Below are 193,654 nucleotides of genomic sequence, written 5' to 3'. Positions count from 1 at the left end.
GCTTCGTGCCCTTGTAGCCGAGCTTGGCGGCCTTGGCCTTCGCCGCCACCGCCGGGGTGATCTTGCCCAGCTCCGCCATCCGGTCCAGCACCACGTTGCGCCGCTTGAGCAACCGCTCCCGCTGCTTACGCCCCAGGTTCGGGTCGGTGGCGTTGGGATCTTGCACCGCACCGGCCAGCGTCGCGGCCTGCGGCAACGACAGATCGGCCGCCCGCACCCCGAAGAACCGCGTGGCCGCCGCCTCCACCCCGTACGCACTCGCCCCGAAATAGGCGATGTTCAGATACTTCTCCAAGATCTCGTCCTTGGAGTACTTCTCCTCCACCGCCATCGCGTGCCGCAACTCGTTCAGCTTGCGCGCGTAACTGGCCTCCAGCGCCTTGTCCTTCTCCTCATCGGTGACGGCCGAGTTGAGCAGCACCTGCTTGACGTACTGCTGGGTGATGCTGGAGCCCCCCTGGCTCACCCCACCGGCGTGCAGGTTCTTGGCGAACGCCCGGATCGTCCCCTCCAGATCGATCGCCCCGTGCTGGTAGAACCGGTAATCCTCGATCGAGATGATCGCCGTCTTCATCACCTCGGCGACCTGATCCAGCGTGACGACCGTCCGGTACTCCTCATAGAACCGCGCGATCTCGTTGCCCCTGGCGTCCTGCACGATCGACACCTCCGCCGGCGGCGGCTCGGTGAGATCCTCGGGCTTGAGATTCAGCTCATTGGTCGCCGACATGATCCCCAGACCGGCGCCCCCCACCGCCGGCAACGCGATCCCCGCGACCAGCAGGCCCGCCGCCGCTCCGATGGCGGCCAGGCGCCCGACCTTGGACGCGATCCCCGACTGTCCCTCACCCCGTTCAGACATAAGCCATAGATTATGGGGTTTTCCAGGTGCTCCTCGCACGTACGCCCGACGCCCGGCCATCTTCTGGAACGGCTCGGACACGGCGGCGGGGAGAATCGGCACGGGTTTCACCGACCGATTCACAACAAACCGCGAGAGCCTTGTACCGCAAAGCGGACAAGCTGTACATGGACGGCGGTAAATGTCATGATCACGCCTCATGGACACGGTGCCTTGCGGAAGGCGACCGGGGCAGGCGAACCGGAAGCCCGGTACAGGGAGCGAGGTGGCCGTTGATGGAGTTCCAGGTGCTGGGGCCGCTTGAGGTGACGCGAGACGGCGAGGAGGTTTTCGTCGGCGCCGCGTACAAGCCCCGGCTGGTGCTCGCCGTTCTGCTGGCCCGCGGGGCCGGGCAGACGGTGTCGGTCGACCGGCTCGTCACCACCGTCTGGAACGACACTCCTCCGGCCTCCGCGCGGCGCAACATCCAGTTGTACGTGCACCGGCTGCGGAGCGTGCTCGGTAACGACCGCATCATCCGGCAGCCCGGGGGATACACGATCGTCACCGGCGACAGGCTGGACTCCACCCGCTTCCGGAGGCTCGCCGCCGAGGGGAGCCGGACGCTCGACGACGATCCCGCGCGGGCCGGCCGTACCCTGCGCGACGCCATCGACCTGTGGCGAGGCCCCGCGTTCGCCGAGTTCGGCGACTGCGAGCCGATCGCCGAGGAGGCGGCGCAACTGGAGCAACTCCGGCTCGTCACCTACGAACGGTGGGCGGAGGCGGAGCTGGCCCTGGGCAGGCACAGGGAACTGGTCGGCGTGCTCGCCCAGCTGGCGCGGGCACACCCGTACCACGAGGGGCTGCGGGCTCACCTCATGGTCGCGCTGAACCGCAGTGGCCGCCAGGCCGAGGCCCTGGAGCTCTTCCAGCAGACGCGCGCCCTGCTCGACGAGCAGCTCGGTGTGGAGCCGGGCCCCGCGCTCCAGCGGCTACACCAGGACATCCTTCGCGGTGACGACGAGCCCCCGGCTCCCGAGCGCGCCGCGCCCAGAACGACGGCCACGGTGTCGGACGTCGTCCGTACGACGCTGCCGGTGCCCCGGGAACTGCCCACGAACATCCCTGGCTTCATCGGGCGTGAGGACGCGTTCGAGGCGCTGGACAGGATGATCCCCGGGGGACCCGGCGACGCCGCCGACCCGATCACGATCTCGGCCCTCACCGGGATGGGAGGCGTCGGCAAGACCGCGCTCGCGGTGCGGTGGGCGCACCGGGTGGCCGACAGGTTCCCCGACGGGCAGCTCTACCTCAACCTGAGGGGTTACTCGCCCGGAACCCCGGTGCACCCGGCGGACGCGCTCGCGGGTTTCCTGCGAGCGCTGGGCGTACCGCCGGGACAGGTGCCCGTCGAGGCGACGGAGGCCGCCGCGCGCTACCGCTCGCTCATGGCGGGACGGCGGATCCTCATCCTGCTGGACAACGCGAGCTCGGCCGAGCAGGTCCGGCCCCTGGTGCCCGGCAACGCCGGCTGCGTGGTGCTGGTCACCAGCCGCGACCGGCTCACCGGGCTGGTCGTCCGTGAGGGCGCTCAGCGCATCACGCTCAACGCGCTCGACCAGGCCGAGGCCAGGGCCCTGTTCGGCCATCTTCTCGGCGCGGACCGGGTACGGGCCGAACCCGAGGCCGTCACCAAGCTGGCCGAGGTGTGCGCCCACCTGCCCCTCGCGCTGCGTATAGCGGCCGCGCGCCTGCTGGACCGCCCGCACCTGCCGATCGAGGACTACGTCACGGAGCTGAGCACCGGCAGCCCGGTGAGCGCGCTCACGATCGAGGGCGACGAGGAGACCGCCGTCCGAGCCGCCTTCGACCTGTCGTACCGGCTGCTGCCCGAGCACGTGCAGCGGATCTTCCGGCGGCTCGGGCTGGTCGCGTGCCCCGACTTCACCCCGGCCGCGGCGGCGGCCCTGGCGGGCGTGTCCGAGGACGAGGCGGCGCTGGCACTGGACCGGCTCGCCGGGGTCCACCTGGTCGACCAGCAGGGACCCGACCGCTTCACCGTGCACGACCTGCTCCGCCGGTACGCCGGTGACCTCTCGGGTGCCGAGGACAGCGAGGAGGAACGGGAGGCGGCGGCGAACAGGCTGTTCGAGTGGTACCTGTCCGTGGCCGGTGACGCCGCGAAGGTGCTCTACCCGGACATGCTCCAGTTGCCCGCGCCCCCCGGGATCGCGACGGGGACGGTGGACATCGGCACCCCGTCCGCCGCCATGGCGTGGCTGAGCGCCGAACACCACAACGTGGTCGCGGCGATCGGTCACGCGGTCCGGCACGGTCCCCGGCCGATGGCCTGGCTCCTGGCCGACAGGCTCCGCGGCTACCACAACTTCTCCAGGCGCATGGTCGACTGGCTCGCCACCGCACGCGCCGCACTGGCCGCGTCCTACGCGGAACGGAACCGGCAGGCGATGGCGGCCACGTTCCTGAACCTGGCCCACGCGTACCACTGCCTCGCCCGCTACAACCGTTCGATCACCTACCTGAACCGGGCGGTCGCCCTCAGCCACGAGGCGGGGTGGACGCAGGGCGAGGCGAGTGCCCTGAGCAACCTGAGCACCACGTTCATGTTCGTCGGACTCCCCGACGAGGCCACCCGTCCCCTGTCCAGGGCACTCGAACTCCACGACCGTCTCGGCTCCGAACAGGGACGCGCCAAGATCCTGAACAACCTCGCGAACGCCTGCAGGCAGTCCGGCCGGCTCCGCGAGGGGCTCGACCACGCCGTCCAGGCGTTGACGCTGATCCGCCAGACCTCGGCGCCGAGAGCCGAGGCGGTCGCGATGACCACCATCGGTGAGCTGCACCACCAACTCGGCCACCTCGGCGCCTCCGCCGATCACCTGACCGCCGCGCTGGCCCGGCACCGCGAGCTCGGCGACCGATATCTCGAGGCCGACACGCTGGCCTGGCTCGCCCTGGTACGCCGCGACTCCGGCCACCTGGAGCAGGCCCACGACACCGCCGAGGCCGCGCTGGGGATAGCGGTGGACATCGGCGACCGATTCACCGAGGTCCAGGCGTTGAACACGCTCGCCTCCATCCGTGACCGCTCCGGGGACCTCGACGAGGCCGTCCGGCTCCACCGGACCGCGCTGGACATCGCCAGGGAGATCAACGCCCGCCACCTCGTGAGTGAGGCGCTCCTCTCGCTGGGCACAACCCACCACCGCGCCGGTGACCACACCACCGCCGCCGACCTCGCCGGGCAGGCGCTGGAACTCGTCGACGAACCCCACTTCCGCGTCGTCGAAGGGCGGGCGCTCACCCTGCTCGCCTACGCCTGCCACCGGCGAGGGCTGCCGGCCAACGCCGAGGCGTACGGCCGGCGAGCCCTGGACAACCACCGGGCCACCGGGCACCGGATGGGCGAGGCGCAGACCTGGGTCGTCCTCTCCGGGATCTCGCGCGACAACGGCGACACGGCCACCGCGGAAACCCAGGAACGCCTGGCGAGGGAACTGTACGCGGAGATCGGCGCCCCTTTCTCGGAGGAGCTGACCGGCTGACTCCGACGCCAGGGACCGCGCCTCCCCGGCGTCGAAAAGCACAGCGGAACCGCGCCGCCGACGTTTTCCCATCCCGAAAACGGCAGGTTCTCCTCTCAGGGGCAAAAAGCGTACGGGTTACAGCCGGGAGGAATGGGAGGGGGAGTGGGCGATTGCCCTCCTGAGATGGGAGGGGGAGGCTGGTTGCAGAACCAGTCATAGGGAGTGGTACACGGATCCCTGAGGTAGGACTGGCTGGAGGCGGCCGAAGCATGAGTGGCGGCGGCCAGCGACGTGGCCAGCACGGCCGCCATGGTGAGAAATCTCCAACGCTTACGCAACATCGATGAGAGGTACCTTTCTCGACGCGCCGCCAGGCCCTTTGGCGAAACGCTGGCCCGAAGGTATCCGTCACATGTATAGCGACTGTATATCACCTGCTCAAGCATGGTTTGCCGAGCTCCGCCCCCTACCCGGCCTCCCCTCCCCTGAGCACTGCGGCCGTATTTCCCCGGCCCTCCGAGCGGGGAAAGGGGACCGTCCGGCGAAAAAGGCTCCGATCTGCCGGTCGACGATGAGAATTCGCGATGGACGACCGCTATACCGCAGATATACCGGACCATCACAGGATCATCCGCAGCACCGGCGTTCCGGACGGGTTCCATACGGAGCCCGTCCGGCTCGGAACGCGGCCGATTTTCAACGGGGCCGTCAAGCGTCCGTGTTCCACCGCGTGCTTACTCGTCCGGGGAAGAAAACGAAAGAAAGGTCTTCGTAAGAATACGGCTCTGAAGCGGAGTGATCCGGTGGGCCATCGTCACGATGGCGGCGATCTTCGCGGTGGCCCGCTCAGCCAACCCGCGCCAGAAGCCGTTCGGGGCGAGATCACCCGGTCTCCGCCGCCGCGGGGAAAGTCACACACGAATCACCCGTTCATCTTCGACCGTTGAACGACTTTTCCACGAGGACCCCAGTGGCTCGGCCGACATCGCTGTGGGGGGCGATGCGAGCCACTGGCCCCGGAAACCCGACGGACAACGGCCCGCCTCGGGTCCCCCTCGAACTCGCCCGGCGTCTCCATGAGTGCGCGGACACATGAAGACGCCGGGTGCCTGAAAACGCGGGTGCCTGAACACGACCCCTCTCACCGTTCCCCGATTCTCACCATTCCTCGATTCGTGACCCGCGCCCGAGACGAGACGCGAAAGCGCTCCGGGCAGCTCACGCGCAGGTTGAGCGGTAGCGCGTCACGACGCCACCGCGGGCGTGTCGCGGCGGACTCGTCCACGCACCCGGTTTCCGAACGACCCGAGCCTCCGAACGACCCGGGCCTCCGAACGCCCCGGTCCGAGGGATCGCGATGAGCCTCCCTCGCCACTCCCTTCGAACCCGGCCGACCGGCCGTCGGCACCCTCATCGCCGACGGCGCCGTCCGGTGACCCCCCAACCCTCTTCTGGAGAAACTTCGATGAACCGCAGACTCCTCTCACACGCCGCCCTGGCGGCGATGACCGTCATGGTCTCGGCGGGACTGGTCGCCGGTCCCGCGCATGCCGCGGAACCGAGCCCCACCCCGGTCCCGCACGCGAGCGACGTGAACGTGGCCAGAGCCCTCGCCGCGTGCGACCCCCGGGGCACCACCCCGTCCGACGCGTCGGTGGCCACCCAGCTCAACGGCACGCTGCGGGCCAAGATGCGCGGTTACATGTCGGCCTACCGCGTCTCCTGCGCCCGCATGGTGATCAAGGCGGTCCAGGACCGGGGCCTGAACCCGCGGGCCGCGGTCATCGCGATCACGACGACGATCGTCGAGACGAGCATCGACAACATCAGCGAGGAACTCGACCACGACAGCCTGGGCCTGTTCCAGCAGCGCGCCTCGTGGGGGTCCAGGGACCAGCGGCTCAATCCCACCTGGGCGACCAACGCGTTCCTGAACAAGATGATCTCGAAGTATCCGAACAACGGCTGGATGACGGCGCCGATCGGCCAGGTGTGCCAGGCGGTGCAGGTGTCGGCGTACCCCGACCGCTACCAGCCGCAGGCCGCCGACGCGCAGCTCATCGTGAACGCGATCTGGCCCGTGCTCTCCGCGCCGGTGGAGGGGCGTCTGTATCGGGAGCCCAACGGGACCGTCGCGGTCGTCGCGGGCGGCGCACCCGTCCGCTTCACCAGCATGGACGAGCTCAACGCCTCCGGCTACGAAGGCGCCCCCCTCACCAACGTCCCAGCAGGCTGGCTCAACACCCTGCCCCAAACCCCCCGAGACGGCACCTACCTGCGCAACGCCTCCGGCGGCGGCATCTCCATCATCACCGGAGGCGCCAAATACGACCTCAGCCTCGCCGAATGGACCGCCCTGGGACAACCCGCCTCCGTCAACGTCCCCGTTCGGCTCATCAACACCTACGGCACCACCCCCCGCAACGGCACCTACCTACGCAACCACGCCGACGGCAGCATCTTCGTCATCGCCGGAGCCGCCAAATACGGCCTCACCCCCGCCCAATACGACACCCTCGGCACCCCCGCCTTCACCAACGTCCCCATCGGCTTCATCAACAAAATCGGCGCCGAACCCACCAACGGCACCTACCTGCGCAACCCCGTCAACGGCTCGGTCTACCTCACCGCCGGAGGCGCCAAATACGGCCTCAGCCTCCCCGAATGGACCGCCCTGGACGAACCCGACTCCACCAACGTCCCCATCGAATGGATCAACACCTTCACCGCCATCCCCCGCAACGGCACCTACCTGCGCAACCACGCCGACGGAACCGTCTACGCCATCACCAACAACCGCAAAAAGCCCCTCAGCTACGACGAATGGGTCGCCCTCGGCAAACCCGACTCCACCAACGTCCCCATCGGCTACCTCAACACCATCCCCAACGTCTGACCCGAAGCATGCCGGGCCTCTTGATGACGACCCGGACAAGATCACCGGACACCCCCGAAAGGAACCACCGATGAACCGGACCTCCGGCAGGAGTTCCCGCGCCCGCCGTACGTTCACCGTGACGGCGCTCGCCCTGGCGAGCCTCACCGTGGCCGCCCCCGCGCCCGCGAACGCGGCGTCCGCGGCGCCGGCGTTCCAGCTTCCCTTCCCCTGCGGGGAGAAGTGGCAGCTCAACACCTGGGGGCACGCCCCCGCGCTGGACATGGTGAAGGAGCCCAACCAGGTCGGCACCGACGGGGCGAAGCTCATCGCGCCCGCCGCCGGCACCGTCGTCCAGTCCACCTTCCACTCCAACGCCGGCAACATGATCCAGATCAACCACGGCGGCGGCTGGTTCACCACCTACATCCACCTGAAGACCCGGTCGGTCAGCGTCAACCAGCGCGTCACCCAGGGGCAGCAGATCGGACAGGTGGGAGCCACCGGACCGACCTCCAACGGCCGCCCCCACCTGCACTACGAGCAGGCCTTCGACGCCAACGGCGACGGGCGCGCCACCTGGGGCGTGGCGGACAGCGAGCGGGTCCGCCCGACCTTCAACGGCGTGGAGTACGGCCAGAGCAACAGCAGGGAGTGGAACGACGTCGCCAGCGCCAACGGCTGTTCGGTCACGCCGGTGGAGGGGCGTTTGTATCGGGAGCCCAACGGGACCGTCGCGGTCGTCGCGGGCGGCGCACCCGTCCGCTTCACCAGCATGGACGAGCTCAACGCCTCCGGCTACGAAGGCGCCCCCCTCACCAACGTCCCAGCAGGCTGGCTCAACACCCTGCCCCAAACCCCCCGAGACGGCACCTACCTGCGCAACGCCTCCGGCGGCGGCATCTCCATCATCACCGGAGGCGCCAAATACGACCTCAGCCTCGCCGAATGGACCGCCCTGGGACAACCCGCCTCCGTCAACGTCCCCGTTCGGCTCATCAACACCTACGGCACCACCCCCCGCAACGGCACCTACCTACGCAACCACGCCGACGGCAGCATCTTCGTCATCGCCGGAGCCGCCAAATACGGCCTCACCCCCGCCCAATACGACACCCTCGGCACCCCCGCCTTCACCAACGTCCCCATCGGCTTCATCAACAAAATCGGCGCCGAACCCACCAACGGCACCTACCTGCGCAACCCCGTCAACGGCTCGGTCTACCTCACCGCCGGAGGCGCCAAATACGGCCTCAGCCTCCCCGAATGGACCGCTCTCGGCGAACCCGACTCCACCAACGTCCCCATCGAATGGATCAACACCTTCACCGCCATCCCCCGCAACGGCACCTACCTACGCAACCACGCCGACGGAACCGTCTACGCCATCACCAACAACCACAAAAAGCCCCTCAGCTACGACGAATGGGTCACCCTCGGCAAACCCGACTCCACCAACGTCCCCATCGGCTACCTCAACACCATCCCCAACGCGTGATCTGAGGAAGGCACGTGAGGACCGGATGTCCGGGTCCGCCGAATCGAGAACGGCGGCCTCGGAATCGATCCGGGACCACGCGGCCACACCGAGCGGACACGCCGACGTGACGATCAGCGTCGGCCTGTAGCCCATCAAGCCCCCGAACACGCGAAGGCCCTCCGAGATCGTCTCGGAGGGCCTTCGCCCGTGAGAACCAACCCCGACCCCCTTCATGCGGAGTGAACGCCCACCGATTTCACTTGACCTCAACCTAAATCGAGGTCGCATGATTCGGAGCAGGCCCTCGGCCCTCACCTCACATCGCCGTACAGGAGAGAACGCATCATGAGCATGGAGACCGGTTTCTACTCGATCATCGACTACACCGTTGACGGCGCCGGGACCCAGCGTGAGCTCGTGGACGCCTTCGCCGAGATCCAGGAGCGATGGGTGCGTTTCTACCCCGGCTACCGGTCGGCCCGCTTCCACGTAAGCACCGACGGCACCCGGGTTTACAACATCGTGCACTGGGCGAGCGAGGCGGACTACCGCAACTTCGTGGAGACGTCAGACACCGAGGGCCGGGTGGTCGCCATCCAAAAGGCTCTGGAGGGACTTTCCGGCAAGGCCGAGGCTCGTATGAGCGGAGTGCCCACCTACACCGTCATTCGCGAGGTCGGCCCGGGACCGCGGACAACCGGTTCCTGATCCGCCCGACCCAATGGGCGCGAACGCCTCGCTGTCGTCGGCATGACCGGTTACACGACGTGAAATCAACTCGGGCACAGCGCCCCCTCCAGGCGGTGATCGAGCCAGCATGGAGCCAAACCGACATTCGACGGAGCAAAAAACCGACAACCTGAAGGGCGCCTACCGACATTCGACGGAACAAAAACTCGACACATCGCGAACTCGCACGTGATGCCCGCTGGCAACTCCCCGGCCGCGCCCACCACGGCGAGAGCCCGGCCGCCGCGACTCGCGAACCCCGCGAGGAAACCGGCCTGAGCCTGCCCGCCGAACACCTCATCACCGTCGCGCGGATACCGGCCGGCAGCCCCGACCGCCATGATCGGATCGCGTTCGTCTTCGCCACCCGCACCCTGCGGCCACGGGACCTCACGGCGATCACCCTGCGGACCAGCGAGGTAGACGACCGGCAGCTCACCCCCGCGTGGTACGCGACCCGCCGCCTTCACCCACTGATCGTCGAACGACTCACCGAGGCCGGGTGCCACTACATCGAACAAGGCCCCACCTCGATACGCGAACGAGCGGCGATGCCGTGATGTCGCCGACTTCCCGCCCCGCCAACCCGTCGATGGGACGTGCGACCGGACCCACCGATACCTCGGCCATATCGGATCCTCCCGCCGCCGCTTCGACGCCTGACGGGCGAAAATTCGTTGAGCCGGCATGGGCGCGAAAATACAGATCGAGCGGGTGCGGGTGAAGCTCCGTGAACCTTTTCGGTCACAGTCCAGCGAGCTCATCAGGGCGTACACCGCCGTACAGGCCAAAAGGGTCCCGGAGTCGAGGGCTTCTGGAGCTCGGCGGCGACCTGGGCTGTGGTGCGCGGCAGATCGGCCGAGTCGCTCCAGCCCGCTTGGATCGGTCCGTTATGTGGAATTTAATCCGTTTCAGTGTTGTCATGATCTTCGAGGTGATAGAGATTGACGGGTCCTCTGACACCGTCGAACGAAACAGGACGAATCCGTATATGCCGTATCTTTCGCGGATGATCACTCGTAGAGGCCTGTTCACGACCGCCACCGGCGCCGCCGTGGCGACGGCCCTGGGCGGCTTCGCCGGCGTCCGGGGCGCCGCCGCCGAAACCGCGGCGGACCGGTTCGACCTGGCCGCACCCTCGACGCAGTTGATCTGGAAGAAGGCCCTCTACGACGAGACGGTGCTGCAGTCGTTCGGCTTCGACAACACCAACGGGCACATATACGTGGTCCAGGTGAAGAACGGCTCGGGGTCGGCGGCGGCGGGCAACCTCTGCCTGACCAAACTCAGCCTGACCGGAACGGTGCTCGGGCACATGTACCTGATGGGCTTCGGGCACGGCGTCCAGATCGGAGTGGAGCCGTCGGGGACCTCGGCGTACCTGTGGACCGAGACCAACGCCGTGAGCGACGGCGCCAACGCCTGGGGCAACAGGCTGGCCCGGTTCAAGTTCGTCAACGGCCAGACCCTGACCGCGTCCTCCTCCGCTCTCACCAAGTACGCGCCGATCGCGGGCGCGACCAGCACCACGTGTGCGATCGACCCCTCCACCAATCGGTTGATCATGCGTTACTGGATCGGCGGAAAGGCACGCTACGCGGCGTACTCCCTGTCCGCGCTCAAAAATGGAACGGCCACCCCGCTGTTCGACATCGCACAACCGCCGGGGCTGGGCGTCTTCCAGGGCTACGCCGCCTACGGGAACTACCTGTACCTCCTGGACGGCACCGCCTACAGCACCTCCAACCCGGCTCCGGGCAACGCCCACGTCACCTGCGTCGATCTGCGCACGGGCAGTACGGTCCAGCGGTCGCTCACCCAGGCGGGCAAGTCCCTGGACTTCCGGGAGCCGGAGGGCATGGCGATCCAGATCGCGAGCGGCGCGCCCCGCCTGTGCCTGGGACTCGCCTCGGGCGTCGAGGGAGCGAGGAAGGCCAGCATCTTCTACAAGACCGCCCTCGTCTGACAGCCGAGGGTGTCCCGGTTTCCGGTCGCCCCCGACCAAGGTTGGAACTCGTTCTCCAGCTCGACCATGCTCGGAATGCGACGGCCAGCCGGGATCTCATCCGAAGCGATCCGCTCACGCAGGGCGTTGGCCACCTGCTGGTACGGGGTGTGAGTCGTCGCCCGGTCCCATACTGGCCCGCATGGAGGAAGAGACGCCCCGCCGACCAGCTGACCGGCGGGGCGTCGTCGTATTGACCGCTCACGCCGTCTTCGGCAGCGCCTCACCCAATTCCATCACGGCCTGTACGTCGGGCCAGGTAGCGACCAGGCGGCTATGGAGTCGACTCAGGTCTACCGCGAGCCGGGCCGAAGAGGTCGCGTGCGCGATGGTGACAGCCCGCATTGCGACCGCGGACGCTTCCTCGGGCTCACCTTCTGCGGCATGCGTGAACGCGAGCTGGTAGATGTAGTTGGCCGCCCATTCAGACTCCTGCAGGTCAACCGCGAGCGCGCCGAGGCCTTGCTTGAGCAGATCAACGGCCTGCCCGTTCCGCCCGAGGTAGCGGTAGGCGAGACCACGCTGCAGCGTCAGGTAGGTGGACGAGTAGAAGTAGATCCATGGCGGCTCGCGGTCGGGTCGCTCTGCGGACTTCAGCGCCAGCTCTACAGCCTGATCTAACAGCCGATCGGTTTCATCCGCCTCGCCCGCCAGAGCGTGCCCTCGAGCTTCCTGCTGAGCCGCCAGGGCGCGCAGACCGGCACTCGTGGCGGAGTCTCGCTGAGCAGCCTGTGACAGGCCGATCAGCGGACCAACCTTGCGGCCGAGCCACGCGAGATGCCCCTTCATCGACAGGGCCGTGGCGACCATGTCAGGGGCTCCCACTTCAGTCCCGTATTCGAGTACCCGGTCGTAGAAGACGTCCGCCTCCCTCTCGCGGCCCGTGTTGGCGTGCAGCCACCCGGAAAACTGCGCGTACTGCGCAGCCATGTCCAGCATGGGGGTGCGTAGCTTCCCACGAGCTTCAGCGAGCAGACCCTCAACGGTCGCCAGTTCCGCCCGGACGGGGACAATGAGGCATTCAGAGCCGAGCGCATCCTCTACTCGGCGCTGCTCAGCGAGGATGACGCCCAACGAACCGATGACAGCGGCATCGAGGCGGCGGGGCTGACGGGCGGCGTGAATCAGCCTGTCCTCGTCCTCTGGATCAAACTGCTCGCTGTAGTCCACTCCCTCATAACGGGGAACTGCAGGAGAGTCACTGAACAGGCTTGCCTCGTCGAGGTCGTAGACCAGGGCGAGCAACTGCGGGTAGGGGGAGCGAGGCCGGGCCCTTCCCGTCTCCCAGTCCCTGAGCATCCGGGTCAGGGATGCCCTGCCCGGCAGGCAGATACCGGCATGCTCACGAGCCGCCTCGGTGAGGCGCCGGGCCACCTCCTTCTGCGTCCAGCATTCGCCATGGCGTGCGGCCTTCAAGCGCGCGGCCCAGGTCGGCAAACCCATGATCACCTCGCGGACGTGGGAGGACTCCGCTTTCCTCCTCCATCCTCATCTACCGGATAGCGAATGCGCCCCGTTCTGATGGATCCGTCGTGTCAATGACATGACAACCACAAAAAGCGAGGCCCGCAGGCGCGGTAACGCCGTACGGGCCCCTTGATCAGGAAGTGAGTCCTGACCCGATGAACAAACCTAGTGTCCCGGTTCTCGACCGGACCACAGCGAGCGGCTGCGCCTGCTTCGCCGACGCGCGCTCCCACCGCCGCGCCCGCACCACGGCCCGCGCGCACGCGCATGGCGCCCCACCCCCGAACATCGGCCAGCCGACCACCCTGCTGCCGGATTCTCCCGGCCCCCAGAACCAGACTCTCCGGCCGGGGCCCGCCGTCGCCCCCGGCCGGGGCCACTCTCCGGACGCCTACCTCAGGTCCTCCCGGTGGGAGGCCACGGCATGAACGCGACCCCACAGCAGGGCGACCCCCTGAGCAGGCGCGGTGATGAGCTCCCTTCCCCGTCGACTACCGCCGCGCCCAACAGAGCCGCAGGCGCCGCAGGCTCTGCCCGAGCGCTTGAAGGGCTACCGGCTGGCCGACTCTCGGACCGGCACCTGGCCGCACGACAGGTCACTCACATTCGACGTGCTCGGCGACGGGAAACCGCTCGGCATCGGTGAAATCTGCACCGGTGACGTGGCCTCGCGGCTGTTGTTCGACGCCGAAGTGAACGGCCGCCTCAGCACGCGCGGCGGATGCGGCGTGGGGACGAGCGGGCCGTCCCTGACGACGCTGGCCGAATTGAAGGTGCCGAAGGGCAAGAAGGCGACCATCGCGGTGAAGTTCAGCATGCGGCCCGAGGCGCCGAACCGCCCGGTCCGGTGGTCGGCCGGCCTCTGGCGTCGCCCGTAGGGGATCAGCTCACATAAGCCCAAAACCTATATCGGAATGATCTTGGGGTGGGAAGCGGCGACCGTTCACGCTGCAAGGGCGGCCGAAGTACGCCAGAGGAGCACCACAGGGCAAGACGATGTACCGGGTAAGGGGATTCGTTATCGCATACATCACCGACGTCATGACGCCATTGACCAGCAGTGGCGTGAAGACGGCAGCCACGCGACTCAGGCACGTTATCTGGTACATGATCGGACCAGCCTGGCCGGACATGGTGGCGATGGCTTGCGGGGATGGGGTGGCACGGTGTGTTTCTGGCGTACTACGAGGACGGCCTTGCCATCGCCCCATCGGACTACACGGTCGCGCACGCCGTGAACGACTGGCTGAGGTGGAGACCGGAAAGATCCTTTGCCGGAACCACGTCATACCCGCGCCGGGAGCACGAAAGGATCTTCGTGAGGGCCTCTGACCTGGAGCCGCCTTGGGGAATCGAACCCCAGACCCCTTCATCACGAGTCAGCGGCACGTCCCAGGTCGGCGGCCTCATGCCCTGGTCAGGCGGTAGATACGGGTCGGTGGCGTGTGGTCGTGTAAGACGGTGTTGCTGTATGGGACTGCTGTACAGCACTCCTCGCAGGCTGCGGCATGGCCGCTCGATCACCGCTCGCTGAGCAGGATCTCCATGGCCTGAAGCAGGTCGGTGACGACATGATCCGCGCTGTGGTCGTGGCCGCCCCAGGTGCCTCGGTCGATCCAGATCGTACGCAGCCCGGCTGCCTGTCCCCCGCCGATGTCGGCAACAAGGTGGTCACCGACCATCCATCCCCCACCTTCGAGGGTCACACCGCAACGCCGGGCCGCGACCTTAAACAGCCCGGTGTCGGGCTTTCGGATTCCTTCGAGCCCTGAAAACACGCAGGCGTCGGCGGCCTCGGCCGGTCTCGTCCGCTGGATCTTGCCGAGTTGGTTGTCCGCGGTTCCGTTGGTGACGATGGCCACCTTCCACCCAAACGCGCGGAGTCGAGCCAGGCCGTCCATCACGTCGGGCCGACAGTGCACCAGGTACGGCATGCGCTTGCGGTAGCGGCCCCACAACTCCTCGACCGACTCGGTGAGGGCGAAGCGCTCAACGACTTTGGCGAAGAAGACCTCACGGTGCGGGTAACCCGCCTGGTCAAGAGCGATGAGCCAGTCGACCGCCGCGCGCTCGAGGCCGTACCCGTCGGCGAACTCCGCAGCCCACGCTTGGAACACCTCGTCCAGGTTCACGAGCGTGTTGTCCAGATCGAAGAGCGCGAGCCGTTGCACGATCATCGCCCCTACGGGCGAACCGTCTTCTCAACCGGCGGCCGATGGGTACCGGGCCGCCATGAGGTCGTCGGCGAGGTCCCTCACGGTGAGGTCGGCGTTCAGCGCGGTGACCACCGCCTGTGTCAGCGGGCGGAGGGCGTAGACGTGCCGTACCGCATCGAGGTCCACGGGGACCTCGTAGTAGTCCTCGGCGAACCTCTGGAACGCCTCCGCGGACGGGTCGACGAGCCGTGCGAACAGGTGCGTCGCACCGTCGGGGTCGTCGGCGCCGTCCGGGTAGTCGATCTCGCCCACCCGCCAGCGGGCGTCGCCGCTCTCGCGCCACAGGCAGGCGGTCACGACCGGCATACCGTCCTCGTCGCAGAACGCGGGCTCGGCCACGCAGTGGCGGAAGACCTCGGGAACGAAGTCGAGCACCCCTGGCCACGGCCCGTCGTTGCCGTACGGGCTCATCACCGCCTCGTGGTCGAAACCGCGGATGTACGCACCCGCCGCCGAAAAGACGATGGAGTATTCGTCTCCCGACCCGTTTCGCATCGAGGCCATCTCCTCACCGGGGTTCCAGCCCATGTCGAAGGAGTGGTAGCGGCTGGACCATTCCGGGCTCAGAATGGCCTCCAGCACCGCCATGGACCGGCACACGTCGCGAAGCACCGGGGCATCGGGCAACAGCCGGGCCACGTCATGAGCAGTCATGAGCCCCATCCAATCGGACGCGGCGTCCTACGCGCCGAGACATGACGGCCCGTCTCATCACGCCGAAGCAGCGACAAGAACATGACCAGCACCGCACCGCCCAAATAGTGCATGACCGGTCCGACCTCGATGATGTTCCACCCTCCGAAATGAAGCGTGTTCCGGCAGTCATCGGTGACGAGCTCGATGGCGAAGGGGATCGTGAACACCACGGCGATCACCACGAACAGCGCCGTCGTCACCCAGCCGGCAATCGTGCTCCACCTTCCCCGAAGGGCGAGAACCGCGCTCAAGCCAAGCGCCATCACGACGGTAGGCCAGCCGTTCAACTCCGCGGAAATGGTCCGCCAGTTGATCTCTATCAGCCAGCCGACATCCTGAAAAACATAGGGCTCCGCGCTGAGAGGGCAGGTGAAGCCTTTCACCTCGGAAGTCGGCCCTTCTTGGAAGTACCACCAGACGGTGCGCGACGCGGGGGCCGCCAGAGCCGCCAGGGTCAACAGAGGCATCCCCCAACGAGGGGGAATCTCCGGTAATGGAAGCAAGATTCCGCCGCTTCATCGTGGATGGAGGCGCCCATCCTAGATCATCTTTGGCAACGGAGACAGCTGCCACCCACCTCACACCGCGATAGGAACAGTTGCTCGCACTCGAAGAAGCACGCGATGGCCGTCCTCATTTAACGGCGCCACGTCCACTATCTGGGAAAACTCGTACATCATCTCCGTGGACGCAACCCAGGCTCTCGGGGACTTTACGGTGAGGTGTGCACATACGAACTGACCGCTCGATATCGCCTCGTCTCCACACCTTCCTTCACGAAAACGCACGATGGCATGAACCGACGCCTGTGGACTGGATCGAACGGACTGCCCGCGCCGTTGATCATGATGGGGTCGAGGTCGCGGCTCCCGCTGAAGCCGTTGAAGCGATGATCGCTTTCGAGCAGAGATACGGCGGACTGTGGTGCCCGGCTTTGGGACCCAATGGAATGGAGTACGGGCTGGATGGTGATGCGAGGGTCTACTGGACGGCCCAGGGATGGGTGTTCTACGGAATCGTGGACGGCGACTGGACATGTGGGGTGGAGGTTCTACTGGACGGCCGTGCCGGGATGACCCTCGCTGACAGACCGCTCAGGATCCTCAACCGGAGCATCGACCAGCGGCTTGAGGCACACGCGCTGCTCCTGGCTGTTCACCGCTGGCCACACCTGGCGCTGGAGTTGGCTCTCCCACAGGGAAGGACACCGGCTCTGGTAGGTACGGACCTTCTGCCCTGGGTCGATGAGGCCTCGGGGCCGACGGACCTGTGGTGGTTCGATGGCGCATCCGCCGTGCACCTTCACCTCAGCAACTGGTGGACAAAGGATCATGACATCTGGGTGGCCCGTTGCTTCAGCCGAGACGCCACAGCCCTGAACCAGATCAAGGAACCGTTACTGAACGAAGTAACCGGACTGCTGGAGCCGGACGAGATGTGGTGCTCACTGTGCGGGCGGTGCACCGCCTCGGGCAGACCATGTTCGTGAACGCTGCGGTCTCCAGGTGTTGAAGACCGATCGACTCCCAAACACCGACCCTGCCGCGGAAGAAACCACCGGGTCCACAGCACTGTTAGCAAGGGTGTTGGCAAAAGGCCCCCACCGGAACCCGGTGGGGGCCTCTGAACTGGAGCCGCCTTGGGGAATCGAACCCCAGACCCCTTCATTACGAGTGAAGTGCTCTGGCCGACTGAGCTAAGGCGGCGTGCCGTGTTTCACCACGGCCTACGGCAGTCTACAGGCTCCCGGGGGCTTCCCGCGCCCTGGAATCAGCTGATCTTGGGACAGCGGGTCCCGTCCTTGGGAACGGCCAGGTCGATCAGGTAGTCGTCCACCAGACGATCCACGCACGTCGAGCCGGTCAGGTAGGCGGTGTGCCCGTCGCCGTCAAAGCCGACGAGGACGCCGGAGGAGAGCTGGGAGGCGAGGGCCTCGGACCACTGGTAGGGCGTGGCCGGGTCGCGTTCGGTGCCGACGACCATGATGGGCGGGGCTCCGGGGGCATCGATCTTCGGCCGTGGGCCTCCCTTGACCGGCCAGTACGCGCAGGGCAGCGAGCTCCACATGACGTACGCGCCGAAGAGAGGGGCGTCCTTGGCCGACTCGCGGGCCGCCGTGGCGTAGGCGGCGGAGTCTCGGGGGTAAGGGGCGTCGACGCAGTTGACAGCGAGGTTGGACTCGGTCTGGTTGGTGTACTCGCCGTCCGCCTCGCGGTCGATCAGCAGGTCGGCCAGGCGGAGCAGGGTGGTGCCGTCCCCCTTCAGCGCCCGGCCGAGCGCCTGGCGGAGGATCGGCCAGGCGTGCCGGTCGTAGAGCGGGGTGATCAGGCCGAGGGTGGTCCAGGCCTCGGTCACCGTACGGCCGTCGCCCGTCCCGTTGGTCAGGGGAGCCGCGTCCGCGCGGCGGAGCAGGGCGGCGATCTCCGCGCGGGCGGAGCCGACGGAGCCGCGGAACGGGCAGTCGGTGGCCGCGAGACAGTCTCCGAGGAACGCGTCGAGGGCGACCTCGAAACCGCGTGCCTGCGCGGTGTTCACCTCCAGCGGGCTGAGCGAGGGGTCCACGGCGCCGTCCAGGACGAGGGCGCGGACGCGGCCGGGGAAGAGGTCCGCGTAGGTGGCACCCAGCTGGGTGCCGTACGACTTGCCGAGGTAGGTGAGGCGGGAGTCGCCGACGGCGGCGCGCAGCAGGTCCATGTCCCGGGCGGCGTCGGCCGTGCCGACGTACGGCAGGAGCCTGCCGGAACGGGCCTGACACCCGGCGGCGAACCGCCGCGAGCCCTCCTCCAGCATGGTGACCTCCCCCGGCGAGTCGGGTGAGCTGTCGAGGCCGACGTAGGTGTCCAGCTCGCTCGACGACAGGCACCGGACCGGCGAGGACCCGCCAACCCCTCGCGGGTCGAAGCCCACGACGTCGAAGCGGTCTCGGATGGCCTTGCTCACCGCCGTGCGGGCACCTCGCGCGTACTGAACGCCGGAGGCACCGGGTCCGCCGGGGTTGAGGAGGATCGAGCCGATCCGGTCACCCGAGGCGGGAAGCCGGATCACGCTGAGCTCGATCTTCTCGCCGTCGGGCTTGGCGTGATCGAGGGGAACGGGGAGCTTCGCGCACTCGAAACCGTCCCCGCACTCGTCCCAGCCGAGCGACGCTCCCCCTACCTCACCGCCGCCCGTACCGCTGCCGGAACCGGCCTTGGCGCCGGTTCCGGCGCACGCGCTGGTGAGCAGGGCCACCGCCGCCAGTACGGCGACCACCTGGGATCTCACGCCTGGCCTGACTCGTAGGAGGGCGGATCGTATGCCGATCCGGCATACGAGGTCCGGTCGCAGAGCTCCCGACGCGACGAATCCTCATACTTCTGAGGTGCACGCATCCGCTTCACCTTCTTAAGGCCGGAATGTCAAGATTGTGGGAGACGATCGTCACGCGCTCGGCGGGAGAGCCCCGCGTCCTTCGAATGGCCACCGGCCGAGTGGACACCGGTGGCATCTTAGCCAACCGGCCTGGTCCCGATGGGCGTCCTCCACGTTCTACCGCGTTCTCCTGCGCGAATATGACGATCGGCGAACGAACGAAGCGCGCACCCTCACCGTCGAGGAGGCCTCATGTCCAGTAGGACGCCCCGTCAGAACCCCCGCTCTCCCTGGCCCGCGGGGACCCTGATCTCAGCCCTTGACGACAGGGGGCGCAACGAGCTTTTCGGCCTCGGCGAGTCGCAACGCCACGAGCCCGGAGCGATTCTGATCCGGCAGGGCGACCTGCGATGTGATCATGTTCTTCTGCTCCGTTCCGTCCGGCCCTCGTCACCCGCCTGCGCGAAGATCACGGCGACCCTCGACAACGGCGCCGAGGCGTTGCTCGGCATAAGACTGAGCGGTGACCTGGTGGGCGAGATGGCCGCGCTCCGGGAGACGGAGCGCTCGGCGACGGTCACGGCCTGCACCCCGCTGGTGGCCTTCCGGATCCCCACGACCACATTTTTCGCCCATCTCGACGAGCGTCCGCGCCTGTGGTCCGCGCTGGCCTCCATGATCGCGGAACGGCTGGAATGGGCCAACCAGCGCCGGCTTGAGTTCACCGCCTTCGAAGTCCCGGTACGACTGGCCCGGGTGCTCGGCGAGCTGGCGGCGCGTCACGGATTCGCCGTCGCGGGCGGTACGGACCTCGGCATCAGGCTGTCGCAGCCCGAGCTGGGACGGCTCATCGGAGCGAAGGAGGCCGCGGTGAACAACGCGGTCCGGCTCCTCAAGAGGAACGGGCTGCTACTGACCGACTACAGGCAGGTGGTCATCACGGATCTGGAGGCGCTCCACGCCTTCGGCACCGCGAGTTGAGCGTGCGGAGTGGGGTCGCCACAGCCCAGATCACACTCCGCGAAGCGTCTTCCCTCCGTAGCACCCCTTCCCCGTGACACCCCGCGGGCCGCGCCCGCGGCGGCGTCGTACGGCGGGGTCATCTCCATGTCGCGATGAGCACCGTCAGCGATATCGCCGAGACGAGCGTCAGCCCGGTCCAGGGCAGCGCGCTGGACACGTGACGATACTTGCGCTCGGCGATCTGGGCGAGGAGGCGCGTCATCGCCCACGCCTCGTCGATCCTGGTCGCGACGTCCTCGTCCGCCGCCGGGGGCAGGTGGCCGGCGACTCCGGTTATGCCGTACCTGCTCCGCGTGCTCGGCGGCCGTAGAACCGGTCGGATGGTCTGGAGCATGTGGTAGCCGGATACGAGAAAACCCAGCAGGAAGAGCCCCAGCAGCGCGTTCCCCGCGACGAGGCCCGCGTGGGCGAGCCTGGCGGCACTTCCGGCCTGGGCCGCGACCGTCGCCGCGGCCCCCGCGTGCGCCACGGCGAGGACGCTCACCTTCCCGTCGGCATGCTGAACGTAATTCTGGAACGAGATCATCACCGCCAGCGCGCCATCCAGATCCTGATTCGTCAACTTTTGCGGCTTTTGTCGCATCCAGTGCACCGTTTTCCCCTCACTTCTTGGCATCAAACTTCAGGAAATGGCGCGAACTGGGTTATGAGTAGGTATTAATCCACCTTGGGGTTTATTCTCCGTATTTGCTAGGGCCACATCCCCTACCAGTAGGGGATGTGGCCCTAGACATTCCCCCATACTGATGGCTTCGAGCTGGAGTTACCACCAGACCGTAAGGAACCGGAAGAATCCATGAAAAGCGGCGATTTCGGACGCGCCCTCATCATGTCCAGCGATCTACGAGGATACGGACAAGGAGCTGACAAGCGCCACGAGACCATGCAGCGCGGCTTCGTCGACCTTCACGAGAGCGCGGCCGCCCAGACGGGGCTCAGCCGACACCGATGGGTGATCCAGCAGGGAGGCGACGGCGAGCTCGCGATACTCCCCGCCGACGAACCCGACCCTCTCGTCGTCGACCAGTACGTACGCGCCATCCACCAGTGGCTGGTCACCCACAACGACGGCCTGGCGGTGGAGGAGCGACTCCGCCTCAGGGTGGCCTTCGCCTTCGGCACCGCCTACCCGTCGGTCAACGGATACGCCGGTCAGGCGGTCGTCGAGGCGAGCCGGCTGGTCGACTGGAAACCGCTCAAAAAGATCTTCAAGAAGAGAGAGGACATGAACATTTTCCTCATTCTCTCCCAGCGGGTTTTCGAGGACGTGGTGCGGCAGGGACACACCTCCTACGGGATCGGCGACTTCCACGAGGTGACGATTCGGGAGAAGGAGTACTCCGGCTCCGCATGGATATGGAGCCCGGAATTCAGACCTGAGGATTTGCGTCTCCTGTCCGATCCAACGGACACGAAAGCGGACGAGCAGGCGGAGAACCACAGAACCGGCACCTCCCAGCAGGCGGAAGTGATCAACAATCTGAGTGGCCCCGTCGACGCACGCCGCGCGGTCTTCGGGATCGGCCGTAAATGACGACGGCGGAACCCCCTCCGGCCAACGATCCACCGGCCGAGCCCCTCGCCGAACCGGAGCAGGAGGAGCGGCAGCGGGCCACCCCGGACGAGCGGCAGCGGGCCAATCCGGACGAACCGCCCGCCGAGCGCGCGGACGAGGACTTCGACGAAGGCGCTCTCGGCCAGACGGCCACAGTGATCAACAACTTCTTCGCCGAGGTGCAGGCGCAGAAGGCGACCTTCGGCATGGCGGGCACCGGAACGGCGCGATCGACGTCGCGACGGCTCGACGAGAAGGAGATCCATCACGCCCTGAGGCACTTCGTCAGGCCGCCGGGCTTCGACAGGGCCGTGACGATCCTGCGCGAACGTCGCCTGGTGGTCCTGGTGGGAGGCGAGGGCATCGGCAAGTGGACGAGCGGAACCGCCCTCCTCGCCCAGGTCAAGCTGCCCGCGGACAAAGTGGTCGTCCTCTCCCCTCGCCGTGACCTGGAAGACCTGCTGGCGACCCCGTTCAGGAAGGACCGCGTCTACTTCATCCCCGACTGGATCGACGACAGGGTCGAGAAGGGCCTGCGGCGCTTCACCTTCGACACGCTGAGCGCCAGGCTGGCCCAGGCGGAGGCGCATCTGGTGATCACCCTCAACCGCGCGGAGGTGCGCTTCGAGCCCGAGGCGTTCGAGATCGGATGGGAGCCCCCCGACTCCCTGAAGCTGCTCGACGCCCATGTCGGCACGGATCACCCCGCGCTCTCCGAGGCCGAGGTCCGCGAGCACGTCGCCGCGCTGCGCTCACCGCAGCGGGTCGTCGAGCTGGCCGAGCAGCTGGCGGGTGGCACCCGGCACGCGCGGGACATCCTGGCCGACCTGGACGGCAGCACCGTCATCCAGTGGTTCGACGGCGAACCGAAACGCTCCGAGGTGCTGGCCGTCGCGGCCCTGGCCTTCGCGTACGGCATACCGGAGCGGGTCTTCGAGCGGCTCCTGGTGCGACTGACGAGCATCGCGGACGAGATCGAGCGCCAGGGGGCCGAACGTGAGACGCGCCCGATCGGGGAGGACCTGCCGCAGAGCCGGAAGCTGTGGAACAGCCGGCACTCGCTGATCGGCACGTCCACCGAGGCGGGCGAGCCCAGGGTGGTCTTCTGCGGCCCTCGCCACCGCGAGCACGTGATCACCCAGCTCTGCCTGTACTACGGATACGAGGTGTGGGAGCCGTTGCGCGAGTGGGTCCGCGAGCTGGCCGGGGAGCTCCCCGAGGTCCAGGTACAGGTCGCGGCGGGGCTCGCGCTGCTCGCGAGGACACGTCCCGAGGAGGTCGGGGAATCCTTCCTACGGCCCTGGGCCGGGGGCCTGGTCCAGGAACGGCTCACCGCGGCCAACACGCTCTCCATGATGTGTGTGGACGACGCCACCGCGGCCATCGCCCTCGGCACCGCCCTGAGCTGGGTGGAGAACGCCGGGCAACCGCAGGCCATGACCGCCGCCCTCGCCTTCGCGGGCGGCCTGTCCATCCGATACCCGGGTGAGGCCGTCGACTGGCTCTGGTACCTGTCACTGCGCGGGATCCGGGTGAGCAACGTGGCCCAGAGGGCGCTGACGCTCCTGTTCCAGACCGCGGCGGAACGAGACGACGAGGCGCTGACCGGGCTGCGGCTGCTCGCCAAGCACCTGGAGCGTGACCTCGGTGAGGGCATGTCACCGCAGCTGGCCAGGAGGGCCCTCGAAGCCGTGCTCGGCGTGCTGCGATCCGACCGGTTGGAGAGCGAGAGGCCACTCATGGCATGGCTGCTCCTGTCCCAGCCGCCAAGCGCCGAACCGATCGGCGTCCTGTGGGCGTGGACCCTCCACAACGCCCACCATCGCGCGGAGGCGGTTCGGGCGCTCTGCCGTACCCTCCAGGCCCTGGAGGAGCAGGACGGCGCCCTGGCCGCCGCGGAAGCGCTGGGCCGGGTGATCTGGACGACCCTGCCCGGCGGCGTGGCGGTGCTGGTCAGGCGCGCGATCGATCGCGCCTGCGGTGAGACGTACGCGCGGTGGGATCCCCCGCTCGCCAAGGAGATCGTCCTCGCCCTGCTCAACGCGGGCGCACGGCGAAGCCAGCAATGACATCAAGGAGAACAGCGATGCCCGCGTACAGCGAATACCCGATCGTGGAAGAACGCGCCCTCCGGCCTCCCCGCCGGCGGCTGGGACTCTTCCCCCGCCGCGATCCCGGCGAGCTTCCCGAGACCCCGGTGGGAACCGTCCTCGTCTTCGCGCTGAACGGAGGCTACAAGGCGTACACCGAGGGCCAGCACCTGCGCGGGTCGGAGGACGCCGTCGTGGAGGCGAGGTCCGTGAGCGTCGTCTACATGCGCAACCGGCAGGTCACGCTGGGAATCGAGATCCCGTCACAGGACATGGGCTACCAGTTCCTGCTGAAGGCCGTCTTCAGGTGCAGGGTGACCGACGCCGAGGCGGTCGTCTCCGCCGGGATCGAGAACGCCGCGGACGTGCTGACCAACCATCTCCGTGACGACGCGCAGCTGATGCGGCTCGGCACGACGCGGCCGATCGAGGAGGTGCACCTCCTGTCCGTGGAGGTCACCAACAGGGTCCGGGCCTACCTGGAGTTCTACCCGCCCCGGATCGACGGGCTGGAGGTGGCCCTGGTCAACGTCGACCTTCTCGCGCCCAACGACATGCTCGCCCACGGCCGGCGGGTCAAGGGGCTCCAGTGGGACGGGGAGCGCAGGGATCTGGAGTCGGCGATCGAGAACCGTGACGTCGCCAGGATCGAGGAGATCTTCAAGCGCGGCCCCGAGGCGACCGTGGCGTTCGGCGTCAGCCGGGAGCAACTGCTGATGACCGACGCCGTCGGCCTCACCCGCGAGGCGCAGGAGAACCGGATGAAGGCCCTGTCCGACCTGATGAACAACATGCCCGACGGGGCACTGGACTTCCTGCCCATCGACACCCAGCGGCTCATCGAGAGGATGGTGACGTCGGTCACCGGGGACAACCTGTTCGCCGAGGCGCCGAAGGCCGTGGAACCTCCCGCGCTGGGCGGTGGCCGGTCGTTCCAGAACGGGCACGACGGCCCGCGCAGGATCGGCCTGGAGGACCTCGATGACTGACGAGGTGCCGCCCGGCAGGCACTCGAAGGCCCCGCCCGCCGGGCCGGGCGGCCGGTTCGACCTGGGGCGTCGGCTCCGGGTCCTCTCCGGGGTCGACGAGGAGATCCTGGACCAGGTGCCGCTGGAGCGGACCCGGTACGTGGGTCTCGGCGGCGTGGTGCTGGGCACGGCGGTCGTCGCCGGGATCTCGATGTGGTTCGCCCTGAGCCAGGTTCTGGGCGGCCCCCACATCGGGCTGGTCATCCCCACGGTGATCTGGATGCTCATCGTGCTCAACCTCGACAGATGGCTCGTCTCGACCGTGACCGGCATCTGGCAGCGCAGGCTCCTGATGCTGGTCCCCCGCCTGCTCGTCGCCGTGGTCCTGGGCTTCGTCATCGCCGAACCGCTGGTCCTGAAGGTGTTCGAGACCGCCGTCGTCCAGCACGTCCTGGACGAACGCCAGGACGCCCGTAGCACGGAACGGGCCCTGCTCCTGAGGTGCAACCCCCAGGAGCCCACCGGCGCGCGGGAACAGCGGGGCTGCGAGGACGCCAGGCTCCTGGCACCGGCCGCCGAGTCGGACGCGACCAGGCTGCGCGACCTGGAGAGGGACGCCGAGAAGCTCCGCACCCGGGTCAACGCCGACAGCGCGCGGTACGACAGGCTGTTCACCCAGGCCACGAACGAATGCGGAGGGGTCAAGACAGAGGGAACGAGCGGCAGAAGAGGCATGGGACCGCTCTGCGAACGCCTGGACGCCGCGGTGAAGTCCTTCGCCGTCCGCAGCAAGCTGGCCGAGAACCAGAAGAGGCTCCGCTCCCTGGACGACCAGGTGTCCGCGCTGCGCGAACCTCTCGCCGACAAGCGGGCCGACTTCGGGCAGCGGGTCGAGGCGGACGTGCGGAAGCGGGTGGACGCGATGCCCGGGGCGGACGATCCCGTGGGGCTCCTGGAGCGCATGCGGGCGTTGCACGAGCTGACGGTCGAGAACCCCTACCTGTTCGGGGCGAGCTGGCTGCTTCGGCTGTTCCTGATCCTGCTCGACTGCCTGCCCGTCCTGGTCAAGCTCATGGGGGGCACGACCACCTACGACCGGATGGTGGATCGCGCGAACCGCACCCAGGAGAGAATCCACGAGAAGCGTCTGCAGTTCAGCGTGGACGGGCGCGTCGGCGAGCTGGAGCTTCAGGCGCACCGCGACGCGGAGGACCGCCGACGGCGGCGCCAGCTGATGGACATCGAGAGCAAGGCCGCCGACGCCGAGGCACGCGCCACGGTGGAGGCCATGATCAGGCGCCGGACCGAGGAGATGAGCCTCCAGGGCGTCACGCACGTCATCAAGGAGGAGCGGCGTAACGGCTCCCACCCGCACATCGACCTGACGAGCTCCCAGAACTGACGGCGCTCCGGGCCGCCGATCGACTCCGGGGCGGGCGCCCTCCCCGCGCCCTCCCCGCGCCCTCCCCGCGTGCTCATCGCGTGAGTCCGCGGACAGCCCCGATCCTCCGAGCGGGTTCCGAGGCAGGAATCCCGTGACCGTCGGAACCACCTTGATACGCCCTCACCGTGGCCGGCTGACCCAGCGGGTCGGCTGGGCCACCTGATACGGCCCCGCGTGGCCACCCGCCGACCCTTCTCCGAGGGCCCGGCGGGCCTCGTCGCCGCCCGCCGGTCTGGCCGGACCGGCGGGCGGTCATTCTTCCCCGCGACACGAACCCGGGTGCCCGCAGGAACACAGGTTCGGCCAGTCACCGACCAGCGTGCCGCAGGACGGGACACGGACGCCCGCGGGCCTCCGGCGCCCCCTGCTCAGGCCCCGCCGTCGCCGACCTTCGCCGTGTCCCCGTACGCCGCGTCGTGCTGTTTGCGTGGGGAGCACACCGACGCCGACGGGCACGCGCAGCGGCGTCCGCCGTCCTCCAGGCGGACCACGACGGAGTCGGAGGGCACGTTGCGGCCCACGACGGTTCCCGCCCCCTCGGGGGTGTCGACCTTCAGCCCGACGCGGGGCATCCTGCTGTGCGCGTCGAGGTAGAGAGGGTGCTCGTACTTCAGGCAGCACATCAGCCGCCCGCACGCCCCCGCGATGCGCAGCGGGTTGACCGGCAGGTCCTGGTCCTTGGCCATGCGGACGGAGACCGGCTCGAAGTCCTTGAGGAAGGTGGCGCAGCACAGGTCGCGGCCGCAGGGTCCGATGCCGCCCTGGAGGCGGGCCTCGTCACGGGGGCCGATCTGGCGCAGTTCCACCCGGGCGCGCAGGTTGCGGGCCAGGTCGCGGACGAGGGCGCGGAAGTCGACTCGCTGGGGGGCCGAGAAGTAGACCGTGTAGACGTTCTCGGCGTCCGTGTAGTCGACGCCGACGACCTTCATGGGCAGCGTGTGCCGCTTGATCAGGCGCTTGGAGACGCTGCGGGCCTCGGCGCGCCGCCGTTTGTTGCCCTCGTCGCGGGTCAGGTGCTCCTCACTCGCGATTCCGGCGCACACCGGCAGCCCGCCGACCTCCTCGCTCGTCCACTGGGGTGCCCAGACGCACTCGGCCACCTCGGGCCCGGCGTCGGTGGGGACGAGCACCTTGTCTCCGACCTTGGGACTGTGCTCACCGGGATCGAGGTAGTACAGCCTGCCGTAGCGGGTGAAACTCACCGCCATGATCATGCCCATATGGCTCCAAACCTGGGGGTACGGCTCGTGCTCACCTTACGTGGCATACCCGGGGACGCGGAGAACCGCCCGAAGATCCCCATCCGCGACCATGGGCCGCGTACGTCCCTCCGGCCGGCCTCCGCGTTCCCTCATCCGTCCCCTGGAACGAGCACCGCTCCGGCTCGTCCGACCACATCACAGAGACGCCCTACCGGGCCGTCCGCTGCTCCGGTCAGCGGCCGAGTTCGGCGAAGGACTTCTCCCAGCGGTTCACGATCATGGAGATGTCGTAGTTCCTGGCCGTCTGGAGGGCGTTCTCGGCCATCCGGCGGCGGCCCTCCTCGTCGTCGATCATCTGGATCAGCCCGTCCGCCAGGGCGTCCACGTCGTCGGCGGGGACCAGCAGCCCGTTCACCCCGGAGGTGATGATCTCGCGGGGGCCCCGGGGGCAGTCGAAGCTCACCACCGGCACCCCGGAGGCGAACGCCTCGATGATGGTCATGCCGAAGCCCTCGAAGCGGGAGCTGACCGCGTGGATCGAGGCCTTGGCGAGCTCGCCCTCGATGTCTCCGGTGGGTCCCATGAACGTGACGTTGTTGTGCAGGCGCAACTTGACGGACTGTCTCATCAGTTTGTCGCCGACCCGGCCCTCGCCGTAGATCCGCAGCTTCCAGTCCGGGCGTTCCTTCGCCACCCGGACGAACGCCTTCAGCAGCCGGTCGTACCCCTTGACCGGCACCAGCCTGCCCGCGGCGAGCACGATCCGGTTCTCCTGCCGGGAGCGCGGACGCGGCCCGCCGGGCAGCCCGTTGCCGATGGTGAACACCTGGGTGGGCGACCCGTCGAGCATCTTGCGGTAGTCGTGCTCGTCGGCCTCGGTGAGGGTCACGACGGCGTCGAGCTTCGGGTACCACGTCCGGATCTCCTCGAAGATCCCGGGCTGGTGGGCCTCGAAGTGCAGGTGCTCCTGGGCGATCGTGACGACCCGTTTGCGGGCGTACCTCGCGGCCATGATGTTGAGCCCCGCGCGGGTGGTGATCAGCACGTCGCTGCGGAGCCTGCGCAGCTCGCGGACGAGAACCTCGTCACTCCAGGCGCTGAAGGAGGCGTACGCGCGCTCCTCGGGGTGGATCAGCGCGCTCTCCCGCGCGCTCAGCCGCTCGGCCCTCTTCGTGTACGGCCAGCGGACCCTGGCCCCCTCCCTCAGGTCCACCAGCGAGCGCAGGCGAACCCGGGAACCCAGCGGCAGGAAGGGCGTGTCGGTGTGCTGGAAGACGCTGACGACCTCGACCTCGTGCCGCTCGGACATCGCGGTGGCCAGGTCGAAGGTGGCGCGAATGGTACCGCCCATACCGTAGGCGTTGAGGAGCAGGAAGGAGATCTTCACGGGCTCCCCTCCTCGACGCTGAGCGCGACGGCGAGGCTGTCGGTCTCGGTGTAGTACGGCCGGACCCTCACCTGCCCGACACGCTGAGCGGGAAAACGAATTTTGGTCTTCTTGTCCGTTATGTCATCAAGACGAGTGGCCAGCGGCAGCCGGGTTCCGGAGATCTCCGCGTAGAGATCCCAGAAGACACGACGCCGTACCTGCGTCTCGGCCATCGGCGCGATCTCGACCCCTCCCTCGAACCACCGCCCCTGGAAGCTCGCGGGCCCGCTCACGGGCTCCGGTCCCCGGCGGGCCACCGCCACGAGCCTGGCCGCCCCCCGGATCGGCTCGCCGTACGCGATGGCGCCCTCGACCTCGATCACACCGTCCTCCGCGGTCACGCGGATCACCTCGACGTACGGCTCGACCTCGCGGACCCGCAGGCCCAGCGTGCCGAGGGCGGTGCGGAACGCCCTGATCTCCCGGTTGCGAGGGGTCTCGGCATAGGACCACAGCCCGTCGAGCGAGAACCCCGGGTCGTCGGTGGCGACGGGCTCACCGCCTCGCGACGCCATCCAGACACCCGCGGACAATGTCCTCAGGTCCGTGGCCTGGCACTCCTCACCGGTCTCCACGTGTCGCAGGACGATCCCCGGATCGTTCCCGTCGATCGGCTCCGGCCACTCGATCCTCAGCGCGTCGTCGTCGCCCACACGGCTCGTGACGGCCCGCCCGCTCACGGACGGAATCACCCCGTGGCGTGCCCCCATGCTCACCAAGAGTCCCCCGGTCTTCTCTGCTCATCCCCGTAGAGCAGGACACTGTCCACTGATTTATAACGAAATAGCTTATTTTTGTCTGTTAATCCTAACGACCCACACTCGTACTTTGAGGTGACTTAGCGATGAATGGTTCCATCTAATCGGAAACAGATGGGTAGTGACCACTTGGCGCGGTCACTACCCGCCTTCTCACCAGCCGATATCCATCTCGGGGGTTCTGGAGAAACTCCTAAGTGTCCGATACCGGCCGGAGCTGACCGTCCCGTACTCCGCCCCCCGGCGGACCACGAGATGCCCACCCGAACCGTCCGCGTCGACCAGCCGGAAACCTCCCCGGCCGTCGCGGTAGAACACGGCCGACTGAACGCCGTCCTCCGCGTCGAAACGCACGATCTCGGCGGTCCCGGGTACGACGGAAAGGCCACTCCCGTCGGCCTTCTGGACGATCCGGCCGAGCGCCGCGACGAACGAGCGGCCGTCGGCGTCGATCCGCACCCCGTGCACGGCGGCGGGCGCGCCGGAGGAGGTCCTGAGCTGGACCTTCCTCGCCCTGCCCATGTCCTCTCCGTCCTCGCGCAGGTCGAGCACCCACACCTCCGAGGGGTCGGGGTTGACCTCGAGGATCGCCGTGCCCCCGCTCTGCTCAAGCACTTTGGTGGCGTCGGGTACCGGGGTGCCCGTCCCCCCCGGGTCCGGCACCGGAGTGGCCTCCTGACTCGGCGCCCCGGACGACGGGACGTCCTGTGTATCAGGCACCACGGTGGGCGTCCCCGGCCCGGGATCCGTCCAGACAGGGGGGGACACCGGGGTGGAGGTCGGGCTCCAGGCGGCGGCCGGGGGAGGCGGGTTCCCGGAGGACGGGGTCGCGGAAGGCAAGGTCTCGGAAGACGAGGTCGGGAAAGGCGAGCTCAGGGGAGGCGAGGTTTCGACAAGCGAGGTCGAGGGGGACGAGGTCGGGAAAGGCGAGGCCGTGATGCCCGCGCCCGGATCGCGTCGTACGGGCAAACGCTGGAAGGCGACGAAGCGGCCGTCCGCGGTGACCGTCACGTTTTTGACCTCTTCGTCACTCGACGAGCCGAACACCCGGCTCTCACCGGTGGCCAGGTCGGTCACACCGATCCGCGCGGCGCCGGAGGAGCCGGTCTCACACGGCTCCAGACCGTAGACGAGCGTGCCGCCGTCCGCGCTGACCGCGAGCGACGTGGGTACGGTGCCCTGCGGCGGGCCGCCCAGCGGCTCCTCCGTTCGCGGAGATTCCCCCGCTTGGCCGGGCGTCACGCGGAGGAACCCGAAGCCGCAGGGGCCCATCCTCACCACGGTGTAGAAGGCGCCTCGCGCGGAGTCCACCAGGAGGAGGTATTCCTCCGTGGCCCCCAGGGGTCGCCGGTCGACCCGCTGACCGGTGGCGGCCCGGTAGAAGGTGATGCCGTCACCTCCGGCCGCCGCGAAGTACTCCGGTCCCGAAGCCAGGGTCGGGATCGGGGTCGGGGTCGGCGGCGCGACGACGCCGTCCCCCCGCCCACCGCCCTGGGCGACCACCACCCCCGCGGCGGCCACCGCGGTAGCGGTGACCGCCGCCGCGGCCACCAGCGGCACGACCCACGATCTTCTCGTACGAAGCGGCTGCGGCCTGAAGGCGGGGACGTCCTGAACGGTCTCCCCAACGGCTCCGGCCGCGTCCCGCAACCGGTTGACGATCTCGTTCACTGGTCATCCCCCAGGAGACGGCCGAGCGCGTTCAGCGCCCGATGCGTGGTGGACTTGACGGTGCCCCGGCTGATCCCCATGGCCCTGGCGGTCTCGTCCTCCGACAGGTCCGCGTAGAAGCGCAGCAGCAGCACCTCACGCTGCCGTCGCGGCAACCGGTGGAGGGCCTCGACGACCGCCCGGCGCTCGTCACCGAGCATCGCCTCGGACTCCGCCGACCAGACGGGCGGCGTGTAGGTCCCGGCGAACCACGAGGGCAGCCGCCTGCGACGCAGCACGGTGCGCGCGTTGTTCAGCACGGCACTGCGCAGATAGGCGAGCGCCTTCTCCGGGTCTCTCAACCGGCCGAACCGGCGATGGAGACCGAGGAACGCCTCCTGCACCACGTCCTCGGCGGACTCGCGATCCCCGATCATGAGAAGGGCCAGCCGGGTCAGCCCGAGCGCGTGCCCGGCGTAGAGCCCGCTGATCGTCTCAGCGGGCTCGGGTCTGCCCACGCCCAACGTTTCGGGTTGCATGACCAAGAGACGCGGAAACCGCCCCCGGGTTGCCTCCCGTCACGAGCCGGATCAAAGTCAAGGCCGGAACAGTCCGGCACCAACCCGGCCCGACGTGGAACCAAGGCCCGCCCGGCCCGGAGTCAGGCCCGGTGTCGGTCGGGGACGAAGCCGGTCCGTACCTCGGAGACAAGACCGACTCAGAGTCGGGACCGGCTCAGAGCCGAGGCCGGTGCAGGGAGATGGTCATCGACTCGACCGCCATCTGCGGGCTGACGTTGGACGCCAGCCGCCTCCGGCAGCGCATGATCGCATCGATCCTGCGCAATGTGTCCTCCGGCGTGGAGGCGCGGGCCAGGTCGTCCAGGTCGGCGCGGCGGTCCTCGCTGGCCAGTTCCACGTGCGCGCCGAACTGCACCGCCAGCACGTCGCGGTAGAACGCCACCAGGTCGAGCAGGGACGCGTCGATGACGTCGCGCTTGGTGCGGGTCGCCCGGGACTTCTGCCGATCCTCAAGATCCTTGAGCGCCCCGGCACCGCCCCGGATCAGGCCCCTGTTGAGCCCCTTGCCCGTGGAGCCCTCGCCGTAGACCTGGCGCAGCTCGGTGATCTCCGACTCGTTCAGCACCGCGGTGACCGCGGCGGCCTCGTCCTCGGCGGTCTTCACCAGCCGCTCGGCGGCCATCACGCACTCCCCGACGCCGGTGAGCGACCGGGGGATGGACAGCACCGCCTCACGGCGCGCACGCGCCTCCTCGTCCAGGGCGAGCCTGCGGGCGCGGTCGATGTGCCCCTGGGCGGCCCTGGCGGCGAACTCCGCCATCGCCGGTGGCACGTTCTCGCGCGTGGCCAGCACGTGGGCGACCGCCGCGGTGGGCGGGGTGACGAGCGTGACGAGCCGGCAGCGGGACCTGATGGTGATCATCATGTCGTCCGGGGAGGGCGCGCAGAGCAGCCACACCGTCCTCGGCGGCGGCTCCTCGATCGCCTTGAGCAGCGCGTTGGACGCCCCCTCGGTCGCCCGGTCGGCGTCCTCGAACAGCACGACCCGCCAGTGGCCCAGTGTCGGCGCCCCGGCCGCGCGCAGGATGAGCCGCCGGGTGTCCTTGATGCCGTACGAGAGCCCCTGCGGGCGGACGATCTCCAGGTCGGGGTGGGAGCCGACCGCCACCTGATGGCACATGTCGCAGTGGCCGCACCCCTGGTCGGGGCAGAACAACGCGGCGGTGAACGCCCGCGCGGCCTCTTCGCGCCCGGACCCGGGGGGCCCGGTGAACAGCCACGCGTGGGTCATCCCGGCACCGCGCCCCCCGGCCAGCAGGTCGGCCCCGGCCGCCGCCGCCCGGCGGAGCGTCGCGGCGGCCCGCTCCTGCCCCACAAGATCATCAAAGACTCCCACGCCCCCAACCTACCGTCGGGCACGCGGGCTCAGTCGCGGATCGCGCGCCCGGCGCGGTGCGGACGCACAGGACCGACCCACCGCCGGGAACGTGAGCTCAGTCGCGGATCGCGGGCATGGTCCCGGTGACGTCCTCCGACTCCTGTGGCACCGGATCGGGCAGGATCTCGCGGACCCGGTCGTGGATGATCGAGGAGATCTGGTTCTGGGGCAGGGTCCCGTCGACGACCAGGTAGCGGTCGGGCTCGGCGGCGGCCAGCGCCCGGAACTCGCGGCGGACGCGCTCGTGGAACTCCAGAGGCTCCGACTCGATGCGGTCGGCGGCCCCGCCCAGCCGGGCCAGTCCCACCGACGGCGGGGTGTCGATGAGCACGGTGAGGTCGGGGACGAGCCCGCCGGTGGCCCAGCTGTTGATCCTCGTGACGTCCTCGGTGTCCAGGGCCCGGCCCGCGCCCTGGTAGGCGAGCGACGAGTCGACGTAGCGGTCGGAGACCACCATCGAACCCCGGTACAGAGCCGGGCGGATGACCTTCTCCACGTGCTCGGCCCGGTCGGCCGCGTACAGCAGCGCCTCGGACCGCGCGGACAGCCCCTGGTGCACCGCGTCGAGCAGGATCGCCCGCAGCCGCATCCCCACCTTGGTCGAGCCGGGCTCACGGGTCTGCACGACGTCGAAGCCCTGGTCACGCAGCCAGATCGCCAGCAACCTGGACTGGGTGGTCTTCCCCGACCCCTCGCCGCCCTCGAACGCGATGAACGTCCCGCGCCCCTGCTCGGCGCTCTCGGGGGCGAACCGCTCGCCGCGCACCGCGGCGAGCAGGTCGGCGACGATCGAGACGCCCCTGCGGTCGTCCATCTGCCGCAGCGCCACGATTCCGACGATCACCGCGAGCAGCCCGCCGACCAGCAACACCAGGTTCGAGCCGTCGAACCGGTAGACCGGATCCGGGCCGACCCTGATCTGGTGCTCGCCGAACAGGCCCGCCAGGGTCGGCGCGACCGCGACCACCAGCAGCAGGGTCACCCGGGCGAGCGACTGCAGGAAGGAGAACGTACGGCCCCGCAGGTTGTCGTCCACCTCCAGCCCGATCATGGTGTAGCCGATGATCCAGGCGATTCCCGCGCACGCCCCGAGCAGCACGGTGAGCAGGACGACGATCACCAGGTTGTGGACGAGCGCGACCGCGACGAGGACCAGCCCGGCCACCACGATCGCCAGGCCGAACAGCCTGCGCCGCGACAGCTCCCTCAGCAGCCTGGGCCCGAAGAACATGCCGGACGCCATACCGACGAAGACCGCGCCGAAGACCACGCCGTACGCCGCGTCGCCACCGCCCAGCGCTTCCACGTAGATCTTGGCCACCCCGACCACCGCGCCACCGGCGGCGAACGCGCCCAGCATGCCGATGATCAGGCCGCGGATCAGCCGGTTGCCTCCGACGAACCGCCAGCCCTCGAAGATCTGCCGCAGCACCGACGGCGTGGCGGTGGCCCGCGCGCCGCTCCTCGGGATGTCCTTGAGCGAGAAGATGATCACGGCCGAGACCAGGTACGCGAGCGCGTTGATGAACAGCGCCAGGTAGGTCTCGCGCTGGGCGAGGAACGGCACCAGCCTGCCCAGGACGTCGTCGGCGACCGACAGCAGCGCGAACAGCAGCGCGGCGATGGGCGCGGTGCCGTACGTGACCAGGAAGTTGAGCTGGTTTGCCTCCTCCAGCCGCTCCTTGGGCACCAGATTGGGCACCGTGGCGTCCTTGGCCGGGACCCAGAAGAGGTTGACGCACTCGACCAGGAACGTGGCGACGATCACCCACTGATAACTGCCGATCAGCGGGATCGACAGCACCAGCGCGAAGCGCAGGAGGTCGCAGAAGAACATCGTCAGCCGCCGGTCGAACCGGTCGGCGAACGCGCCCGCGAGCGGGCCCAGCAGGATGGCCGGGAGCATCTTCGCCACGAAGACACCGCCGATGGCCAGGCTCTGGACCTTGTAGCCGGACGCCGCGGTGAGATTGCCCGCCAGGGCGGTCAGCGCCAGGAGGTTGAGCCAGTCTCCCAGGCTGCACACCGACATCGCCGTCCACAGCTTGCGGAACGGGGCGTTGGCCAGCACGTGGGGGGTCTTGCGTCGCGCGGTGCTCCGGCCAGGGGTGGTCATAGTGTCAGCGTATCCAGATGCTCGCTGGGCTGGGGAAAACATGAGCCAGGCGGAAATGCCCGGCTGCCCGTCGCACGAGGGTAATACGTCCACCCCGCCCCCCGCAGGTCACACCCGCGAAAAGAAGCGCCCGGTACGACTGTTTCCAGAGTTGCTCATAGCGGGCCTGGGGCTACTCGTGACAGGCTCCCAGAGCCGCTCGTAGCGGGGTTCCAGAGCTGAGATCCTCAGAACCGCTCGTTCCGTGCGCTCCCGGGGCTGCTCGTGACAGGGTCCCCAGAGTCACTCGTATCGGAGCCGCCCAAAGGCTACTCGTGACGAGATCCCCAGGGTTGCTCGCTCCGGCGTTCCCTGAGCTGCTCGTGACAGGATCCACAGAGTTGCAGAGTCGCTCGTAGCGGGGTCCCAGGGCTACTCGTTCCGGCGCTCCCAGGGTCGTTCGGCGCGGAGTTTCTAGGGCTGCCCGTGGCGGACTTCCAGAAGGGTGATCTCGGGGGGAGCGCCCACCCGGACCGGCGGTCCCCAGAAGCCCGCGCCCCGCGTCACGTACACCTGGGTGCCGTCCACCTCGCCGAGGCCGGAGACGACCGGCTGCTGCATCGGGATGACCAGGTTGAAGGGGACCATCTGACCACCGTGCGTGTGGCCGGACAGCTGGAGGTCCACGCCGTACGCGGCCGCCTGGACGGCCTGGACCGGCTGGTGGGCGAGCAGGACGGTGGACCGGGATCGATCGCGGTCGCCGCCCAGCGCCCGCTCGAAGTCGGGGCCGTCGCCCGAGACGATGCCGCCGAGGTCGTTGACCCCGGCGAGGTCGAGCACGGCTCCCCCGTGGGCGATCTCGACGCGCTCGTTGCCGAGGGGGCGGATGCCGAGCCCGCGCAGCTCCTCGATCCACTCCTGCGGGCCGTTGGCGGTGTAGTACTCGTGGTTGCCGGTGACGAAGTAGGCGCCGTAGCGGGATTCGAGGCCCTTCAGTGGCCCGGCCAGCGGGCCGAGCTCGGCCACCGTGCCGTCGACCAGGTCACCGACGATGGCGACCACGTCCGCCTCCAACGAGTTGATCATGCGGACGATGCGCCGGGCGTGCTCCGTACCGGTGAGCGGGCCCAGGTGGATGTCGCTGACCACCGCGAACCGCAGGCCGCTCAGGCGCGGATCCAGCCTGGGCAGCACGACCCCGACCGATTCGATCACCGGGTCGCCGAGAGCCGTCCTGACCCCGAACCCGACCGTGCCCAGCGCCCCCGCCCCCGCGGCGACCGCGGCCGTACGGGCGATGAACAGCCTCCTGCTCATCCCCCTCGTCCCCGCCGGATCGTCCGGCCCGCCCGAGGCCCCTCCGCCGCGCCGCGCGTCCCCCGCCCCCGGCACGACGATCACCCCGCCGATCTCGGACTCCGTCTCGGACGCGGACCGGTCGGCGACATCGGGCTGAACGACGGACACCGGCTGAGCGGCCATGAGCGCGGCCCGCCTCTCCGTACGGGCGACCCCGTTCGACTCAGGAAAGGCCGCCCCACCCGGCGGAACCGCCCGCCCCGCCCACCGCTCCGTCCCGCGCAGGACCATCAGGGCCACGCCCCGGGGAATCTCCAGGACCACCAGGAACACGAAGAGGTAGAACATCACCGCGATCCAGAAGAACCCCGGCCACGCCAGGAAGTGCCCCCACTCGCTGCGGGAGGCGACCAGCGTCACCGGGGTGAGCACGGCCAGGCCGACGAGGACCCACGTCAGCACCCGGCGGGTCCTTCCGGGCCGCGTGGTCGAGCGGACCAGGCGATGCCACAGGTAGAAGTGGACCAGCGTGACCGCGCAGATGACCAGCGACACGAAACCCACTATCGCCACTCGCCTCTCCCGCACCCCCACCGGCCGTTCCCGGTGCGCTCCGAAGAACGCCCGGGACGGCGAATGCGTTCCCAGGGCCCTGGAATTCCCAGAACCCTGGAAACCGGGGCGTCAGGCCTTCGCCTTGGCCCGGGTGGTGCGGGGACGCTTGGGCGCCGGGCCGCGGGCGCGGCGGTCGGCGAGGAGCTCGGCGGCACGCTCGGTGGTGATCTGCTCCACCTCGTCGCCCTTGCGCAGGGAGGCGTTCGTCTCACCGTCGGTGACGTACGGCCCGAACCGCCCCTCCTTCACCACGATCGGCTTCTTGGAGACGGGGTCCTCACCCAGCTCGCGCAGCGGCGGCGCCGCGGCGGCCTGCCTGCCCCTCGCCTTGGGCTGGGCGAACAGCTCCTTGGCCCGTTCGAGGGTGACCGTGAACATCTCCTCCTCGGACGCCAGCGAGCGCGAGTCGGTGCCCTTCTTGACGTACGGCCCGAACCTGCCGTTCTGGGCGGTGACCTCCAGATCGTCGATCATCCCGAGCACCCGGGGCAGCGACAGCAGCTTCAGGGCGTCCTCAAGGGTGATGGTGTCCAGGGACATCGACTTGAGCAGTGATCCGGTGCGCGGCTTGGCGGCGTCGGCCTTCTTGGTCCTCTTCTTGGCGCCCTCGGCCGGAGGCGCCTCCTCGGGAAGGATCTCGGTGACGTACGGGCCGTAACGCCCGTCCTTGGCCACGATCACGTGCCCGGTCACCGGGTCCTTGCCCAGCTCCCGGTCACCCGTCGGGCGGGAGAACAGCTCCTCGGCCCTCTCGGCGGTGAGCTCGTCGGGGGCGAGGTCCTCCGGCACGTTCACCCGGGCGCCGTCGCGGTCCAGGTACGGGCCGTAGCGACCCACCCGGATCATGATGTCGGTACCCCTGATCGGGAACGAGCTGATCTCCTTGGCGTCGATCTCGCCGAGGTCGGTGACCATCTCCTTCAGGCCCTCGTCACCGTCGGCGCCGAAGTAGAACCGGCGCAGCTCCGGCAGCCGCTCCGCCCTGTCGTTGGCGATGTCGTCGAGGACCTTCTCCATCTCGGCGGTGAAGTCGTAGTCGACGAGGTTCCCGAAGTGCTGCTCCAGCAGGTTGACCACCGCGAACGCCAGGAAGGACGGCACCAGGGCCGTCCCCTTCTTGAAGACGTAGCCGCGGTCCAGGATCGTCCCGATGATCGACGCGTACGTCGACGGACGGCCGATCTCCCGGTCCTCCAGCTCCTTGATCAGCGACGCCTCGGTGTACCGCGCGGGCGGCTTGGTCGCGTGCGCCAGCACGTTGAGGGCGGACGCGGTGAGCGGGTCGTTCTCGGCCAGGTTCGGCAGGCGCTTCTCGGAGTCGTCCCGGTCGGTGGACGGGTCGTCCGCGCCCTCTACGTAGGCTTTCAGGAAGCCGTGGAAGGTGATGGTCCGGCCGGAGGCGGTGAATTCGACCCGCTCACCCGAACTGGACGTGCCGTCCACCTTGACGGTGACCGACTCGCCGACCGCGTCCTTCATCTGGGAGGCCACGGTCCGCTGCCAGATCAGCTCGTACAGGCGGAACATGTCACCGCTCAGCCCGGTCTCGCCGGGCGTGCGGAACTCCTCGCCCGAGGGACGGATCGCCTCGTGCGCCTCCTGCGCGTTCTTGACCTTGCTGGCGTACACGCGCGGCTTGTCGGGCACGTACGCCGCGCCGTACAGCTTGATGGCCTGGCTGCGGGCCGCCGCGACGGCGGTCTCCGACAGCGTGATGCTGTCGGTTCGCATGTAGGTGATGAAGCCGTTCTCGTACAGGCGCTGGGCGACCTGCATGGTCGACTTCGCGGAGAAGCCCAGCTTGCGGCTCGCCTCCTGCTGCAGCGTGGTCGTCCTGAACGGCGCGTACGGCTTGCGGGTGTACGGCTTGCGCTCGACGGACTTGACCTTGTACGAGACACCGGCCAGCCGCCCGGCGAGGGCACGGGCGGCCTGCTCGTCCAGGTGGAGCACGTCGGCGCTCTTGAGGGTGCCGTTGCTCGCGAAGTCACGCCCCTGGGCGACGCGCTTGCCGTCCACGCCGGTCAGCGTGGCGGTGAACTCGTGCGGGACCTCGTCGCGGCCGGTGTCGAGGAGCGCCTGCAGGTCCCAGTAACTCGCGCTGGTGAACGCCAGGCGCTCACGCTCGCGCTCCACGACCAGCCGGGTCGCCACGGACTGCACGCGCCCGGCGGACAGGCGGGGCTTGACCTTCTTCCACAGGACCGGGCTGACCTCGTAGCCGTAGAGGCGGTCGAGGATGCGCCTGGTCTCCTGGGCGTCGACCAGCCTCAGGTTCAGGGTGCGGGGATTGGCCACCGCCTCCTGGATCGCCCTCGGGGTGATCTCGTGGAACACCATGCGGTGGACCGGCACCTTGGGATTGAGCACCTCACGAAGGTGCCAGGCGATCGCCTCGCCCTCGCGGTCCTCGTCAGTGGCGAGATAGAGCTCGTCGGCGTCCTTGAGCAGCTGCCTGAGCTTGCTCACCTGCGCCTTCTTGTCGTGGTTGACGACATAGAGCGGCTCGAACTCGTGATCCACGTTGACGCCGAGGCGCGCCCAGGACTCCCCCTTGTACTTCTCGGGGATGTCGTCGGCCTTCTCGGGGAGATCGCGAATATGTCCGATACTGGACTCCACGACGTAGCCGCGGCCGAGGTACCCGGCGATGGTCTTCGCCTTGGAAGGCGACTCGACGATCACCAGGCGGGTTCCGCCGGCGTTGCCGTTCTTGGCTGGCACGCTGCTTCCTACCTCGCTGTTCGCATTCGTTCCCCGTTTTCTTCCCCTCGGGTTACCCGATCTCGGCCGGGAACACTCCCAAGGGAAGCCGCAAGGACGCAGAATAAAGCCCTATGAGTGTCGACGTCCCCCAGCTCACCCTCGGAGACTAATCGTTGTGCTCGACTACTCCTACTTGGTTCTCCACCTTCCGCGTGGCACATCCCGGGACGCAGCCCGGCGGATCCTGACCGAACATGCAGAATACGGCGACTGGGAACTCGACCGCCTGCGACTGTATCCCGACGGCCGCCGGGACGTCCGACTACGCCGGAAGATCATACGTGTGACCAGGACGATGTGACATCGGACATGGCTTTGCCCGCTCCGGGCCGCGCCCCCGGAACGGGCAAAGCTTCGGTACCTCTTCGGTCGAGCGGACGCCGCGCCACAGGGGCGCGGCCATCCTGTCCCGGGCCGTCGAGGCGCTAAATGCCTTCCTCAGCGGTTCTGGGAAAGCGTGTCCATTGGGTGACTAATGTCTTACTTCTCGCGGCTTACTTCTTGCCGAAACGGATCCGGCGGGTGGCGCCGAAGACCGTCGCGGCGGCCGCGGCCATCGCGCCGATCAGCAGGGTGACCAGGGAACCGACGTTCATCCCGGTCACGCCGACGGGTTGGGCCGCGCTCATCAGGCCCAGGTCACCGACCGGCAGGGCGCCGGCCGGGGTCGAGGAGGTCAGACCGGCGACGGGAGCGGGCAGCGAGCCGTTCCCGGCCTCGGCGGCCCGGTCGCTCGCCGGGCTCGCGGGCACGGCGGGCATGGCGGGCAGCTCGGGCAGCCGCGCGGCGGCCGGGAACCGCGACTGGTCCGCCGCCACGCCCTGGGCCGCGGGCGTCGACGCCAGGCCGGGGGCGGACGCCTGCCCGGCCGCGCCGCCGAGAGCCGGGACGGCCGGGAAGGCGGGCAGCAGACCGCTGGTCTTGTGACGGCCGGGCTTGGAGTCCCAGTGACCGTGACCATTGTCATAGCCGCCGTGACCACCGGGGCCGCCGTGACCACCCCACTGGCCGCCGTTACCACCGGGGCCGCCCCACTGGCCGCCGCCCGGACGCCCGGACGGGCCGCCGACGCGGGAGCCCCCGAGGCAGCCCGCGGCGGCGTCGCCCAGGACGGCCACGGCGTTGCCGCAGATGTTGATCGGCGCGGTGATCGGCGCCACCACCTGGTTGCCGCCCAGCACGGAGTGCTGACCCGAGGTGCGGTTGCCACCGGCGCCCGTACCCGCGCCCGCGCCGCCCGAGACCGAGGCTCCGCCCCTGCACGCGGCAGCGGCCTGGCCGAGCACGCCCACCGCGTTGCCGCAGACGTTGACCGGCGCGGTGATCGGCGCCACCACCTGGTTACCACCCAGCACGGAGCTCCGGCCGGACGTGGTGTTGCCACCAGCGCCGCCGCCACCGCCGGTGCCACCGCCCCCGACGGACGCGCCGCCCTGGCAACCGGCGAACGCACCGCCCAGGACCGCCACCGCGTTGCCGCAGATGTTGATCGGCGCGGTGATCGGCGCCACCACCTGGTTACCGCCCAGCACGGAGTGCTGACCCGAGGTGCGGTTGCCACCGGCCCCCGAACCGCCGCCCCGGCCCGCGGGAACCGACACCCCTCCGGGGCAACCCGCCCGGCCGTTGCCGACGGCGCTGCCGCAGACCTCGGCGGGCGCGGTGATCGGCGCGACCACCTGGTTGCCGCTACCGGCGCCGAAACGCCCGTCGGTGTCGTTCCCCGGCCGACCGTATCCCCGGTCGGGCCCGCCGGGACGGGGGCCGCGCTCCCAGCCGTCGCCGGAGCCGCCCGAGCCCGGACCACCCGGACGCGTGCCGTGCTCCCAGCCGCCACCGGGACGCGGCCCCCGCTTCCCATGGTCGCCGTGGTCACCGTAGCCGGGCTTGCCGGGCCCGCCGTGCTCTCCGGGCTTGCCGGGCCCCCCCGGGTGCCCAGGCCCGCCAGGGTGACCGGGGCCCCCCGGGTGACCCGGACCGCCGGGTGTGCCGCCGACGACCTCGGCGCCACCCTCGCAACCGGAGAAGGCCTCGCCGACGACGGCGACCGAGTTGCCGCAGATGTTGATCGGCGCGGTGATCGGCGCGACCACCTGGTTGCCACCGAGCACGGAGCTCCGGCCGGACGTGGTGTTGCCACCGGCCCCGCTGCGGGCTCCACCCTGGCCGCTCACCGAGGCCCCGCCACGGCAACCGGCGGTGGCCCCGCCGAAGATCGCGAAGGAGTTGCCGCAGGCGTTGATCGGCGCGGTGATCGGCGCCACCACCTGGTTGCCTCCGCCGACGCTGTGGTCACCGTTCGTACGGTTGCCACCGGCTCCGCCGCCGTTGCCGCCCTGGTTCCGCACCGAGGAACCGCCCCGGCAGCCCGCCTCGGAGCGGCCGAACGCCGACACCGCGTTGCCACAGGCGTTGACGGGCGCGGTGATGGGGGCGACGACCTGGTTGCCACCGAGCACGGAACCCCGGCCGGACGTGGTGTTTCCACCGGCGCCCGTACCGCCACCGCCGTTCTCGACGGAGGCGCCGCCCTCCGAGGAGGCGGACGACTGCCCGGCCACACCGGCCGCGTTGCCGCTGATGTCGATCGGCAGGGTGATGGGGAGGTTGACCTGGTTGCCTCCGCCGATCGAGTGGTCACCGTCGGTGTCGGCGAAGGCCGTACCGCCGCCCATGGCCATGACGCCCAGTGCGAGCAGTGCCGCGGGGGCCGTACCCGTAACCCACGTACGCATGATTGAAGCTCCTAGCAGTTTCGGGGGGGACCTGACCCTCGTGAGGGCGTGCGAAGCCGTGCGAGGGCCGGACAGGCCCGCACAGCGGAGGCCCCGAGGACCGTCACGAGGAATGGGGAATTGCCTTTCTCCGGCCTGCTGATCGCTCACCGACGGAGCGGCTCTCCTGGGGATGGAGGATGCTCTCCTGGGGATGAAGGCAGGCTCCGCGACCGGCGGATCACCCGAGAGGTGATGGGCCGGTCCGCGAGAGGAGATCAGTCAGGAGAGAAAGAGGGATCGTCCGCCGCTGTGCGGACGACAGGGGGGAGCACGAACGCCGGCGGGACGCGCTGCGTCATCTGCCGCGGGTCGTAGGCGAACCACGCGACATCTCCCGGACCCGGTCCTGGGAGACCGGATCCACCACCGCTCTGGGGCACGAATCCATTGGCGCCAGAGCCGTGCTCGACGGTGGCGGGTGCCGGGAACCCCGGCTTGGACTGGCTGGTGAGCCCGTCCACACCTCGCCCCGCCATGGCTTCGGCGTTGTGCGTCGCCGACAGCCCGCCGCTGACCGTGGGGAAGACATCGGCCCCGAGGGCCGATCCGGAAGCGGCTGTGTGAGGGGTCTGGGAGCGGGCCTCCCCTGTCGCCGCGGTGGTGTCCGCGACCGCGGGAGCGGCTCCGAGGAGCCCGAAGACGACCGCGAGCAGCCATGCGGCGGCCAGGAGACCGCCGACAGCGAGGGCTCGCCTGACGCCCCGCCGAGTGCCGGCCGCGAACCGCGCCATCCGGTCAGCCCGGCCGGGGATCGTGTCGTCGACGGGAAGGGTCGCGGGCGCGCGTCGGACAGCGGGCGAGGACGCCCTCCACTGCCCGTACGGCACGCGTGCCACGTGACCTCCCCAAAGCTCCTGGACGGGCCCGCTTGGACACGAGCCATCCCTCAACGGAGAGTTACGTTAGCAGCACATTGAGTCAACGCAACGGTTTTCCCGGGAACGGCTCAGCAGCCGTCCAGGAAACGGTCAAGGACCCGGACTCCGAACTGGAGCGAATCCACCGGCACCCTCTCGTCGATGCCATGGAACATCCCGGAGAAGTCCAGGTCCGCGGGCAGCCTCAGCGGCGCGAACCCGAATCCCCGGACGCCCAGCCTGCTGAACGCCTTGAGGTCCGTGCCCCCCGACAGCGTGTACGGCACGGCCAGCGCGCCCGGGTCCTCGGCGAGGAGGGCGTCGGCCATCGCGCGCACCAGCGGCCCGTCGAAGCCGGTCTCGATGGCGATGTCGTGGTAGACGAACTCCCTGGTCACGTTGGGGCCGAGCAGCTCGTCGAGCGTCTCGAAGAACTCGTCCTCGTACCCCGGCAGGAAGCGGCCGTCCACGTGGGCGGTCGCGGTCTGGGGGATCACGTTGGCCTTGTAACCGGCCTCCAGCATCGTGGGGTTGGCGGTGTTGCGCAGCGTGGCGCCGATCATCCGGGCGAGCGGCCCCAGCTTGGCGACGGTCTTCTCCGCGTCGTCCAGGTCGAGTTCCAGCTCCAGGGCCTTGGAGGTCTCCTCCAGGAACGTCCTGACCGTCCGCGTCATCCGGACCGGCCACTCGTACCGCCCGACGCGGCCCACCGCCTCGGCCAGCTCGGTGACCGCGTTCTCGGCGTTGAGCATCGAACCGTGCCCGGCCCTGCCGGTGGCGGTCAGGCGCATCCAGGCGATGCCCTTCTCCGCGGCCTCGATCAGATAGAGCCTGCGCGCCTCGTCGATGGAGACGCTGAACCCGCCCACCTCGCCGATCGCCTCGGAGCATCCGTCGAACAGGTCCTTGTGCTCGTCGGCCAGCCACTGCGCGCCGTACTTGCCCCCCGCCTCCTCGTCGGCGGTGAACGCCAGCACCACGTCCCTCGGCGGCCGGCGGCCCTCGCTGAGCCGCTGCCGCACGACCGCGAGGATCATCGCGTCCATGTTCTTCATGTCGACCGCGCCGCGCCCCCAGACGCAGCCGTCGGCGACCTCGCCGCTGAGCGGGTGCTGGGTCCAGTCGGCGGCGTTGAAGGGGACGACGTCCAGGTGCCCGTGGAGCAGGAGGGCGTCACGGGAGGAGTCCTCCCCCGCGATGCGGGCGATCACGTTGGCCCTGCGGCTGTCCGACTCCAGGATCTTCGGCTCCAGCCCGACCTCGGACAGTTTCTCGGCCACGTATTCGGCGGCGGCCCGCTCACCGGGCCCCGAATTGTCGCCCGCGTTGGTCGAGTCGATCCGGATCAGGTCGCGGCACAGCCCGACGACCTCGTCCTCAGCGTTGATCGCCGTCATGTGGGACTCCTTGCGGTTCGGTACGGCTTCCACCTCCCATCCTGCCGCCGCGCGCCCCCCACCGGCACCCCTCCCGCCCCCGCCCCCAACCGATATGACGCGGGCTCAAGAGTTTGCTAACCTAAGTCCGCCGACGAGGGATGACGGTCCCTCGTGCAGGCACCACGTCCGGGTGGCGGAATAGGCAGACGCGCTAGCTTGAGGTGCTAGTGCCCTTTGCGGGGCATGGGGGTTCAAGTCCCCCCTCGGACACAAACCGATCGCTTATGGGGTCCTGGTCATATGTAGACGTGACCAGGACTTGTCGTCCGGTCGGCATGTGCTGGTCGGCAAGGCCAACGAGAACAAGTCGATCGCCGGCCACAATCCGCGCGACGGCAGGAGCTACGAACTGCTCCGTGTCGGTCTCCGGCTGTGGCGCCGGGTCTTCTTGGGCCCGGCGGGGCGATTGCCGGTGTCGCCCTCGGCTCCCTGGGACGCCGTCAAGAAAAGCGTCGCCGCACCGGCCCTGACAGCCGCGTCCCCGCCGGCCGGGTCGCCGTTACCGTTCCTGAGACCGCCGTGCCGCCTACCGGCTGCCGATCGGGCGGTATCTCGTCAGGACGACTCCGGAGGCGAAGGGCTCGGCCGATACCAGGCTCAGTCTCGCGGGCAGCCGGTCGCCGTCGAACAGCGCCTTGCCGTGGCGGAGAAACACGGGGTGCACCAGTAGATGGAACTCGTCCACGAGCCCGTGTCCGGTGAGCGACCGGACCACCCCGAGGCTGCCGTAGACGACGATGTCCCCGTCGGAGTCGCGCTTCAGGTCGTTAATCTCGTCGGGATCGATGCGTTCCAGCCGCCGCGTGTTCTTCCACTCCGCCGTGCTCCCCGACGCCGAGACGACGATTTTCTCCATGGCGTCGACGCGGCGGGCGTAATCGCGGACCTCGTCTGGTTCGTCCGGGTTCTGGGCGGCCCGTGGCCAGTGGCTGGCGAAGTCGGCGTGGGTGATCCGGCCCAGCAGCAGGCTGCCGGAGCCGTCCACGAGTTCCCGCTCGTACCTCTGGAGCCGCTCGTCGATCAGCAGCCAGTCCATCTCGTCCTTCGGGCCGGCGACGTACCCGTCGAGGGTGATCCACATCGAGACGATGATCTTGCCCATGTGCCGTCCTTCTTTGGCGTCGTGTTCGGCCGGCGCCCGAGGCGGCCCGGACGGGTCGCGGGTATGTGCCCCGCCGGACGCTGCCGCCGGAGCCGATGACTGCGGGTCCGGGGTCCGGGGTCCGGAAAGCTGATCTCCCCAAACTAGGGGCGGCAACTCCTTAATAGCAAGTGATACTCCTAATTTAGGAGTGGTCTGGTAGTCTCGGGCCGTGAGCATGCGTAGCTATGGAGATCTGTGCGGCGTGGCTCGGGCGCTGGATGTCATCGGCGAACGGTGGGCGCTGCTGGTGGTGCGCGAGCTCCTGCTCGGCCCCAGGCGGTTCAACGACCTGCTCGGCGGTCTGTCCGGCATGAGCCCGAACGTGCTGAACCAGCGACTGAACGAGCTCGTCGACTGCGGCGTCGTGAACCGGCGTGACCTGGGCGCGCCGACGCGGGTCCGCCTCTATGAGCTCACCCCCTGGGGCCGTGAGCTGCAGCCCGTTCTGTTCCAGCTCGGCCGCTGGGGAACTCGGGCCCCGCTCCCGCCCGACGGTGAGCTCGGCGTCGGCTCGCTCATGCTCAGCCTTCTGGCCGGTTTCGACCAGGCCAGAGCAGGCGAGCTGCGGGGCGCCTACGAGTTCCGCATCAACACCGAAACCTACGCCGTGGAGGTCGCCGACGGCCTTCCCCGGATCAGGCGCGGCACCGTCGACCAGCCCGACGCCACGCTCACCACCAGCATCGACACCCTCCGGGCCGTCTGCGGTGCCCGGACCAGCATGGCGGTCGCCGTCCGATCCGGTGATCTGCGCCTCGACGGTGACCAGCACGCGGTCCAGCGCCTGACCGAGCTGCTCCTGGCACCCTTCACGCCCCCGCCAGACGCATGACGGCCGCCACCCTGGAAGGCGGCGGCGCACCGCCGTCGGCGTGACGATCGTCGGCGCGGGTTCGCGCCGGTCGGTAGCCCGGCGCGACAGCCAGGACGACGTCGAGAACCGTGCCACCCACCCCAGCCAGTGACGTTTTCGCGGCTCAGGTGAGGGTGATTTCCGCAGGGTCGTTGACATACCACGGCCTGGCCTCTTAACGCACGCGGCGCACCTGCGGCCTTTCGTTCACCGGTGGTTAACAGAACCGGCCCGGGACGACCAAAAAGGGTTTAGCTGACTAAACCCATGAACGGCTTTCTGGAAAGAGGGAAATACCGGTGAAGACAGTGATTGACACGGGGAACCTGCCAGTGGATGAGCGGTTCGAATCATGGCTCGATTACATGTTCCAGCAGGTGGTGGCTCCTATGAGGGTCACCTGTGACGATCCCGGGGCTTTCCGGGGAAGCATCGAAGCGATAGAGCTGGGCGCCGTTCATGTCTCCGCGGTGGGCGCTTCCCCATGCGAGGCGTACAGGACGTCTCGGATGATCCGCCAGTCCGATCCCGAACTGTTCCAACTTGCGTTTAACCTGCGTGGAAAGACCATGATAACGCAGGAACGCAAATGCGCTCTGTCGCAGCCTTCCGACCTGGTGCTTTACCATACCTCGCGCCCTCACCAAATACGGACCGGCCGGGTACGGGCCGACCTCGGCGAGCACGCCACCCAGGGCGTGATGGTGGTGTTTCCCGCCAAGCTGCTGCCGCTCTCCCCACGCAAAGTGGAGCGGCTCACCGCCACATCGTTACCGGGCCGCGAGGGGGTCGGCGCACTGCTCACCGGGTTCCTGACCCAGCTGACCGCCAGCACCCACCAGTACGGGACCGCCGAGAGCGTTCGCCTCGGCACCATTCTGGTCGACCTGATCACCACTGTGCTCGCCCACCACCTCGACGCCGACACGGCTGTACCGCCCCCCACCCACCAGAGCCTCCTGCTGATGCGGGTCTACGCCTTCATCGAGCAGCACCTGACCGACCCAGGTCTGTCCCCGGCCACGATCGCCGCCGCTCACAGCGTCTCCACCCGCACCCTGCACCGGCTCTTCCAGACCCAGAACGCCACCGTCGCCGGATGGATCCACGCCCGGCGGCTGGAGTGCTGCCGACACGACCTTTCCGACCCTTTCCTTGCTGACCGGCCGATTCATGCCATCGCCGCCCAGTGGGGTTTTCCCGCCGCCGCGCACTTCACCCGCGCCTTCACCGCCGCCTACGGGCTCGCCCCCCGGGACTACCGGCACCGGCACCGGCCTGATCGCCACACTCGTTCCGACGCGGGGGAGATCCCGGGTGCCGGCATTCGCACGAACCTCTGATCTTGAATGAGCGATCCTCACGGAGGCGATCGACCTAGGTATTCCCGCAAGTTATCAGCTAGTAAGACGGGATTCCCGGGCCAGGCGCTGAATGCCGCCCTGGCGGGCACCTGCGGCGGGCACGCCCCCGGCACCTGGTCGAGCTCGCCGACGGCGGCCAGGCCGTCATCACCGAAGCCCAACGGGCGCCCGGCACGCGCACCCCGATCGGCTACCGCGTCACCCCGGTCCAGATCGGCCTCATCGAGGGCCACCTGGGAAACAGGCCGGTGGCCGGTGGCGTGTTATTCGCCTGGCCTTCGGACGTGACGAACGCCCCGTCGTACGGCTCGCGCTGGGACGGGGCGTTCGTGGTGATCGTTTAGCTGGCGGTGCGGCGGTTGGTGGGAAGCGAGGTGGCGTTCTCGTGGGTGGAGACGGCAGTCTCGTAGGTGGAGACGGCAGTCTCGTGGGTTTTGGCCATGCGGATCCGGCGCCAGGCCGTGGTCCACCGGGCGAGGTCATCTTCGCTACCCCCGCAGCCGCTGACGAAGCCCTCCACGACCTTCATGGTGGGCAGGCGGGACGGCTTAGCTTCGCTTTTAACCCGGTAGCGAGTGTCAGGCCGTCCGGCTGGTCGTTTTGATGGCCGGGTGGCGGGGAGCAGGTCCGCGAATGGTGCCGCGTGGACGGCCCGGGGAGTGCCCGCAGGGTTGTGGCGCACTGGCGGGGGTGCCTATCCCGCGTGAACGGAGCGAAATGCGCGTCGCACCCGTCCAGGGGTTAATCGGTTGATGGATAAGGGCTTTTCCCAAGGCAGGCGCAGGTCGGTGACGAGATGGCGGGCCAGGCGTAGTTGGGTGTAGGCGGCGAGGACGAGCCAGGTCCACCGATCGGCTTGTTCGGGAGTGCGTGGCCTGGGCAGCGTCCAGTTCAGGGTCTGCCTGCAAAAGCGGAAGGTGTGCTCAAGGTCGAACCGCCGCACGTAAGAGCGCCACAGCGGATCCAGGTCCGAAGGGCAGCCGGTGGGGTCATGCCACCACAGCCACAAAGTGGCGGGCTTGCGGCTTCGGCCGGGTAGCGCGGTGACGGTGAGCCGAACCACGGTACCGGCCACGATCGGGCGCGGACCGCGACTGCCGTGCCCGTCATGCTGCTGGGTTTTGGCATGCAGCCCGCTCCAGGCGTGCACGGTCACGGTGCCGTACTGCGCATCTGTCGTGGTGAGAGCGGCCGTCGAGGGCGGCCAGGTAGCCGGGTCGGCGCAGGCGAACTTCCTGCCATGTCGGCGTGGTCGGCCCAGGACGCCCACCTCGGCGGGCGGCGGGTCGGCGTAGAAGCAGCGATCGGAACGGATCCGCACCAGCAGTTGCGTCGGCGCGTCCTTCAGGGCAAGGACCAGCCGGACCGGGTCATAGCCACCATCGAAGACAAACAGCGGGAGCCGCCCGCCGGCATCGGGTAGCCGCGGCAGCAGCTGGAGGATCTGGGTGGCCGCGGCATCATTGACATTCGTTCCCGGTGGCAGGCGCAGCACATCCAGCGGAGCAGTCCAGGAGTTGGTCGTCAGCTCCAGACCGGCCAGCCAGGAGAACGCCCACCCGGCGATGATCGGCTTGCCCGCCGAATGCCGGGTGGGGTGGTAGTAGAACCCGCGGCCAGGTGAGCATTCGGCGTCGCTGCGCGCCCAGCAACTGACGTCGATGGCGAACACCGCAGGCCGCTGATCCAACTGCCTGGCCAGCAGATCCCGTAGAGTCCCGGTGTTGATCTGCCCTTTGGCCAGGGCGGCATACACGCTGCCGTGTCCGCGCCGGTGCAGCGGATCCAGTGACAGGTGCGGCAGCCAGACCACCGGCCCAGTGGCCAGTACGGCATCGGTGAGCTCGAACAATGCATCCGGGCGGCAGGTGAAGCAGGCCATCAGCTCCCGCCGGAACACCGTCAGGGCGGCCAGCCCTTGGCGAGGTGGGTTCGGTAAGAGCACACTCGAAACGACGGCTACCACACACCTCCGGGCACTTGGTCGTACTCGGAGCATCGCGCGGTGGCCGTTCTACGTCGAGAACCACCCGCTACCGGGTTAAAAGCGAAGCTTAGTGGGATCCAGCGCCGTGCTCAGGGTGCTGAACGCGACGGCGCCCCCGGAGTTACGGGCGATCTCGCGGAAGGACGGCTCCTTGGCCCAGACCTGAAAGTCCCTCATGCACTGGAGGAACTGCTCCTTGGTGGTGGCCGCGAGCGGGTTGGGCTTGAGGTCGTCGTGGCCCTCGACGTCCTCGCGCAGCATCTGCCCCGAAGGGGTCCCCTTCACATCGCCGCTGAACCCCTTGTGGATCCGCCTCTCGTCGGAGCCATCGCGGGCGAGCGGCCCCGGGTCGCCCAGCTTCCCGATGATGTCGCGGGGTCGCGTCTCCGACCGCGCCGCGTTGACCGTCTCCCAGCTCCGAAGAGTCTGGTTCACCTCCGTCCAGGCGAGCACGACTGCGGCGACGATGACGCCGCGGGATCACCGCACGCATCGCCCGCCGGTGAATCGAATCCAGCCAGCAGCTGGGCCGACACCGCTGGGTCGTCGAGCGGACCTTCTCCTGGCTGGCCGGCTGCCGCCGCTTACACCGCCGCTACGAACGCCGAGCCGACCACTACGCATTCTCCGTCACCATCGCCGCTGCCCTCATCTGCTACCGCCGACTCACCAAATGAATCACGGTCTTACTCGAGCGCGCGCCGGGCGGTAAGGGCCGCCACATCCGCCTCGGTTTGTACTACGGCGGGCGGGCAGTGCGGGTTGCGCGCGAGGTGCTCCTGCACCCGGTAGTGGGGGTCGTTGACCAGTGCTTCGGCGACCTCGGGGGTGGGGGCATCGCTCTTGGCGGCACAGGTGGCGCTCTAAGTCAATTAGGTGGCGCTCTAAGTCAATTAAAACTGCCACGCTTATGTCATAGTTTGACATGGGGAAATTACGTAAGCGCGCATGAAAGGCGGTGTTGACGCGCACCTTGTTGGCTATCTCGGTTTCCATGGCGGGCTTGACCGCACAGGCAAGCTCCCTCTGACGCTTATAGACACGCTGTCGATATATGCCGTTAAACGAAACGAGGTAAGTTATGAAACGCAACAGAATGCTCACGACGCTGACGTCCGCACTGGTCGCGGGGGCTGCTGGAATGGCACTGATGGCACCTATCTCCACAGCGCAGGCGGCGGCATGCTCGGTTAGTTCGTCACCGTATGAAACGATGGGCGGCTGGGTGAAGGCCTCGTGCCCCGATAGGGCCGCCCAAGCGGCAGCCCTCTGCGAAGAGAACAGCGGCGACACGTACTGGGCGTATGGGCCGCGAGTCGGCGCTGGTGCAACCTCGACGGCGCGGTGCCACGAGTACGCCATGCTGATCTCGCGCAACGCCTTCTGGGGGTAGGGGCTTGGAACATCGGAACGAAAAGTCACGCTAAGGATCCTGCGGGGATCGAGTTAGCGTGACGGGTCGTGAAGATGCTCATCGTTCGGACCCTTTGGTCTGTCGCGGTAAATGCGTTCACCTCGACCTTGATCACTTCGGAGAACACCCCAGGTCGGCGCGAGAGGGATCAAAGACCTGCCGCAGTGAATCCGGTATTTACTGCGGCAGCATCGCAGCCACCACGACCTTGATCACCGCCAGTCCCCGCGCCCGGCTTCCTTGAAGATCGCCCCCCTACCCCGGGTGCATCGGAACGGCCCGTCACGCCAACCCACCCTGGGCAGGCTCCTTAGCGTGACTTTTCGTTCCGATGTTCCTCACGCCCCGTTCCCGGCTCGCCCCCGAAGGCCTCCCGGCCGGCGCGCGGCCGACTGTCCAGTCCGCCGACCGAGCGCAGCGAGGGAGCGGACTTGACCGGCGGCAAGCGGCGGCCACACTCCAGGCCGGGGGCGAGGTCGACCACTTCAGCCAGAGCACATTTCCCCAGGTCAGAGGGCCGCGACGCGCGATAACGTCCCTTATCGTGCGCTGGTGTTTCCGCAGGCCAGAGGCCGTGCAGGTAACGGGAACCACAGTTCCCGGAACCTACGATCGCCCTGGACTGTCTCGCGTGCCCGCGCGTAGACCTCCTGGCGTACTCCGGCCACCCCGTTCCAGACCGCGATCCTCGTCCTACCGGCAGACTCGCCTCGCGGGTAAACCCGCACTGTCCGTCCGCCATGCTGGCCGCTCTCACCGATCCGCCAGTGCGCGATATGGCACGGAAAGCCAAGGATATGGCACAGAGGGGTAATGCTATGGGACCACTTCTGAGTAATTATTTTTCCATCTCCAGACTCTCTCGGAAGAGGCATTCATGAAACGCTTCATCGGTAAAGCAGTAGCTCTCGCAGCCATTTCTTCTGGCCTGCTAGTCCTTCCCTCCACTCCCGCGTCCGCGGCGGGCTGCGTGAGCCTGAGCAGGGTGTACACGGAGGGGGCAAGCCGTTACGCCGTCGTCTACAACGCATGCGGCCACGCAGTCAGTGCCCGTCCTACGGTTCCCAACTTCCCTGACCCTAACTGCCAGACCATTCCTGCTTCGTCGAGTAAGACCTTCCGCACCGGCGGATCCGTTAGTCCGTATGCCACAGGCGCGGCCGAGTGCTGACAAACTAAATCTCTGTGTCATTCAGGGGCGTCCGCCATGGCGGGCGCCTTCTGCGTCACCGGGGGCGCCGGGGGGTTAGGCTCTCGCTCACCGACCTGCTGGCATGGGCACAGTCGCCACAGGGGCTCGACCAATCGGGGTTCTGGGCGTGGCTGGTGCCGCTCTGGCTGACCCTCTCCCCTGTCGTGCTGGCACTGCAGGCCGGGGTGGACTGGAGACGCGGCCACAGCGCGCCGGATCCTCATCGCCATATGGGCCCTGCTCGCTCTTTCCACCGTCATCCAATGGGATGCCGGCAGCTCCTGGTTCGAGATCATCTCCAGGCCCATCGTGCTGGCCATCATGCTTTTGATGCTGCGGCCCGTCGACCCCGTCGAGGCCGGCCCCGAACAAGGCAGCAGCGATGGATGAGTTTCGAGCTCGCACCGGGACCGCTTCGCGCTGTCGATGAGGCCTCGCCTCGCGTCGTCGATGAGCGCCAGGGCGACGTCGTGGCTCGGTGGCACGCCGACGACGAAGGAGTTGGCGTGGCGTCGATCGCCGTCGACCGTCACGGCGAGCACCGAAGTGGCGATCGCAGCCGGTTCCCCCCTCTACGCGCTCGCCGACAGATCCCCGGGCGCCTGACACCGGCAGGGCGTCATCACCAGCGTGCGGGTACTCTCCTCCAGGTGCGCCACCGTCTTGGAGCCCAGGCAGTAGCGGCACCCCAGGACGGCGGCGGCCGCGGAGTCGGACCAGATGCGGTGCTCCCACGCCGGGGGTGGCTCGGCGGGCGGTGGGGGAGGTTCGGCGGGCTCATGCTCGGCGCCGACCCAGCCCCGGCCGTAGCAGAACCGGCACGCGATCCGCAGCCGGCCCAACCGGTGGCCGCCCTCGCCGTCGCAGTCGGGGCAGGTGATCGGGTCGCTCACTGCCGTCCCGTCCCCACGCACGAGGTGCACGCCACCCAGACGCTCTGCTTCTTGGTGCTGCCGTTGCGGTCGATCCATTCGCCGTCCGCGCCCAAGCAGGTACCGCAGATCGGCGCTTCCTGTTGTTCCTCTTCGGCCATACTCCGACGCTACGCCGCCCCGAGGCCCTCATCAGGCCCTTGCCGGACCACCTTGCCCGCTTTCCTCCCCACCACGAAGCGCGAGGTACTACACCACCCAGCCCCTTTGCATCGTAGATCCATTTTCTCGTTTCGGGCCGGGTGGTCGTCGTGGTGGCCCGTAAGGCGGTCGGTGATTGCGGCGGTCAACATTGTGCGCTGATCATCCAGTGACGGCTCGGGCGCGGGCGACGCCCGTAAACATCAGGTGCCAGCGTCGGTGGCCTCGGGGTGATTTTTCTCTTCGTGAGGTCGGTCTGTCCTGCTACTGCTGGAAAACCCGAGGTTGAGCAGCACGACGGATTCACCCTCACTCAGCGGGGTCCGTCCATGAGGTATGTGCACGCCATGGAACCACACTGCCTCGCGCACGTTCAGATCTAACGCCATCAGGTTCTCCCGACCCAGCAGGAAGTATGTGGCTGTGGGCCGGGACGAACCCCGCGTCCGTTCCAGACAGACCAGGCAGCTGAATTCAAAAATGTTCCAGTCATCGACGTGCAACGGAACCCAGTCGCCCTCCCGATAATACAAGTAAGTTGCGTAAACCGACTGCGACAGATTTCGATCGGGGACAGACGCCCGCAGAGAGACGGCGAAATCGGAGGCACCCAAAGCTTGGACTATTTTGTCACTCGCCCTGGCGATGTGCCGTTCTCCGTGTGGGATGACATCGTGCCGTGCCCTGCTCTGATCTTCCTGGATCGCGTCCCACAACGTTTGATCAATCGCCACCTCGGATATGATCTCAGGCCCCATCACTCGACATGGCGCCATCATCTCGGCAATGGCCGAGGTCACGTCACGCCGAGGGCCGTGACGCGGAAGGCGACCCGATGGTGTCAGAACGTCGCCTCCAAAACCACGAGATCGCGAGCAAAGTGACGACCATGGACAGCAGCGCGGAAACAAGGATCGCGGTGCGAGCATCCACGAAAACCCCTGGAGTGCCGGACATGTACCCAAGGGCCAGGCAGGTGTTCACGAGCACGCGGTAGTACGCCCATGCCCTGCCGTGCATATCCGGGCTGATGTTGTGATGAATCACGTTACGGACGCCGACATTGTGCACACCGTTACCGAAGCCACCGATCAGGAACGCCACCCCGATCACCACAGCGATGGGAACCAACCCTTCGATCAGCAGTGCGGCCGACACGAGAAATGCCCCGCCTAGCAACATGACGAGATGATGGCGCGACACCCTGCCCCACCCGCCGACGAGGGAGCCGGGTATGGCCCCGAGTGCCCATGCCGACAGCAGTAGACCGTAGACGGCGTCGCTGCTCGTCACTTCTCGCAGGTAGAAGACGCCGGCGACACCCTCGATGGAAGTCGCGAAGACGACCCCTGCGAAAATGGGCAGTAACGGGCCGACAATCGGAGATCGCCACATGGCCCTCAGCCCGTCGAGTGCTCCGCGAAAGGGATTCCCGCTCAACGACATGTGTTTGTCGACTTCACCGGGGATGACCAGTCCGACGACGAGCGCCATCACGAGGAAAGTGGCGCTGTTGAGCCCGAGCAACCACGAGGATCCCATTATCGGGTGTAAGGCGCCACAAAAAGCGGGACCAGCCAGGCCGGCAATGGACAATGCTGTCGTGAGCCCGCCGTTGGCCTTCTCGATGCCTGCTTTCCCGGCGACCGCAGGAAGCAATTTGAAGCTGGCCGACGAAGAGGTAACGGCCAGCACATTGGCCAGGGCGACAAGAGCGACCCGTACGTGAAAATCTGGAATCAGCGTCGCCGCCGCGAAGAGTACGGCTTGGAGCAAGACCGCTGCCACCCAGACCTTCTTGGCATTGGCGCGATCCACGAAGGCACCGAGAGCCGGTGCCAGCAGCAGCGGGGGGATCAGCTCGGCGAAATAGACCTCTGTGACCCACCATGTCGGGCCTTTGTTCGCCGCGTCCAGGACCATCGCCAAAAGCGCGACACCGTCTCCGAACGCGGAAACAAGCGTTCCCAAGATGAGCGAGACCAGCGCGATGGGAGGTTTCGTGAACGTCATTACCTATCCATTTGCAGTAACAGCACGTCACAGGGCCACCCTCGTGCACCACCCTGGTCGACCCTTGTGAGCTCACTCGCCTTCAGGCTCATACCCGAATCCTTCGCCAGGGCGATGATTTCACCAGACTCCCAGATACGCTCTCGATGCACGCCCAGAACTCCGGGGAAGCGGAGACCCTGATATTCTATGAAGTAGTTCTGTCGAAAATCCCGGTCTTGGTAATGTACTCCTCGCCAGAGCAGGCGTCGAACACCTTCGGCGTCCTCAAATTCCACGACATCCATCGCCCCGCTCAATTTCTCGAAATGCTCGAGAATCCCGTCTTGATAGACAACCATAATGGCATACCCTTGAGGAATGAGCGAATTGGTTATGTACCGTAGCAGCATCCGGACCTCCTCCTGGGGCCGAAACGAGTTGACGGTCGCGTCGCCCATTACCAGCAGGTCGGCTTTCATTCCGTCTTCTCAACAACGCTCCGTAAGACGTGCGTTACGTTGCGTTCGCGAATTTTCGGAGCCCACGAAGACATGCATACGCAGTGCAGTGAAGAAGGTGCGAAAAGTAATAAAGTCCGACTCGGGGATTTTGCTGAAACTGGCTCCGAATATGAACGGACTTCCAATTCTCTAAACAGGTACCATGTTCACAGTAGAGAGCTTTAATGGCTGAGGTCAGGGCGGGTGGAAGTCCAGGCCGGTCGATGTGCCACGGCGCCGATCACTCGTTGTGCAGCACGGTGGCGATCGTGAGCCGCGCTGCCGACCGGGCCGGGATCAGCGCGCCCAGGACGGCGATCGTCATGCCCGACAGGGCCAGGGCGGTCAGTTGCGGCAGGTGCCAGACATCCTTCGTGAACTCGGGAAGCACGACGATCCCCACGTTGTCGACGAGCACGCGGTGCGCGGCCATGCCGGCGGGAGTCCCGATCAGGCCGCCGGCCACGCCGAGGGCCGCCATGGAGGTCACCGTCATCAGGGTGACCTGGCGTGGCGTCATCCCGATCGACTTGAGCATGCCGATGTCGCGGCGGCGTTCGCGGGTGGTGAGCAGGACGGTGTTGAAGACGCCGAGCGCGGCGACGGTGATCAGCAGGATGGTGAAGACCGTGGTGAAACCGACGACGGTCGTGGTGACGATGTTCTCCGGGCGGGAGATGGCCGGGTAGAGGCCGGGGTCGGCCGCCTTGACCGCGTTCGCGTAAGCCTGGGCGTCGGCGCCGTCGGCGAGCCGGACCTCGTAGTGGTCGGCGCCGGTATCCGGGGCCAGGGCGGTCAGGGTCTCCCAGGAGGACCACAGGAAGCGGGCGTCGCCGTTCATGAGCTGGCCAACGATGGTCGCGCGGGTCTGTCTGCCGTTCAGGGTCAGGGTGACCTGGTCTCCGACCGCCAGTCCACGTCGCTTCAGGAACGGCGGAGGGGCGACGATCTCCCCCGGCCCGTCCAGCCAGCGCCCCTGGATGATCTGGGAGGCGAGGGCCGGGGCGTCGCCGCGCTGGAAGTTGACGGAGCTGCGCTGAGCATGCCCGGTGAGGCGTACGTCGACGAACACCTGGGCGGTCACCCGTGTCGCGCCGGGCAGGGAGCGCAGCAGCGCCTCGATCCGCTCGTCACTCAACATGGGAGCGGTCTGCTTGAACGCAGGCTCGCCCGCGCGTACGCCGACCCGGGTGGCCGGGCTCTCGTTCGCGTTCCCGAAGGCGATCACCGTGCTGGACAGGCCGGTGGTGAGGGTGACCGTGGTGACTCCGAGGACGATGGAGGCCATCGTCATCGCGGTGCGGGCCGGGCGGGCGAACAGCTGGCCCAGGCCCAGGCTGACCGCGCGTGGCAGCCTGGTTCCGGCGAGCCGGCGCTGGACGCGTAGGCCGCGTCCCGGGCGGGGCGCGCTGCCGGCGCTGATCGCCCGCGCGGCCGGCAGCCGGTGTGCGCGCAGCGCGGGAAACAGTGCCGCCAGGACGACGAGGAGCGGCATGCCCAGCAGGCAGACGACGGACACCCAGGGACTGATCCCGATGACGGCGTTCCCGCTCTCGATGCCCTGGAAGGCGGCCCGCAACACGGGTTCGGCCAGCAGGTTGCCCGACAGGGTGCCCAGGAGACAGCCCGCGACCGCGGGCACCGACACCATCGTGAGGTAGACCGCGACCACCTGGTTCGGGGTGAAACCCACGGCCTTGAGCACGCCGATGTGCCGGGTTCCCGACATGACCGCGCCGCTGACCACGTTGGTGACGATGAGGACGGCGACCAGCAGGCCGAGGACGCCGAAGAGTGTCATGAAGGGCAGGTAGGCGGCGGCCGAGCTGGTGAAGACCTGCCTGAGGGCGAGGTAGGACTGCGCGACGGTCAGCGCGCCCGCGGGCAGCGCGCCGGTGATCGCGTCCAGGCCGGTGTGGATCCGCTGCTCCGTCGAGGGGTCGGTGAGGCGGTAGAGCATCTGGGCGGCGTTCGGGCGCAGCGCGGCCATCTGCGCGGGCGCGACCCAGGCGTCGGCCGACTGGCTCATGCTGGAGGCCACGCCGACGACGGTGAGCGGCGGGACTCCGGGCGCCCGCAACCGCGAGCCCAGGGTGCCGGGCCGGAGGTGGCCGTCGGTGGATCGCAGGTTGACGACGATCTCACCGGGGGCGGTGGCCCAGCGCCCGTGCAGGGGGTACACGCGATCGACCGGGCCGCCGGGGTCGGCCCGGCCCACCACCGTGAGCGGGCCCTCGGCCTCGGGAAGGTCCGTGGTCCTGGGGACGTCGATGACGACCTGGTCGAAGGGCCCGGCCGCGGCCTCGACGCCGGGCTGCCGGGAGGCCCCCGTCAGCTGCGCCTTGGAGACCTTCGCGGTGTCGAAGGCGGCCACCACGTGGGCGCCGTCCTGCTTGGCGAAGGCCCGGTCGAACGGGGCGGTGGCGGCGTCGAGCAGCCCCAGAGCGAGCATGATCGTCGTGGAGCAGCACAGCACGACCAGCCCGATGACGACCGTCTGGAGCCCGCGACGCCGCACCGCGGCGCGCGAGGCCCGCCACACCGCGCTCATTCGGCACGCTCCAGGGCGCTCTCGCGGGCCACCCGGCCGTCGGTGAGCTCGATCAGGCGGCTGGCGCAGCGGGTGGCCAGCTGCGGGTCGTGGGTGACGATCAGCAGCGTCTGGCCGATCTGGTTGAGGTCGATGAGCAGGTCCATCACCTGCTCGCCCGAGCGGCTGTCCAGCGCGCCGGTCGGCTCGTCGGCCAGCAGCAGCGCCGGGCGGTTCATCAGGGCGCGGGCCACGGCGACCCGCTGCCGCTCACCGCCGCTCAGCGTCGCGGGATAGGCGTCCTTGCGGCCGGCCACGCCGAGTTCGTCGAGCAACTCCAGCGCGCGCCTGCGCGCCTGACGGGCCGAGGTGCCGATGAGCTGCGCGGACAGCGCGACGTTGTCCAGCGCGGGCAGGTCGTCGATGAGATTGAAGAACTGGAAGATCATGCCGATGTGCCGCCGCCGGAACAGCGCCAGCCCGGTCTCGTTCAACCGGCCCAGTTCCTGGCCGTCCACCTCGACCGTCCCTTCGGTCGGACGGTCCAAGCCCGCGATCATGTTGAGCAGGGTCGACTTGCCGCACCCCGAGGGCCCCATCACGGCGACGGCCTCTCCCGCGAGGATCTCCAGGGACACCCCGTCCAGCGCCGCCGTCTCGCCGTACTCCTTGCGCACGTCGTCCAGCCGTACGACGGCCTGCCTCGCCCTGTCTTCACCGGTCACGGGCAGAACGCTAGGACAGGGGCGCGTCTCCCGGCATCCGTCCCCGGCACCACCTTCCCCGCGGGGTCATACCAGGGATGGACGGCGGTGGCCCCGAGGGGTGATGCGCGACGAGGCGCCTGTCTGGGAAAGTGAGGATCGTGCGGGAATCGGGGGGCTGGTTGCTCATCGCCCTGGCGGTGGCGTGTGCCACCGCCGTGTGGCTGGGTACGGCACTCCTGCGCGCCCGCCACGCGCACCGCAGGGCCCTGGAAGACCGCGGCTGGCTCCTCGAACGCGAGCGTGAGCGCGCCGCCCGCACCGCCGTCGAGGCCGAGCGCTCGCGCATCGCCCGCGAGCTGCACGACATCGTCAGCCACAACGTGAGCCTCATGGTGGTCCAGGCCGCGGCCGCCCGCGAGGTGCTGTCCACGATGCCCGGCGAGGCCGAGGCGGCGCTCAGGGCCGTCGAGGGCGCCGGACGCGACGCGATGACCGAGCTGCGCCACCTGCTGGGCCTGCTCGCGCCGTCGCAGAGCGGCGATGACGAGCCGGGCGACACCGGCCTGTCGCCGCAGCCGGGCCTGGGCAGGCTCAGCCCGCTGATCGACCGGATCGCGTTCGCCGGGCTGCCCGTGGACGTGCGGATCTCCGGGGAACCGCGCCCGCTGCCCGCCGGGATCGACGTCACCGCCTACCGGATCGTGCAGGAGGCGCTGACCAACGCGCTCAAGCACGCCGGTGGGGCGAAGGCGAAGGTCACGGTGCGCTACGCCGACCACTACCTGCGGGTGGAGGTGCTGAACACCGGGCCGAGCGTGCTGACCGGCGACGACGCCACCCCGAGGGAGCCCGACGGCCGGGACGGCGCCGGGCGCGGCCTGCTGGGCCTGCGCGAACGCGTCGCCGTCTACGGCGGCGACCTGGACGCCCGGCGGCGGCTCGGTGGCGGCTACCGCGTCCGGGCACGCATCCCGCTGGACCGGCCGTGACGACCACCGTCCGGGCATGCATCCCGCTGGACCGGCCATGACGACCACCGTCCGGGCACGCGTCCCGCTGGACCGGCCGTGACGACCACCGGTCCGGCGCCCCGCGTGCTCATCGCCGACGACCAGGCCCTGGTTCGCAGTGGTTTTCGCCTGATCCTGACCACGCGCGGCATCGACGTAGTCGGCGAGGCCGCCGACGGGGCCGAGGCGGTGGCGGCGGCGCGCGAGCTACGGCCGGACGTCGTGCTGATGGACATCCGCATGCCGAACATGGACGGCCTGGAGGCCACGCGGCACGTCCTGGCGCGGACGCCGCGCTGCCGGGTCATCATGCTGACCACCTTCGATCTCGACCATTACGTCTACACCGCGCTCACCCTCGGAGCCAGCGGCTTCCTGCTCAAGGACGTCACCGCCGAGCATCTCGTCGCCGCCGTACGCCTGGTCGACACCGGCGACGCCCTCCTGGCACCCTCGATCACGCGGCGGCTCGTCGAGCGCTTCGCCTCCGGCGACCGCGCTCCCCTCCGCGCGCCGGCCGTTCACCGTGACCTCACGGCTCTGACACCGCGGGAGCTGGAGGTTCTGACGCTCCTCGGCCAGGGGCTGTCCAACACCGAGCTGGCCGGCGCGCTCACCCTCAGCGAGGCCACCGTGAAAACCCACGTCGGCCACATCTTCGCCAAACTCGACCTCCGCGACCGGGCGCAGGCCGTCGTGCTCGCCTACGAGACGGGGCTCGTCCTGCCGGGTGGGTCCGGGGGGCCTCGGGCGCACCGATGACCGAAGCGGCCGACGCCGCCCCGCGCACCCTGGCACACCCGAGCGGTGATCCTCGACCCGTCGGCGACGCCGAGCTCCCGTACACCGGCCGCCACAGCCGCCAGGCTGGAAGAGGACCTTCAGGGGTCAGGTCTTGCAGGGGCCGTCGCGCAGGACTCCCCGTACCTGGTCCAGGGTGACCTCTGGCGGGAGGTCGGGCATCCACCACGTGGCGCCCGCCGTGACGTACGGCTCGGGGTCGGCGCCGGGTGGGAGGGCCACGGCGATGTCGTACGGCGTGGTCGCGGGGTCCCGCAGGCCGGTGAGCGTCGCGACGATCTCGGCCAGCTGGTCGGGGTGTTCGACGTCGACGGGGAAGAACCCGTCGTGGCGGGCGGCCCGGCGCAGTGGCCGGACCCGTCCGGGGTACCCGGCGACCCACACCGGCACCCTCGGTCGCTGGACCGGGGTGGGAAGGAACCGAAGGCCGTCGACGGTGTAGTGCTCGCCGCGATGGTGCACCGGCTCGCCGGACCACGCGGCGTCGAGGACCTCCATCGCCTCGTCGAGCATCCGGCCGCGCAGCCGGTCATCGCGTTGTTCGCCGGTCCGGGTGAACTCGCGGCCGTAACGGTCGCTGCCGAGGCCGACCCCGAGGGTGAGGCGGCCGCCGCTGAGCCGGTCGAGCGTGACGGTCTCCCGGGCGAGCTTGGCGGGCCTGCGGCGGGCGACGGGCGTGACCATGGGACCGATGCGCAGACGTTCGGTGGCGGCCGCGACCGCGGCCAGCGTGATCCACGGATCGGCCACCTGACGCACCGGTTCCGGCCAGCTCAGGCGGTCCCACACGAAGAAGCCGTGCCAACCGGCCGCCTCCGCCTCACCCGCCAGGCGCGCGACCACCGTCGGGTCGGCGAGACCGTCGAAAAGCGGCAGCCAGAGGGCGGAGTTCACCGGAGGGCGCCGCGGCGGTCGCGCGGATTCGGTCATCGTGCCCTCGGTATGACCGTCGAATCGGGCGTGTGCCGGCGCGGCGCTCATCGTCCGGCCGCCCGATGGTCCGGTTCCCGGAACCGCCACCGGGTCGCCGCGACCGATCCGTCGGTGCCGAAGCCGTACGCCGTCGCCGGTGCCACCCGGTAGACGTCGTACGGCGGCGGTCCCGCGGTCAGCGCTCCTCCTCCGGCGGCGTCCAGCCCTCCGTCGCGGACGGTGACCCGCCACCCGTAGGTCTCGTCGTACGCCCGCGCCACGCGGCGAAGCGTGTCCTCGTCACGCGTCCTCACCGCCGTGCCCTCGACGACGAGGTCGAGTGGTTCGTGCTCCACCGTGACCACGCAGCGGGCGTCGCGGTCGAGGTTGCGCGCCTTGCGGGTATCCGGCCCCATGGAGACGTACGGCCGGTCCTCGACCCAGACGGCCAGCACGGGCATGACGTGCGGTGCGCCGTCGGGCCGGACCGTCGCCAGCCAGTAGGTCGCCGACGAGCGCCGCAGGTGCCCGCGCACCCAGTCCCACGGCGTCGGTGTCGCGGACCCGTTCATCGGCTCGGCGGACACCGGTCCTCGCCCAGCCGGGTGGCGGTTCGTGGTCATTCTCCAGCCTCCTCTCGTGCGTACACGGCCTCGATGCTACGGTCGGACTGGTGCACGGAAGGGGTCCAGTTTCTCTGCCATGGACGAGACCAGTCAGGCGATAGAGATGCTGCTGTCCGTTTCCCGGGATGGTCGCCAGCGGCTGGGCACGCAGATCGAGACGCAGCTGCGTGGCGCGATCCGCGAGGGGCGGCTCCGGGCGGGTGCGCGCGTGCCGTCCACCAGGGATCTGGCGTGTCAGCTCGGCGTCTCGCGCCGGGTCGTGGTCGAGGCGTACGCGCAGCTGGCCGCCGAGGGATACCTGACACTGCGGCAGGGCGCCCGGCCGTGTGTCGCCGAGACGGTCCGGGGGCGGGTGCTCTCCTCGCCCGGGGCGGGCGTCCCGGCCGCGACGCCCCGGTTCGACCTGCGTCCGCGCACACCGGACGTGTCCGCCTTCCCGCGTTCGCAGTGGCTGCGGTGTCTGCGCGACGCGTTGCGGACGATGACCAATGCCGAGTTCGGCTACGGCGACCCGCGCGGGGCCGAGGCGTTGCGGTCGGCCCTCGCCGAGTACCTCGGCCGGGTGCGCGGCGTGGCCGCCGTGCCGGAGCGCATGATCATCACCAACGGGTACTCACAGGGCCAGGGAATCGTCTGCCGGGCGCTGGCCGCCCGTGGCGCCCGGCGGATCGGGTTCGAGAACCCCAGTCACCCGGAGCAGCGTCGCGTCGCCGAGAGAGCCGGTCTGGAGATCGTGCCGATCGCCGTCGACCAGGCGGGCGTCCGGCTCGACGAGCTCGAACGGGCCGACGTGGACGCGCTGGTCCTCACCCCCGCCCACCAGCACCCGACCGGCGCGGTGCTCACCGGCGAACGGCGGCGGGGCCTGCTGACCTGGCTACGGCGGCGCGACGCGATCGTCATCGAGGACGACTACGACGCCGAGTACCGCTACGACCGCGCCGCGGTCGGCGCCCTGCACGGGCTGGAGCCCGACCGGATCGTCTACGCCGGCTCGGCCAGCAAGACGCTCGCGCCGGCGCTGAGACTGGGCTGGCTGGTCGTCCCGGCGCGGCTGCTCGCCGCCGTCACCGACGAGAAGGACCTCGCCGACTGCGGCACCGCCAGCGTCGAGCAGCACGCGTTCGCCACCTTCCTCGCCCGGGGCGAGCTCGACCGCCACCTACGCCGCATGCGTGGCCGGTACCGCAGCCGCCGCGACCTCCTCCTCGACGAACTGGCCCGCGCCCTGCCCGAGGCCACCGTCCGAGGCGTCGCCGCCGGGCTGCACGCCACCGTCGAGCTCCCCGAGGACTACGACGAACACGCCATCCTCGACCAGGCCCGCCGTCGGGGGGTCACCTTGATGACCATGCGCGACTTCTGGATCCCGCCCGGCACCGGGGCCCCGACCCTGCTGCTCGGCTACGCGCAGATCCCCATCCCCGCCATCCCCACCGCGGTCCTCGCCCTGACCGACGCCATCCGATCCACGCGTCAGCGCTGAGCCACCAGGTGCCGGGTACGCGGGCTCGGCGAGGCCGCGGCCGGTGGTGTCGGGGATATACGGGGAGTACGGCCCGCGCGGGACGGTTCCGCCGCGACGGCCCGCCGGTGAGGACCTCCTCGTGACCGCTCGCGCTCAATGTATTCAGCGCCGACCGGGTGACCACCGGGTGCGGGGACAGCTCGACGAACGCGCGGGATGGGTCCTCGGGCGACAGGCCGATATGGCGGCGCCGCTCCACTTTTCTGTCCGCGCGGCCGGAGTTTCGACCGACAACGCTGGACTTTCGCCCGAAGTTGACAAAAGTTCTACGGATCCGACCGTAACATCTAGACAGTCTGGACGTAACATTTTAAGATCGCACCAGAACACCAGAATGAGCCGCAAAGGTGGCAAAAGTTCAGGAGGTGCAGCGATTTGCGACCGCAGCACTGCACCTTCGTCTCCCGCACGGCGAGGGATCGTTGTCCGAGGCCGAGATCGGTGCCCGGCTCGAATCGCCGCGCGTGCGCGCGACCGTCGAGCCGGATCCGGAGCGGCCGGGAGCGAATCACCTCACCCACGGGGCTTGGCATCGTACGGCGGCTGCCGGGGCAGGCACGCGGGCCGTACCGATCACCGGGCTTCCACGACACCGGCTCATTCGCGTTCGCACCACCGCACCTGATCACGCAGTGCCACCGGCCGCGCCCCGACACTGTCGTCGGCGATCGGCCGGCCCACCCCCCACACCCCCCTCGAACGGCCTGGAGGTCGTCATGCGACTGCTGATCCGTACCATCGCGACCTGCTGACGGTCGGCGCGACGCCAGGTGGTGCCGCGTCGCCGGCGCAAGAGATAGCCGGGTCGGCAGGGACGGACGCCGACCGCTCCGCCGACCCGGCCCCGCCCGTCACTCGCCGACGGAGAGCGGCGGGCGCCGACGGCACCGGTGCTCACCGGTTACCGGCTTCCCCCGGCCGGTGAGCGGGGCGCCTCCCGTGTTCCAGCGCCGCGTTCACCCGTGACGACCGGGGACGGTCACCTTCGTGAATGCCCTCAACGCGTCCGCCCACGGTCGCCTGACGGCTCGTTCCGACCCCGCAGCACTCGAAGGTGAGGCGACTCACAACCCCTGGCAGAGACATGTTGACTGTTTTACCCGGAGCAGTCACAGTTTGTCCGAACGACTTGTCCGAACGACATCGCTGACGGATCCCCCCCTCTCCGCGTCGTTGGCGTGATCGGCGCACGCCTGTATGGACTCGTACTACAGGAAGCGAGCAGCACCGATCATGTTACGAAAACTCGTCTCATGCGTCGCCGTACTGGCGGCCGCCTTCAGCCTGGCTCCTCCAGCCCAGGCCGCACCGAACACAGCACCGAACACCGTGGCGAAGGCCGCGTCGAAGACCGCGGCGCTCGCGGCGCCCGGCTACACCCAGGTGACCCTGGCCAAGGGCGTGGCGGAGACCGGCGAGCCGATGGGCCTCACCGTCCTGCCCAACCGGGGCGTGCTGCACACGTCGCGCGACGGCGTGATCCGCTACACCGACGTGCTGGGCAACACCAAGGTGGCGCTCACCATCCCGGTGTACACGCACGACGAAGAGGGCCTGCAGAGCATCAAGGCCGACCCGAACTTCGCGACGAACCGGTGGGTGTACGTCTACTACGCGCCGCCGCTGTCCACCCCGGGCGGTGACGCGCCGGCCTTCGGGACCGCGGCCCAGTTCGCCCCGTTCAACGGGGTGAACCGGCTGGCCCGGTACACGGTCAACGCGGACCACACCCTCAGCGCGAGCTCCGCGGTCACCGTCCTCGACGTCCCCACCAGCCGGGGCATGTGCTGCCACGTCGGCGGCGACATCGACTTCGACGCGGCCGGCAACCTCTACCTCTCCACCGGCGACGACACGAACCCGTTCGACTCCAGCGGCTACACGCCGATCGACGAGCGGACCGACCGCAACCCGGCATTCGACGCGCAGCGCACCTCCGGCAACACCAACGACCTGCGGGGCAAGGTGCTGCGGATCAAGCCGAGCGCGGCCGGCGGCTACACCGTCCCGGCGGGCAACCTGTTCCCGGCCGGCACCGCGAACACCCGGCCCGAGATCTACGCGATGGGCTTCCGCAACCCGTTCCGGATGAACGTGGACAAGGCCACCGGCACGGTCTACCTGGGCGACTACGGGCCGGACTCGGGCACCGCCAGCGCCACCCGTGGCCCGGCGGCGTCGGTCTCGTTCGAGCGCATCACCCAGCCCGGCAACTACGGCTGGCCGTACTGCTCGCAGTTCAACGTGCCGTACATCGACTTCACCTTCCCGTCCGGGCCCTCGGGCGCCGCGTTCAACTGCGCCGGCGGGCCGACGAACAACTCGCGCAACAACACCGGCATCACCCAGCTCCCGGCCTCGCGCGCGGCCTGGCTGCCGTACGGCGTCGGCCAGGACAGGTCGGAGCTGTGCTGCGGGAGCTGGTCGCCGATGGGCGCCCCGGTCTACAACTACAACGCCGCGCTCGTCTCGGACGTGAAGTTCCCGGCGTCGATGAACGGCAAGGTGTTCATCAGCGAGTTCGGCCGGCGGTGGATCAAGACGGTCACCCTGAACGGCAGCGGCGGGGTGGGCACGATCGAACCCTTCCCGACCTGGTCCGGCACCCAGGTGATGGACTCGGAGTTCGGGCCGGACGGCGCCCTGTACGTGCTCGACTACGGCACCGGCTGGTTCGGCGGCGACGCCAACTCGGCCGTGTACAGGATCGAGTACAACTCGGGCACCGGCCAGGCCCCGGTCGCGGCGATCAACGCCAACCCGAAGGCCGGCAACGCGCCGCTCACCGTGCAGTTCAGCTCGGCCGGGAGCACCGACCCCGACGGCGACCCGATCACGTACGCGTGGGACTTCACGACGAACGGCAGCACCGACTCGACCGCGGCCAACCCGTCGTTCACCTACACGGCCAACGGCACGTACACGGCGACGTTGACGGTGAGCGACAACACCGGCCGCAGTGCCACGGCGAGCACCACCATCAGCGTCGGACAGGCGTCGGTCACCCTCACCCTGCCGGTCAACGGGCGGGTGTTCAACTTCGGCGACGCGATCCCGTTCCAGATCAGCGTCACCGACCCGAACTCCCCGACCATCGACTGCAGCCGGGTGAAGATGAACTACATCCTCGGCCACGACAGCCACGGTCACCTGTTGACCACCGCGACCGGCTGCTCGGGCACCATCCAGACCCCGGTGGACGGTGAGCACGACGCCAACGCGAACATCTTCGGTGTCTTCGACGCGGAGTACACCCCGCCCGGCTCGACCACGGCCATCCACGCGCCGCAGGCCGTCCTGCAGCCGAGGACCCGCCAGGCCGAGCACTTCAGTGCCCAGCAGGGTGTGCAGGTCGTGCCCAAGGCGTCGGCCAACGGCGGTAACGCGGTCGGGTACGTCGAGAACGGGGACTGGATCTCGTTCACGCCGTACAACCTGAGCGGGGTCACGTCGTTCACGGCCCGGGTCGCCTCCGGCGGCGCCGGTGGCACGCTCACCCTGCGGGCCGGTTCGGCGACCGGGACGGTGGTCGGCACGGCCACGGTCGCGCCGACCGGCGGCTGGGAGACCTGGGTCAACGTCACCGGCACCGTGACGCCGCCCTCCGGGACGACGAACCTGTACCTGGTCTTCACCGGTGGCGCGGGCTCGCTGTTCGACATCGACTCCTTCACCTTCACCAGCGGGACGACACAGCCGCCGGCGACGAACCTCGCGCTGAACAAGCCGGCGACGGCCTCCAGCGTGGAGTCGGCCGCCTACCCGGCCTCGGCCGCGGTGGACGCGTCGGCGACGACCCGGTGGGCCAGCGCGTTCTCCGACCCGCAGTGGATCCAGGTCGACCTGGGCGCCACGTACACGATCAACCGGGTGCGGCTGGTGTGGGAGGCGGCCTACGGGTCGGCGTACCAGATCCAGACCTCGACCAACGGCACGACCTGGACCAACGCCAGGTCGGTGACCGGCGGCAACGGCGGTGAGGACAACAACACCGGCCTGAGCAACGCCGCCCGGTACGTGCGCATCTACGGCACCACCCGGGCCACGGCGTGGGGCTACTCCCTGTTCAGCTTCGAGGTCTACGGAAGCTGATCACCACGGCGGACCTGGTCCGCCCTGACAGACAACGCCGCCGCGGGGCGTCCGGACAACGGACGCCCCGCGGTTTCGTTCGTCGTCCGGGCTCCGCGGGATCGCGGTACGCGAGACGGCGCGCGTTCCGGAGGCGGGGCGCGCGCCGTCGTGTGTCGGGAGGGGGCGTCAGGAGACGGTGAGCGTGCCGTTCGCGTTACGGGCGCATGTGACGACCGTGCGGGGCGCGGCGGTGAGGGCGCCGGTCAGGCACTGGCCGAGGACGGTGTGGCCCGCGGCGTTGGGGTGCCATGCCTCCTGACAGGTCTGGAAGTAGGTGACGCAGGTGTTCGCCGCCTTCTGGACGCGGATCTTGTCCCAACCGGACAGGCTGTTGACGACGTTGCCGTTCGGCGACTCCTGTATCCGGATCGGTGTGGCGAGCGCGCTCTCCGGGCTGCCGGGGTTCTCGCAGAGCCGGGCGCCGTCGAAGGCCTTCTGGACGTCCAGCACGCGCAGGTTGGCCGCCGGACGCTCGGCCGCCAGTGTGGTGTAGGCGTTCCTGACCAGGTTGCCGAGGTTCTGGGAGAACACGTGTCCGGGGGCGAGGCTCGCGCGGTGGATCGGGCAGCCGGCGGCGTACCGCTCGGCGCCGAGGTCGCGGAACTTGTCGCGGGTGTCGGTGCGGTTGTCCTCGTCCCGGTACTGCGGGGCGACGTCGAGCGGCAGCGGGTTGGTGTAGTTCTGCAGGACGACCTGGTGGACGCCGTCGGCGTCGACCTGGGCGAGGGTGTCGAGGATCTGGCGCAGGGCGGCGGTGGTCTCGGTGGTGGCGGCGGCGACCTCGGCGTCGGAGGCCAGGTCCGAGACGGTGCAGGGCTCCTGCGGCACGTCGCCGCCCAGGTAGGCCCAGAACTCCCACCAGCCCGTCCAGGCGTCGGCGATGAAGCGGTTGGCGCACAGCGTGGCCACGTCGCCGAAGGTGAACTGGGTGTTGTTGGAGCCGAGGCCGATGAGGACGACGTCGATGTCGTGGGTCTGCGCGACGGCGCGCAGCTGGTCGAGTTGCGAGGCGACGGAGCGGCCCTTGGCGCGGGCACTGGAGGGGTTGGCGATGTCGGCGGGCTGGCCGCCGGAGCACGCGAGGTTGAAGCGGTCCTGGATGCCGGGGAGCGACGCCTTGAAGAGCGAGGCGTTCGCCGACCGGTGGCAGAAGTAGGCGTTGCTGTTCGCCGCCGACCAGCCGGGGAAGGACTGTGGCGTCCCGGAGGCGTCGACGACGGGCTGGTAGGCCCCGGCGCCCTCCCCGCTGACGAAGCTGTCGCCGAGCGCGACGGCGGCGGTGGGCAGGGCCGCCTGCGCCGCTCCGCCCTGGACGAGCTGGACGCCGATCGTACCCACCAGGAGCGCGGCCATCGCGGCCACCCGCCGGAGAACCTTCACAACTGCCCCATTTCCTACTAAACGACCGTGGAAGAGCGAACGCCTAGATCGCAACATGCCGCGCCGACGGCGTCAAGATTTATATGAGGCCAGCTCGCGTTTAGTTGAGAGATCGCGTATCGCCTTCGTCGTCAGCCACGCGTTCGCTCGTCCACGTCGAGCGCTCCGCGACCGGACGGGCCGGACCGGGGCCGGGCCGCAGGAAACGCGGCCCGGCTCGATCGGATCAGGGGCTGGTGCAGGTGGCCGTGGGAGTGGCCGCGGTGCCGTTGGCGGTGAAGCCGAAGGTGGTCGAGGAACCCGCCGCGACGGAGCCGTTGTAGGCGGCGTTGCGGACGGTCACGCTGGAACCGGACACGGTGTGCTGGCCGTTCCACAGGCTGCTGATGGTCTGCCCGCCGGGCCAGGTCCACCTCACCGTCCACCCGTTGACCGGCGAACCACCCGCCCGGACGGTCACCGTCGTCTGGAACCCTCCCTGCCAGCTGTTGACCGTCGCGATCGTCGCCGAGCACGCCCCCGGACCCGGGGTCGGCGTGGGAGTGGGGGTGGGGGTCGGGGTGGGGGTGGGCGTCGGGGTGGGGTTCGGGTTCGGGTCCGCGGCGTTGAGGGCGTTCAGCACGGCGGTGTAGGCGGGCTTCTTGGTGCTGCCGTCGAACAGCAGCGGGGTGTCGCCCGAGCGCCAGGAGTCCTGGTCGCGGACGCCCCACACGGTGATGCCGTTGCAGCGGGGGACGGCCAGGCAGTCGTTGGTCACGTTGGCGTAGGTCGTGGGGGAGGCGCCCTGGATGTCCAGTTCGGTGATCTGCACGTCGACGCCGAGTGCGGCGAAGCTCTGGATGGTGGTGCGGAAGTTGCTGTTGTAGGGGCTGCCGCTGTTGAAGTGGGCCTGGAGGCCGACGCAGTCGATCGGCACGCCGCGCTGCTTGAAGTCGCGGACCATGGTGTAGACGGCCTGGGTCTTGGCCCAGGTCCAGTTGTCGATGTTGTAGTCGTTGTAGCAGAGCTTGGCGGCCGGGTCGGCGGCGCGGGCGGTGCGGAAGGCGACCTCGATCCAGTCGTTGCCGGTTCGCTGCAGGTTGGAGTCGCGCCGGCCGCCACCGCTGTCGGCGAACGCCTCGTTGACCACGTCCCAGGCGTAGATCTTGCCCTTGTAGTGGGCCATCACGCCGTTGATGTGGTCGATCATCGCCTGGCGCAGCGTGGCGCCGGACAGGGACTGCATCCAGCCCGGCTGCTGGGAGTGCCAGGCCAGGGTGTGCCCGCGCACCCGCTTGCCGTTCTGCACGGCCCAGTTGTAGACGCGGTCGGCGTTGGTGAAGGTGAACTGGCCCCGGTTCGGCTCGGTGGCGTCGATCTTCATCTCGTTCTCGGCCGTCACCATGTCGAACTCGCGGTTGGCGATCGTGGTGTACGCCGAGTCGCCGAGCTTGCCGGCGTTGATCGCGGTGCCGAAGTATCGCCCGCTCTGCTGGGCCGCCGCGCCGAGCGTGCTCGCGGCGGCACCGGCGGAAGCGGCACCGGCGGAACCCTGGACGGTCACCGCCGCGAGCGTACCGAGCACGAGGGTGCCGAGGGCACCGGCGATCAGGGCCCGGCGGAGGCCGCTGAGGGGTCGCCGGGTTCCGGGCGGGGGTATGGCATTTGTGCCCATGCCTGAGCCTCCATCACTGCGTCACGGGAAAGCGGGAAAGCGGGAGCACGGGGGACACCCCCGCGCGTTCGACGCCGCGCCCATGGCCGGGGAGGCGCACCACCGGGCGCCGTGGACGACGGCCCCGCTGCGCGCCACCGACCCGGCCGTAGGAGGACGCCTTGGGGACTCAGTGTGGAAATCTCCCCGAAATACGTCAAGGCAGCCCAGAAAGTTTCGGCAGCTCTGCCCGGCACGCGCGTCTCACAAACGCCCCAACCTGTGTCCCGGCCTCCTGAAACCTTGCGGCCTCGTCACTACGGGGCATGACATACCCGATGTAAGTTTCAGCATCGATGCCCGCGTCGATCAGGTGGGGGCGTCACCCCTCCGAGGGCGGAGCGGCATCGGTGGACCGGCTCTCCCGGGCCCGGATCGCGCCGACGACCCGATTCCGTCCGCGCCGGATGCCGTCCGCACCGGCCGGGATCGCGATCACGACGGGAGCACCTGTGTGCTCCGCCGCGCGGGTCAGGGGAGGCGGGCGTCGGCGAGCAGCCGTTCGCAGGCGTCGAGCAGGCGTCGCCGCAGCGGCCTCGCCCGCTCGGCGAACCCTCGCTGCTCGGCGGCGTACTCGGCCCGCCCCTCCGGCGTCTCGATCCGGATCGCCCGGTGGCCGAGCGAGCTGAGGTCGTACGGGCTGGCCCGCATGTCCACGGCGCGGATGTCGCGGGCCAGCGTGAAGCAGTCGGCGACCAGCTCACCGCTCACCAGCGGCGACAGCTTGTACGCCCACTTGTAGAGGTCCATGTTGGCGTGCAGGCAGCCCGGCTGCTCCAGCTCCGGCTGCCGCTCCCGCGTCGGCCGCAGCGCGTTCAGCGGGCGCGCCTCGGGGGTGAAGAAGCGGAACGCGTCGAAATGGCCGCACCGCACGCCGCGCTGTTCCACGACCTCCTCGATCTCCTCCCCGCTGAGCCGCAGCGGCCAGGCTTCGTGCCGTACCTCCGTGGCCTTGTAGACCATCGCCCACTCGTGCAGGCCGAAGCAGCCGAAGTATCCCGGCCGCGCCTCGGTGGCGGCGAGCAGCCGCGTGATCCACTCGATGGAGGACCCGCGCCTGTCCATCAGCGCCTCGGTGTCGAGCGTGGCACCCTCGGGGATGTCGAGGTAGTCGCGGCCGAAGTCGCGCGCTCCCCGCAGGACCACCCCGGCGCCCGGATGCCACTTCCGCAGCCGCGCCGGCCGGTGCCCGTAGTAGGTGAACAGGAAGTCCTCGATGGGGTGGGCCTCGCCCCGCGCCCTGCGCGCCAGGTGCGGCTCCGCCCACACCTCGATCCGCCGCCGGTGGGCCTCCGCCCGCGCCCGCCACTCCTCCGGTTCCAGAACCTCCACCGCTGAATGGTACGCGCGGGCCGGTGGTGCCCGTCCGCTCCGCCTGCCCGCCATGGCCGCCCTTCCGCTCCGGCCGGTCGCTCAGTGGCTCGGTGTGGCGATGGCGGGCGCCCGCCGAGCAGCGCATCGGTGAACGGAAGATGAATTATCAATACATAACAGATGCCTCGCTCCGCATTGTCGGCATACGTCACATAATCCAATTAGAAACGCTGTTTTATGGCAATGCGCGGCAAGCTTCGAGGAATCACATGAAGCGGTGGATCGGCATCGGGCTGGCGCTGCTCCTCGGCGTCGCCGTGGCGGCGGCGATCGTGGTGGGCAACCGTGGCGGCGGCACGGAGACCCGGGAGCTCACCCTGGTCCGGGGGGTGATCGGATCGGAGAAGAAGCCGTTCTTCGACGACCGGAGGGTGCGGGCGGTCTTCGCCGGGCACGGCCTCCGGGTGGAGGTCGACACCGCCGGATCACGCCAGATCGCGACCTCGGTGGATCTGGGGAAGTACGGCTTCGCGTTCCCGTCCAGCGCCCCCGCGGCGGAGAAGATCAGGCGTGACCGGGGCGCCACCCGCACGTTCGCGCCGTTCTCCTCCCCCATGGCGATCGCCACCTTCACCCCGATCGTGGACGTGCTCGTCAGGGCGGGCGTCGTGCGGGACTCCGGCCAGGGCTACCAGGTATTCGATATCCAGAAATATCTGGGTCTGGTGGCTAAAGGCACCCGTTGGGATAAATTGCCGGGTAATACCGCTTATCCGGCGCGCAAGCGCGTGCTGCTCACCACCACCGACATCCGCACCTCCAACTCCGCGGCGATGTACCTCTCGATCGCCGGCTACGTGGCCAACGGCGACGACGTGGTCACCTCCAACGAGCAGGGCTCCACGGTCGCGGAAACCGTCGCTCCCCTCTTCCTCGACCAGGGATACTCCGAGACCTCCACCGAGGCGCCGTTCGAGGACTACCTGTCCCTGGGGATGGGCAAGACGCCCATGGTCATGATCTACGAGGCGCAGTACGCCTCGCGGCTGTTCGCCGGGGACGGCGCGATCCGTCCCGGCATGCGGCTGCTCTACCCCTCGCCCACGGTCCTGAGCAAGCACACGCTCGTACCGCTCGGCGCGCAGGGCGCCGAGGTCGGCCGGCTCCTGCAGGAGGACCCGGAACTCGGGCGCCTCGCGGCCCTGTACGGCTTCCGCACCGCCGCCCCCAGGGCGTTCGACGACCTCGTGGCGAAGGTGAAGGCTCCGCTGCCCCCCGGCCTGGTCGACGTGGTGGAGCCCCCCGACCACGAGCGGCTGGAGGGCATGATCTCCGCGATCGAGACGCTCTACCGGTCCGGACCGGTCCCCTCACCCACCCCCTGACCTCACCCTTTCAGCACTTCGAGGAGAGACCACCGTGAGCGATCTCGTGCTCAGCCCGCCGGAACCCGTGGCCAAGGTGCCCACGGAGAAGGCGGCCACCATGCTGCCGATCCCGGAGGGGCGGGACGCGGAACTGGCGGAGAAGGCGAACGGCTTCGCCGAGGAGCTGAGCGGCCTGGATCCGAGGTCGCCGGAGTTCGCCAGGAAGGTGCACGACATCACCTCCATGGGCGACTCGGAGATCCGGGCCTCCTCCCAGGTGGCGAACCGCATGCTGAAGCGTCCGGTGGCCGCGCTGGCGTCCGCCAGGGGTGAGGGCCGGGACGCGCAGGCGGCGGTGGCGGGGCAGCTGGTCGCGCTGCGCCGCACGGTCGTCGACCTCGACCCCAAGCAGACCTCCGGCCCGGCGAGGAAGCTGCTGGGACTCATCCCGTTCGGCGACAAACTGCGCGACTACTTCGCGAAATACCAGTCGGCGCAGCGGCACCTCGACGACATCATCCGCGCCCTCAAGTCCGGGCAGGACGAGCTGCGCAAGGACAACGCCGCCATCGAGGGCGAGAAGGCCAACCTGTGGGAGTCGATGAAGCGCCTGCAGGAGTACGCCCTGCTCGCCGCCGCCCTCGACGCCGCGGTGGAGGAAAAGATCATGTATGTCGAGGCGGCCGAGCCGGAGAAGGCCACCGCCCTGCGCTCGGACGCGCTGTTCGGCATCCGGCAGAAGCACCAGGACCTGCTGACCCAGCTCGCGGTGTCCGCCCAGGGGTACCTCGCGCTGGACCTGATCCGCAAGAACAACCTCGAACTGATCAAGGGCGTGGACCGGGCGACCACGACGACGGTCGCGGCGCTGCGCACGGCCGTGACCGTGGCCCAGGCCCTCGCCAACCAGAAACTCGTGCTCGACCAGATCACCGCGCTGAACGCCACCACCTCCGACCTGATCGTGGCGACCAGCGAGATGCTGCGCACGCGGGCGGCCGACATCCAGACCCAGGCGGTGTCGACCACGGTCGGCATGGACGCGCTGCGCAAAGCGTTCGACAACATCTACTCCACCATGGACATGATCGACACGTTCAAGGCCAAGGCCGTGGAGAACATGGCGGTCACCGTGGACAGCCTCACCGTCGAGCTGGACCACGCGCGCACCTACCTGGAGCGCTCCCGGCGCGGCGACGAACAGGAGCTCCCGCGATGAGGGACGCGTCGGCGGATCACCGCCCGGCCGGACCGGTACCCGGCGTGCGAGCGGGTGCCCGCCGGGCCGGACGGGCGCTCGCCGTTCACCGCCCGGCCGGACCGGCACCTGTCGCGCGACGGGCCGGGCGGGCGCTCGTCGTGCTGGCTCTGCTGGTGGCGTCGGCCGCGTGTAGCGGGGCCGACGCGCCCGCCACCCCCGCGGACGGGCCCGACGTGCTCCGCGTCCTCGCGGGAAGCGAGATCGACGACCTGGAACCGCTGCTCAAACAGGCCGAGGACGCCGTCGGCGTGCGCGTCGCGCTGTCGTACGCCGGAACGCTCGACGGGGCCGACCAGGTGGCGAGCGGCGGCGCGGACGGACGGTACGACGCGACGTGGTTCTCCTCCAACCGCTACCTGTCACTCATCGACGGGGCCACCGCGCGGCTCTCGACCCAGACCAAGGTCATGGTCTCTCCCGTGCTGCTCGGGCTGAAGGCGTCCAAGGCCCGCGAGCTCGGCTGGGACGGCAGGACCGTGACCTGGAACGACATCGCCTCGGCCGCGCGGGCCCACCGGTTCACCTTCGGCATGACCAGCCCCGCGGCGTCCAACTCCGGGTTCTCGGCGCTGGTCGGCGTGACGGCGGCGCTCTCCGACGCCGGTGAGGCCCTGGAGGAGGCCCAGATCGACGCGGCGACACCCAGGCTGAAGGAGTTCTTCTCGGCGCAGACGCTCACCTCCGGCTCCTCCGGATGGCTCGCGGACGCGTACGTCGAGCAGGGCGCGGTGGACGGGCTCGTGAACTACGAGTCCGTGCTGCTGGGTCTCAACGCCTCAGGCAGGCTCCCCGAGCCGCTCACGCTGATCTACCCGGGCGACGGGGTGGTGACGGCGGACTACCCGCTCACGCTCCTGAGCTCCGCGCCCCCGGAGAAGAAGGAACTGTACGGGAAGCTCGCCGCCTGGCTGCGCACGCCGGAGATCCAGCGGGAGATCATGACCACGACCCACCGCAGGCCCATCGTCCCCGAGGTGAGGGCGGATCCGCGTTTCGGGACCGCGTCGCTGGTGGAGCTGCCCTTCCCCAACCGGCGCGGCGCGGCCGACGGGCTGATCGGCGTCTACCTCAACCAGGTGCGCAGGCCGTCGCGGACGCTGTTCGTGCTCGACACCTCCGGTTCGATGAAGGGGGAGCGAATCGACGCGCTCAAGCAGGCGCTGACCGCCCTGTCCGGCGCCGACACCTCGGTCAGCGGATCGTTCTCGCGCTTCCGCGACCGCGAGACGGTCACGATGATCCCGTTCAACACGGTCCCCGGCACCCCGCGGACCTTCACGCTGCCCGACCGGGACGCCGGACCGGTGCTCCGGCGGATCCGCTCGTACAGCGAGGCGCTGCGGGTCGGCGGCGGCACCGCGATCTTCGACAGCCTGCGGGCCGCCTACGAGCGGGCGGGGGCGTCGCCGTCGGAGGACTTCACCTCGATCGTGCTGATGACGGACGGCGAGAACACCGACGGCAGCTCGTACGACGACTTCGCCGCCTACTACGCGTCGCTGCCGGTGAAGTTCCGGACGTTCGTCGTGCTCTTCGGCGACAGCGACGTCGACGAGATGAGGCGGATCGCCGAACTCACCGGCGGAGCGGCCTTCGACGCCCGGCAGGGGTCGCTCGCCACGGCCTTCAAGGAGATCCGTGGCTACCAGTAGGCCGGGCGGGCGGATCCTCGCCTACGCCGGGTCGACCAGGAACATCGCCGGATGCGCCCTCGCCCTCGTCGGGGTGGTCCTGGTCTTCCTCGGCGTCGCCGGGACGTTCTGGCCCGTCGTGGTCGCCGGGCTGTACGGCGTCGGGGCGCTGCTCGCCCCGGCGGACCGGGTGAGGCTCACGATCTCGCACGCGGAGGTGGAGTCCCGGCGGCTGGGAGCCGACCTGGACGCCCTGCTGGCCAAGGTCGACGGGAACCGGTTCCCCGGCGACGTGGTGACGAGGGTCGGCGCGCTCGCCGAGGTGGTACGCGACATCCTCCGGCGGGCGGACACGCTCACCACCTCACCCGACCACCTGCACATCGTGTCGCAGACGATCAGGGACTACCTGCCGTCCAGCCTGGAGGCGTACGCGAACCTGCCCCGCTCCCGCGCGCTCACGCGGCGTGGCGAGCGGGAGCGCAGCGCGCACGAGGAGCTGCTCGCCCAGCTCGACCTGCTGGACACCCGGCTGCGCGAGGTGGCCGAGTCGGTCTACCGGGGCGACGAGCAGGCCCTGCGCGACCAGGGCAGGTTCCTGCGGGACCGGTTCGGCGGCTCCGGCCTGGACCTCTGACCGCCTGACGAGGTCCTTCGGTGGCGTGAGCGGTCCGGGTGGCCGGGCCGCCCGCGCGTGTTCGCGAGAAGACTTCCGCGCCGTCTCCGAACCGCCTTCGAACCGGCTTCGACGGACACCCGGACGCCGGTCTCCTTCTCGTCGTGGTCGGTCTCGCCGGAATCGTGGCCGGTCTCGCTGAGATCGTGGCCGGTCTCGCCGACAACGACCCGCCAGGTGGTGCGATCGACGGATCCGGGCTGCTCGCGCCTGGGGACCACGGTGTCCTCCTGCTCGTGTTCGCGGATGGAGCGGTCGCGCGTGGTGGTCTCCCAATCGTGCCGGGCTTGATGATCGGTGAGGCGGGAACGGCCGGATTCGCTGTGCCACCGGGGATGGGCGGGCACTCGGACGGTGGTTGTCCCGGAACACTCGTCCCCCATATCCGGGAACCGGCGCACCGGTGCCGTCCCACCCGGCTCGCCGCCTTCGGGGCGGTCTTCGTCCGGGCGGGCCCGAGTGGGGCGGGTGGGGCGGGTGCGTGACGGTACCCTCCCCCCTTCCGGCCGAGACAGGACAGCTGCGGGAGTGTCCCGAACTCTGGCGGACACGTCCAGATGCTTCCCAAGCTTGAACATGCTCGCTCTGAGTAGTCCCATTGGCGCTCACGGCAACGGTGAGGTGGCCCGCGGCATGCGGGCCACCCCTCCCCAAAAGGAAGAAGACCACGATGAACCGCACCACGATCGCCGCCGGGCTGGTCGCCCTCGGCGCCGTCCTGGCCGCGCCCGCGCTGGCCGCCGGCCCGGCCCACGCGACGGCGTCCCCCTCCGATCCCTGGGACGGGATCGGCCTCGGCCTCGGGAACGGGACCGGGAGCGGCATCAACTTCGGGAACGGGACCGGGAGCGGCATCAGCTTCGGAGACGGGACCGGGAACGGGATCGGCCTCGGGAACGGCATGCCGCTCATCGGCTACGGCAACATCGGCCTCCTTTAGCGGCAACTAGGGGCAACGCTGGATGTGACGCGTCCCGGTGGCCTCGTCCCCTCCAGGCCGAGGCCACCACCGCGGCCAGCCCCGTCAGGCGAGGCGTACGGTGACCGTGTTCGAGCCGCCGCCCCGGCCCGCCAGGCGTCCGAAGGTGAGCGTGAGTCCCGCACCGGTCGCGGCGCCCGCCAGGAGAGGGTGTCCGCGGAGCACCTCGGCCACCGGCCGCCTCCAGGTCACGGTCAGCTCGTCCAGGTCGCGCCGGGGGTCCGACACGGTCAGCGTGGCCGTACCGTCGCCGCCCTCCCTGACGAGGACCGCGCAGGGGGCGGAGGCGGCGAGGTCACCGGCGGCTCCCTCGTTCCAGAAGTTGACGGCGGTGATCCCGAGGGACGGCACCTGGACGCCCTGCTGCCGGGCGGTGTTGGCGAGCACGCGCGCCCAGCCGGGGTCGGCGGCGCGGGCCCGGGTCTCCGCCGGGCTCGCGCCCGGCAGGAGGAGATAGACGTAACCGGCCGATACGGGGTCGACACCGTGGTCGAACCAGAGGGTCACGTAGCTCCGGGTCACCGGGTCCAGGCCTCCGGTACGCCCCTCGCGCGGCGCCGGGTCCCGGCCGGCGCGTTCCTCGCGCAGCGTGCGCAGGCGGGTGCCGCAGGGCAGGACGTAGCCGCCGTGCCCCTCCAGGTGCGCCCAGCCCTTCCCCTCGTCCACGGTGAGGGGCGCGCCGGTCCTGCGGTTGTCCACGATTGTCTCGACGGGCACGCCGTCCTCGCCGGTGATCCCGGCACCGAGGCAGACCACCGCGTCGTCGAGGAAGAACCACGACTTGAACGCCTTCAGGGTGCTCTCCAAGCCGTTCAGGTGCTGGCCGACCGTCGCGTACACGCCGTCGGTGGCACCACCCACCCAGCGGCCCGGCGGGCAGGTGTCCCCCCACGCCTCACCGGCGCCGTCGGCCAGCCGCCGGGTGGAAACGGTCGTGCCCGGCAGGCGGTAGGGGTCGACGGTGGCCCAGAAGGAGTCGGAGTACTGGTCGCCGTGGCCGTCGGCCCACCAGTAGAGCATCCCCGAACCGGTGTGCCAGCCCCGGAGGTTCTCGCCGTTGCCGTGCTCGTAGTGGCCGATGCGGTGGGAGGCCATGCTGAGGCCCGCGCACCAGCCCCGCCCTCGGTGCGCGGCACGGGCGCTCATCGCGAGCAGCCGGTGCCCCGCGGGCTCGTCGGCCGCGGGGACGGCGTCGTCGTCCAGGATCGCGGCGAGGCGGGCGTGGAACCCCAGGTCGTCGTGCTCGGCCGCGTCGAGCATGGGCCGGTGGGTGTCCCGCAGCGCCCACCCCTTCACCATGCCCTGCCAGCGGGACCGCTCGGCGGCGGAGGCCGTCTCCCCCAGCAGCAGGATCGCGGAGGCGATCGCGCGCCCCCTGTCGTGGTCACCGTACGGCCGCCTGCCGATCGCCCGGCCGCTGACCAGGTCCATGCAGAGGCCGTCGTGGACGAACGGCGCGAACGTCCTCTCGACACTGTCGAGGACGACCTGCCGGTTCGGGTCGGTGATCTCCCACGGCGAGCCGCGCAACACCGCGAACAGCGTCGCGAGGCCGGACAGCAGCGACGCTCCGTACGTCCCCTGGTAGGGAATGGTGGTGTGCTGGACGAAGGAGCCGTCCCGGTAGAACCCGTCGCCCTCGGAGACGTAGGGGAAGACCGGGGAGAGCGCGGAGACGGCGAGCGCGGCCTTCGCCGGGTCGGCGCCGAGGATGGCGCGCAGCAGCGTCACCACGCACAGGTCCACCCGGTTGGCCCCGGTGCTGGTCCCGCTGTAGTCGTCCAGGTGGCACTCGGGCAGGAAGTGGTCCACCGCCTCCCGCAGCGCCACGCTCCGCCGCTCCGTGAGGTGCGGGCCGATCAGCAGGGCCGCGTCGAGGAGGTTCCTGGGGGTGCCGATCCGCCAGTACCACCAGTTGCCGACCTCGTCGGCGCCCTCGGCGTACACCCGCCGCCGGTAGTGGTCGAGGCCGTTCGCGACGGCCGCGGCCAGGTTCGCGTCGCCGGTCAGGCCGGTCCCCGGCAGGGCGTACGCGCGGGCCATGGTCCGCAGCCGGAGCGGGGTGGCGCCGAGGGAGGGGAACGCGAGGTCGGGCCAGAGCGACGCGTCGGACGGTGCCATGGCGTCCCGGTGTCCGGCCGCCTTCGCCCCCAGCCTCGCCAGCCGGGTCCGGTACGGCTCGGCCGTCGCGTCGAACCCCGACCCCGCCGTCACGTCCCGCCACCGGTGGCGCAGCGGGACGAAGGGGTCGATCGACACGCGCGGCGTGGTCTCCATGTCCGCGGCGTACCCCGGGATCAGCGCTCCAGCCGTGGTGACACCGCCGAGCCGGAGAAATGATCTCCGGGAATGTCCGTTCACACCTAGATTGTCAGGCGGAAATCACCCGCGCCGCGGATACCACGCCGTACCGCCCCTTAGGTGCCCTCAGGTGGACGTCGCCCGGCTTCCGGCGCCGGTCGGTTGTAACACGCGTCACACAGAGACACTGACAAAGTGACTTTAGTGCATTTAAAGGTATATAACGGACAAATATTTCTCTCCGGGGTAGCTCCCCCGAGGCGCGTGCGGCCGATCGCGAAGAGTGGTCCGGGCGGACCCGCGTCCCTCCCCGGTGCCGTCCTAACGCCCCCGACCACCTCTCCGACACGCTCGCGGCCGACCGGGAAGTCATGCGATGAGCCAGGAAAGCACCACCCCGCACACCGATTTCGAGATCGACCTCACCCTTGAGGAGACTCGCCGCCGCGCCGCGGTCATGGCGGCGCTGGAGCCCGGCTGGGACCCGGTGGCGGCGATGCGGGCCGAGGAGGAGGCGTACGACCTCCTCTACTCCGACCTCGACGAGCGGCAGCGGGAGACCTACGACATGCTCGTGGCCGCCGGCGTACTCCCCCGGAGAGGGCACGGCCGTGCTGCCGATTGACCCGCACGCCGACCTCGGGCGCAGGGCGTGGGTGCCCTGCCCCGCCTGCCGGGACCACCGCGACTGTGGCGACTGCCTCGGCGGGCGCAACTGCGGGGAGCACTGGCGCTATCTCCTCGGCACCACCGGGAGCCTGCTGCACCTGCAGTGCCCGGGATGCACCCACCTGTGGAACCACGAGACGGGCTTCGGCGCGGGCGGCGCCACCCGCCGCTGATCCCCGGCCCCCACGAGAGCGGAGCGGGGATCGCCTCGGTCGTGAGCGTCACACGCCGACCGAGGCGAGCGAGGCGAACGAGGCACGCGAAACGGGCGGGGCGAGCAGGGCGAGCAGGGCAGGCGAGGCGGGCGGGGCGTCCGGCGAGGGGGCGCGGCACCGCCTCCCGGCCGGCCGATCGCGCGCCCGCGCGCCCCGTCCGGCGGGCGCCCGGGGGCGGAGGGCCACCGTCCGCGCGCCCCTGGAAAAGTGGGGGTTCCAATTAGCCGAACACGGGCCGGGAGCCCGAACGAGCAAACAGAGGAAACGCATACATATCAAGTTGCTATGACGGCTTGCGCCAATCCGGAGTGGGAAACGGGTGCGTGATCGTCCGTACGCGGACGAGAGCACCGACTCCCGCCGGAAAGCCCAACGGGAGACGAACGACCGGCCTGCGCCAGGGAAATGGCAGTTCAACAAGAAACGTGAAGGATCATCCGAAACCTCGGGATGGCCGGAGATCTCTAGAGAACTCGTGGCACGGTCCACCCACAGGAGGGCAGCAGGTGGGGGCGTTCCCCGTTTCGGACGGACCATATATCTACTTAGGTGTTATTTATAATTCGATAACCATAAGTGGCAATTACTGGGCCCTTTACCTTCCAAATAGATCACGGTCAGTCTAATATTTGGACCTATGTCATGGCGTGCATCAGATTTCCCAGATGGACAGGATGGGTCCTCTGGCCGTGGCAGTGGTTCCTCTAGGCACGATTCCGAACACGCATCCGACTGGCATCCCGAACGCCTCCTGTCATTCGATTGGCGGAAGGTTATTCTGTTCACGGTGGTTTTAGCGATCATCGCCGTGGCCGCGTTCTGGCTCGCGACCAGAGCGCCCTCCGGTTCGTCCCTGGCGGCGAACCCCACTCCCGACCCCTCGGACACCGGCTGGGAGAGGGCCACCTCCTCGCCCTCACCGACGCCGACCTCCTCCCGTTCCACCCCCACACCGACCCCGAAACCCACCCGAAGCGGCACGGGCAGGTCCCCCCGCCCCGAGACCACTCCCACGGAGCGGCCACGGACCGAGACCAGGACCACCCCGCCGCCCGCCAACCCGCCACCCGCCGACCCACCGGCCGGGTCCCGCTCGCCCCAGCTCACCGCCAAGGAGGCGTACGGCATCCACGGCCGCTACCAGCGAGGGCTGTCGGTGGCCCAGGCCAGGAAGGACCAGGCGGCCATGGCGAAGCTGGAGCACGGGCTCGCGCTGGAGATGACGCGGGCGGGCTTCAAGACCGCCGAGATGCAGGGGACCTCACTGGCGACGGGGATATGGCCCAACCCCCAGGTGTGGATCCCGCGCCACGTGGAGGGCACCGCCGACTGGTTCGTCGCGGTCTCGTACGAGCCCGGCGTCGCCCGGATCGTCGACGTGATGAGCTCGGCACCCGGCGGCTGGCGGCTCGTCGCCTCGGCCGCCGACACGCGCGCCACCCCGGCGCGGTTCCCCAAGATAGCCACCGACGGCGAGGGGTATGCCGCGAGCCTCCCGGAGAACGCCACCGGGCTGAGCGCGACCCCTCGGCAGATCGCCCGCGCGCACCTGACGAGCCTGGAGAACGCCGAGATCGACCCGCGGTTCGACGAGGGCCCGTGGACCAGTGAGGCCGCGCTGTTCTGGCAGCAGGAGCGCGCCCGGCTGGACCAGGCCGACTGGAGGCTCACGCTGTCGTACCGGCTTGAGGGACCGGTACGCGCACTCAGGACCAGTGACGGGGGCGCCCTGGTCTGGTATGGAGCCCGATCCACCGAGCTCCGCGAGGCGGTGCGGGAAGGGGCGAAGGTCAAGCTGAAGGGCTCGGCCGCCGTCCGTACCCGCAACAAGTCCTTCGCCCGCTCGGTGAGCGCCACGTACGGACGCATGTATGTGACACACATCCCCCCCGCCGGCTCGAACGAGCCCGCTCGCGTGCTGGGCGAGTGGAGCGACGTCCTGGAGAGCCGCGGCGACTGACGTTTTCACCTGAAGAAAAGGACCATTCAATGACACCCTCACGTAAGCCATCGCGCGCGACGGTGATCACTGCGAGTGTCGCGATCGGCGTCTTCGGCGCCGGCGCCGGGCTGGGAACCGTCATCGCCATGCGCCCCGACCCCGGCGAGGGGCAGGTGATGCGACTGGCCGCGGGAACGTACCTCCTCGACGACCAGGCGGGAGCCTGGTCGTCGAGCGCGGCACCCGGCGGTGACCAGCCGCTTCCGCTGTCCGGCGCCGACGCGGGCAGCACGATCGCGGACGGCGCCAAACCGGCCGCCGCCGCCGGGGACCAGCGGGTCTGCCTGACCACCACCACCGACGGGCACGCGATCGGGGGTGCCGCCGAGGGGTGTGTCGCCCTTCCCGTCCTCGGCGTGGCCGCCGCGGCGGTCCAGCGGCCGGGAAACCCCAAGAGCACGCCGACCCCGCCGTCGGCTCCCAAGACGACCGCGCCGAAGCCCACGGCGACCAAGAAGGCCGACCCGCCCGCCCGGCCCGCTCCCAACCCCGCGCCGGTCCAGCCCGCCCCCAACCCCGCGCCGGTGCAGCCTCCCGCCCAGCCCCCGCCGGTGAACAACCAGCCGGTGCAGCCTCCGGCCCCGCCGCCTCCGCCCCCGCCGACCCCGACGAAGAAGATCAGCGGCAACGTCTCGGAGAGCGAGAACGAGAGCGGCAGCGTCATCGAGCGCCCCGCGGAGAAGAAGATCGAGATTGTCGCGCCGCCGAAGCCGGCTCCCGAGGCCGGCGGGACGAGGTCCTCGGACCCCTCGCGGCCGTCGCAGCCCCAGCCCGGCGGAGGGAACGGACGGTCGCAGCCCCCGGCGACCAACGGCGACAGGCAGCCCCAGCCCCAGCCCACGGGCGGGAACGGGCAGCAGCCTCCCAACGGGGACAGGAACGGACAGCGACCTCCCGAGGGAAACAGGAACGGGCAGCAGCCCCCCGACGGGAACAGAGACTGGAACCGGCAGCAGCCCCCCAACGGGGACAGGAACAGGAACGGGCAGCAGCCTCCCGACCAGAACAGGAACAGGAACGGGCAGCAGCCCCAGCCCACCGGCGGCCTCAAGCCCCCGCAGGTCCAGCCCACCGGGGGCAACGGGCAGCAGCAGCCCCGGCCCACCGGTGACGTCCGGCCCCCGCAGCCCGGGGACACCGCCAGGAACCCCCGGCCGACGGGCACCCTGAGGCCGGCGGTCCGGTCGGGCAACGGCCGGCCGATCGTGCCCTCGGGCGAGATCACCCTCCCCACCGCGCCTCCCGAGACCAGGCCGACCGGCGACCCGGGCGCACCCTCGACGCCGCCGACCGCGCGCAACGGCAACCCGGGGCCGGTCCAGCCGTCCGGTGGCCACAAGCGCACCCAGGCGCCGAGCCCGTCGCGGAGCCTTCCCTCCCAGCCCGTACAGCCTCGGCCCTCCGTCGGCCCCGGTGAGAACGCGTCGCAGGGTCCCGACGGGACCGTGCTCATGCCGGCCACCCCGCAGCTTCCCGGCGGCGGCCCGGACGGTGGTGTCTCGCTGCCGGTCTTCGAGAACCCCGAGCTCCTGCGGCGCGCCTACGAGGCCCTCGGGCTGGACAGGGGCATGCGCTACACGGACGAGAACGGCGTGTGGGACCTCAACATCGCCCCGCCGGGCACCCCGCCGTGCCGTAACTACACCACCGAGGAGATCCAGGCGCTCAGCGCGACCCGTGGGCCGAGCCCGTCCCAGGGCGGCCAGGCGATGATTCCCCGTGACTCGTGCCTGTGGCCCGCCTTCATCCGCTGGCTCTACGCGGAGCCCGCGCCCGGTCAGATCAGCAACTGGACCAAGTTCACCGGACTGCCCCAGCGGAACCTGGAGCTCGTGGTGACCGATCCCCCTCCCGTCCCGCTTCCCAGTCCGATCCCCAGCGAGAGCACCCTCCCGCAGCCCGACCAGGGACAGCCCGACCAGCGGCAGTCCGACCAGGGACAGCCGGACCAGCGGCAGGGCGTCCCCGGCCAGGAGGAGCCCTGGCAGCCGGACACGGGTGGGCTGAACCCCGCCCAGCAGCAGCCGGGCCCCGAGGACGCGGTGGCCCCCAGAGATCCCGGAGACAGCGGGGACGGCGTCCCCGAGCAGTGGCCGGGTGAGAACACCGCTCCCTTCCAGTCCGACCAGGGCCGTACCGACCAAGGCCTGGTCGATCCGGACTCGGTCGAGTACGACGGCCGATGAGCGGACCCACCGGAACCGGGCGTCTCACGCCCGGCCCCGGCCAGGGGGCGGCCTGGGTGCGCGAGCATGGCGCGCACCTGATGGACTACGCCGTCTCCCACCTCGAACCCGGCCGGGCGCACGCGGCGGTCGTCTCCGCGCTGGCGGCCGGCCGGGTCGAGGACGCTCCCGGGGGCGTCACGGCCCGGGGACGACTGCTGGCCGCACTGCGACGTGACTGCCGCACCTCTCCGGGGTACCGGGAGCGGTACGTGCCGGGTTCCGGGCCCGGCATGCCCGAGGCCTCGCTGATCGAGCGGGTGTGGACGATCGTCGACCCCCTGGGCACGGAGACGCTCAGGTTGACGTACCGCCACGCGCTCGGCATGGAGGATCTCTCCCACGTGCTGGCGATGCCCGTCGAAGAGGTCGCCAGGCTCGCCACCCGTACCCAGGACCTGATCGAGACCCTGGTGAGCGGGCTGGACGCGCTCGCCCACGGGCGGCGTACCTGTCCCGAGCTCGCCCCGCTGGTGGAGGCCGTCTTCCCCGGCGTCCTCCCCGAGGGCCTGGCCGGCGGGCGGGCGGCGTCCGCTCCGGCCGACCAGGGGGACGCCCGTGCGAGCCTGCTCTCTCACATGATCAGGTGTTCCGTGTGCACGCGGCCGATCAACATCCGCTACACGGTGCCGCAGATGATCTCCCATCCCCCGGTCGCGTCGCTCTCCGCCGAGGAACGGCAGCGGCTCACGGATTCGCTGCCTCCCGAGGTCGCCCGCGAGGCGGCCGCGGAGGCGGCCCCCGAGGTGATCCCGCCCGCGCGCCCGGCCCGTGGCGGGTCCCCCGTCCTGCCCGCCCCTCCGTCCGGGGGCCGGACCCCCGCCCCACCCGTACACCGGTCCTCAACACCGCCCGTCTCCCCGGCACAGCCGGCCGCGGCGCCGCCCTCGCCCAGGGTCGGCACGCCTCCCTACCCGCCGGTGGCGTCGAAGGCTCCCGCGAAGCCACCGGCCGCGACACCGTCGAGTACGGCGCCGGGGGACAGGCCCTCGGCGGGCTCCTCCGATCCCGCCAACCCCTCGGGCCTGCCCCCGTTGCCCGCCCTGCCGCCCCGCAGGACCCGGCCGTCCCGCCCGCCGTCCGCGCCACCCGTACCCGGACACGACACCCCGCTCTACGACGCCCTGCTCACCCAGGCGTGGGCGCGCGAGGTCCTCGCCCAGAGCGAGGAGCTCACCGGCACCATCCCCAGGCAGGAGCCGCCCGCTCCCAAACCGGTCGTCAAGGCCGAGCCCGTCGTCATCGCCGGGCAGGCGTCCGTCGAGATGCGCGACACCGGAGTACGAGAGACCGGAGCACGCGAGACCGGGATACGCGACACCGGAGTACGTAAGACCGGAGTACGCGACACCGGGATACACGACGACGCCCAGATTCCCGCGCTGCGCTTCCACACCGAACCCGACGACCGCCCCGACGAGGAGCGGATCGAGATGGGGATCCGCGTGCTGGAGGCGCTCAGCTGGGCGGGCGCCCGGATCAGGAACACGACGATCAAGGTCGTCATCATCGTCGTGGCGGGCGCGGCGGGCACCCTGACCGGCATGAACCTCCTCGGTCCCGCGATCGAGCCCGAGGAGCCCGCGAGGTCGCTGCAGGCGTCCACCAGCCAGGCCACCCAGCCCCCGCCCTCCGCCGCCGGCGCGCCGGCGCGGCAGGACGGGCTCGCCTCCCGCCTGCGGGTCCCGCCCGTGGTGACGCTGGACGAGTTCGGCCTGGGCAGCATGGTCCTCACCATCTCGGGAGAGCCGTTGAAGTGGCGGATATCGGCTCCCGGCCTGGCCGTGAGCCCTTCCAGCGGCACGCTGCGCGAAGGGGTCACCCAGGTGATCAACCTGCGTGCCCACCGGGTCCGCAACTGGTGCGGCGCCCCCGCCTCGGTCACCGCCCCGATGACCGTCCACGGCCTCGACGACTCGATCGGTACGACGGTGCGCTGGCGGACCTGCTGACGACCCCATCCCCCAAGATCACTTTTCGAGAAAGGACCACGGCAGTGACGGATACCTCTCCCCACATCCACGCATCACCGCCCACTCCGCCGACCCCACCCGAACAGTTCCACGAAACGGTCCCGCTCACCGCGGAACACCTGCTCACCAACCGCCGCCCGGAACCCGCCGGGGGGTGGCGCCGTCTCGTCTGGCAGCTCTCCGGCAAGCGCATTATCCCCGCGGAGTCGGCGGCGGAGCTGGAACGGCGCACGCTGATGGCGCAGGCCCAGACCCCCGTCGCGAGCGGGCACCACCGGATCGCGGTCATGAGCCTCAAGGGCGGGGTCGGCAAGACCACGACGACCGTCGCCCTCGGCAACACGCTGGCCTCCCTGCGCGGTGACCGGGTGATCGCGATCGACGCCAACCCCGACCGCGGGACCCTCGGCATCAAGGTCAAGTCCGAGACGGCCGCGACCATCCGTACCATGCTCGCCGAGGCCCCCCACATCCTGCGCTACGCCGACGCGCGCGCCTTCACCTCCCAGTCGCCCGCCCGGCTGGAGGTCCTCGCCTCCGACACCGACCCGGCGGTGAGCGAGGCGTTCAACGCCGAGGACTACCGCACGGTCGCCGGGCTCATCGAGCGCTACTACTCCATCTGCATCACCGACTGCGGGACCGGCCTGCTCCACGGTGCGATGGGCGCGACGCTGGAGCTGGCCGACCAGATCGTGCTGGTCAGCCTGGTCGCGGTGGACGGGGCGAGTTCGGCCGCCGCGACGCTGGACTGGCTGACCGCCCACGGCCACGCCGACCTCGTCAAGAACGCCATCGTCGTGCTGAACGCCGTGGAACCCAAGACCGACGTGGACCTGGACCTGCTGGAGCGCCACTTCACCTCCCGCTGCCGCGCGGTGATCCGCATCCCCTACGACCCGCACCTCAAGGAGGGCGCCGAGGTGGACCTGGTCCGCCTCCGGCCCACCACCCGGGGCGCGTACCTCCGCCTCGCCGCGGCGGCCGGTCAGACCTTCGGGCAGCGCCCCGACCGGGGTCACTAGTGCGACCGGTCGCCGACGATCCCACGCTGGACTGGGATCTGGGCCCGCCGCCACGCGCCCGGCGGCGGATGCTCATCGTGGTCGTCTCGATCGTGGGGACGATCCTGCTGGCGGCCGGCGCGTGGCAGCTTCTCCGACCCGACCCCACCCCCGTGAACGCCTCCGCGCCGAAGGCCGTCGGGGACACCGTGCTGCTCGCCCCGCCCTCCGCCTACGAGGGCGCGGCCGGCTACCCCGTCGGGTTCCCCCGCACCGAGCTGGGCGCGGTCTCCGCCGCCGCCGCGGCGCTGGAGGCGGCGTGGACCCTGGACGCCGAACAGGCCGAGCAGGCGGCGGTGCTGTACGCACGGCCCGAGGAGCACGACGCGGCGCGGGCCGGTGCCCGCGAGGCCGTCGCGGGGTGGCGGGAGATCCTCGGCCTTCCCAAGGACGGGGCGCTCCCCGACGGGGCCGCCATGCGGACGCGGACGATCGGCGTCCAGTGGAAGGCCCGCGCCCAGGATCAGGTGCAGGTATCGGTCCTGGTCCAGGTGACCGCGACCAAGGGCGTCGGCGACACCGATCCAACCTATTCGAGCCCATACGCCATGAGCCTGCTCATGGTCTGGCAACCCGGCATGCGCGGTGCGAACCAGGGGGACTGGGTCAACGTCCCCGACCCCCTCGCCACCTCCGTGCCGCAGGTCGCCCTCCCGGGCACCCCGGAATTCACCGCCGCGGGCTGGAAACCCATCTCCGGCCCAGAGCCCACCCCATAGATCCAGGAAGAGCGATCAATGCCCCCACGCAGCTCGTCCCGGCGGGTCACCTTACTCTCCGGCCTTCTGCTGGCCGCGGTATCCGCGACGACAAGCGCGGTCATCGCCCAGCCGTGGGCCGCCGTGGCGGACCCCGGCGTGAGCTCCGGCTCATCGCCGCAGGAGTTCGCCGGTCCCCCCGCCGGACCTCCCCCCGCACAACAGGAGTTCCCCCCCGAGGACGGAAACCCCTCCCCGCCGGACGAGAACCCCCCATCGGACCGCGGCTCCCGCTCGGCACCGGACGAGAATCCACCCTCGGACAGCGGCTCCCGCTCCGGACCGGACCGGAACCGGCACACGGACAACGGCTCCCGCTCCGCGCCGAACCAGGACCCGCCCTCGGACCGCGGCTCCCGCTTGGCACCGGAGCGGGAGCCGCGCGCGGACCGCGGCTCCCGCTCCGGACCGGACAGGGCCCCGTCCCCCGACAGGAGAGGTAACCGCGCCCCCGAGACCGGCGACTCCCCTCCCGCGTCCCGCAACCGTCCCGGCGAGAGGAACACCGCGCCGCGCACGGAAGACGTTCCCGCCGAGCAGTTCTCCGCGCCCTCTCGGGAGAGAGGGGAGCGGGAGGCCGTACAGCCCAGGAAGGCGGTGCCGTCGGACCCTCCGTCCAGGAGGTCGCGTCCCGCCGAGAATCCGCCCGTGAACACCAGATCCGCCGAGGAGCCGTCGAGGCGATCCGAGCCGGCGCCTTCGAGGAACACCAGGCCCACCGACACGCCTCCGGAGAACGAGAGGAAGGCCCCCCCGGCGCCGCCGAAGAACGCGGCGCCCAACCCGGCGCCGTCCGGGAACACCAAGCCCACCACCGGCACGCCCCCGGCGGCCAAGAAGCCCGCTCCGGCACCGCCGAAGACGGCTCCCGTCCCGCTACCCACCCCGGTGCCGTCGGCGACGTCCACCGCGACGGCCACGGCGACGTCCGCCCCCGCCACCCCGGCGCCGTCGCCCAGCGCCACCTCGTCGTCCACGGCGAGCCCGGTGCCCACCTCGACCGGGACACCTCGACCGCCGACGGCGACACCGGCCCCCTCCGGTACGGCCACCAAGCCCGCGCCGACCCCGACCCCCACACCCCCCGCTCCCACCGCGACGGCACCGGCCACCCCCACCGCCACGGCAACCGCGACCCCCACCGCGACCGCCACCACCACGGCAACCCCCACCGCGACGGCGACCAAGCCGGCGCCGAGTGCCACCCCCACGCCCAAGCCCACCCGGTCGACGACCCCGAAGCCCACCACCCCGCCGAAGGGGACGCCGAAGCCCTCGGCGAGCCCGACCCCCACGTCCACCGCCACCCCCCCGCGCACCGGCCCGCCGCGCTGGGTGACCCACGCGCCCCGGCCCGCGCCCACGCGGACCGGCGTCTACGAGCCCTCGCTCCTGACCGAGCCGGTCCAGAACACCCGATCCCCGATGGCGGCCCCGTCCCCGGCGCCCTCGGCCCACACCGTCCTGCCGCTGCCCCCGCTCAGGCGCTCCACCTCCGACTTCTGTGAGCCGGCGGACATCGCCTCGTGCTGGAGCCTCGCGCCCTGGCGGGGCCGTACCGCGGAGTTCCCCGGCGTCCGGCTGATCGCCAACCAGGGGCCGGCGGGCGCGCCGCGCTGGGTGTTCGCGCCGCCCACCTCACCCGCCCAGCCGCCGCCGAACCCGACCGCGCCGTCGGTCCCCAGCCCGACGAGCACCGGCTGCTGGAGCTTCAGTCCCTCCACACTCTGCGCCAGATCCTGGGAGGAGTAGTCATGATCACCAGATCCCACGTGCGGGTGGCCGTACTCAGCATGGTGGCCGCGCTGACCGTGAGCACCCTCAGCGCGGCCCAGGGAGAGGTGGTCTCGGCGGCTCCCTGCGCCCCCGCCGCCACCGGCGAGGCCAGCGCCGCGCAAGCCCTCAACTGGGGCGCGCCGTCCTGGTGCGCGGAGTTCGACGACTACCTCGACGAGTCCGACTGGGTGTTCTACGACTCGGCCGGGCACGCCGGCAACGGCCGCCGCTCCCCGCAGCAGCTCTACCTCGGCAACGGGGCGCTCTACCTGTACGGCCGCGAGGACGGGACCACGGCCGGCCTGGCCGCCCGTCACGACCAGGCCTACGGGCGCTGGGAGACCCGCATCCGCCTGTACCCGGGCGCCGGGTCGTACCACCCCGTCGCCCTGCTGTGGCCGAAGGACGGCGGCGGCAACGTGCGGAGCTCCACCGGTGAGGAGATCGACTTCCTGGAGGTCATCGACGACCCGGAGAGGCAGCGCCCGAACTTCTTCCTGCACACCCCCCAGGGGCAGGAGCAGGCCCACGCCAACATCGACATGACCACCTGGCACACCTACGCCGTGGAGGTCACTCCCAGCAGTGTCGTCGGCTACATCGACGGGCAGGAGTGGTTCCGCTCCGGCAACGCCACCAGGAGCTCGATGTCGGTCTGCCTGCAGCTGGACTGGTTCCCCGGCCAGGGCAGCTCCGGAGAGGCGTGGATGGAGGTGGACTGGCTCCGCATCTACCCGTCCTCGACGGGCACCGCGGGCTGAACCCACCCCGTAGGACAGGTAGGACAGGAGGGGGCGGGACCCGTCACGGGTCCCGCCCCCTCTTCGTGTCTCAGGCCCTCCGAGTCGTTCCCGCGCCCCGGTCCCCGGCCCGACCGGTCCGACGAGCTCCACACGCTCCGGGGCCAAGCTCGGGGACCGGCCCCCGGAGGCTCAGGCGAGCTGGGCGCCCTGCAGCCCGGCGTAGGCGCCGCGCAGCCGCATCAGTTCCTCGTGGGTGCCCACCTCCTCGATCCCGCCGTCGCGCATGACCACGATGCGGTCGGCCCCCCGGATGGTCGACAACCTGTGGGCGACGACGAGGACCGTACGCCCGGCGACCAGGCGGGTCAGCGCCTCCTGGATGAGCGCCTCGGAGCGGGTGTCCAGGGCGGAGGTGGCCTCGTCCAGGATCAGCACGCGCGGGTCGCGGATCAGGGCGCGGGCGATGGCCAGACGCTGGCGCTGCCCGCCCGACAGGCGGGCGCCCCGCTCCCCGACGACCGTGTCGAGGCCGTCGGGGAGCCTGTCGATGAACTCCAGCGCGTTGGCGTCCTGGAGCGCCCGCCGCACCCGGTCCTCGGGAACGTCGGCCATGCCGTAGGTGACGTTCTCCCTGATACTGCCCTCGAACAGGATCGACTCCTGCGGCACGACGGACAGGAACCTGCGGTAGGTCCGCAGGTCCAGCGTCTCCATGTCGCGCCCGTCCAGCAGGATCCGGCCCGAGGTGGGCCGCAGGAAGCCGATGACGAGGTTGAGCACGGTCGACTTGCCCGCTCCGGAGGGGCCGACCAGCGCGATCGTCTCGCCGGGGGTCACCGTGAGGTCGAAGCCCGTGATCGCGGTCTCCTCGCCGTAGGAGAACCCGACGTCGCGGAACTCGACCTCGCCGCGGACGGAGGCGACCTCCTCCTTGCCCGCGTTGTGCTCCAGGTCGGGCGCCTGGAGGACCTCGCCGATGGAGCGTACGGACGCCAGCCCCTTGCTGATCATCGGGGTGAGGGTGAGCAGGGAGGTGACGGCGGCGGTGAGGGTGGCGAAGAAGCTGGTGAGCATGACCACGTCGCCCGCCGTGATGGGGATGACCTGGTAGTAGGCGACGAGCGCGGAACCGGTGAGGAAGGCGACGCCGAGCGCGTTGAGCAGGATCCAGGCCAGCGCGCCGAAGCTGCCGTTGAGCAGGTCGAGCCGCAGTCCCTTGCGCAGCACCTTGGTCAGCGTGCCGTCGACGCGGTGCAGGGCGTCCTGCTCCAGGCCGTGCGCGCGGGTGATCGGGATGAGCGTGGTCATCTCGCTGACCCGGCTGGACAGCTGCTCGACCTCGCGGCGGAAGCTCTCGTTGTCGTCGCGCAGCCGGGTGCGCATCCGCATCACGAGCAGGGCCGCGGCGGGTACGACCACCAGGAAGACGGGGATCGCGGCGGGCACCTGCACGGCGATCACCACCAGGCCCCCGGCCAGCATGGTGAGCGCGGACAGTCCCATGTCGGCCGCCTGCTGGCTGGTCTGCTCCACACTCTCGACGTCCCGGATGACCTTGGTCTGGAGCACGGCGGCGCTGACCCGCGCGTGGTAGCCGATGGAGAGCTGCTGCATGCGGCGGCAGAGCGCGGAACGCAGGTTCGTCCCCATCCGGCGGATGGCACCGTGCAGGCAGCGGACGTAGAGCAGGTGCAGGGGGTAGTTGAGGAGCAGCAGGACGAGCAGCACGCCCGCGTTGACCCACAGGTGGGCGATCGGGGCGCGGGTGACCACGATGTCGACGACGTTGGCGGTGATCAGCGGCAACAGCCAGGTCGGGCTGTGCTTGACCAGGAAGGCGAAGACCGCCACGAGCAGCCTGAGGCGGTCCTCCCGGAAAAGGTAGGCGAGCGTGCGGATTGGATGCTCACCGCGATAGCGGTGATCGAGAGCGCCAACCACAAATCCCCCAAGTAGTGGTAAATCTCCGGCAATCCTCTCGTACGGAGATTTCGCGCGCGTGACGCCCCCGGGTGAATCGGCTCGTGGCATCCACCTCGGGACCGCTTCCCGGCACGGGCCGTTCGCCCCGGCCCGGCCGCCCGGCGGCCGTGGACCACCCGGCACGGCCATTCAGCACGCACCGCCCGACGCGGACCACTCGGCACGCACCACCCTCGGCACACACCACCCGACGCGGGACGTTCAGCCCGTGGCGGCGGGAAGCCTCGCCTCCAGGAGCTGGCCCGGCCAGTCGCCGACCGTGAAGCGCTCGGTCCTGGTGAAGCCCTGGCTCTCGTAGTACGCCACCAACCGGCCGTCGCCACCGGCGTAGCAGTCGACCCGCACCAGCCCGATCCCCAGCCCGGCGGCCTCCGCGCGGGCGCGCTCCAGCAGGGCTGCCCCGACCCCTCGGCCGTGGAACCTCCGGTCGACGACCAGCCCCCTGACGTAGAGCTCCGGCTCGGACGCGGGAGTGACGTAGGGCATCGCGGGCCCCACGACCAGGCAGCCCGCGGGCCGGCCGTCGAGTTCGGCGACGCGCATCCCGCCGGACGTCGCCCACGAGGTGATCCGCTCGACGCGGGCCGCGTCGGTGGAGAACGGCTCGCTGCCCCACTGGCCGGTGCGGCCCAGGGAGGTCAGCCACGCCACCGCGCCGTCGAACATCGCCAGGACGGCCGGTACGTCGCCGAGATGCCCGTCACGGATAATCACCGGCGGATCGTAACAGGGCACGCGTTCCACCCGGGACATGTCAGTACCGAATCCACCACACCCGGAGACCGGGACACGTCAGTACCGAATCCACCACACCCGGAGACCGGGACATGTCCGCACCGGATCCACCACACCGGGAGATCAGTAAACTCGGCGACGGCCGGAGTACGGCTCCTCGGTCACGGGTCCACGCCGTGGCCGCTTCCCCCCCGGGAGTCACGTGAGCAGCGGGTTGATCGACGCATTCCCCAAACCGCCCACCGAGCCGCCTCCGGGCCAGCCCGGCCGGCGCTCGTCCCGGCCGCGCCGCAGGTGGCTGTGGTGGCTGGTGGCAGCCGTCACCGCCGTGGTGCTCGTGGCGGCGGGGACGGTGGCCGGGGCGTACGTCAAGCTGACCGGCAACGTCAAGCACGTCGAGGTCTCCGCGGAGGACCTCGGGCGGCGCCCGGCCAAGGCCGCGGGCAAGGCGCTGAACGTCCTGGTCGTCGGCTCGGACCAGCGGGGCGGCAAGAACGCGAGGTACGGCCGGGTGGCGGGCGAGCGGACCGACACGATCATGCTCGCGCACATCTCGCCGAAGCGGGACAACGCGATGGTCATCAGCTTCCCGCGCGACTCGATGGTCCAGCTTCCGGCCTGCCGGGCCAGGCAGGGGCTGCCCGGCCAGCAACCGCACGTGGGCATGATCAACGAGTCGTTCAACTCCGGTGGCATCACCTGTACCTGGAAGACCGTCGAGTCGCTCACCGGTATCCACATCGACCACTTCGTGAAGGTCGACTTCACCGGCTTCAAGGGCATGGTCGACGCGGTCGGCGGCGTGGAGATCTGCGTACCCGAGGCGATCGACGACAAGAAGGCGCTGCTCCACCTGGCCGCCGGACGCCAGAACCTCGGGGGCGAACAGGCCCTGGGCTACGTCCGGGCCCGCTACAGCCTGGGCGACGGCTCGGACATCGGGCGCATCCAGCGCCAGCAGATGTTCATCGCCTCCATGGTCAAGAAGGTCATGAGCGGCGAGACGCTCACCGACCCCACCCGGCTGTTCGGCTTCCTCGACGCGGCGACGAAGTCGGTCACCACCGACCCCGGCCTCACCCCGGGCGTCATGCGGGACCTGGCGACCAGCGCCCAGGGGCTCGCCGCGGGGCAGATCCACTTCATCACCACCCCGTGGCGCTACTCGCTGGTCCACCCGGGCCGGGTGGAATGGGTCCAGCCGCAGAGCGGCAAGCTGTTCGAAATCGTCGCGACGGACCGGGCGATCACCGGCTCCGGGGTCAAGGGCGGTCAGACCAGGGTGCCCCGGTCGAAGATCCAGGTCGAGGTGCGCAACGGGACCATGCGGTCCGGCCTGGCCACCCTGGTGGCCGTCCAGCTGGAGGAGCGCGGCTACCACGTCGCCAGGATCGGCGACGCGTCGCGCAAGCCGTACCCGACGACCACGATCGCCTACTCGCCGAACGGCGCCGCCAAGGCGCCCACCCTCAGCCGCGACCTGCTCGCCTCCAGGCCGCTGCCCGTCCGCCGGGCGACCACCGGCAGGCTCGTCCTGACGATCGGCGACGACTGGAAGGGCCTGAAGCCGCTTCCCCGCGGCGACACCGAGAGCCTGAAGGGTTTCGACGCGACCCACGACTCGTGCACCGGCGCCTGACCGTCCCCGCCGGGGAATGATCGGCCTGCCGTCGAGGGGCCGGAACCGCGACGGTGCCCTCCCGGCCCCTGCCGGGAGGAACCATTGCCCTTCGCCGCCGAACGGGCGTGAGAACTTGGCCGGATTTTGCCTGTCGATTAATACCGACCACCTATAAATAGTAAAAAGCGGGCTTTTGAGAAAGAAACGCCGCTTTTCAGGGGGGTATCTGTATTGCGACGTCCGCGGTCGATCCGGGGTCGGGTGACGCTCATCGCGATCATCGTGTTCGCCTTGGCGCTGGGGATGGGCGCGTTCGCGACGTGGCAGGTCGTGGAGAACAGGCTGACGACCGACCTCGTCAGCGCGGCGGCCGTGGCGGCGAGGAAGACGAGTCTGGACATCGGGAAGGGCCCGGCGAACATCATCGTCCTCCCGATCAATCGCATCAACCGCATCCAGGTCGTCGCGAACGACGGCCGGGTGGTCGCCGCCAGCCCCGCCATGCTCGGAATGCCGCCGATCACCCGAATGCGTCCGGCGGACGGCGACATGCGCGTGGACGGGACGGCGTGCCTGGGATCGCTGCTGGAACGGGCGTGCTACATCACCGTGGGTTTCCGGATGGCCCACAGCGTCTACGGCGACGTCATGGTCTACGCGGCGGTGCCGGAACCCCCGTCGCTCCGCACCAATTTCCTTGAGATCACGCTGGCGCTCTTCTCCTCGGGGCTTCTCGCGCTGCTCGGCTGGGGCACCTGGCATCTCGCCGGCCGTACGCTCGCGCCGGTGGAGCGGATCCGCACCGAGATGGCCGAGATCACCGCCTCCGACCTCAGCCGCCGGATGCCCGTCCCCGCCACCGAGGACGAGATGGCGCAGCTCACCGAGACCATCAACGCCACCCTCGAAAGGCTGGAGCACGCCGTGGAGAACCAGCGCCGCTTCGCCTCCGACGCCTCCCACGAACTGCGCACCCCCCTGACCGGGCTGCGCACCAAGCTCGAACTTGCGATCTTCGATCCGGAGTCGGAGAACCCGCTGGAGACGATGCGTTCCGCGCTGGCGGACGCGGAACGGCTCCAGGTCCTCATCGAGGACCTGCTGCTGCTCGCCCGCCTCGACGCCGGCGTACGGGGCCCGCCGGAGCCGATCGACCTCGCCGAGCTGGTCGTCTCCGAGGTGGAGCGCAGGCCGTCCCGGCACGAGGTGCTGCTGAAGCTCGACCCCGGCGTGGTGGTACGGGGCAGCAGGGTCCAGCTGGGCCGGCTGCTGACCAACCTGCTGGCCAACGCCGACCGGCACGCGGTGAGCGAGGTGCGCGTCCAGGTCCGGGGCGAGCGGGACGAGGCCGTGCTGGAGGTCACCGACGACGGGCTCGGCATCCCGGCGGGAGAGCGGGAGCGGGTCTTCCAGCGGTTCACCCGCCTGGACTCGGCGCGCAGCCGCGACGCCGGGGGAACCGGCCTGGGCCTGCCCATCGCCAGGGACATCGCCATGGCGCACCGCGGCCGGCTCTACGCCGCCGACAGCACCACCGGCCGCGGCGCCCGGCTCGTCCTCCGCCTGCCGCTCTCGACCTCGGCCCGCACCTGACCTCACCTCGTGCCGTGTCTGGAGGACGGGCGGAAGGCGCCCCGGCCAAGATGGCCCGCACCTTCCCTATGTGAGAATCGGGTCATGCACAGGATCGTCATGCTCGCCATGGACGGTGTGATCCCCTTCGAGCTGGGCATCCCGCCGCGGATCTTCGGCGGTGCCAGGAGCCCGGATGGCAAGCCGCTCTACGAGGTGCTCACCTGCACCGTCGACGGCGCCCCCGTACGCACCGACGCCGACTTCACGATCACGGTGGAACACGGGGCCGAGGCCCTGGAGAGCGCGGACACCGTGGTGATCCCGGCCACCCACACCCTCGGCACGACCTCCACCGAGGGACGGCTCCCCGAGTCCCTGGCCGGCGCGATCGCGCGCATCCGGCCGGGCACCCGCCTGGTCTCGATCTGCACCGCCGCCTACGTGCTCGCGGCGGCCGGGCTGCTCGACGGCCGTCCCGCGACCACCCACTGGAAGCACACCGAGCACTTCCAGAACACGTTCCCCCTGGTCAAGGTCAACCCTGATGTGCTGTTCGTGGACGACGGGGACGTGCTCACCTCGGCCGGGGTGGCCGCCGGGGTCGACCTCTGCCTGCACATCGTCCGGCGCGACCACGGCACCGAGGTGGCCAACCGCGTGGCCAGGCGGTGCGTCGTCCCGCCGTGGCGCGACGGCGGCCAGGCCCAGTTCATCGAGCGCCCGATTCCCGCCCCGACCGCCGCGACGACCGCCCCGACCAGGGCCTGGGCGCTGGAACGGCTGCACGAGCCGCTTCCCCTCAGCGAGCTGGCCGCCCACGCCCGGATGAGCCGCCGCACCTTCACCCGGCGCTTCCGCGACGAGATGGGCCTCAGCCCGGGGCAGTGGCTCATCCTGCAGCGGGTCGAGCTGGCCCGGCGACTCCTGGAGACCAGCGACCTGCCGGTGGACGGCGTCGCCCTGCGGTCGGGGTTCGGCACCGCCGCCTCGCTCCGCCAGCATCTGCAGGTGGCCATCGGCGTCTCGCCGATGGCCTACCGGCGCACCTTCCGGCCCGTGGACGCCTGATCCGGCCTGGCGCCCCGGCGAGAGGAAGCGGTCACCGGCCGGGGCCGTTCGAGCCGGACGGAGCCGCTCGAAGCCAGGCGGGACCGGACGGGGTCGTCACTGGCCGCGGGACCACTCCTTCTGCAGGAGGTCGGCCGCCTTCCTCGCGGTGGTCCGGCCGTGGGCGACATCGAGGATGGCGTCGCCCTCCGCGCGCTCCAGGAAGGCCTCGTCGGGGACGTTCAGTGAACCGCCGTCCCTGACGAGCTCCTGGATCGCGGCGTAGCCGTCCTTGCCCTCCGAGGTGGCGAAGACGGACGATTCCATCCGGAAGTCCTCGCGCGCGGGAACCAGCGCCAGGTCTCCGGCCCATTCGGCGACACCGTCGCCCGCGGTCAGGAACTCGATCAGCGTGGCCGCCTCGGCCACGTGCTTGGAGCTCTTGGGGACGGCAAGGCCCACCTCGGCCGTACTGCGGACGGCGTGCTCGGCACCCGGCAGGATGGTCGGGAAGGGCCCGGCACCGACCTTCTTGACGGAGACCTTCGCGGTCTCGCGGTAGGACGCCGACAGCATCGGGCTCCGGCCCGAGCCGTCCACCAGGAACAGGGCCTTGCCGGAGCGGAAAAGCTCGGCCGGGCGGTCGCCCTTGAGGGTGAGTGCCGATTTCGCCAGCACCCCCCGGTCGAACAGCGACCCGTAGGCGGTCAGGGCCGAGACCATCTCGGGGCCGTTCCACGGCTTGCCGCCGGTCAGCAAGTCGTCGGAGAGGGTCGGGTGGGTCTGACCCGCGATGGTGAACAGCAACTCCTCCTGCTTGCGCGGCTCGCCGGAGAAGACGACCGGCTGGAGGCCGGGGATCTCCTTCTTGACCCGCATGACGACGGACTCCAGATCGGCGGCCGTCTCGGGGAAGGAGAGCCCGAGCTCGGACAGGAGATTGACGTTGTAGTACATGACCGCGCCACCGCTGGAACCCATCGGGACGGAGTAGAGCGTGCCGCCCTTGGCGGCCTTCTCCGTCTGCTTCACCGCGTTCTCGTCGAGCTCGTCGACCCAGCCGCCGGAGACCTTGTCCTTCCACTCGTCGACCGGGCGGAGCCGGTTCGCGACCGAGCGGGTCATCGTCGGGATCGGGAGGCCGACGACGTCGAGCGCCTCGTCACCGGCTAGCGCCTCGGGCAGCCGCTCGCGGTAGTCGGCCTCGCCGAAGGTGCGCAGCTCGACCTCGATACCGGGGTTCGCCCGCTCGAACGCGGTGATCGCCCTCGTCAGCGCGGCCTCGGGCAGGGAGGAGGTCCAGTACTTCAGCGTGACGGGTCCCGCCGGCTTCTCGGGCTTCTTCGTCCGCTCACCGGCCTCGGGGACGGCCTGCTCGACCGGCCGTCCGTCGGCCGATCCGCCCGTGCCGCAGGCGGTCAGTCCGAGGGCGAGAGCGGCGGTGGTGGTCACGGCGAGCGCACGAGCTGTACCACGCATGCATACCTCCAGCAGAATCACGGTGCGGGTGACGGTGTCCAGCCCGGCAGGTCGATCACGGTCAATCCGATCGATCACGAAAAATGATCTTATGTGCTCCTCTGCCGCGACAGGGGACCGTCAAACTCCCGGCGGAGCCGTGCTTCTCAGCCCGGAGTGGCGCTCGGTCCGGAGCGGTGCTCAGCCCGGAGTGGTGCTCAACCTCAGTCCGGAGTGGTACTCAACGGCTCGGCGATGTCCTCCAGGCCCTTGCCCTCGGCCTTGACCCCAAGGAAGAGCTCCACCACCCCGGCGGCGATCATGAGAGCCGCGCCGATACAGAAAGCCAGCGCGGTGTCACCGGGCCTGCCGCTCTCGACGAGGTTGGCGAAGACCAGCGGCCCGGACACGCCGCCGACGAAGGTGCCGATCGCGTAGAAGAACGCGATGGCCATGGCCCGGGTCTCCATCGGGAAGATCTCGCTGACGGTCAGGTACGCCGAACTCGCCCCCGCGGAGGCGAAGAAGAGCACGACACACCAGCAGGCGGTGAGCGTGACCGCGGTCAGCACCCCCTGGTTGAACAGCCAGGCCGTACCGAGGAGGAGCACCCCCGAGCCGATGTAGGTACCGGAGATCATGGGGATGCGGCCGACCGTGTCGAAGAGCCGCCCGAGCAGGAGCGGGCCGAGGAAGTTGCCGACCGCGATGACGGCGAAGTAGTAGCCGGTCTCGGTCTTGATGCCGAAGAAGGTCGACAGGATCTGCGCGTACCCGAAGGTGATGGCGTTGTAGAGGAACGCCTGGCCGATGAAGAGCGACAGGCCGAGGACCGTGCGCTTGGGGTAGCGGGCGACCATGGTGTGCGCGATCTTGCCGAACCCGATGGACTTGCGCTGGTGGATGGTCATCGACCGCGAGGGCTCGTCGAGCTTCACGCCCTTCTCGCGCTCGATCCGCTTCTCCACCCCGTCGACCAGCCCCTCGGCCTCCTCGTCACGGCCGTGGATGAACAGCCAGCGTGGGCTCTCCGGCACGTGCCTGCGCACCAGCAGGATGGCCAGGCCGAGCACCACGCCCATACCGAACGCGACGCGCCAGCCGATGTTCAGCGGCAGGTTGTTGAGCAGCGGCACGGTCAGCAGCGCGCCGCCCGCGGCGCCGAGCCAGAAGCTGCCGTTGATGATGATGTCGATCCTGCCCCGGTGGCGGCTCGGGATGAGCTCGTCGATGGCCGAGTTGATGGCGGCGTACTCGCCGCCGATGCCGAACCCGGTGAGGAACCGGAACAGGAAGAACCACCAGGCGGAGAACGAGAACGCCGTCGCGGCGGTGGCGACCAGGTAGACGACCATCGTGATGATGAACATCTTCTTGCGGCCGAACCTGTCGGTGAGCCAGCCGAAGAACAGTGCCCCCAGGCACGCTCCGGCCACGTAGAGGGCGGCGGCGGTACCCGCGACCTGGGTCTGGGTGATCGCCAGACCGCTGCCCTCCTTCGCCAGCTGGGCGGAGAGGTTTCCGACGATCGTCACTTCGAGGCCGTCGAGGATCCAGACGGTGCCGAGTCCGATGACGACCATCCAGTGCCATCGTGACCATGGCAACCGGTCCAACCGCGCGGGGACCTTCGTGGTCACCGGCCCTGTTCGCACGTCGCTCATGGCGGCACCCGCTACCCCTTCACGACCGGCCTATACCGAAGTGAGTCTCCCCCCTCTCATCTGCCCCCGGAGTCCTCATGCGACCAGGACAAACCACCAGGTTTTAGATACATTGCGCGAGCATGGGGAGACTTGACGCTGTTTAGGGAGATCAATGAAAGCCCGGATCACGGGCGTCGCGACGTATCTGCCGGAGCGGACCGTTTCCAGCACGGACGTCGAACGGCGGATCGAGGGCTACGTGCCCCACAGAGGCGTCGTCGAGCGGCTGACGGGAATCCGGCGTCGCCACGTGGCCCGCGATGACCAGCAGGCGTCGGACCTGGCCGCGGCGGCGGCCCGCGACCTCGACCACTCCGACGTCGACCTGCTCGTCTTCGCGTCGGCCTCGCAGGACATGGTCGAGCCCGCCACCGCGCACATCGTGGCGGCCAAACTGGGACTCTCGTGCCCGGTCTTCGACGTCAAGAACGCCTGCAACAGCATGCTCAACGGCATCCAGATCGCCGAGGCGCTCATCCTGACCGGCGCGCACCGCAAGGTGCTGGTCTGCTCGGGCGAGATCCCGTCGCGGGCGATCCGGTGGCGGGTCAGGGACCGCGCGCAGTTCGTCGACTCCTTCGCGGGCTACACGCTGTCGGACACTGGGGCCGCGGTCACCGTCGCCGCCGATGTGGAACGTGGCATTTTCTACCGCGACTTCGCGGCCGACTCCACGGCCTGGGCGGTCGGCACCCTGCCCGGAGGCGGTTCCGCGCACCCCCGCGACCCCGAGTACTCCTACTTCCGCGGCGACGGGCGCCGCCTGAAGGAGTCCTTCGAGGCGGTCGGCCCGGACATCTTCCTCAACGCTCTCAAACGGACCGGCCTGACCTGGGAGGACTTCGCCATCGTCGCGGTGCACCAGGTGGCGCTGCCCTACCTGCGCTTCCTCGCCCAGGTGCTCGGCATCCCCGACGACAGGCTCGTGGTCAGCCTGCCCGAGCACGGCAACTGCGCCTCGACGACGCTGCCGCTCCAGCTCGCGCTGGGCGGCTGGCGGCCGGGCGACCGGGTGGCGCTGCTCGGGCTGGGCGGCGGGATCAGCACCGGTGTGATGCTGGCGGAGATGTGATGGACCTCTGGGTGATCGTTCCCGCCTACAACGAGGCTCCCGGCATCGAGGCGACGTTGAGGGCGCTGGCCGAGCAGGACGACCGGGACTTCACGCTGCTCGTGGTGGACAACGCGAGCACCGACGGCACCGCCGAGGTCGTACGGCGGCACGGCGTCCAGGTGGTCGCCGAGACCAGGAAGGGCACGGGCGCCGCCTCCGACACCGGCATGCGCCACGCCATCGCGCACGGGGCGACCCATCTGGCCAGGACCGACGCGGACTGCCTGCCCCGCCCCGACTGGGTGCGCAACATCCGGCGGGCCTTCGGCGACGGGCTGGAGATGGTCGGCGGGCAGCTGCGGCCCAGGACCGACGAGTTCCGGCTGAAGTTCTGGGAGCGCCATCTCATCCCGTTCGTGGTGGAGGTGGCGGCGACCTTCGGGCGCTTCCGGCCGGGCAACAGGGACCCGCGCTACCGGGGCCCGTACGTGATGATGCCCGGCGCCACCCTGGCCATCACCGCTGACCTCTACGAGCGCGCGGGCGGCTTCCCCAGGACCGCGATCGAGGAGGTCCACGAGGACCGCGCCCTGGTCAACCGGGTCCGCGTCCTCACCCCCGCGTACGCCTCGCGCCGCGACGTGGTGGTCTTCGGCTCCGTGCGCAGGCTGCGGGCGTACGGCCTCGCGGGCACCCTCGCCTGGTACGCCGACCACCACTACCGGCCCGAGGTGATCGACGTCCGGTGAACCACGAGACCCGCCTCCACCTGGCCGCCCACCCCTTCGCCTACCCGCTCATGCGACTGCTGGCCCGCCTCGGGCCGGTGGTGCGCGTCCCCGGGCTGGGGGTGGTGGTCAACGACGCCACCGTCGCGCGGGCCGTCCTGATGGACGAGCGGTTCCGCAAGGACGGCCCCGGCTCGCCCGGCGACCTGTGGACGCCCGTGCTCGGCCCCTCCGTGCTGCTCAACATGGAGGGACCCGGCCATCTCGCGCTCCGCAGGAAACTGATGCCGCTGTTCACCACCGGGTACGTGTCCGCGCTGGTGGACGACGTCCTTCGCGGGCCGCTCGACGACCTCTCCGCGCGCCTGGGGCGGGGCGAGACGGTCGACCTGGTGGACGCCATGCGGCTGATGGCCGGGGCGGTGATCTGCCGGGTGATCGGGCTGGGCGAGGTCTCCGAGGCGCGGGCCAGGGAGCTGTTCGCGGACGGGGAGCGGGTCGTCTCGATGGTCTCGCTGCGCTCGCGGCGGCTGTCGGACCGGCAGGTGGCCGTCGCGAGGCGGGTGCTGGACCGGATCGGGGACATCGCGCAGGCCGCCTACGAGACCGGGGACGAGTCCACGGTCATGGGCCGGATGCGGGCGCAGGGACTGTCCGTGGCCGAGGCCAGGGGCGCGGCCGGGGCGTTCTTCCTGACCGGTACCGAGACCGTCGCCACGTTCGTCCCCCGGCTCGTCGCCCTCCTGCACGACCACCGCACCCCGGCCGGCGACCTGGACAGGGTCATCGAGGAGGCCATGCGGGTCACCACGCCGACCCCGCTGATGCTGCGTTCGGTGGCCGTCGCCGCGCGCGTCGGCGGCACGGCGGTGCGCCCCGGCGACCGGGTGCTGATCGTCACCCACAACTGCGCCAGGGCGTACGGCCCCTTCGACCCCTCCCGCGCGCACCCGCCCGAGCTGCGGAGGCTCTGGTTCGGCGCGGGCCCGCACTTCTGCATCGGCTACCCGCTGGCCCTGGCGGAGATCCGGGCGGTGGCCTCCGTCCTGCTCTCCCACCGGGTGCGCGTCGTACGGCGACGCGCGGCCAGGCGGGTCCTCATCCCCACCTACGAGCACCTGTGGATCGACCGGGCCGGTGCCGCGTGAACGACATCGTCAGCGGGATCATGGAGGTCGCCGGGCGGGAGCCGGGGCGCACCGCCATCGTCGACGGCCGGGGTCGCGAGATCACCTACGGCGAGCTGGCCCGCCGGGTGACGGCGGTCCGCGACGCGATGAGCGGACCACGGCCGGAGAACGGAACGCGACCGGAGGACGAAGCGCGGCCGGAAGACGGGATGCGGCCGGAAAGCGAGACGCGTCCGAAAACCGGGATGCGTCCGGGGGACGGTGTGCTCTTCGCGGTGCGGCCCGGGGTGGACGCGGTGACGCTGGCGCTGGGGGCGGTGGCGGCGGGCGGGACGCTCGTCCTCGCGGATCCCGGCCTGGCGCCCGACGTGCTCGCGGCCCGCATGGCCGCGACCCGGCCCGCGTGGGTGGTCAGCGAGTCCATGCTCTACACCCTGAGCGGCCCGCTCAAGGGCCTGGCCCGTCGCCGGGGTCTGCTCCTGCCCGACCTCGCGGACCCGCTTCCCGGCCACCCCGTCCGCCACCTGTACACGGGCCCGTGGCTGCCCGGAGTCCCCCGGGGGGCGCTACGGCTCTCCCGGATCCTCCGATCGTCCGGCGCCCCCTCCGTCCCGGCGGGCCGGAAAACCGGTCCGGGGGTCGGGCAGGAGACCAGTCGGGAGGCGTACGGGATCAACCCGGACCGACCAGCCACGGTTCGGGAGACGTACGGGACCGACCCGGACCAACCAGCGGCGGTGATCTTCACCTCGGGGACCACGGCGCGCCCGCGAGGGGTGGTGCACACCCGAAGGTCGCTCGCGGCCGGGCTGGAGATGTTCAGGAGCGCGTTCCCGCTGGGCCCCGGTGACGTCGTGCACACCGACCAGCTGATGCTCGGACTCCCCGCCCTGCTGGCCGGGGCGACCTGGTCCCTGCCCGGGGGCGGTGACCTCGCCGCGGAACTCGCCGCGCGGCGGGCCACCCACACCTTCGCCGTGCCGGTGCACCTGGACAGGCTGCTGCGCGAGACCCCCAGGCTTCCCGGAACCCTCCGCTACCTCCTGCTCGGTGCCGCCCCCGCCCCGCCGGGCGTGCTCCGCCGCGCGATCGAGGCCGGGCCCGAGGTCCTGTCGGTCTACGCGATGACCGAGGCGCTCCCCATCGCGATCGCGTCCGCCCGGGAGAAACTGGCTCACTCCGAGGGGGATCTGCTCGGGGCGCCCTTGCCCGGCGTCGGCGTCCGGGTCGCCGAGGACGGTGAGCTGTTCGTCTCCGGCCCCCACCTCGCGCGGTGCTATCTGGGTGAGGAGCCGCTGCGGGAGGTCGCCACCGGTGACCTGGTCCGGCTCGAAGGGGACCGGCTGGTGCTGCTCGGCCGGAAGAAGGACATGATCCTCCGAGACGGGGTCAACATCTACCCCGGCCTGTACGAATCCGGCATCGCGGCGCTGCCCGGGGTGGCCGAGGCCGCGATCGTCGGGCTCTCCGACCCCGAGACCGGGGACGAGGAGGTCGTGCTGGCCGTCGTTCCCGAGGACGGCTACGACGAGGGCCTGCTGCGCAAGGCGCTTCCCGAGATCGTGGACGCCGCGGCCCTCCCCGACCGGATCGAACCGCTCGACGCCTTCCCCCGTTCGGGACGGGCCGACAAGCTCGACCGGGCCGCCCTGCGGGACCTGGTCTCCCGCCGTGCCTGAACGACCCGCCGGGGCGGGCCCGCGAAGGCCGAGGGTCGCGGTGACGGGCGCCTCCGGATTCGTGGGGGGCGCGGTCTGCCGGGCGGCCGTGGCGCGGGGCTGGACGGTGTGGGCCTTCGGCAGGCGCCCCCGCGTGGACGGCGGGCACGTCGGCGGCGCCCCGTACACGTCGTGGGACCTTCTCGGCCCCCGGCCCGTGACGTTCGCGGGGAAGGTCGACGTGGTGATCCACTGCGCCGGGAGCGTCACGGACTGGGGGCCGCCGCGCGACATCTGGGCCGCCAACGTGGACGGCACCCGCAACGCCGCCGCCGCCTTTCCCGGCGCCAGGTTCGTGCACGTCAGCACGGCGAGCGTCTACGACCCGTTCCGGCCGACCGTGATGGCCTCCGAGGAGGCCGCCCCGGTCGGGCGGTACGTCAACGCGTACGGCGCCTCGAAGGCCGCCGCGGAGAGGTGCCTGGAGCGGGCGGTCATCCTGCGTCCGCACGCGGTCTACGGCAGGGGGGACACCACGCTGCTTCCCCGGGTCCTCGGCGCGGTCAGGGGCGGCAGGCTGCTCGCGGTGGGCGACGGGCGGCAGCGGATCAGCCTGACCTCGGTGGACAACCTGGTCCAGGCCTGCCTGCTCGCCGCCGAGGGCCCGGTCGACCACGGCGTCTTCAACGTGACCGACGCCGAACCCGTCGTGCTCGACGACGCCCTGCGCGCGATCCTCGGGGAACGCGGCATCGACGCCGAACCGTACTACCTGCCGCTCACGCTGGTGGACCCCCTCGCCGCCGTCGCCGAGACCGTGTCACGGCTGTTCCGGCGCCCGCGCCCGCCCCGGCTGACGCGCTACGCCGCGGGCCACCTGGCCGTCGAGCGGACCCTCGACATCACCGCCGCGCGCACCCGGCTCGGCTATCACCCCTCGGGGACGTCCTTCGGGGGCTCCGCGGACTGGTGAGGGCCGGCCTCGAACGCCGCCGCCGCGAGCCTGGAACGGATGCGCCTGCCCCTGACGACGAAGGCCGCCGCCGCCACGATCAGGCCCAGCGCGAAGAGCACGCGCAGGCTGTCCCTCAGGAAGGCGGTCAGCGCGTCGAATATCGCGACCACGGCGGCGTACGACAGGCCGGTGACGGAATCGGGCAGGTAGACGTTGCGGATCGCGGACATCGCGATCGCCAGCGCGAGCATGCTCGCGGCCAGGCCGAGTCCGGCGCCGATCAGGGCGGCACACCGGTCGCGGATCAGGAACACCCCCGCGGCGATCAGGGCCGGTGACAGGATGATCAGGACCCACCTCAGCGAGATCAGCTTGTCGTAGATCCCGTCGATCATGACGATGGCGGATTTGGGCAGCAACAGGGTGACGGGGTGCGTCTTGGGCAGGTGCGAGGCGGCCCCCAGACCGGCGACCTGCAATCTCCGCTTGACCAGCTCGTACACCGGGGCGAGGTCGTAGCCGACCCCCTCGCCCTGCACGCTGAGATTCGGGGTGTGGCCCAGGACCGCGAGGAGGCGGCGGTGCGTCAGCCGGTTGATCTCCACCCAGGCGACGGCGAAGTCCTCGTCGACGCCGTTCTTCACCGTCTCGCGGATGATCTCGCCGCCGACCGAGATGCCCAGCCCGCGTAGCCGCACCATGATCTCGTCGGTGACGCGATCCGTGACGGCGTTCCTGACGGCCGGGTGAGCGGACAGCGGAGTCACGTTCCGGATGTAGCGGTTGGGGTCGGCGATCTCGTTCGCCGCCCAGTAGGCGGTGAGGGCGAAGGGAGCAAGGAGGCATCCGAGCGCGATCAAAATCGAACCGATCACTGTACGCACGGGGCCCCCTAACCGCTTTACCTGGGAATCCCCGCGTTTGCCTGGCAAAACCGGTTACGGGATCTTTTTGACGCGAACTTGGAGATCAGTGTCATCCAGACGGCGAAATCTGGTTTACAAACCTTGACCCACCACCCCCAGCGCGTCGAACAACCACATAGCCGATTCAACCGAAAACCGTTACTAACCTGCGACGTATTGGGCTGACGGACGGGAGATTTCACGGTTATGGCCGGCAATACGGGGCGAACAGGCGTCGGATCGAGCCTGGCACTGACACTGGGTTCAGCCGTTCTGTGGGGCCTGGCCCACCTCTGGACGGGCCGCCGTCTGACCGGCGCCTTCCTGATGGGCCTTGAGGTGATCCTCGCCGTAGCCGCCGCGACCGCCGTACTGACCGCAGGGCCCTCCCTGCTCTCCCTCGCCGTACAACCCGCCTGGCTCTGGGTCTTCGCGCTCACCGCGATGCTGGTCGCCGCCGTGACGGTCGCCGTGGTCATCCGCTCCTACCTGCTGGTACGGCCGGAGTCGGCGCCTCCCGCGGCCCGATACCTCTCGGCCGCCTCCGTCGGCGTGCTGTGCGTGCTGATGATCGCTCCGATGATCTACGCGGCCCGGCTGGCCTACGTCTCCCACAACGTGGTGACCTCGGTGTTCGCCGAAAGCGTCACGCCGATCCCGGTGGACCCGTGGGAGGGCATGGACCGGCTCAACATCCTGCTCGTCGGCGCGGACGCGGCGGCCAACCGGGTCGGTGTACGCACCGACAGCATGACCGTGGCCAGCGTCGACACCCGGACCGGCGACACCGTGCTGTTCGGCCTGCCCAGGAACCTGGAGGACGTCCCGATGCCGCCCGGCCCGGCCCGCGACCGCTTTCCCTACGGCTTCCAGGGCGAGGGGCCGTACACACCGGGCATGCTCAACGAGATCTACCAGTACGCCGAGGACTACCCCGAGATGGTCCCCCGGCAGGGCAAGCGGCACCGCGGCCCCGCGCTCCTGAAAAGGACGATCGGCGGCATCCTCGGCCTCCACATTCCCTATTACGCGATGGTCGACATGAGGGGCTTCGTGGAAATCGTCGACGCGATGGGCGGCGTACGGGTCCGCATCAAGGATCCCATCGTGTACGGCAGGCAGAACGAGGGCCTGATCGAGGCGGGAAAGCGGAAACTCACGGGCGAGGAGGCGCTCTGGTACGGCAGGTCCCGCACCTACAGCGACGACTACGTGCGGATGGGCCGCCAGAAGTGCCTGCTGAACGCCGTCGCCAAGCAGGCCGACCCGGTGACGGTTTTCAAAAGCTTCGAGAAACTGGCCACCGCCGCCGTCGACGCCATATCCACCGACATACCACGGCAATTACTGCCCGACCTGATCGAACTTGCGGAAAAGGTGAAGGACTCCAGAATCAGGAGCCTCCAGTTCGTCCCCCCGCTCATCTACTCGGGGGCGCCCGACTACCACCTGATCAGGCATGAGGTCATCGCCACCCTGGCGGCGCCGCCCGCCCCGCCCCGCTCCGTGCCCGCCGTACAGGCCGGGGACCGGGGGAACGCGGACGAGGGCGTCGAGACGAACGCCGTCATCCTCGACTCCGCCTGCCACTGACAAACCGACACCCCGGCGGACCGGTTGAGCCGGTGAATCGACAGATCGACGAACCGGCGGACCGACAGATCAACGGACCGGCGAACCGGCATACCGACGAACCGGGAGCCGATGGACCAGCGAACGACATGCCCGGCACGTCCGGCGCGTTGAGAAGCCCCCACGAGGGCCGGAATGCTGTTATGGAGTGATTACTTAGCGTCACCATGGAGGTTCGAGGATGAAACGTCACCTGGCGAGCGTGGGCCTGCTCACCGCAATCGCCGCAATCACCGCACCCGCGCTCGGATGGCCGACCGCCTGGGCCGATCCGGTCCCCTCGGTCTCCATCTCCCTCGACGACGGGGCGAGGGAGACCGCTCCCGGCGCGGAGAACACGTACACGCTCCGTCTCAGCAACCAGGGGACCGCCCGGCTGAAGCGCGTCCTCCTGGTGCAGTCCCTGCCACCGTCGATGACCTTCGTGAAGGCCGACGCCGGGGGGCATATGGAGCAGGGCAAGGTGGCGTGGACGGTGAACATCCCGCCCGAGAAGGACACCATCGTCCACCTGAGCGCCCGGGTGGGCGCGGTGGCGGGGGCCGCGGTGCAGAACCTGGCGTCGACGGCCTGCGCCCGTAGGAGCGCCACCGGCCCCGTGCTGGTCTGTGCCACGGACATCAACACCGTGACCCCGCCGGAGGAGACGGCCGGTTGGGTCCTGCCCGTCTCGCTGGCCTCCGCCGCCGTCGCGGGGCTGGCCACCACCGCGCTCCTGCTCCGTCGCCGTCGCCGGGGCCAACCGGTCTGATCCGGCGTGCTGAGTGCCCGGCTAGAGTCTCCTCGGCCGGGCACTCAGCCGCAGGACCAGACCAAGGCCGGAAAGCAGGAGTCCCACCAGGACCAACCCGACCGGCACCCCCGTGAACGGCAGCGAGGGACCGGCCGGCACCTTGCGAGACCCACCGGCAAAACAGGGAATCGAGACGGACCGCCCCCGGCCCGGCACGCACGACGGGTCGGAGAGCGACTTCGGCACCCGCGCGGGCACGGGTGCCCGCTCCGGGCCCGGAACGGGAGCGGCTCCCGAGGGGGAGACCGACGCCCGCGCGGGATCGGGCACCGGCGAGGGCACCGAACCGGGAGCGGGAATCGGCCCGGAATCCGGATCGGGCACCGGTGCGCCCTCAGGACCGGAACCCGAATCGGACCCGGAACCCGGATCTGGCGCGGAACCTGGCACGGAGCCCGGACCGGAACCCGAATCGGACGCGGAACCCGCACCGGAACCCGGCGCGGATGCCGGAGACGAAGCCTGGGCGGAGCCGTCAGCGGCCCCCGACACCGGTGCCGGTCCGGTGGCGGTCTTCACCGATTCCGTTCCGCAGCCGGGTTCGGCCGATCCCGCCGGACAGTCGGATCCGGGCCTCGCGCCCGCGCCGTCATCCGGCTCGGAGTCCTCGGGCGTGATCGTCCCGGTGGCCGTCGCCCCCTGTACGGCGACCCGCTGCGCGCAGCCGAGACCCGCACCGGGAACGGGAGCGGCGCGCCTGGCGGACCACGGCGCCGGGTCCGGGCAGTTCGTCCCGCCCCCCACAGCCTGGACGGCGCTGTCCAGCACCCCGTCCCCGGTGGCGGAGGTGCCGACGGTCACGCTGTAGGTGATCGTGACCGTCTCACCCACCGAAACGTCTCCGGCCCAGGCCAGCTTCGGCGCGCCGTACGAGACGGCGCCCTTCGTGACCCGCGCGTCGCCGTTGTAGGCCGCGTCGTCGAGGACCCGGGAGAGCTCCCCGGTGAGCGTGGCACCCGGATAGTCCGCGTTACCGACGTTGCCGACGGTGATCGTGTAGCCGACCCTCTGGCCGGGACCGGCGGTCTCCCTGTCGGCGGTCAGGAGGACGTACAGCAGCGGCAGGCCGGGCCCGCCGAGGTTTCCGCAGGCGGCATCGGTGGACCCGGCCTCGCAGTTGGAGCCCTGGGGACCGACCAGCTTGCCGGAGAGACGCAGGTCCCCCGCCGGGGGGTCGTTCACCGTGACGCCGTAGGTGACCGTCACCGTCTGACCGGCGGCCACGTCACCGGTCCAGATCACCTCGGACTCGGCGAAGACGACCGTGCCCGACGTGGCCGACAGGTCGTGGTCGAAGTCCGCGTCGTCGAGCAGGCCCGACAGGTCGTCGGTGAAGGCGAAGCCCTGGTAGGCGATGTCACCGGTGTTGCGCAGCTCGACGGTGTAGGTGACCTTCTGGCCGGGCTTGGCGAGGACGGGCGAGGCCGTCTTGGTGATCTCGACCTCCGCCGCGCGGTTCTCACCACCGGAGGCGCCTCGCGCGACCCGCTTTCCCGTCTCGGACGCGGGCGAAGCCATCCCGCTCCCCACAGCCCCGGACGCGCTCTTCCTTTCCGACCCGGAAGCGCTCTTCCCCGCGGACGTGGACGCGGCGGAAGGAACCCCGTTTCCCCCGACTTCCTTCTCCGCGAACGCGGACGCCTCCTCGGCGGGTACGTGCTCGGGATCCTCATCCGTCCCCTGGACGCGCCGGGACATCTCTATCGCCGTCGGGGCGGAACCGGACGTTCCACCCGCCGTCGAGGGAGCCCCGGCCACAGCGGGCGACGCCGCCCCGCTTCCCTCTCCCGCGCGTACGGGAGAGCTTCCCGCACCCGTACGAGAACTTCCCGCACCCGTACGGGAGCCCTCCGCGCGTACAGGCGAGCTCCTCACCTGCACGGGCGAGCTCCCCATGCGCGCGGGAGAGCTCCCCGCGAGTACGGGTGAGAGCTTCCCCTTCGCCACCCGCACGGGCGGGGACTTCCCGTCCGCCGACGCCCGGGGAGTCCCGGCCTCTGTCCGGACGGGTGGTGAGGACGCCTCCGCCGCGTCCGTCCGGGGTGCGGCGAGGGCGAGCGACGGCGTCACGAGCACCGCGAGCGCGACACCCCACACGGCGGACCCACCGGCCCGCCACCCCGAGAAACACCACCCTGAGAAACACCATCCTGGGAAACGTCCTGGGAAACGTCGTCTCGAAAAACGCCTTCCGGAGAAACCCCGTCCGGAGAACCGCCGTTCAGGAACCCGCCGTTCGGAAACGCGACGCGACCAGGTACCGGTACGTACCACCAAAGCCCCTTGCTGACCCTTGTCCACGACCTCGCCGGGGGGTCAAGATCAACCAACTCGGGGTGGGATACCCGGACTGGCCGGATCTCATCGGTGCCGATGGCAAACATCCACCCCGCCGATTCCCAAGGCAGCCGTCGAGTCCGTACAGGAGACCGCGAAGCGGTAACAGCGGAACTTTGTCACCGGTCATGACATGACCGGCGTTTTCTCTCACACCTTTTAACAGCATTTGTCATGAGAAATCACTTTTATCGGTATTCGCGAAGCGGGCACGCCTCCCCACTTCCTCGCGATACGCGTCACGCGCACCCGCCCGTCGTGGCATGATGGCTCCCTCCAGGTATTGAAATGATTTTCATAACCAGATTGGATAGTCGTTGTGAGGGTGGCATTCGTCGGCAAGGGCGGCAGCGGCAAGACGACTCTGTCGGCGCTGTTCGCGAGATACACAGCGAGTCGGGGCGGTCCCGTCGTGGCCGTCGACGCCGACATCAATCAGCACCTGGGCATGGCGCTGGGGTTGGCCGATGGTGCGCTGCCGAGGCCGATGGGCTCGCACCTCACCGAGATCAAGGAATACCTGCGGGGCGACAACCCCCGCATCTCATCGGCTTCCGCGATGGTCAAGACCACCCCGCCGGGGTCCGGCTCGCGGCTGCTCCGCCTCGACGAGCGGGACGACCCGATCCACACCGGATTCTCCGTCGGCACGCCCGAGGGGCTCCGGCTGATGGTCACCGGGCCGTTCAGCGAGGACGATCTGGGGGTGGCGTGCTACCACTCCAAGGTCGGCGCCGTGGAGCTCTATCTCAACCACCTGCTCGACGGCGCGGGCGAGTACGTCGTGGTCGACATGACGGCCGGAGCCGACTCCTTCGCCTCGGGACTGTTCACCCGCTTCGACATGACCTTCCTGGTGGCCGAGCCGACCCGCCAGGGCGTGAGCGTCTACCGGCAGTACCGCGACTACGCCGCCGACTACGGCGTGCCGGTCGCGGTGGTGGGCAACAAGATCCACGGCCCCGGGGACGTGGCGTTCCTGCGCGATCAGGTGGGCGACGACCTGCTGGTCTGCCTGGAGCACTCCTCGGCGATCCGGGCGATGGAGCAGGGCCGTCCCTTCACCCTCCGGGACCTCGAACCGGCCAACTCCCGGGCCCTGGGCGCGCTTCTCGACCATCTCGACGCCCAGGAGAAGGACTGGTTCCGCTTCGGGCGCCAGGCCGTGCAGTTCCACCTCCGCAACGCGGAGGCCTGGGCCAACAGGGCCACGGGCGAGGATCTGGCGGCCCAGATCGACCCCGGCTTCGTCTTCGGGCCCACGCGAGTGTCGCTCTCCCGCTAGATGGAGCGCTCAGTGGGCCCGACCTAGTGTCTGATGAATCCCCTTCTGTGAGGAGAACGCAGCATGTCGCTGACCGTTTCGAACGATCTTCTCGACCAGGCCAAGGCCGGTGAGGTGGACGACGCGGCATTCGTCACCTGTGTCAGAGACTCTCTTCCCTACGCCTGGTCGCTCATCAGCGGCCTGGTCAAGGAGCGCGAGCACACCGGTGCCGAGTTCGCCGACAACACGGTGCCCCCGCCGGACGAGGCCGCTCGCGGCCAACTCCTGCGCGCCCTCGCCAGCGACGCCATGCGCGGTGCCCTGGAGCGCCACTTCGGGGTGAGGCTCGCCTTCCAGAACTGCCACCGGGTCGCCGTCTTCGACCCGTCCGCCACCGGCGCCCACGCGGAGTTCGTCACCGCCAGGTCGCAGATCCTCAACCAGTCGCCGGAGCTGGTCGACTGCTGACGGCCTCGTTCCAGGACGGACCGCCTCCCCGGTCGGACGTCGCCCGACAGAGGCGTCTAGCCGAAGAGCCCGAGTTGGCCCTCTCCTGCCAGCGGGTTGCGGTGCCTCTTGAGGTGGCGCCACCGGGGAAGGTCGTCCAGATAGGACCAGGACAGGCGGTGGTGCTCCGTCGGGCCGAGGGAGGCCAGCGCCGCCTGGTGGACCGGCGAGGGATAACCCGCGTTCTCGGCGAACCCGTACTCCTCGAAACCCAGCGAGGCCATGTAGGTGTCCCGGCGGACCTTGGCGATCACGGAGGCCGCGGCCACGGAGACGCAGGAAAGGTCACCCTTCACCTCACACCTGACCGGCCAGGGGGCGCCCAGATAGTCGTGTTTCCCGTCCAGGACGACCACGTCGGGCCGGACGGGCAGCCCGGCCAGCGCCCTTCTGGCCGCCCTGCGCAGGGCCTCGGTCATCCCGAGCGTGTCGATCTCCTCGTGGGACGCCTCGCCGTACCCGATCCCGGCCGCCCAGGCGGTGATCTCGGAGACCATGGCGGCGCGGCGGGCGGGGCTGAGCATTTTCGAGTCGGTGAGCCCGGCGGGCGGTTCCGACAGGTCGGTGACCACGGCGCAGACCGCCACCGGACCGGCCCAGGCTCCGCGCCCGACCTCGTCCACCCCGGCGACCAGTTTGGAACCGCCGTCGTTCAGCAACCGTTCGAGCGCGTAGGTGGGAGGCACGTGCCGACGTTACCGGGACGCGAGCCTCCGGGAGCCACCCCGGTCGAACATCACCTTGATCAAGCGTCACCCTGACGCGGGCCTCCGTACGTCGCTCCGGCCCAACAACGGACCTCCGTAAATCGCTCCCGCCCGACACCGGCCTGATCAAGTGAGGCTTCCCGGCGTCACTCCGGCCGGGCTTCCGGGCGTTCCCTGGACGCCGGCTCGACCCCCTCCAGGTCGGCGGCGAGGAGCCGGGCGGCGACGTGGACGGCCCGGAGGGTGACGGAGACCGCGGGGCGGTGGACGCTGGACGATCGGGCGACGGCGTGCACGACCCGGCCCACCGGCGGGCCGGGAAACCGGCGGACGGCGATGCCGCGGACCCCGGCGGCCAGTGCCAGAGCGGGGACGGCCGCGATGCCGATGCCCTTGGCGACCAGGCCGATGATCGTACCCAGTCCCTCGAACTCCCAGGGCACCGGCCGATGACCGCCGACGTCGGCCATCAGCCGGTCCACCGCCAGCCGGGAGGGCTCGCCGTCCGGGGTGGCCATCCAGGGCTCGTCGCGCAGGTCCCGCAGGTCGACCGGGACGTCGGGGGAGGCGAGCCGGTGCCTGCGCGGCACCACGAGCACCAGCGGGTCGCGCAGCAGCGGGAAGACCCGCATGGTGTCGGGCTCGCGCATCCGGCCGTGCCAGTCGTCGATCAGGGCGATGTCCACCTCACCCGACTGCACCTCGCGCATCCCGCGCCCCGAACGCCCCTGCCCCATCCGCAGGGTGAGCTCGCCGTGCCGTCGCAGCGTCCTGGCCAGCGCGGGCGCGAAGGCCACCGCGGCGGTCGGGAAGGCGGTCACGGTGACCCGCCCCGACGGGGTCACGGCCTGGGCCGACAGGTCGGACTCGGCGCTCTCCACCATGGCCAGGATGCGCTCGGCGTGCTCGACCAGGCGGCGCCCCGCGTCGGTCAGCTCCGCGCTCCTGGCGGTCCTGTCGATCAGCACGGCGCCCGCCTGGCGCTCCAGCGCGGCCAGTTGCTGCGAGACCGCCGAGGGGCTGTAGCCCAGGGAGGCCGCGGTGGCCGCGATGCTGCCCCGGCGAGCGAACTCACAAATCAGGGCGAGCCTCCGCAAATCAAGCATCAGTTTTCCTTACGCCCACCCACGACAACCGAAGCTTGTCCTGATGCATCCATCCCACCAGGCTGGGAGGTGTTCCACAACGTCCCGCAGTGTTTCCAGCCGTTCCCAGTCATTTCCAGCTGTTTCCGGCTGTTCCCAGTGTCCCGCGACGAGTAAGGACCCCGCGATGAGCGTCACGCTTTCCGCCACCCTGGCGGCCAACGAGGAGATCGAGCGAAGACGGCGCGCCGGTGAGCGCGTGCTGCACCTGGCCTTCGGTGAGGCGGGCCTGCCCGTTCATCCGGCCCTGCGCGAGCGGCTGGCCGCGGCGTCCGGGCTCAACGGGTACGGACCGGTCGCCGGCGCGCCCGCGCTGCGCGAGGCGGCCGCCGGCTACTGGTCGCGGCGCGGCCTGCCCACCGACCCCGGCCTGGTGGTCTGCGGCCCCGGAAGCAAGCCCCTGCTGTACGGCCTGCTGCTCGCGATCGGCGGCGACATCGTGCTGCCGATGCCGAGCTGGGTCAGCTACGCCGCCCAGACCGAACTGGCCGGGGCGCGCTCCCTGCTCGTCCCGACGCCCCCCGGCGAGGGCGGGGTGCCGGATCCCGAGCGCGTGGCGGCGGCGGTCAGGCACGCCCGTACCCAGGGACGCGACGTGCGCTCGCTGCTGGTCACGCTGCCCGACAACCCCACCGGCACGCTGGCCGGGGCGTCCACGATCCGGCGGATCGCCGAGGTCGCCCGCGAGCTCGACCTGACGATCATCTCCGACGAGATCTACCGCGACCTGGTCCACTCCCCGGCCACCGGTTTCCTCAGCCCAGCCGACGTGGCTCCCGAGCGAACCGTGATCACCAGCGGCCTCAGCAAGAGCCTCGCCCTGGGCGGCTGGCGGATCGGCGTGGCCCGGCTCCCGTCGCCGCTCCTGCGCGACCGGCTCCTGGCGGTGGCGAGCGAGATCTGGTCCAGCCCGGCCGCACCGGTCCAGCAGGCGGCGGCGTACGCCTACACCGAGCCGCCGGAGCTCGTCGAGCGGGTGGCCCGGAGCCGCGAGCTGCACGGCGCGGTGGCGCGGGCGGTGTACGAGCGGTTCGTCCGCGCGGGCGTGCGGGTGGACGAACCCCAGGGCGGTTTCTACCTCTACCCCGACTTCACCGGGCTCGAGCTCGACGTCGCGTCCTCCGCCGACCTGGCCGCGCACCTGCTCGACCGGCACGGCGTCGGGGTGCTTCCCGGCCACGCCTTCGGCGACGACCCGGCGGCCCTGCGGGTGCGGGTGGCGACCAGCCTTCTGTACGGCGAGACGACGCGGCTGCGGCTGGCCGCGCTCGACGCCCCGGACCCCCTGGAACTGCCCTGGATCTCCGCCTCGCTGGATGATCTGAGCGAGGCCCTGACCGGTCTGTGCGCGACGCGGCGGGCGACCCGGTCCCGCGTACACGTCCCGCTCGTCACGGCCCCCGCGACGGGGTGATCGCACCCCACCGGGAACGCTCCCGCGACGGTGGTCCCAGGGTGGTCCCGGGGTGGTGCCGACGGCTCCCGCCTGGGATTTCGCGCCGGGAAGGCCCATCGGTCACGGGCGTCTCTCGATGCTCACCAAGATGTCTCGCATCGTTTGGTATCAAGCATGGGAAAGAGCCCCCATCATGTGCTTATGCCCGCTTTTGTCACCCTGTCCGGGCGCCTCGTGCGCCTGGAACCGCTCAGCCTCGCGGTCGTCGACGACCTCGTCGCCGCGGCGAGTGAAGACCGTTCTACCTACGCCTTCACTCGCGTCCCCAATGGCCGGGACGAGATGGTCTCCTACGTGGAGGCCGCTCTGGCTGAGCAGGCGGAGGGCCGCACGATGCCCTTCGCCATCCGGTGGCTGCACACCGATCGCGTGGTCGGTGCCACCCGTCTCATGCACCTGGAGTACTGGCAGGGCCCCATGCCCTGGCCGCCGGGCGCTCGTGGGGCGGTGGGCGATGTCCCGTCCGTGGCGGACATCGGTTACACCTGGCTCTCCGCCTCCGCGCAGGGAACCGGTATCAACCGCGAGAGCAAGTATCTGATGCTCTCCCTCGCCTTCGAGACCTGGCAGGTCCACCGCATAACCCTCAAGGCCGATATACGGAACGTACGCTCCCGGGCCGCCATCGAAGCCCTCGGCGCGCACCTCGACGGTGTGCGGCGGGCGGAGAGCCGAGGCGCCGACGACACGGTCCGAGATACCGCGTACTACTCGATCCTGAGCGACGAATGGCCGATCGTCCGAGAACGGATGCACGCGCGGATGGGGCTGGTCGAGGCCGCGTGAGACGGACACCCGACGTGTGGGATACGAGGAGAAACGGATCGCCGAAAAGGTCGTACCTCTACAAACAGCACACGGCATTAGAAACAGAGCTTTAGTCACTTAATGGAACAAAAGGCCCGCCCGGGTTCCGGGCGGGCCTGGTGTTCGTCCAACGCCGCACACGAGGTGCGGGTCGAGCGGAGGTCACGGGGGGACGTTCACGGATCGGCACCACCGGTACCGCTACCGGAGGGATTCACCGAAGGCCCCGGGGTCACTCCTCGTCGTCGGACTCGACCTCGTAGATGTAGCGCCACTTGCCGCACAGCGTCTTCTTGGCGTCGTGCCTGTCCCAGTAGCAGACCCTGACCTGAAGGTTGTCGATCTCGTCCGCGACGTAGTGGAAGCGCTGGTAGCCGCTGGTGCCACACTTGCGCGCCCACGAGTAGTTCTCGTCGCCGTCGTGGGTCTCGAACTTGAACTGGGCGTAGCCGCACAGCCGGCTCGGCGAGTACTTGTCGTAGAGCCTGCCCTGGACGTGGAGGCGGTCGTCCTCGTCGACCCACACGCTGCCCCGGGCACCGGCGCGGGAGCCGTCGTAGTACTTGGAGTAGTAGTAGCCCCAGGACTCCTCGTCGAAGCCGCTCGACGCGGCGGGGGCGGCGGTGAGGGTGGCGGCGGAGGCGGGGGAGGCGAGGGCGGGGACACCGATCGCGATGACGGCGGTGGCGGCGGCGAGACCGAGGAGTTTGCTGATCGAGCGGCGCATGATGGTTCTCTCCTTGAGGGGGGCGGCTCCCGTCTTTCGGAGGAGCCATGGCTCATTGATAAGCGCCTATGCCTGCACCGCGCTTACAGCCCCTTTATCCACGCCTGCAATCCGCTGACATGTCGGGCATGGCCGCCCCCGTATGGAGACCATGCCCGACAGCACCAGCATTGGGCGCACGACTCAACGGCCGATTGACGTGGGATCAACGTCTCGGCGAACAAGCAAGCCTCTACCTACGTGGTAAGCAAGGGAGGATCTATCATTTGGCCATAAAACTTTCCATTGGGCGGAGATTCGAGACATGGCTGTTCAGGACAGCGGAGACGGACTGCGGTTCGCCGTGCTCGGTCCTGTCCAGGCATGGCGCGACGGTTTCGAGCTCGACCTGGGAACCCCGCTGCAACGTTCCATTCTGGCGATGCTCCTGCTGAGGGAGAGCCGGGCGATCACACCGGCCGAGATGATCGACGCGATCTGGGGGGACGACGCCCCGCCCCGCGCGCTCGGCGCCCTGCGCACCTACGTCTCCCGGCTGCGCGCGGTGCTGGAGCCCGGCAGGTCCCCGCGCACCCGCCCCGAGCTGCTCACCTCCGTCGGCAGGGGGTACGCCCTGCTGCTGAACGGCGGCTCCCTCGACCTGCTCCTCTTCGAGCGCGGCGTCCAGGAGGCCGAGGCGGCGCGGCGCGAGGGCGATTCGGCGCGGGCCGCGGAGAGCCTGCGCGCGAGCCTGGCGCTGTACACCGGCGAGCCGCTCGCCGGGGCCGTCGGCCCGTACGCCGACCACCAGCGCGGGCGGCTCGCCGAGCGCCGGATGAGCGTGCTCGAAGTCCTGATGGACCTGGACCTGGAGCTGGGCAGGCACGCCGACGTCCTGTCCGAGCTGATCGCGCTGACCGCCGACCACCCGCTGCGCGAGCGGCTGCGAGCCCAGCTGATGCTGGCCTACTACCGGTGCGGGCGCAAGGCGGAGGCGCTGGCGGCCTTCGCCGACACCCGCGCCACGCTGATCGAGGAGCTGGGCATCGAGCCGGGCCCCGACCTGACGAACATGCACCAGCGCATCCTCACCGGCGACCCGGCCCTCGTACCGGCCCCGACCGGCCCCGCGCGGCCCGCCCCCGCCGAGGTCACCGAGGTGGCGGAGACGGCCGCGCGGGAAGGCCGGGAGGCGAGGCGCCCCGAACCTGAGCCGGAGCCCGCGAGGGCGGCGGAGATCCGGGCGACGGTGACGACCCCGGAGCTGCCGCGACCCGCTCAGCTGCCCGCCGCCGTGAGCGACTTCACCGGCCGCCGCCAGATCATCACGCGGCTGCGCACGCTGCTGTCGTCCCAGGACGGCTCCGAGGGCGTGCCGGTGGCGGCCATCTCCGGTATCGGAGGCGTGGGCAAGACGGCCCTGGCCGTGCACGTCGCCCACGCCATGCACGACCTGTTCCCCGACGGCCAGCTCTACGCCGACCTGCGCGGGTACGGCGAGGAGCCGACCGAGCCCGAGTCGGTGCTGGCGGCCTTCCTGCGCGGCCTCGGCCTGCCCGCCGACGCCATCCCCGACGGCATGGCCGAGCGGTCCGCGCTGTTCCGCTCGCTCCTGGCCGACCGGCGGATGCTCGTGCTGCTGGACAACGCCCGCGACGCCGCCCAGGTGAGCCAGCTGCTCCCCGGCTCGGCCGGGTGCGCGGCGATCGTGACCAGCCGGGGCAAGCTCGCCGACCTGGCCTCGGCCAGGCTGATCGACCTGGACGTCATGGAACCGGACGAGGCCCTGGCGCTGTTCGGCATCGTCGCCGGCGTGGAGAGGGTGGAGGCCGAACGCGCCGTCGCCATGGACGTGGTCGCCGCCTGCGGTTTCCTGCCGCTCGCGGTGCGGATCGTCGCGGCGCGCCTGGCGGCCAGGCCGTCCTGGACGGTCGCCTCCCTGGTGCCCCGGCTGGCCGACGAGCGCCGCCGCCTGGACGAGATGCGCGTGGGCAACCTCGCGGTGGAGGCGACCTTCGCCCTCGGGTACGGCCAGCTCAACCCGGCCCAGGCCCGCGCGTTCCGGCTGCTCTCCCTGCCCGGGGGCCCGGACATCTCGGTCGGGGCCGCCTCCGGGTTGCTCGCGCTGGACCCGATGGACACCGAGGACGTCCTTGAGTCCCTGGTGGACGCCAGCCTGCTCGAAGCCCCCGCCCCCGGCCGCTACCGCTTCCACGACCTGCTCAAACTCTTCGCCCGCCGCGTCGCGGAACGGACCGAGAACGCGACGGAGGAGAGCTGCGCCGCGGGCGAGACGAGGCGGGGAGAGCGGCGCGGGTCCGGTGTGAGCGTGGTCATCGGCGGGGAGGGCGAGGCGGCGTTGCGCAGACTGCTCGACTTCTACCTGGCGTCCGCGCGCTCGGCGCACCGCCTCGCCTACGAGGGCAGCACGATGGCCGACCGGCTGAGGGTCACCGGGACCGGCCACGTCTTCGCCTCCGCCGACGAGGCGGTGGCCTGGCTGTCGGTGGAGGCGGAGTCGCTGTTCGCGTCGATCGCCCAGGTGACCTGCGCGGACGATGCCGACGAGCTGCTGCCGGGGGCCGACCTGCTGCTCGCCATGGAGCCGCTGCTGGAGTCGGGGAGCCACGTCCGCGAGTTCGAGAGCCGCACGCGGGAGATGCTGGCCGTCGCGCGGCGGCTCGGCGCCGTCTCCAGCGAGCTGCGCTGCCGCTACGTGCTCGGGCGGGTGCTGTTCGGCGCCAACCGGCTGGCCGAGGCGGAGGAGGAGTTCCGTACGTCGCTGGAGCTGTCGGACGGAGGCGACCGCGTCGTCACCGGCGAGGTGCTCAACGCGCTCGCCGTCGTGGCCGGGCGCCGACGCCGCCACGTGGAGGCCCTGACCTGGTTCGGCTCGGCGCGCGAGGCGTTCAGGGAGACCGGGGCGCGGGGCGGGGAGGCACTGACGCTCAGCTACTCCGCCCGCGACCACCTGTTCCTGGAGCAGCCGAAGGAGGCGATCGCCGCCGCCGAACAGGGACTGGCCCTGTTCATCGAGATGGGCTCCAGCGCGGGCACCGCCAGGGCCCGCTACCACCTGGGGATGGTCCTGTCGCGGGTCGGCCGGCTGAACGAGGCCGTCCACCACCACGCCGAGTGCCTCGCCTTCTTCAGGGCCAGCAAGCAGCGGGTCTGGGAGCAGCGGGTCTGCTCCCGGCTGGCCGAGACGTTCATCAACGCGGGCCGCTTCACGGACGCGGCCCGTCACGCGGAGCAGGCGCTCACTGTGAGCCGGGAGATCAGCCACCCGTACGGCGAGGCGCAGGCCCTGTGGGTGTTAGGCAAGGCGCTCAACGGGCTCGGCAAGGTCGAGCGCGGTCGCGACTGTCTCGAACGGGCCCACGACCTGTTCGGCAGACTCGGGGCGCCCGAGGCCGAGGACCTGCGTCTTCTGCTGGAGCGCGACCAGGTCGACAGCTGATCCCAGGCCGTCGTACAGGTCGTCGTCGAGACGCGTCATCCAGACGTGGTTGATCACCGGCATTCCCCTCGAAGTCAGGCCCCGCGATTCGGGACGGGTGTGGAGGTCCGGCCGGCCGTCTGACCCGGGCGACGCGTAGGGGGCCCGGTCATCCGGTGCGTCGCGCTCGGGTCGGCCGCCTCACTGTGACGGTCGGCCGGACTGACACGGACCCTTCACCCCCCGGGTCCGTGCCCCACGACCAGAGCCTCTCCCACGGCGTTTGCCATCCAATTGACAAGCGATAGCGACGATATCCACAGCCTGTGGACAATCACCCTGTGGATATGTGGAAAAACCCTTCGGCGATCAGTGGACGGAGCGCGCCCGGAGCCTTTGCCCGCAGGTCGTCGTGGTCCTCACCGGTCAGTTCCGCGATCGCGGCGAGCAGTGGATCCAGTGGATAATCGCCGTCGCAGACCCCCGCGAGGGCGGCTTCCACGGTCCCGACCACCGCGCTGCGACGCAACCCCACGGTCTGCCTCAGCACGATCCGCGCCGGGTCCTCGGCACCCGGCGGGCCGACCCGCTCCTCCAGCACCCCCTCGGCCACCGCGAGCCTGGCGCCGAGCAACTCGGCGTCGGTCAACCGGTGCGCCATGGTGATCGCGCCGAGCACCTCGTCCACGTACCCGCCGACCGGCAGCTCCACCGGCCGCCCGTACTCCTCCACCCGCACGACCGGGTCGAGGCTTCCGGAGTCGTGCAGCGTGATCCAGCCGAAGCCGATCCCGGTGACGTTCCCCGCCTCGAACCAGCCGAGCCAGTCGTCGTAGAGCTCGCGGTGGCGCGGGGTGCCCTGCTCGGCGGCGTCCCTCAGCCACAGCTCGACGTACTCGGCGGGATCCTGGACGTCGCGCTGCACCGCCCAGCCGTCGCAGCCGGTCCCGGTGAGCCAGCCGCCCACCCGGTCGCGCCAGTCCTCGCCGTCGACGTGCAGCCAGTTGGCGAGCAGGTGGCAGGTGCCGCCGGGGGCGAGGTGGCGGGGCGCCCGCCGTACGAGGTCGCGGCAGAAGTCGTCGGCGTGGAAACCCGACTCGCGGTAGGTGAACCGCCCGGCCGGAGAGATCACGAACGGCGGGTTGGAGACGACCAGGTCGAAGCGGTCGTCCTCGACGGGGTCGAACAGGGAGCCCAGCCGGGCGTCGACACCGGTGATCCCGGACAGCGCCCAGCTGAGACGGGCCAGCTCCAGGGCGCGCGGGTTGACGTCGGTGGCCGTGATCCCCTCGGCCCTGCCGTCCAGGTGGAGGACCTGCACCCCGCACCCGGTCCCCAGGTCCAGGGCGCGCCCGACGGGGCGGCGGGAGGCCAGCTGGGCCAGGTTCGCCGAGGCGCCACCCGCGCCGACGACGTGGTCCGGGCGCAGGGCCGGATCTCCCGGCCTGACCTTGCGGTCGGAGACGACGTAGCCGCCGGTGCCGTCGGCGCCGTCGGTCTCCCAGGGCTGCAGATGGACCGCGGAGACGACCCGGCCGCCCTCGACGGTCACCAGGCCCGCGGCGGCGAGTTCCTCCACGGGAAAGCCCACCGGCGTCTTCCGCGCCTCCACGGGGGCGCCGAGCCACCACAGCCGGATCAGGGTGGCGAGCGGGTCGCCCTCCGCGGTGGCGCGCAGGGCGGGCACCGTCTCCTCCCGGGACAGCGCGGTGGCGGCGACGTCGCCGAGACGCTCGCGGACACCGTCGATGGTGTAGCCGGTGTCGAGCAGAAATCCCCTGAGCCGGCCAAGCAGATCGTTCACCGGGCAATCCTCGCACCGGGTGTCTCCGAATGCCTCAAGTGATGAGACTGTTACCCCCCGGGGTAAGCGTTCTGCAAGCGGACTTCAAGTGGAAAGCGGTACTTCTTGGTAGCCGCACCACCCGTTTCAAAGGATCCATGATGTTGATCCCCTGCTTCGCCTGTGAGTCCCGTTTCCATCCTGACGAATACTTCCGCGCCTGCCACGACTACCACCGCGGCAAGGATCTGGTCGCATGGACCTGCCCGCGGTGCGGCAATCAGGATGAGTTACGGGTCTTTCCCGGAGAGCTGGGGTTCGGCTACGCCCGGCGTGGCGGGTTCGACGTCTCCGACCGGGTGCGGGTGCCCGGCCTGCGGCGCCGGCGTCAGGACCTGCGGCTGGACATCTCGCTGGCCGAGGACGTCTGGCGGGTGTCGACGCGGACACGTCAGCTGGTGGGAGCGCACTGAGACCGCTCCGGCCCGGAAAAGCCCCCGTGATCCGGGCCGGAGTGCCGGTGACACCGGCCGAACAGACGGCGGATGGAGTGGTCGTGCGGCGTTCGGGGCAGTCCAGGCGTTCGACGCGCTGAGCTTCGACGCGGCCGACGGTGACATCGGTCAGAAGGGCGATCGACGCGGCCGGACGGTGACATCGGTCAGAGGGACGTTCAACGCGGCCGGATAGTGACGCCGGTCGGAGCGGCCGAGGCGCGGAGCGGCCGGGCGGGACGGCCGATCAGGAGCTCTGCTGCCGCAGGCTCTGCCAGGCCGCCTCGCAGAGGCCCCTGATCTCGTCGGGGGTGGGCTGGTGCGCACCGGCGAACCACAGGCGGCACATCTCGGTGGCCGGTCCCAGCCAGAGCACGTAGCACATCGTCGGGTGGACGGGCTGGAGCAGGCCGTCCTTCATGTGCGGGCGCCACCAGTCGGAGACCTTCCTGAAGAACGCCCTGCGCGACTCCGACACCTCGGTGCCGCCCGGCTCGTCGCGCCTGGGCGGACGCTCACTGATCAGCAGGTGCGCGCGCTCGCGGTGCTCGCCGCTCCAGGACATGTGCAGCGCGACGATGGCCTCGATGCCTCCCCGCGCGCTCTCGTGGCGCTGGAGTTCGGCGAGGAACGCGTCCTGGTACATGCGCAGGGTCTCGGCGTACAGGACGCCGAAGACGTGTTCCTTGCTGGCGAAGTGGTGGTAGAAGCTGCCGACGCTGACGCCGCTCTCCTCGCGGAGGCTGGCCAGCGTGGTGGCCGAGACCCCGTCCTGGCTGAATCGGCGCAGGGCACCCTCGACGATCCTGGTGCGGCCGTCGCGTCCGTTCTTGGCGGTCTTCACGGATCCATGGTGGGGCAACAGAACCTTGTTCCGCAAACCGTCCGGGAAACAGCTTGGACCACGTCGATCGTACCGCCTTGATCGTGGGACCACGCCGCCCCCCGAAATCCGGTCCGCGCGGTTCCCGGGCGGCGTCCGCCGCGCCTCCGGTCCGGAGCCCGCGCGGGGAACCGGCGGGGGTGTCGCTCAACGGAGGACCTTGGCGGTCACGACTGTACGTACCGGAGAAGACGTTCGCGGCACTGTGAGCATCGCTCAGCGTTCGCGGACGCGGCACTGCGGACAGACACCGCTCAGCGGAGGACCTTCGCGGTCACCTCGACCGTGCCGGAGGAGACGCGCATGGTCGCCTCCGGCCATGCCCTGCGGACCATCGACAGGACCTCGCGGTTGTCGCCGAGCACGTCCATCCCCACCGTCCTGGCACCCCTGCTCTCCGCGCGGCGCATCAGCGTGCGGACGAGCCGGGAGCCGAGTCCCATCCCCTGCCACTCGTCGCCCACCACCACGGCGATCTCGACGTCGGTCTCCTCGCCCCGGTAGCTCATCGCGTGCCCGACGAGAAGGTTCCCGTGCACGGCGAGCAGGGCGTCGCGCCGCTCGTTCACCGCGAGCAGCGTCCTGACGAAACCGGCGCTCGGGCGGCCCATCCCGGCGAAGAACCTCCGTGCCTGCGTACGGGGCGACAGCCCCCCGAGGAAGCGGCGGATCCCCTCCTCGTCGTCCGGCCGCGCGGGCCGGATCTCGACGGCGCCTCCGGGCACCGCCGTGACGTCCCCGGACACGGCCGTGACGCCCACGGGCACCCCGAGGGTGTTCCCGCACACGACAGGGACACCTCCGGGCATCGGGACGCCACCCGGCGACGCCAGCTGAGTTCGCATCATGGACTCAGAGTGTCGCAGGACATCTGAGTATGTCAACTAGACTTAGGTGAACGTTGGAGGTGACGCCATGTCGACCTACGATTCGCACATGAATGAGGCGGCTCCCGGCAACCTGCCCCTGCGGATGGACAACTGCTCCATCGAGCGCGCCCTGGGCGTCGTCGGCGAGAAGTGGACGTTCCTGGTGCTGCGCGAGGCGTTCGGCGGCGTGCGGCGCTTCGCCGACATGCAGACCGCCACGGGAGCACCCCGGCAGGTGCTCAGCGCCCGGCTGACCCGGCTGGTGGAGGAGGGACTGCTGCGCAAGGTCCCCTACCGCGAGCCCGGCCAGCGGCAGCGCGACGAATACCGGCTGACCCAGATGGGTCTCGACCTCTATCCGACCCTGGTGGCCCTGATGCAGTGGGGCGACCGGTATCTCAGCGACCGTGAGGGGCCGCCGGTCCGCATCACCCACCGCGGCTGCGGCGCCCCGGTCGAGCAGCACTTCCGCTGCGCCGAGGGGCACGAGGTGTCCGGTCCGAGAGAGGTCACCGCGGTGCCCGGCCCCGGAATTCGCCCTCGCGTCACGAAGCCCGCGTCTCCGGATCCGGGGTCGGCGGGTCGTCCCGGGTCTCCGCCCCTCGCGTCTCCAGCCTCCGCAGGCAGTGCCTGAGGCTGAGCACCGAGACCAGCGCCACGCCGCCGAGCAGCACCGCGACCGCGGAGGTGCGCACCAGGAGATAGGTCTCCAGGGTCTGGCTGAGCAGCAGCCACAGGCTCAGCGCCCCGTTCAGCATTTGCGCGCAGCCCCACAGCACCGACTGCGACACGAAGAAGCGGCGCATCCTCGGATGCTCCATCACCTGGTCGGACAGCGGCACGAGATCGGCCACCACCCGCCGGATCAGCGGTCTGCGCAGCGGCGCGGTGAGCAGGAAGCCCATGCTCACGCAGAACACCCCGAGACAGGGCTGCAGGAAGAACACGATGGGATTGCCCGTCGCCACCGTGAGCACCACCCTGACGGTGATCGTGCCCGCCGCCAGCAGCAGCGTGCCGGGCGCCTCGCCACCCTTCACCAGCCGCCAGACGACGCCGCCGTAGACCCAGGCCGCCGCGACCGCGAGCGCGCCGTTCGCGCTGGTGAAGACCAGCGCGACATAGAAGACGAGAACGGGAAGGATCATGCTCTCGAACACCCTGGGGGCGGCGTGCCGCAGCAGGACCCCGATACGGGGGAGTACGAGCGGAGCCGAGGGGGCGGGCATGAGCACAGTCATCAGGGGCGGGCTCCGGAGGTGGTGGAACGTCCCGGGGGAAATCTCACATGACCGTATGCGATGTCCGGAGTGTCCGGTGAGCTTTTCCATGACATCCGAGGATCGGGCGGTCCCGGGCACCTTACTACGCCCAAAGGCGCACCCGGCTATCTCCAAAGGCGCACTCGGGGGACGGGGCGGTGCCCCCGGTGCCTACCCTTGATGACGTGTACCGGTTCCTGCTGACTCCCCGATGGCTGGCTCTCCACGTGGTGGTGCTGCTGGTCATCCCCGCTTTCGTGCTGCTGGGCCAGTGGCAGTTCGGGCGCTTCGAGGAGAGGTCCACCAGCAGTGACCAGATCACCGGCAACCTCCACGCCGCCCCCGTCACCGTGGAGACGCTCACCTCGCCCGGCGGCACCGTCTCTACGCAGGACAAATATCGCACCGTCACGGCCAAGGGGACATACGACGCCGGCGCCCAGCTCCTGGTCCGGCGCCGCGTCCAGGACAAGATGGTCGGCTTCTACGTGCTGACGCCGCTGGTCACGGCGAACGGCACCGGCGTGCTGGTGAACCGGGGCTGGGTCAAGGCGGGCAGCACCGCCGACGCCCTTCCCGAGGTCCCCGCGCCGTCCTCGGGTGAGGTGACTGTCACCGGCAGGCTACGTCCCGCCGAGACCGAGGAGACCTCCGGCATCCGCGACCGGGCGGGCCTGCCCGCAGGACAGGTCCTGCTGATCAACACCGAGGCGATCGGGCGCCGCCTGCCGTACGGGCTCCTCGGCGGGTACGTCGAGCTGACCGGGCAGTCGCCCAAGGCCGCCGCCGCGCCCGCGCCCGTCCCCACGCCGGACGTCGGCGAGGGAGGCGGCCTCAACCTGGCCTACGGCGTGCAGTGGTGGCTGTTCATCGGGGTCGCGATCGGCGGCTGGGCACTGCTGATCCGCCGCGAGGCCGCCGACCTCAGGGCGGCGGCCGCTGCCGCGGCGAAGCCCGGTGAACCCCCCACCCCCACGGAGCCCGCCGGGCCCGGAGAGCCGCGGGGAAAGCCCTCCGCGTCCGACGAGTCCGCCGACCTGCGCGCTTAGGGCCTGTTTTGTGGATCTTTGCCGTGGCGAGGATCGTCCAGGTGGATGTCCCGCGAGGCGGAGGAGGAGTTCATAACGGAGTTATGGGCGACGACGACAACGCCGCGGAGCGCCGCCTGGACGACCGCGGTAGGCGGAGAGATCCACAAAACAGGCCCTAGCCTCGGACGAGACTCAGGAGATAACCGACGACCAGCAGCAGGCCGGAGGAGAGCATGCTCACCCCGATCGCCAGCAGGAACCCCCGCCCGCCGCCCAGCCGCTCGCGCGGCGCGGGGACCCGCCCGGCCGCGAACCAGAGCGGGCGGGGTTCGAGCAGCAGGAACAGGATCGCGCCGACCTGCCCCGCGGTGAAGAGCCAGAACCAGGCCCACCTGTTCCCCAGCCGGGGCGTCGAGCCGAGCATGATCAGAAACGTGAGTATCCAGCTCCCTATCAGCCACGGACCGCCGATGGGCCCCGGCATGTCGGCGACCCATCCGGGTATCCACGCCATCCCGCCGGAGTGGTCCCGCTCGACCACCCTGGCCCGGCTCGGCCCCAGATCCTGCCTCAGCTCCGCCCGCGTGGAGGGGAGCGAGTCATCCGGGAGCATCTGTGGCCTGATCTCGCGCCAGAGCAGCGGACCCTGGGCCCATCGGACATAGGAGATCGCACCGTTCCCCCCGTCGTGCTCGACGAAGGAGACGCGGTCGGCCGCGGCGGCGGCACGGAGCTCGGCGCGCGTCCCCGGCAGGGGCGTGGCGCTCAGCACGGTGATCAGGACGCCGAAAATCAGGACGATCAGGAGAATCGACCGGATGGTCAGCCCGACGATCCGCCAACCACGACGGACCTCCAACGCTTCAGGAGCCATACTCCATTTACTACTCGACGATCACGCGTTGACCATCGCCAGACCGAAAAGAAGTGCCACCGCGATCGCGAACCCGCGCGTCCCGTCGAGCCTGACCGGCGCGGGCAGCGCCTCGTACGGATCCCGCCACAGCGGCCTCGGCTCCAGCAGGACGTAGAACAGCGAGCCGCCGGTGAGGAACATCCAGAACCACGCCCAGCGGCTGGCGTAGCGGGGGTTCGGCCGGGCCAGCATGAGCAGCCAGGCCAGGATCTCCGCCGCCACCGCCACCGGGCCGAACGGCTCCCACCATCGCCCGTAGGCGGGCGAGCCCGTCAGGGCCCCGACGCCGTCGGTGCGCACGATCTCCACGGAGGGGTCGGCGGCGGCGCGCACCTGGGCCAGGAAGGCCGCCTGGCGGCGTTCCAGGGCCTCGGGGACCAGCCGGGTGGTCCGGGGATCCCAGACGTCGTCGGGCTGGTCGAAACGGGCCTGGCTCCAGGAGAGCGGCCCGTGGGACCACGTCAGCGTGCCGTAGGCGGGCCAGTTGCGGTCGTAGACGACCTTGGTCACCCCACCCGCCCGCAGGTCCGCCACGAGTTCCCCGGCGGGCCGCAGGGGAGGGGCCTGGTTGATGTGGACGATCACCGTGGAGAGCGCGAGCACGAACAACAGCGCCACCCGCACGGCGTACGGGATGTCGTCCCGTGCCGGAATCACCACTCGCCTCCCTGTCCCCATCGCGCGAGACCCACCGCTGGATAGGTTAGAGGGCGTGATCCGGCATATCGAGTTCGCGCGGCTGTACAACTTCCGCGACGTGGGTGGTTACCGGACGGACGACGGGATGGAGGTGCGCTGGCAGCGGCTCTATCGCTCCGCCTCGCTGCACATGCTCGCCGACGACGATCTCGACCGTTTCCACGCGCTCGGCGTACGCACCGTGATCGACCTGCGCCATCCCGACGAGGTGGCCTACCGAGGCCGTGCCCCGCAGGGACCGGGCTACCACAACCTCCCGGTCGAGCACCGCAGGTGGGACACCGTTCGCGACTACCACCCCGACGCGGGGATCGCCAGGTTCTTCGCCGACCGCTACCTGGAGGTGTCCCAGGACGGTCACGCCGAGCTCAGGAGCGCGCTGGAGCTGATCGCCGAGGCGGAGAACGCGCCCGTGGTGGTCCACTGCGCGGCGGGCAAGGACCGCACGGGGCTTCTGGTCGCCCTGCTCCTGCGGTTGCTGGGGGTGTCCGAGGAGGACGTGATCGCCGACTACGCGCTGACCGGGCTGGCCAGGCCCCGGATGGTCGCGTACTGGGAGAAGGAGCATCCCGGCGAGGCGCAGTGGGCGGGGTTCGGCCAGGCGCCCGCCGACGCGATGCGTCTTTTCCTCGGTGAACTGGGCCCGGTACGGGAGTACTGCCTGCGAACCTTGCGCTTGGACGAAAGTGTTATATCCGCTCTTAGGCATCATCTTTTGAAAAATCCTGATACTGCGGCGATCTCTGGGTAGGCGCATCCACAGGGCCCGCCACGGGCAGCACCCTCCGGCGGGCCCGTCCCCGGGGCCGCCATCACCCCCCCTCGGGTGGTCCCGGGGCCCGCCCGTGAAAGACACCGCGAGAGGCACCGCGAAAGACGGCCGTGGCACGCGCCACGAAAACGGCCGTACCGAGCGTCACGGAAAGCGGCCCGTCGCAGGCGCCGCGAGGACGGCCATGGCACGCGTCACGGAGACGGCGGTGACGGGCGTCACGGAAGGCGGCCCTCGGAAGGGTCGCGAAAGACGGTGGCGGGAAGCGTCACGAAAGACGTTATGGGGACATCGCGGGAGACGTCGTGAGAGACAGAGATACCAAGCGGAGACCTTGCGGCTTGATGAGTGTTATTCCAGCGGAATACGGTTGACCGTGTGACTACGCCGCTGCTCCCCGACCCCGAGCCCAGGCGGCGGGACTATGTGATCATTTCAGCCGACGACCACCTGATCGAGCCGCCCGACATGTTCGACGATCGGCTGCCGGAGAAATACGCCGACATGGCGCCCAAGGTGGTCGAGACCGACTCCGGTCACCAGGTCTGGCGTTACGGCGGGGCGACCTATCCCTGTGCCGGGCTCGACGTGGGCGCCGGTCTGCCCCGCGAGCAGTGGACGCTCGACCCGGTGCGGTTCGAGCACATGCGTCCCGGCTGCCACGACGTCGAGGCCCGGATCGAGGACATGGACCGCGCCGGCGTCTGGGCCGCGCTGTGCTTCCCCGGCATGCTGGCCGGGCAGTCGGGCATGGTCTTCGCCAAGACCCGCGACCAGGAGCTGGGCCTGTCGGTCCTGCGCGCGTGGAACGACTGGCACGTGGAGGTCTGGGCGGGCACCTATCCGGAACGGATCATCGCCCTGCAACTGCCCTGGCTGACCGACCCCGAGGTGGCCGCCAAGGAGATCCGCGACAACGCGGCACGCGGTTTCAAGGCGGTGCTCTTCCCCGAGTTCCCCACCCGGCTGCGCCTGCCGTCCATCCACAGCGACCACTGGGACCCGTTCTTCCAGGCGTGTGAGGAGACGGGCACCGTCGTCTGCCTGCACGCCGGTGCCGGTTCCTGGGCTCCGGTCCCCTCCCCGGACACGCCGATCGAGGCGATCACCACGCTGATGCCGGCGAGCGCCATGTTCGCCTGCGCCGACTGGCTCTGGTCGGGCATCCCGCTGCGCTTCCCCGCGCTGCGGATCCTGATCGTGGAGGGCGGTGTGGGCTGGCTGCCGATGCTGGCCGAGCGGGCCGACTACGCGCTCGACCACCCGGTGGCGGGGGAGGCCTCGTGGGAGGGCGGCCTGAAGCCCAGCGAGGTGCTGCGGAAAAACTTCTTCTTCGGCACGCTCAACGACCACGCCCTGTCGGGAGTACGGCTCGCCGTCGGGCTGGAGCACGTGCTGCTGGAGAGCGGCTATCCACACTCCGACTCCACCTGGCCCGACACCCAGCAGGCCATCGCGACGAACCTGGGCAGCCTGCCGCCCGCCGACATCGCCCGGGTGGCCTACGGCAACGCCGCCCGCCTGTTCGGCCACCCGCTGCCCTCGCGCGCCTGGCTCAGGATGGAACAGATCTGACCCGTCCTCACTCCCGCTCAAGACAGAGCGGACAGGACCGGGCGTACAGGACGGAGCGGATCCGGCACCGGGCTTACAAGACGGAGTAGGTCCGAAACCAGGCGTGCAGGACGGAGCGGATCCGGCCGCTCGCACCCTCCATCGGAACATGACGGACCCGGCCCGCTCACGCTCCCCGCTCAGACCGGGCGCGAGCGGATCCGGCCGTTCAGGACAAAGCGGGCGGGACGCGGAGGACCCGACCCGCTCGCGCCCTCCGTTCAGGGGCGAACGGACCTGACCCGCTCGCGCTCCCAGTCGACGTAGCGTCCGCCCTCGCCGAGCAGGGAGCCCATCAGCCACAGGAACACGCCGAAGTCGTCGGCCACCCCGATGAGGACCATGAACTCGGGGACGATATCGATCGGCGAGATGATGTAGAGCACGCCGAGACCCATCATGGCCAGCTTGCCCTTGCCCATGCCGGGGTACTGCCCGTTCATGACCGCGCCGATCATCCTGGGGAGGGCGCGGAGCCGGGCGCCGAGACCGGGCGAGCCCGGCTTCGTCACGTCCCGGTACGTCCGCCACGCCTGCGCCGCGCGCGCCGCCTTCGCCATGGAATCCTCCTCGGAACCACGTTCGCCTGGCAGCGTACTACCCCGCCGCCTCACGATATAACGCGTGACTTCCCGGCAGGGTTCCCGGACGCCGCCCCGGACCGGAAGGCCCGCGATCTCTCACCACTTTCCCGCGCCCGTACTCCCGGATCACCGAGTCCGCGGGATGTGACGAGACACGTCCGCGCACCCAACCTCTCGGGTCAGTACAGCCGGCGCATCGCCGTGTGCCGGAAGGGCCGCTCCTCCTCGATCTGGGCGGCCACCCGGATGAGCAGGTCCTCCCGCCCGGCGGCGGCGACCAGCTGCACCCCCACCGGCAGCCCCTCCGCGGTCCGGTGCAGCGGCAGGGAGATCGCGGGCTGCCCGGTGGCGTTGACGGGCGAGGTGAACGACACCGCACGCCTGACGCGGCCCGGCGAGGTGCTGACGTCGTCGGCGGGCAGCCAGCCGAGACGGAAGGGCGCGACCCCCAGCGAGGGCATGAGCAGCAGGTCGTGCGACTCCCACCAGGCGGCCATCCGCCGCCTGAACCCGTCGATCCAGTCGCGCGCGGTCACGTAGCCGACCGCGTCGAGCCTCCGGCCCGCCGCCCCCAGGATCCGGTTGCGCGTCTCCAGCTCGTCGAGCTCGACGGGCCTGCCGCGCCAGCGCCCGATGTCCTCCAGGTCGGCGGCCACGTGGGCGGCGACGATCGTGCCGAAGTGCGTGGCGAAGCCGTCCTCGGCGAGGGCGGAGGGCCCTCCCGGCTCGACGTGGTGGCCCAGCGCCTCCAGCAGCCCGGCGGCCCCGGTGACCGCGCCCACCAGGTCCGGGTCGGCCGGGACGCCCCCGTCGGGGTGCCCGGTGAGGAAACCGATCCGCAGCCGCCCGGGATCCGCCCCGACCTCCTCGGCGAGCGGGCGCCGCCAGGCGGGCGCGCCGTACGGGTCGCCCGGCATCGTCCCGGCGATCACGTCGAGCGTCGCCGCGCTGTCCCTGACCGTACGGCAGAGCAGGCCGGCGGCCGAGAAGCCCGCCCAGGGCTCGCCCCCGGAGGGGCCGGAGCTGACCCTGCCCCTGCCGGGCTTCAACCCGACCAGCCCGCACACGCTCGCCGGGATCCGGATCGACCCGCCGCCGTCGCTGGCCGTGGCGACCGCGACCATGCCCGACGCCACCGCCGCCGCGGAACCGCCGCTCGACCCGCCGCTGCTGTAGCGGAGGTCGTACGGGTTGCGGGTGGGGCCGAACGCCACCGGCTCGGTGGTGATCGCGGTGCCGAACTCCGGGGTGTTGGTCCGGCCCAGGATCGTGAACCCGGCCCGGCGCAGCTTGGTCACCGCGTACCCCTCGCGCTCGGCGAAGATCCCGTCAAGGGTGCGCGACCCCGCGCGGTACGGCTCCCCGGCCATGCTCCAGCCCAGGTCCTTCAGCAGCGTCGGCACGCCCGCGAAGGGGGCGTCGAGGTCGGTCTCGCCCGCCTCGGCCAGTGCTCGCTCGAACCTGCGGTGGACGACCGCGTTGATCGCGCCGTCGCACGCCTCGATCCGCGCGATCGCCGCCTCGGCGAGCTCCCTCGGCGAGATCTCTCCCTTCCGTACGGCTTGGGCCTGCCCGAGCGCGTCGAGCCTCAACAGGTCGTGCAAGGGTCACTCCTCGACGGGGGCCAGATCTCGTACGGCCTAGCGATCGGGGACCTCACCCCCGGGGATGGGGGCGAGAACGGGGATGTTCGGGCCGTCGCGCACATACTCCCGGATCCCGGCCCGGCACGTGGCGGCGTCGCCGTGCACGATGAGCTCGTCCACGACCTCGCCGAGGATCGTCATATCCCAGCGTGGGCTCGTGATCATCGTGCCGCCTCCGTGTCGGTGATCGCCACCGGGGACCTTTCCCCAGAACGATATTCCGATGGAGCCCGCCGCGTCCGTTCGGGGTTCCGCCAACAGCTTCACCGCGCCAACCGGATGGTATGGCAACAAAAGATGATCTACGTCGGCCGACCGCTTATCGCCCTGTCACTTTCCGTATGATGCTAGAAACTTTACGTGACGAAGCATCGGCGGCATCGGCGGCATCGGCGAAGGACTCGACGGCGAGGCCCGCTCGGCGTGGTGGCCCTCGCGACCTGCATGGCGGCCCCCGTTCTGGCCGGGACGCACCCCCTCGCGGCGGAGGACGGCGCGGGGCCACCCGGCCCGCGCCTCGGGACGTCGTACGCGGCCCTGAGCCTGGTCGCCGGCCGGACACCGCTCCCGGAGCCCGGCCCGTCGTCCCCCGGCCCCCTGCCCACCGGGCCGGACCACCGGCCGACGCCGGAAACCGGCCGCTCGACCGCCGCACCCGCCGCGCCTGCCGTGCCTGCCGCGTCGAAGCCCGAACCGGACTATCCGACCGCGCCACCGCCGGTGACCGGCGACCGGAAAGCCCCCTGGTGGCACTGGTGGCACTGGTGGGAGCCGAAATCGGACTACCCGGCGGACATCCCGGCCAAGCCGAAACCCGAGCCCGAGCCGAAGCCCGAGCCGACACCGAAACCGGAACCGGCCCCCGAGCCCACGCCGGAGCGGCCGACCCCCACCGTGCCTTCTCCGTCCTCTCCGTCCTCTCCGCCCGCGCCGGAGCCCTCCGCGCCCCCCAGACCCGCCCCCCGCGTCCCGCCCGTCCCCGTCGCCGTTTCCGTCCCCCAGGTCGTCGTCACGCCGACACCGACGCCGAGCCGCACTCCCCGGACCAGGACGACGCCCTCCGGCGTGCCCCTCCTGTGGCAGCGGGCGGTGCTCGATCGATACGCCGAGCGGCGCAAGGGCACGGACAGGAAGCTGGTCCTCCTGGTGATGTTCACCGGCGTGATCTCGGTCTCCGCGGTCACCGCCCTCAACCGCAGGGCCCGCGGATAACGCGGCCGACACACCGTACGGACGGCGAAGCCCGCCGGTGGGAGATCCACCGGCGGGCTTCCGCATCACCGTCCGCGCCGGACTCCGGCCGACCGGCGACGAGAACTACGGCTGCGCGGGGAACCGGCCGTCGATCTGGTCGTACTGCCGCTGCGCGGCCTTGAACGCGTCGGGCTCGACGGCGCCGAGCCCGCTGAACGGGTGGCTGATCAGGATGATGAAGCACACCCCGATGACGACCACGCCCACCCTGACCAGGTCGGCGATGATCGACGATCTCGTGGGCCGCACCCCGAGCGTCCAGGGCAGTGCGATCACCAGCAGCCCGGAGATGATCATCAAGATCACGAAGGTGCTCTCCAGGCCGGTGCTCGCGTCGTCACTCCGCACGATGCGGGCGTGGGAGACCTCGGAGATCCGGTCGAGCGTGTCCTGCTGGAGGTTCTTGCTCTCCTCGCCGACCGGACGGAGCCCGAGCACCGTGGCCCGCATGTCCGCGAGGGTCTGCCCGGGGATCGGGGACATCTCGCGCCCGGCCATGAGCGGCCAGTCGAGGTCGATGCTCTGCGCGGTGTACTGCCGGATCTGGGACCGGACGGGCATCGCCTCGGGGATCGGCGCCACCGACCAGTACATCTCGGTGAGGCTCTCGGCCTCGGCCTGGACGTCGGCCTCCGACACCGAGAGGCCGTCGCGGCACAGGACCGCGGCGTAGGCCAGCACCAGCAGGTAGACGGCGAGGGCGAGATTGGCGGAGAAGTCGACGGACGACGCGCCGTGATCACCGTCGTCGCGCCCCTTCCTCCTGAGGACGCGGAACGCGATCAGCGCGATCGCGACGGACACCATCACCAGCACGGCTATCCAGCCCATGGGACTCCCTCGAATCCGTCATCGAATCAGCTACTCAGGGTAATCAGATCGATACGGTGATTCATGGAGTTCCACCGGGATTCACTCACGAAGTTCGTGAACCCCCGCGATGAAGTCACGGGCCACCCCGCGCAGGCCGGGCAGGTGCGAGAGCCCCACCAGGCGGTCCACCAGCGGAACGGTGAGCTCGATGAACCGGTGTGTCCGCCGGCACCCCTCCGATTCGTCGTGCACCCAGAACAGGACGACGCCCATCGACATCAGCCAGAGCAGCTCGGGCAGCTCGGCCCGCAGCTCGCTGTCCATGCGGTCGGAGGATCCCTCCACGACCCGCCGGTAGATCGCGATCGACGCGTCCCTCGCGGGCGAGGACTCGGCGCTGAACGGGTTGAGCGGGTTACTCGGCTCGGCCGCGTGCTTGAAGAACTTCACCGCGAACTCGTGGTACGGCTCGGAGACCCGCACCCACTCCCGCAGCACTCCCGCCAGCCGCGCGGCGAACCGGTGCTCGGTGGCCAGCAGCTTCTCGCACGCGGCCTCGTGCTCGGCCTGGGCCCGGTCGTAGTACGCCTGGACCAGGACCTCCTTCGAGGCGAAGTAGTAGTAGGCGTTGCCCACCGACACCCCGGCCTCGGCGGCGATGGCCCGCATGGTGGTCGCCTCGTACCCTCGCTCGCGAAAAAGCCGCAGGGCCGTCTCCACGATGGCCTCACGGGTCCTGTCCGATCCACGGGTTCTCGGGGTCGGCTCTGTCATAGGGCGCTCGTCACCTGTCGATTGGAGCTGGGAGAACGGGCTCGTCTGGTCTTTCTCCACTGGACGAACCCTAGATCATCCGTCCCGCACCACCAGGTATAAGCCCCAGTGAACGACCCTAAGCGCGCCACATCGCCCCCGCCACTCATATCCGTGATTGCTCCGCCACTCTCAGCCCCGCCCCATGGGCCGCGCGCTCCCCGCCCCACTTCCCGCTCCCGCTTCACGCCGTCCGCCGACGGCGTGACGACGATGCCGTATGCGACAAATGCTGACATGTCGTCTATCGCGGGAATCGCCGTCTGAGCAGGTCATCGAGCTGCCCGATCATTCCCACTACCGGGCAAAAATCACTCTTCGTGAGGGATCATCCGGGTTCGGGGGTGGGATTGATCCGTTTGGCGGAAGGGCTCCCGCGACAAGGGATACATGAATGGGGACACGTCCCTGTAGACAGCGGGCTGCCTGGTTGACGACCGGGGCACTGCTCGCTCTGCAGTTATCTTTCATCGCGTCGGCTCCGCACGACAGCGCGACCGCGGCAAGCGGGAACGCGTCGGCCGGTATCGCGATCGTGAGCCGGCCCGGCGCGGCCGGCCCGGCGAAGACACGCCGGTCCACGGTCATCGGAGTGTACGACATCACCACCCTGGAAACCGCCCGGCGCTACATCGGCGAGCTGTGTCGCCCGACGGCCGCCCGGCGGGGCCGGGAGATCACGGTCCCCCTCTGGCCGGAGAACACCACCCCCATGGACACGCCGTCCCGGCCCTCCAAGACCATCGCGCGAACGCGCACCGCCGCCCTGGCGGGTGCCTCCAGGAGGCAAACGGCCCCCGACACGCAGGAGGCCACCCTCCAGAGCCCCGGGAAGGCACCGGCGTCCGAGGCCCGGGAAGGCGCGCAGGCCCCGGTCACCGCCACCTCGGAGGAGCAGGTTTCCGCCGTCCTCGAGAAACCGGCCGAGGCCCGCGCTCCCCAGGCACAACAGGCGCAACAGGCACAGCAGGCCCGGCAGCCCACGCGACTCCAGCAGACGGACGCCAAGCGGCTCCTGCGGGAGGCGGGCCTGACCTGGTTCTCCTCGGGCAAGTGCGCGAACCGCAAGGGGCCGACCTGCACCTCGCTGGAGGCCGTGCGGTCCACGACCGTCTCCAGCGCCATCGAGCTGAAGCGCCGTAGCGGCTGTCCCCTCGTCGTCACCGGTGGCACCGAGGTGGGCCACGCCCCCGGCCCCTACAGCCACCACGAGGGCTACAAGCTGGACATCAGGCCCAACGCGTGCGTCAACCGCTACATCACGAAGAACTACCCGCCGCAGGGGGTGCGGGGGGACGGAGCCCGCCTGTACGGCCAGTCGGCGACGTCGGGCCCCCTCTTCGCCCGCGAGGCGAACCACTGGGACATCCTCTTCCGCTGACCGGACTTCCCTCAGCCGGGCTTCCGTAGACCGGGCTTCCACCGTCCCGGTGCACGCCCACGACCGCGCGGGTCCCGCCGGTCCTCGAAGGGTCACGCCCGCGCTCGACGTCCCACCACCACGTGGGACCCCATCGCCCCGGGGTCCGGCCCTCGGAAACGCGAGGGCCGTACGACGGCATGACGTCACAGAACGCCACACCGCCGTACGGCCCGAAAAGAACCGGAAGGACGCGAAAGAACCCGAAGAACTACGCGAACTCGGCCGCGACCAGCTCGGCGATCTCCGCCGCGTTCAGGGCCGCGCCCTTGCGAAGGTTGTCGCCGCAGACGAACAGGTCGAGGGTGTTGGGGAAGTCGAGCGCCTGGCGGATCCGGCCCACGTAGGTGGGGTCGGTCCCGACGACGTCGGCCGGGGTCGGGAAGACGCCGTTCGCCGGGTCGTCCATGACGACCACGGTCGGGGCGGCTTCAAGGATCCGGTGGGCGTCGGCGACGGTGATCTCGCGCTCGAAGGTCGCGTGCACGGCCAGCGAGTGGGTGGTGATCACCGGGACGCGGACACAGGTCGCGGAGACCTTCAGGTCGTGGATCCCGAGGATCTTCCGCGACTCGTTGCGGAGCTTGATCTCCTCGGAGGCCCAGCCGCCGTCCTTGAGCGAACCCGCCCACGGCACGACGTTGAACGCCACCGGCGCCGGGAACGGCGACTCCTCGTCCCCGAGCTTGTCCCGCAGGACCTCGCGCACGTCACCGGCGGTCTGCCCGATCGAACGGTCGCCCGCCAGGGCCTCGATCTCGTCGTAGAGGCGGGCCGAGCCCGCCACGCCCGCGCCGGAGACCGCCTGGTAGGAGGCGACCACCAGCGCCCGCAGGCCGTACTCCTCGTGGAGGGCGCCCATCGCGGCCATCATCGACAGGGTCGTGCAGTTGGGGGTGGAGATGATCCCCAGCGGCCGCTCGCGCGCGGCCCCGGGGTTGACCTCCGGCACGACGAGCGGGACCTCGGGGTTCATCCGGAAGGTGCCCGACTTGTCGATGACGACGGCCCCGCGCTCGGCGGCGATCGGCACCCAGGTCGCGGAGACCTCGTCCGGCACGTCGAAGATCGCGATGTCGACGCCGTCGAAGACCTCGGGGGCCAGCTCCTGGACGACGAGGTCCTCGCCGCGGACCCGCAGGATCTTGCCGGCCGAGCGGGCGGACGCGACGAGCTTGATGTCGCCGTAGACGTCCTCGCGGCCGGAGATGATGTCACGCATCACGGTGCCGACGGCACCGGTCGCCCCGATCAGGGCGAGGGTGGGCTTGCGGCTCATCGCCCGCTACCTCCGTAGATCACGGCTTCAACCTGGTCGACGTCGAGATCGAACGCGCGGTGCGCGGCGCTGACCGCCGTGTCCACCTCGTCCTGCCCGACGACCACCGAGATGCGGATCTCCGAGGTGGAGATCATCTCGATGTTCACCCCCGCGTCGGCGAGGGCCGCGAAGAACGTCGCGGTGACGCCGGGGTGCGAGCGCATACCCGCACCGATCAGCGAGACCTTGCCGATCTGGTCGTCGAAGAGCAGCGACTCGAAGCCGATGCGCTCCTGGATCTTCTTCAGCGCGGTGAGCGCGGCCGAGCCGTCACTCGTGGGCAGCGTGAAGGAGATGTCCGTCCGGCCGGTCGTCGCCGCCGACACGTTCTGCACGATCATGTCGATGTTGATCTCGGCGTCGGCGAGCGTTTTGAAGATCGTCGCAGCCTCGCCGACCTTGTCGGGCACCCCGACAACGGTGATCTTGGCCTCGCTCCGGTCGTGCGCGACGCCGGAGATGATCGGCTGCTCCATCTCTGTTCCTTCGCTGTCGGGGTCGGAGACGACCCACGTGCCTTCCTTGGTGCTGAACGAGCTTCTGACGTGGATCGGCAGGCTGAAGCGGCGAGCGTACTCGACACAGCGCAGGTGCAGGATCTTCGCACCGCACGCCGCCATCTCCATCATCTCGTCGTACGAGATCTTTGGGATCTTACGGGCGGCGGAGACGATGCGGGGGTCGGCGGTGAAGACGCCGTCCACGTCGGTGTAGATCTCGCACACGTCGGCGCTCAGGGCGGCGGCGAGCGCGACCGCGGTGGTGTCGGAGCCGCCCCTGCCGAGCGTGGTGATGTCCTTGGTGTCCTGCGAGACGCCCTGGAAACCGGCCACGATCGCGATCTGGCCGCTGTCGAGCGCCCCGCGGATCCGGCCGGGCGTCACGTCGATGATGCGCGCGCGGCCGTGCGAGGAGTCGGTGATCACGCCGGCCTGGGACCCGGTGAACGAGCGCGCCTCCTGGCCCAGGTTGGCGATCGCCATCGCCAGCAGCGCCATCGAGATGCGCTCACCGGAGGTGAGCAGCATGTCGAGCTCGCGGCCCGGTGGGAGCGGCGAGACCTGCTGGGCGAGATCGAGCAGCTCGTCCGTCGTGTCGCCCATGGCGGAAACGATCACCACGACGTCGTTGCCGGCTTTTTTCGTCGCGACGATCCGCTGGGCGACCCGCTTGATGCAGGACGCGTCGGCGACGGACGAACCACCATACTTCTGAACGACGAGCGCCACGAGATGTCTCCGAAGCAATCTAGGGCTGTGGAGCTCACAGTCTACTGGCGCCCTCGCTGAGGCCCTCTGGTCAAACCAGTATGTGGACGATCACACCGTTGTGCGCTCCTCCGCGACATCGAGCCGCGTGTGGGCGACAAGCGCCTGAAGTGCCCGCATCGCCGCTCCGGCGTGGTTGCCCCAGGTGTTGAAGTAGGAGTACTGCCACCACCAGAGCGCCTCGAGGGGACGCCCCGCCCTGTGGTGCCGCAGACCGTGCAGGAGGTCGGCGGCCACCGCCGTCAGGTCGTCCGACAGGCGGTACGGGGTGACCACGGTGTCCTTGTAGGGGTCGAAGACCTCGGCGTAGTCGTCGACCGGCCCCAACCTCTCGGCGAGGGCCGTACGGACGGCGTCGACGTCCGGGTCCTCGCCCAGGTGCGGCTCCCAGTTGCCCGACAGGATCACGTCCCGGCTCGCGCCGAGCTGCGCGCCCGCCGAGCTGACCTGCGCGACCTCCACCAGCAGCAGCGGCAGGATGGCGTCGCCGCCCTCACCGCCCGCCAGCCGGGTCAGGCCGTCGATGTAGTTCTTGGCGTGCTCCGCGATCCGTTCCGCGAGGCCGCTCCACGCATCGTCGGACATCAAATCGTCAGACATCAAGGAGCCTTCTTCCTTCGAACGCGCGGCCCAAGGTGACCTCGTCCGCGTACTCGAGGTCACCGCCTACCGGCAGACCGCTGGCCAGTCGTGTCACTTTCAGTCCCATCGGCTTGACCAGACGGGCGAGATAGGTCGCCGTCGCCTCCCCCTCGAGGTTGGGGTCGGTGGCGAGGATCAGCTCGGTGACCTGGCCGTCCGCCAGGCGGGTCATGAGCTCCCTGATGTTCAGGTCGTCGGGGCCGACGCCGTCGATCGGGCTGATCGCCCCGCCGAGCACGTGGTAGCGGCCCCGGAACTCACGGGTCTTCTCGATCGCCACGACGTCCTTCGACTCCTCGACGACGCAGATCACGTGGAGGTCGCGCCTGGTGTCGCGGCAGATCCGGCACTCCTGCTCCGCGGCGACGTTACCGCAGACCCGGCAGAAGCGGACCTTCTCCTTGACCTCCAGCAGAGCGTGCGCGAGCCGCTTCACGTCGGCCGGCTCCGCGGCCAGCAGGTGGAACGCGATGCGCTGCGCGCTCTTGGGACCGACTCCGGGGAGCAGCCCCAGCTCGTCGATCAGGTTCTGGACGACCCCTTCGTACATGACCTAGAACCCGGGAAGCTGGCCGAGCCCGCCCCCGCCACCCAGCCCCTGCGCGAGGGGACCGAGCTTCTCCTGCTGCAGGTCGGCGGCGGCGCGCACGGCGTCGCGGATGGCGGCGATGACCAGGTCGGCGATGGTGTCGGCCGTCTCCTGGGGGTCGCCGGGGTCCACGGCCTCGGGACTGATCTTGAGTTCGAGCAGCTCGCCCCCGCCGTTGACCGTGGCCACGACCAGTCCGCCGCCCGCGGAGCCCTCGACTTCCGCGTCGTTCAGCTCCTGCTGGGCGCTCACGAGCTGCTGCTGCATGAGCTGTGCCTGCTCCAGCAGCTGCTGCAGGTTGACATCCCCTGGGTTCACCGTCGTTGTGCTCCTCGTCCGTGACATCAGTCGTCACGAGCCTACGGGGTTCGGGCCGGGTGTTGTACTGGAGCCAGCACGCGTTCCCCCAGGATGGGGATTAAACCCCCGTCGGGCCCCGGGCCCCCCTCCAGACGTCCGAGACCCGACGCGACACGCGCCGGAGCGGCCGCACACGACGGCGTGTGATCGGAAGGTAACCCTTCGAAGGTTGCACACACGTTGCGATCGTTCACTCACCCTTCGCACACCCTCTTTGGCCGAACGGGTTGCGAGCGGGGTCTCGACCGCCGATGCTTCGGCCATCGGCTCTATTCCGGGGGGATATGTGCGCGACAGCCACCGGGGAGCTGTCCAGATGGCCAACCTCGACTCCTACTCGTCGCGGCTGCGGCGCCTGCACGAGGCACTGATCAGGGGTGAGCGACCGACGGGCGAGGGCCCCAGGGGCGTGATCTCCGCGTCGTGGCGGCGCTCGCTGGACGCCGGGGTCGACCCCGACAGCAGGTCGGCCCCCCGCGCCTTCGAGGGCGAGGACATCCGCGAGGTCCGCTCGGCGCACCCGATGAGCGGGCTTCTGCCGATCATCACCGGGACCCTCCTGGAGGCCGCCGACGCGGACGACCAGATCCTGCTCGTCACCGACGCCCACGGCAGGGTGCTCTGGCGCGACGGCAACCACCGGACGATGGAGAGCGCCGACGAGGTGGGGCTGGCCGACGGCTTCGACTGGAGCGAGGACGCGATCGGGACCAACGGCCTGGGCACCGCGCTCGCCACCCGGCGGCCCCTGCACGTCTTCTCCGCCGAACACCTGGTCAGGGCGCTCCACGTCTGGTCGTGCTCCGCCGCGCCGATCGTCGACCCCGACAGTGGCGACCTGCTCGGCTGCGTCGACGTCAGCGGCAGGACGCGCGCCATGCACCCGGCGAGCGTCGCCCTCGTCGAGGCCGCGGCCCGGCTGGCCGAGAGCCACCTCACGCTGCGCATGCTCGAACGCGACGAGCGGCTCAGACGCCGCCACGAGCGGCACCTGAGCGCCCTGCGCGGCGAGCCCGGCGCCCTGGTCACCACGACCGGGCGGATCATCGCCGGTAACGACGCCCGGCAGTGGGACACCCGCGTACGCCTGCCGGAGGCGGGCGACCGGGTGGTCCTGTCCGACGGGCGGAGCGCCTTCCTGGAAGTTCTCGGCGACGACGGCTTCCTGCTCCGCCTCGCGGGCCCGGCCCGGGGGCCCGTGCTCACCCTGTCCTTCCTCGGCGCCGAACACCCCTCGGCGCACCTCGACGGGATCCGCCTGCCGCTCTCCCTGCGCCACGCCGAGATCCTCGCGATGCTCGCCCTCAACCCCCGGGGGATGACCGCCGCCCAGCTCTCCTTCCACCTGTACGGCGACGCGGGAAACCCGGTGACCATCCGCGCCGAGATCCACCGCCTCCGCGCCCAGCTCGGCCGTACGATCGCCGCCAAGCCGTACCGCCTGGCCTGCGTGGTGGAGGCCGACTTCCTGGAGCTCAAGCGGCTGCTCGCGACCGACGAGGCCGCCGAGGTCGCCCGCGCCTACCGCGGCCCCCTGCTGCCCCGCTCCGAGGCACCCGCCCTGCGCCTCGAACGCGAGGAGCTGGAGGGGCAGGTACGGGCCCGTCTGCTGCGGCGGGGAGGCCCCGAGGACCTGTGGGCCTACGCCGAGACCGAACACGGCAGGAACGACATCCAGATCCTCGAACGCCTCGTCGTCGCGCTGCCCTGCCACGACCACCGCGCGGTGGCCGCCCGGATCCGCCTCGGCGGCGTCGACCTGCCCTGATCCCGTCCGCGCCGACGCCCCCAAGCCGGGCGACGGGTTCGTACGCGCGATCGCGGAGACCCTCGTACCGGGGAGACCGGGTGGCGGGCACGGGCACGACGGCGGAGACCCCGTCGGCCGCGGCCGATCGTCAGGCGAGGCCGGTCACGGCGACGCCTATCGTCAGGCGAGGCTGATCATGATGGAGCCGATCATCGGGTGAGACCGATCGCGGTGGTGCCGATCGTCAGGTGTGGTCGATCTCGCCGATGACCTGGCCGCCCAGCTCACGCTGGAGGAGCGCCATGCCGGTGAGCGCGTCGACGTCGGCGTCCGCGTCGTTGAGCGGGTCGACCTCGTCGGTGTCGGGGGCGGCGGCACGGGCACCGCGGGCGGGCACCGCGTCGGGCCAGGCCGCCGCCTTGGCACCGGTCTTGGCCGTGGCCCTGGGACCGGCCTGGGCCGCCGCCCTGGCCGCCGAGCGGGCGGCGGCCAGACCGGGGGCCGGTATGGAACTCGATGGGGGAGGCGAGCCGGGATCCTCCGGCATGGGGGCGTCCGGCCAGGACTCGTCCGTCGCGGGCGGGGCCTGCCTGGGCGGAGCCTCCCGCGGAGCCGCGGGCGCGGGAGCCTGACGGACCGGCGCCTGGGACGGAGACGGCGGTGCCGACGCTGGTGCCTGCGGTTCCTGGCTCTGGGGGGCGGGATGCTGTGGGGCGGGGTGCTGGGGGCCCGAGGGCTGCCTCGGGGCCGGGGGACGACTCCCGCCCGAAGGAGCGGGCCCGCCGCCGACGACGGCCTCGACCTTCCAGTTTCCGCCCAGGACCTCCTGCAGCACCGCCGCGACGACCGCGTCCTTGCCGCCGCCGGTGAAGTTTCTCATCGCGCCGACCTGGGCGAACCCGAGAGTGACGATCTTGCCTTCGACCCCGACGACCTGGGCGTTGGTGTTGACGTTGGCCCACACAACAATGCTGCGCCGCTTGAGCGCCGCGAGCACCTGGGGCCACGCCTGCTGCACGGTCCCGGCCTCCGAACCGGACGCCGTCGCCGTGTCGGCCGACGCGGACGCGCCCGGGACCTCGGGGACCTCGGGGTGCTGCTGGACGGGCGCCTGTGCCCGCTGCCCCTGCTGTCCCTGAGCCGGTGCGCCGGGCCTGGCCGCCGCGGGCCAGTCGTCGCCCTGTCCGCCGGACCGCTCGGCGGGCGCCACAGGCGCCACAGGCGCGGCGGGCGCGGCGGAGGGGGCCGGGGCGGCGGCCGTCTCCGGCTGCGCGGGAGGCGCGTGAACCGCCGGGGCGGGGGCGGGAGCCTGGTGCGGGAGGGGCACGGGGGCGGGAGCCGCGACGACTCCGCCCTTCTCCAGCCGCTCCAGGCGGGTGAGCAGCGCCGCCTCCCCTTGGGCGGCACCGGGAAGCAGGATCCTGGCGCACATCAGTTCGAGGAGCAGCCGGGGCGAGGCCGCCCCGCGCATCTCGGTCAGCCCCGCGTTGAGGATCTCCGCCGCGCGGGTCAGCTCGGCCGGGCCCATCGAGGCCGCCTGGACCTGGAGCCGCTCCAGCTCGTCGCCGGGCCGGTCGAGCAGCCCGCTGGTGGCCGCCTCCGGCACGTTGGCCAGGATCACCAGGTCGCGGAATCGCTCCAGCAGGTCCATCGCGAACCGCCGGGGGTCGTGGCCGCCCTCGATCACCCGGTTCACGACCTGGAACACCAGCGCGCCGTCACGACCGGCGAAGGCCGCGACCACGTCGTCGAGCAGGTCGCCGTCGGTGTAACCCAGGAGGGAGACCGCGCGGGCGTACGTGATGCCCGCCTCGTCCGACCCGGCGAACAGCTGGTCGAGGATCGAGAGCGAGTCGCGGGCCGACCCCGCGCCCGCCCTGACCACCAGCGGGAGCGCGGCGGGCTCGAAGGGGACCTTCTCCGAGGTGAGGATCTCCTCCATGAGCGCGCGCAGCGCGGCCGGGGGGATCAGCCGGAACGGGTAGTGGTGGGTCCGGGACTTGATCGTCCCGATGACCTTCTCCGGCTCGGTGGTCGCGAAGACGAACTTCAGGTGCGGGGGAGGCTCCTCGACGAGCTTGAGCAGCGCGTTGAAACCCTCGCGGGTCACCATGTGCGCCTCGTCGATGATGTAGATCTTGAAGCGCGACGACACCGGCGCGAAGAAGGCCCGCTCGCGCAGGTCGCGGGCGTCGTCCACACCACCGTGCGAGGCGGCGTCGATCTCGATGACGTCGAGGTGGCCGGGGCCGGTGGGCGCCAGCGCCACGCAGGACTCGCACTCCCCGCACGGGTCGGGGGTCGGGCCCTTCTCACAGTTCAGGGAGCGGGCCAGGATGCGCGCGCTGGACGTCTTGCCGCATCCCCTGGGCCCGCTGAACAGGTATGCGTGGTTGATGCGCCCGCTGCGCAGCGCCTGGCGCAGCGGGTCGGTGACGTGCTCCTGACCCTTGACCTCGGCGAAGGTCCCGGGCCGGTACTTGCGGTACAGCGCAAGACTCATGCGGCGATCCCACCTGCGAGGGGTCTCAACGAAGAGACCCCTCGCACACCCGCCAGAGCCCGCTTATCCTTGCTGCCTTCCGGCCCTGGGGAGGTTCACAGGATGACGCCGCGCGAGGGGTCGGTGTTCAGTCTAGCCTCAGATCCGAGTGGTCGGTGTCGGAAATTAGTGGTCCGTACGGCTCCGAAAGTTCGGTAAGCTTCTCCACGGAGGATTCGCCTAGTTGGCCTAGGGCGCACGCTTGGAAAGCGTGTTGGGGGCAACCCCTCAGGAGTTCGAATCTCCTATCCTCCGCCACCCCACAGGGGCCGGATCGCGCACGCGATCCGGCCCCTGTGGCGTTCACCGGCCCGACGATCGGCGCGACACCGACCGAGCCGACGATGACCGGTGACGGCACGGTCCTGTCCCTCGCCGTGCTCGCGCTCTCCGCGGTGATCGCGCACCGCCCGCATGGCAGGCCCTCCCCGGGGCAGTCGGAGGGTCCCAAGCGGATCGAAGGGACGTGGGCGATGGATTTCAAGGATGACGCCCAGCTGGACAGCTCGCAGGTCGAGAGTCGCGGCGGTGGGGGAAGGATCCCCGGTGGTGGTCTCGCGATCGGCGGCGGCGCGGCGGGAATCGTCGCGCTCATCGTGGCCCTGATATTCGGGATCAACCCCGGGGACATCACCGGCGGCTCCGCCCAACCGGCCCCGGTGGGCCCGAGCTCCGACCTCACCGCCCAGTGCAGGACCGGACAGGACGCCGACCAGAACGAGGAGTGCCGGGTGGTCGGCGTGGTGAACAGCATCCAGGACTACTGGCCGAAGGCGGTCCAGGGGTACGAGCCGGCCAAGACCGTCATGTTCTCCGGCCAGGTCAACACCGCCTGCGGCGCCGCCGACTCCTCCGTCGGCCCGTTCTACTGCCCGGCCGACCGCCAGGTCTACCTGGATCTCAGCTTCTTCAAGGAGCTGGAGAGCAAGTTCGGCGCCAAGGGCGGCCCCTTCGCCCAGGCGTACGTCATCGGCCACGAGTACGGTCACCACGTCCAGAACCTCCTCGGCACCAACGCCAAGGCCCAGGAGGGCCCGCAGCAGGGTCCGGAGAGTGGCTCGGTCCGGCTGGAGTTGCAGGCCGACTGCTACTCGGGCGCCTGGGCCAAGAACGCGTACGAGACCGGCCTGTTCGAGAAGCCGTTCACGAAGACGGACATCGAGGAGGCGCTCAGCGCGGCCTCGGCCGTGGGCGACGACAGCATCCAGGAGCGGACCCAGGGCCGGGTGAATCCCGAGGGCTTCACCCACGGGACGTCGGCGCAGCGTGTCAAGTGGTTCACCACCGGTTACGAGAGCGGCGACCCCGGCAGGTGCGACACCTTCGCCGGAAGCATCTGAGAACGGCCGTGAGCTGCGACGAGGGGAACCCGCCCGGCGGAGGGCGGGATTCTCTCCTAAACTACGTACTGTGATCTTCAAGTTGGTCGGCGACGAACGGCCCTATCCCGAACACGGTCTCTCGCATCGCGAGTGGGCGCAGATACCGCCGAGGCAGGTCCGGCTCGACACTCTGATCACCACGAAAGCGGTGCTCGACCTTCACTCCCTGCTCGCCAAGGACTCCACGTTCTACGGCGACCTGTTCCCGCACGTGGTCCAGTGGCGCGGTGACCTCTATCTGGAGGACGGCCTGCACCGGGCGCTGCGGTCGGCCCTGCACCAGCGCTCGGTCCTGCACGCGCGGGTCCTGGACCTGCCCGCCGAGAGCTGATCCTCCGGCACGAGGCGCCCGAGAGACTCTCCGCAGCAGCGACAGCCGACAGCGACACGTGATCGTTGGCGTCCGAAGGCGACCGCGGGAACGATCAGGGCGCGGGCCGCATTCGCGACCGTTTCGGCGCGGCTGTGGATACGCGTGGATACGCGAAGAGCCCCTGAGCTGCTCGCGCAGTCCAGAGGCTCTTTTCGTGGCGGTGGAGGTGGGATTTGAACCCACGGATAGGTTGCCCCATCACACGCTTTCGAGGCGTGCGCCCTCGGCCACTAGGCGACTCCACCGCGGAGCAGCTTACCGGATAACCGCTATTGCTCGCGCATCCGGCGAGCGGTGAAGAACTCGGTGAGAACCGCCGCGCATTCGCCGGCCAGAACGCCCCCGAGGACCTCGGGCCGGTGGTTGAGGCGGCGGTCCCTGAGCACGTCCCAGAGCGACCCCGCGGCGCCGCCCTTGGGGTCCGCGGCGCCGTAGACGACGCGATCGACCCGGGCGAGCACGGCGGCTCCCGCGCACATGGTGCAGGGCTCCAGGGTGACCACCAGCGTGCAGCCGCTCAGCCGCCACCGGCCGCGTGCCCGCGCGGCCTGCCGCAGGGCGAGCACCTCGGCGTGCGCGGTGGGGTCGGCCGAGGCCTCCCTGTCGTTTCCCGCGCGTGCCAGCACGGAACCGTCGGGGCCGAGGACGACCGCGCCGACGGGCACGTCACCGCGGGCCCCGGCCTCGACGGCCTCCGCCAGGGCGAGGCGCATCTCCCGGACATAGCCCACCGGCGCCGGGCCGGTCACGGCGCGTCCGTCACCGCAGCCGGTCGAGCTCGTCGGCGAACGCCAGCCGCTCGGCGATCACCGAGAGCGTGTCCGCGGGGAGCGCGCCCTCCTCCATGCTGAGCTCGACGAGCTCCCCGGAGCTCAGCCCGAGGTCCTCCAGCAGCTCGAAGTCACCCGCGGGCCGTACCCCCAGGTCGGGGGTGTCCTTGTCCACCGCCACCCCGGCGAGCTCGGTGAAGAGCTCGCCCAGGTCGTCGGAGAGACCCGCGTGGGCGTCGGACAGGAACGTGCGCGGCTCCAGGTCGCCCTGGTATCGGACGATCGCGAACCACTCGTCCTCCACCTCCACGCACAGCAGGGCGAGCTCGTCTCCGGTGAGCCCCAAATGCTCCTGGACGGCGTCGCCGAGGTCGTCGGCGATCTCCGCCTCGCTGAGGTCGACCTCCGCACCGTTCCAACCGTCCGTCGTACGGACGAAGGCGGCGGAGAACACACTGTTGGATGGTCTGGAGGGCATGGCCGATCTCCCGAGGTCAGCCGAACACAGAGTCGATGGCGCGCTCGAACGGCTCGGAGAACCCCAGCCGCGCGGCGATGCTCGACAGGACGTCCTCGGGGAGGAGGTCGATATCCCCTGACAGGATGCCGAGCTCCATCTCGTCGAGGCCCAGGTCCGCGAAGATGGACAGATCGCCCGCGGGGAGCGCCGTCTCCTCGTCCTGGAGGATCGCGTCGAGCTCGTCCTCGTCGGGGACCGGCACGTCCAGGTATTCCAGCGCCTGCTGCGCGAGCGGGAAATCCCAGGACGCGGCGATGTCGGAGAGGAACACCTCGACCCTCTCGCCCAACACCCGTAACGCCACGAAGAACTCATCCCCAACGGCGACCAGGCCAATCGTGCCGTTCATGCTCGGCTGCTGGCGCAGGGCGTGGATGAGACCGTCGAGGTCGGAGGTGAGGGCCACCGGGAGCATCTCCGCCTCCCAGCGGTCGTCCTCGCGGTAGATCACGATGGCAAAGTCCAGCGAGTCTTCGTCTGACATGGCCATCCCCACCGAATGCTTTCTCTACGGAGGTCAATGCTTTCAGAAGCGAAGCACCGACGTGGGCCTCTCCGACCAAATTGTGATCAAATCCGAGTGAGCGGGCGATGTCGAACGAGTGTGGCCCACCGTCCCCCGGCTCATCGTCACCCGCCGGCCCAGGATACCTTTGACCACCATGGAAACCCTGGTCGTCGACCATCCCCTGGTGGCCCACAAGCTGACCGCGCTGCGGGATGTGAACACGGACTCCCCCACCTTCCGGCGTCTCGCCGACGAGCTGGTGACCCTGCTGGCCTACGAGGCGACCAGGCACGTCCGCGTCACCGAGTGGTCGGTGGAGACCCCCGTGGCCCCCGCCAGGGGCGTGCGGCTGGCGCACCCGTACCCGCTGGTGGTCCCGATCCTGCGCGCGGGGCTGGGGATGCTGGAGGGCATGACCCGGCTGCTGCCGACTGCCGAGGTCGGCTTCCTCGGGATGATCCGCGACGAGTCCACCCTGGAGGCGGAGACCTACGCCACCCGTCTGCCCGACGACCTCTCGGGCCGTCAGGTCTACGTGGTCGACCCGATGCTGGCCACCGGCGGCACCCTCGCCGCCGCGATCAAGTTCCTCTTCGACCGGGGCGCCGACGACGTGACCGCGCTGTGTCTGCTGGCCGCGCCCGAGGGGATCGCCCACCTCGACGACGCCTTCGCCGGCACCGGCAAGCCGATCCGCCTGGTGACCGCGGCCCTGGACGAGCGGCTGAACGAGAACGGCTACATCGTCCCCGGGCTGGGCGACGCGGGAGATCGCCTCTACGGCGTCGTCTGAGGCGCCTCCCGGCTCCCCTCGGCGCCCGTTCGAGCGCTCCGGGATCCACCCCGGAGATTCCAGCACCATCCTTTTCCCTTAAAGGATGGTTCTTCTACTCACCGACCGTTACATAATGTGGTTCCCCGGGTACTAAGCGTGGCGAAGACATCTCTTCTGTGTCCCCGGTCCGCCGAGGCCGCGGGCGCACACCAGGGAGAACCATGAGCGAGCGAATCATCCCGGACACCGAGCCGGACCCGTACGCGGACTTCAGCGCCGCGCTCAGGGACGAGTTCTCGGAGATCCATCCGGCGACCACGGTGACCCGCTGCATAGAGGCGGCTCACTACGGCGCGCTGGAGGTCGTCGGCCACGCCCATCCGGCGCTGGTCGAGCGGATCGCCCGCAAGCACCTTGAGGTCCTCGCGCTGGTCGCGAGCGAGCGCGGGTGACGCGGGCGACCGAGGATGGCGGGTGCGACGGGCGGGAGGTGCCGCGCGAGGGCTTCGGGCAGGATCCTCGCGACGCGCACGAGACCGAATCGGCCGATGCGCTTTACCTCGGCATGACCCTGGGTAATGTATATGGCGGGTGCAGTGGGTGAGCGGTAGTAGGAGGCCAAGGTGCAGGTCAAGAAAGTACTGACGTACGGCGCTGTCGGATTTGTGGCGTTTTTTCTGTTCACACGACCAGGTGACGCGGCCAACGCTGTGAGGGGTGCCATGGACACGGTTTACACGGCGGCCGATTCTCTGGCCCAATTCGTCTCACATCTGTCATGAGGCTCGTGACCCACGGGGACTCCGCTCCCTCGTCGGTCAACCGCTATCTGCTCCCCCACGAACACCAGGTCATCATGGTGCGGCGTCACCCGGCCGTGCTGCTTCGCGCTGTCGCCGAGGTCTTCGGCGGCCTGATCCTCGCCGGACTGCTGAGCAAGTGGTTCGGCGACCAGGGCGGAGGCGGCGCGCTCGTCGTCGTCTGGTGGGCCTGGCTGCTGTTGCTGATCCGCTTCGTCTGGAAGGTCGCCGAGTGGTCCGTCGACTACTTCGTCGTCACCTCCAAGCGAATGCTGCTCACCACCGGGCTGATCACCCGCAAGGTCGACATGATGCCGCTCGGCAAGGTCACCGACATGAGCTTCCAGCGCTCGATTCTCGGCCGCATGCTGGGATACGGCGAGTTCGTGCTGGAGTCGGCCGGTCAGGACCAGGCCCTGTCGAGGGTCAACTACATCCCGTACCCGGAGACCCTCTATCTGGAGGTCTGCCAGATGCTCTTCCCCGGGGGTAACGACTCGGACGACTGATCCGTTGACCCGTGTCCGGGGCGCGGGAGCCGTTGACACTTTCCGGTGAGGATTTTTCACTCGGGGTTACCTGACTCGACCGCTTCATGCAATCATGGCGAGAACATTGACCGCCCCCCGCCCTGAGAGATCAGATGCCGAGTCAGGGAACCATCGGTGACCGCGTCCGCGGACTTCGCCTGAGCAGGCGTATGTCCCAGGCCCAGCTCGCAGGGCCGGACCTTTCCGACAGCTATGTCTCCCTCATCGAGTCCGGCAAGCGGACGCCGACCCCCGTGGTCGCCCGCCTGCTCGCCGAGCGACTGGGATGCACCACCGAGTTCCTGCTGCACGGGATCGAGCCGCGCCAGCGCATCGACACCGAACTCGGGCTGCGTCACGCCGAGCTGGAGCTCCTCCACGGCGACCCGTCCGTCGCGGCGGACCGCTTCGGTGAGATCGTCAAGGTCGCCGGCGAGGAGAACGTCATGCTGGCCGCGCACGCGCGGTTCGGCCGTGCCCGCGCGCTGGAGGTCCAGGGCAAGATCGGCCCGGCGGTGAAGGCGTTCGAGCGGCTCCGCCGCGAGGCGGCCGCCCACCCCGAGCGTCTGGCCGACCTGCCGCTGGCGGTGGCGCTGAGCCGCTGCTACCAGCGCGCCGGGGACATCCTTCGCGCCCGCGACCTGGCCGCCCACGCGCTCGCCGAGATCAACCGGCTCCCCCTGTCGCAGGGGGAGATCGCCGTCGAGCTCGCCGCCTCGCTGCTGGACACCGCGGGCACCGGCGGACCCGGCTCCCCGGGCATGTCCTATGTCCGAGAGGTCCTGGCGGTCAACGGCGTCCCCACCGCGGTCAACCGCGGCGCGGAGATCCACGCCCTGTGGCAGGCGAGCGTCACCGCCGCCGACGGCGAGGACTCGGCGCTGGCCGTCCGTCTCGCCGACGACGCGATCGCGACCGGGCGCCCGGCGCGGATGGCCTCGCAGCTCGCCCTCATCGCGATGGACTGGGCGCGTCTCGTCGCCTCCACCGGTGACGAGCCGCTCGACGAGGCCCGCGAGTTCGCGATCGCCGCGAGCGAGGTCCTCTCCGCCTTCCCCGAGCACGTCCGCGAGTACGTCCGGAGCCTTGTCGTGCGCGCCCACGTCCAGCTGGGGATCGGCGACGCCCAGGGCGCGGCCACCCTGGCCGGAACCGCCCTCGACATGCTCGACGGCGAGGCGAGTCCCATCGGGGCGACCGCGCGGCTGGTCCTCGCCCGTGCCGCGCTCGCCGACGGCCGGGGCGGCGATGTCGCGACGGCCCTGGACGCCGCCAGGCGGGCGCTGAGCGATGTCCGGCACGAGCCTTCCGGTCCCGACCGTGAGACCGCGCGGGTCTGGCGTGACCTCGGAGACCTGTACGGCCAGGTCGGTGTGGTCGACGAGCAGACCAGTGCGTATCGTAAGGCTCTTGAGGCTGCCGGAGTGCGTGATGCGATGGTGGGCGTGACCGTCGATTCGGCCTTGGTCCGTTAAGACGATCCCGCTTCTGGAGCTCCAGATTTGTTTTTGCACCTCCGGAATAACTAGGGTCTACCAGTCATTGATTCGTAGGATGATTGGTTTCTCCGGAGGAGGCGGACGGTGAGTCTGCGTACGGCGCAGCGAGCATCCCTCGTCGACCAAGTGATCGATCAACTCAAGGAGCAGATCACTTCTAACTCCTGGCAGATGCACGCGAAGATTCCTACCGAGACCGTGCTCGCCGAACAGCTCGGGGTCGGGCGCAACACCGTGCGCGAGGCGGTGCGTGCGCTCACCCACGCCGGGCTGCTGGAGTGCCGCCAGGGCGACGGGACGTACGTCCGCGCCACGAGCGAGCTCTCCGGGGCCATGTTGCGACGGCTGCGCACCGCCGAGCAGCTCGAGATCCTGGAGGTGCGGCGCGCGCTGGAGGTGGAGGCCGCCAGACTGGCCGCCACCAGGCGCACCGACGCCGACATCGCCGGGATCGAGGCGGCGCTGGCCGAGCGGGAGCGGGCCTGGGAGCTGGGAGAGCCCGACACGTTCGTCGAGGCCGACCTCGCCTTCCACATGGCGGTCGTCCGTGCCACCCACAACCTGGTGCTGATCGATCTCTACGAGGACTTCTCGGCGGCGCTGCGCGCCAGCATCACCGCCGCGGGCACCTCACTGAACAGCACTCTGAACAGCACGTACATCCCGCACGAGGCGATCGCCCGCGCCATCGCCGTCGGTGACGCCGCCGCCGCCGAGCGCGCGGGCCACGCGTGCATGGAGCACATCCTGATCGCCCTGACGGAGGAGCAGGAACTCTCTCTCTGACTGACCCTCTTCTCATGACTGGGGCCCCCTCACCATCCGGTGAGGGGGCCCCAGTCATGAGAGCGCCGTCCCGGGCCGGACGCGGGGAGCGCCCATGCGGGGTACGGCGTCGTCCCGGGGCTGCGGCATCACCTTCAAAGGGTGATCAGGTCAGGCGCAGGGACATCACGAGGTAGCGGAAGGAGGGGGCGGCGTCGCCGGGGACCTCCGTGATGAGGGCCGGACGGCTCGGCGACTCCATGTTGAGCCGGACGAGCTCGGTCTCGACCCCGCTCAGGCCGTCGAGCAGGAACTGGGACTGGAAGGCGATCTGGATGTCGCCACCGGACAGCTCGGCGTCGACGACCTCGGTGCCCCGGCCGATCTCACCGCCGCCCGCCTGGATGAGGACCTGCCCCTGGGCGAAGGAGAGCCGGACCGCGGTGTTGCGCTCGGCGACGAGCGTGACCCGCTTGATCGCGTCGATGAACGGCGCCACCGGCAGGTCGGCCCGGATCGACCAGTCGTCGGTCAGCCGCGAGCGGTAGTCGATGAACTGCTCATCGAGCAGGCGGACCGTGGTGGCCCGGCCGACGCTCTCGAAACCGGCCACGCCGTCGCCCAGCGCCACCGACACCTCGCCGCCGCGCAGTGATTTGGCCACGTCGACGAGCACCCGCGCGGGCACCATCGCGGCGGCCGTGCCACCGGCCACCTCGGGGCGCCAGCCGAACTCCCTGGCCGCGATGCGGTAGCGGTCGGTGGCGGCCATGGTCACGTCGTCACCGGAGATGTCGACCCGGATGCCGGTCAGCATGGGAAGGCTCTCGTCACGGCTCGCCGCCGGGGCCACCTGGCCGACCGCGCTCGCGAAGGCCACGCCGCCGACCGCGCCGATCTTCGGCGGCATCGCGGGGAGGGTGGGGAAGTCCTCGACCGGCATGGTCAGCAGGCCGAACTCCGCGCTGCCGCAGGTCAGCACCGCTTCCGAGTCGCTGGTGAGGACCTCCACCACGTCACCGGGCAGGCTGCGGGTGATCTCCGCGAGGATCCGGCCCGGGATCAGCACCCGGCCGGGCTCCGCCACGACCGCCTCGACCGAGACGCGGGCGGAGACGTCGTAGTCGAAGGCCGACAGCACGAGGTCGTCGTCGGCCTCCAGGAGCAGGCCGGAGAGGACGGGAAGGGCCGGACGGCTGGGGAGCACCCGGGCCACCCAGGCAACGGCGTCGGCCAGGACATCACGGTTAACCTGGAACTTCACCTGATCATCCCTTCGTCCCGAACGGCACACCGGGCGCGGAAGCCGTACTTCAACAGCACGTTATCCGCTGAGACCGACAGAACCGTTACCCGGCCGGGGAAAAAGGGGAAAGGTGGGGCGTCAGCCTCGGGACGTTGAGGGTCAGCCTCGGGACGTTGAGGGTCAGCCTCGGGCGGCGTTGAGGTAGGTCAGGACGGCGAGCACGCGGCGGTTGTCGTCGTCGGAGGGGGCGAGGTCGAGCTTGGCGAAGATGCTGGCCGTGTGCTTGCCGACCGCGCTCTCGCTGAGGAACAGCCGCTGGGAGATGGCCGCGTTGGAGCGGCCCTCGGCCATCAGCTCCAGCACCTCGCGCTCGCGCGGGGTGAGCGCGCCGAGCGGCTGGTGGCGGGCGGTGCTGGCCAGCAGTTTGGCGATCACCTCGGGGTCCATCGCGGTGCCCCCCGCGGCGACCCGGCGGACCGCGTCGACGAACTGCTCGGCGTTGAAGACCCGGTCCTTGAGGAGATAGCCGATCGCCCCGGAGCCGTCGGCCAGGAGCTCGCGCGCGTACAGCTGCTCGACGTGCTGGGACAGCACGAGCACCGGCAGGCCGGGGACGGCCCGGCGCGCCGCCAGCGCGGCCTGGAGCCCCTCGTCGGTGAACGTGGGCGGGAGGCGCACGTCGACCACCGCCACGTCGGGCCGCAGCCCGGTCAGCGCCCCCAGCAGCTCCGGCCCCGACTCGACGGCGGCCACCACCTCGAAGTCGTGTGCCTGGAGCAGGTGGACCAGGCCGTCGCGCAGAAGGTACAGGTCTTCGGCGATGACGACTCTCAGGCTCACCGGCCCAACCATAGGCGGGCCGGCAGGATCTCCGCCAGCCGCTGCTGGCGGGCGTGCATGACGGGGATGAGCATGCCCGCGGCGTACATGGACAGGCCCAGGAGGATGTTGAAGACGATCAGCGGCCACTGCAGCAGTTCGGGCAGGTAGAGGGCGAGGAACCAGCTGCGGTTCTCGGCGTTGAAAAGCTTCATGAACATCGTCACCAGCCCCTGCGGGAAGAGCGGGAGCCAGCCGATCCCCCAGCAGATCCCGACGATGATGGCCTTGCCGCGAGGCAGGGACGGCGTGCAGTCCGGCCCCTTCTCCCGCAGGGCGTTGGGCAGGTCGAACGTGGCGGTGGTCGGGCCGCCCCGCGGGCTGTTGACCGCGAGCACCCCGTCGAAGGCCGCCAGCCTGCGCTCGATGCCGCGCAGGCCGCTGCCCAGGGACGGGTCGGCGCCCCCCGAACCGTCGTCGGTGACCACCACGCGCAGCGCGTGGTCGTTGCCGCTGATGTCGATCCACACCCGCTCGGCACCGCCGTGGCGGGCCGCGTTGGTGAGGAGCTCGCTGATCGAGAAGTAGGCGGCCGACTCCACGGGCGAGTCGGGGCGGCTGTCCAGGTCCACGGTGACCGTGACCTTCAGCGGGCTGTCCAGCGCGAGGGCGCGCACGGCGTCGCCGAGGCCGCGCTCGGCCAGGACCGGCGGGTGGATGCCCTTGACGAGGTCGCGCAGCTCGACGAGCGCCGTGGAGGACGCCTCCCTGACCTTGCCGAGCAGGGCCTTGGCCGCCACGGGGTCCTTGTCCATCAGCTCCTCGACCGCGCCGAGCGTCATGCCCATCGCGACGAGCCTCGCCTGCGCGCCGTCGTGCAGGTCGCGCTCGATCCGCCGCAGCTCGGAGGCCTGGGAGTCGACCGTCGCCAGACGCGCCTGGTCGAGCCGCTGGATCCGCGCCGCGAGCACGGATTTGGCCGTGGGGGAGAGCAGCAGGTGGTTCCACCACGCGTACGCCCGCAGTAGACGCGGCGTCGCGGCGAGCGCGACGGCCGAGGCGCATCCCAGGGCCAGGGGCACCATCACCGGGGTCGTGGCCCACATCGTCAGGACGGCGCATCCAGCCAGGGTGAGGGGCAGCAGCGGGAGGGCGCAGACGACCACCGGGTTGAGGAAGAGCCAGAGCCCGTCACGCCAGGTGGCCGGGTCGCCGATGATCCACTTCCAGCGGTTGTTCCAGTCGGGCCACTTCGCTGTCTTGTAGAGCTGGCGCTCGTAGCGGTACCAGCCGTCGGGCTGCGGCCGTGCCGGCAGCGGCGGGGGCAGGTAGGGCACCGGCACGGCGGTCCCGAGCCACGTGCCGTTCAGTCCCCTGGCGAGCGCGGTGCGGTGCCGGATCAGCTGGGCCGTCGGCGGAAACATGAAGATCATCCCCATGCCGAACGCCAGCACGAACCCGACCAGGGTCAGTACCACCAGGACGACGTCCACCAGCGCCGCCGCCCCCAGGGCCAGCGCCTTTCCCACCGCCACCGCGTATGTCCTCATGGGTCCAAGTGTCGGCGATCGGGCCGGGCGTGCCCAGTGGTGGCGGACGCCGTGGAGGGGTGGAGATAGCCACACCCCCGCCGGGTGCCTGGCCCGCCTCCGCCGGGGATGTAGACGGATTCTCCGCGTACGGCGCGGCTCGTAGCGTCGGTGAGCATGAAGGTCATCGAGGTCAGCAACCTCCGCAAGCAGTACCGCGACCAGCTGGCGGTGGACGACGTCTCGTTCACCGTGGAAGAGGGCGAGATCTTCGGCGTTCTCGGTCCCAACGGCGCCGGCAAGACGACCACGGTGGAGTGCGTCGCCGGTCTGCGCGTCCCCGACTCCGGCACCGTCAGCGTGCTCGGAGGGCTGCACCGCGCCGAGATCAAGGAACAGCTGGGGGTCCAGCTGCAGAGCTCCACGCTGCCGGCGAAACTCAGGGTGGGGGAGGCGCTCGACCTGTACGCGTCCTTCTACCGGACCCCGGCGAACTGGGAGGAGTTGCTGGAGCGCGTCGGGCTCGCCGGCAAGCGCGACACCCCCTACGGCAAGCTCTCCGGCGGCCAGCAGCAGCGGCTCTCGATCGCGCTGGCCCTGGTCGGCAGCCCCCGGGTGGCGATCCTCGACGAGCTGACCACCGGCCTGGACCCCCAGGCCCGCCGCGACACCTGGGAGCTCATCGAGCGGATCCGCGAGGACGGCGTGACGATCCTGCTCGTCACCCACTTCATGGAGGAGGCCGAGCGGCTCTGTGACCGGCTCGCGCTGATCGACTCCGGCCGGGTGGTCGCGATGGACAGCCCGTCGGGCCTGATCGCCAGGGTCGGCGGGCGGCAGACCGTGAGGTTCCGGCCGTCGGGGCCGCTCGACGACTCCCGGCTCGAAGCCCTTCCCGAGGTCACCGAGGTGAACCGCAGCGGCGGGCAGGTCGCGGTCACCGGCACCGGCAACCTGCTGCTCGCGGTCACGACCGTCCTCTCCACCGCGGGTGTCGTACCCACCGACCTGCGCGTGGAGCAGGCCACCCTCGACGACGCCTTCCTCAGCCTCACCGGAAAGAAGATCTCATGAACAAGATGCTCCTGACCGAGGCCAAGCTCTTCCTGCGGGACCCGGCCGGTCCGATCTTCGCGGTGATGCTGCCCCTCGTCCTCCTGCTCGCGCTGGGGCAGATCCCCGGCTACCGGGAGGCGACCCCCGAGCTGGGCGGGGAGCGGGTCGTCGACACCCAGCTGCCCGGCATGATGGTGATCCTGGCGGTGGTGACGATGGCGCTGACCGTCCTGCCGGCGACGCTGGTGACCTACCGGGAGAGCGGCGTGCTGCGCCGGATGTCCACCACTCCGGTCAACCCGATCCGGCTGCTGGTCGCCCAGGTCGCCAACAACCTCGTGGTGGCGATCGTCGCCACCGTCCTGCTGATCGTCCTGGGCTATCTCGTCCTCGGCTCGGTCCCGCCCAAGAGCCCGCTCGCCTTCGCGGGGGTGTTCGTGCTCGGCACGGCCTCGATGCTGGGCCTGGGGTTGCTGATCGCCGCGGTGGCGCCCAACGCGAAGGTGGCGCCGGGCATCGGCTCGCTGCTGATGTTCCCGCTGATGTTCATGGCGGGGATGTGGATCCCCCGGGAGCTCATGCCCGACCTGGTACGGCGGATCGGGGACTTCCTGCCGATGGCGCCGTTCGCCGACGCCCTTCGCGACACGTGGGCCGGGCACGCGCCGCAGACGCTGCACCTGGTGGTGATGACGGTGACCGTGCTGGTCACGGGTGGGCTGGCCGCGCGCTTCTTCCGCTGGGAGTAGCGGGTACGGCCACTGATCCGCCGGGGTCCGTCCCCTACGAGGGGCAGGGACGGACCCCGGCTTATCTTGGCGATCGGCGAGATCACCGGCACCGTCCTGTGGCCGGCCTCCGAGGAGGCGGCCTTCGAGGCGGCTTTCGTGGTCGGCGCCGACATCGTGCCGGTTGTTCCGTCCGCACCCCAGCGGCCCTCCCCACGCGGCTCCCCCGGCTCCACCCACCCGGCTCGGCGGCGTCGCCCACCACGCCCGGTTGTTCCGTCCGCACCCCAGCGGCCCTCCCCACGCGGCTCCCCCGGCTCCACCCACCCCGTCTTCCCATGCCTCCCCGACGCCCCCTGTTCCACCCTGCCGCGTGAGCTCTTCCGCTCACACCGGCTCTCCCCGCCCGGTGCGTTCCTGCTCTCCGCATCGGATGCCCGGCGGCAGGAAGCCGGATATGTCACTCTTGGTTGATGCTGATCCTGGCGCACGTAAGTGACGTCCATATCGACGGTTCCCCCCGCAGCATCGACAGGACCCGATCCGTCATGCGACACCTGGAGAACCTGTCCGGTCCCCTGGACGCGGTCGTGGTGACCGGCGACATCGCCGACAACGGCCTGATCGAGGAGTACGAGATCGCGCGTGAGCTGCTGACCACGCGCTATCCGACGATCATCTGCCCCGGTAACCACGACGTCCGTCCGGCGTTCCGCAAGGCCCTGCTCGGCCTCGACGATGGCGGCGACGGGCCGATCAACCAGGTCCTCAGGCTCGACGGGCTCACCGTCGCGCTGGGCGACTCCAGCGTTCCCGGGCGGCCAGAGGGCTTCCTGGAGGACGAGACGGTCACCTGGTTGAACGGTGTGCTCGCCGAGACCCCGGACACCCCGGCCATCGTCGGCATGCACCACCCGCCGGTGTCGCTGGGCACCCCGTACGTGGACGCGATCCGGCTGCGGAACCCGGAGCGGCTGGAGGCGGTCGTGCGGCGGCACCCGCAGGTGGTGGCCGTCATCGCCGGACACGCCCACACCGCGGCGAGCACCACCTTCGCGGGCCTGCCGCTCTCGGTCGCCCCGGGGGTCGTCTCCACGCTGCGGCTCACCCGGGAGCTCGACGCCCCGGTCCCCGTCGACTACGACCTGCCGCCGCAGATCGCCATGCACGTCTTCGACGGCGGCCGTCTCATCACCCACGTCCGCCCGGTCCTGTGACATCGCCGCGGCCCGCCCCCACGGCGCGCCGCGGGCCTGAACGGCACGCCTCGCGAAACCCCGTCACCCGGTGTTCGTACGCCCCGGGAGCCCGGCCCGCGCCCCCCGTACCCGCCCGTGTCCGGCCCCGGTGGGGACAGGTATTCTTCGCCCGGAATTAGCCTGCTTTTGCCCTTATGCGAAGCTAGTTCGGCTCATAATTGAAAATCCACACGATCCGTTGAACCCTCGGGGACCCGGCACCGTACTGCCTGCCGACACCGGAAACCGTCCGGCGGCCGACCCCGGGAGGGCACAGCGTGATCGTGGACGCCCTGTGGCGACCCGCTCCAGCGGGCACCGCCGTGATCGCGGAATCGCACCCCGGCCCCCGCGACCACGAAGAGGCGGGCGACGCCGCCCCGTACACCGGTCACGACCGCCCGGTGCGAACCTCGGGACGCGCGTGATGACGCGGCAAGCCGCCTGCCCCTCCCCGCCGGCCGATTCCCCCGGAGAGAACCCCACCGTGAAAGCCTCTTCCTGGTCCGGTGACCGGCGGAGCCGATCCCGGCTGCGACCGGTCGACGCCCCCGACGACGAGCTGATCGTCGCGGAGCTGTACCGGACGTACCACCGGCCGCTGCTCTCCTTCGTCGTACGGCTCACCCGGGGCGACGTGCAGTGGGCCGAGGACGTGGTGCAGGAGACCATGGTGCGCGCGTGGCGCAGCGCGGACCGGTTCGACGCCGACGCGTCGTCCCTGATGCCTTGGCTCGCGACGGTCGCCAGACATATCGTGATTGACGACCAACGCCGTAAGGACGCGCGTCCCCACGAGGCGGGTGAGGGACCACTGGAGAGTGTGCCCATGCCCGATCAGATGGAGGACCTTCTGCGACAGGTCGTCGTGTCGGACGCGCTCAGTTCGCTGTCCCCCGCCCATCGCGAGATCCTCAACGAGACGGTCCTGCGCGACCGGTCGGTGAACGACGCCGCCGAGGCGCTCGGCATCCCCGTCGGCACGGTGAAGTCGAGGGCGTACTACGCCCTCCGCGCGCTGCGCGTCGCCCTTGAGGAGAGAGGGGTGACGGCGTGACCTCGCGGGTGGAGCACACCGACGTGGGCGCGTACGCCCTGGGCATCCTCGGCGAGCCCGACCGGGCGGCCTTCTCGGACCACCTGGCCACCTGCCCGCCCTGCACCGCGGAGCTCCGGGAGCTGTCGGGGGTGGCGGACGCGCTCGCCGGCATCGGGCCCCTCAGGGACGGCGACGGCGCCGACGACGCCTCCGGCACCGGCGAGAGGGGTCCCGCCGAGGTGGTCAGCCTGCTGCGCCGGCGCAAGGCGGCCGACCGGCGTGCCCGCAGGGGCACGTTCGTGATCGGCGCCGCCGCGGCCGTCACCCTGGTCGCCGGTGGGATCGCCGTGGGCACCTCGATCTCCGGCGAGAGCGGGAGCGTTCCCGTCGGCCACTCCGCGCACGGTCCCGCGGAGGACGCCTACCGGGCCGGCACGCCGCTCGCGGGTACGGGCGCCCCCGGTGTCACCGGCGGCCTGGTCCTGGAGACGAAGGGCTGGGGCACCCACGCCGCCCTGGAGCTCAAAGGCGTCAGGGGACCGCTGGAGTGCGAGCTGATCGCCGTCTCCTCGACCGGCGAGCGGCGCGTGGTCACCGGATGGGCGGTGCCCGAGCGGGGCTACGGGGTTTCCGGCTCTCCCGAGCCGCTCTACGTGCACGGCGGGGTCGCCTGGGGGCCGGGCGGGATAGACCGCTTCGAGGTGCGCACGACCGGTGGGGACACGCTGCTCACCGTTACGGTCTGACCGGGCATCTTAGCCCTTCCCCGGAGGAGAAGGGCTTTTCCCGGGCCGTTTCCGTGTGTGTATTTTTACGTATTTGAACGTTGAACCATAGCTGGCCGCAGCGCCGTACAACCGGCTGAAGAACGCAGCACCCCTGACAGCTACGAGAGGTTCACGATGTCCAAGCGCACCCTCACCGTCTCCGGCGTGGCCATCGCCGCGGCCCTGCTCTCCTCGGCCCTCGCCCCGGCCGCGCAGGCCGGCACAGCCTCGGCCAAGCAGTCCGATACCGCGAGCACAGCGGACGCCTACTTCGCGGGCACCCTGCTCGGGAAGAACGAGGTGCCGACCAGCGGCGGTCCCGCCGTCGGCGACAAGAACGGCAAGGCCATCGCCGTGGTCCGCATCCGCGGCAACGAGGTCTCCTACGCCGTACGGTGGGAGGGGACGGCCACCCCCACCGCCTTCCACATCCACCAGGGCAAGGCCGGTAAGAACGGCGACGTGAAGGTCGGCTTCTTCATGGAGGCCCTGCCCGGCGGCAGCAAGGCCATCCTCGGCAGCGTCAAGATCAACGACAGCGGCCTGCTGTCCGGGATCAAGAAGAACCCGAAGAACTGGTACCTCAACCTGCACACCGCCGAGTTCCCGGGTGGCGCGGTGCGCGCCCAGATGCATCGGATCAGCCCGACCAACCTGGCCAACGTGCTGGCCAGCGGCGTGCACCCCATCTACCACTCCAACGCCGACGGCCGCCAGGAGGTCCCGACCCCCGGCAAGAAGGTCGGCGACCCGAACGGCCGCGCCGAGTGGCTCGTCGGCATCAAGGGGTCGAAGGTCTACTACGCCACCATCTGGGAGAAGCTCGCCGCTCCCACCAACGGGCACATCCACCGTGGCAAGAAGGGCAAGAACGGCGATGTCGTGATCGACTTCTTCGCCGACGCGAACGGCCTGCCCAAGGGCGTCACCGGGATCGCCGGCACCGCGTCGGTGAAGTCCGACATCGCCCGGGGCATCAAGCAGAACCCGAAGAACTGGTACACCAACCTGCACACCACCGAGTTCGGCGGCGGCGCGGTGCGCGGCCAGCTCTACCGGTCCGGCAGCGGCTGGTAGAACGACGTCCGGGGATCACGCGGCGGCGATGAGGTCCGGACGCGGAGGGGATCCACGGTGGCCACAAGCCACCCGTGACCCCGGAGACGACGGCGCCCGCCACACGGAACGAACTCCGTGCGGCGGGCGCCGTCGCGCGTGACGACCGGTGACGCGTCCGGGCCCGCTCAGGTGCCGGTCTGTCCAGGCAGTGGTCTGTCCAGGTGGTGGCCTGCTCAGGTGCTGGCCTGTTCAGGTGGTGGCCTGCTCAGGTGGTGTAGGGATGGGCGGCCCTGCCCTCGCGCAGCGTCCGCGCCCACCAGGTCAGCTGGTCGAGCAGGATCTTGGCCGCGCCGTCGCAGCTCTGCGGGCTGATCGGCGCCCCCTCGTCGTCGAAGTGCTTCCAGGCGCCGTGGAAGCTGACGGTGTCGCGGACGGTCACCGCGTGCAGCTCGGCGAAGACCAGGCGGAGCTGCTCGACCGCCCGCAGGCCGCCGGAGATGCCGCCGTAGGAGACGAAGCCGACCGGTTTGGCGTGCCACTGCCGGTCATGCCAGTCGATGGCGTTCTTCAACGAGGCGGGGAAACTGTGGTTGTACTCGGGCGTCACGATGGCGAACGCGTCAGCCCTGGCCAGCCGCGGGGTCAGGGCCCCCAGAGCTCGCGCCGCCTCCTCGGCGGGTGCGGCCCCGAAGCGGGGCAACACCATCGGCAGGGGAATCTCGGCCAGGTCGACGACGTCGACGTCCAGGTTCTCGTGCCGGTGGGCCCGACCCGCGAACCACTCCGCGACGATCGGGCCGAGCCGCCCCTCCCGGACACTGCCGACGATCACCGCTAACCGGATCGGCTCCTCGGGCATGATGGTCCTCCGCTGGTCACAGTGGGTTTGTCCGCGCCCTTGCGGCGCCGTGTGAACAGGTTCGTACCTCAACCAAGGTTCACGTCAAGCCTGGACCGCGCACCCACGGGCATCGGCGGTCGCGACACCGGGTACGCCGATCGTGAGCGGCACCGGTGAGGCCGTCGGCGGGCGGTGACGACGCGCCGACACCGGCGCGTACGGAGGAACCCGCCTTTCAGGCGTGACCACGCACGCGTGATCTCTCAGCTGCGATCTCTCAGGTGCCATGTGAAAGCGGTGGATCATGCCGTGGCTGCCACGGTACCCCGCTCTTGATCCCGGAATTTGCGAAGGTATCGTGATGGTTCGTGACGACGTTTCGGATCAGCGAGGCCGCCGCACCGTTGAGCGTCAGCCCCGACACCGTCCGCCGGTGGGGCGACGCCGGACGGCTCGCGGCCCGGCGCGATGAGCGCTGATGAGCCGCCGGGCCATGGGTGAGCCGGGTCTGGAGGTGGGGGTGGTGGCGATCGTCGTGATCGAGTCCACCAGCGTCGTCGTGGAGATCGCCGATCCCGCTCGCGCAGCGAGCCAGTAAGGAGCCCTTGTTGTTCAGGCGCGTTTCCCGATGGGCCGTCGCAGTCCCCCTCTCCCTCACGCTGGCCGCCGGTCTGTCCGGCTGCGGCTCCAGTGACCCGGCCACCTCCGCCTCCCCGGCCGCGTCGGCGTCGGCGTCGGAGGCGCCCTCGAACGCCGCCACGACGCTGACGGTGTTCGCCGCCGCGTCGTTGACCGGTACGTTCACCGAGCTGGGCAAGACCTTCGAGGCCGCCCACCCGGGCACCACGGTGCGCTTCAACTTCGGCTCCAGCGCCACCCTGGCCCAGCAGATCGTCCAGGGCGCCCCGGCCGACGTCTTCGCCGCCGCGAGCCCGGCTACGATGAAGACCGTCACCGACGCCTCCCTGGCCGCGGCCCCGGTCACGTTCGTGCGCAACACCCTGCAGATCGCCGTCCCGGCCGACAACCCGGCCAAGGTCGACGACCTGGCGGACCTGGCCGATCCGAAGGTCAAGGTAGCCCTGTGCGCCGAGCAGGTGCCCTGCGGCGCCGCCGCCGTCAAGGCACTGGACGCCGCCGGGCTCAAGGTCACCCCCGTCACCCTGGAACAGGACGTCAAGGCCACCCTGACCAAGGTCGAACTCGGCGAGGTGGACGCCGCCCTGGTCTACAAGACCGACGTCATCGCGGCCGAGGGCAAGGTCGAGGGCATCGAGTTCCCCGAGGCCGAGAAAGCGATCAACGACTATCCCATCGCGACCCTGTCCGGCGCGCCCGCTCCCGAGGCGGCCAAGCAGTTCGTCGACCTCGTGCTGTCGCAGCAGGGCAAGGACGTGCTGACCAAGGCCGGTTTCCAGGCCCCCTGAGACGGCGATGACACCGTCCGTCACCTCCTCGGGCCCGGGAGGCGCACAGCGCCCCCCGGGCTCCCCGGGTTCCCGCGCCACCCTCGCCGGAGCGTCGAGGATGTCGTCGCCCGGCGGTGTGGCGGGCGGGCCGTTATGAGCGCCGCGCCGTCGCGTAACGCCATCTGTCTGGGCGGGCCCTGCCACGGCATGCTCACCCACATCGACCAGGACATCGGCACCCTCACCGTGCCCGTCCCACGCCGCTCACCCGAAGAACCCCAAGCCCTCGCCCGCTACCGCATCACCCGCGAACGAGTGCACCACCCCTGCCGCACCGAACCGTTCATCGCCCTGCACTGGGCCGATCCCACCGAACCACCCGGCCCCTCCTGCCCATGCGGGTGCGACGACTAAAGATTCCGGCCCCACAGCCGCGCGTCCGCGCAGACACGAATCTCCACGACCTCGCTGATGTGCCGCCCCCCGCACCGATCCCCAGGCACCACCAGATGCGGCCCATACGCGTCAAGGTCGGCGTCATCCATCCGGACACCCACCAGCACCGGAACATCACCGAACTCCGGATCGATCTCCCCCCACGACAACACCGCGTGATGACCATCACGCCCCAGCACCGACACCAGGAACCGCAACCGGTCCTTACGCTCACAGGCGTCGAAAACCGGCCCGGCCGCGCGAGCCACATCCAACAGCAGGGGCCCGGTGAAACGGTGACGCCGCGTGCCCGACGTACGACAGGCGAAACCGACCTCCACCGTCCACTGCGGCAAAGCCCGCAGGTCGGCCATACTCACCAGCCCGGGAACAGACAGGTCACCCGACACACGCAACCACCCATCGGCATGAGCGGAATCGGGGACATCGATCGACATGGGCCGCATCAGCCCTCCCTCACCCATGATCAGATCATGGGTACGGATCTTTACCGCAGCATTCCCGCCCCGTGTCTCATACACACGCATGTGCGAGGCTCAGGAAACAGAACTGTGGCAGATACGAGAGCCATCCGACACCTCTTCCCGCACCCGCCCTCCGCACCGAGGCGGTCACCCGCCAGACCGGGCCGCCGAATCGCCCGACGGAACGCGGCCCTTGCCCGCGAGGTCTAGTGGGGGGCCATGTCGACGAAACGGCTGTAGTGGCCCTGGAACGCCACGGTTACCGTGGCGGTGGGGCCGTTACGGTGCTTGGCCACGATCAGGTCGGCCTCGCCCGCCCTGGGGGACTCGCGCTCGTAGGCGTCCTCCCGGTGGAGAAGGATGACCATGTCGGCATCCTGCTCGATGCTTCCGGATTCGCGAAGGTCGCTGACCATGGGCCTTTTGTCCGTCCGCTGCTCGGGGCCACGGTTGAGCTGGGAGATCGCGATCACCGGGACCTCCAACTCCTTGGCGAGGAGCTTGATGGCCCGGGAGATCTCGGAGACCTCGTTCTGGCGGCTCTCGGTCTTCTTCGGCGAGGACATCAGCTGCAGGTAGTCGATGATGACGAACCGCAGGTCGTTGCGCTGCTTGAGCCGACGACACTTGGCCCTGATCTCCATCATCGACATGTTGGGCGAGTCGTCGATGAACAGCGGCGCCTCGGCCACCTCGCCCATCCGCCGGGCCAGCTTGGCCCAGTCGTCGTCGCTCATCGTTCCCGAGCGCATGGCCTGCAGCGACACCCGTGCCTCGGCCGACAGCAGACGCATCGTGATCTCATTGCGCGACATTTCCAGCGAGAACACCACAGTCGTCATACCGTGCTTGATAGCGGCAGATCTCGCGAAATCCAGGCCAAGCGTGCTGTTATGCGTTGGAATACCGGTTCTTCCGGCAAGGTACATATGGTCGGCGCTATCGACTTCCACGCATCTCACCGGCGTCGAAGGCACCGGCCGCACGTCGACGATGTATCGGACGAGCGTCGACGGATGGGCCGCGGTCACCTGTCGCCCGGCCTTGCGGGGCAGGCGGAACACCTTGTCCGCCGCCGTGAAGTTGATCATGTAGCAGGTGGAGGAGTCGACGCTTCTGCCTTTGACAGCCCGCGTCTTCATCGTCGCCCGGTAACCGAGACTCAGAATCAGTTCGTAGGTGTCTTCGGCAAGTCTCCTGTTGGTGACCCCGAACTGGATCTGGCCGTTGCGACTGACGTATCCATCGGTGTCGAGAAGACCTGCGAGCAGGGCACGCCGCTGCTGCTCGGAGGCTCGCAGGTAGATCTGGGGAATGTGCTTGTCGCCGAGGACACCAAGGGTGCGCAGGATGGCCTGCACCGTGCCGTGGCGGTTCCGGCATGCCCGGCACTGTCTTAGACCGCTGGACGGGCCACCGCAGTCGGGACACGTGGGTGCCGGCACCGGACTCGACACCAGGCGGGCCCTTCCTCCGCACGAGCGGCCACACGTGCGCACCTGGGATGTCTGGGGTACGAACAGAACACCGCAGACAGCGCAGGGCCTCTCCGTCACGGGCGGCGGATGCGGCAGACCGAGCGAGTAGAGGAGATGGGAGCTCGTACGGGTGACTCGCACCCCTTCGGCTTCCAGGTTGAGAACGATCTCCGGGTCGATGGTGGTGAACCGGGCACCGTCGGTGTGGCCGTCACCAAGCCATACCCCGAGCGCGTAGGCGGGCAACGGCAGATCCCGCTCGGGCAGGTCGAACGCCGCGGCGACGGCCACCGCGTGATTCGGCCGCCTGTCCGCCGAGGCGCAGCGCAATGTGCGGGCGATCTCCTCGGTTGTCACGACGTCCTTGTGGACAGCGGTCGTGGAGGCGTTCATCGGCTGGGACACCCGCGCGTACAACGCTCCGAAGAGCTCCCTGCGCGAGTATGCCGGGGCGTTCCACGTGTAGCGGCGAACCGGGCCGCTGACGGGCGTGGGCACCTTGCCCGACACACCGATCTCCGTCTGCACGGTGTGGAGAACGTTGCGGAACTCGTCACCTAGAACCGACAGGGCTTCCCGATGCGTGACGAGCCGATCCGGCTCCACCATCGACGTCTCGTACACGCCCCTGACGTGTTCGATGGACTCGTTGGGCCAGTAAAGGGTCCGCCTGTTCTCCGAGTCCTGGCGACGACGCGCACGCGTGGTCGTCCGCCATTGGTGCTGAGCGTCCGCGACGATCACGGTGCCGTCGCTGAACTCCACCTCGTAACAAGGCCGTCCGTGCATCACCTCGGTCGCCGCGACCACCCGTGTCGGCTTGCCGTCCGCACCGATCAGGTGGTCACCCGGCTCGACCTCACGCATGGTCGTCCAGCCGTCGGGAGTGGGCAGCGGCGTGTCGAGGGCGAGCGCTTTGCCAATGGCGGGACGGGCTGCCACGACGATCATCTGGCCGGGGTGCAGGCCGTTGGTGAGGGAGTCGAGGTCCTGGAAGCCGGTGGGGACGCCGACCATCTGGCCGCTTCGGCCGCCGATGGCCTCCAGCTCGTCGAGGGCACCCGGCATGATGTCGGCCAGCGGGATGTAGTCCTCGGAGGTGCGGCGCTCGGTGACCTTGTAGATCTCCGCCTGGGCGCGGTCGACGAGGTCGTCGACCTCCTCGTCCTGGCCGCCGTAGCCGTAGGAGACGATGCGGGTGCCGGCCTCGATCAGGCGGCGGAGGATGGCCTGCTCGCGGACGATCCTCGCGTAGTAACCGGCGTTGGCCGCGGTCGGGACGACGGCGGTCAGCGTGTGGAGGTAGGCGCCGCCGCCGATCCTGGCGACCTCGCCTCGTTTCTGCAGCTCGTCGAGGATGGTGACGGCGTCGGCGGGGTCGCCTCGGCCGTAGAGATCGGTGATGATGTCGTAGATGATCTGGTGGGCCGGACGGTAGAAGTCGTCGGACCGCAGGATCTCGACCACGTCGGCGATGGCGTCCTTGGACAGCAGCATGCCGCCCAGGACCGACTGCTCGGCCTCGATGTTGTTCGGTGGGGTGCGCTCGAATCTCGGCTCGAAGACCGGCGGTTCCGCGACGCTCACCACACACCCCCTCTTTCGAACACAGTTACGCTATCTCCATTTGTAGCCGATCGGTGTGACAGTTTCGCGGCTCCACGCCCAGCTGGCAACGCGGCCTGTCGACAGAGGTGTGGATAAGCTGTGCACTTCTTCCCCAGACGTGTGGGCACCCTGGGGACAGTTCTGTGGATAACTCTTGTCCACAGCTGTGGATAACCCTCTGACCTGGAAAAACGTCATCCACCGCCTGTGGAGAAAAGAAAGTTGGGGCGACACGCCGAAAGTCGCCCCAGATGGCATGCCCTGACGGGTTCATCCCGCTGAAGATCGACCGGGAGGTAAGAGGCAGAATAGATAGGTGCCTCTTACCCCTCGATCCGCCCGGTCCGACCGGTCCAGCCGGTCCAGCCGGTCCAGTGGGTCCGGCGGGTCCGGTCGTGACCACGACAGGCAGATCCTGCGGCTCGCGCTGCCCGCGTTCGGCGCCCTGGTGGCCGAACCGCTGTTCCTGCTGACCGACACCGTCGTCGTCGGTCGCCTGCCCGCCCCAGCGCTCGGCGCCCTGGGAGTGGCGAGCACGGTGCTGAGCTTCCTGGTGGGGCTCTGCGTCTTCCTGGCGTACGGCACGACCGCGGCGGTGGCCCGGCAGATCGGGGCGGGCGAGACCGGGCGGGCACTGCGGCAGGGGGTGGACGGTCTCTGGCTGGCCGCCGGGGTGGGAGTGGCGATCATCGTGGTCGTCTGGCCCCTCGCACCCTCGCTGGTCCACCTGCTCGGCGCCGAGGGCGAGCTCGCCCGGCAGGCGGTGACCTACCTGCGGATCAGCCTGCTGGGCGTCCCGGCCATGCTGCTGGTGCTCGCGGGCACGGGCGTGCTGCGCGGCATGCAGGACACCGCGACCCCGCTGCTGGTGTCGGTGGGGGCCTTCGCGCTGAACGCGGTGCTCAACGTCGTGTTCGTCCTGGGACTGGGCTGGGGGATCGCGGGTTCGGCCTGGGGCACGGTGCTGGCCCAGTCGCTCGCCGCCGCCGTCTACCTCCTGCTGATCCTCGGCCGGTACCGCGCCCCGTTCCGCCCCGACCTGGCGGGCGTACGGGCGGCGGGCTCGGCCGGGATCGCCCTGATCATCCGTACGGCGTGCCTCCAGCTGGTGCTGGCCGTCGCGACCGCCGCGGCCACCCGCATGGGAGAGCAGCAGATCGAGGCGCACACCGTCGCCATCAGGATCTGGACCCTGCTGGCGTTCGCCCTGGACGCGATCGCCATCGCCGGGCAGGCGATCACCGGCCGCGCGCTGGGCGCCGGCGACGTGGCGGGAGCCCGTGGCGCGACCGGGAGGATGGTGACCTGGGGGGTCGGCTCGGGCGTGCTGCTCGGCCTCCTCGTGGTGCTGGCCAGGCCGTTCGTGCCCACGGTGTTCGACACCGGCCCCGTCGTCACCGCGGAGCTGCTCGACCTGCTCTGGGTGGTGGCCGCCCTGCAGCCCGTCGCGGGGGTGGTCTTCGTGCTGGACGGCGTGCTGATCGGCGCCGGAGACCGGCGCTACCTCGCCTGGGCGGGGGTGTGGACGACGATCGCCTACCTGCCCGCCGCGTTCCTGGTGGACCTCCAGGGCGGCGGCCTGGTCGCGCTCTGGCTGGCGCTCGGGCTGTGGATGGCGGCCCGGCTGGTCACCCTGTCGACGCGGGCGTACGGCACGGCGTGGCTGGTGGTCGGCGGCTGAGAGGGCCGGGTGCCCGCCGGGGCGGCGGATGGTTCACCCCGGCGACGGGCGACGCCCCCGGACGGGTGATGGCGCGCACCGGCCAAATGTAAGAGCGCACCGGCCAGATGTGAGAGCGCATCGGGCAGGTGTGAGAGCGCACCGGGCAGATGTGAGAGCGCACCGGACAGGTGTGACAGCGCCACCGGACAAGGGGTAACAGCGCCTTCTGACAGGTGACCCGGACGTGACACTGTGGTGTCCACGACGTGATCGGATAACCCTTGTCCAGCGGAACTCCCCTGCGGCACTGTGAAACAAATCCCGCAATATAGGGTTATCAGCCCACCACGATTGGTCACGTCGTGTCCGAAGGCCGTTCCCCCTCGATCGTTCGCCGCATGCCACCGAGCCATGCCACCGATCGGTGGACCGGTGCGCGCCACGGCCTTCCCACGGCCTATCGCGGGGCGGACCTCGTCGTCCTCGGCGTCGGTGTGATGATCGGCGCGGGCATCTTCGGTCTCGCCGGTCGCCAGGCGGCGAGCATGGCCGGACCCGGTGTGATCCTCTCCTTCATGATCGCTGGGATCACCAGCCTGCTCGTGGCCTTCTGCTTCGCCGAACTGTCCTCCGCCATGCCGACCTCGGGAAGCGCCTACACCTTCGCCTACGTCATCTTCGGCGAGGTCTGGGCCTGGATCGTGGGCTGGGCGCTGGTCCTGGAGCTCCTCCTGGCCGCGGCGGTGGTGGCCCGCGCCTGGTCGCACTACGCCGCCCAGTTGCTCACCGACCTGGGCGTGGACCTTCCCCAGGTGGTCGCGAGCGTGGTCGGCCAGAGCACGGGTTTCGACCTGTTCACGCTGTTCATCCTGGCGGTCCTCACCGCCGTGGTGGCCCTGGGCGCCCGCGTCGGGCTGCGCACCCTGTGGATCATCGTGGTCGCCAAGCTGGTGGCCATCGGCGCGGTCATCGTGGTCGGCGCCCTGCATTTCGACCGGCGCAACCTCGCGGCCATCCCGGTACCGGCCACGCCTCCCGGCAAGGCCGGGGACACCCTGCACTCCCCGCTGCTCGGCATCCTCTTCGGCCAGACGGGCACGTTCGGCTGGTTCGGCATCTTCGCCGCCTCGGCGGCCATCACCTTCGCGTACATCGGCTTCGACGTCGTGGCCACCGCCGCGGAGGAGGCCGAGGACGCCCCGAGGTCGATCCCGAAGGGCATCATCCGCGGGCTGATGTTCACCACGGTCATCTACATCGCGGTCGCGGTGGTCATGGTCGGGATGATCCCGTACGACAGGATCGACGCGAGCGCGCCACTCGCCAGCGCCTTCCGCGACGCGGGCGAGGGCTTCATGGTGCACGTCATCAACGTCGGGGCGGTGCTCGGCCTCACCACCGTCGTCCTGGTGCTGCTCGTCGGCCTGACCCGCGTGATGTTCTCCATGGCGCGCGACGGGCTGATCCCCCGCCCGCTCTCCAAGATCAACCGCGGCTACCGCAGCCCGACGAGGGTCACGCTGCTCATCGGCTTCCTCGCGATCCTGCTGGCCGAGTTCGTGGACGTGCTGACGCTCGAACCGCTGGTCGTGATCGGTGCCCTGTTCGTGTTCATCGTCGTGGCCGGTGGGGTGGTCAGGATGCGGCAGACGATGCCGGACCTGCCGCGAGGTTTCCGCACCCCGTTCTCTCCCGGCGTGCCGATCGCCTCGATCCTCGCCTGTCTGTGGCTCATGGTGAATCTCCAGCTCATCACCTGGCTGTACTTCACCATCTGGATGGCCTTCGGCGTGCTGGTCTACCTGGTGTACGGGAGGCGCAACAGCGTGCTCGCCACGATGGCGCGGCCCGTCCCCGAGGCTCCCGCCCCCGTGTACTACCAGGGACCTCCGCCCGGCGGCCCCGGCGCCGGATCCGCCGCCGGGCCCCGTGGCAGGCACCGGCGCTGAGATCGCTCGCCGAGGCCCCCTCAGAGGCGCCGGGCGTCGATCACGCTCCGCACGAACTCCCTGGTGCGGGGCTCGCGAGGATCGGTGAAGATCTGCTCGGGGGTACCGCGTTCCAGGAGCACACCGCCGTCGAGGAAGCAGACGGTGTCGGCGATCTCGCGGCAGAAACCCATCTCGTGGGTGGTCAGGATCATGGTCATGCCCCCCTCCTTGAGCTCCCGGATGATCCCGAGCACCTCCTTGACGAGCGCCGGGTCCAGGGCGGAGGTGACCTCGTCCAGCAGCATCAGGCGGGGCTGGGTGGCCAGGGCCCTGATGATGGCGGCCCGCTGCTGCTGGCCGCCGGAGAGCTGGTCGGGGTAGGCGTCCGCCTTGTCCGCCAGGCCGAACCTGGCCAGCAGGTCGCGGGCCTGCGACTCGGCCTGCTTTCCGCCCACCTTGTGGACCTTGCGCGGGGCCAGTGTGATGTTGTCCAGCACGCTCATGTGCGGGAACAGGTTGAACGCCTGGAAGACGATGCCCATGCGCTTGCGCACGTCGTCGGGATCGGCCTTGGCGTCGGTGATCTCCTGTCCGTCCAGGGTGATCGTGCCGTCGTCGGCGGTCTCCAGCAGGTTGACGCAGCGCAACAGGGTGGACTTTCCCGAGCCGGAGGCGCCGATCAGGCAGACCACCTCGTGCGGCTCGACCTCCAGGTCGATCCCGCGCAGCACGCTGTGGCCTCGGTAGTTCTTCCACAGGCCCTCGATGGTCAGCAGGCTCATGCCCTCTCCTCCCGCGCCGGTACGCTACCGCCGTACGCCCCGGTCCGCCCGCTCACTGGCCCCGCCGCCTCTGCGAGCGGGCCGCCAGGTAGTCGGTGAAGCGGGCCATCGGGATGGTGAGCAGGATGAACAGCAACGCCGCCGCCAGGTACGGGGTGTAGTTGAAGGTGCTGGCGACGTGGATCTGCGCTTGGCGCAGCGCCTCCAGGGGGCCGATCGTGGCGACGAGCGCGGTGTCCTTCTGCAGCGAGACGAAGTCGTTGAGCAGCGGCGGCACCACCCTGCGCACGGCCTGCGGCACCACCACGTAGCGCATGGTCTGGCCGTGGCTCAGCCCGAGTGACCGGGCGGCGGCCCGCTGGCTGGGGTGCACCGACTCGATGCCCGCCCGGAAGACCTCCGCCACGTACGCGCCGTACGAGAGGGTGAGCGCGATGATGCCCAGCGTCGCGAGGTCCGTCGGCGTACCCTGCAGACCGAGCGCGGGCAGGCCGAAGCCGACGAGATAGATGACGAGGATCGTGGGCACACCGCGGAAGACGTCGGTGTAGATCACCGCCAGGGCGCGCAGCGGGAAGAACACCGGCGCCGTGAGGTTGCGGGCCAGCGCGACGAGCAGTCCCACGACGAGGATCAGCGGCTCGGCGATCAAGAAGATCTTGATGTTGAGCAGGAACCCGTCCAGCACGTCCGGCAGCGCCTCGACGAACTGGTCGAGGTCGAAGAACGTCTCCCGCACCCTGGGCCAGCCGGGGGAGGCCGTGAAGAGCCAGAGCAACAGGACGAGCACGAGGATCGTCGAGACCGTCGCGACGGAGCCCGAACGGATCGACGACCTCCTGCGGAGCCGCTCCCGCTCAAGCTGCCGCTCGCTCTTCACCCAGCCGGTGGGAACCAGCAGGCGCTCGTCGTCCTTCATCGAGCGCCGCCGTGGCACGGGCCGTACGGCGAGTCCCCGGTTATGGGCGTGGATGACGCCGGGAGGTGGTGCTCCAGGGTCACTTCAGCTCCGGTGCGCCCGCGGCGGAGCCGAGCCACTCGGTCTCGATCTTCGCCAGCTCACCGGAGGCGGTCAGCTTGTCGATGGCCTCGTCGACGCAGCTCACCAGCGGGCTGCCCTTCTCGAAGACCGCGCCGAAGACCTCGGGCTCCCCGGAGGCCGCGCCGAACTGGCCGACGATCTTGGAGTTCTCGACCTGCGCGGCGGTCACGTAGAAGGCGGTGGGCAGGTCCACCACCACGGCGTCGACCTGCTTGTTCTTCAGCGCGTTGACGGCGTCGATCTGCTCGTTGTAGACGTTGAGTTCGGACGAGGGCTGGATGACGTCCTTGACCGCCTGCAGTGAGGTGGTGCCGACCTGCACACCGATCTTGGCGTCCTTCAGGCCCGCCAGGTCCGTGGCGGAGGCGACCTTGGAGCCGTCCAGCGCGACCACGGCCTGCTTGACCGTGTAGTAGCCCTTGCTGAAGTCGACGACCTTGGCCCGGTCGGGGGTCACCGAGACCTGGTTGACGTCGAAGTCGAACTGCTTGGCGCCCGGCGCGAACGCGGAGTCGAACTTCACCGTGGCCCAGGTGACCTCATCCCTGGTGAAACCCAGCTGGCCCGCGACGGCATAGGCGACCGCGCTCTCGAAGCCCTTGCCGTTGGACGGGTCGTCGTCGCTGAACCACGGGTCGTAGGCGGGCTTGTCGGTGCCGATGGTGAGCTTGCCGGGGGTCTTCAGCGCGAGGCCGTCCTTGGCGCAGGCGCTGGGAGCCGTGGCGGAGCCGGAGGCCCCGGAGGCGCTTGAGGACGCGGGGCTCGCCTGGGTCGTCGTTTCCGAGGCCGGCGCACAGGCCACCGCGGTCGCCGCGAGGGCACCGAGCGCGATCAGCGTCGAGGGACGAACCATGACAAAAACCTCCAGGGCGAAGCAACGATCCCCGAATTGTATGTATTCGGAGTGACCTGGGGTAACGGGGTACCAGCATATGAACTTTCCCCGGCGGGAAAGGGGATTTTCCCCGGCATCCCGGACCCGCCGGAGGACCGGACCGGGCCCACCGGAGGACCGGACCGGGCCCGCCGGAGAGCCGGACCGGGCCCACCGGAGGAGCGGGGAAAGAGCCGGGGCCGGGAAAGGACGAGGGCCCCTCCCCGCGAACGGGGAGGAGCCCTTGTCTCACGGGGCCTTTTAGGCCGCGACGACCTCGACATCGAGGGACGCGGAGACCTCCGGGTGCAGCTTGACGCTGACCCGGTGGGAGCCGAGGCTCTTGATCGCGGAGGCGATCTCGATGCGACGGCGGTCGAGCAGGGGGCCACCGGCGGCCTTGACGGCCTCGGCGACGTCACCCGTGGTGATGGAGCCGAAGAGGCGGCCGGACTCGCCGGCCTTCGTCTTCAGGACCACCTTCAGGGCCTGCAGCTGACCGGCGACCTCCTTGGCGGTGCCAAGGTCGCGAATCTCGCGAGCGTCGCGGGCCTTCTTGATCGAGGAGATCTGCTTCTCGCCGCCGCGCGTCCACAGGATCGCGAAACCGCGGGGAAGCAGGTAGTTGCGGCCGTAGCCGCTCTTGACCTCGACGATGTCGCCGGGGGCGCCGAGGCCGGTGACCTCACTGGTGAGAATGAGCTTCATCTGTCCGGACCTCCTTAGCGCGCGGTGCTCATGTACGGCAGGAGCGCCATCTCACGAGCGTTCTTGATAGCGGTCGCCACGTCACGCTGGTGCTGGGTGCAGTTGCCCGTCACCCGGCGGGCACGGATCTTGCCGCGGTCGGAGATGAACTTCCGAAGCAGCGCCGTGTCCTTGTAGTCGACGTAGGAGATCTTGTCGTGGCAGAACAGGCAAACCTTCTTCTTGGGCTTGCGCAGTGCCGGCTTGGCCATCGTGGTGCTCCTTTCAGAGCCCCGCCGTCAGGCGGGAATGGTCGCTGCGGATATGGACTGGGATGTCGGGCGCGGTCGCGACCGTCCCGGAGGGGCGTCCCTAGAAGGGCGGTTCGTCGCTGAAGTCGCCGCCGCCGAAGCCGCCGCCACCCTGCTGCTGACCGCCGCCACCGTAGTTGTTGCCACCGCCGCCGCCGCCGAAGCCGCCACCTTGCGGTGCGGCCGGCGCCGCGGAGGCCCACGGGTCGTTGGCGGGGCCGCCACCGAAGCCGCCACCGCCACCGCCCTGACGGGCGGTCTTGTTGACCTTGGCGGTCGCGTTTCTCAGGGAGGGGCCGACCTCGTCGACCTCAACCTCGTAGACGGTGCGCTTCTCGCCTTCCTTGGTCTCGTAGGACCTCTGGCGGAGCCGTCCCTGGACGATGACCCGCATGCCACGCTGGAGGCTCTCGGCGGCGTTCTCCGCCGCCTGCCGCCACACGTTGCAGGTCAGGAACAGGCCTTCGCCGTCTTTCCACTCGTTGGTCGTCTTGTCGAGGAACCTCGGAGTGGACGCGATGCGAAACCGGGCCACCGCTTGCCCCGTGGGGGTGAAGCGCAGCTCCGGGTCGTCGACGAGGTTGCCGACGATGGTGATCGTGGTGTCGCCTGCTGCCATGGCTAGCGCTGCCCTTCCTGCGGCCTTCGCTGGTTATCGGCTCAGAGTACGGCTGCCGTCCGACAAAATGCCGGAGATTAGTGCACGTCCGGGCGCAGGACCTTGGTGCGCAGGATTCCCTCGTTGAGGTTCATCTGCCGGTCGAGCTCCTTGACCGTGGCGGGCTCGGCGCTCAGGTCGATGACGGCGTAGATGCCCTCGGGCTTCTTCGCGATGTCGTAGGACAGCCTGCGGCGGCCCCACACGTCGACCTTCTCCACGGTGCCGCCGTCGTTGCGGACGACCGTGAGGAACTGGTCGAGGGAAGGGGCGACCGTACGCTCATCGAGCGAGGGGTCAAGAATGACCATCACTTCGTAACGGCGCATGCTGACTTCCAACCTCCTCTGGACTTTGCGGTCACGACACCGTGCCGTGACAGGAGGACGCTGACGTGCTTCACCCCGGACTCCCATTTCGGCGCTCGGGGTGGAGGGTGGGCCATGACACACCCATTCGACGTAGCCGTGCCAGCCTACCAGCCCGTCAAGGGTTGGGCCGTCGCCTCGCCGGGCACGTCCCCACAGGAGAAACGGGTTCGCCCTCACGAGGACACGCCCTCACGGTGAACCTCGGGGGAAGGGGCGGTGGAGATGCCTCATGTGTCCGGACGTGGCCAGGGCGGGCGTTTCCGGTTCAGAATGAACAGCGACGGGCGGCGCCATCCCCTGGAGAACGCGCTGAGCGTCTGCACGATCCTCTGCGGGCTGATCGCCTTCGCGGCCGGGCTCGTTCCCTCCGCGCACTCCGTCGCGTCGTGGCTGGGGGTGCTGGGGTTCTGCGGAGGTCTCTACTCCCAGTACGTCTCCGCGACGACGCCGGAGCGCGCGCTGAACATCGTGGGCATCGTGGCCTCGTTCGTCGGTGTGGCCTTCGGCATCCGCCACGGGGGTTTCCTCCCGTAGGGCCCCGAACCCGACGAGGGCCACACCGGGGTACGCGAACGGGAACGGCTATCCGGCCAGGCGCAGGTCCACGCCCAGCAGGATGAGGAACCACAGGAAGACGGCGAGCAGGGCCTCGGCGATGTCCTTCAGGAGCGCGGGGGTGATGTACTCGTACACCCAGGCGACGTAGATCCCGATCAGGATGTAGATGAGGCCGATGAGACTGATCCCTCTGCGATAGCGAGCAGCCACTGGGAACTCCTTGGGGGTTGGCCCGTGGGGGCGGGCGGTGGGGCGCGACCTGCGACTGCCCCGGCCCTCGGCGTTGAAACGGCTACTCTCGGATACATGCCGCTTATCGGAGCTCATGTCGACCAGGACGACCCGCTGGCGCACGCCAGGGCGCGCGGCGCCGAGGTCGTGCAGTTCTTCCTCGGTGACCCGAAGGGGTGGAAGGCCCCGGTCATCGGCGAGAAGACCCGGGAGATCAAGGACTCGGACGTGGAGGTCTACGTCCACGCCCCCTACGTGATCAACGTGGCGACCGCCAACAACCGGGTGCGCATCCCCAGCCGCAAGCTGCTGAGCGCGCACCTCGCGGCGGCGGCCGAGCTGGGCGCCCGGGGGCTGATCGTCCACGGCGGGCACGTGAACGCCGGGGACGACCCGCAGAAGGGCTTCGACAACTGGCGCAAGGTGTTCGAGCGCCTGGAGGAGCACGAGGTCCCCGTCCTCATCGAGAACACCGCGGGCGGCGGCAACGCGATGGCGCGCAAGCTGGAGCGCGTCGCCCGGCTGTGGGAGGCGCTCGACGGCTTCGACGTGGGCTTCTGCCTCGACACCTGCCACGCCCACGCGGGCGGCGAGGACCTGGCGGACGTGGTCGAGCGGGTCATGGCGATCACCGGCAGGATCGACCTGGTCCACTGCAACGACTCGCGCGACGCCTTCGACTCCGGCGCCGACCGGCACGCGAGCCTCGGCGCGGGCCAGATCGACCCCGAGCTCATCCTGGGCGTGTGCCGGAGCGCGAACGCGCCGATCGTGGTGGAGACCCCCTTCGACGGCCAGGCCGAGGACATCGCCTTCCTCAGGAAGCAACTCTAGGACGAGGCTCAGGACAAGACTTCGGACGAGGCTCCAGGGTGAGGGTTCACGTCCCGGATCCGGGACGGGGCCGCACGCGAGGTTCCGGAGGGGACCCGAGACGGGCCCGGCGGTGGGCAGACGTTGATCCACAGCCTGTGGATAACTTCATGGGATTACTTTTTCCAAAGAGTGGGTAAGGGAACATCCCCCACGGCTCAGCCCACCCAGGCGCCGTCGGTGAAGATCAGCGTGTTGAGCGCCATCAACGGGCCCACCACCAGGGCGTAGACGATGATGATCCATCGTCGCCAGGGCTCCGGCCCGCCGCTCGCCTTGGCGATCAGGATGAAGAGCGGCCACCACAGCAGCGCCGAGCGCGGCACCGACAGGTAGTAGGCGGAGCACAGCAGGGCGCCCACCTGGAGCCCCACGTAGACGAACTCGCTCCACCTTCGCAGGTAGAGCAGGACCAGCACGAGCACGACCCCGACGACCGCCCCCGCGATCTCCAGCCGGAACGCCCAGGCGTCTCGCCCATCGGCCATGGCCGCGTTCCAGGTCGTGATCAGCGACTCCCAGGGCCACACCATGTGCCGCCCCCAGCCGGCCTCCTGCGCGGTCTTCCAGGCCAGCCAGTCACCCGTACGGGAGTACTGGTAGGCGGAGTAGAGAGCCAGCGGCACGAACGGGAGGAGCAGCCAGCCCGCCTGCCGTACGGGCTGCCTGCGGGTGACGAACTCCACGATCAGCGCGAGGGCGAGGAACAGGCCGGTGATGCGCACACAGGAGGCCCCCGCCGCCAGGGCCGCGGCGAGCGGCCAGCGGCCCTGGCGCGCCGCGAGCCAGGCGGGGATGGCGAAGGCCAGGAAGAGCGACTCGCTGTAGCCCGCGAACAGGAACACCGCCATCGGCCAGAGCAGCAGCGCCAGCACCGCCCACCGGCCGATCCCCGCCGGTCCCTCGAACTCGGCCAGCCTGGCGAGCGCCGTCATCGCGACGGCTCCGGCCACGAAGGAGATCAGCAGCCCGGCGAGCGTCCAGTCGTCGATCACGAGATGCACCGCGCGGAGCATCAGCGGCATTCCGGGGAAGAAGGCGGGCAGCCCCTCGTCGGGCTCGCTGCCCGGGGCGCCGTCGTAGCCGTGCTCGGCGATGGTGATGAGAAGACCGGCGTCCCAGTTGCGCCAGCGCTCCAGGAACGGCTTCGGTACGGCGTCCCCCTCCATCAGCGCCCGAGCGCCGACGACGACCAGGGCGACGATCCCCAGCCGGGAGGCGAGCCAGAGCAGCAGCCCTTCCGTCGCGGCGTCGCGCGGAGGAGCGGGAGGAGTGATCACAAGGTCGGATTGTCCCGGATCACCGCGCCGGAACGCCAGACTCGGACGCTCGCTGAACAGCCCCACCCTGCCCCCTGTCATCCCGGCGGACCGCCGGACTCGGACGCCTCCCGAACGGTCCCATCCCGCCCCCGTCCGGACGCCTCCCGAACGACGGCCCCATCCCCCCTGCGCTAGGAGAGCGCGAGCCGGAAGCGGTCGGGTGCCCCGTCGAAGACGCCGCCCGCCTGGTCGTCGGTCCCGTCCTGGCGGATCACGTCCCTGTCCGGTACGAAGATGTCCCGGACGACGAACGCCATCATGATCAGGATGGTGATCGCGCGAGCCCACACGGCGGTGAAGTAGGTGTCACCCGCGATGCCCAGGGCCTCGTTACCCGGCTGGATGCCGACGAGATAGAGCCAGATCGCGAAGAAGTACCAGCACTCGGCGAGCTGCCAGAGCGCGATCGGCTTCCAGCCCGGCCTGGCCAGCACCGCGAAGGGGATCAGCCAGAGCACGTACTGCGGCGACCACACCTTGTTGGTCAGCATGAACGCCGCCAGGGTGAGGAAGCACAGCTGCATCAGGCGGGGACGGGTCCTGGCCGTCAGGGTGATCACGGCGATCGCGAGGCAGAACGCGGCGAGCGAGACGACGCCCAGCCTGTCGAGGAGCTCGGAGTCGCCCAGGATCGGCCACTGCTTCTGGTTGAAGAAGTACCAGATGGAGCCCCAGTCGGCCGGTCGCTCCTGGCTGAAGACGTAGAAGCGCTTCCAGCCGTCGAAGGCGAAGACCATGATCGGTACGTTGACGACGAGCCAGGCGCCCGCGACGCCGCCGATCGTCTTGAGGAACGGCACCCATCTGCCGGTGCGCAGCGTCAGCAGGAACAGCGGGCCGAGGAACATCAGCGGGTAGAACTTGGTGGCGATCGCCAGGCCGAGCAGGATGCCCGCGAGCCACTGGTTCCGCTTCGACCAGGCCAGCAGCGCGCCGAGCGCGAGGGCGTTGGCCGCCAGGTCCCAGTTGATGTACGCGGTGAGGATCAGCGCGGGGGCGAGGGCGTACCAGAGCGCGTCCCAGCGCCTGGCGGGACCGGCCAGCGTGGCCATCAGCAGCACACCGACGATCAGGCAGAGCGCCATGAGGATGACGGTGAGGTCGTAGAACGCCGTCCCCTGGTCGCTCATCGGGGTGACGATCCGGCGGAAGAACTCCATGATCCCGCCGATGCCGACGGGGTACTCGACCGGATAGTCGAAGTAGGGGATCTTGCCCTCGTTGAGCTTCTCGTTCCACCACAGGGGATAGATGTCGGTGTAACAGAAGTTCGTGAACTGCAGGGTCCCGTGGTTCCACGCCCCGCCGACGCGGCACGGCCACTTCCAGAACCAGGCCAGGATCGCCCCCAGCCCCGCGAACAGGGCCAGGGGCACGTACGGGATGGCCCGGGTGCCGAACTCGGGCAGCGGACTCCGCGGCGACAGGAGGTTCTTCATCAGGGACGTCGTCCGCTCGCTGCGGGTGTCGGCACGAGGGCGGCGGCCGGCGTGCCGGGGGCGCCGACCGCGCCCGGCGCGCCGTTCTCGATCTCGCCGTTCGGCGGCTCGTCGCCCCAATCACCGCCGTCGTTGCCGACGTCGCACGAGCCGTCCCAGGGCAGGCACTCGCGGCCGTCGGGCTGGTCCATCTCGCCGCCGCCGCCACCGCCGTCGGGGTTGTCGTTCGGCCAGCCGCCGTCGTCCCCGTTCTCGTCGGGGAAGGGGTTGGTCTCATCCATCGTCGGCGTCGGGGTGGGCGTCGGGGTGGGCGTGGCCAGGTTGTTCCGTACCCCGGTGTTGGCCCTCGGCGGGAACTGCAGGACCTCGTCCTTGGCGGTCACGGCCTGCATGTAGTCGTGCCAGATCTGGGTCGGGGTGCCGCCACCGCCGATGAAGGAGGGCATGGGCTCCTCGGCCCAGTGCACGACCTTGATCTTCCGGTTCGGCAGGCCGTACTTGTCGACCTTGAGCTTTCGCCTTCCCTCGGCCCCGAGCGGCTTGTTGTAGGGCACGTCCTTGGACATGCCGACCGCGGTGACGATCTGCGGGGTGAAGCCGACGAACCAGGCGTCCTTGTAGCCGTTGTTCGTGCCGGTCTTGCCGGCCACCGGCCGGGTGCCGATGTTGGCGGCGGTGCCGGTGCCGCTCTTGACGACGGCCTGGAGCGCGACGGTCGCGTCGGCGGCGGACTCGGGGGTGATGACCTGGTTCTCGTGGATCTGCTCGTCCAGCACGAGGGTGCCGTCGACCTTGGTCACCTTGGTGACGGTGTGCCAGTTGAAGTGCTTGCCCTCGTTGGCGAAGATCCCGTAACCGGCGGCCTGCTCGACCGCGGTGACCGAGGCGCTGCCGATGGTGACCTGGTACTTCTGCTCGGCGATCGCGTAGTCGACCGCGTTCTGGCCCTTGTAGATGGGGTTGCCCTTGGCCGTCTCGCCGACCCCCGCCTCCTTGGCGATCCTCGCCACCTCTTCGAGCTTCACCTCGTCGCCCATCTGCACGAAGACGGTGTTGACCGAGCTGGCCATGGCCTTGACCATGTCGATCGGCCCGAACGCCGCGTTCCCCGAGTTGCTGATCGGGGTGGTGCCGGGCATCTTGATCGTCCGCTTGCCGTCGACCAGGCTGTCGAGCGACTTGCCGCTCTCCAGCCAGGCCGCGAGCACGTAGGGCTTGAACGCCGACGCCGCCTGCTTGGTGGAGTCGAACGCGCGGTTGTTGTAGTCGTTGACGAAGTCGTCGCCGCTGTAGAAGGCGAGCACCCGGCCGTTCTTCGGGTCCACCGAGGCCACCCTGGCGTGAATGGTCGGCTCCAGGTTGGCGGTGCGGGCCTTCACCGCCTTGTACGCCTGCTCCATCATGCCCTTGTCGAAGGTGGTGTAGACCTTGTAGCCCTCGGTCTCCAGATCGCTCTGATCGATGTGCCGTTCCTTGAGCTCCCGGAAGACGATGTTGAGCATGTAGCCCTTGAGGCCCTTGAAGGTCTGCGCGACCTTGACCTTCTCGAACTTCAGGTCGTCGAAGGAGCTTCCCGCGTACTTGCCGTACGCGGCGGGATCGAGCTCCGCCATGTTCGTGAGCGCGGCGCCGAACCGCTCCTTGGTCGCGGCGTAGTTGCCGTCCTTCTCCTGGATGTCGAAGGTGCTCGGGTTCTGGATACGGCCGGCCAGGTAGGCGCCCTCCGGCACGGTCAGCTGGCCGACGTTCTTGCCGAAGAACGCCTTCGCCGCCGCCTGGATGCCGTACGCGTTACGACCGAAGTAGACGAGGTTGAAGTACTCCTCGAGGATCTGGTCCTTCTCCATCGTCTTGCTGATCTTGACCGCGACGAAGATCTCCTTGATCTTCCGCTGGATCGAGACCTCCGCGCTGAGGCCGTCGTAGTAGCCGCGCGCCATCTGCTGGGTGATGGTCGAGGCGCCCTGGAGCTGGGTGCCGCTGACGGTGCTCCAGAGCGAGCGGGCCATGCCCGCGAGGTCAATGCCGCTGTCGGTGCGGAAGCTCTGGTTCTCCAGGGCGATCACCGCGTCCTGGACGTGCTTGGGAATCTGCGAGAGCTTCACCGGGGTGCGCTGGACGCCCAGGCGCGCGATCGGGGTCTTCTTGTCGCGGTAGTAGATGACGCTGCCCCGGTCGTCCACGCTGGCCTGCGTGGACATGGGGACGGGCGTGTTGGCGTAGGCCACCGCGATCATGCCGAAGACACCCGCGCTGAGGACCACGAAGCTGGCCATGACGATCTTCCAGTTGGGCAGGAAGCGCGTCCACCTCCTGGCCTCGGGCTCGTCGTCGTCATCGGGACCGTATCCCCCGGGTCCTCCGGGGCCGCCCGCGGCGGGACCGCTCACCCCGCGCCCGCGACGCCTGCGCCCGCCCTCACCCGGTTTCGGGCCCGCGGAACGCCCGCCGCCCGCCTGGGCGGCGAGCATCGCCTGGGTGTCCTCGAAGGCGGCCTCGGCGCGACGGCCGGCCGGGGTCGGGTCGGTGTCGTGGCGGCGCACCCCGCCACCGCGCTGCTCGGGGCCGCGCGGGGGCATCCCGCCAGGAGCACCGGGGCCGCCAGGACCGCCGGGAGCACCGGGGCCGCGCGGGGGCATGCCGCCGGGAGCGCCCGCGTCGCGCCGGGGCGGTCCGCCGGGGTGCTGGGACGCGCCATCGGGATAGGGCATCCCGCCCTGGGGCATCATCGCGGTCCGGGGGTCGGCTCCCGCCTGCGGTGCCTGTCGAGGAGAATCCCAGCCCGCGCCGGTTTGGGGGTTTTGTGAAGGGGGAACTGCACGGGGAGCGGCTCCTGGGCTTGAGCGACGGCGCCGCCCCTGGCGAGCCGACCCATCGGCGCCCTCGCGCCCGTCCGACTCCGGGTCATTGCTGTGGCTGTAACTCACGCGTCCTCGTTTGATCATCGGGGTCTACGACGGCGTGCAGGCGGGCGAGACTACCTCCTGATCGCCGGAGATCTCGCCGCCTTGGCTCACTGGTAGCCGGCCCATTCGGGTGGATCTCCATTCCCGGTGACGAACGAGATCGTCGAGTGGTTCCGGCAACAACCTTGGCAGACCTCTCCCAGGTTGACGCGGGATTCCGGGTATTGGAAAGCGGTCCACGCCGCGCGAGGACCATGTCCTACGACCGCCTGCTGTGACCACATACGCGCCAGACTACGGCCTTTTTGTCGTTTGCTCCCAACCACTTGGGAAAGTCGCTGATTGCAGCCTTATGTTGGATGGACGTATCCTGTCGATGTATCGGTTCGATACATCGACGCGAGAGGTGGTGGTTTCCAGTGGCCGGCGGACGTGGCGGCGTGCTGGAGCTGGCCGTGCTCGGGTCGTTGCACGAGACCCCGCTACACGGCTATGAGCTGCGCAAACGGCTCAACGCCCTGCTCGGTATGTTCCGGGCGTTCTCCTACGGCTCGCTCTATCCGTGCCTCCGTCAGTTGCTCACCGACGGGCTGATCGTCGAAGACGGCGACGACGCCGCGGCCACCACGGCCGCCGACAGCGCCATCGTGCTCCCCGGCCGCCGTTCGAAGATCGTCTACAAACTGACCGCGGAGGGCAAGGAACGCCTCCAGGAGCTCCTCACCCAGGCCGGTCCGTCCGCCTGGGAGGACGAGAGCTTCGGCGTGCACTTCGCCTTCTTCAGGCACACCGAGGCGGAGGTGCGCCTGCGCATCCTCGAAGGCCGCCGCAGCCGGCTTGAGGAGCGTCTGGACAGCGTGCGCACGGCACTCGCCCGTACGCGCGAACGGCTGGACAGCTACACCCTCGAGCTCCAGCGTCACGGTCTGGAGTCGGTCGAACGCGAAGTGCGCTGGTTGAATGAGCTGATCGCCACCGAGCGGCGAGCATCGCCGCCGGAGGGGGAACGGCGGCCCGCGCGAGATGAGACGTCCAGGGCGCCCGCGCCGGGGACGGGTACGACGGGGCGGCACGCCACCCCGGAAGAAAACTGACCACTGAGAAAGAACAAAGGGGAGCGAGTGCCATGGGTTCGGTGCGCGTAGCCATTGTCGGTGTAGGCAACTGCGCCACGTCGCTCATTCAGGGCGTGCACTACTACCGGGACGCCGACCCCGGTGCCCGGGTGCCGGGCCTGATGCACGTCACGTTCGGCGACTACCACGTCGGCGACGTGGAGTTCGTCGCGGCGTTCGACGTGGACGCCAAGAAGGTCGGGCGTGACCTGTCCGAGGCGATCGTGGCCTCGGAGAACAACACGATCAAGATCTGCGACGTGCCGCCGCTCGGCGTGACGGTGCAGCGCGGCCCCACCTACGACGGTCTCGGCGAGTACTACCGGGAGATGGTCGAGGAGTCCGACGAGGCCCCGGTCGACGTCGTCCAGGTCCTCAAGGACAGCAAGGTGGACGTCCTCGTCTCCTACCTGCCGGTGGGCTCGGAGGAGGCCGACCGCTTCTACGCCCAGTGCGCCCTCGACGCGAAGGTCGCGTTCGTCAACGCGCTGCCGGTGTTCATCGCCTCCGACCCCGTGTGGGCCCAGAAGTTCGTCGACGCCGGGGTCCCGATCGTCGGCGACGACATCAAGTCGCAGGTCGGGGCGACCATCACCCACCGCGTGATGGCCAAGCTGTTCGAGGACCGCGGGGTCGAGCTGCTCCGCACCTACCAGCTGAACTTCGGCGGCAACATGGACTTCATGAACATGCTGGAGCGCAAGCGCCTGCAGTCCAAGAAGATCTCCAAGACCCAGTCGGTCACCTCGCAGATCCCGCACGAGATGCAGAAGGCCGACGTGCACATCGGCCCGTCGGACCACGTGCCGTGGCTCGACGACCGCAAGTGGGCGTACGTGCGCCTGGAGGGCAGGTCCTTCGGCGACACTCCCCTCAACCTGGAGTACAAGCTGGAGGTCTGGGACTCCCCCAACTCCGCGGGCATCATCATCGACGCGGTACGCGCCGCCAAGATCGCTCTCGACCGGGGCATCTCCGGGCCGATCCTGTCCGCCTCCTCGTACTTCATGAAGTCCCCGCCGGAGCAGTACTCCGACGACGAGGCACGCGAGTACGTGGAGAAGTTCATCCGCGGCGAGGTCGAACGCTGATCTGCCGTCATCGCACGGCAGTCGGACGTCGGAAGGGGGAGCCCCCGGCCCACACGGGCCGGGGGCTCCCCCTTCTAGTGGTTGTCGCGACATCCCGGCTCGGGAATAGGCTCCTGTCATGATCCGCGCTGTGGTCTTCGACGTCGGCGAGTGCCTCGTGGACGAAAGCCGCGAGTACGGCACGTGGGCCGACTGGCTCAATGTCCCCCGCCACACCTTCAGCGCCGTCTTCGGCGCGACCATCGCTCGCGGCCTCGACTACCGCGAGACGTTCCAGGTGTTCCGGCCTGGCTTCGACCTCTACGAGGAGCGCGAGAAGCGCGCCGCCGCCGGGCAGCCGGAGACCTTCGGCGAGGAGGACCTGTACACCGACGTCCGGCCGACCCTCGCCGCCCTGCGCGGCGATGGGCTCTGGCTGGGGATCGCAGGTAATCAGACCATTCGCGCGGGCCGGATCCTGCGCGAGCTGTTCACGCCGGATGTCGACCTCATCGGCACCTCCGACGACTGGGGAGCCTCCAAACCGGATCCGGAGTTCTTCAAGCGGGTCGCCGACGTCGTCCCCTTTGAGGCACACGAGATCCTGTACGTCGGCGACCGCCTGGACAACGACGTCCGACCGGCGATCGCGGCCGGGATGCGCGCCGCGCTGATCCAGCGTGGCCCATGGGGGGTAATCCAGCAGGCCGACCCGGACGCCGATCGCGTGCCCTCGCTACGTATCGACTCCCTGGCGGAGTTGCTGGACAAGGTGCGCACGTTCAACGCTGCAGCGCGATGAGGGTCGTACGCCACTCGTATAGCTGATCATCCAGTTGTGTGACGCAGTCAAGATCGGTCCACTGCTCCAGGGCTCGCTGCACCTCACGGATCCGCTCCATGCCCGTCGGTCAACTGACCAGCGGGGCGTCGTCGTTCGTGGACTTTACGAGGAGGCCAGCATGCAACGTAGATCCTGAGCGGAGTCCGCGAGCGTCGATGTCGGGCCCGTCCCGGCACGTTCGATGCGGTCGGTGACGCGAAGCAGCAGGTTGGCCGTACGTGCGGAGCCGATCTCATTCGCCTGCCCCATCACATCTACGATGACCGACTCGGCCTCTCGCCACGCCTGCGCGTGCACGAGGGCATTGAGCAACTGGGCGGCGTAGTGGTAGCGAGAACGCCCTCGGGTAGATCGCCGAACAGAGGCATCCATGAGCGGGGCGGCGGCCTTCCCCCACTCGCCCAGCTCTGCGTAAGCCATCCCCTCGTGCCAGGACAGCTCAGCTTCGTCCATCCACCATGTCCAGTGCGGATCACGTGCGCTGATGCTTTCGGCGAGCGCGGACCGCGCCCGCTGAAGCGCGTCGAACCCTCGCGCCTTATCGCCCATGACGGCGAGCGCACGTCCACGCCGTACATCGAATATCGCCGCCACCCGCGGGGGAAGGTCACCACTGGTGAGTACGTCGTCAGCGAGGCGCAGCGCCTCGCGCGGGCGGTCCTGACACAACGACAGCATCGACAGGTGAGCCAGCTCGAACAACTCCATGTCGCGATCTCCGGCAAGGCGCGAAAGCATCAACGCTTCATGAACGATTTGGCGCGACGTCTCTTGCTGATCGGCGTCGTGGGCCTGCCAAGCGGCGACTTCTCCGGACTCTCCAGCGGCAGCTTCGAGATCCCGCTCGATTCCCGCTGCAAGGCTTCCCACAGCGAGCTTGGCACTGACGGTTCGGAAAATCCGCAGAGAGAGGGGGAAAACTTCATTCCCCCCGTGGGCGCTGTCTAGCGTGACAAGCGCCTGACTATTTCTCCGTAATGTCGCTACATACTCCGCGTCGGCTGGTTGGTTCAGAGCAAACAAATTAAGGACACTCATATCGCCCAGTGTTGAACTATCCGGAACATCTGGGGCATCGTCATCGAACAGGACCGCTTCGTCGAGGTCGTAGACCAGGGCGAGCAACTGCGGGTAGGGGGAGCGAGGCCGGGCCCTTCCCGTCTCCCAGTCCCTGAGCATCCGGGTCAGGGACTCCCTGCCCGGCAGGCAGATACCGGCATGCTCATGAGCCGCTTCGGTGAGGCGTCGGGCCACCTCCTTTTGCGTCCAGCATTCGCCATGGCGTGCGGCCTTCAAGCGCGCGGCCCAGGTCGGCAAACCCATGATCACCTCGCGGACGTGGGAGGACTCCGCTTTCCTCCTCCATCCTCCTCTACCGGATAGCGAATGCGCCGCGTTCTGATGGATCCGTCGTGTCAGTGACATGACAACCACAAAAGGCGGAGCCCGCCACGGCATTGCGCGCCGGGACGGGCCCCTTGATCAGGAAGGCTCTCCTGACCCATGCCCAACCATAATGTTCCGGTTCTCGACCGGACCACAGCGAGCGGCTGTGCCTGCTTCGTCGACGTCCCGCCGCTGCCGATGGGCTGTGCCGACTGCGGGCACGCGCCCTACGCGCACGGCTGTCCCGGCCAGGTCGCCGACCACGAGTACGCGCAGCCGACCGGCGCGCTGATGGCCGCGCGCCTCGACGCGCGCCGCC

The 193,654-nt window shown here is 69.9% G+C and carries 166 protein-coding genes, 4 tRNA genes, 1 other RNA gene and 1 pseudogene; 86 read left to right on the top strand and 86 right to left on the bottom strand.

What is annotated here, in order from left to right; all coding sequences use genetic code 11:
• The coding region (locus ABD817_RS36075; RefSeq protein ID WP_344922907.1) for a transglycosylase domain-containing protein at positions 1–862 on the bottom strand (862 nt) is incomplete at its 3' end.
• Positions 863–1,137: 275 nt separating this feature from the next.
• On the opposite strand from ABD817_RS36075, the gene ABD817_RS36070 reads away from it, so the two are divergent.
• The 6 genes from ABD817_RS36070 to ABD817_RS36050 all read left to right on the top strand — a co-directional run bounded on the left by ABD817_RS36070 (position 1,138) and on the right by ABD817_RS36050 (position 11,442).
• Positions 1,138–4,410, top strand: a complete 3,273-nt coding sequence (locus ABD817_RS36070; protein WP_344922906.1) for an AfsR/SARP family transcriptional regulator — start codon at positions 1,138–1,140, stop codon at positions 4,408–4,410.
• Positions 4,411–5,857: 1,447 nt separating this feature from the next.
• Positions 5,858–7,288 (top strand): hypothetical protein, encoded by a 1,431-nt coding sequence (locus tag ABD817_RS36065; protein WP_344922905.1) that lies wholly within the window; start codon positions 5,858–5,860, stop codon positions 7,286–7,288.
• 70 nt (positions 7,289–7,358) lie between these two features.
• Positions 7,359–8,765 (top strand): M23 family metallopeptidase, encoded by a 1,407-nt coding sequence (locus ABD817_RS36060; protein WP_344922904.1) that lies wholly within the window; start codon positions 7,359–7,361, stop codon positions 8,763–8,765.
• Positions 8,766–9,092: 327 nt separating this feature from the next.
• Entirely contained in the window at positions 9,093–9,455 is a 363-nt protein-coding gene (locus ABD817_RS36055) for an antibiotic biosynthesis monooxygenase family protein (protein WP_344922903.1), read from the top strand.
• Between the two features lie 170 nt (positions 9,456–9,625).
• Positions 9,626–10,036 (top strand): NUDIX domain-containing protein, encoded by a 411-nt coding sequence (locus ABD817_RS39695; protein WP_425583444.1) that lies wholly within the window; start codon positions 9,626–9,628, stop codon positions 10,034–10,036.
• Positions 10,037–10,485: 449 nt separating this feature from the next.
• Entirely contained in the window at positions 10,486–11,442 is a 957-nt protein-coding gene (locus tag ABD817_RS36050; protein ID WP_344922902.1) for a phage baseplate protein, read from the top strand.
• Positions 11,443–11,682: 240 nt separating this feature from the next.
• Here the strand turns inward: ABD817_RS36050 and ABD817_RS36045 are convergent, their stop codons facing one another.
• Positions 11,683–12,924, bottom strand: a complete 1,242-nt coding sequence (locus tag ABD817_RS36045) for a helix-turn-helix domain-containing protein (RefSeq protein ID WP_344922901.1) — start codon at positions 12,922–12,924, stop codon at positions 11,683–11,685.
• 179 nt (positions 12,925–13,103) lie between these two features.
• Here ABD817_RS36045 and ABD817_RS36040 point away from each other — a divergent pair, with 179 nt between their 5' ends.
• Both ABD817_RS36040 and ABD817_RS36035 read left to right on the top strand, forming a co-directional pair.
• Positions 13,104–13,376, top strand: coding sequence for a hypothetical protein (locus ABD817_RS36040; protein ID WP_344922900.1), 273 nt, complete (start codon positions 13,104–13,106; stop codon positions 13,374–13,376).
• 42 nt (positions 13,377–13,418) lie between these two features.
• The gene (locus ABD817_RS36035) at positions 13,419–13,826 is read left to right on the top strand and encodes a hypothetical protein (protein WP_344922899.1); all 408 of its coding nucleotides are present in this window, start codon (positions 13,419–13,421) and stop codon (positions 13,824–13,826) included.
• 642 nt (positions 13,827–14,468) lie between these two features.
• On the opposite strand, the gene ABD817_RS36030 is transcribed toward ABD817_RS36035, so the two are convergent.
• The 3 genes from ABD817_RS36030 to ABD817_RS36020 are packed head-to-tail and all read right to left on the bottom strand — an operon-like array spanning position 14,469 to position 16,318.
• Positions 14,469–15,125: an HAD family hydrolase gene (locus ABD817_RS36030; RefSeq protein WP_344922898.1), complete on the bottom strand. Its 657-nt coding sequence runs from the start codon at positions 15,123–15,125 to the stop codon at positions 14,469–14,471.
• Between the two features lie 24 nt (positions 15,126–15,149).
• Complete coding sequence (locus tag ABD817_RS36025) at positions 15,150–15,818, bottom strand: hypothetical protein (RefSeq protein WP_344922897.1); 669 nt, start codon at positions 15,816–15,818, stop codon at positions 15,150–15,152.
• Complete coding sequence (locus tag ABD817_RS36020; protein WP_344922896.1) at positions 15,815–16,318, bottom strand: hypothetical protein; 504 nt, start codon at positions 16,316–16,318, stop codon at positions 15,815–15,817. The genes ABD817_RS36025 and ABD817_RS36020 overlap by 4 nt, the downstream gene beginning before the upstream one ends.
• 350 nt (positions 16,319–16,668) lie before the next feature.
• Here ABD817_RS36020 and ABD817_RS36015 point away from each other — a divergent pair, with 350 nt between their 5' ends.
• Positions 16,669–17,349, top strand: a complete 681-nt coding sequence (locus tag ABD817_RS36015; protein ID WP_344922895.1) for a hypothetical protein — start codon at positions 16,669–16,671, stop codon at positions 17,347–17,349.
• 140 nt (positions 17,350–17,489) lie between these two features.
• Here ABD817_RS36015 and ABD817_RS36010 read toward each other — a convergent pair.
• Both ABD817_RS36010 and ABD817_RS36005 read right to left on the bottom strand, forming a co-directional pair.
• Positions 17,490–17,566, bottom strand: a tRNA-Thr gene (locus tag ABD817_RS36010).
• A 64-nt stretch (positions 17,567–17,630) separates the two neighbouring features.
• Complete coding sequence (locus ABD817_RS36005; protein ID WP_344922894.1) at positions 17,631–19,124, bottom strand: alpha/beta hydrolase; 1,494 nt, start codon at positions 19,122–19,124, stop codon at positions 17,631–17,633.
• Positions 19,125–19,463: 339 nt separating this feature from the next.
• Between ABD817_RS36005 and ABD817_RS36000 the strand changes: the two genes are divergently transcribed.
• Entirely contained in the window at positions 19,464–20,192 is a 729-nt protein-coding gene (locus tag ABD817_RS36000) for a Crp/Fnr family transcriptional regulator (protein ID WP_344922893.1), read from the top strand.
• Positions 20,193–20,310: 118 nt separating this feature from the next.
• On the opposite strand, the gene ABD817_RS35995 is transcribed toward ABD817_RS36000, so the two are convergent.
• Entirely contained in the window at positions 20,311–20,760 is a 450-nt protein-coding gene (locus ABD817_RS35995) for a Pycsar system effector family protein (RefSeq protein WP_344922892.1), read from the bottom strand.
• A 357-nt stretch (positions 20,761–21,117) separates the two neighbouring features.
• Here ABD817_RS35995 and ABD817_RS35990 point away from each other — a divergent pair, with 357 nt between their 5' ends.
• From ABD817_RS35990 to ABD817_RS35975, 4 genes are read left to right on the top strand one after another with little or no spacing between them, the layout of a single operon-like run.
• Positions 21,118–21,768: a hypothetical protein gene (locus tag ABD817_RS35990; protein WP_344922891.1), complete on the top strand. Its 651-nt coding sequence runs from the start codon at positions 21,118–21,120 to the stop codon at positions 21,766–21,768.
• The gene (locus ABD817_RS35985; protein ID WP_344922890.1) at positions 21,765–23,858 is read left to right on the top strand and encodes a hypothetical protein; all 2,094 of its coding nucleotides are present in this window, start codon (positions 21,765–21,767) and stop codon (positions 23,856–23,858) included. The genes ABD817_RS35990 and ABD817_RS35985 overlap by 4 nt, the downstream gene beginning before the upstream one ends.
• 17 nt (positions 23,859–23,875) lie before the next feature.
• Positions 23,876–24,868, top strand: coding sequence for a hypothetical protein (locus ABD817_RS35980; RefSeq protein WP_344922889.1), 993 nt, complete (start codon positions 23,876–23,878; stop codon positions 24,866–24,868).
• Positions 24,861–26,249, top strand: coding sequence for a DUF4407 domain-containing protein (locus tag ABD817_RS35975; protein WP_344922888.1), 1,389 nt, complete (start codon positions 24,861–24,863; stop codon positions 26,247–26,249). The genes ABD817_RS35980 and ABD817_RS35975 overlap by 8 nt, the downstream gene beginning before the upstream one ends.
• Before the next feature lie 410 nt (positions 26,250–26,659).
• Here the strand turns inward: ABD817_RS35975 and ABD817_RS35970 are convergent, their stop codons facing one another.
• The 9 genes from ABD817_RS35970 to topA form a co-directional block, all read right to left on the bottom strand.
• The gene (locus tag ABD817_RS35970) at positions 26,660–27,511 is read right to left on the bottom strand and encodes a PSP1 domain-containing protein (RefSeq protein ID WP_425583442.1); all 852 of its coding nucleotides are present in this window, start codon (positions 27,509–27,511) and stop codon (positions 26,660–26,662) included.
• A gap of 214 nt (positions 27,512–27,725) precedes the next feature.
• Complete coding sequence (locus ABD817_RS35965) at positions 27,726–28,880, bottom strand: glycosyltransferase family 4 protein (protein WP_344922887.1); 1,155 nt, start codon at positions 28,878–28,880, stop codon at positions 27,726–27,728.
• Complete coding sequence (locus tag ABD817_RS35960) at positions 28,877–29,602, bottom strand: hypothetical protein (RefSeq protein ID WP_344922886.1); 726 nt, start codon at positions 29,600–29,602, stop codon at positions 28,877–28,879. Before ABD817_RS35960 ends, ABD817_RS35965 begins: the two co-directional genes overlap by 4 nt.
• Positions 29,603–29,833: 231 nt before the next feature.
• On the bottom strand, positions 29,834–31,351 hold the full coding sequence (locus ABD817_RS35955) for a hypothetical protein (RefSeq protein WP_344922885.1): 1,518 nt from the start codon (positions 31,349–31,351) through the stop codon (positions 29,834–29,836).
• On the bottom strand, positions 31,348–31,848 hold the full coding sequence (locus tag ABD817_RS35950; RefSeq protein WP_344922884.1) for a SigE family RNA polymerase sigma factor: 501 nt from the start codon (positions 31,846–31,848) through the stop codon (positions 31,348–31,350). The genes ABD817_RS35955 and ABD817_RS35950 overlap by 4 nt, the downstream gene beginning before the upstream one ends.
• 217 nt (positions 31,849–32,065) lie before the next feature.
• The gene (locus ABD817_RS35945; protein WP_344922883.1) at positions 32,066–33,247 is read right to left on the bottom strand and encodes a DNA polymerase III subunit delta'; all 1,182 of its coding nucleotides are present in this window, start codon (positions 33,245–33,247) and stop codon (positions 32,066–32,068) included.
• A gap of 97 nt (positions 33,248–33,344) precedes the next feature.
• The gene (gene tmk / locus ABD817_RS35940; RefSeq protein WP_344922882.1) at positions 33,345–35,405 is read right to left on the bottom strand and encodes a dTMP kinase; all 2,061 of its coding nucleotides are present in this window, start codon (positions 35,403–35,405) and stop codon (positions 33,345–33,347) included.
• A gap of 453 nt (positions 35,406–35,858) precedes the next feature.
• Complete coding sequence (locus ABD817_RS35935) at positions 35,859–37,259, bottom strand: metallophosphoesterase (protein WP_344922881.1); 1,401 nt, start codon at positions 37,257–37,259, stop codon at positions 35,859–35,861.
• A gap of 111 nt (positions 37,260–37,370) precedes the next feature.
• Positions 37,371–40,025, bottom strand: coding sequence for a type I DNA topoisomerase (gene topA / locus ABD817_RS35930; protein WP_344922880.1), 2,655 nt, complete (start codon positions 40,023–40,025; stop codon positions 37,371–37,373).
• On the opposite strand from topA, the gene ABD817_RS39690 reads away from it, so the two are divergent.
• Positions 39,952–40,368 (top strand): DUF5703 family protein, encoded by a 417-nt coding sequence (locus ABD817_RS39690; protein ID WP_425583441.1) that lies wholly within the window; start codon positions 39,952–39,954, stop codon positions 40,366–40,368. The genes topA and ABD817_RS39690 overlap by 74 nt on opposite strands.
• A 193-nt stretch (positions 40,369–40,561) precedes the next feature.
• On the opposite strand, the gene ABD817_RS35920 is transcribed toward ABD817_RS39690, so the two are convergent.
• The 3 genes from ABD817_RS35920 to ABD817_RS35910 all read right to left on the bottom strand — a co-directional run bounded on the left by ABD817_RS35920 (position 40,562) and on the right by ABD817_RS35910 (position 45,098).
• Positions 40,562–42,802 (bottom strand): chaplin family protein, encoded by a 2,241-nt coding sequence (locus ABD817_RS35920; RefSeq protein ID WP_344922879.1) that lies wholly within the window; start codon positions 42,800–42,802, stop codon positions 40,562–40,564.
• Between the two features lie 257 nt (positions 42,803–43,059).
• Positions 43,060–43,680, bottom strand: a complete 621-nt coding sequence (locus ABD817_RS35915; RefSeq protein ID WP_344922878.1) for a hypothetical protein — start codon at positions 43,678–43,680, stop codon at positions 43,060–43,062.
• Between the two features lie 110 nt (positions 43,681–43,790).
• Positions 43,791–45,098: a M20/M25/M40 family metallo-hydrolase gene (locus tag ABD817_RS35910; RefSeq protein ID WP_344922877.1), complete on the bottom strand. Its 1,308-nt coding sequence runs from the start codon at positions 45,096–45,098 to the stop codon at positions 43,791–43,793.
• 166 nt (positions 45,099–45,264) lie between these two features.
• Between ABD817_RS35910 and ABD817_RS35905 the strand changes: the two genes are divergently transcribed.
• Positions 45,265–45,350: transfer RNA gene (locus ABD817_RS35905), tRNA-Leu, on the top strand.
• 316 nt (positions 45,351–45,666) lie between these two features.
• On the opposite strand, the gene ABD817_RS35900 is transcribed toward ABD817_RS35905, so the two are convergent.
• Positions 45,667–46,242: a dihydrofolate reductase family protein gene (locus ABD817_RS35900; RefSeq protein WP_344922876.1), complete on the bottom strand. Its 576-nt coding sequence runs from the start codon at positions 46,240–46,242 to the stop codon at positions 45,667–45,669.
• A 217-nt stretch (positions 46,243–46,459) separates the two neighbouring features.
• Between ABD817_RS35900 and ABD817_RS35895 the strand changes: the two genes are divergently transcribed.
• Both ABD817_RS35895 and ABD817_RS35890 read left to right on the top strand, forming a co-directional pair.
• The gene (locus tag ABD817_RS35895) at positions 46,460–47,116 is read left to right on the top strand and encodes a winged helix-turn-helix transcriptional regulator (protein WP_344922913.1); all 657 of its coding nucleotides are present in this window, start codon (positions 46,460–46,462) and stop codon (positions 47,114–47,116) included.
• Between the two features lie 320 nt (positions 47,117–47,436).
• Entirely contained in the window at positions 47,437–48,480 is a 1,044-nt protein-coding gene (locus ABD817_RS35890; RefSeq protein WP_344922875.1) for an AraC-like ligand-binding domain-containing protein, read from the top strand.
• A gap of 361 nt (positions 48,481–48,841) precedes the next feature.
• Here the strand turns inward: ABD817_RS35890 and ABD817_RS35885 are convergent, their stop codons facing one another.
• The 3 genes from ABD817_RS35885 to ABD817_RS35875 form a co-directional block, all read right to left on the bottom strand.
• Positions 48,842–49,030 (bottom strand): hypothetical protein, encoded by a 189-nt coding sequence (locus ABD817_RS35885; RefSeq protein WP_344922874.1) that lies wholly within the window; start codon positions 49,028–49,030, stop codon positions 48,842–48,844.
• A 165-nt stretch (positions 49,031–49,195) separates the two neighbouring features.
• Positions 49,196–50,446 (bottom strand): NF041680 family putative transposase, encoded by a 1,251-nt coding sequence (locus tag ABD817_RS35880; RefSeq protein ID WP_344922873.1) that lies wholly within the window; start codon positions 50,444–50,446, stop codon positions 49,196–49,198.
• 96 nt (positions 50,447–50,542) lie between these two features.
• A complete protein-coding gene (locus tag ABD817_RS35875) occupies positions 50,543–50,923 on the bottom strand; it encodes a hypothetical protein (protein WP_344922872.1) in 381 nt (126 codons plus the stop codon).
• Between the two features lie 35 nt (positions 50,924–50,958).
• Between ABD817_RS35875 and ABD817_RS35870 the strand changes: the two are divergent.
• Positions 50,959–51,165 (top strand): annotated as a pseudogene (locus tag ABD817_RS35870) (transposase); the annotation flags it as partial.
• Positions 51,166–53,666: 2,501 nt separating this feature from the next.
• On the opposite strand, the gene ABD817_RS35865 reads toward ABD817_RS35870, so the two are convergent.
• From ABD817_RS35865 to ABD817_RS35835, 7 genes are all read right to left on the bottom strand, one after another.
• Positions 53,667–53,987 carry a hypothetical protein gene (locus ABD817_RS35865; protein ID WP_344922871.1) on the bottom strand — a complete coding sequence of 107 codons (321 nt, stop codon included), beginning with the start codon at positions 53,985–53,987 and terminating at the stop codon, positions 53,667–53,669.
• Complete coding sequence (locus tag ABD817_RS35860) at positions 53,984–54,127, bottom strand: hypothetical protein (protein WP_344922870.1); 144 nt, start codon at positions 54,125–54,127, stop codon at positions 53,984–53,986. The genes ABD817_RS35865 and ABD817_RS35860 overlap by 4 nt, the downstream gene beginning before the upstream one ends.
• 243 nt (positions 54,128–54,370) lie before the next feature.
• Positions 54,371–54,901 (bottom strand): hypothetical protein, encoded by a 531-nt coding sequence (locus ABD817_RS35855; RefSeq protein WP_344922869.1) that lies wholly within the window; start codon positions 54,899–54,901, stop codon positions 54,371–54,373.
• A 67-nt stretch (positions 54,902–54,968) separates the two neighbouring features.
• On the bottom strand, positions 54,969–56,180 hold the full coding sequence (locus ABD817_RS35850; protein ID WP_344922868.1) for an MFS transporter: 1,212 nt from the start codon (positions 56,178–56,180) through the stop codon (positions 54,969–54,971).
• Positions 56,180–56,641: a hypothetical protein gene (locus tag ABD817_RS35845; protein ID WP_344922867.1), complete on the bottom strand. Its 462-nt coding sequence runs from the start codon at positions 56,639–56,641 to the stop codon at positions 56,180–56,182. Before ABD817_RS35845 ends, ABD817_RS35850 begins: the two co-directional genes overlap by 1 nt.
• 262 nt (positions 56,642–56,903) lie before the next feature.
• Entirely contained in the window at positions 56,904–59,213 is a 2,310-nt protein-coding gene (locus ABD817_RS35840; protein WP_344922866.1) for an ABC transporter permease, read from the bottom strand.
• Entirely contained in the window at positions 59,210–59,917 is a 708-nt protein-coding gene (locus ABD817_RS35835; RefSeq protein ID WP_344922865.1) for an ABC transporter ATP-binding protein, read from the bottom strand. The genes ABD817_RS35840 and ABD817_RS35835 overlap by 4 nt, the downstream gene beginning before the upstream one ends.
• Before the next feature lie 140 nt (positions 59,918–60,057).
• Here ABD817_RS35835 and ABD817_RS35830 point away from each other — a divergent pair, with 140 nt between their 5' ends.
• The gene (locus ABD817_RS35830; protein WP_344922864.1) at positions 60,058–60,888 is read left to right on the top strand and encodes a sensor histidine kinase; all 831 of its coding nucleotides are present in this window, start codon (positions 60,058–60,060) and stop codon (positions 60,886–60,888) included.
• 78 nt (positions 60,889–60,966) lie between these two features.
• Positions 60,967–61,671 (top strand): response regulator, encoded by a 705-nt coding sequence (locus tag ABD817_RS35825; RefSeq protein ID WP_344922863.1) that lies wholly within the window; start codon positions 60,967–60,969, stop codon positions 61,669–61,671.
• Positions 61,672–61,797: 126 nt separating this feature from the next.
• Here ABD817_RS35825 and ABD817_RS35820 read toward each other — a convergent pair whose 3' ends face one another.
• Together ABD817_RS35820 and ABD817_RS35815 are read right to left on the bottom strand one after the other, a co-directional pair.
• Positions 61,798–62,604 carry an LLM class flavin-dependent oxidoreductase gene (locus ABD817_RS35820; protein ID WP_344922862.1) on the bottom strand — a complete coding sequence of 269 codons (807 nt, stop codon included), beginning with the start codon at positions 62,602–62,604 and terminating at the stop codon, positions 61,798–61,800.
• An 83-nt stretch (positions 62,605–62,687) separates the two neighbouring features.
• Complete coding sequence (locus tag ABD817_RS35815) at positions 62,688–63,245, bottom strand: pyridoxamine 5'-phosphate oxidase family protein (RefSeq protein ID WP_344922861.1); 558 nt, start codon at positions 63,243–63,245, stop codon at positions 62,688–62,690.
• 79 nt (positions 63,246–63,324) lie between these two features.
• On the opposite strand from ABD817_RS35815, the gene pdxR reads away from it, so the two are divergent.
• Together pdxR and ABD817_RS35805 are read left to right on the top strand one after the other, a co-directional pair.
• Positions 63,325–64,734, top strand: a complete 1,410-nt coding sequence (gene pdxR / locus ABD817_RS35810) for a MocR-like pyridoxine biosynthesis transcription factor PdxR (RefSeq protein WP_344922860.1) — start codon at positions 63,325–63,327, stop codon at positions 64,732–64,734.
• A gap of 1,275 nt (positions 64,735–66,009) precedes the next feature.
• Positions 66,010–68,868 (top strand): carbohydrate-binding protein, encoded by a 2,859-nt coding sequence (locus ABD817_RS35805; protein ID WP_344922859.1) that lies wholly within the window; start codon positions 66,010–66,012, stop codon positions 68,866–68,868.
• Between the two features lie 168 nt (positions 68,869–69,036).
• Here ABD817_RS35805 and ABD817_RS35800 read toward each other — a convergent pair whose 3' ends face one another.
• The 3 genes from ABD817_RS35800 to ABD817_RS35790 form a co-directional block, all read right to left on the bottom strand.
• Entirely contained in the window at positions 69,037–70,290 is a 1,254-nt protein-coding gene (locus tag ABD817_RS35800; protein ID WP_344922858.1) for an SGNH/GDSL hydrolase family protein, read from the bottom strand.
• Positions 70,291–70,516: 226 nt separating this feature from the next.
• Complete coding sequence (locus ABD817_RS35795) at positions 70,517–71,944, bottom strand: glycoside hydrolase family 10 protein (protein ID WP_344922857.1); 1,428 nt, start codon at positions 71,942–71,944, stop codon at positions 70,517–70,519.
• Between the two features lie 510 nt (positions 71,945–72,454).
• Positions 72,455–73,315, bottom strand: a complete 861-nt coding sequence (locus tag ABD817_RS35790) for a 3-methyladenine DNA glycosylase (protein ID WP_344922856.1) — start codon at positions 73,313–73,315, stop codon at positions 72,455–72,457.
• A 251-nt stretch (positions 73,316–73,566) separates the two neighbouring features.
• Here ABD817_RS35790 and ABD817_RS35785 point away from each other — a divergent pair, with 251 nt between their 5' ends.
• The 5 genes from ABD817_RS35785 (at position 73,567) to ABD817_RS35765 (ending at position 79,172) form a co-directional block, all read left to right on the top strand.
• Complete coding sequence (locus ABD817_RS35785) at positions 73,567–74,682, top strand: hypothetical protein (protein WP_344922855.1); 1,116 nt, start codon at positions 73,567–73,569, stop codon at positions 74,680–74,682.
• A gap of 34 nt (positions 74,683–74,716) precedes the next feature.
• Positions 74,717–75,883, top strand: coding sequence for a toxic anion resistance protein (locus ABD817_RS35780; protein ID WP_344922854.1), 1,167 nt, complete (start codon positions 74,717–74,719; stop codon positions 75,881–75,883).
• Positions 75,880–77,577: a VWA domain-containing protein gene (locus ABD817_RS35775; protein WP_344922853.1), complete on the top strand. Its 1,698-nt coding sequence runs from the start codon at positions 75,880–75,882 to the stop codon at positions 77,575–77,577. Before ABD817_RS35780 ends, ABD817_RS35775 begins: the two co-directional genes overlap by 4 nt.
• Positions 77,564–78,193, top strand: a complete 630-nt coding sequence (locus tag ABD817_RS35770) for a hypothetical protein (protein ID WP_344922852.1) — start codon at positions 77,564–77,566, stop codon at positions 78,191–78,193. Before ABD817_RS35775 ends, ABD817_RS35770 begins: the two co-directional genes overlap by 14 nt.
• A 709-nt stretch (positions 78,194–78,902) precedes the next feature.
• Positions 78,903–79,172: a hypothetical protein gene (locus tag ABD817_RS35765; RefSeq protein ID WP_344922851.1), complete on the top strand. Its 270-nt coding sequence runs from the start codon at positions 78,903–78,905 to the stop codon at positions 79,170–79,172.
• A gap of 84 nt (positions 79,173–79,256) precedes the next feature.
• On the opposite strand, the gene ABD817_RS35760 is transcribed toward ABD817_RS35765, so the two are convergent.
• Positions 79,257–81,572 (bottom strand): polysaccharide lyase 8 family protein, encoded by a 2,316-nt coding sequence (locus ABD817_RS35760; RefSeq protein WP_344922850.1) that lies wholly within the window; start codon positions 81,570–81,572, stop codon positions 79,257–79,259.
• A 316-nt stretch (positions 81,573–81,888) separates the two neighbouring features.
• Between ABD817_RS35760 and ABD817_RS35755 the strand changes: the two genes are divergently transcribed.
• The 9 genes from ABD817_RS35755 to ABD817_RS35715 all read left to right on the top strand — a co-directional run bounded on the left by ABD817_RS35755 (position 81,889) and on the right by ABD817_RS35715 (position 92,955).
• Positions 81,889–82,137, top strand: a complete 249-nt coding sequence (locus tag ABD817_RS35755; RefSeq protein ID WP_344922849.1) for a DUF6400 family protein — start codon at positions 81,889–81,891, stop codon at positions 82,135–82,137.
• Positions 82,124–82,354 (top strand): hypothetical protein, encoded by a 231-nt coding sequence (locus tag ABD817_RS35750; protein WP_344922848.1) that lies wholly within the window; start codon positions 82,124–82,126, stop codon positions 82,352–82,354. The genes ABD817_RS35755 and ABD817_RS35750 overlap by 14 nt, the downstream gene beginning before the upstream one ends.
• Positions 82,355–83,183: 829 nt before the next feature.
• Positions 83,184–84,356 carry a DUF8094 domain-containing protein gene (locus tag ABD817_RS35745; protein WP_344922847.1) on the top strand — a complete coding sequence of 391 codons (1,173 nt, stop codon included), beginning with the start codon at positions 83,184–83,186 and terminating at the stop codon, positions 84,354–84,356.
• Positions 84,357–84,385: 29 nt separating this feature from the next.
• Positions 84,386–86,584 (top strand): hypothetical protein, encoded by a 2,199-nt coding sequence (locus ABD817_RS35740; protein ID WP_344922846.1) that lies wholly within the window; start codon positions 84,386–84,388, stop codon positions 86,582–86,584.
• Positions 86,581–88,575 carry a hypothetical protein gene (locus ABD817_RS35735; protein ID WP_344922845.1) on the top strand — a complete coding sequence of 665 codons (1,995 nt, stop codon included), beginning with the start codon at positions 86,581–86,583 and terminating at the stop codon, positions 88,573–88,575. The genes ABD817_RS35740 and ABD817_RS35735 overlap by 4 nt, the downstream gene beginning before the upstream one ends.
• Positions 88,576–88,619: 44 nt before the next feature.
• Entirely contained in the window at positions 88,620–89,621 is a 1,002-nt protein-coding gene (locus ABD817_RS35730) for a MinD/ParA family ATP-binding protein (RefSeq protein ID WP_344922844.1), read from the top strand.
• Positions 89,621–90,379: a hypothetical protein gene (locus tag ABD817_RS35725; protein ID WP_344922843.1), complete on the top strand. Its 759-nt coding sequence runs from the start codon at positions 89,621–89,623 to the stop codon at positions 90,377–90,379. The genes ABD817_RS35730 and ABD817_RS35725 overlap by 1 nt, the downstream gene beginning before the upstream one ends.
• Positions 90,380–91,066: 687 nt before the next feature.
• The gene (locus ABD817_RS35720; RefSeq protein WP_344922842.1) at positions 91,067–92,170 is read left to right on the top strand and encodes a hypothetical protein; all 1,104 of its coding nucleotides are present in this window, start codon (positions 91,067–91,069) and stop codon (positions 92,168–92,170) included.
• 2 nt (positions 92,171–92,172) lie between these two features.
• Positions 92,173–92,955, top strand: coding sequence for a glycoside hydrolase family 16 protein (locus tag ABD817_RS35715; RefSeq protein WP_344922841.1), 783 nt, complete (start codon positions 92,173–92,175; stop codon positions 92,953–92,955).
• A 171-nt stretch (positions 92,956–93,126) separates the two neighbouring features.
• Here ABD817_RS35715 and ABD817_RS35710 read toward each other — a convergent pair whose 3' ends face one another.
• Positions 93,127–94,878: an ABC transporter ATP-binding protein gene (locus ABD817_RS35710; protein ID WP_344922840.1), complete on the bottom strand. Its 1,752-nt coding sequence runs from the start codon at positions 94,876–94,878 to the stop codon at positions 93,127–93,129.
• 243 nt (positions 94,879–95,121) lie between these two features.
• Positions 95,122–95,634 carry a GNAT family N-acetyltransferase gene (locus ABD817_RS35705; protein WP_344922839.1) on the bottom strand — a complete coding sequence of 171 codons (513 nt, stop codon included), beginning with the start codon at positions 95,632–95,634 and terminating at the stop codon, positions 95,122–95,124.
• A 223-nt stretch (positions 95,635–95,857) separates the two neighbouring features.
• Between ABD817_RS35705 and ABD817_RS35700 the strand changes: the two genes are divergently transcribed.
• The 3 genes from ABD817_RS35700 (at position 95,858) to ABD817_RS35690 (ending at position 99,919) form a co-directional block, all read left to right on the top strand.
• The gene (locus ABD817_RS35700; RefSeq protein WP_344922838.1) at positions 95,858–97,294 is read left to right on the top strand and encodes an LCP family protein; all 1,437 of its coding nucleotides are present in this window, start codon (positions 95,858–95,860) and stop codon (positions 97,292–97,294) included.
• A gap of 243 nt (positions 97,295–97,537) precedes the next feature.
• Positions 97,538–98,869, top strand: coding sequence for a sensor histidine kinase (locus ABD817_RS35695; protein ID WP_344922837.1), 1,332 nt, complete (start codon positions 97,538–97,540; stop codon positions 98,867–98,869).
• 84 nt (positions 98,870–98,953) lie between these two features.
• Positions 98,954–99,919 carry a GlxA family transcriptional regulator gene (locus tag ABD817_RS35690; RefSeq protein WP_344922836.1) on the top strand — a complete coding sequence of 322 codons (966 nt, stop codon included), beginning with the start codon at positions 98,954–98,956 and terminating at the stop codon, positions 99,917–99,919.
• Positions 99,920–100,015: 96 nt separating this feature from the next.
• Here the strand turns inward: ABD817_RS35690 and ABD817_RS35685 are convergent, their stop codons facing one another.
• Together ABD817_RS35685 and ABD817_RS35680 are read right to left on the bottom strand one after the other, a co-directional pair.
• A complete protein-coding gene (locus ABD817_RS35685) occupies positions 100,016–101,377 on the bottom strand; it encodes an ABC transporter substrate-binding protein (RefSeq protein ID WP_344922835.1) in 1,362 nt (453 codons plus the stop codon).
• 203 nt (positions 101,378–101,580) lie between these two features.
• Positions 101,581–102,939, bottom strand: a complete 1,359-nt coding sequence (locus ABD817_RS35680) for an MFS transporter (RefSeq protein ID WP_344922834.1) — start codon at positions 102,937–102,939, stop codon at positions 101,581–101,583.
• A gap of 235 nt (positions 102,940–103,174) precedes the next feature.
• Here ABD817_RS35680 and ABD817_RS35675 point away from each other — a divergent pair, with 235 nt between their 5' ends.
• From ABD817_RS35675 to ABD817_RS35655, 5 genes are read left to right on the top strand one after another with little or no spacing between them, the layout of a single operon-like run.
• A complete protein-coding gene (locus ABD817_RS35675; protein WP_344922833.1) occupies positions 103,175–104,134 on the top strand; it encodes a 3-oxoacyl-ACP synthase III family protein in 960 nt (319 codons plus the stop codon).
• Complete coding sequence (locus ABD817_RS35670; RefSeq protein ID WP_344922832.1) at positions 104,134–104,865, top strand: glycosyltransferase; 732 nt, start codon at positions 104,134–104,136, stop codon at positions 104,863–104,865. The genes ABD817_RS35675 and ABD817_RS35670 overlap by 1 nt, the downstream gene beginning before the upstream one ends.
• Positions 104,862–105,992: a cytochrome P450 gene (locus ABD817_RS35665; RefSeq protein ID WP_344922831.1), complete on the top strand. Its 1,131-nt coding sequence runs from the start codon at positions 104,862–104,864 to the stop codon at positions 105,990–105,992. Before ABD817_RS35670 ends, ABD817_RS35665 begins: the two co-directional genes overlap by 4 nt.
• Positions 105,989–107,653: a class I adenylate-forming enzyme family protein gene (locus ABD817_RS35660; protein WP_344922830.1), complete on the top strand. Its 1,665-nt coding sequence runs from the start codon at positions 105,989–105,991 to the stop codon at positions 107,651–107,653. Before ABD817_RS35665 ends, ABD817_RS35660 begins: the two co-directional genes overlap by 4 nt.
• On the top strand, positions 107,646–108,605 hold the full coding sequence (locus ABD817_RS35655; protein ID WP_344922829.1) for an NAD-dependent epimerase/dehydratase family protein: 960 nt from the start codon (positions 107,646–107,648) through the stop codon (positions 108,603–108,605). Before ABD817_RS35660 ends, ABD817_RS35655 begins: the two co-directional genes overlap by 8 nt.
• On the opposite strand, the gene ABD817_RS35650 is transcribed toward ABD817_RS35655, so the two are convergent.
• The gene (locus ABD817_RS35650) at positions 108,563–109,471 is read right to left on the bottom strand and encodes a hypothetical protein (protein WP_344922828.1); all 909 of its coding nucleotides are present in this window, start codon (positions 109,469–109,471) and stop codon (positions 108,563–108,565) included. The genes ABD817_RS35655 and ABD817_RS35650 overlap by 43 nt on opposite strands.
• A 228-nt stretch (positions 109,472–109,699) precedes the next feature.
• Here ABD817_RS35650 and ABD817_RS35645 point away from each other — a divergent pair, with 228 nt between their 5' ends.
• Together ABD817_RS35645 and ABD817_RS35640 are read left to right on the top strand one after the other, a co-directional pair.
• Positions 109,700–111,085: an LCP family protein gene (locus ABD817_RS35645; RefSeq protein ID WP_344922827.1), complete on the top strand. Its 1,386-nt coding sequence runs from the start codon at positions 109,700–109,702 to the stop codon at positions 111,083–111,085.
• A gap of 220 nt (positions 111,086–111,305) precedes the next feature.
• The gene (locus tag ABD817_RS35640; RefSeq protein ID WP_344922826.1) at positions 111,306–111,875 is read left to right on the top strand and encodes a hypothetical protein; all 570 of its coding nucleotides are present in this window, start codon (positions 111,306–111,308) and stop codon (positions 111,873–111,875) included.
• A 21-nt stretch (positions 111,876–111,896) separates the two neighbouring features.
• Here ABD817_RS35640 and ABD817_RS35635 read toward each other — a convergent pair whose 3' ends face one another.
• Positions 111,897–113,435, bottom strand: coding sequence for a DUF7927 domain-containing protein (locus ABD817_RS35635; protein WP_344922825.1), 1,539 nt, complete (start codon positions 113,433–113,435; stop codon positions 111,897–111,899).
• Positions 113,436–114,573: 1,138 nt separating this feature from the next.
• Here ABD817_RS35635 and ABD817_RS35630 point away from each other — a divergent pair.
• Together ABD817_RS35630 and ABD817_RS35625 are read left to right on the top strand one after the other, a co-directional pair.
• Positions 114,574–115,539 carry an ATP-binding protein gene (locus ABD817_RS35630; RefSeq protein WP_344922824.1) on the top strand — a complete coding sequence of 322 codons (966 nt, stop codon included), beginning with the start codon at positions 114,574–114,576 and terminating at the stop codon, positions 115,537–115,539.
• A gap of 63 nt (positions 115,540–115,602) precedes the next feature.
• Positions 115,603–115,989 carry an SCO5389 family protein gene (locus ABD817_RS35625; protein ID WP_344922823.1) on the top strand — a complete coding sequence of 129 codons (387 nt, stop codon included), beginning with the start codon at positions 115,603–115,605 and terminating at the stop codon, positions 115,987–115,989.
• 56 nt (positions 115,990–116,045) lie between these two features.
• On the opposite strand, the gene ABD817_RS35620 is transcribed toward ABD817_RS35625, so the two are convergent.
• Together ABD817_RS35620 and ABD817_RS35615 are read right to left on the bottom strand one after the other, a co-directional pair.
• Positions 116,046–116,714, bottom strand: a complete 669-nt coding sequence (locus ABD817_RS35620; RefSeq protein ID WP_344922822.1) for a ribonuclease HII — start codon at positions 116,712–116,714, stop codon at positions 116,046–116,048.
• 167 nt (positions 116,715–116,881) lie between these two features.
• A complete protein-coding gene (locus ABD817_RS35615; protein ID WP_344922821.1) occupies positions 116,882–117,841 on the bottom strand; it encodes a LysR family transcriptional regulator in 960 nt (319 codons plus the stop codon).
• A gap of 166 nt (positions 117,842–118,007) precedes the next feature.
• Here ABD817_RS35615 and ABD817_RS35610 point away from each other — a divergent pair, with 166 nt between their 5' ends.
• Both ABD817_RS35610 and ABD817_RS35605 read left to right on the top strand, forming a co-directional pair.
• Positions 118,008–119,294, top strand: coding sequence for a pyridoxal phosphate-dependent aminotransferase (locus tag ABD817_RS35610; RefSeq protein WP_344922820.1), 1,287 nt, complete (start codon positions 118,008–118,010; stop codon positions 119,292–119,294).
• A gap of 183 nt (positions 119,295–119,477) precedes the next feature.
• The gene (locus ABD817_RS35605; protein WP_329087874.1) at positions 119,478–120,122 is read left to right on the top strand and encodes a GNAT family N-acetyltransferase; all 645 of its coding nucleotides are present in this window, start codon (positions 119,478–119,480) and stop codon (positions 120,120–120,122) included.
• A gap of 253 nt (positions 120,123–120,375) precedes the next feature.
• Here ABD817_RS35605 and ABD817_RS35600 read toward each other — a convergent pair whose 3' ends face one another.
• Entirely contained in the window at positions 120,376–120,870 is a 495-nt protein-coding gene (locus tag ABD817_RS35600; protein WP_344922819.1) for a hypothetical protein, read from the bottom strand.
• Positions 120,871–121,174: 304 nt separating this feature from the next.
• Between ABD817_RS35600 and ABD817_RS35595 the strand changes: the two genes are divergently transcribed.
• Positions 121,175–124,309, top strand: coding sequence for an AfsR/SARP family transcriptional regulator (locus tag ABD817_RS35595; RefSeq protein ID WP_344922818.1), 3,135 nt, complete (start codon positions 121,175–121,177; stop codon positions 124,307–124,309).
• Between the two features lie 313 nt (positions 124,310–124,622).
• On the opposite strand, the gene ABD817_RS35590 is transcribed toward ABD817_RS35595, so the two are convergent.
• A complete protein-coding gene (locus tag ABD817_RS35590; protein WP_344922817.1) occupies positions 124,623–126,092 on the bottom strand; it encodes a DUF7059 domain-containing protein in 1,470 nt (489 codons plus the stop codon).
• 137 nt (positions 126,093–126,229) lie between these two features.
• Between ABD817_RS35590 and ABD817_RS35585 the strand changes: the two genes are divergently transcribed.
• The gene (locus ABD817_RS35585; protein WP_344922816.1) at positions 126,230–126,544 is read left to right on the top strand and encodes a hypothetical protein; all 315 of its coding nucleotides are present in this window, start codon (positions 126,230–126,232) and stop codon (positions 126,542–126,544) included.
• A 268-nt stretch (positions 126,545–126,812) separates the two neighbouring features.
• On the opposite strand, the gene ABD817_RS35580 is transcribed toward ABD817_RS35585, so the two are convergent.
• Both ABD817_RS35580 and ABD817_RS35575 read right to left on the bottom strand, forming a co-directional pair.
• Entirely contained in the window at positions 126,813–127,409 is a 597-nt protein-coding gene (locus ABD817_RS35580; protein WP_329087883.1) for a TetR/AcrR family transcriptional regulator, read from the bottom strand.
• A 293-nt stretch (positions 127,410–127,702) separates the two neighbouring features.
• Complete coding sequence (locus ABD817_RS35575) at positions 127,703–128,296, bottom strand: GNAT family N-acetyltransferase (RefSeq protein ID WP_344922815.1); 594 nt, start codon at positions 128,294–128,296, stop codon at positions 127,703–127,705.
• An 88-nt stretch (positions 128,297–128,384) separates the two neighbouring features.
• Here ABD817_RS35575 and ABD817_RS35570 point away from each other — a divergent pair, with 88 nt between their 5' ends.
• Positions 128,385–128,951: a winged helix-turn-helix transcriptional regulator gene (locus ABD817_RS35570; protein WP_344922814.1), complete on the top strand. Its 567-nt coding sequence runs from the start codon at positions 128,385–128,387 to the stop codon at positions 128,949–128,951.
• On the opposite strand, the gene ABD817_RS35565 is transcribed toward ABD817_RS35570, so the two are convergent.
• Positions 128,863–129,558, bottom strand: a complete 696-nt coding sequence (locus ABD817_RS35565) for a VC0807 family protein (protein ID WP_344922813.1) — start codon at positions 129,556–129,558, stop codon at positions 128,863–128,865. The genes ABD817_RS35570 and ABD817_RS35565 overlap by 89 nt on opposite strands.
• 188 nt (positions 129,559–129,746) lie before the next feature.
• Here ABD817_RS35565 and ABD817_RS35560 point away from each other — a divergent pair, with 188 nt between their 5' ends.
• Positions 129,747–130,628 (top strand): SURF1 family cytochrome oxidase biogenesis protein, encoded by an 882-nt coding sequence (locus tag ABD817_RS35560; protein ID WP_344922812.1) that lies wholly within the window; start codon positions 129,747–129,749, stop codon positions 130,626–130,628.
• A 157-nt stretch (positions 130,629–130,785) separates the two neighbouring features.
• Here ABD817_RS35560 and ABD817_RS35555 read toward each other — a convergent pair whose 3' ends face one another.
• Positions 130,786–131,484, bottom strand: a complete 699-nt coding sequence (locus tag ABD817_RS35555) for a hypothetical protein (protein ID WP_344922809.1) — start codon at positions 131,482–131,484, stop codon at positions 130,786–130,788.
• 21 nt (positions 131,485–131,505) lie between these two features.
• Entirely contained in the window at positions 131,506–132,183 is a 678-nt protein-coding gene (locus ABD817_RS35550; protein ID WP_344922808.1) for a hypothetical protein, read from the bottom strand.
• A gap of 55 nt (positions 132,184–132,238) precedes the next feature.
• On the opposite strand from ABD817_RS35550, the gene ABD817_RS35545 reads away from it, so the two are divergent.
• Both ABD817_RS35545 and ABD817_RS35540 read left to right on the top strand, forming a co-directional pair.
• On the top strand, positions 132,239–132,976 hold the full coding sequence (locus ABD817_RS35545; protein ID WP_344922807.1) for a tyrosine-protein phosphatase: 738 nt from the start codon (positions 132,239–132,241) through the stop codon (positions 132,974–132,976).
• A 399-nt stretch (positions 132,977–133,375) separates the two neighbouring features.
• Entirely contained in the window at positions 133,376–134,572 is a 1,197-nt protein-coding gene (locus ABD817_RS35540) for an amidohydrolase family protein (protein WP_344922806.1), read from the top strand.
• 260 nt (positions 134,573–134,832) lie between these two features.
• Here the strand turns inward: ABD817_RS35540 and ABD817_RS35535 are convergent, their stop codons facing one another.
• The 3 genes from ABD817_RS35535 to ABD817_RS35525 form a co-directional block, all read right to left on the bottom strand.
• Positions 134,833–135,171, bottom strand: coding sequence for a YkvA family protein (locus ABD817_RS35535; protein ID WP_344922805.1), 339 nt, complete (start codon positions 135,169–135,171; stop codon positions 134,833–134,835).
• Between the two features lie 203 nt (positions 135,172–135,374).
• Positions 135,375–136,799 carry an amidase gene (locus tag ABD817_RS35530; protein ID WP_344922804.1) on the bottom strand — a complete coding sequence of 475 codons (1,425 nt, stop codon included), beginning with the start codon at positions 136,797–136,799 and terminating at the stop codon, positions 135,375–135,377.
• A 36-nt stretch (positions 136,800–136,835) separates the two neighbouring features.
• The gene (locus tag ABD817_RS35525) at positions 136,836–137,006 is read right to left on the bottom strand and encodes a hypothetical protein (protein WP_344922803.1); all 171 of its coding nucleotides are present in this window, start codon (positions 137,004–137,006) and stop codon (positions 136,836–136,838) included.
• 279 nt (positions 137,007–137,285) lie between these two features.
• On the opposite strand from ABD817_RS35525, the gene ABD817_RS35520 reads away from it, so the two are divergent.
• Positions 137,286–138,053: a hypothetical protein gene (locus ABD817_RS35520; protein WP_344922802.1), complete on the top strand. Its 768-nt coding sequence runs from the start codon at positions 137,286–137,288 to the stop codon at positions 138,051–138,053.
• Positions 138,054–138,158: 105 nt separating this feature from the next.
• Here ABD817_RS35520 and ABD817_RS35515 read toward each other — a convergent pair whose 3' ends face one another.
• Positions 138,159–138,926: a bestrophin-like domain gene (locus tag ABD817_RS35515; RefSeq protein WP_344922801.1), complete on the bottom strand. Its 768-nt coding sequence runs from the start codon at positions 138,924–138,926 to the stop codon at positions 138,159–138,161.
• Positions 138,927–139,007: 81 nt separating this feature from the next.
• Positions 139,008–139,682, bottom strand: coding sequence for a TetR/AcrR family transcriptional regulator (locus tag ABD817_RS35510; RefSeq protein WP_344922800.1), 675 nt, complete (start codon positions 139,680–139,682; stop codon positions 139,008–139,010).
• Positions 139,683–140,313: 631 nt separating this feature from the next.
• Between ABD817_RS35510 and ABD817_RS35505 the strand changes: the two genes are divergently transcribed.
• Entirely contained in the window at positions 140,314–141,102 is a 789-nt protein-coding gene (locus ABD817_RS35505) for a hypothetical protein (RefSeq protein WP_344922799.1), read from the top strand.
• Between the two features lie 250 nt (positions 141,103–141,352).
• Here ABD817_RS35505 and ABD817_RS35500 read toward each other — a convergent pair whose 3' ends face one another.
• The 5 genes from ABD817_RS35500 to ABD817_RS35480 form a co-directional block, all read right to left on the bottom strand.
• Complete coding sequence (locus ABD817_RS35500; RefSeq protein WP_344922798.1) at positions 141,353–142,420, bottom strand: aspartate-semialdehyde dehydrogenase; 1,068 nt, start codon at positions 142,418–142,420, stop codon at positions 141,353–141,355.
• Positions 142,417–143,691 carry an aspartate kinase gene (locus ABD817_RS35495; protein ID WP_344922797.1) on the bottom strand — a complete coding sequence of 425 codons (1,275 nt, stop codon included), beginning with the start codon at positions 143,689–143,691 and terminating at the stop codon, positions 142,417–142,419. The genes ABD817_RS35500 and ABD817_RS35495 overlap by 4 nt, the downstream gene beginning before the upstream one ends.
• Positions 143,692–143,781: 90 nt before the next feature.
• Complete coding sequence (locus tag ABD817_RS35490) at positions 143,782–144,330, bottom strand: DUF5063 domain-containing protein (protein WP_425583439.1); 549 nt, start codon at positions 144,328–144,330, stop codon at positions 143,782–143,784.
• Positions 144,323–144,922, bottom strand: a complete 600-nt coding sequence (recR, locus tag ABD817_RS35485; RefSeq protein ID WP_344922796.1) for a recombination mediator RecR — start codon at positions 144,920–144,922, stop codon at positions 144,323–144,325. The genes ABD817_RS35490 and recR overlap by 8 nt, the downstream gene beginning before the upstream one ends.
• 3 nt (positions 144,923–144,925) lie before the next feature.
• Positions 144,926–145,279 carry a YbaB/EbfC family nucleoid-associated protein gene (locus ABD817_RS35480; RefSeq protein WP_329087916.1) on the bottom strand — a complete coding sequence of 118 codons (354 nt, stop codon included), beginning with the start codon at positions 145,277–145,279 and terminating at the stop codon, positions 144,926–144,928.
• Positions 145,280–145,637: 358 nt separating this feature from the next.
• Here ABD817_RS35480 and ABD817_RS35475 point away from each other — a divergent pair, with 358 nt between their 5' ends.
• Positions 145,638–147,089, top strand: coding sequence for a helix-turn-helix domain-containing protein (locus tag ABD817_RS35475; RefSeq protein ID WP_344922795.1), 1,452 nt, complete (start codon positions 145,638–145,640; stop codon positions 147,087–147,089).
• Positions 147,090–147,315: 226 nt separating this feature from the next.
• Here ABD817_RS35475 and ABD817_RS35470 read toward each other — a convergent pair whose 3' ends face one another.
• Positions 147,316–149,574, bottom strand: a complete 2,259-nt coding sequence (locus ABD817_RS35470) for a DNA polymerase III subunit gamma and tau (protein WP_344922794.1) — start codon at positions 149,572–149,574, stop codon at positions 147,316–147,318.
• Positions 149,575–149,603: 29 nt separating this feature from the next.
• Positions 149,604–149,699: signal recognition particle sRNA small type (ffs, locus tag ABD817_RS35465), an RNA gene on the bottom strand.
• 83 nt (positions 149,700–149,782) lie between these two features.
• On the opposite strand from ffs, the gene ABD817_RS35460 reads away from it, so the two are divergent.
• The 3 genes from ABD817_RS35460 to ABD817_RS35450 all read left to right on the top strand — a co-directional run bounded on the left by ABD817_RS35460 (position 149,783) and on the right by ABD817_RS35450 (position 151,326).
• Positions 149,783–149,871, top strand: a tRNA-Ser gene (locus ABD817_RS35460).
• Between the two features lie 215 nt (positions 149,872–150,086).
• Positions 150,087–150,953, top strand: coding sequence for a KPN_02809 family neutral zinc metallopeptidase (ypfJ, locus tag ABD817_RS35455; protein ID WP_425583443.1), 867 nt, complete (start codon positions 150,087–150,089; stop codon positions 150,951–150,953).
• A 70-nt stretch (positions 150,954–151,023) separates the two neighbouring features.
• The gene (locus ABD817_RS35450; RefSeq protein ID WP_329087971.1) at positions 151,024–151,326 is read left to right on the top strand and encodes a type II toxin-antitoxin system VapB family antitoxin; all 303 of its coding nucleotides are present in this window, start codon (positions 151,024–151,026) and stop codon (positions 151,324–151,326) included.
• Between the two features lie 197 nt (positions 151,327–151,523).
• Here ABD817_RS35450 and ABD817_RS35445 read toward each other — a convergent pair.
• From ABD817_RS35445 to ABD817_RS35430, 4 genes are all read right to left on the bottom strand, one after another.
• Positions 151,524–151,613, bottom strand: a tRNA-Ser gene (locus ABD817_RS35445).
• Between the two features lie 24 nt (positions 151,614–151,637).
• Entirely contained in the window at positions 151,638–152,081 is a 444-nt protein-coding gene (tadA, locus tag ABD817_RS35440; RefSeq protein WP_344922911.1) for a tRNA adenosine(34) deaminase TadA, read from the bottom strand.
• Between the two features lie 46 nt (positions 152,082–152,127).
• Entirely contained in the window at positions 152,128–152,616 is a 489-nt protein-coding gene (locus ABD817_RS35435) for a tRNA adenosine deaminase-associated protein (protein ID WP_344922792.1), read from the bottom strand.
• A gap of 16 nt (positions 152,617–152,632) precedes the next feature.
• The gene (locus ABD817_RS35430; RefSeq protein WP_344922791.1) at positions 152,633–153,142 is read right to left on the bottom strand and encodes a tRNA adenosine deaminase-associated protein; all 510 of its coding nucleotides are present in this window, start codon (positions 153,140–153,142) and stop codon (positions 152,633–152,635) included.
• Positions 153,143–153,320: 178 nt separating this feature from the next.
• Between ABD817_RS35430 and upp the strand changes: the two genes are divergently transcribed.
• From upp to ABD817_RS35405, 5 genes are all read left to right on the top strand, one after another.
• Positions 153,321–153,959, top strand: coding sequence for a uracil phosphoribosyltransferase (gene upp, locus ABD817_RS35425; RefSeq protein WP_344922910.1), 639 nt, complete (start codon positions 153,321–153,323; stop codon positions 153,957–153,959).
• Positions 153,960–154,162: 203 nt separating this feature from the next.
• The gene (locus ABD817_RS35420) at positions 154,163–154,393 is read left to right on the top strand and encodes a hypothetical protein (RefSeq protein WP_329087977.1); all 231 of its coding nucleotides are present in this window, start codon (positions 154,163–154,165) and stop codon (positions 154,391–154,393) included.
• A gap of 326 nt (positions 154,394–154,719) precedes the next feature.
• Positions 154,720–155,250, top strand: a complete 531-nt coding sequence (locus tag ABD817_RS35415; protein ID WP_329087979.1) for a PH domain-containing protein — start codon at positions 154,720–154,722, stop codon at positions 155,248–155,250.
• 134 nt (positions 155,251–155,384) lie between these two features.
• Positions 155,385–156,746 (top strand): helix-turn-helix domain-containing protein, encoded by a 1,362-nt coding sequence (locus tag ABD817_RS35410; RefSeq protein WP_344922790.1) that lies wholly within the window; start codon positions 155,385–155,387, stop codon positions 156,744–156,746.
• A 108-nt stretch (positions 156,747–156,854) separates the two neighbouring features.
• Positions 156,855–157,556 (top strand): FadR/GntR family transcriptional regulator, encoded by a 702-nt coding sequence (locus ABD817_RS35405; protein WP_344922789.1) that lies wholly within the window; start codon positions 156,855–156,857, stop codon positions 157,554–157,556.
• A gap of 145 nt (positions 157,557–157,701) precedes the next feature.
• Here ABD817_RS35405 and dnaN read toward each other — a convergent pair whose 3' ends face one another.
• The 3 genes from dnaN to ABD817_RS35390 form a co-directional block, all read right to left on the bottom strand.
• The gene (dnaN, locus tag ABD817_RS35400; protein WP_344922788.1) at positions 157,702–158,799 is read right to left on the bottom strand and encodes a DNA polymerase III subunit beta; all 1,098 of its coding nucleotides are present in this window, start codon (positions 158,797–158,799) and stop codon (positions 157,702–157,704) included.
• 162 nt (positions 158,800–158,961) lie between these two features.
• Positions 158,962–159,615 carry a response regulator transcription factor gene (locus ABD817_RS35395; protein WP_329093772.1) on the bottom strand — a complete coding sequence of 218 codons (654 nt, stop codon included), beginning with the start codon at positions 159,613–159,615 and terminating at the stop codon, positions 158,962–158,964.
• A 2-nt stretch (positions 159,616–159,617) separates the two neighbouring features.
• The gene (locus ABD817_RS35390; RefSeq protein ID WP_344922787.1) at positions 159,618–161,150 is read right to left on the bottom strand and encodes a sensor histidine kinase; all 1,533 of its coding nucleotides are present in this window, start codon (positions 161,148–161,150) and stop codon (positions 159,618–159,620) included.
• A gap of 156 nt (positions 161,151–161,306) precedes the next feature.
• Between ABD817_RS35390 and ABD817_RS35385 the strand changes: the two genes are divergently transcribed.
• The 7 genes from ABD817_RS35385 to ABD817_RS35355 all read left to right on the top strand — a co-directional run bounded on the left by ABD817_RS35385 (position 161,307) and on the right by ABD817_RS35355 (position 167,034).
• Entirely contained in the window at positions 161,307–162,203 is an 897-nt protein-coding gene (locus ABD817_RS35385) for an ABC transporter ATP-binding protein (protein WP_344922786.1), read from the top strand.
• Positions 162,200–162,934, top strand: coding sequence for an ABC transporter permease (locus tag ABD817_RS35380; RefSeq protein WP_344922785.1), 735 nt, complete (start codon positions 162,200–162,202; stop codon positions 162,932–162,934). Before ABD817_RS35385 ends, ABD817_RS35380 begins: the two co-directional genes overlap by 4 nt.
• Positions 162,935–163,386: 452 nt before the next feature.
• Positions 163,387–164,130: a phosphodiesterase gene (locus tag ABD817_RS35375; RefSeq protein WP_344922784.1), complete on the top strand. Its 744-nt coding sequence runs from the start codon at positions 163,387–163,389 to the stop codon at positions 164,128–164,130.
• 299 nt (positions 164,131–164,429) lie between these two features.
• Complete coding sequence (locus tag ABD817_RS35370) at positions 164,430–164,579, top strand: hypothetical protein (protein ID WP_344922783.1); 150 nt, start codon at positions 164,430–164,432, stop codon at positions 164,577–164,579.
• A gap of 59 nt (positions 164,580–164,638) precedes the next feature.
• Positions 164,639–165,208, top strand: a complete 570-nt coding sequence (locus ABD817_RS35365) for a sigma-70 family RNA polymerase sigma factor (RefSeq protein WP_425583438.1) — start codon at positions 164,639–164,641, stop codon at positions 165,206–165,208.
• Entirely contained in the window at positions 165,205–165,936 is a 732-nt protein-coding gene (locus ABD817_RS35360) for an anti-sigma factor family protein (RefSeq protein ID WP_344922782.1), read from the top strand. The genes ABD817_RS35365 and ABD817_RS35360 overlap by 4 nt, the downstream gene beginning before the upstream one ends.
• Positions 165,937–166,092: 156 nt before the next feature.
• The gene (locus ABD817_RS35355; RefSeq protein WP_344922781.1) at positions 166,093–167,034 is read left to right on the top strand and encodes a CHRD domain-containing protein; all 942 of its coding nucleotides are present in this window, start codon (positions 166,093–166,095) and stop codon (positions 167,032–167,034) included.
• A gap of 247 nt (positions 167,035–167,281) precedes the next feature.
• Here ABD817_RS35355 and ABD817_RS35350 read toward each other — a convergent pair whose 3' ends face one another.
• Positions 167,282–167,875 (bottom strand): NADPH-dependent FMN reductase, encoded by a 594-nt coding sequence (locus ABD817_RS35350; protein ID WP_344922780.1) that lies wholly within the window; start codon positions 167,873–167,875, stop codon positions 167,282–167,284.
• 350 nt (positions 167,876–168,225) lie between these two features.
• Here ABD817_RS35350 and ABD817_RS39740 point away from each other — a divergent pair, with 350 nt between their 5' ends.
• The 3 genes from ABD817_RS39740 to ABD817_RS35335 all read left to right on the top strand — a co-directional run bounded on the left by ABD817_RS39740 (position 168,226) and on the right by ABD817_RS35335 (position 169,680).
• Complete coding sequence (locus tag ABD817_RS39740; RefSeq protein WP_486389325.1) at positions 168,226–168,336, top strand: MerR family transcriptional regulator; 111 nt, start codon at positions 168,226–168,228, stop codon at positions 168,334–168,336.
• Positions 168,337–168,465: 129 nt separating this feature from the next.
• Entirely contained in the window at positions 168,466–169,284 is an 819-nt protein-coding gene (modA, locus tag ABD817_RS35340) for a molybdate ABC transporter substrate-binding protein (protein WP_344922779.1), read from the top strand.
• Between the two features lie 135 nt (positions 169,285–169,419).
• Positions 169,420–169,680: a hypothetical protein gene (locus tag ABD817_RS35335; RefSeq protein WP_344922778.1), complete on the top strand. Its 261-nt coding sequence runs from the start codon at positions 169,420–169,422 to the stop codon at positions 169,678–169,680.
• On the opposite strand, the gene ABD817_RS35330 is transcribed toward ABD817_RS35335, so the two are convergent.
• Both ABD817_RS35330 and dnaB read right to left on the bottom strand, forming a co-directional pair.
• The gene (locus tag ABD817_RS35330) at positions 169,677–170,159 is read right to left on the bottom strand and encodes a molybdopterin-binding protein (RefSeq protein WP_344922777.1); all 483 of its coding nucleotides are present in this window, start codon (positions 170,157–170,159) and stop codon (positions 169,677–169,679) included. The genes ABD817_RS35335 and ABD817_RS35330 overlap by 4 nt on opposite strands.
• Before the next feature lie 233 nt (positions 170,160–170,392).
• The gene (gene dnaB, locus ABD817_RS35325) at positions 170,393–173,251 is read right to left on the bottom strand and encodes a replicative DNA helicase (protein WP_344922776.1); all 2,859 of its coding nucleotides are present in this window, start codon (positions 173,249–173,251) and stop codon (positions 170,393–170,395) included.
• 337 nt (positions 173,252–173,588) lie between these two features.
• Between dnaB and ABD817_RS35320 the strand changes: the two genes are divergently transcribed.
• Together ABD817_RS35320 and ABD817_RS35315 are read left to right on the top strand one after the other, a co-directional pair.
• Complete coding sequence (locus ABD817_RS35320) at positions 173,589–174,953, top strand: MATE family efflux transporter (RefSeq protein ID WP_425583437.1); 1,365 nt, start codon at positions 173,589–173,591, stop codon at positions 174,951–174,953.
• Between the two features lie 380 nt (positions 174,954–175,333).
• A complete protein-coding gene (locus ABD817_RS35315; protein WP_344922775.1) occupies positions 175,334–176,884 on the top strand; it encodes an APC family permease in 1,551 nt (516 codons plus the stop codon).
• Positions 176,885–176,904: 20 nt separating this feature from the next.
• Here the strand turns inward: ABD817_RS35315 and ABD817_RS35310 are convergent, their stop codons facing one another.
• From ABD817_RS35310 to rpsF, 7 genes are all read right to left on the bottom strand, one after another.
• Entirely contained in the window at positions 176,905–177,648 is a 744-nt protein-coding gene (locus tag ABD817_RS35310) for an amino acid ABC transporter ATP-binding protein (protein ID WP_344922774.1), read from the bottom strand.
• Between the two features lie 52 nt (positions 177,649–177,700).
• Positions 177,701–178,567, bottom strand: a complete 867-nt coding sequence (locus ABD817_RS35305; protein WP_344922773.1) for an amino acid ABC transporter permease — start codon at positions 178,565–178,567, stop codon at positions 177,701–177,703.
• Positions 178,568–178,646: 79 nt separating this feature from the next.
• Positions 178,647–179,543, bottom strand: coding sequence for an ABC transporter substrate-binding protein (locus tag ABD817_RS35300; protein ID WP_344922772.1), 897 nt, complete (start codon positions 179,541–179,543; stop codon positions 178,647–178,649).
• A 282-nt stretch (positions 179,544–179,825) separates the two neighbouring features.
• Entirely contained in the window at positions 179,826–180,272 is a 447-nt protein-coding gene (gene rplI / locus ABD817_RS35295) for a 50S ribosomal protein L9 (RefSeq protein WP_344744211.1), read from the bottom strand.
• 14 nt (positions 180,273–180,286) lie between these two features.
• A complete protein-coding gene (gene rpsR, locus ABD817_RS35290) occupies positions 180,287–180,523 on the bottom strand; it encodes a 30S ribosomal protein S18 (protein WP_012895699.1) in 237 nt (78 codons plus the stop codon).
• A 100-nt stretch (positions 180,524–180,623) separates the two neighbouring features.
• The gene (locus tag ABD817_RS35285) at positions 180,624–181,181 is read right to left on the bottom strand and encodes a single-stranded DNA-binding protein (protein ID WP_344922771.1); all 558 of its coding nucleotides are present in this window, start codon (positions 181,179–181,181) and stop codon (positions 180,624–180,626) included.
• A gap of 77 nt (positions 181,182–181,258) precedes the next feature.
• Positions 181,259–181,549, bottom strand: coding sequence for a 30S ribosomal protein S6 (rpsF, locus tag ABD817_RS35280; protein WP_030919721.1), 291 nt, complete (start codon positions 181,547–181,549; stop codon positions 181,259–181,261).
• A 312-nt stretch (positions 181,550–181,861) separates the two neighbouring features.
• Here rpsF and ABD817_RS35275 point away from each other — a divergent pair, with 312 nt between their 5' ends.
• The gene (locus ABD817_RS35275) at positions 181,862–182,125 is read left to right on the top strand and encodes a hypothetical protein (protein WP_344922770.1); all 264 of its coding nucleotides are present in this window, start codon (positions 181,862–181,864) and stop codon (positions 182,123–182,125) included.
• A 48-nt stretch (positions 182,126–182,173) separates the two neighbouring features.
• Here the strand turns inward: ABD817_RS35275 and ABD817_RS35270 are convergent, their stop codons facing one another.
• Positions 182,174–182,359, bottom strand: coding sequence for a hypothetical protein (locus ABD817_RS35270; RefSeq protein ID WP_344922769.1), 186 nt, complete (start codon positions 182,357–182,359; stop codon positions 182,174–182,176).
• A gap of 96 nt (positions 182,360–182,455) precedes the next feature.
• Here ABD817_RS35270 and ABD817_RS35265 point away from each other — a divergent pair, with 96 nt between their 5' ends.
• Positions 182,456–183,214, top strand: coding sequence for a deoxyribonuclease IV (locus ABD817_RS35265; protein ID WP_344922768.1), 759 nt, complete (start codon positions 182,456–182,458; stop codon positions 183,212–183,214).
• Between the two features lie 197 nt (positions 183,215–183,411).
• On the opposite strand, the gene ABD817_RS35260 is transcribed toward ABD817_RS35265, so the two are convergent.
• The 3 genes from ABD817_RS35260 to ABD817_RS35250 form a co-directional block, all read right to left on the bottom strand.
• Positions 183,412–184,533 (bottom strand): hypothetical protein, encoded by a 1,122-nt coding sequence (locus ABD817_RS35260; RefSeq protein ID WP_344922767.1) that lies wholly within the window; start codon positions 184,531–184,533, stop codon positions 183,412–183,414.
• 173 nt (positions 184,534–184,706) lie between these two features.
• Entirely contained in the window at positions 184,707–186,014 is a 1,308-nt protein-coding gene (locus ABD817_RS35255; RefSeq protein WP_344922766.1) for a glycosyltransferase family 87 protein, read from the bottom strand.
• Positions 186,014–188,725: a transglycosylase domain-containing protein gene (locus tag ABD817_RS35250; RefSeq protein ID WP_344922765.1), complete on the bottom strand. Its 2,712-nt coding sequence runs from the start codon at positions 188,723–188,725 to the stop codon at positions 186,014–186,016. The genes ABD817_RS35255 and ABD817_RS35250 overlap by 1 nt, the downstream gene beginning before the upstream one ends.
• 614 nt (positions 188,726–189,339) lie before the next feature.
• Here ABD817_RS35250 and ABD817_RS35245 point away from each other — a divergent pair.
• The 3 genes from ABD817_RS35245 to ABD817_RS35235 all read left to right on the top strand — a co-directional run bounded on the left by ABD817_RS35245 (position 189,340) and on the right by ABD817_RS35235 (position 191,907).
• Complete coding sequence (locus ABD817_RS35245; protein ID WP_344922764.1) at positions 189,340–190,014, top strand: PadR family transcriptional regulator; 675 nt, start codon at positions 189,340–189,342, stop codon at positions 190,012–190,014.
• A gap of 32 nt (positions 190,015–190,046) precedes the next feature.
• Positions 190,047–191,126, top strand: a complete 1,080-nt coding sequence (locus ABD817_RS35240; RefSeq protein WP_344922763.1) for an inositol-3-phosphate synthase — start codon at positions 190,047–190,049, stop codon at positions 191,124–191,126.
• A 118-nt stretch (positions 191,127–191,244) separates the two neighbouring features.
• Entirely contained in the window at positions 191,245–191,907 is a 663-nt protein-coding gene (locus ABD817_RS35235) for an HAD family hydrolase (RefSeq protein ID WP_344922762.1), read from the top strand.
• 144 nt (positions 191,908–192,051) lie between these two features.
• Here the strand turns inward: ABD817_RS35235 and ABD817_RS35230 are convergent, their stop codons facing one another.
• Positions 192,052–193,272 carry a helix-turn-helix domain-containing protein gene (locus tag ABD817_RS35230; RefSeq protein WP_344922761.1) on the bottom strand — a complete coding sequence of 407 codons (1,221 nt, stop codon included), beginning with the start codon at positions 193,270–193,272 and terminating at the stop codon, positions 192,052–192,054.
• 180 nt (positions 193,273–193,452) lie between these two features.
• Here ABD817_RS35230 and ABD817_RS35225 point away from each other — a divergent pair.
• A partial coding sequence (locus tag ABD817_RS35225; RefSeq protein ID WP_344922760.1) for a hypothetical protein occupies positions 193,453–193,654 on the top strand: 202 nt, incomplete at its 3' end.

Source organism: Streptosporangium oxazolinicum, from assembly GCF_039537505.1.
Lineage (GTDB): Bacteria > Actinomycetota > Actinomycetes > Streptosporangiales > Streptosporangiaceae > Streptosporangium > Streptosporangium oxazolinicum.
Note: the sequence above shows the minus strand (reverse complement) of the source record. Positions and strands in the feature narration are given on the sequence as shown.

What these genes read in the sequence shown, in the direction of transcription:
- rplI (WP_344744211.1), bottom strand. Translation starts at nt 180,272, where the DNA reads ATGAAGCTCATTCTCACCAGTGAGGTCACCGGCCTCGGCGCCCCCGGC.
- tmk (WP_344922882.1), bottom strand. Translation starts at nt 35,405, where the DNA reads ATGACCACCCCTGGCCGGAGCACCGCGCGACGCAAGACCCCCCACGTG.
- ABD817_RS36040 (WP_344922900.1), top strand. Translation starts at nt 13,104, where the DNA reads ATGAACAAACCTAGTGTCCCGGTTCTCGACCGGACCACAGCGAGCGGC.
- ABD817_RS35610 (WP_344922820.1), top strand. Translation starts at nt 118,008, where the DNA reads ATGAGCGTCACGCTTTCCGCCACCCTGGCGGCCAACGAGGAGATCGAG.
- ABD817_RS35565 (WP_344922813.1), bottom strand. Translation starts at nt 129,558, where the DNA reads ATGACTGTGCTCATGCCCGCCCCCTCGGCTCCGCTCGTACTCCCCCGT.
- ABD817_RS35600 (WP_344922819.1), bottom strand. Translation starts at nt 120,870, where the DNA reads ATGCGCCGCTCGATCAGCAAACTCCTCGGTCTCGCCGCCGCCACCGCC.
- ABD817_RS35380 (WP_344922785.1), top strand. Translation starts at nt 162,200, where the DNA reads ATGAACAAGATGCTCCTGACCGAGGCCAAGCTCTTCCTGCGGGACCCG.
- ABD817_RS35585 (WP_344922816.1), top strand. Translation starts at nt 126,230, where the DNA reads ATGATGTTGATCCCCTGCTTCGCCTGTGAGTCCCGTTTCCATCCTGAC.
- ABD817_RS35975 (WP_344922888.1), top strand. Translation starts at nt 24,861, where the DNA reads ATGACTGACGAGGTGCCGCCCGGCAGGCACTCGAAGGCCCCGCCCGCC.
- ABD817_RS36065 (WP_344922905.1), top strand. Translation starts at nt 5,858, where the DNA reads ATGAACCGCAGACTCCTCTCACACGCCGCCCTGGCGGCGATGACCGTC.
- ABD817_RS35355 (WP_344922781.1), top strand. Translation starts at nt 166,093, where the DNA reads ATGTCCAAGCGCACCCTCACCGTCTCCGGCGTGGCCATCGCCGCGGCC.
- ABD817_RS35475 (WP_344922795.1), top strand. Translation starts at nt 145,638, where the DNA reads ATGGCCAACCTCGACTCCTACTCGTCGCGGCTGCGGCGCCTGCACGAG.
- ABD817_RS35420 (WP_329087977.1), top strand. Translation starts at nt 154,163, where the DNA reads ATGAGCGAGCGAATCATCCCGGACACCGAGCCGGACCCGTACGCGGAC.
- ABD817_RS35265 (WP_344922768.1), top strand. Translation starts at nt 182,456, where the DNA reads ATGCCGCTTATCGGAGCTCATGTCGACCAGGACGACCCGCTGGCGCAC.
- ABD817_RS35575 (WP_344922815.1), bottom strand. Translation starts at nt 128,296, where the DNA reads ATGATGCGAACTCAGCTGGCGTCGCCGGGTGGCGTCCCGATGCCCGGA.
- ABD817_RS39690 (WP_425583441.1), top strand. Translation starts at nt 39,952, where the DNA reads ATGGTCTTCGCCTTGGAAGGCGACTCGACGATCACCAGGCGGGTTCCG.
- ABD817_RS35310 (WP_344922774.1), bottom strand. Translation starts at nt 177,648, where the DNA reads ATGAGCCTGCTGACCATCGAGGGCCTGTGGAAGAACTACCGAGGCCAC.
- ABD817_RS36030 (WP_344922898.1), bottom strand. Translation starts at nt 15,125, where the DNA reads ATGATCGTGCAACGGCTCGCGCTCTTCGATCTGGACAACACGCTCGTG.
- ABD817_RS35525 (WP_344922803.1), bottom strand. Translation starts at nt 137,006, where the DNA reads ATGATCACGAGCCCACGCTGGGATATGACGATCCTCGGCGAGGTCGTG.
- ABD817_RS35920 (WP_344922879.1), bottom strand. Translation starts at nt 42,802, where the DNA reads ATGCGTACGTGGGTTACGGGTACGGCCCCCGCGGCACTGCTCGCACTG.
- ABD817_RS35235 (WP_344922762.1), top strand. Translation starts at nt 191,245, where the DNA reads ATGATCCGCGCTGTGGTCTTCGACGTCGGCGAGTGCCTCGTGGACGAA.
- ABD817_RS35515 (WP_344922801.1), bottom strand. Translation starts at nt 138,926, where the DNA reads ATGGGCTGGATAGCCGTGCTGGTGATGGTGTCCGTCGCGATCGCGCTG.
- ABD817_RS35350 (WP_344922780.1), bottom strand. Translation starts at nt 167,875, where the DNA reads ATGCCCGAGGAGCCGATCCGGTTAGCGGTGATCGTCGGCAGTGTCCGG.
- ABD817_RS35510 (WP_344922800.1), bottom strand. Translation starts at nt 139,682, where the DNA reads ATGACAGAGCCGACCCCGAGAACCCGTGGATCGGACAGGACCCGTGAG.
- ABD817_RS35680 (WP_344922834.1), bottom strand. Translation starts at nt 102,939, where the DNA reads ATGGTCGTCATCGGACTCGGCACCGTCTGGATCCTCGACGGCCTCGAA.
- ABD817_RS35315 (WP_344922775.1), top strand. Translation starts at nt 175,334, where the DNA reads ATGCCACCGAGCCATGCCACCGATCGGTGGACCGGTGCGCGCCACGGC.
- ABD817_RS35755 (WP_344922849.1), top strand. Translation starts at nt 81,889, where the DNA reads ATGAGCCAGGAAAGCACCACCCCGCACACCGATTTCGAGATCGACCTC.
- ABD817_RS35430 (WP_344922791.1), bottom strand. Translation starts at nt 153,142, where the DNA reads ATGTCAGACGAAGACTCGCTGGACTTTGCCATCGTGATCTACCGCGAG.
- ABD817_RS36070 (WP_344922906.1), top strand. Translation starts at nt 1,138, where the DNA reads ATGGAGTTCCAGGTGCTGGGGCCGCTTGAGGTGACGCGAGACGGCGAG.
- ABD817_RS35500 (WP_344922798.1), bottom strand. Translation starts at nt 142,420, where the DNA reads ATGAGCCGCAAGCCCACCCTCGCCCTGATCGGGGCGACCGGTGCCGTC.
- rpsR (WP_012895699.1), bottom strand. Translation starts at nt 180,523, where the DNA reads ATGGCCAAGCCGGCACTGCGCAAGCCCAAGAAGAAGGTTTGCCTGTTC.
- ABD817_RS36060 (WP_344922904.1), top strand. Translation starts at nt 7,359, where the DNA reads ATGAACCGGACCTCCGGCAGGAGTTCCCGCGCCCGCCGTACGTTCACC.
- ABD817_RS35995 (WP_344922892.1), bottom strand. Translation starts at nt 20,760, where the DNA reads ATGATCTCGTTCCAGAATTACGTTCAGCATGCCGACGGGAAGGTGAGC.
- ABD817_RS35795 (WP_344922857.1), bottom strand. Translation starts at nt 71,944, where the DNA reads ATGGGCACAAATGCCATACCCCCGCCCGGAACCCGGCGACCCCTCAGC.
- ABD817_RS35605 (WP_329087874.1), top strand. Translation starts at nt 119,478, where the DNA reads ATGCCCGCTTTTGTCACCCTGTCCGGGCGCCTCGTGCGCCTGGAACCG.
- ABD817_RS35275 (WP_344922770.1), top strand. Translation starts at nt 181,862, where the DNA reads ATGAACAGCGACGGGCGGCGCCATCCCCTGGAGAACGCGCTGAGCGTC.
- ABD817_RS35985 (WP_344922890.1), top strand. Translation starts at nt 21,765, where the DNA reads ATGACGACGGCGGAACCCCCTCCGGCCAACGATCCACCGGCCGAGCCC.
- ABD817_RS36045 (WP_344922901.1), bottom strand. Translation starts at nt 12,924, where the DNA reads ATGGGTTTGCCGACCTGGGCCGCGCGCTTGAAGGCCGCACGCCATGGC.
- ABD817_RS35470 (WP_344922794.1), bottom strand. Translation starts at nt 149,574, where the DNA reads ATGAGTCTTGCGCTGTACCGCAAGTACCGGCCCGGGACCTTCGCCGAG.
- ABD817_RS35490 (WP_425583439.1), bottom strand. Translation starts at nt 144,330, where the DNA reads ATGTCTGACGATTTGATGTCCGACGATGCGTGGAGCGGCCTCGCGGAA.
- ABD817_RS35970 (WP_425583442.1), bottom strand. Translation starts at nt 27,511, where the DNA reads ATGGGCATGATCATGGCGGTGAGTTTCACCCGCTACGGCAGGCTGTAC.
- ABD817_RS35910 (WP_344922877.1), bottom strand. Translation starts at nt 45,098, where the DNA reads ATGACGGCGATCAACGCTGAGGACGAGGTCGTCGGGCTGTGCCGCGAC.
- ABD817_RS35305 (WP_344922773.1), bottom strand. Translation starts at nt 178,567, where the DNA reads ATGAAGGACGACGAGCGCCTGCTGGTTCCCACCGGCTGGGTGAAGAGC.
- ABD817_RS35850 (WP_344922868.1), bottom strand. Translation starts at nt 56,180, where the DNA reads ATGACGTTCACGAAACCTCCCATCGCGCTGGTCTCGCTCATCTTGGGA.
- ABD817_RS36025 (WP_344922897.1), bottom strand. Translation starts at nt 15,818, where the DNA reads ATGACTGCTCATGACGTGGCCCGGCTGTTGCCCGATGCCCCGGTGCTT.
- ABD817_RS35765 (WP_344922851.1), top strand. Translation starts at nt 78,903, where the DNA reads ATGAACCGCACCACGATCGCCGCCGGGCTGGTCGCCCTCGGCGCCGTC.
- ABD817_RS35415 (WP_329087979.1), top strand. Translation starts at nt 154,720, where the DNA reads ATGAGGCTCGTGACCCACGGGGACTCCGCTCCCTCGTCGGTCAACCGC.
- ABD817_RS35570 (WP_344922814.1), top strand. Translation starts at nt 128,385, where the DNA reads ATGAATGAGGCGGCTCCCGGCAACCTGCCCCTGCGGATGGACAACTGC.
- ABD817_RS35250 (WP_344922765.1), bottom strand. Translation starts at nt 188,725, where the DNA reads ATGCCCTATCCCGATGGCGCGTCCCAGCACCCCGGCGGACCGCCCCGG.
- ABD817_RS35670 (WP_344922832.1), top strand. Translation starts at nt 104,134, where the DNA reads ATGGACCTCTGGGTGATCGTTCCCGCCTACAACGAGGCTCCCGGCATC.
- ABD817_RS35635 (WP_344922825.1), bottom strand. Translation starts at nt 113,435, where the DNA reads ATGGCTTCGCCCGCGTCCGAGACGGGAAAGCGGGTCGCGCGAGGCGCC.
- ABD817_RS35990 (WP_344922891.1), top strand. Translation starts at nt 21,118, where the DNA reads ATGCAGCGCGGCTTCGTCGACCTTCACGAGAGCGCGGCCGCCCAGACG.
- ABD817_RS36055 (WP_344922903.1), top strand. Translation starts at nt 9,093, where the DNA reads ATGAGCATGGAGACCGGTTTCTACTCGATCATCGACTACACCGTTGAC.
- ABD817_RS35435 (WP_344922792.1), bottom strand. Translation starts at nt 152,616, where the DNA reads ATGCCCTCCAGACCATCCAACAGTGTGTTCTCCGCCGCCTTCGTCCGT.
- ABD817_RS35775 (WP_344922853.1), top strand. Translation starts at nt 75,880, where the DNA reads ATGAGGGACGCGTCGGCGGATCACCGCCCGGCCGGACCGGTACCCGGC.
- ABD817_RS35895 (WP_344922913.1), top strand. Translation starts at nt 46,460, where the DNA reads ATGCGTAGCTATGGAGATCTGTGCGGCGTGGCTCGGGCGCTGGATGTC.
- ABD817_RS35410 (WP_344922790.1), top strand. Translation starts at nt 155,385, where the DNA reads ATGCCGAGTCAGGGAACCATCGGTGACCGCGTCCGCGGACTTCGCCTG.
- ABD817_RS35815 (WP_344922861.1), bottom strand. Translation starts at nt 63,245, where the DNA reads ATGACCACGAACCGCCACCCGGCTGGGCGAGGACCGGTGTCCGCCGAG.
- ABD817_RS35840 (WP_344922866.1), bottom strand. Translation starts at nt 59,213, where the DNA reads ATGAGCGCGGTGTGGCGGGCCTCGCGCGCCGCGGTGCGGCGTCGCGGG.
- ABD817_RS35980 (WP_344922889.1), top strand. Translation starts at nt 23,876, where the DNA reads ATGCCCGCGTACAGCGAATACCCGATCGTGGAAGAACGCGCCCTCCGG.
- ABD817_RS36035 (WP_344922899.1), top strand. Translation starts at nt 13,419, where the DNA reads ATGAGCTCCCTTCCCCGTCGACTACCGCCGCGCCCAACAGAGCCGCAG.
- ABD817_RS35240 (WP_344922763.1), top strand. Translation starts at nt 190,047, where the DNA reads ATGGGTTCGGTGCGCGTAGCCATTGTCGGTGTAGGCAACTGCGCCACG.
- ABD817_RS35845 (WP_344922867.1), bottom strand. Translation starts at nt 56,641, where the DNA reads ATGAAAGCCGACCTGCTGGTAATGGGCGACGCGACCGTCAACTCGTTT.
- ABD817_RS35625 (WP_344922823.1), top strand. Translation starts at nt 115,603, where the DNA reads ATGTCGCTGACCGTTTCGAACGATCTTCTCGACCAGGCCAAGGCCGGT.
- ABD817_RS35555 (WP_344922809.1), bottom strand. Translation starts at nt 131,484, where the DNA reads ATGGCTCCTGAAGCGTTGGAGGTCCGTCGTGGTTGGCGGATCGTCGGG.
- ABD817_RS35860 (WP_344922870.1), bottom strand. Translation starts at nt 54,127, where the DNA reads ATGGCCGAAGAGGAACAACAGGAAGCGCCGATCTGCGGTACCTGCTTG.
- rpsF (WP_030919721.1), bottom strand. Translation starts at nt 181,549, where the DNA reads ATGCGCCGTTACGAAGTGATGGTCATTCTTGACCCCTCGCTCGATGAG.
- ABD817_RS35390 (WP_344922787.1), bottom strand. Translation starts at nt 161,150, where the DNA reads ATGAGGACATACGCGGTGGCGGTGGGAAAGGCGCTGGCCCTGGGGGCG.
- ABD817_RS35375 (WP_344922784.1), top strand. Translation starts at nt 163,387, where the DNA reads ATGCTGATCCTGGCGCACGTAAGTGACGTCCATATCGACGGTTCCCCC.
- ABD817_RS36050 (WP_344922902.1), top strand. Translation starts at nt 10,486, where the DNA reads ATGATCACTCGTAGAGGCCTGTTCACGACCGCCACCGGCGCCGCCGTG.
- ABD817_RS35640 (WP_344922826.1), top strand. Translation starts at nt 111,306, where the DNA reads ATGAAACGTCACCTGGCGAGCGTGGGCCTGCTCACCGCAATCGCCGCA.
- ABD817_RS35740 (WP_344922846.1), top strand. Translation starts at nt 84,386, where the DNA reads ATGACACCCTCACGTAAGCCATCGCGCGCGACGGTGATCACTGCGAGT.
- ABD817_RS35900 (WP_344922876.1), bottom strand. Translation starts at nt 46,242, where the DNA reads ATGGGCAAGATCATCGTCTCGATGTGGATCACCCTCGACGGGTACGTC.
- ABD817_RS35230 (WP_344922761.1), bottom strand. Translation starts at nt 193,272, where the DNA reads ATGGGTTTGCCGACCTGGGCCGCGCGCTTGAAGGCCGCACGCCATGGC.
- ABD817_RS35805 (WP_344922859.1), top strand. Translation starts at nt 66,010, where the DNA reads ATGTTACGAAAACTCGTCTCATGCGTCGCCGTACTGGCGGCCGCCTTC.
- ABD817_RS35685 (WP_344922835.1), bottom strand. Translation starts at nt 101,377, where the DNA reads ATGCGTGGTACAGCTCGTGCGCTCGCCGTGACCACCACCGCCGCTCTC.
- pdxR (WP_344922860.1), top strand. Translation starts at nt 63,325, where the DNA reads ATGGACGAGACCAGTCAGGCGATAGAGATGCTGCTGTCCGTTTCCCGG.
- ABD817_RS35735 (WP_344922845.1), top strand. Translation starts at nt 86,581, where the DNA reads ATGAGCGGACCCACCGGAACCGGGCGTCTCACGCCCGGCCCCGGCCAG.
- ABD817_RS36000 (WP_344922893.1), top strand. Translation starts at nt 19,464, where the DNA reads ATGTCCAGTAGGACGCCCCGTCAGAACCCCCGCTCTCCCTGGCCCGCG.
- ABD817_RS35615 (WP_344922821.1), bottom strand. Translation starts at nt 117,841, where the DNA reads ATGCTTGATTTGCGGAGGCTCGCCCTGATTTGTGAGTTCGCTCGCCGG.
- ypfJ (WP_425583443.1), top strand. Translation starts at nt 150,087, where the DNA reads ATGGATTTCAAGGATGACGCCCAGCTGGACAGCTCGCAGGTCGAGAGT.
- ABD817_RS35675 (WP_344922833.1), top strand. Translation starts at nt 103,175, where the DNA reads ATGAAAGCCCGGATCACGGGCGTCGCGACGTATCTGCCGGAGCGGACC.
- ABD817_RS35885 (WP_344922874.1), bottom strand. Translation starts at nt 49,030, where the DNA reads ATGAAGGTCGTGGAGGGCTTCGTCAGCGGCTGCGGGGGTAGCGAAGAT.
- recR (WP_344922796.1), bottom strand. Translation starts at nt 144,922, where the DNA reads ATGTACGAAGGGGTCGTCCAGAACCTGATCGACGAGCTGGGGCTGCTC.
- ABD817_RS35335 (WP_344922778.1), top strand. Translation starts at nt 169,420, where the DNA reads ATGAGCGCCGCGCCGTCGCGTAACGCCATCTGTCTGGGCGGGCCCTGC.
- ABD817_RS35645 (WP_344922827.1), top strand. Translation starts at nt 109,700, where the DNA reads ATGGCCGGCAATACGGGGCGAACAGGCGTCGGATCGAGCCTGGCACTG.
- ABD817_RS35715 (WP_344922841.1), top strand. Translation starts at nt 92,173, where the DNA reads ATGATCACCAGATCCCACGTGCGGGTGGCCGTACTCAGCATGGTGGCC.
- ABD817_RS35690 (WP_344922836.1), top strand. Translation starts at nt 98,954, where the DNA reads ATGCACAGGATCGTCATGCTCGCCATGGACGGTGTGATCCCCTTCGAG.
- tadA (WP_344922911.1), bottom strand. Translation starts at nt 152,081, where the DNA reads ATGCGCCTCGCCCTGGCGGAGGCCGTCGAGGCCGGGGCCCGCGGTGAC.
- ABD817_RS35330 (WP_344922777.1), bottom strand. Translation starts at nt 170,159, where the DNA reads ATGTCGATCGATGTCCCCGATTCCGCTCATGCCGATGGGTGGTTGCGT.
- ABD817_RS35255 (WP_344922766.1), bottom strand. Translation starts at nt 186,014, where the DNA reads ATGAAGAACCTCCTGTCGCCGCGGAGTCCGCTGCCCGAGTTCGGCACC.
- ABD817_RS35595 (WP_344922818.1), top strand. Translation starts at nt 121,175, where the DNA reads ATGGCTGTTCAGGACAGCGGAGACGGACTGCGGTTCGCCGTGCTCGGT.
- ABD817_RS35285 (WP_344922771.1), bottom strand. Translation starts at nt 181,181, where the DNA reads ATGGCAGCAGGCGACACCACGATCACCATCGTCGGCAACCTCGTCGAC.
- upp (WP_344922910.1), top strand. Translation starts at nt 153,321, where the DNA reads ATGGAAACCCTGGTCGTCGACCATCCCCTGGTGGCCCACAAGCTGACC.
- ABD817_RS35520 (WP_344922802.1), top strand. Translation starts at nt 137,286, where the DNA reads ATGGCGGCCCCCGTTCTGGCCGGGACGCACCCCCTCGCGGCGGAGGAC.
- ABD817_RS35535 (WP_344922805.1), bottom strand. Translation starts at nt 135,171, where the DNA reads ATGGCGAAGGCGGCGCGCGCGGCGCAGGCGTGGCGGACGTACCGGGAC.
- ABD817_RS35785 (WP_344922855.1), top strand. Translation starts at nt 73,567, where the DNA reads ATGAAGCGGTGGATCGGCATCGGGCTGGCGCTGCTCCTCGGCGTCGCC.
- ABD817_RS35385 (WP_344922786.1), top strand. Translation starts at nt 161,307, where the DNA reads ATGAAGGTCATCGAGGTCAGCAACCTCCGCAAGCAGTACCGCGACCAG.
- ABD817_RS35300 (WP_344922772.1), bottom strand. Translation starts at nt 179,543, where the DNA reads ATGGTTCGTCCCTCGACGCTGATCGCGCTCGGTGCCCTCGCGGCGACC.